We start from the raw sequence: 215,711 nt of genomic DNA, 5'->3' as shown, positions 1-215,711 counted from the left end.
GCTCAGCATTACTGACTAAATCTTTATAACTTGGTCACTCATACTGATTTTTGTTTCGTTTTCACGAACATCATTATAAGTGCCCACACAGATAATTGATTGCTAATTGTTAAAGAGCGTGCTTCAAACTCGTTTGAAGCGGGAGGCGTATGTTACACTTCCCAGATTTTAAGTCAAGCGTGATAAGTTGTCTTTTTTACTAAACAGCTTGTCACATTTGACCCTTTGTTACTAATCCCGCTTTTCAGGGCTTTCGTTGCCACCTTGAAGCGAGGGCGCCATTTTAGTGATTTAAACCTGACTGTCAAGCGTCTTTTTGAAAGATTTTTGCAATCCGGTTTATCTCAGCTGAAGCCTGCTTAGCGCAGCACCCCTTGGCATGGCGCGCATTATAGGGCGTTTTAGCAGAGCTGCAAGCGGAAATATGACATAATTTTGTTTTTTATGATCGTTCGGATAAAGTTTCAACGAAACGCGTTTTTTTACAGCATTTACTGCATAATAACTCAGCGTTACAACTGATTTGGAGATAATAATGACAATTAGAGCTTATAAAGGAGTGTTGCCGAAACTGGCAGCTGGCGTTTATGTGGATCAATCCAGTGTGCTGGTCGGTGATATCGAACTGGCAGAGGATGTCAGTATCTGGCCTTTAGTCGCTGCCCGTGGTGATGTTAACTATATCCGCATCGGTGCCCGCACCAATATTCAGGATGGAACGATACTGCACCTGTCGCGGCCGAGTCCCGGTAAACCCAATGGCTGTGCCCTGATCATTGGCGAAGATGTCACCGTTGGCCATAAGGTGATGCTGCATGGCTGTACTTTAGGTAATCGCATTTTAGTGGGCATGAGTGCCATTGTTATGGACGATGTAGTAGTAGAAGATGATGTCATTATTGGGGCTGGCAGTCTGGTACCACCGGGCAAGCGGCTGCAAAGCGGTTATTTATATGTCGGTAGTCCGGCTAAACAGGCCCGGCCGTTAACCGCAGCGGAAAAAGCCTTTTTGCCGGAATCTGCCGCAAATTATGTTGTTCTGAAAAATGAATATCTGACTGACGCTTAGAGCCAGATCTCGCCAGCCGGGTTAAAAGCGTCATCTGCAATGGCCCGTTCGGCGCTATCTTCCCAGTTAAAGGCGTCTGCTTTTATTGCGGCTAAAAACCGGGCTGGCTCTTCTCTGGCTGGCAGAGCAATAAAGCAGTTCACTTTTAAGCCGATAACCAGGCAGCTAAAGCGGACGGCGTGACGCTTCGCATCAAACTCAAAGTCATTATTGAAAATCAGTTGCTGGTTCATGTTGCCCACTGCTGCTTAAGTAAAGCCATTACCGGATTAATATCGGGCGTTATGCCGCGCCAGAGCCTGAACGCTGCAGCTGCCTGCGCTAATAACATACCCAGACCGTCTGCCTGTTGCACCACACCATACTGTTCAGCCCACTGCATAAAAGCCGTCGGCCTGGATCCATAAACCATATCATAAGCCAGCTGACAGTCTTTAAGATAGTTGGGATCAATAACAGGCCGGCCACCCGCCAGCCCGGCTGAAGTTGCGTTAATAATCAGCGGATAAGCTTGTACTGGTATATCGGTATAACCGCAGGCAAGCACCCGGCTGTCAAAAGTGGCCGCTATGGTCTGTGCTTTGCTAAGTGTCCGGTTTGCTAACACCAGTTGGGTTACACCCGCGTCCAGCAGGGGGCCGATAGCGCCACGACTGGCACCGCCCGCCCCCAGCAGTAATACCGTGCAGCCCGCCAGATTAACCCCTAGTCTTGTTAAATCAGCTACCAGCCCAATACCATCGGTGTTATCGCCACAAAGCTGGCCATCGTTGTTAATATAAAGCGTGTTTACCGCACCCGCCTGCTGAGCCCGCGCTGACAATATTTCAGCCAGCTGAAAAGCCTGCTCTTTAAATGGCACAGTAACATTGCCCCCTTTGCCGCCGCTGGCAACAAAGTCAGCCCAGCTGTCGGCAAAGCCTTCTACCGGTGCTAGAATAGCGTCGTATTGCATTGGCTGGTTGCATTGCAACGCAAACTGGCTATGAATAAAAGGCGACTTTGACTGGCCTATCGGATTTCCAAATACAGCATAACGGTCCACAACTGATGTCCATCAAGAAGTTAGTACAGATGATTGTTAATAAAACCACAGTAAATAGCAAGCCACACCCTACGCCGACTCAGACACCTTATCAGTTAATCGGCGGTGAGCCACAGGTACGGCAACTGGCTAATCGATTTTATGACATTATGGCAAGCGACCCATACGCCGCCGACTTATATGCGATTCATCCCTTACCGCTGGATAATATCCGGCAAAAGTTTTTTGAATTTTTATCAGGCTGGTTAGGCGGCCCGGCGCTGTTTGAGCAAAAATATGGCCATCCGCGGTTACGGGCGCGCCATCTGCCGTTTCAGGTAGATGAAAAGCTTAAAAACCAGTGGATGTATTGTATGGACAAGGCACTGGATGAGGTGGTTGATAATAAAGTGCTGCGCGATGGCATTCGCCAGTCGATTGGCCAACTGGCGAGCCATATGATCAACTGCTAATTATCGCGGGCTAACCAATCCTGCGGTTTAAGATAACGGCTATATAACAAGGCCTCGGCACTGCCCGGCTCGGGCTGATAACCGTACTGCCAGCGCACCAGCGGCGGCATAGACATTAAAATGGACTCGGTACGGCCACCGCTCTGCAGGCCAAATAAGGTACCCCGGTCATATACCAGATTAAATTCCACATAACGGCCACGCCGGTATAATTGAAACTGACGCTCGTGCTCGTTATAAGGTGTGTCTTTGCGCCGCTCAACCAATGGCAGATAGGCCGGTAAAAAGGCTTCGCCCACCGCACGCATCAGACCAAAGCTTTGCGCAAAACCAGGAGCATTTAAATCATCAAAGAATAAACCACCGACGCCGCGGGTTTCACCACGATGCTTTAAGTAAAAATAATCATCACACCACTTTTTGTAGCGAGGATAGTAATCTGAGCCAAAAGGTTGCACAGCGGCTTTAGCTGTCTGGTGCCAGTGCACGACATCTTCTTCATAAGGATAATACGGCGTTAAGTCAAAACCGCCACCAAACCACCAGACCGGCGACTCACCCTCTTTTTCGGCAATAAAAAACCGCACGTTGGCATGAGTGGTGGGTAAATGCGGATTATGCGGATGTAATACCAGCGACACGCCGCAGGCATGAAAGCTGCGGCCAGCTAATTCCGGGCGGTGGGCAGTGGCAGAGGCCGGCATTTGGGCGCCAAATACATGTGAGTAATTCACTCCGGCTTGCTCAAACACATTGCCATTACTCATCACCCTGCTCCGCCCGCCGCCCCCCTCTGGCCGTTGCCAGGCGTCTTCGACAAAGGTGCCTTTACCATCTGCGTTTTCCAGTTCGTTGCAAATCGTATCTTGCAGCGCCATCAGAAACTGCTGTACCTGCCGCAGTTGTTCGCTGTTACCGGTTGCCATTTTAATTCCTTACTATCTGACCGCTGATAGCGTCACGGATTTGACTGGGCTGCGCAGCGCCGCCCAATGCTCCATCGACGATAGCAGCTACCTTTAAGCCTAACGTTGCCAGTAACTGCTGATAATCCGTAATAGCAGGCTCTCCTGCCAGGTTCGCGCTGGTTGAAACCAATGGCTTACCATATTGCTGACACAGTTGCTGCACCACCGGATGTGCACTAACCCGCACCGCTATTGTACTAAAGTTGCCGGTAATCCATTTCGGCGCTGTTTTACTGGCAGGCAATACCCAGCTGATATGGCCCGGCCAGCTGGATAAGATCTGGTAGCGCTTTTCCAGTGGTATCGCTTTGTCATCAACATAGGGTAACAACTGAGAATAGGTGGCAGCCACCAGAATCAGGCCTTTTTCAACCGGCCGTTGCTTTATTGCCAGCAAGTTCAGCACGGCGGCTTCATTATCCGGATCACAACCCAGGCCATAAACAGCCTCTGTCGGATAGCTGATCACTTCGCCTTGCTGCAACAATTCTACCGCTGTGGTTACAGTGCACCCGCTCATCAATCTACCTCTGGTATCAGTAAAAATTCTAATCAGTCTCAGTTGCCGCTATAATAGCGCCTTAGTCATTTCAGTTCATTAAGTTCAGAAGGAAACCGGCATGCAAGTGGGTATTATAATGGGTTCAACCTCAGACTGGCCAACCATGAAGCTGGCAGCTGATATGCTTGATTCGTTTGGCATCAGCTATGAAACCCGGGTGGTATCCGCGCATCGCACCCCGCAGTTACTGGCCGATTATGCCAGCAATGCTGCCAGTCGCGGCTTGAAAGTGATCATTGCCGGCGCTGGCGGAGCCGCCCATTTACCCGGCATGGCAGCCGCTTTTACCAGCCTGCCGGTGCTAGGGGTACCCGTGCAATCCAAAGCGTTAAAAGGTATCGATTCGTTATTGTCTATAGTGCAAATGCCAAAAGGCGTTGCCGTAGGCACGCTGGCAATTGGCGAGGCGGGTGCGGCCAACGCCGGGCTGCTTGCAGCCCAGATTCTGGCAACAAGCAACCCCGCCCTGCTGAGCAAAATTGATGCCTTTCGCCAGGCCCAGACCGATACGGTATTGAGCCAGCCAGACCCATCTCAGGTGAAAGCATGAAAGTACTAGTACTGGGTGCCGGCCAACTGGCCCGGATGATGGCGCTGGCCGGTGCGCCCCTTAATATTGTGATCAGCGCCTACGACGTAAACACCGACACTATTGTCCACCCGCTAACCCTGCAAAAGCTGGGTACTGGCCTTTCGAATGCGATAGCAGATGCTGAAGTCATCACGGCCGAATTTGAGCATATCCCGTTACCGATACTTGAGCAGTGTCAGCAAAGCGGTAAGTTTCTGCCCGGCAGCGAAGCCATTCAGGCCGGTGGCGACCGTCGCCTGGAAAAAGCCTTGCTGGCCCGCTGTGGCGTCGCCAGCGCCAGTTACCTGGTTATAAACAATGAAGCTGATTTTAAGCAAGCTGTCAGTGAACTTGGCTCACCACTGATCTTTAAAAGTGCGCTGGCCGGTTATGATGGCAAGGGGCAATGGCGTTTAAAAGCCCCCGGCCAAGCTGATGCTGTATGGCAACAAATGGCGGATTTTCTGGCTGCCGATGCTAAACAGGCTATTGTTGCAGAGCAGTTTATTGGTTTTAATCGTGAATTGTCGTTGGTTGGTGTCAGAGCAGGCAGCGGTGAGGTGAATGTTTATCCGTTAACAGAAAATCATCATGTTAACGGTGTGCTCAGTGTTTCGCTGGCAAGGCCGGTTAATATCATGCTGCAACAGCAGGCTGAGCAAATGTTTGCCGCTATAGCTGATAACCTCAACTATGTTGGCGTGCTGGCGATTGAGTTTTTTGAAGTAGACGGCAAGCTGCTGGTAAACGAAATTGCGCCCAGAGTACACAACTCCGGCCACTGGACCCAGCAAGGTGCTGATGTCTGTCAGTTTGCCAACCATTTGCGTGCCGTAACCGGCATGCCACTGGGTAATACCGAGCTGCTACGACCAACCCTGATGATTAACATTCTGGGTGAAGACCACGTACCAGCCGCTATCCTCAGCATTGCCGGTTTACACCTGCACTGGTACGGTAAACAAAAACGACCAGGCAGAAAGATGGGCCATATTAACTTATCAGCTGATTCACTGGCCGAACTTAAAGCCCGTTTTGCCAGGCTAATCGACTTGTTGCCGGAGGCTGCATTTCCGGAACTGGAGCAAATGCTTGGCCGGGTCAGTGATTAATCTGTTGCGCCGGCTGCTGCGGCCGGCTGCTTTTTCTCACAGCCTTTTTTAGCACAGTACAGCACCTCTTTTTTAAGCACCAGTAGCGGGTAGTTGCAGGAATAACATGGCCCCTGCTGCGGCTGGTCATTTAATAAAAAGCGGCAGTCAGGATAGCGGTCACAGCCATAGAAATGCTTTCCAAATTTATTAATCCGCTCCGTCAACTGGCCTTTCTTACATTTTGGACAGCTTAGCTGCGGCTGATTTTTATTTTCTTCATATTGATCAACGACAAAATCACAAGCCGGATAAGCCGTGCAACCAATAAACATGCCGTAGCGGCCGTTTTTTACTGCCAGCGCGGCACCACACTGCGGACATAACTCACTGGGTAGTTCTTTAACTATGGTGTGGTCGTGTTGCTGCAGCGGTTTAATATAATTACAGGCCGGGTAAGCACTACAGCCCAGAAAAGGGCCGTTTTTAGACGACTTTATCTGTAATGTGTTCTGGCATAGCGGGCAAAGCTGCTGCTGTTGCGGCAGCTTAAACAGCGGCGTATCTTCAGTCATATCTGTGATGGCCGCTTAATGCAGCGGCCCGTCGGGTTCTTCAAAAATTAAGTCTTCCATTTGGGCATAGGCGGTTTCACGCCCGGGTACATTAAACAGCACCATCAGCACCACCCATTTTAAATCTTCCAGGCTAAGCGCTACGCTATCGAGATCCATCGCCCGGTCGATGACCATTTCACGGGTGTTGGCATCAAGCACATTGATTTGCTCTAAAAACAACAAAAAGCCCTGATTGGCAACGTCCAGTTTGCGCTGCTCTTCCAGCGTATAAATTCGCAGCGCTGTCGAGTTAACTTTAGTTAAATACGGCTTAATATGGCTTTCCTGCAAGGCAGACAAGCTATCCAGCCATTTAAGCGCTTTAAAAATATCGTCATCATGAAAGCCGGCGCGGCTGAGCTCTTTGGTCAGATCCGCATGGTTAACATAAATATCAGATTCGTTATGAATATAGTTTTCAAACAGATAAACGAGGATATCAAACATTATCAGGCACTCCTCACTCTAATGTAACCACCGGGTACTGCTGCCACCTCACCCGCTATTTCCAGCTGCAGTAAGGTTATGGATACGTCTGTCACTGACATGTTAGACCGCTCGGCAATAAGATCTATTGCAGTAGCGTCATCTCCTACGTTAGCCAACAACTGCTGCGCAGACAAGTCCGGCGCAGACTTTTTTTCATCCGAAGCTAAAGTACTTAAACCGTTCTGGGCAAAAAACTGCCACTCTTCCAGAATATCGGCCACACAGGTCACAAGTTTAGCACCTTGTTGAATTAACCAGTGACAACCAGCAGATTGCCGGCTGTAAACCGGGCCGGGCACCACAAACAGGTCGCGATTATACTCTGCGGCTAAATTGGCGCTGATCAGCGAGCCACTTTTCAGTGCCGCTTCAACTACTATGGTAGCGGAGCTTAGACCAACAACAATCCGGTTACGTTGTGGGAAAAACTCTGCCCGGGCCTGCACATCCGGGAAGAACTCACTAACCAGGGCACCACTGGCGCTAATCTGCTCTGCCAGGGTCCTGTTACTGGCCGGGTATATTTGCTGCAGGCCATGGCCCAGCACTGCAATCGTAAAGCCGCCACCCTGCAACGCGCCTTTGTGGCTTTCACTATCAATGCCACGTGCCATACCGCTGGTTACCATATAGCCTTGCTGCACCAGTTCTGCGGCAAAGTTCTGAGCCACTTTACGACCAGTTGGTGTTGGCTGACGGGTACCAACCATTGCCAGTTGCTGGCGTGGCAACAGTTCAGCCTGCCCTTTGACAAATAGCAGTAACGGCGGTTGTTTGGTTTGCTTTAACAGCGGCGGATAACGTGGGTCATGATAGGTGACAATATGATGGTCGGCCGACTGCTCCAGCCAATGTAATGCTAAATCGGCACGGCGGTGACCATGCAACGCCAGTAATTCTGCCTGGCGCGGGGTAAAACCAATATTGCGTAACGTACTGACAGGTAAGCTGACCAATTCGGCCAGAGAAATATGCTCGCTTAGGCGTTGGAACTTCAGGCCATCCAGGCCATGCACAGAGGCTAAAGCGAGCCAGTTGCGGAGATCATCCATGGCAAACTGGCTCCATCAGATTAATTACAGGTTGGCGATAGAGTCTCCAACCCGGATTGGCCGGCGGGTACTGGTAACAATACCAAAGCTGACCCGCTCAGCTACTTTAAATATCATCAGCTCACCAACTTTTTCCCGCGGCATGCTAATACTGTTTTCACCAAAGTTGCGGAACATTTTCTGAAGTTTATTCGCATCTTCAACATAAACCGGGCCATCTGCACCATCGATAACCGCCGGCGACTGGCGATAAATACCTAACATCTGGCCGGCTTGCATATCGTTAATCAGCCCCTGGTTCAGTACCACGATATCCATTTTTGAGAACTCTCTTAACTGAGAAGTTGTATCAATAATGGTGCCGTTCACTTCAAAATCTGGTTTGCTAATCAGGAAAAAAGCCGGTAGTGATTGGCCTTCCAGCGCAGGCATTACCCGGTCGCCTTGTTTGATTTCGCGTTTAACACTTAATACCTGCATAGAGGCGGCCTCCAAAGGACTGTCCTCTGTCGCTTCCCGGCCCGGCCTGAAAGCTCGGGCGGTGGCAATCAGGCTGGTTTCATAGCCCAGCACAGAGCCCGACTCAGGGTCGACATAAGGCTTTCCTTTGCGGTAGATGCCATATGACGTGCCAGGCTGCAGCACGCCCTTGACGTAAACGGTATGCGTTTCCGCTGCCATTTTGGTTGCGGTATTGGTACCCAGAATATAGGGCATTGCAGCAATTTGCTCTTCACTCAGCGCTTGCTCGTACGTCAGAAACGGTCGGATCATGCTTAGCGGCAGGGTGGTAATAGCGCCATCGCCTTTCATGGTTTTACGTACTTCCGGCGTCAGGCGTTTCACGTTTTCGTTTACCGATAGACGAGGCCGCCCCATACTGTCATAGGTCAGGGTCAGCACGTCGCCCGGATAAATTAGATGCGGGTTGTCGACTTGCGGATTCATTTGCCACAATTGTGGCCACAACCAGGGTTCATTCAGGTAGAGTGCCGAAATATCCCATAGCGTGTCACCTTTTTTTACGACATAGGAAGCAGGAGCATCCTCTCTGATTTGCAGCACATCTGCTTGCAGGCTGAAAGACAACCAACAAAACAGCGCGATGACAGATATTGCAATTTTTTTCAGCATGCCTGCTTCCTTGAACTTATTCTTGTTGTAATTATTGCACACTATGCTGTTAATACAGCGGATTAATGGCTAAAATTAAAACATATCACAACCTTTGAAATAAAGCATATTTTTGTAGGTATTATGGCAGTTTTAAAAGTATTACATTTTCCAGACGATCGGTTACGCACTATAGCGAAGCCGGTTACCGAAGTTACGCCGCAAATCAAGCAGTTAGTTATTGATATGCTGGATACCATGTATGATGAAGAGGGCATTGGCCTGGCAGCTACCCAGGTAGATGTGCACTTGCGGGTCGTAGTAATTGACTTGTCTGAACAGCGCAATGAACCTTTGGTGCTGATTAACCCGGAAATTGTTGAGCGCGACGGCGTTACCAGCTATGAAGAGGGTTGTTTGTCGGTACCACAAAATTATGCCTCGGTTGAGCGGGCCGCCAGCGTGAAAGTAAAAGCCCTGGATCGGGATGGCAAGCCGTTTGAGCTGAATGCCGAGGGTTTACTGGCTATTTGTCTGCAACATGAACTGGATCATCTGGTTGGCAAGCTGTTTATTGATTACTTATCACCGTTAAAGCGCGATCGCATCCGCAAAAAACTGGAAAAAGAAGCCAAAATGGCCCAGCGCCACGCGCTGTAATACAGGACTCAACGTGACTCAGCCTTTACGAATTATCTTTGCCGGCACCCCCGATTTCGCCGCCCGTCATTTGCAGGCCCTGATTAACAGTCCTCACCAGGTTATTGCGGTATACAGCCAGCCGGATCGTCCTGCCGGTCGTGGCCAGAAGTTGCAAGCCAGTGCCGTTAAACAACTGGCTGAGCAGCATAACCTGCCGGTTTACCAGCCCAAATCTTTAAAAAAGTCAGCTGCGCAGGCTGAACTTGCCGCGTTGGACGCCGATGTGATGGTGGTGGTGGCGTATGGTCTGATCCTGCCATTGACCGTCCTGCAAAGCCCGCGCTTGGGTTGTATTAATGTCCACGGCTCGTTACTGCCCCGCTGGCGTGGCGCCGCGCCTATTCAGCGCGCAATCTGGGCCGGAGATCAGCAAACCGGTGTTACCATTATGCAAATGGACGAAGGACTGGACACCGGCGCCATGCTCAGCAAAGTAAGCTGTGACATCAGTGCTGTTGATACCAGCGCCAGTCTTTATAACAAACTGGCTGAATTGGGTCCGCAGGCCCTGTTAACGGCATTGGCTCAGTTGCCGGCACTACAAGCTAGCGCTGAGTCTCAGGATGATAACCAGGCCTGTTATGCTGAAAAGCTGCAAAAAGAGGAAGGTCTGCTCGACTTTACTAAAACAGCAGCAGCGCTTGACCGCGAGATCCGCGCCTTTAATCCCTGGCCGGTCAGCTACCTGCAACTGGCGCAGGGTACGGTAAAAGTCTGGCAGGCCCATAGCCAGAACACATCGCACCACGCAACACCGGGCCAGGCAACACCTGGCCAGATCCTGGCTGCCGGTAAAAAAGGTATTGAGATTGCCTGTGGCAGTGGTGTGTTAGTACTTACTATGCTGCAACCGCCCGGTAAAAAGCCGATGGCGGCAGCCGACTTTTTAAATGGCCGGGCCGACTGGTTAGCAGTGGGTGCTCAGCTGCAGCCGCCTGCATTGTTGTCGGAAGCATGAGCCGGGATTGCCGGGCGCTGGCTGCCCAATGCTGTTATCAGGTAATTGACCAGGGCCGGTCGTTATCAGATGTGCTGCCCAAAGCTCAGCTTCAGCTAACTAACCCGCTCGATAAAGCTTTGCTGCAGGAAATCTGCTTTGGGGTGATGCGCACCCTGCCGCAACTCGAGCATGTTTGTGCCCGATTGATGCAAAAACCGCTGGTTAAGAACTTCCGGGTGTTACAGTTTCTGATTTATGTCGGTATCTACCAGCTGCACTTTATGCGGGTGCCTGATCATGCGGCCATTAATGCTACTGTTGACGCCGCGCGCGAATTAAAGGGCCAGTCACTAACTAAGCTTATTAATGGCGTATTACGAAATGTCCAGCGCCAGCCAGAGTTATTCGATTTTAGCCAGGCAGGCCAGGCAGTGCAGTTTAACCATCCAGGCTGGTTAATCAGCGGCCTGCAAAGCGCTTATCCGGATGACTGGCAACAAATACTCGATGCCAATCAACAGAAAGCGCCGTTATGGCTGCGGGTCAATAACCGGCAAATCAGTACTGAACAGTTTTGCGCTGCTTTAGCTGACGAGCAAATTGCTTACAGCCAGCCAATTGCCGAGCTGCCCAGCGCAGTATTACTTGATAATCCAACCGACGTGATAACCCTGCCCGGCTATCAGCAGGGCTGGTTTTCCGTGCAGGATGCGGCTGCGCAATATGCCGGCTGGCTTCTGGCTGCGGAAAATGACCACAGGGTGCTTGATGCCTGCTGCGCACCCGGCGGGAAAACCAGCCACCTGCTGGAGCTGGCTGACGGTGCTAAACTAACCGCGCTGGATAAAGACCCGGCCCGGTTAGTGCGGGTAACGGAAAACCTGCAACGACTGCAACTTAGTGCGACAGTACTGGCGGCTGATGCGGCTAATCCCGACAGCTGGTGGGATGGCCAGCTGTTTGACCGGATCCTGCTGGATGTTCCCTGCTCTGCCACCGGGGTTATCCGACGCCACCCGGATATTCGCTGGCTGCGCAAGAAAAGTGATATTGGGCCGCTGGTGCAGCTGCAACAGCAAATTTTGCAACAATGCTGGGCGCTACTGGCGCCGGGTGGCAAGTTGCTCTACGCTACCTGCAGTGTGCTACCGGCAGAAAATCAGCAGCAAATGACCCGGTTCCTTACTGAGAATACTGATGCCGTGTTGCTGCCAACCGTATTGCAGAATAACCAAACAATGGATAGCACCGGTCAGCCGGGCTGGCAATTATTGCCGGGCCAGCAGAACCGTGATGGCTTTTATTATGCGCTGCTGCAAAAAGCGCCACAGGATAACGACGCCGGATGAAGATTATTATTTTAGGCTCAGGCCAGGTAGGTGCCACCTTAGCTGAAAACCTGGTGGGCGAGCAGAACGACATTACCCTGGTTGACACCAACCTGGATAAATTGCGAAACCTGCAGGACAGGTTCGACTTGCAGGTGGTGCATGGTCACGGCTCTCATCCTGATATCCTGAAAAAAGCCGGTGCTGAAGATGCCGATATGATTGTCGCTGTGACCAACAGCGATGAAGTCAATATCGTCGCTTGCCAGGTGGCCTACAGTATTTTTAATACGCCGTTAAAAATAGCCCGTATTCGAACCAATCAGTATCTGAAGTACCGCGATGAGCTGTTTCATAAAGATGATATGCCAGTTGATCATTTTATCGCCCCGGAAGCACTGGTCACTAACTATATCCGCCGGCTGATTGATTACCCCGGCGCCTTACAGGTAGTAGAGTTTGCCGAAGGCAAAGTCAGCCTGGTGGCAGTTAAAGCTTATTACGGTGGTCTGCTGGTAGGCCATGCGTTGTCAGCGCTTAAAGAACATATGCCGAATATTGAAACCCGGGTAGCCGCCATTTACCGGCGCGGTAATGCGATTAAGCCGCTGGGCACCACGATTATTGAAGCCGATGATGAAGTGTTTTTTGTCGCGGCCACTAAGCATATCCGGGCGGTAATGAGCGAGCTGCAAAAGCTGGAGCGCAGCTACCGGCGGATTATGATAGCCGGCGGCGGTAACGTTGGCTTTGGTCTGGCGCGCGCTCTGGAAAAAACCCACAGTGTTAAACTTATCGAGCGCAGTAAAGAGCGGGCGGAATTTCTGGCGTCCAGCCTCGACAGCACCCTGGTTTATGTCGGTGATATTTCTGATCCTGAACTGCTGGAAGAAGAAAGTGTTGAGCAAATTGATGTCTTTATCGCCGTAACCAATGACGATGAAGCTAATATTATGTCGGCGATGCTGGCCAAGCGGATGGGCGCTCAGAAAACCATGGTGCTGATTAAACGCGGCGCCTATGTTGACTTGCTGCAGGGCGGTGAAATCGATATTGCGATATCGCCGCAACAGGCCACCATATCTGCACTGCTGACCCATATTCGCCGCGGTGACATTGTTAACGTTTATTCGTTACGTCGTGGTGCCGCTGAAGCTATTGAAGCCGTAGTCCGGGGTGACAGCAGCACCAGTAAAGTAGCCGGCAAAGCTATTGGCAACCTGAAACTGCCACCCGGCACCACCATTGGTGCCATCGTCCGCGGTGATGAAGTGGTAATTGCCCACGATACAACGGTTATCGAAACCGATGACCATGTTATTCTGTTTATGGTAAACAAAAAACATATAGTTGAAGTGGAAAAACTGTTTCAGGTCAGCGCTATATTTATTTAGTCACGCCAGAATGCCGGGGTAAACAACACCAGCAGCGTGAATATTTCCAACCGGCCAAATACCATGGCCACAATCAGCAACCATTTGGCGGCATCCGGTATGTCGCCAAAATGTGCAGCCACTTCACCCAGCCCCGGGCCGAGGTTATTTAAGCAGGCAGCAGTGGCAGTAAAAGCACTGATATTGTCCATGCCGGTTAAAATAAGTGACAACATAATCACTACAAATACCACGGCATAAGCGGCAAAAAAGCCCCATACCGCTTCCACAATCCGGTCTTCCACCGGCCGGCGACCCAGTTTAATGGCATAAACCGCCCGCGGATGAACCAGCCGGTTTAACTCACGACGGCCCTGTAAAAACAGCAGCAATACCCGCACCACTTTCATGCCACCGCCGGTAGAGCCGGCACAGCCGCCAATAAAGCTGGAGAAAATAAGTAAAATAGGTAAAAACAACGGCCAGGTGGAAAAGCCATCAGTGGTAAAGCCGGCTGTGGTAGAAATAGAGACTGCCTGAAATGCAGCATGATTAAGCGCTTCACCACTGCTCTGATAGACATTGGTGTTTAACAGCACCAGAAAACAGATAAGCACCAGGCTGGCCTGAATACCCAGAAAGACTTTAAATTCCGGGTCGCGAAAGTAAGTACTGACGCTTTTGCCGCGAATAGCGGCAAAGTGCAGCGGAAAATTCACCGCACTGATCAGCAAAAACAGGACGCAAATCATATTGATGGTAGCACTGTTAAAGTAGCCCATGCTGGCGTCATAAGTAGAAAAACCACCAATGGCAACGGTCGAAAAAGCATGACAAATGGCATCAAATACCGACATGCCAGCCAGATGAAACGCCAGTGCGCAGGCTATGGTAATGGCCAGGTAGATATACCATAAATGCTTGGCGGTATCGGCAATGCGCGGCGTCATTTTGTTGTCTTTAACCGGCCCCGGGGTTTCTGCCCGGTACAGCTGCATACCACCCACACCCAACAGTGGCAGAATAGCAACCGCCAGCACAATGATCCCCATCCCGCCCAGCCATTGCAGTTGCTGGCGATAATACAAAATAGCTTTGGGCAGGGTTTCAATACCGGTAAGCACAGTCGCGCCGGTGGTTGTCAGGCCGGAAAACGCTTCAAAAAACGCATCTGCCGGGCCCATATCAGGGTTGCTGGTTAACAGCAGCGGAATAGCCCCCACTGCCCCCAGCACTGTCCAGAACAGCACGACAATTAAAAAGCCATCGCGGACTTTTAATTCAGAACGGTTAGCCCGGTTGGGATACCAGATGGCAAAGCCCATTGCCAGACATAACAGAAAAGACAGAATAAAAGGGACGCCTGCACCGTCTTTGTAACCAAAAGCCACCAGGGCCGGCGGGATCATGGTAATACTGAAAATGGCGATCAGCAGCCCCAGGATCCGGATAATAGAGCGATATTGCATAGCGTCCCTTTACGCCTGATCAGGCGAGCTGCAAATCCCGGGTCATATTCTCGTTCCGGTCCCGATGAACAATAATATCGTCCTCGATCCGGATACCGCCGAACTGACGGAAAGCGGCAATTTTATCCCAGTTCAGGCTGGCTGCGGCATCAGTTTGTTTTAAATCGGCCAGCAGGCTGTCAATAAAGTACAGACCAGGCTCAATAGTAAATACCATATCCGGCTCAATCAGCCGGGTGCAGCGTAAAAACGGATGGTTGTCCGGCGGCGCAATATGAGTGCCGCGCTCATCCTGCATAAAGCCGCCGACATCATGTACCTGTAAGCCAAGGTGATGTCCCAGGCCATGCGGGAAGAAAGTGCGGCTGATTTCACGCTCTACTATGCTTGTCGGGTCGAGCCGGACAAAATCAAAATCATGCAGGATCTGGGCGATACCCTGATGGCATTGCAAGTGTAAATCTGTGTAATTAATGCCGGGTTTTAAGCCATCAACCAGGGTTAACTCCAGCTGGTTAACGGCCGCGATCAGATCGCCGAACTCGTCATTTTTATTAAAACTGTAGGTGCGGGTAATATCAGCAGCATAACCGTTAAACTCAGCACCGGCATCAATTAAAAATGAGTGATGCTGCGCCGGCTTTTTCCGCTCCAACGCAGTGTAATGCAAAATGGCCGCATTCTGGTTCAAACCAACGATATTGCCGTACGGTACTTCATTCTCGGTCTGGCCAACCGCCGCCAGATAGGCCAGCTGAATATCGAACTCGCTGCCACCGGCATAAAACGCTGCTTTAGCCGCCCGATGGCCAGCCACTGCCAGTTTATTAGCCTGGCGTAAGCAGGCCAGCTCATAGCCGGTTTTATAGGCACGGTAATAATGCAGATAGCTTAACACCGGCTCCGGGTTAATTTCGGTAAAGCCCAGCGCCTGAGCCACTTCCAGATACTCACCAATATAAGCCAGTCGCGCCTTATCGTAAGGTAACAGGGTTTCTACCTTATTGGCTTTCTCTAACAGCTGAATATCAAAATACTCTGCCCAGAAATCAGCTGGCTCGTCAGGGACCTTATGCCAGAAGTCTTTCGGCCGGTAAAAAATCAGTTTCGGTTTATTCACGCCATCCAGCAATAACCAGCAATGCGGATTATCAACCACCGGCAGCCAGGCTTTAAAATGCGGATTCGCTTTAAACGGATAATCCATATCATCCAGAAATTTGCGCTTGGCCTGGCCAGAATGAATAACTAAACCATCCAGATTCTCGCGGGCCAGCACTTGCCGGGTACGCTGCTGCAACTGTTCGATATGCGTCTGATATAACGCCTGATAACCTGAGTTCATAGCTACCTTTTTGAGTTGGGTGGGCTTAATGGCGCAATAATAGCACTATTCCACAATCACCCCAATCTTCATAGCCACCAGCGGTTTAAAAACATCCTGCGCCACATTCATCCGGATATTGTAAATCTGATAATACGCCATTACGGCCTTTACATATTCGCGGGTTTCCCGGTACGGAATAGTTTCAACCCAGACATCGGCCGGCAGCGCATAATCCTGCGGTATCCACTGCCTGACCCGGCTATAGCCGGCGTTATATGCCGCCGTTGCTTTAAGCAGATTGCCATCGTTGCGTTTTTTTAAATAATTCAGATAGTCAGTACCATAATCAATATTGATGACCGGGTTATAAAGTTGCCGGATTTGCACCTTTTTCTTCGCAATTTCATTGGCGGTGCCTGGCATAATCTGCATTAAGCCGCGGGCACCGGCCGGTGAATACGCATCGGCCATAAAAGAGCTCTCACGGCGTGCGATTGCCATACTCCAGCCGGAATCAATATTAAATTTGTCGGCTGACAGCTGCATTTCCTGCTGGTAGGCCAGCGGGAAGCGCAACTCGACATCATCCCAGTACCCGACGTCGGCCAGCGAAAATATCGCCCGTTCATACCACTGCAGCTGACCGGCCAGCTTGGCTGAAGTCAGTTTCTGCTGCTCGTCAGAGGTATCCTGCAAGTGATTCCATTCGCGCCGGGCTTCTGTCAGCCGGCCCAGCGCCAGGAATTGCTGAGCACGCTGCACTGCAGGATGCTGCTGTAACTGGGCTATTTGTTCGTCACTGACCTTGACCGGGTTATGCGCCAGGCTGGGCGGCAGGCCAATTCTGGCGGCGGCCATAAAGCCGTAATAATGACGCTCGCCGGCAATATCAGTAAATTCGGTGTTAGCCAGTTCAGCTTCACCCTGCTCTTCCAGTGCTCTGGCCCGCCAGTAACGCCAGTTAATGTCGCCCTGCAGTTCCGAAGGCAACTGCTCTATTACCTTTTGCACTTTTGGCCAGTCCAGCTCGCGCAGGGCATGCGCTACCTGCCACTGTGCCAGGTTAGCGTCAAATAATTCCGCCGGTAACGTCGTCAGCCAGTTATCAGCGCGGCTATCGCCCTTGCTGGCCAGAGCAATGGCAAACTGGCGCTGCACATCTAACCGCTGTGCCCTGGTAAAGTAAGGGTCGTTAATATGACGTTGCCAGGTCGCCAGCGCCTGATCAGGCGAACGCCAGATTAAGCGTTTTAAACCATAGGCCAGGATGTCCCGCTCGATAATATGCTTACCAGGCAAAAATTTAGCCCGGGCAATAACAGCCGGGTTACGCCGGGTTTGCAGCCATAAATCGGCCAGATACTGCTCGCTGGCAGGCAGCAGGGTTTTTAAATAGGGAATAAGCTGGGTCTGACCGCCTTCTGCCGCCAACTGCAAGCGCCTGTGCACCGTTTCTTTTTGGAGTGGTTTGCTGTTGCGCCAGGCTGTAAATAGCGGATCACAGGCACGTGGCTGTGATTTACCCTCTGTCCAGATTTGTTCTGTTTGTTGCCAGATTTCTGCGTCAGGCAACGCTTTGGTTTGTAACTGAAAGCGCAGGGCCAGGCACTGCAGCTCGGTATCAGATGAACCCGGGTAGTTTGCCAGAAACCGTTCCGCCAGCCCCTGCTCAGCCAGTCGCTTTAACCAGGGTTGCCGCAACGGCCAGTCCATTGGTGTGCCCTGATACTGCGCCAGAAACTGTTCAATCGCGTCATGGGCATTTAAAAAATTTTGCAGCCGCTTTAAGCGTAAATACGGCTGCAACGGATAATCAGCAAGTTCTGCATACCAGGCTTCTGCCTGCTTGCGACTGACCTTGTCAATATTGTGCTCCAACCTGACAAAGCGCTCACGTTGTTGTTGAAATTTATCCTGTTCAGCTGCCTGGGCTGTTAAGGCGCAAGATACCACTGCTGACGCGAATACCGTGGCGATGAATAATGAACGAAAAGTTATCACGACTGACCTCTGACTCCAGCGGAAAATGGAAAAGCAACTATAGTTAGTGACATCCAATAGCAACGTTTAGCTGGGTTTAGCTACCTTTTTCAAACACCTGTTTAAATAACGGTTGAAATTTTTAGTAAAGCACGACACACTGAACCTGTTAACCTCATCGTACCAGTTGCGACAATCACCCTACAACGCGACCAAGGAGCATTTTTATGATCTACCAGAGTGACACTATCAGTGTTGAATATATTAAACCTGGTATCGCCCGGTTTACCTTTGCTGCCGCAGGCTCAGTTAATAAGTTTGACCAACAGACGCTGACTGATTGTAAGACAGCTTTAGATAAGCTGCACGCTGACAGTAACCTGAAAGGTGTGATCTTTACCAGTAGCAAAGACACCTTTATTGTTGGTGCGGACATCACCGAATTCTTAAGTACTTTCCAGCGGCCGGAAACAGAATTGGTACCGTGGATTAAACAAGCTTCTGATATTTTCGATTTATGTGAAGACCTGCCGGTTCCGACCGTCGTGGCGATAAAAGGTTTCGCATTGGGTGGCGGTTGTGAATGGACCCTGGCGTGTGATTACCGGGTAGCCGATACCAGCACCCGGATTGGCCTGCCTGAAGTAAAGCTGGGATTAATGCCTGGTTTTGGCGGCACTGTGCGCCTGCCGCGGATTATTGGCGCCGACAATGCCATGGAGTGGATCACCACCGGTAAAGACCACAGCGCCGAGCAGGCGCAGAAAGCGGGCGTACTTGATGCAGTAGTCGCACCGGAAAAACTGGAAGCTGCCGCGTTAAGCGTATTAGAAGATGCCATTGCCGGCAGTCTGAACTGGCAGAAAAAACGTGCCGTTAAACTGCAGCCATTAAAACTGAATAAAACTGAAGCCACCATGAGCTTCAGCACTGCCAAAGGTATGGTATTTGCCACCGCCGGTAAACATTACCCGGCACCAATGGCCGCAGTACAAACCATTGAAGCCGCGGCAATGCTTGATCGCGCCGGCGCGATGGCGCTGGAAAACGCCGGCTTTGCCAAACTGGCGAAAACCGATGCTGCTACTGCTCAGGTTGGCCTGTTTTTAAATGACCAGTTAATTAAGAGCAAAGCAAAAAAAGCCGGCAAAGTGGCCACCAAAGCCATTAAAAAAGCCGCTGTACTGGGTGCCGGTATTATGGGCGGCGGCATTGCCTACCAGTCAGCGTTAAAAGGCGTGCCGGTAGTGATGAAAGACATCGCCGATAAAGCGCTGGCGCTCGGTATGGGCGAAGCTACTAAACTACTGAGCAAGCAGGTTGAGCGCAAAAAGCTGGATGTTGCCGGTATGGCTAAAGTGATCGCCAGCATTACCCCTACCCTTAGCAACGACATGGTAAAAGATGTTGATATCGTGGTTGAAGCAGTGGTTGAAAACCCGAAAATTAAAGGCGCCGTGCTAAAAGAAGTGGAAGGTTTAATCAGCGATGACGCCATTTTAACCTCGAACACCTCAACCATTTCAATTAATGCCCTGGCGAAAAACTTAAGCCGGCCACAAAACTTCTGTGGTATGCACTTCTTTAACCCGGTACACCGGATGCCGCTGGTCGAGGTTATTCGTGGTGAGCATACCAGCGACGAAACCGTGGCCGCTGTAGTGGCTTATGCCGCTAAGATGGGCAAGTCGCCGATAGTGGTCAACGACTGCCCGGGCTTCTTTGTTAACCGGGTACTGTTCCCCTACTTTGCCGGCTTCAGCAAACTGGTGCTGGACGGCGCCGATTTTGCTCAGATTGATAAGGTAATGGAAAAGCAATTCGGCTGGCCGATGGGCCCGGCGTACCTGCTGGATGTGGTTGGTTTAGATACTGCCTTCCATTGCACTGATGTGATGGCTGACGGCTTCCCGAGCCGGATGGCCAAGCTGGATAATGACCCGGTTGCTGCCATGTATAAAGCGGACCGATATGGCCAGAAGAATGGCGTTGGTTTTTACGCCTACAGTAAAGATGCCAAAGGTAAGCCGAAAAAAGATATCGACCCGAAAAGTTTGGAAATACTGGCCGGTATTGCCAGCGATAAGCAGGAATTCAGCCCGGACGAAATTATTGCCCGGGTAATGGTGCCAATGATTAACGAAACCATTCGTTGTCTGGAAGAAGGCATAGTGCAAACGGCCGCCGAAGCTGATATGGGCCTGATATTTGGCCTGGGCTTCCCGCCGTTCCGTGGCGGCCCACTGCGTTATGTCGACACTATAGGTTTAGCCAACTTTGTTGCCCTGGCCGATAAATACGCCCATTTAGGCGAAATTTATCAGGTTACAGATAAAACCCGCGCCATGGCCGATAACGGCCAGCGTTTCTTCCCGGTTTAAGCGCAGGAGCAGAATAATGAAAAACGCTGTAATAGTAGATTGTATCCGCACCCCAATGGGGCGCTCAAAAAATGGTATGTACCGTAATGTCCGCGCTGAGCAGCTATCTGCCCATGTAATGGCCTCCCTGCTGGAACGTAACCCGGCATTAAACCCCAGTGATATTGACGATATTATCTGGGGCTGCGTGCAGCAAACCCTGGAGCAGGGCTTTAACGTGGCGCGCAACGCCTCGCTGTTAGCCGGTATTCCGCATTCGGTGCCTGCCGTTACCGTTAACCGCTTATGCGGCTCATCAATGCAGGCGCTGCATGATGCAGTACGCGCCATTCAGACCGGTATGGGCGAGGTGTATTTAATTGGTGGCGTCGAGCATATGGGCCATGTGCCAATGAATCACGGCGTCGATTTTCACCCGGGCTTATCTACGTCAATCGCCAAAGCCGCTGGCATGATGGGCTTAACGGCTGAACTGCTGGGTAAAATGCACGGCATCAGCCGCGAGCAGCAGGACGAATTCGGTGCCCGCTCGCACCGTCTGGCGCAGGAAGCCAGTGAACAGGGTCGCTTTAAAAATGAAATTATCCCAACCGAAGGCCACGACGCCGACGGCGTATTAAAACTGATGGATTACGACGAAGTTATTCGTCCGGAAACCACAGTAGAAGCCCTGGGCCAACTGCGGCCGGTATTTGACCCGGCTAATGGTACGGTAACCGCTGGTACCTCGTCGGCGTTATCCGACGGGGCCTCTGGCATGCTGGTAATGAGTGAAGAAAAAGCCAAAGCGCTGGGCTTACCTATCCGAGCTTACGTGCGCGGTATGGGTGTAGCGGGTTGCGACCCGTCGATTATGGGTTACGGCCCGGTGCCGGCGTCGAAAAAAGCACTGAAAATGGCTGGTTTGTCTATTGACGACATCGACTACGCCGAGCTGAACGAAGCATTCGCAGCTCAGGCGCTGCCGGTAATGAAAGACTTAGGTCTGCTGGAAGTAAAAGAGCAGAAAGTAAACCTGAACGGCGGCGCCATCGCCCTTGGCCACCCGCTTGGCTGCTCAGGTTCACGGATCAGCACCACCTTAATCAATGTAATGGAAGATAAAGGCGGCAAGTTTGGCCTGGCGACCATGTGTATTGGTTTAGGTCAGGGCATCGCTACTGTTTTTGAGCGGCCATAAGCTGGCAGCAACAGACTGGTAGCGACCAGCACAATCGCATAGAATAAGGGCCGTTTTTACGGCCCTTTTGTTTTGTGTAATTAAGATAACGGCTGTAGGTTGCAACACCCACTGTGCTCGCCACAGCAACTCGGTTTTGCTGGCGAAAAACCTCAGACACTCTGTGTCTGCGCAAGTGGGTGTTCCAACCATCGCCTTAGCTTAGCGTCAACAGCCGTACCCTGAACAAGGTAACTTACACTTAATAGTGCGCCATGTGTTTGCTGAATAAGTTAGGTTTTGAATTAAGATTATCGGAGTAGTAATGAACCCGCATTTTAACAGCGCCACTCAAACCCTGGACGCCTTAGGCCTGCGCTGCCCCGAGCCGGTAATGATGGTGCGGCTGCAAATGCGTAAAATGCAGATCGGTGAAACCTTACTGATTATTGCCGACGACCCGGCCACCACCCGCGATATCCCGGCCTTCTGCCGTTTTATGGATCATGAGTTACTGGCGAGTGATACCACAGCACTGCCGTATCGGTATGTAGTGAAAAAAGTTAGTATTTGAAATTAACAATCCGACTCTTGTTTCTCTTTACCATCTCGAATCGTTCTCACAGGGTATCCCATCCCTGTCACCATCCATTTTAGTATCCGGGCAATTTCGTAAGAAGTACTCCGCTTCGGCGCGGGAGTTCATCTGGCTACAGTGCTGACGACCGTCACAGCGAAAACTCATTTTAGTAGCAACGTCACGGGCTTTTTGGATGGGCATTGTGTAGTCAGGTAGCACCCGTGTTGCAGGCTCAGCAATTGGCTTAGGCGTGCTTTGTTTTTGATAGTAATTCCAGGCACCGAAGGCAATCAGCGCTATTAATAGCAGTTTTTTCAATGATGGGCCTCCCTGTGATTCAATCCTTTATCGCTCTCAGGCGATTTTCAGGTTCTAACTTAGTTTATAAAACAGGGAACGGCAATCGTTAAATAACAGAAAGCTTTCTCTGGCCAACATTTGCTTTTTTTATTCGCTGCAAAATCATTTGCCAATAACGAAAATAATGACCAGTTTTAAAAGCTAAGTAATTTGTAGCAAATTGCTAAATACAGTGGCGGCGCTGATTCCTTTTGCTATGGTTGTGATTACCCTATTTCTGTTTTGGACAACGCATTATTATGACGTCGCAGTATTCCGCCCAACTTGATGAACTTCATAGCGCTATCTACAACCCCGAGACAAGTGAAGACGAAGCCCGGCAGCATTTGCTGCGCTGTTGTCTTGATGGCCTGAACATCCAGCAGGTGGGTTTGTGGCAGTTTGTTGATCATGACTTACTGCGCTGTCAGTTGTTACTGGACAAAGATAACGGCTTCTCGCAGGAAGCCTTGCTGGTCGACCGCTGGAGCTTCCCGGGCTACTTTGCCGCGCTGGATCAGAAAAAAGTTATCCGGGCAGTCGATGCCCTGAAAGACCCCGCCACCAAAGATTTAGCTGAGCTTTTTTTAAAGCCTTTTAATATTAAATCCTTACTTGATGTGCCTATTTACCATGGTGAGAAAGCGACCGGCATTATCTGCTGTGAACAGACGGCAGAAATTAAACGCTGGAGCGAACAGGAAGTCGCTTTTGTCGTGGCGCTGGCTGATATTTACCGTTCACGCTTTAGTTAAGGCATTTTGCCGCGTTGCACTGGCGCAGCGGCTAAAGCCTTGGCACACTGAGTCTTGTCAGTTATCCCTTATAATCTGAAAGGACTTGCCATGCGTCTGTTTGTTAGCACCCTACTGCTGGTTATCAGCACCATTTGTTTGCCCTTATCTGCCAATGCCACCGAACGTACGCCCTCTGCCCCTGAGCGCAAGCAAGCTGAAGGTGACGGCCCTTATAAGCGGCTGATTTTGCGTGGCGGCACCCTGATTAGTGGTGAAGGCGCACCGGCTATTGGCCCGGTGGATATTGTAATTGAAAACGACCGGATAACTCAGGTAAGCGTTGTCGGTTATCCTGATGTACCGGTGCTGGACGGTGGCAGGCCTAAAGCCGGCCCGGCTGATACTGAAATGGATGTCAGCGGTATGTATATTCTGCCTGGCTTTGTTGATATGCATGGCCATATTGGTGGCTCGGCCAACGGTGTTCCGGCTGAATATGTATTTAAACTCTGGCTGGCGCATGGCATTACCACCGTGCGTGAACCCGGCAGTTTTAATGGCCTGGCCTGGACCTTAAAGCACGTGAAGGCATCGGCTGAAAACCGGATAGTAGCACCGCGAATAGTCCCGTACGTTGGTTTTGGCCAGGGCTTAGCCCAGGCGGTATTTAACCCTGAGCAGGCCCGCAAATGGGTGCGCGATATTAAAAAGGCTGGTGCAGCCGGTATTAAGTTTTTTGGTGCCACCCCCGGCATTATTGCCGCTGCGCTGGATGAAGCAAACAAACAGCAGCTGGGCACGATGATGCACCATGCCCAGCTGAATGTGGCCCGTACCAATGTGCTGGACAGCGCCCGGATGGGCTTAGGCTCAATGGAGCACTGGTATGGCTTACCCGAAGCGCTGTTTAGCGGCCAGACTATTCAGAATTATCCGGCGGATTATAATTACCAGAACGAGCAGGACCGCTTTGGCGCAGCTGGCGAGCTGTGGCGACAGGCAGCAAAACCTGGCTCTGATAAGTGGAATGCCGTTCGTGATGAATTGATAGCGCTCGATTTTACTATTAACCCTACCCTGACCATTTACGAGGCCAGCCGGGATGCCGCAGCCCAGCGCAACGCTGAGTGGCACCAGGATTATACCCTGCCGACCCTGACTAAATTTTTCACCCCCAGCCGCTATGCCCATGGTTCTTACTGGTTTGACTGGACCACTGACCATGAAATTGCCTGGCGCGAAAACTACCGGATCTGGATGCAGTTTTTAAATGACTATAAAAACCATGGCGGCCGGATCACCGTGGGCTCTGATGCCGGTTATATTTATAAAATTTATGGCTTTGCCTTTATTCAGGAGCTGGAGCTGCTGCGCGAAGCTGGCTTTAATGCGCTGGAAGTTATTCAGGCGGCAACGCTTAATGGTGCCATTGCCCTGGGGCTGGAGCAGGATATTGGTAGCGTGGTACCGGGTAAAAAGGCTGATCTGGTTATCGTCGCTGAAAACCCCCTGGCTAATTTTAAGGTACTATATGGCACTGGCCACTACCGGCTGAATGCAGACAATCAGGCCATCCGCACCCAGGGCGTGCGCTACACCATTAAAGACGGCATAGTATACGATGCCCAGCAGCTGCTGGCTGATGTCAGAGCCTTAGTTGAGCAGGCAAAACAACAGTAGCGCACCCTGTAACATACTATTGCTCCTGTATGGCGTTTATATGCTAGGATAAATAGAAAACAGGAGTGATGCTGTTGCAAGTAGCTCTTAACAAGGACAGTGCTCAGCAGGCTGAAAAAATTGACGCCAGGCGCCGGCGTTATATTTTATCTTTTGTCAGTTATATTACTTCGTTGGTGATGTTTATTTATGGGTTTAAAAACCTGGGTAATGAACAATTGCTGCTACCCGTTATTCTGTTTGGCACTGGCGCAACCTTTCTTATTAATATCAGTTATTTCCGCTGGTCAGGCAATTTAAACCTGGCCTGTAACATTGAAGCCGTTCTGGTTGGCTTTTTTGTATTAAGCCTGGTGTACCAGGGTGGCTTTAATAATACGGCCCTGTACTGGGTGTTCCCTTTTCCGGCTATTTTATTTGGTTTACTCGGGGTTCGAAAAGCCCTGTTCAGTAACGCCTTACTGCTTATTATACTGGGGGTTATGCTGTTCGTTCCGCAGTTGATTATTGCCGATTATAAAGAGGCTGAAGCAAGCCGCTTTATCGCGTCGTTGCTGATCGTGATTATTGTCTGCTGGATTAACGACCACTACCGGGAGCGCAGCCATGAAGCCATGGATTTACTGCAGCAAAGTAAAGAAATACAGGCCAATACCGACCCACTGACCTTATTGCTAAACCGCCGCTTTATTGATTCGTCGCTGAACATTAATTTGCAGCAACAAGCCGATGCTTTTCTGCCGATGGCGGTAATTATCTGTGATATCGACCATTTTAAACAACTAAATGATCAGCATGGTCATGCCGCCGGTGATGCAGTACTGCGCCATCTGGCTAATTTATTCCGGCGTAATTTACGCCAGCAGGATATTGCCTGTCGGATAGGTGGCGAGGAATTTTTATTTTTCCTGCCGAAAACCAATACTGATGACGCCATGCGGGTTGCCGAAAAAATTCGCCAGGCATTACTGGATAATCCGTTGCAGCTTGGCGAGCTGGCACTACCGGTCAGCGCCAGCTTCGGGGTCGCTGGTTGTACCGACAGCACCAGTCTGGCCGCTGCCATCGAGCACGCCGATAAGCAGCTATATCTGGCCAAACACAGTGGCCGCAACCTGGTTTGCTAGCCTGCCGTGATTTTTGCGACAGCCAGCTCCAGCCTTTTCAGCTCTCGCAACGTCGAGCTGCGGTTAGTTTCCATCCAGATCCACAGTTTAGTCGCAACCTGGGCCTGAAATACTAACAATAATGATATGCCCCAGAACAGTTGTTGCTCCGGCGCCACAGTAAAGAAATGATAGCCACAATAAAAAATCGCCACAGCCAGCACCGTTGCCAGTATGTAGGCGATTATCATAATGCCCCCCAACCCGCCTTTAAAGCCAGAGGCTAGTACCTTCTCCAGCCCCTGCTCTTCGCGCATTAATTTATCCAGCTCTGCGGCCTGTCTGGCCAGTTGTTGTTTGATATCGTGATCGGTTGTCATTGCCTGTTCCTTATTGGTTTTTAAAACGCTAATTCAAAGTGCTATTGCAGCTGCTGATACAACTGTTGCCGTGCCCGATGTAACCGCGACTTAACGGTACCTAGCGGTATGTCGACGATTAACGCTATCTGGTTTAGCTCTAACTCATGCAGATAATGTAGCTGCAATACCAACCGTTCCTCGGCTGCCAGTAATGCCAGCGCTTTGCTTAAATCACCGCTGTCGTCAGCACGCTGCTGGCTGTTAGCTGGGCTTACCTGGGCTGGCAAAGCATCAACATCGACCGCCTGCTGCTTACAATTTGCAGCTTGCTTCTGATAATCCAGCACTTCCCAGCGTACCGCCCGGTATAGCCAGCTGGTAAATACTGCCGGGTCATTTAAGCGGGTTATCCGCCGGCTGACTTTTAACCAGACGTTCTGCACCAGATCTTCAGCTGCAGCCGGATTTGCCAGTAAATAGGCGGCGAAGCGGCGCAAGTCACGATGATAATGCTGATATAGCAAAGTAAAGGCGCGTTTATCGCCGTCTTGCATGGCCAGTACCAGTAAATCGAGTTGTGCCTGCTGCATTATTGCCCTTAGTGTTGTTATTACGCTAAAAAGACGATGCGAAACGTTGTCAGGTTCGCGCCAAGCCAAATTTATTTTCCGGCCAGCTAGCTATTTATCCTATCCGACAAACAAAAAAGCCAGCGATTAAGCTGGCTTAGTTTATTTTGGAAGCACTGCTTTGTTATTGTAAAACCGAAATATCAGCGACTTGCAGGAATAATTCCCTCAGCTGTTTTAACAATGCCAGGCGGTTAAAGCGCACCGCGTTATCATCAGCATTAACCATTACCTGGTCAAAAAAGCTGTCGATCACACTACGCATACCGGCTAAATGCGCCAGGCTGTCGCGGTAGCTATGCCCCTCTGCCTGATACGCTTGTTCGGCTATTATCGCCTGATAAAGCGCCTTTTCATCAGCCTCCTGCAGTAAGTTAGTACTTACTTGCTGAGGTATAGTTTCTGTCACTTTTGCCAGAATATTCGCTACCCGCTTATTGGCTGCTGCCAGCGCTGCTGCGGCGTCCAGTTTACTGAATTCAGCCACCGCACTTACCCGATTGTTAAAGTCACTTGGGCTGGTTGGCCGGCGCGCCAGAACCGCCTGAATAACATCGACTGCATAGCCTTCGTCCTGATACCAGGCGCGGAAGCGTCCCAGCATAAAGTCCAGTACTTCTTCAGCCACCTTAGCATTAGTTAACTTACTGCCAAAGGTTTGCTGGCTAAAGGCAATGATATCTATCAGATCTAAAGGCAGCTGCTTTTCCACCATAATCCGCAGTGCGCCAATCGCTGCCCGGCGCAGGGCGAACGGATCTTTATCACCTTTCGGTGTCTGACCAATGCCAAAAATACCGACTAAAGTATCCAGCTTATCGGCAATCGCTACCGCAGCGCCTTCCAGCCTGCTTGGTAGCTGATCGCCGGCAAAGCGCGGCATATACTGCTCGTTCAGCGCCAGGGCAACGGCTTCATCTTCACCATCCAGCCGGACATAGTGCATACCCATAATGCCCTGCACTTCCGGAAATTCGCCGACCATATTGGTCATTAAATCCGTTTTTGACAGTAAACCCGCCCGCTCGGCAGCAGCCTGGTCGGCGCCGATTTTGGCGGCGATAAAACCGGCTACTTTGCTAATGCGCTCTGATTTTTCTGCCAGCGTGCCCAGTTGCTGCTGGAACAATACGGTTTTCAGACTGTCCAGCCGCTCAATAAGCTTAGTTTTACGATCGGTTTTAAAGAAAAACTCAGCATCGGCCAGCCGCGGCCGTACTACTTTTTCATTGCCGCTGATAATTTGTTGTGGATCTTTGCTTTCGATATTCGTAACGAAGATAAACTTATTGATTAACTTGCCTTGCTTATCCAGCAATGGGAAGTATTTCTGGTTATCTTTCATTGTTGAAATCAGCGGCTCAGCCGGCACCTGCAAAAAGCTTTGCTCGAAGCTGCCGACTAATATCACCGGCCATTCCACCAACGAGGCCACTTCTTCCAGCAAAGCATCATCCATTTGGGCCGTGGCATTTAAGCTATCTGCTGTCGCTTTGACCTGTTGGGCGATAGTGGCTTTGCGCTGATGATAATCGGCCACCACATAAGCCTGCTGTAAAGTTGGCAAATAGGCATCGGCATTGGCAATTTCAACCAGTGCCGGCGCATGGAAGCGATGACCATAGCTTTTATTACTGCTGCTGCGGCCTAAAATAGTAGCAGGCACTACCTCGTTGCCATATAGCATCACAATAGTATGCACCGGCCGGATAAACTCTGCATCTGAGTTGCCCCAACGCATTGGCCGGGCAATCGGTAACTTGGCCAGGGCAGTTTTAATCACGTCTGCCAGCAAATCAGTCGTATTCTGGCCCTTTTGCAATTGTTTGTGCAGTAACCAGGCGCCTTTATCGGTTTCCAGCCGCTCTGCTTGCTCAACACTAATGCCACAGCCTGCAGCCCAACCCTGGGCAGCTTTGGTAGGTTTACCGTCTGCGTCAAAAGCGGCAGCAATAGCCGGGCCGCGTTTCTCGACAACTTTATCGCTCTGACTGGCAGCCAGGCCATTAACCCGCACTGCTAAGCGCCGCGGTGCGGCGTACCAGATGATGTCGCCATGGTTTAACTCTTGTTTGGCCAGCTCTGCGCCAATATTATCTGCAAAGGCGGTAGCGAGCGTTTTCAGTGCCTTCGGTGGCAGCTCTTCGGTGCCAATTTCTACCAGAAAATCCTGAGCGCTCATTTGGCCTCCTGCTGTGATGGCTGGTCTTTTTTACATAGCGGAAAACCAAGTTTCTCGCGGCTGGCGAAATAGGCTTCCGCACAGGCCTTGGCTAACGTACGCACCCGCAGGATATAGCGCTGGCGCTCAGTTACTGAGATGGCATGGCGGGCATCCAGCATATTAAAAGCATGGGAGGCTTTCATGACTTTTTCATAAGCTGGCAACGCCAGACCCTGCTCTATCAGGTAATGGCTTTCTTTCTCACACTGGTCAAACTGGGCAAATAGTGCCGGCACATCAGCGTGTTCAAAGTTATAGGTAGATTGCTCGACTTCGTTCTGATGGAACACATCGCCATAGGTTACCCGGCCTAAGAGCCCATCGGTCCATACCAGGTCGTAAATAGAATCAACGCCCTGAATATACATCGCCAGCCGTTCTAAGCCGTAAGTAATTTCGCCGGTTACCGGCCGGCATTCTAAGCCGCCTACCTGCTGAAAATAGGTAAACTGAGTCACTTCCATGCCATTTAACCAGACTTCCCAACCCAGGCCCCAGGCGCCCAGCGTTGGCGATTCCCAGTTATCTTCAACAAAACGGATATCGTGCACCAGGGTATCAATCCCCAACTCACGCAGTGAGCCCAGGTACAGCTCCTGAATATTGTCTGGCGAAGGCTTTAAGATCACCTGAAACTGATAATAATGCTGCAAGCGGTTCGGGTTTTCACCATAACGACCATCGGTAGGCCGGCGACACGGCTGCACATAGGCCACATTGGTGGGCTCCGGGCCCAGTGATCGCAAAAAGGTCATCGGGTGAAAAGTACCGGCGCCCACTTCTAAATCCAGCGGCTGAACAAGAACACAGCCCTGACGCGCCCAGTAATCCTGCAGGGCTAAGATCAGGCCCTGAAAGGTTTTAATATCGTATTTATGCATGCGCTGCTAACTCGCTAAAATGACTGAGGGGCCGCAGCCCCTGTCTTGTTATCTGGTAAAAAAACTATACGTCTAAGTTGGCAACGTACAGCGCGTTCTCTTCAATAAAGGCCCGCCGTGGTTCAACATGGTCGCCCATTAAGGTGGCAAACAGCTGATCGGCACCTACCGCATCTTCGATAGTAACCTGTAGCATCCGGCGGTTTTGCGGGTCCATGGTGGTTTCCCACAGTTGATCCGGGTTCATTTCACCCAGCCCTTTATAGCGCTGAATGTACAGGCCGCGCTTTGACTCCGCCATTAACCAGTCTAACGCTTCAACAAAAGTTTCTACCGGTTTGACTTTCTCGCCACGACGAATAAAGCCGCCTTCTTCTATCAGGTCACGAATTTCATCACCCAGGGCGACAATATTCTGGTAATCGCGCGAGGTAATAAAGTCGTAATGCAGCGCATATTCATTGTCGATGCCGTGCTGACGAATGATAATTTTAGGCTGGAATAAATGACGTTCGCGGTCTTCAATCACGTCATACTTATAACTGGAGCCGTCACCTTCTTTTTCGTCCAGCCGTTTAGCCAGGGTTTTAACCCAGGCTTCTACCACGGTTTTATCTTTAACATTCTCCGGGCTCAGGCCTGTTACATAAATAAGCTCATTTAACAGGTTGTAAGGTATTTTCCGGCTTAAGCGGTTAATAATAGCGGTAACTTTGTGAAACAAGCGAACCAGTTTTTCCAGATGCTCGCCACCAATGCCCGGGGCGTCAGCGTTTACATGCAAGGTTGCTTCATCCAGCGCCAGAGTAGTTAAGTGCTCAACCAGCGATGGTTCATCTTTAATATACTGTTCCTGCTTACCTTTTTTTACTTTAAATAATGGCGGCTGAGCAATATAAATATAACCACGCTCGATCAGTTCCGGCATTTGGCGGTAGAAAAAGGTCAGCAACAGGGTGCGGATGTGCGAACCATCGACGTCAGCATCGGTCATCAGCACGATACTGTGATAACGGGTTTTATCCGGATTATATTCTTCGCGACCAATACCACAACCAAGTGCAGTGATCAGCGTGCCGACTTCCTGTGATGACAGCATTTTGTCAAAACGGGCTTTTTCGACGTTCAGAATTTTACCTTTAAGTGGCAGAATCGCCTGATTTTTACGGTTACGGCCCTGCTTGGCAGACCCACCCGCAGAGTCACCCTCTACAATGTACAGTTCAGAGAAAGCCGGGTCTTTTTCCTGACAGTCAGCCAGTTTACCGGGTAAGCCTGCGATATCTAATGCACCTTTGCGGCGGGTCATTTCCCGCGCTTTACGCGCTGCATCACGCGCCCGGGCTGCATCGACAATTTTGCCGACAATAATTTTGGCATCGCCCGGATTTTCCAACAGGTATTCATTCAGCTTCTCGCCCATTACACCTTCAACGGCAGAGCGTACTTCGCTGGACACCAGCTTATCTTTGGTTTGCGAGCTGAATTTTGGATCCGGTACTTTTACACTGACAACTGCAGTTAAGCCTTCGCGGGCGTCATCACCAGAGGCTTGTACCTTCATTTTCTTGGCATAACCTTCATGCTCAATATAGTTGTTCAGTACCCGGGTTAAAGCTCCGCGGAAACCGGCTAAGTGTGCCCCGCCATCACGCTGCGGAATATTGTTGGTAAAACAAAATACGTTTTCCTGATAACTGTCATTCCACTGCATCGCCACTTCTACGGAAATGCCATCTTCACGCTGATCAGAAAAATAAAACGCTTTAGGGTGGACGCTGGTTTTACTGCGATTCAAATATTGGACAAAGGCTTCAATACCACCTTCATACTTAAAGTGATCTTTTTTATCATTGCGCTCGTCTGTCAGAATAATGCTGACGCCCGAGTTCAGGAACGACAGTTCACGCAAGCGCTTCGCCAGAATATCATAGTGGTAATCGATGTCGCTGAACACAGTCGGGCTTGGCCAGAACCGGATAGCGGTACCGGTATCCTCTGTTTCGCCGATCACGGCCAGTGGTGCCTGCGGTACACCCAGATGATAAATCTGGTTATGTACCTGGCCTTTACGGCGAATGGTCAGTTCCAGTTTGTCAGATAAGGCGTTAACCACAGAGACGCCAACGCCATGCAGACCGCCGGATACTTTATAAGAGTTTTCGTCGAACTTACCACCAGCGTGCAGTACCGTCATAATAACTTCTGCTGCCGAGACGCCCTCTTCATGCATTTCAGTGGGGACACCACGGCCATTATCACGAACTGATACTGAGCCATCACTGTGAATGGTTACCCAGATATCGGTGCAATAGCCGGCCAGCGTTTCGTCGATAGAGTTATCAACCACCTCGAACACCATATGGTGTAAACCAGTGCCGTCATCGGTGTCACCAATATACATGCCTGGTCTTTTACGAACGGCATCCAGCCCTTTTAATACTTTAATACTTGAGGAATCGTAATTATGTTGTTCGGCCATCGTCGTCTGTCCGTGCTGTTATCTGACCGTGTTCCACGTGAAACATTTTGCTGCGTTCGGCAGCAATATAAGGTGAAACCTGATCAGCATTAATTGCAGTAATAAATACCTGTGAATTAATCTGGGTTAAATACTCAAAAACGATCTGGGTGGAACTGGCATCCAGTTCCGACGCCAAATCGTCAATCAGTAGCAATGGCTGTTTGTTACCATTATTACTAATTACATTGTTCTGGGCGATTTTAAGTGCAAATAATAACACTTTTAGCTGGCCGCGGGATAATACTTCTTCCACAGTCAGCTGGGCTTTTTTTAACTTCAGGTCAGCTTTTTGTGGACCATACTGGCTAAAGCCCTGCCGGCTGTCCTGCTCGAAATTCTGTTGTAGTAACTCAAGCAGCGCCTGTTCACTGTTAACGCGCTCGGGCCAGCCGTTTTGTAATTGCATGCTGATATCACAGAGCAGTGCATTGTCTGTTACCAGCAACTTGAAAGCAGCGCTTAGCTGGTCTATATAGTGCTGGCGCTGGCTGTAAAGCTGCCAGGCCAGGCTGGCAAATTGCTGATCCCAGTAGGCGAACTCGTCATCATAGCGCCTACGCTGTTTTAGTAGCGCATTGCGCTGCTTTAACACACGGCTGAATTGCAACCACACCGGAAAAAAACCTGGTTCCACGTGGAACACACCCATATCAAAAAACTGGCGGCGTTCTTTTGGACCACCAAAGAACAACCGGAAACTATCGGGCGTTAACAACTGCACAGGCAGCAGGCTGGCAAACTCAGCCAAACGCTGCACGTTAGCACCATTTAACCGCAGCAGCAATTCAGCGGTACGGCTGCGCTGCAAACCAAGGCTGTAGCTCTGCTGGTTATCACTGACTTTGGCGTGCAGGGTAAAATGCTCTGCATCGTCTTTTATCAGACGTTGATGTAACCTGCTGCGGAAAGACCGGCCATGCGCCAGATAATAGATGGCTTCCAGCAAACTGGTTTTGCCACTGCCGTTTTCGCCATAAATAAGATTAAATTCAGGATGAGCAGTTAAAGCCAGCGCCGGCATATTGCGGAACTGGCTAAGTTGCAGAGACAACAAGGCCATATATTACAAGCGCATCGGCATAACAACATAAGAGGCGCCTTCATTGCCAACACCTTCGATTAAGGTACTGGAGTTAGCATCGTTTAAATGCAGAATTACCAGATCGGTATTCAGGGTGTTCAGTACATCCAGCATATAACCAACGTTAAAACCAATTTCCAGCGGCTCACCCTGATATTCAACCTCAATAATCTCTTCTGCCTGTTCGTGCTCAGGATTATTGGCCATGATTTGCAGTTCATCATTACTTAGTGTAAACCGCACGCCACGATACTTCTCATTGGATAAAATTGAAGCCCGGGTACAGGCGTCTTTTAATACCGGACGATGTGCTGTCACCAGCTTAGTGCTGTTGCGAGGCAATACCCGCCGGTAATCGGGGAAGCGGCCATCAATCAGCTTACTGCTGAAAGTAAAACCCTGATCAGATAACCGGATATGATTCTGACCAAGACTAAGCTCTATCAGCTGCTCGTCATTTGCCAGCAGACGCATAATTTCCAGTACGCCCTTGCGAGGGATAATAATTTGCTTTTGCTGCAAATTAACTCCCGGCAACGCCAGCTTGCTCAGTGCCAGGCGGTGACCATCGGTACCCACAGCGGTCAGGCTGCCATTATCAACTTCAAACAATAAACCGTTCAGATAGTAACGAACATCCTGATTGGCCATCGAAAACGCGGTGTCATCTAATAACTTGCGCAGTTGCTGCCGGCTGATACTGATATCAACTTCGCCCTGCCAGCTTTCCAGATTGGGGTATTCTGACGCGCTTAAGGTAGACAAGGTAAATTTAGTTTTACCACAAGTTAAAATACAACTTTCTGCTTGTAGTACTACTTTAATATCGCTGTTTTCCGGTAAGCTACGGCAAATATCCAGCAACTTTTTCGCCGGTACGGTTACCCGGCCAACCTGCTGCACCTGCACGGCATCAGTGGTAGCGACCAGTTCAACTTCCAAATCAGTACCCGTTAGTGCCAGCTGCTGTTCTGTTACTTCCAGCAATACATTGGATAAAATGGGTAAGGTGTGGCGACGTTCAATGGCGCCAGATACCATTTGTAATGGCTTGAGTAAGGCGTCTCTGTTAATAACAAATTGCATAGCTAAACCCTGTTAGGATGACCCTGTTAAAACCTGCTATGAAGACAACGTGCGAATGAGGTTCTGAAAATCCTCTTTAATTTCGTGGGTTTCTTCTTTTAATGATTCAATTTTGCGACAGGCGTGCAATACCGTCGTATGATCGCGGCCACCAAAAGCATCACCAATTTCCGGCAAGCTGTGGTTTGTTAATTCTTTCGATAACGCCATCGCCATTTGCCGCGGCCGGGCGACGGAGCGCGAGCGACGCTTGGACAATAAATCGGCAACCCGGATTTTGTAATACTCTGCTACCGTTTTCTGAATATTTTCAATAGTCACCAGCTTATCCTGCAACGCCAGCAAATCACGTAAGGCTTCGCGGACAAAATCGATGGTTATCGGCCGACCGGTAAAATTGGCATTGGCTATAACCCGATTCAATGCACCTTCCAGTTCCCGCACATTGGAGCGCAGCCGTTTCGCCACGAAAAACGCCACCTCTTCCGGCAGGCGGATTTGGTTCTCCTGAGCCTTACGCATCAGAATGGCCACCCGCGTCTCCAGCTCCGGCGGTTCGATGGCAATAGTTAAGCCCCAACCAAAGCGGGATTTTAAGCGGTCTTCCACGCCATCAATTTCTTTTGGATAGCGGTCACTGGTTAAAATGATTTGCTGGTTACCTTCCAGCAGGGCATTAAAGGTATGAAAAAACTCTTCCTGCGACCGCTCTTTATTGGCAAAAAACTGAATATCATCGATAAGCAGTGCATCCACCGAGCGGTAATAGCGCTTAAACTCTTCTATCGCGTTGTTTTGTAATGCTTTTACCATATCCTGCACAAAGCGTTCAGAGTGCATGTAGATTACTTTAGCATCAGGCTTTTTCGCCAGTATGCCGTTACCAACCGCATGCAGTAAGTGGGTTTTACCCAGACCAGTGCCGCCATAAATAAACAATGGGTTGTAGGCAGTACCCGGATTATCGGCCACCTGACTGGCAGCAGCCCGCGCCAACTGATTCGACTTACCCTCAACGAAGTTGGTAAAGGTGTAATTGGCCCGGACATTACTGCGGACGATGGTTTTCGGGGCAGGCTCTGCAGTTTCACGTGGGGCCGGGCTGGCATGGTTAGTATGTTGCTCAGGTTGGGGCAGATGAGCATTACCCGCTGGCCGTTTTGTTTGTTGCTGGCTATTACCTACATCAAACTTAAGCCGCGGCGCATCATCACCACAATAATCCTGGATCAGCTCAAGGATCCGATTCAGATACTTTTCCCGCACCCAATCCAGAACAAAGCGGTTTGGCGCATACAGGATCAGCGAATCAGAGGAGCTATCTGCCTGTAATGGCCGGATCCACATACTGAAATGCTGAGCAGGAAGTTCCGCCTGCAGTGCCTGTAAACAATTTTGCCAAACAGATTGATACACCGTTTCTCCTGAAGCCCTGATTAAAATTATAAAATAAGGCTGGTGTCATAACGCAAGTTGGCCATTATCGTATGATCTTATCCACAAGTTCAATATTGACTTTTCAAAAAAAAACTTTATGCCGGCAATTTATAATTATATTGATGTTTTATATAGCTATTTTAGCCTTATTCGATTTAATAATACCGATTAATTCAAGCCACACTTTCTGACCTAAAAAACAAGTAACTCACATTTTATTCAATAAGATCAGCCAACCTGTGGAAAACTTTTCAAAGCCCCGGGCAAAGGGCCTGCTAATGCGGAGGGTAAAGCAATGATCAGATCAGAAAAAAAGTGAGGATCGCATTGACTTTAAGGCCCGAACTAACTAAAATTCGCGCTCATTTTTGTCAGCTGCGTTTTGGTTTATTTGCTAAAACACAGGTAATCTTAGTAAATATTTCGACCGGACGGATGAAATTATGAGTAAAAGAACGTTTCAACCAAGCGTATTAAAACGCAAGCGTAACCACGGTTTCCGTGCACGTATGGCCACTAAAAATGGTCGTCAGGTTTTAGCGCGTCGTCGTGCTAAGGGCCGTCAGCGTTTATCAGCGTAATCGGCTGTTAAGCGCTGCGTGGTCAGCCTGAACTTCGGCCGGGAGTTACGCCTGTTAACTCCCAGTCAATTCGACAATGTATTCCAACACCCATTTCGGGTTGCGTCTCCCCTGTTTACCATTCTTGCAAAACCAAATCAGCTTATTCACCCGAGATTAGGCCTTACTATCGCTAAAAAACGTGTTAAATTGGCCGTGCAACGCAATCGTATTAAACGTTGTGTGCGTGACAGCTTTCGTTTGCATCAACACCAGTTGCCCGGCGTCGATCTGGTATTAATGGTAAAGGGTGATATCAGTAACACCCCGAATAGTGAACTGTTGAAACAACTGGAACGGCTATGGAGCAAAATCGCTCGCCAGTACATCGCTTTACAATCAAGCTGATGTTAATACTGGTTCGGGGCTATCAGCTGGTGTTAAGCCCGCTGCTGGGGCCACACTGCCGCTTCAATCCAACCTGTTCACACTATGCCATTACTGCTATTGAACGCTTTGGTGCGGTAAAAGGTGCTTGGTTAGCAGGCAAACGCATATTAAAATGTCACCCCTTACATAAGGGCGGTGATGATCCCGTTCCTGATAAGCATAATGAGAAAAGCTAACCCATGGATTCACAACGCAGTTTTTTAGTAATTGCCCTGGCAATCGTCAGTTTTTTCCTCTGGCAGGAATGGCAAAAAGATTACGGCCCAAAACCGATAGCCGCCCCCACTTCCGTTGAACAGACGCAGAATATTACGCCTGGCAGTAGCACTACCGGCAGTAATGGTGATATCCGGTTGACCGGTGATGATGCGCCTAGTCAGGTAGCAGCCACCGCCACTCCTTCAGCACAACGGGTAACCGTAGCGACTGACGTATTAAATGTTGAAATCGATACCAGCCGTGGTGATATTGTCGGCCTGACTTTACCGCAATTTCCGCTAACCAAAGGCAGCGAACAGCCCTATGTGCTGATGCGCAAACTGCCTGGCTTTGAGTATACCGCCCAGTCTGGCCTGATTGGCGCAGATGGCCCGGATGATCAAACTAACAGCCGTCAGCCTTATCAGTTTGCCCAGCAACAGTATCAATTGCCGGCCGGTAGTGATGAGCTGGTGGTGCCACTGGTTACCAACTTTAATGGCCTGCAAATTGAAAAGCGATTTATTTTCAGCCGCGGCAAATATGATGTCCGGGTAGAGTATTCTATTGAAAACCAAAGCGATGTCAGCAAACGGATTCAGCCTTACCGGCACCTGGTGCAAAATATTGATAGCGGCGAAAGCAGCAGCATGATGATGCCAATTTACCGTGGCGCAGCATACGGCACCAGTGAAGAACGTTACGAGAAATACGACTTTGATGATATGGCCAAGAAAAATCTGGCTCTAAACAGCACTGGTGGCTGGGTTGCAATGCTGGAGCACTACTTCGTTGCAGCCTGGGTACCTGATCAAACCACATCCCAGCGTCTGTACAGTATGGTCTCCGGTAATAAAGGGGTTATTGGTACCCGCAGTGACGTGATTGAACTGCAGCCTGGCGCAAGTACGGTTGTTGGCAGCACTTTTTATGCCGGCCCGAAACAACAGGACAAATTAGCCGAACTGGCCAATGGTCTGGATTTAACCGTAGATTACGGCTTCCTGTGGTTTATCTCACAACCCCTGTTCTGGTTACTGACCACGATTCAAAGCTTCGTTATCAACTGGGGCCTGGCAATCATCCTGATCACGATCATTGTCAAAGGTGTGATGTACCCATTGACCAAGATCCAGTATGAATCTATGGCCAAGATGCGTAATTTAAAGCCAAAAATTGAAGAGCTGCAGGCCCGCTACAAAGACGATCGCCAGAAAATGGGCCCGGCAATGATGGAGCTGTACCGCAAAGAAAAAGTTAACCCTATGGGTGGCTGTTTACCGATGCTGGTACAAATGCCGATTTTCTTAGCCTTGTACTGGGTATTCGTTGAGAGTGTTGAACTGCGCCACGCACCCTTTATGCTGTGGATAACGGATCTATCGACTAAAGACCCTTATTACATCCTGCCGGTATTGTTTGGTTTAAGTATGTTTGCTATGCAAAGACTGACGCCAATGCAGGTCACCGACCCGCTGCAACAGAAAATTATGATGTGGATGCCGGTCGCATTCTCAGTGTTCTTTATCTGGTTCCCAAGCGGTCTGGTGCTGTACTGGCTGGTCAGTAACCTGATTTCACTGGCGCAGATGCTATATATATACAAAGGTATGGAAAAGAAAGGCTTACATACTAAGAAGGCGTAACCTGACTTTAAAGCAGGGTAAGGTGTCATCATGCAGCAACGACAGGGATGTCGTGGAACTTGAGAGAGCACAGGGAGGTGCTGTCGAAAGTGGCGAAATGATGATTTCCTTACCCGGCCAGCAGCACTAACTAATCAGCCTGTCAGCATAATGCGACAGGCTTTTTCCATTAAGAGAGCAACTATGTTTACTACTGACACTATCGCCGCTTTAGCCACTGCCCCCGGCCGGGCCGGTGTTGGTATTATTCGTATTTCCGGCCCTGATAGTAAAGCGGTAGCGCAGGCCATCCTGCATAAGCTGCCTAAGCCACGCCATGCCGACTATCTGCCCTTTTTTGATAGCGAAGCCAAGGTACTGGATCAGGGCATCGCCCTGTACTTCCCCGGCCCTAATTCCTTTACCGGCGAAGATATCCTGGAGCTGCAGGGGCATGGCGGCCCGGTGTTGCTTGATATGCTGCTGCAACAGGTACTGGCACTGCCAAATGTGCGGATTGCCCGCCCCGGCGAATTCTCTGAACGGGCTTTTCTAAACGACAAGCTCGACTTAGCCCAGGCTGAAGCCATAGCCGATTTAATTGACGCCAGTAGCGTGCAGGCAGCACGCTGTGCCATCCAATCGCTGCAGGGTGAGTTTTCACGCCGGATCCATGAACTGGTGGAAAAAGTGATTTACCTGCGGATGTATGTCGAAGCCGCCATTGATTTCCCCGACGAGGAAATCGACTTTTTATCTGATGGCAAAGTGGCAACCGATTTGGCAGAGATTATTGATTATCTGGCCACCGTAAAAAAACAGGCAGCGCAAGGCAGTATTCTGCGTGAAGGCATGAAAGTGGTGATAGCCGGCCGGCCCAATGCGGGTAAATCCAGCCTGCTAAACGCCCTGGCCGGTCGCGAAGCGGCCATTGTTACCGAGATCGCCGGCACCACCCGCGACGTACTGCGCGAGCATATTCATATTGACGGGATGCCGCTGCATATTATCGACACCGCCGGACTGCGCGAAGCAACCGATCAGGTAGAACAAATCGGCATCGAACGCGCCTGGCAGGAAATCGAACAGGCCGATAGAGTACTGTTTATGGTCGATGGCACCACCACCGACGCCACTGATCCGCGCGCTATCTGGCCCGACTTTATTGACCGCCTGCCCGCGAGCCTAGGCGTTACCGTTATTCGCAATAAAGCCGATTTAACCGGCGAGATGCTCAGTGCAGAGTCGACACCGGATACCAGCAGCACCACCCCGGTATACCGGCTATCAGCCAAAACCGGCGCCGGTATCGATGCGCTGCGCGAGCATTTAAAGCAGTGCATTGGCTTTGACGCCAGTACCGAAGGCAGCTTTCTGGCCCGCCGCCGCCATTTAGATGCGCTGGACCGCGCCGCCGGGCACCTGGCTATTGGCCAGGAGCAACTGCACAGCTATATCGCCGGCGAAATTCTGGCTGAAGAACTAAGGCTGACCCAGCAGCACTTAAATGAAATTACCGGCGAATTTAGTAGTGATGATTTATTAGGCCGAATTTTCAGCTCGTTCTGTATCGGTAAGTAAACTTGTTGCAGCTAACCAGCTGTTTTTACTGCATCCAGCTGCTGCGCGGTTTGATCAGTGATGATTAACACCGCAATCAGCAATGCCCCCAGGCCAACAAACCCGGCGGCCAGGTAAAGGCCTACCGTATAGTAACCACTTACTTCTGCCAGGTAACCTGTTAAAGCTGGCGCGAAAACCTGGGCACTGCAGTAAGCTAACGTCATTTTACCCATCAGTTTGGCTGGTTTACTGGGATATAAGCGCCCTACCATCGTTAGCACTAAACTGACCACCCCGATAAAGGTCGCGCCAAATATGGCGGCGCTTAGCAGCACCACTGTTAATGAGCTGAACCATAGCGGCAGTAAAATCGCCAGCATCTGAGCCAGTAGCGCCAGCGCAATGGCTTTCAGGTAGCCGGTTTTACGGGCGATAAAATCCCATAGCAGTACCGCCGGCGCAGCTGCCAGCCCCAATACCACAAAACTCAGATTGCCGCTGCCACTTAATCCCGGCGTTCGCTCAACTATCGTAACGATAAAAGTGGCGCTGATCACATAGCCGTAACCAGCACAGAAGTAACTGGCCAGTAGCAGATAATAAAAACGTTTAGTTGACGGCGTATCAACAGCGCGATGTTGCATGGCGATGCTAACGTTAACCGGGCGGGGCAACCAGTGCCAGGCGGGAATGGCCAGTAACACACCGAACAGGGCCAACGCTTGCCACTGTGCCCGCCAGTCCAGCTGCAGCTGCAGCATCAGCTCGACCAGCAGCGCAGACAGGGCAATACCCAATCCCAGCCCGGCAAAATGAATACCTAATTCTGGCCGCTGCCCATGGCTTAATAGCCAATGCATAATCAGACCGGAGGCAATTAACATAGAGCCGGCACTGCTTAAGCCCGCCACAAAGCGCCAGAGTGCCCACAGCCAGATGTTATCAGTTAACGCCATGCCCAGGGTGCTGATAACCGCCAGCAGCAAACCAAGCCGGTACAGCGTGTCTTTCCGCCGCAGATTGCTAAGGTTGGCCGCCAGTAAGGCGCCGGCCATATAGCCCAGATAGTTAACCGCGGCCAGATAACCGCCTGTCGCATCGTCCAATCCGCTTTGCTGCTGCATCAGCGGCAATAGTGGCGTGTAGGCAAAGCGGGCCACGCCAAGACAAAGTAACTGACTGAAAAAACCGGCCAGCAGCACATAGTAGCGCTGCGATTGCTCATATCCCGGCATTAAGCTGCTCAGAGGCTGATCCTTATTAGCAAAGCTTCAGCTTAGTCCGAAAAAAAAGGCCGCGATATGCGGCCTTAGTCTTAACATGTTAAACAACCCTAGCGGGCATAGGTTGCTGTTAATGTTGCCTTACCCAGAGCATTGGCATTTAGCATAAAACTGACCACAGCGGCACTGGCATCGTCCGGTACGGCCAGGGTTTCTTCCGGTAAGGCCCAAACAGTAAACTGATAACGATGCATGCCATGACCCTCTGGCGGGCAGGCGCCGCCAAATTCTTTGCTGCCATAATCATTTTTAAACGTACGGCAGCCGGGCGGCAAACGGCCATTGCCAACGCCCTGGGCAAAACCAGTGGCATCGGCCGGAATATCAGTTACCAGCCAGTGCCAGAAACCCGAACTGGTCGGTGCATCCGGGTCAAACACGGTAACGGCATAACTTTTGGTGTTGTCAGGTGGGTTTTGCCATTCAAGCGCTGGTGAAACGTTATTACCATTGCAGCCAAAGCCATCAAATTCATGATCTTTTGCCATAAAATGACCTTCCTGCAGATCAGGGCTGCTGAGGGTGAAGCGTGCTTCCGTCATATTGCCTCCATTAAGATAAATTTAGTTGGTGAACACTCACTTATACTGAGATAACCACTGGCTAAAGGCCTGACCGGGCATAGCGCCCGCTTGTTGGGCCAGCACTTTGCCTTGCTTAAATAACATTATTGTAGGAATAGAGCGAATATTAAACTGCGCAGCCAATTGTTGCTGCTGCTCGGTGTTAATCTTACCGAAACGAAATTGCGGCTCCAGCTGCTGAGCGGCCTGGCTGAATACCGGCGCAAAACTTTTGCACGGGCCACACCAGCTGGCCCAGAAATCGACCACTAACGGCAACTCAGCCTTATTGGCATGTGCCGCAAAATTAATACTGGTCAGCTCCAGCGGCAGGCCATTAAACAATGCCTGCTTACACTTGCCACAGTTGGCATTAAGGGCCGGTTTGTTGGCCGGTAAACGGTTAAGGCCATTACAATTCGGACAGGCAACGATCATTACAGGCTCCGGTTTTCAGCTATAAACTGTTATATAGCGGCAAACCCGCAGTTTTTAAAGCTAAGGCTGAAAACTTAACTGCAAGCTGGTGGTTTTATTGTCGAAACTTAGCGTTCTGATCTCGCCCCTGCCCTCAATATTGACGGTATTCACCTGCGCTGGCCACAGCTGCTGCAGCGAGCTGTGTTGGATTGTCAGCCCCCGCAAGTCCGGCACTATCGCCGCTTCCTGATAGACCCAGTAAAAGCGACCATCCAGCTGACCGCCAACCAGGCTTAATGCGATAGGCTCGCCTGCCAGCGAGCTGAGGCTGAAGTGTTCAGCCACATACTGGTTAAATAATTGCTGAGTCTGCTTGTTGTTCAGCAAATCGGCGTTTTTGTCGAACAACTGCTTTACGCCATGCTCGGCATCATGCACATAAAAACGATGCATCACTTCAATATTGCCAGTGCGTGAATTAAACAGCACTTTACTCAGCGCTGTTTTCATCTCATGGGCTGCCAGCTGGCCACAGCAGCAGACCAGTAACAGCAGACTCAGCACGCCGCGCATTAGTTGCCGCCCTGCTCTGCTGACTTGTCAGTTTCTGATTTTTTGGCCGGATCTTTCACTTCGGTTTTAATGTCCTGCATAATATCGCGGCTGACTTTCGCTTTGCTTTTCTCCGACTTATAAGCCTCAATCCGGGATGGCACGATCCGTCGTGGGTAAAAGTTGTTTTCAATATCAACGTCCGCAGTTTCCCATTTAGGGTCAATAATCACGTCCTGCAGCACTTTATCTTTAGCAGTAACAATAAGTTTATTGACGGCTTTCGGGCTACGGCGCCAGATCTCTGCCGGGATATACTGCTGTTCAGTGGTACCATCGGCATAGCTTAGCTGTAATAATATTGGCATAACTAAGCCGCCTTTATTACTGAATTGCAGTACATAGTAGTTTTTATCTTCGGCTACCGCCCGCTCAAAAGCAGTACGCTCCCAGGGCTCAAGCTCATGCAGAAATTTCTGATAAGCGTTGCGCTCTTTATTGGTGACGGTAAAGCGATCGTTTTCATCATAAAAATCACGGACGTCCGGGTTCTGATCTATCCACAGTACCTTGCCTTCGGCTTTGTTCCGTTCAACAAACAACGATACCGGTTTATCCAGCTCCTGCTGGCGCTGACGCTGAAAATCAATGTCCGGGTTTTTGGTGTCTAAACGCAGCTGAAACACCTTATCCAGCGAAATATCGACATGATCGGTGCTGTAAAACCAGCCGCGCCAGAACCAATCCAGATCAACGCCACTGGCCTCTTCCATAGTCCGGAAAAAATCAGCCGGGGTCGGCCGTTTAAACTTCCAGCGGGTAGCATACTCTTTAAAGGCAAAATCAAACAGTTCCCGGCCCAGGATCACTTCTCGCAGAATATTCAGTGCTGCTGCTGGCTTGGTATAGGCATTAGGGCCTAATCGTAATACGCTGTCTGACTGGGTCATAATAGGCACCTGGATATCAGATTTCATATAATCAACGATATCGCGCGGTTCAACGCCCCACGGAATAGTCGGATCCCATTCCCGGCCAGCTACCCCATCCAGAAAACTGTTCAGACCTTCGTCCATCCAGGTCCATTGCCGCTCGTCAGAATTTACAACCATCGGAAAGTAAATATGGCCAACTTCATGGATAACGACACCAATCAGAAAGCGTTTTTCTGCTTGCGAGTAAGTGCGGCTGCCATCGTCCTGTAACTTAGTGCGCGGGCCGTTAAAGGTAATCATCGGGTATTCCATCCCACCGACCGGGCCATTAACCGATTGCGCCACCGGATAGGGATAATCAAACGAAAAGCGGGAATACACTTCCATGGTATGAACCACAGCTTCAGTGGAATATTTCTGCCATAGCTCGCCACCTTCCTTCGGATAAAATGACATTGCCATCACAAATGGCTGCTCACTGCCCCCTTGCTGATAGCCTTTGGCGTCCCAGATAAACTTACGGGAGGAAGCCCAGGCAAAATCGCGCACCTTATTCGCTTTAAAGTGCCAGGTTTTCGTCTGATCTGTGCCGGCTTTTTCGTTTTCCAGCGCTTCCTGCTCGGTAACGATAAATACCGGCCGTTTGGCAGTTTTGGCCTTTTCTAAGCGGTTTATTTGTTCCGAGGTCAGCACTTTACTACTATTTTGCAGCTCACCGGTCGATGACACGATATGATCAGCCGGTACCGTCAGCTTAACGTCGTAATTACCAAACTCCAGGGTAAACTCACCACGACCTAAAAATTCTTTATTGGTCCAGGCTTCGTAATCGGTATAGGCTACTAAGCGTGGAAACCATTGCGCCAGCAGGAAAATATCATTACCACCCTCGCGGTCATCTTTAGGAAAATGCTCATAACCAGCACGGGCCGATACCGCATCTTCTTCGACAATGTTAAAGGCGAAATCCAGACTGAAATCGAGTTGCTGACCCGGTTTTAACGGTTTATCCAGATCAATCCGCATTAAGGTGCCGACCAGGGTTACCGGCAGCGCTTTGCCATTACTGCTTTTTACATTGGCAATCTGAAAGCCTAACTCGTTATCCGCCATAAATTGCTGGCGGCGTAATTCTTCCAGACTCAGGCGGGCAGTGATCTCACCATCACCGACTGATGTTGCCGGACCACGGCGGCCAATCCCGCCAAAATCGGTACTCAACTCGGCCATAGAATCATTTTTGAAAATATTCTGATCAAGATGCAGCCACAGATACTTCAGGGTATATGGCGAGTTATTCTGATAACTTATTTGCTGTTTGGTGCTAAGCCGGCGTTTTGCTTCATCCAGCACCACGTCCATTTTATAGTCTACCTGCTGCTGCCAGTATTGCTGGCCTGGCTCACCTGCCGCATTGCGATAGATATTCGGTGTTGGCAGCACTTCGTCTAACTGACGGAATTTGTCCTCAAAATCACCTTTGGTCTGACGGATAGCACCATCGGCAGCAACAGTGTTGCAAAACAATGTTGCCAACAGACTGCAGACTACAAATAAAGGGGGGGAACGGCGGGAAATACGGGACAACACAGCAGACATAATCAGCAAACTCTCTTCTAAAAATTAGGCGCTTACAACAAGCCGATTACAATAAGAAAGTTCGGAAAGGTAAACAAGCAGCTTCAGCACGTAAATTGGTTAATCTGTCGCCAAAAAAAACCCCGCAATATGCGGGGCCTGATTTTTTGGCTGACTAACAATGTTTAGTCACGTGGTTTACGAGGTGCCCGGGGTGCAGCACCCGGCCTTGGGCCAGGCCCACTGCGCCGCTCACCACCACTGTTTGAGCCAGTGTTAGCTGCAGCACTACCGGTATCAATACTGATATTCAGTTTTTGCTTACGCACGTAAACTTTTTTCAGGTGCTGGAAAATTTCAGCCGGAATATTGGCTGGCAATTCAACCGTGCTGAAGTGATCAAACAGTTTTATATTCCCGATAAACTGGCTGTCGATATTGGCTTCATTGGCAATAGCGCCAACGATGTCGCCGGCACGAACGCCATGCTCTTTGCCGACTTCAATCCGGTAATTGTTGTAATCACCTTTCATTTCCCGGCGTACCCGCGGGCCACGATCTGGTCGCTCGCCACCACGCTCAGCTGAGCGCTCAGGACGGTCGCTGCGTTCACGCCGTGGCCGCTCTTCCCGTTCACCACGGGCATGCGGCTGACGTAATTCCGGAAACTGCTTGGCGACATTTAACGGCTGATCTTTCTGTGCCAGATACAATAATGCCGCAGCAAGATCAACATCGGTGGTTTCCAGCTTTTCGCGCCAGTCGGTTACCAGCTCCTGAAAGAAACTCAGATTCTGGGTTTCGATGGTCTGGGCCAGTTGCTCCCGGAACGACTCAATACGACGTTGCTCAATCACCTGGCCGGTAGGCAGTGACATTTGCTCAATCGGTTGCTTGGTCGCGTGCTCAATGGTCCGTAGTAAACGCCGCTCACGTGGCGATACAAACAAAATGGCTTTACCTTCACGCCCGGCACGACCGGTACGGCCAATGCGGTGGACATAAGCTTCACTGTCATACGGAATATCGTAGTTAACCACCAAACTAATCCGCTCCACGTCCAGGCCACGGGCGGCAACGTCAGTAGCAACAATAATATCAAGCTGGCTGGCTTTCATCCGGCGGATAGTTTGCTCACGATGCGCCTGGTTCATGTCACCATTTAAACAGGCCACGGCATAACCGCGGGCACCCAGTTTTTCAGCAATTTCTTCAGTGGCACTTTTGGTGCGGACAAACACGATGCTGGCATCGTACTCTTCACCTTCCAGCAACCGGGTTAACGCATCCAGCTTCTGATTGGCGTCGAGCATAACGTAACGCTGAGTTATCCGCTCAACGGTACTGGTTTTTGAGGCAATTTTAATTTCTTCAGCATTTTTTAAATGTTTCTGGGCAATAGCACGGATTTGTGCCGGCATGGTAGCCGAAAACATTGCTACCTGACGGCCCGGCGGGGTGGCATCCATAATGGTTTGCACATCATCGATAAAGCCCATCCGCAACATTTCATCGGCTTCATCCAGCACAATGGCCCGTAGTTTATCCAGCTTCAGGGTGCCGCGATCTAAATGGTCCAGAATACGTCCAGGGGTACCGACAATAACCTGCGAACCCCGTTTCAGTGATTTCAACTGATTGGTATAGCTCTGACCACCATATAAAGGCAGTACATGAAATGCCGGCATGTAGCGTGCATAAGCCTGGAAAGCTTCGGCTACCTGAATTGCCAGTTCACGGGTTGGCGCCAGCACCAGAATTTGCGGATCGTTTTGCGCAGGGTCAAGCCGCGCAAGTAAAGGCAGAGCAAAAGCGCCGGTTTTACCGGTGCCTGTTTGCGCCTGGCCCAATACGTCTTCACCAGCTAATAGTTTTGGAATAGCCGCGGCCTGGATAGGCGAGGGTGTTTCATAACCAAGTTCAGTGACCGCGCGTACCAGCGGTTCCGGCAGCATTAGCTGGGAAAAAGACAAAGTTTCAGACATACGTTGTTATAACCTCAATCACACGCAGGCTTGTTGGTAAGTGCTATTGTTGTTTTTACCTGGCCTGCAATGCAGTAAAAACACGAAAACGGGCAAAAGACATAGCTTTTCCCGATTTTATTCCAGTAGTATAGCCAAACATTTACCACCTGGAGGATCACCATGATAGAAATCCTCGTTGGCAGCCAAATGGGCGCAGCGGAATATGTGGCAGAACAAGTTGCTGAAACACTGGTACAAGCGGGATATGAAGCTTCACTTCATCTTCAACCCGATTTGGATCAGCTAAACCCGACTCACATCTGGTTAGTGATCACATCCACCTATGGCGCAGGAGATCTGCCTGATAATATTCAACCCTTTGCGGATCAATTAGCACAAGATCGGCGTGATCTTACCACACTTTCCTTCGCCGTGATCACTTTAGGTGACTCCAGTTACGATACTTTTTGTCAGGCAGGCAGAACCTTGCGCGATCTAATGCAACAACATGGCGCAAAACCACTGTTGGAAAATCTGGAAATAGATGTGCTGACCGCTGATTTACCTGAAGATCAAGCTCTGGTGTGGCTACCGCAGTTTATCGCCAGCATAAAAAAAGGCGAGTGATTACCACTCGCCAAAACACAAGTATCTCAGGAAGAACAGATATACAAGTCTCTGCTCCCGGTTGACCTCAGCAATAAAACCAACCAGGCGCCAATGTACTCTTAACAACACAAATCTGCTTAACAATACTCTGATAAAGCGTTGATAAATCCTGCTTTTAGCGATTATATTGCTAAATAACTGCGTTCGGTTACTCCCAACTTATCAACAATGTTCTATTTAAACTAATCTATATGTGTATAAAACTACGTTTATACGGTTAATAACCTGTACTTATGCACTTTATAAAAAAAATATCAGCAAGCCCTGTGCATAACCAAGCTAGTTGTCCACTTGTTTAACCCGACTTGATCCAACCTTGATCACAGGATCAGATCCTATTTAAGCTATTGATCCCATATCGTAATAATCGCTTATCCACTGAAAACAGTCTGCTTAGTAGTAATAGTAGTAAAAAGATCTTTAAATAGATCTTATATATATTAATGCGATCCGCAGCGACTTTAGACGTTTCACAAGTGCCAGGATCGCGCTACAATATGCGCCCTATTTTAAAGTGGCCATCGTGCCCTAGTTGAGGCAGTTATGTTGTATCAAGAAACTTTTGATGTGATCGTTGTCGGTGGCGGCCATGCTGGTACCGAAGCTGCCTTAGCTGCTGCCCGTATGGGTTTGCAAACGTTATTACTCACTCATAACGTTGAAACCCTGGGCCAGATGTCATGCAACCCGGCAATAGGTGGAATTGGCAAAGGCCATCTGGTAAAAGAAATTGATGCGCTCGGCGGTGCTATGGCCATTGCCGCAGACAAAGGCGGTATTCAGTTCCGGACCCTGAACAGCTCAAAAGGCCCTGCTGTCCGTGCCACCCGGGCTCAGGCTGACCGCCAGTTATACCGTGCTGCCATTCGCCAGATCCTGGAAAATCAGCCTAACCTGCGGATATTTCAGCAAGCCTGTGATGATCTGATCGTCGAAAACGATCAGGTTGTTGGTGTAGTTACCCAGATGGGCTTAAAATTCCGCGCCAAATCAGTTGTATTAACGGTAGGTACTTTCTTAGGTGGTCAAATCCACATTGGCCTGGAACAATTTTCAGGTGGCAGAGCTGGTGATCCGCCATCCATTGCTTTAGCAAAACGACTACGTGAACTGCCATTTAGGGTTGACCGCTTAAAAACCGGCACGCCACCAAGAATTGATGCCAGAACGGTCGATTTTTCAGTGATGCAGGCCCAGCCTGGTGATAATCCAACGCCGGTGTTTTCCTTTTTAGGCAAGCATGCAGATCACCCGGCTCAGATCCCGTGTTATATCACCTATACCAATGATCATACTCATCAGGTTATCCGTGACAACCTGGATCGCTCGCCAATGTATACCGGGGTGATTGAAGGTATTGGCCCGCGCTATTGCCCGTCTATTGAAGACAAAGTGATGCGCTTTGCTGATAAAGACAAGCATCAGATCTTTATTGAACCTGAAGGTTTAACCACCCACGAGCTGTATCCCAATGGTATTTCCACCAGTTTGCCTTTTGATGTACAGTTATCGATAGTGCGCTCGATTAAAGGTATGGAAAATGCCCATATCACCCGCCCTGGTTATGCAATTGAGTATGATTTTTTCGATCCGCGTGATCTCACCAGCTCATTGCAAACCAAATTCATTAAAGGCCTGTTTTTCGCCGGGCAGATAAATGGCACTACTGGTTACGAAGAAGCGGGCGCTCAGGGGTTGCTGGCCGGACTCAACGCTGCACTGTTTGCCACTGAGCGCGAAGCCTGGGCACCAAGTCGTGATCAGGCCTATTTAGGTGTGTTAGTTGACGATCTGACTACCCAGGGCACCAAAGAACCGTACCGGATGTTTACCAGCAGGGCGGAGTACCGCTTGTTGTTGCGTGAAGATAACGCAGACGCGCGATTGACAGCTAAGGGCCGCGAATTAGGGCTGGTAGATGATATCCGCTGGCAGGCATTCAATGAAAAAATGGAACAAATTGAGCTGGAACGCCAGCGGTTACGGCAAAGCTGGGTTCACCCGCAACATGCGGCGTTAACCGCCGTTAACCAGTTGCTGAAAACCCCACTTAGCCGCGAAGCTAACTTAGAAGAACTGGTGCGCCGACCTGAAATGACCTATCAGCAGTTAATGCAAATTACTGATTTAGGCCCGGCGCTGGCAGACCCAATAGCGGCAGAGCAAGTAGAGATCCAGATAAAATACGAAGGTTATATTAACCGTCAGCAGGAAGAGATTGCCAAGCAACAACGCAATGAAGCGACCAAATTACCCGGCTCGTTTGATTACAGTTCGGTTAAAGGCTTATCAAATGAAGTTATTATGAAATTAAACCAAAGCCAGCCAGCCACGGTAGGCCAGGCTTCCCGGATTTCCGGTATTACCCCGGCGGCCATTTCGCTACTGTTGGTTTACCTGAAAAAACAGGGTTTACTTCGTAAATCAGCCTAAACTGGCGCTGTGGTATCTGAAAGGATCGGTATGCTCGAAAAACTGCAAAAACTGGTTGCACAAACCAGCCTGCAACTGACAGCTGTTCAGTTGCAACAGTGTCTGGACTATGTACAGCTGCTGCATAAATGGAACAGTGCCTATAACTTAACCTCCGTACGGGATCCGGCTGAAATGCTGATTAAGCATGTAATGGACAGTCTGGTGATTGCTCCTTATTTGCAGGGCGAACATTTTATCGATGTTGGTACCGGCCCGGGTTTACCGGGCGTATTGCTGGCAATATATTACCCGGATAAACACTTTACTTTGCTCGATAGCCTGGGCAAACGGATCCGCTTTTTAAATCAGGTTAAATTACAACTCGGCCTGAGTAATATTCAGCCGGTGCAAAGCCGGGTTGAACAACATCAACCAGCTCGCTTGTATGACGGCGTTATTAGCCGGGCTTTTGCCTCTACCCATGATATGCTGCAGTGGTGCCGCCATCTGCCAGCCGCAAACGGCCATTTTTACGCGATGAAAGGCGCTGCGGTGCAAGAAGAAATTGCAGCTTTGCCGGATTTTGTTAAAGTAAGCGCAGTTATACCATTGCAGGTACCAGAACTTGATGCCAGCCGGCATCTGGTTGTTATGACCAGCGCTTAACCATAATGAGGGAGCCTTGTGGGTAAAATCATCGCCATTGCCAATCAGAAAGGTGGAGTAGGTAAAACCACCACTGCTGTTAATTTAGCAGCATCAATGGCAGCTACCAAACGCAAGGTTTTGCTTATCGATCTCGACCCGCAGGGTAACGCCACCATGGGCAGTGGTGTCGATAAATATGAAGTGCCTGCCACGGCTTACGAATTACTGATTGATCAGAAACCGCTGCCTGAAGTGATCGTCAAGGAAACCAGCGGTGGTTACCATTTGATTGCTGCCAATTCCGACGTGACCGCAGCCGAAGTCAGACTGATGGACGTGTTTGCCCGCGAGCTGCGCCTGCGCACGGCGTTAAAAGATTATCGCAGCAGTTATGACTTTATCTTTATTGACTGCCCGCCTTCATTAAATATGTTAACCGTAAACGCTATGGCGGCTGCCGATACCGTGCTGGTACCGATGCAATGCGAGTATTTTGCGCTGGAAGGTCTGACTGCGCTGGTTGATACCATTAATAAACTGGCGGCAGTAGTGAATGCAGATCTGAAAATAGAAGGTATTCTGCGTACCATGTACGACCCCCGTAACCGGCTGGCGAATGACGTGTCGGAGCAGTTGAAACAACATTTTGGTGATAAGGTTTACCGGGCTGTTATTCCCCGTAATGTACGACTGGCTGAAGCGCCCAGTTTTGGCACGCCGGTGATGTATTACGATAAAAATTCAACCGGCGCCAAAGCTTATCTGGCACTGGCTGGCGAAATTCTGCGCCGTTCTGAAAAAAAAACCAGTGGCAAAGCCACCTCAGCATAACCACGATAAGTTAAAGGATATTTTTGCGCATGGCGGTTAAAAAACGCGGTTTAGGCCGGGGCTTAGATGCTTTACTTACGTCAAATAAAACGACGGAGCAAAATCACGCTAACCAGCAATCTGCAGAGCTGCAGAAACTGCCGGTCGAGTTTTTAAGGCCAGGTAAATATCAGCCACGCAAAGACATGTCGCAGGATGCTCTGGAAGATCTGGCCAGCTCGATCCGGGCTCAGGGCGTTATTCAGCCAATAGTGGTGCGGGCAGTTAGCGACAACAGTTATGAAATTATTGCCGGCGAACGGCGCTGGCGTGCTGCCCAGCTGGCAAGGCTTGCCGAAGTACCCTGTCTGATTAAAAATGTGCCCGACGAAGCAGCGGTGGCTATAGCGTTAATTGAAAACATTCAGCGCGAAGATCTGAATGCAATGGAAGAGGCGGTAGCACTGGACCGTTTACTGACTGAATTTGACCTGACCCATCAGCAAGTGGCTGATGCGGTGGGTAAGTCCCGCGCTACTGTCACTAACTTGCTGCGCTTAAATGCCCTTAACGATGATGTTAAAGTATTGCTGGAGCATGGCGATATTGAAATGGGTCATGCCCGGGCGCTGCTGGCATTAACCGATGACAGTCAGTCAGAAACTGCCCGGCTGGTGGCGCATAAGCAATTGACGGTGCGTGAGACTGAAAGCCTGGTGCGGCGGATTCTGGAACCGAAAGCACCCGCTGCAGCAAAAGCTAAAGATCCGGATGTCGATGCCCTGGAACAACGGCTGAGTGAGCGTTTTGCGGCACCGGTGCAAATTATGTACAACAAAAAAGGCAAAGGTAATCTGGTGATTAATTACAGTAGCCTGGCTGAGCTCGACGGTATTTTAGCCAAAATGCAATTAGCAGAGCCCGATTAAGCATTTTATTTCTCAATGTTATGGACAAGCCGCCGTCAAAACCGCTTTTTGTTGCAAATCGGGGGCAAATAAGTATACTTTCGCAAGTTTTTTCTACCCCTGCACGGGCTATTACAACGAGGGGTACAGTGGCAGAAAATATTGCAAGCCAGGCCAGAAAGTCAGCGTATCTCGCAGTACTGGCCCAGGTTATCGTCGCCGGTTGTATAGCACTGGCGTTTTTTTTGCTGACAGATAGCGCCGGGGCTAAATCGGCATTTAAAGGTGGTTTAGCCGCGGCGGTTCCGAATTTTGTATTCGCTTTTTTTGCGTTTCGCTACAGTGGCGCAGAACAGGCACAACGAGTAGCGGCGGCGCTGATGCGCGGTCACAGCTTAAAAGTATTGTTAACTGTTATATTGTGCGCAGTAGTGTTACAACAGGAGCATTTAGTACCAGAGGCGTTTATTACTGGTTTCCTGATCACCTTACTGACACAGTGGACAGCACCGTTTTTCTTTAAACATTAAACTATTGGGATGAAACATGGCTGCAGGTGAAGAGTTAACACTGTCTAGCCATATTCAGCACCACCTTACTAACGCGAAAATGTGTACTGTCGATGGCAGTGTCGCATTTAACAAAGCGTGTAGCGAGGCCGGGTTCTGGACATGGCATGTCGATACCTTGGCGTGGTCTATTGGCCTGGGGATATTATTCTTGTGGATATTCCGCAGCGTGGCGAATAAAGCTACCGTCGGAGTGCCGGGCAAGCTTCAGTGCTTTGTTGAAATGGTGGTCGAGTTTGTGGCGGCTAACGTTAAAGACACTTACCACGGCAGAAGTAAATTAATCGCACCACTGGCATTAACTATTTTTGTCTGGGTGTTTTTAATGAACCTGATGGACTTAGTGCCGGTCGATTTCCTGCCAGCCTTAGCCGGTTTTATTGGTGAAACGGCATTTGGTATGGACTCGCACGATGTCTATATGAAAATTGTACCGACCACAGATATCAATATGACAGCCGCGCTGGCGATTGGCGTATTTTTGCTGATGATTGGTTACTCTATCCGGATTAAAGGTGTACTGGGCTTTATTAAAGAGCTGACGTTACATCCGTTCAGCACTAAAAACGTACCATTACAGATTGTCCTGATCCCGTTCAACTTATTGCTGGAACTGATTGCGCTGGTGGCAAAACCGTTTTCACTGGCATTGCGGTTATTCGGTAACCTGTATGCCGGCGAAATGATCTTTATTCTGATTGGTGCTATTGGTCTGGCGCAGTTGCCATTGCACTTTGTCTGGGCCGTGTTCCATATTCTGGTCATTGTGTTGCAGGCGTTCGTGTTTATGATGCTGACCATTGTTTACTTAAGTATGGCCAGTTCAGACAATCATTAATTTTTTACTTTAACTTTAACTTTAACTTTAACTATAGAAATATCGGAGATAAAAATGGAAATTGCAGTAGCTATTAAATTAATCGCTGTAGCGTTGTTAATCGGTTTCGGTGCAATCGGTACTGCACTGGGTTTCGGTAACATGGGTGGTAAGTTCCTGGAAGCTTGTGCCCGTCAGCCTGAACTGGCCCCTTCACTGCAAGTTAAAATGTTCATCCTTGCTGGTCTTATCGATGCCGTTGCTATGATCGGTGTTGGTATCGCCATGTACATGTTGTTCGCAATGTAATTGAAGGTTTTTATTCGTCGAACAACTAAATAAGGAGGAGCGGACGTGAACTTAAACGCCACTCTGTTAGGTGAATTAATCGCTTTTGCCGTCTTCGTACTTTTTTGTATGAAGTTTGTATGGCCGCCACTGATGAATGCCATCGAAGCGCGCCAACAAAAAATTGCTGACGGTTTAGCAGCATCTGATCGGGCAGAAAAAGACCTGGCGATGGCCCAGGATAAAGCCAAAGATCAGTTAAAAGATGCTAAAGCGCAGGCGGCTGAAATTATTGAGCAAGCGAGAAAACGCGAAGCGAAGATGATCGAAGAAGCGGCCCAGAAAGCGAATGCTGAGCGGGATACTATCCTGGCCCAGACTAAAGCCGAAATTGAAGCGGAACGCAATCGTTTACGCGAAGATTTACGCAAGCAGGTAGCTGCCTTAGCGGTAGCCGGTGCAGAACGCATTCTGCAACGTTCTATCGACGAAGCTGCTCACAGCGACATTCTGGAAAAACTGGTACAAGAACTGTAATGGGGATGAGCTATGTCTGATTTGACGAATATTGCTCGTCCGTACGCTAAGGCCGCTTTCGATTTTGCAGTTGAGCAAAATGCGTTAGATGCCTGGCTGCAAATGCTGGCTTTTGCTGCGCAGGTAGCAGAAAACGACCAGGTTGCAGCCTTGTTGCGTACTTCTGGTGTTGCTGAAAAGCAAGCCGACCTGTTTCTTCAGGTTTGCGGTGAGCAACTCAACGAGCAGGGTCAGAACTTTATTAAAGTAATGGCTGAAAATCATCGCTTGTTGGCGTTGCCTGAAGTATTGGATGCTTTTATTGAGCATAAAGCAGCGTATGAGAAAGAAATTACCGTAGACGTAGTTTCTGCCACTGCGCTGGATAAAGCTCAACAAAACAAGCTGATAGCTGCATTAACGCAACGTTTGGCACGCAAAGTTAAATTGAACTGTAGCGTCAATCCTGACATGGTCGGCGGCATGCTGATCAAAGCAGGTGACATGGTAATTGATGGCTCGGTCCGCGGTAAGCTGGATCGTTTAGCAACTGCGCTGCAGTCGTAATTGGGGAATAGAGTATGCAACTGAATTCCACTGAAATTTCAGAACTGATCAAGAGTCGTATTGCTCAGTTTGAAGTGGTCAGTGAAGCTCGTAACGAAGGTACTATCGTCCAGGTAACTGACGGTATTATCCGGATTAATGGCCTTGCTGATTGTATGCAAGGTGAGATGATCGAGCTTCCTGGCAATCGTTATGCTATCGCGCTTAACTTAGAGCGCAATTCTGTTGGTGCCGTGGTAATGGGTCCGTACGCGGACTTAACCGAAGGTACCAAAGTAAAAAGCACCGGCCGTATTTTAGAAGTACCGGTAGGCCCGCAGCTGTTAGGCCGTGTGGTAAATACCTTAGGTGCACCTATTGATGGTAAAGGCCCGATTGATGCTGCAGGTTATGCGCCGGTAGAAAAGATCGCCCCGGGCGTAATCGACCGTCAGTCAGTCGACCAGCCAATGCAAACCGGTTATAAATCTGTTGATGCGATGATTCCTATCGGTCGTGGTCAGCGTGAATTGTTAATCGGTGACCGTCAGACCGGTAAAACTGCCTTAGCAATCGATGCCATTATCAACCAGAAAAACACCGGTATTAAATGTGTTTACGTGGCCATTGGTCAGAAAGCCTCTACCATCGCTAACGTGGTGCGCAAGCTGGAAGAGCACGGCGCGCTGGCTAACACCATCGTGGTGGTTGCATCAGCTTCTGAAGCGGCTGCACTGCAGTTCCTGGCGCCATATTCTGGCTGTACCATGGGCGAATACTTCCGTGACCGCGGTGAAGATGCGCTGATTGTATATGATGATTTGTCTAAGCAAGCTGTAGCTTACCGTCAAATCTCGTTACTGCTACGCCGTCCGCCAGGCCGTGAAGCTTACCCGGGTGACGTATTTTATCTTCACTCACGTCTGCTGGAGCGGGCATCACGGGTTAATGCCGACTATGTTGAGCGTTTAACCAATGGTGAAGTAAAAGGTAAGACCGGTTCATTAACCGCGCTGCCAATTATTGAAACCCAGGCTGGTGACGTATCTGCTTTCGTACCGACTAACGTAATCTCGATTACTGATGGTCAGATTTTCTTAGAATCTGATTTATTTAATGCTGGTATCCGCCCTGCGGTTAACGCTGGTATTTCAGTATCGCGGGTAGGTGGTGCAGCACAAACCAAGATCATCAAGAAATTAGGTGGTGGTATTCGTCTGGCATTAGCCCAGTACTCAGAGCTGGCAGCGTTCGCGCAGTTTGCATCTGACCTGGATGAAGCAACCCGTGCCCAGTTAGAACATGGTCAGAAGGTTACTGAGCTGATGAAACAGCTGCAGTACAGCCCAATGAGCGTTGGTGAAATGGGTGTGTCAATTTTCGCTATCGAAAAAGGTTTCCTGAAAGATGTTGAAGTAGCCAAAATCCAGGATTTTGAATCTGCTTTGATCAGCTTTATGAAAGCCGAATACGCCGAGCTAATGGCTGATATCGCGAAAACCGGTAACTACAACGATCAAATCGAGTCGTCGCTGAAAGCGGCCATTGAGAAGTTTAAAGCAACTCAGACTTGGTAAATTACGCGGGTGGCGACAGCCACCCCGTTCGTTGAATGAAACGGAGATACAGTCATGGCCGGTGGTAAAGAGATAAAAAGTAAGATCGGGAGTATTAACAATACTCGCAAGATCACCAGTGCTATGGAAAAAGTTGCGGTCAGCAAAATGCGCAAAGCGCAGGAGCGCGTAGCTGCAACCCGCCCATACGCTGAAGGTATGCGCAAAGTTATCGGTAATATTGCTCAGGGCAACATCGAATATCGTCATCCGTATTTATCGGAGCGCGACGTAAAACGGGTTGGCTACATTATTATTTCAACCGATCGCGGTCTTTGCGGTGGCCTGAATACCAACGAGTTTAAGAAAGTTGTGCTGGAAATGAAAAGCTGGAAAAACCAGAACGTGGAAGCTGAGTTTGCCGTTATCGGTAACAAAGCCACCGCGTTCTTTAAGCGTTTCGGCGGCAAAGTTGTAGCACAACAAACGGGTTCAGGTGACGTACCACGTTTGGCTGATGTGATTGGTACGGTTAAGGTAATGCTGCAAGCTTACCTGGATGGCCGCATCGACCGCTTATTCCTGGTATACAACACGTTTGTCAATACCATGAAGCAAGAGCCAGTGATCGATCAACTCTTACCTTTGCCGCAAACAGAAGTTTCGCCAAAAGAGCACAACTGGGATTACCTGTACGAGCCGGATCCGCAACCTATCCTGGATATGTTGCTGGACCGCTACATCGAGTCACAGGTTTACCAGGGTGTTGTTGAAAACGCAGCCAGCGAACATGCTGCGCGGATGGTGGCAATGAAAGCCGCTACCGACAATGCCGGTAATTTAATGGACGACCTGAAATTGGTGTACAACAAAGCACGTCAGGCCGCTATTACCCAGGAGCTCAGCGAAATTGTCGCAGGTGCGGCAGCTGTAGGCTAAGGTGAACAGTTTTGAGAAATTTGAGGAAACATCATGAGTCAAGGTAAGGTCGTCCAAATCATTGGCGCCGTTGTGGATATCGATTTTCCACAAGAAGCGGTACCTAGCATCTATGACGCGTTAAACGTGACTGACGGTGATCTGGCTGGGTTAGTGCTGGAAGTACAGCAACAGCTGGGTGGCGGTACAGTTCGTACTATCGCAATGGGCACCACCGACGGTTTACGTCGTGGTACCAAAGTTGGAAATTCAGGCAAAGCCATTCAGGTTCCTGTCGGTAAAGCGACCTTAGGTCGTATTATGGACGTATTAGGTAACCCGATTGACGAAGCTGGCCCTATTGGTGAAGAAGAGCGCTGGTCAATTCACCGCGCTGCGCCTTCATACGAAGAGCAAGCGGCATCAAACGCGCTGCTGGAAACCGGTATCAAAGTTATTGACTTAGTATGCCCGTTCGCCAAAGGCGGTAAAGTAGGTTTGTTCGGTGGTGCCGGTGTAGGTAAAACCGTAAACATGATGGAATTGATCCGGAACATCGCGATCGAGCACAGCGGTTACTCTGTATTCGCCGGTGTCGGTGAGCGGACCCGGGAAGGTAACGACTTCTATCATGAAATGAAAGACTCAAACGTACTGGATAAAGTATCGTTAGTATATGGTCAGATGAACGAGCCACCAGGTAACCGTTTACGCGTAGCGTTAACCGGCTTAACCATGGCGGAGAAGTTCCGGGAAGAAGGCCGTGACGTACTGTTCTTCGTGGATAACATCTACCGTTATACCCTGGCCGGTACTGAAGTATCAGCCTTGTTAGGCCGGATGCCATCAGCAGTAGGTTATCAGCCAACGCTGGCAGAAGAGATGGGTGCGTTACAAGAGCGTATCACTTCTACTAAAACCGGTTCTATCACGTCAATCCAGGCCGTATATGTCCCTGCGGATGACTTAACCGATCCGTCGCCAGCAACCACGTTCTCGCACTTAGATGCAACGGTAGTACTGAGCCGGAACATTGCTTCACTGGGTATTTACCCGGCAATCGACCCACTGGATTCTACCTCTCGGCAGTTAGATCCGCTGGTTATCGGTAAAGAGCACTACGATGTGGCGCGTGGCGTACAAACGGTACTGCAGCGTTACAAAGAGCTGAAAGACATCATTGCCATCTTAGGTATGGACGAGCTGTCTGATGAAGACCGGACCTTAGTTTACCGTGCGCGGAAAATTCAGCGGTTCCTGTCTCAGCCGTTCTTCGTTGCTGAAGTATTCACTGGCTCGCCAGGTAAATACGTACCGCTGAAAGAAACTATCCGTGGCTTTAAAGGCATTCTGGACGGTGAATATGATCACTTGCCAGAGCAGGCTTTCTACATGGTAGGCTCTATCGACGAAGCGATCGAAAAAGCGAAAAAGCTTTAAGCAACCAGGCTTTAGGAGAGCGAAATGGCGATGACAGTGCAACTGGATGTAGTAAGTGCTGAAGAGAAAATTTTCTCTGGCCTTGTCGAGTCCGTGCAGGTCACAGGCAGTGAGGGCGAGTTAGGTATTTTACCTTTTCACGCCCCGTTACTGACTCCTCTGAAACCTGGCATGGTCCGTATCGTGAAGCAGTTCGGTGAAGAGCACGTAATTTATGTGGCCGGTGGCGTACTTGAAGTACAACCCGACAGCATTACCGTGCTGGCCGATGTCGCGGTACGCGGCGAAGACTTAGACGAGCAGGCGGCATTAGATGCCCAGAAACGGGCAACTGAAGCAATGCAACACGCCGGTGCAGATTTCAATTACGCTGAAGCAGCAGCGCAACTGGCAGAAGCCATTGCCCAGCTGCGGGTAATTCAGAAACTGCGCAAAAAGTAAGTTTACGTTTGTCAGAAAAGCCACCTTAGGGTGGCTTTTTTATTGGCTACAGAATGTATATCGTCGATATGCAATATGATGTTACTGGCTCTGAACAGTTGTTAATCAGTGAGGAAAACGGTAATGTTAATGCTGTAACAGAACATTGATAATAATAATAAACAGGTCGCTGGTCGCAAGTTGTCGTAACTAGCGTAAGAGGTAGTAACATATGAGAGCAATATTGTTAAGTTGGTTGTTTCTGGCTTTCGCCAGCGTGCAGGCCGCCGAGCTGACTCTGGAAGACTATGCCAGACCATCTCAGTTTCTGGAAATTGAAATTTCCCCTTCAGGTAAATACCTGGCGGCGACCAGTCGTAGTGATGAAGGTAATATTTACCTGAACGTTATTGATATCAAAACAAATAAAATTATCAGTGTTCGCCATTTCACCGGTCGTGATTCTATAGGGTCGATTGATTGGGCTAATAATGAACGCTTGTTGATTACCCTGGTGCGGGATATAGGTGCGCTGGAGCAACCCGTTGGCACCGGTGAGATATTTGCAGTGGATGCCGATGGTTCTAATGCCAGAATGTTGACTGGTTACCGGGCAGAAAATGAAAAAACCCCAGCGCAGGTTATTAACTACCTACCTGATGAAGATAAATTCGTGTTAATTGCTACCAGCACACCAAATCGTCGGGGCTCTTTTAGTTTGGTAAAGCGACTGAATATTGAAACCGGCCGGACTAGACAAATAGCCAGGGCGCCGATGCGTTCATCCGGGATGATTACTGATAATGACGGGATTGCCAGGATGGCTATTGGTATTGATCAGGAAAATGATAATGAGATGATCATGATGTACCGCAAGGATGAAAAGTCTGACTGGCAAACTCTGCGCCGTTATGGTCAGCGTGATGGCAGCTTTACACCAATAGCGTTTTTGCCCGACAACAAACGGATAGTTGGCCTAAGCGATACTCAGACCGATACCAAAGCCATCAGTATACTGGACCCGGAAACCGGTAAAGAGCAGGTATTGGCACATCATCCGAAAGTGGATGTTACACCGCGGTTTAGTTTTGAGAATGGTCATTTGAAGGAAGTTATTGGAGCTTCATATGAGTATGAAGCTCATGAAGATGTGTTTTTTGCTGATATTAAGGACGTTACTTTCAGTGGCTACATTCAGAGTTTGAAAGCCGCCTTTCCTGATAAAAAGATTGGTATTAGTTCTACAACCCGCGACAATAGTATATTAGTACTGACAGCTCGTTCGGCTAATCATCCACCGGAATTCTATCTGTTTGACACTAAAAATAATCAGCTAAGCTTCCTGCTGAATGGCCGGCCCTGGATGAAGCCAGAATTGCTGGCTAAAACTAAAGCGATTATTTATAAAAGCCGCGATGGTTTGGATATTCAGGCCATTTTAACCTTACCTCGAGATAAGGAAGCCAAAGATCTGCCGTTAATCCTGCTGCCACATGGCGGGCCACACGGCATCCGGGATACGCTGGAAATTGACCCTGACGCTAAGGTTCTGGCGCAGCATGGTTATGCCGTGTTACAACCAAACTTTCGCGGTTCAGGTGGTTTTGGCCGCGAATTTCTACAAATGGGTTACCTGAATTGGGGTACTACCATGATAGACGACATGACAGACGGTGTTATGCATCTGGTTAAAGAAGGCATCGCCGACAAAAACCGGGTTTGTATTTATGGTGCTTCGTATGGTGGCTACGCCTCTCTCACCAGCGTGGTACGCGAGCCTGATTTGTACAAATGTGCAGTAAGTTTTGTTGGCATGTCTGATCTGAATTTAATGTACGAACACGGTGATACGACCGAATCACAGGGTGGCTTAAATACCCTGGAAATGTACATTGGCCGAGATAAAGAGCGTTTAGATGCGCAGTCAGCGATTAAAAATCTGGACAAATTAAAGGCACCAATCTTTATCATTCATGGTACCGAAGACCAGCGAGTTCCTTTGATCCAGGCGGAAGTGCTTAGAGATGAGCTGGAAAAACGCAACCACCCTTATGAGTGGCTGGTAAAAGAGAAAGAAGGTCATGGTTTTTATAAGCCGGAAAACAACGTTGAACGTTGGCAGAAAATGCTCGCCTTCTTTGACAAATATATCGGTGAAACTGAAAAAAACTAGCATTAGTTAAACGCTGAAATAAAAGCGCCACCTGCGGGTGGCGTTTTTCATTCAGCAAAACTTCACGCCACGCCTGTAATCTGCGCCCATATCTATTAGAATAAGTACCTATTAGAATATGCGCACTATCGAACAGACAGACGATAACAGGGATTTATTTTATGGCTTTAAATGTAGTAATTCTGGCGGCCGGTAAAGGCACACGGATGAAATCAGACTTACCCAAGGTGTTGCACAAAGTAGCCGAACGGCCAATGGTGCAGCATGTTATTGATACCGCCCGGGCATTGGGTGCAGAAAAGCCGCAACTGGTGTACGGCTATGGTGCTGAGGCTTTACAGGCAGCAATGGGTGAACAACCGTTACACTGGGTATTACAAGCCGAGCAGTTAGGCACCGGCCATGCGGTGGCTCAGGCTGTTCCGAATATTGCCGATGACGATACGGTATTAGTGCTGTATGGCGATGTGCCGCTAACCCGTTTAGAAACCCTGCAGCAATTACTGGCGGCAAAACCGGCTGAAGGACTGGCGATTTTAACGGTCAATTTAGCCAACCCGACCGGCTATGGCCGGATAATGCGTGCTGGTGAAAATAATAGCGGTAAGGTGGTTGGTATTGTCGAGCAAAAAGATGCCAATCAGCAGCAACTGCTGATTAATGAAGTGAACAGCGGCATTATGGCGTTGCCGGGTAAGCAGCTGAAAAACTGGCTGAGTAAACTGTCGAACAGTAATGCCCAGGGCGAATATTACTTAACCGATGTGATTGCTATGGCCCATGGCGAAGGTGTTGAAATTGCCACGGCCCAGCCGCAAGATCCGATGGAAGTAGAAGGTGCCAACAACCGGTTGCAACTTGCTGCACTGGAGCGGGCTTATCAGCAGCGAAAGGCCGCTGAGCTAATGCTCTCTGGCGCTAACTTGCATGATCCGGCCCGCCTGGATATTCGTGGTACGGTTGAGGTCGGTAACGATGTCATGATCGACATTAACGTTATCTTTGAAGGCAAAGTGGTGCTGGGCAAAGGCGTGACTATTGGCGCTAACTGTATTTTAAAAGACTGCACCATTGGTGATAACACCGAAATAAAGCCGAACTCAATGATTGAAAAAGCCACGGTGGGCAGCGACTGCTCAGTCGGGCCTTATGCCCGTTTGCGGCCAGACAGCGTAATGCTGGACGACAGCCATGTCGGCAACTTTGTCGAAATGAAAAAAACCACTTTGGGTAAAGGCTCCAAAGCTAACCATTTAACGTATCTGGGTGATGCAGTTATTGGCAGCAAAGTGAACGTCGGTGCCGGTACCATTACCTGTAACTACGACGGTGCCAATAAGTTTGTTACGACCATAAAAGATGGTGCCTTTATCGGCTCGAACAGTTCGCTGGTGGCGCCGGTAACGGTAGGTGTTAATGCTACGGTTGGAGCGGGTAGTGTGCTAACCCGGGATGCTGCCGATGGCGAGTTAGTGGTAGCCCGTGCTAAACAGCGGCATATCGAAGGCTGGCAGCGGCCGGTTAAGATTAAAAAGTAACGCCTGAAGTGAGTAATAAAACAGCCCGCAAATGCGGGCTGTTTTATTTGCATCGCTGCATGGATGATTAGGCTATCATGCTGCGGGTTGGAATCCCGGATCGGGCGCCACAGAGTGTCTGAGCCCTGCCGCAGGCAAAGGGCGACAAATTCGTCTGGAGCGAATTTGAACAGCTTTGCTGGCCTGCAAGGGCGTGGGCAGGATGCTCACGCTACTTGCTGTGGCGAGCCGGAACGGGAGTTGCAACCTGTCAGCCTTTCTCAAAACTATTCAGCCTTATCAACCAGCACCGCAATAGCGCCATCACCGGTAACATTACAGGCGGTACCAAAGCTGTCCTGTGCCATATACAGCGCTATCATCATCGCTACCGCAGCTTCACCAAAGCCAAGCATTGAGCCTAACAGACCAACGGCCGACATTACTGCACCACCCGGCACGCCGGGTGCGGCCAGCATTACTACGCCTAAGGTTAAAATAAACGGTAGCATGGTAAGCAGTGACGGAATCTCCAGGCCATTTTGCATCACCATTACCGCTACGGCGCAGCTGACAATAGTAATAGTTGAGCCGGCTAAGTGAGTAGTAGCACATAGCGGCACGGTAAAATCGGCAATATTAGGTTTTACACCATTAGCTTTGGTAGCCTGCAGTGATACCGGAATGGTGGCCGCGCTCGACATGGTGCCTAAGGCGGTGAAATAGGCTGGCAGCATGTTTTTAATCAGCAGCAGTGGCGATTTACCGGCTTTAACACCGGCAATGCTGTACAGCACAATAATCCACAGCCAGTGCAGCAGAATCGCCAGAATAAGCACAACGCCAAAGGTTTGCAGTGTTTGAAACACGGTACCGGCTGCGGCTAACTGGGCAAATACCCCGGCAATATAGAATGGCAACAATGGAATGATTACTTTCAACAGCAGCAACTGGATAATATCACGACCCTGATCGGACAGCTGTTTCAGCTGCTGCGCCTGAGTCGCCGCAATTCCTAAACCAAAAATAAAGGCCAGTGCCAGGGCGGTCATAATGCCGAATACCGGCGGAATATTCATTTCAATATAGGGTGTTAAATTGGCGACCACGCCGGTGCCGGTAGTTTCTCCGGCAGGAGCCAGCATCGGCACCACCACTGCAGCCACCAGAAACGCCAGGGTACCGGCCAAAATGGTCGACAAATATGCAATACCCAAGGTACGGCTTAGCAGTCTGCCGGAACGTTGTGGCAGGGCGGCAATACCGCTGGTGATAAAAAATAAAATCAGCAGTGGAATGGTAAAAAATAATAGCTGACCAAACAGGGCTTTAAAGGTGATCAGAATTTGGGTAAGCCAATGCGGCGCATATAAGCCTAGCAGCATGCCCAGGACAATACCGGCAATCAGTTTCAGGATCAGTTGCATAGTGGGTTCTCGTTTTTTATTAGCTGTTATACAGATCTTGATTTAGCGGGCTGAGCATACCATAACTTTTGCTGATTGGGCTGTGCCTGCTGGTATAGCCAGTGTGAATTGGCGCGCCTGGCTATTTGATAACTTGGGCCAATGGCAGATGCTGATTCAGCCATTGTTGCAAAGCAGGCAATTGGCTGGCCGGAAAGCGCATGGCCAGCTTCTGATAAACATTAAAGGGAAAGTCGATAATAGCCTGCTGTTCATCTAATTGATCCAGTACCACTTTCTTTATATCGGCTATTTGCAGTTGCCGATGTTTCACGTGAAGCATTTGCTGTTCCAGTTTTAACTGGGTAAAAACATCAGTCACGAATTCAGCATGTTGCCATTGCTGCTGGCTTTTGTCATATGTAAGGCAGTGAATCATTACACCGAGCATGACCAATGCCGGCATGTAATTCTGCTGCCAGACATACAAGGCGCTGACGGCTAAAGCTATCAATGCGCCGTAGCAGCGACCAGGATTCTGAAAATAAAACGATTTAAGTTTTAGCCAGTGGTCAGGGTTTAATAGATACATCAGACATCCTGTCAAATACGTCGGAAAGCGCTAATAATACCGATTGTTTCGGCAGCTGCAACTGTCCGGTTATGAATGCTAGCCATTAGATAGCTACCTATTCAGGTTATACTAAGCTTCAACCGGTACTGTGTTAGCCGGATATTTGTTTAACAGGGATAACTTATGCATCGTTTAATTGGTTTAATATTGATTCTGCTGCTGGCAGGTTGTGCCCAGCTGGGCTCGCTATCAACTTATAACGTCAGCGAGGCAGACTTAGAGCAGATGCTGACATCGCAGCTACCGAAACTGACCCGCCAGGCGAATGTGGCAGGTATTCCGCTGAAAATGGCGGTAGAAAAAATGCAGGTTGATATTGGCCCAGATAACAGTGATCTGGTGCGGATTAATACCGATGCGTCAGCGGTGCTGTCATTGTTTGGCTTAAGTTACCCTGCGAGTTTGCAGTTACAGATAGAAGGGGCGCCTTATTATGACGCCACTGAAAAAGCCATTTTTATCCGCTCGGTAAAGCTGCTTGACTCCAGTATTGAAGCGGCGGGTTATCGCGGTAACTTAGCACCGGTAAGCAATGAGTTGCTGCAACTGGTTAATGGCTATCTGGCGTCTAATCCGGTGTACCGGCTGGACCAAACCAACCCTACCGTTAAATTGCTCACCGCAGTACCGGTAAATATGGCAGTGCAGGACGGCAGGTTGGCGTTTAGTCCTGGCCGTTAACAAGCGAAGACAAAAAAGTCTGTACTGAATGCATAAAAAAAGGGGCAGCGTCAGCTACCCCAAAGTGCAAGACAAGTAAAACAACGACCAGAGACGGCCCATCCGGGGGCCAGTCTGTGTCAGTCCGTGACGCAACAGACTATAAACCAGGCTTGGTGCAAATGCAAATAGTTATCATTAAGAATATTGCGTTATTACCGCATTTTTTTGCTGTTAATTACAACAGCGACTTGCAATCTGGCCGCAGATCTCTAAAATATCTTTCGATTTGAAACTTAACCGAAAGAATCGATACTCTAACAAGTCAATAAGCGAAGCCAATGAATAAACGCAATACTCAACAACGGCGTCATCTTATTGTCAGTCAGTTGCAGCAGCAGGGTGAACTGTCGGTTGAGCAGCTGGCCGAGCGATTTCAGACATCAGAAGTAACAATTCGTAAAGACTTAACGGTACTGGAGCAGGCAGGCTTGCTGTTGCGCCGTTACGGTGGCGCGGTGCCGGTACCGCAGGATTTTATTGCCGACTCCAGTTTCGAGAAAGTTTCAAAGCGAAAGCTGGCAATTGCCAAAGCCGCTGCCGGTCTGATTAAAGATCATTACCGGATTATTATTGATAGCGGCCGCACCACCGCCGCCCTGTTGCCAGAGCTGGCCGGCAAACAGGGCCTGGTGGTCATGACTAACTCACTGGGTATTGCCAATGCCTTGCGCGAGCTGGAAAACGAACCCACTCTGCTGATGACCGGTGGCACCTGGGATCCGCAATCAGAGGCCTTTCAGGGCCAGCTGGCTGAGCAGGTATTACGCGCCTATGATTTTGACCAGCTGTTTATTGGCGCTGATGGTATCGATCTGGCCCGCGGTACCACCACTTACAACGAACTGTACAGTTTAAGCCGGGTTATGGCCGAATGCGCCCGCGAAGTCATTGTGATGCTGGAATCAGATAAGCTGGGGCGGAAAATTCATAATCTGGAACTGCCCTGGGACATGGTAAAAGTGCTGGTAAGCGACGACGGCCTAAGCGATGCCGCCGCTGCCACCATAACCGAACAAGGTGTGAAGGTGATCAGGGTTCAGGCCTGACTCACCCGCTCAAATTAAGCTAATTTTAACGGATTGACGGAGAGAAAGTATGTGTGGAATAGTCGGCGCTGTAGCGCAACGTGATGTAGTGGATATTCTGGTTGAAGGCCTGCGCCGCCTGGAGTACCGCGGTTATGACTCGGCAGGTGTTGCTGTGGTAAGTGCCAGTGGTGAGCTGACCCGCTTACGCCGCTTAGGCAAAGTGAAAGAGTTAGCAGATGCCGTTGCCCTGACACCAGCCACCGGCGGTACCGGCATTGCCCATACCCGCTGGGCCACCCATGGCGAGCCGAGTGAACGCAACGCGCACCCGCATGTCTCCAGCAACATTACCGTGGTGCATAACGGTATTATTGAAAACCATAGCCCGTTACGTGATGCCCTGAAAGCCAAAGGCTATGTATTTACTTCAGACACCGACACCGAAGTTATCGCCCACTTAGTGGAAGAAGAGCTGAAAAGCGCTGGTTCACTGCTGGCGGCGGTACAAAAATCGGTAAAACAACTACATGGTGCTTACGGCACTGTGCTGTTGGATAAAACCGATGCCAGCCGGGTAGTGGTAGCGCGTTCTGGCAGCCCACTGGTGATTGGCCTGGGCATTGGCGAGAACTTTATCGCCTCTGATCAGCTGGCGTTATTGCCGGTTACCCGCCGTTTTATTTTTCTGGAAGAAGGCGATGTGGCAGAAATCACCCGCCATAGCGTCAGCATTTTTGATAAAGATGGCCAGGCCGTTGAGCGTGAAGTGCATGAGTCTAACGTTAGTTACGATGCCGGCGACAAAGGCCAGTACCGTCACTTTATGCTGAAAGAAATTTATGAGCAGCCCACTGCCATTAACAACACGCTGGAAGGCCGCTTAAGCAGCGACTCGGTGCTGGATGAAACCTTTGGTAATGGCGCAGCTGAGCTGTTTAAACAGGTGAAGCACGTACAAATTGTTGCCTGTGGCACCAGTTATCACTCCGGTATGGTGGCGCGCTACTGGTTAGAATCATTAGGCGGTATTTCCTGCAACGTCGAAATTGCCTCTGAATTCCGTTACCGCAAATCATTCGTCCAGCCAAACAGTTTACTGGTCAGCATTTCGCAGTCGGGCGAAACGGCCGATACCCTGGCGGCACTGCGTCTGGCCAAAGAAGCCGGCTATGTTGGCAGCTTAACTATCTGTAACGTGGCGGGCTCATCGCTGGTACGTGAATCCGACTTAGCCTTTATGACCCGCGCCGGCGCTGAAATTGGCGTAGCGTCTACCAAAGCCTTTACCACCCAGCTGGTGGGTTTAGCCATGCTGACCCTGGCCATTGGTAAATATAATGGTTTAACTGCGGCGCAGCAGCAGGAGCTGACCGAAGCTTTGAAAAGCTTACCGGGCAAACTGGAGCAAACTCTGGCGCTGGCACCGCAAATTGAAGCGCTGGCCGAAGAGTTCGCTGATAAGCATCATGCGCTGTTTTTAGGCCGTGGCGATCAGTACCCTATCGCGATGGAAGGGGCGTTGAAGTTAAAAGAAATTTCCTACATTCACGCGGAAGCTTATGCCGCCGGTGAGTTAAAGCACGGCCCGCTGGCACTGATTGACGCCCAGATGCCGATTATTGTAGTGGCACCGAATAACGATTTGCTGGAAAAGTTAAAATCGAACGTTGAAGAAGTGCGGGCCCGCGGCGGTATTCTTTACGTATTCGCCGATACTGACGCCAAATTCCAGTCAGACGCCACCATGCGGGTGATTAACGTACCGCACGTTGCTGATATCCTGGCGCCGATTGTTTACACCCTGCCATTGCAGTTACTGAGCTATTACGTTGCCATTATCAAAGGCACCGACGTAGACCAGCCACGTAATTTGGCAAAATCAGTTACGGTTGAATAACAATCGCTAAAAACATTAAGGCCATCAACAGTATACTGTGATGGCCTTTTTTATTCTTATGCGGTAGCAGAGATCTGTCTCTATCAATTTTTATATCTAAAGTGTTACTCAGAACTGAGCATCTGTTTTAACGAGCTGCTGGCTTGTCACGTTTATATTTTACTGGATTCGATATGAAAGAGCTCAGTAGCAAACCAAAGGGGGTACTCCAGAGAATAACGTGTTTGTGGTTATACATATCAGCAAGCAGGTAACTCGCCAGGCCAATAAAAATCATAAAAAACGCAGTTCGATATAAGAATCCCAATTTGGAAAGTACATAGTGTTGCTCGCAATTGGGGCACTCGGATGAAAGTGTTGGGTGAAGAAAAATATTTCTCCAGACAGATAGCCTGTGTTTATTACAATGAGGACAAAATTTATACAAGTTTACAGCCTCCCGTGCTGATAATTCAGGTCTTGAATAATTGGGTTCAGGTCAAAATTAAAATTGATACCCCAGTCTCACCAAATCACTTGTTTCGACACCGCCAACCACATAATTACCAGTACCGTGACCGGTAGCGTGATGAGTGCCAGATTGGTAAAGCCTTTATGGTAAAAGCTGATCATCGCCTGGTCACGATGCGACAGTGTTGCCCCTTTGCTGCGCTTTTCGGTGAGCTTTTTTACCTTCCAGTTACCCAGCCAGATATCGACAATTTCCAGCGGTACAATAATAAGCAGCACCAGCCATAGCTTTTGCTGCAACCACGGCATAGCAATAAAGCCAAACTTAAATGCCATCGCCGCACCGCTCAATAGTAATGTGCAAAGTGCAATATGCTCCAGTGTAATGGTCCAGAAAAACACCCGGTACACCTTAGCGGTAGCTGGCGCAAGCTCGCCCTCATGCTGCTGCATATAACGTAATACCAGCCAAGAGCCGATGGCCGGGCCTAACCACATAATTAGCGAGCCTAAATGGATAACCTTAAGCGCGGCGTACATGCGTGCCTCCCCACAGTTTCCAGGCAATCAGCACAAACCACAGGGTGCTTAGCACCATGCTGGCGGCGGTAAAATACTCGGCTAATACCAGCTGTTGCAGCGCGATGCTAACCGACAAGCCCAGGCCCAGTAGCCAGGCAACGATGCCCGGATACAGCCAGACTTTTAATACCGGCTGCTGTTTGAGCAATGCCAACGTTAGCAGCATGCCGCCGATATTATACAAACCATTGCCCAAAAAGCCGGTCAGGTGCATGGCCAGAGCGTCAATAAATTGCAGCAGCGCGATATTGCTAACCGATACCTGCGGCATTACAAAGGCATACAAAGTTTCGGCCATCAGATCCGGCGCCATACCCAGTGCCACCAATAACACGCCATACTGGCGGGCTGCGCCACGCTGCAGAGCGGTAGATAGCATTACCGCAAATGCCAGCAAGCTCAGGGCGGCTAACATCCAACTGAGCCAACCCAGTTGCCATAGCATCAGGTTGCTATTGATATATGCCAGCCGTGTTGCCAGGTCATCACCCACTGGCAAGCCTGGCCGCATTGGGCCGTTCATCATTAAACAGGCGATAAAAATCAGCAACGCTATCAGTAACGTAGCGTAAAAGTAATGCGGTTTAGTCATAACAGGCTATCCGTAGCAACAAGAGCGCTATCTTAACTTTTAGTGCAACTAAGGAAAACGTTTTATGCAGATTAATATCTTGTTCACCAGCGACTACTGTTCATCAATGATGAGCAAGCCACAATAACGAACATATGGATTGTCTGCCTAGTCGCGTCAACAACCCACCGATGTCGACCAGCCACGTAACCTGGCGAAATCGGTAACTGTCGAATAAGCTGCACCAAAATTTAGCAAAGGGCCTTAGGGCCCTTTTTTATTGGTGCATGCTTAATCTTTGAAATTTAATGAAAAAGTCATGTTGCTGCAATAAATTGCACCGCTTTGGTCCGGCTTTTTATCGCAGCGCTATTGACGGCTGAAATTTAATCATCTACCTTTTGTAAGCGCTTACATTTTTATGTTGCAGATACCTTTATTGGTGTTGGCGTTTCAGTCAGCAGGTAGCAAAGACCCAGGGGATGATTACTAAAATGAAACAGATTTCAACGTTAACCGCCTTACTAATGGCGGCAGGCCTGGCCGGATGTGGTGGCGATACCGCTACTTCAACCGATTTAACGGCGGTTAACCCAACCGAGCCGGTAAGTGACTGGCAACTGGTATGGAGTGACGAATTTGACGGTACCAGCATTGATGACGATAAATGGACGCATGAAATAAATTGCGCCGGTGGCGGTAATAACGAAAAGCAATGCTATACCGACAGCCCGGACAATTCGTTTGTGTCAGACGGCACCCTGAAAATTGTCGCCCTGCCGGCAGAAGAAGGGGCACCGTTGCCTTATACGTCGGCCCGGTTAAATACCAAGTACCAGGGAGACTGGAAATACGGCCGCTTTGAAATGCGTGCCAAGTTGCCGTCAGGCCAGGGCAGCTGGCCGGCGTTCTGGATGTTGCCTACTGATAACGTTTACGGCGAATGGCCGAAATCTGGCGAAATCGACATTGTTGAAGCGGTTAACCTGAAAGTGGCCGGTGAAGATGGCGTGGCGGAAGCCAACGTCCATGGCACGCTGCATTATGGTCGTGCCTGGCCGAATAATGCCAGTTCGGGCAAAGCCTATCAGCTGCCAGAGGGAATGAACCCGGCAGATGATTTTCATACCTATGCCATTGAATGGAACGAAGGTGAAATTCGCTGGTATGTTGACGGTTATCTGTATCAAACGCAGATGGCGTCAAAAGTACGCTTTAACAGCCGTGGTGAGGCCGTTGGCCTGAGCCATCGTGGCTGGTTTTCAGAGAATTTTGACATTGTTACCGGCGAGCTGGAAACGAAATGGAATAGTGCGCCATTTGATCAGCGTTTTCACTTATTGCTGAACTTAGCAGTGGGTGGCAACTGGCCGGAAAACGTAAACAATCTGGGTATTGATGCCGAAGCCTTTGCAGATGGCCAGACCTATGAAATAGATTACGTGCGGGTATACCAGTGCGGCCAGGACTTAGACAGTGGTAAAGGCTGTGAAACGGTACGGGCCGGCTATAAAGATGAAGAAACTCTGGTAATTGGCGAAGCGCCAATTCCTTCACCGCCTTCAACCGGTGTCGCGCAAAACCTGATTATTTTTGCTGATACACCGAACCCGAACTGGCCTGCCTGGGATTGCTGTGGGGGTTCTACCCCGGCGCTGGTTGAAGTGGCCGACCGTGGCAATGTGTATGAGTTTGTGGTCAACGCCCAGCCTACCGTAAATGGCTTTATTACCCGCTCGGCTTTTATTACTGATGAGGAAGGGGTGCCCAGCCCATTTGATGCCTCGCCGTTAATTGAGCAGGGCAGCATCAGTTTTGATATGCAGGTGGTATCAGCGCCGTCAAACCCAGCCTCAACCTGGATATTTAAAGTTGAGAGTAATAATAACTCCAGCTTTGCTGAACTGCCAATTACCACCAGCAGTGAAGGTATTTCTCCGGTAACCGGCGAATGGCAAACCTATACCTTCCCGCTGCAAATGCTGGCTGATGCCGGTCTGGATCTGTCTGCCATTGACGCAATTATGATCTTCCCAGCCTGGGATACCGGTAACGGTGCTGTCTACCGGGTCGATAATGTCAAAATCGCCCAGCCTGATGCCGCCTCACCAGAGTTAACTATCTTTACAGACGAGCAAAACCCGGCCTGGCCAATGTGGGATTGTTGTGGCGGTACTACCCCGGTTGAAGTAATGGATGACGCAGAACATGGTCTTACTGCCGAGTTTGCTATTGGCGCCACACCAACAGTAATGGGCTTTAATACGCGTTTGCTTGAAGCCGCTGCTGAACCGTTTGATGCTTCAGCGTTATTAAGCGAAGGCGTCGTGCAATTTGAAGTAAAAGTGGTTAATGCACCTACAAATCCTGATTCAAGCTGGCTGTTTAAAATAGAAGCAGACGGTGGTGAATCATTCGTTGAATTGCCATTAAGTGCTGGCAATGGCGGCGTTGAGCCGGTTACTGGTGAGTGGGCCACTTATACCTTTAGCATTCAAAGCTTGTCTGACGCCGGATTGGATATCAGTGCTATTGACGTACTGCTGGTATTCCCAGCCTGGGATACCGGCAATGGTGCAGTGTACCGCGTGGACAATGTCCGGATCTTTAATCCTAACGCCAGCGCAAATGGTCCGATAACTCTGTTCCGCGATGCAGTTCATCCAGACTGGAGCCTGTGGGATTGCTGCGCAGGTTCAACCCCGCAGGTAGTGGATGCCGGTGCACCTTATGGCAATGTAGCGCAATTTTCAGTGCTGGGTTCGCCAGAAACGGTGCAGGGTATCTTAGCCGACGAAACTGTGTCGTATGACGCCACGCCATTACTGGCCAGCGGCAGCGTCAGTTTTGATATGCGGGTGGTGGATGCGCCGGCTAATCCGGATTCAAGCTGGATATTTAAAATTGAATCGACTGGTGCTGCCAGTGCGGTTGAGCTGCCATTAGCCGCTGGCAACAATGACCAGGCCCCGGTTACCGGTGAGTGGCAGCGCTATAGCTTTTCACTGCAGAGCCTGTTTGACGCTGGCTTAGATATCAGCGACATCAACGTGATTATGGTGTTCCCGGCCTGGGGTACTGGCTCGGGTGCAGTATATCAGATTGATAACGTTGAAATTTCTAATAACTAATCAGTGCGACGAGAGTAAAACCATTATGAAACCAATATTATTTAATAAAAGCCAGGTTGCCATTGCGGTATCAGTCGTACTGACAGCCGGCCTGCTAATGCCGGTGCAGGCGCAGGAAGCAGAACAAGAGCAGGCACAGGACGTCAATGTCGAAATTATTCAGGTAAAGGGTATTCGCGGCAGTTTAGCGCGTTCGATGGACATAAAACGCGATGCCTCGGGCGTGGTGGATGCCATTTCTGCCGAGGAAATGGGTAAGTTCCCGGACACTAACCTGGCCGAATCGTTGCAGCGTATTACCGGGGTGTCGGTGAGTCGGGCAAACGGTGAAGGCAGTCAGATTACCGTAAGGGGCTTTGGTCCTGAATTCAACCTGGTTACACTTAATGGCCGTCAGATGGCGGGAACAGGTTTTACCCGGTCATTTAACTTCGAAAACTTATCTTCCGAAGGCGTCAGTGCGTTAGAAGTATATAAAACCGCCCGGGCAGATATACCAACAGGTGGCCTGGGTGCAACGGTCAATATTGTTACCGCTAAACCCTTCCAGAACCCGGGAGAGCGCTACTCTATTATGGCGAAGGGGTTGCATGACTCCTCGAATAAAGCCGGTGACGACGTGACTCCTGAAGTAGCGGGTATTTACAGCAATACCTTTATGGATGACCGTTTCGGTGTCACCGCTAACTTCTCTTTCCACCGCAGAGATTTCCAGCGGCAGTCGGCCAATGTCCGCTCCTGGCAGTTAAACCCTTCCTTGTCGGTGGATGAGTCGGATATTATGGATGGCCGGCCGATGGATGCCAACGGCGAGGTTATTCCCCGTTTCTGGGCACCCGATGATGATGGTGTTTTACAACCTATCGCGGCAGCATTCTTTCCGCAGGAGATCAGTTTCGCCCGCGACGATATTCAGCGCGAGCGTACCAATGGTCAGGTAACCTTTCAGTTTGCGGCAACGGATGATGTGATCCTGACCCTGGATCACACCATTTCTAATGCGGTGACTGGCAATAACTCGCTGTCCTGGGGGGTATGGAACGGTTCCTTCGGCGGCAACGCCAATGCCTATGAGTTAGATGAAAATGGCACGGCCATTTATTACAACTCATCAGGTGATGACGGCTCTTTTACCGGCTTCAGGGAAACCGGCGAAGTTGACTCAAAGGCCACTGGTTTTAATATTGATTGGGCGTTTTCTGACGCATTAAACTTCAGCTTTGATGCACATACCTCTAAAACCACCACAGACAATGGTAAGGATAAGGGATTGGGGGCACAGGCTCGGGTTATTCTGGGATCGGCCGCGCTGTCATCAAAAGAATATTTTTTCCGCGAAGGTGATATTCCTGGCTACAACATCAGGTGGCAAAATGGCTCCAATGAACTCAGTCCCAATGAAATAGGATCAAACTTCAGCATCTTCACCCGTACCCCGGGTGAATCAGAAGTCACCCAGTATCAGTTTGACGGCAATTGGCTGCCCGAATTAGGTTATGGCCTGAGGGGTGTTTCATTCGGTGCGGCTTACACCGAACAATCTCTGAGTGGCTCTGGCGGCTCCAACAACGCCAACGCACCGGGATTCAACAATGGCACCTTTGCCGAAATCTTCCCGGACAGCATGTTTACCCGTGTTGATCTGAGTAACTTCCTGGATGAATTTTCCTTCGGACCAGCGGGGGTATCGCCCGGGTATGCTTATACCTATGATATCGATGAAGCCATCACCCGCCAAATGGCCTTCCTGACAGAGGATGTGCTGGGTGCTGATGCGTACGTGATTGGCTCATTCGGGCCGGACATGTTCCCGGTGAATAGCATCGAAGAAGAAACAGTCAGCCTGTATGTTTCAACCGAGTGGGAATTTGACGTTAAAGGTTACTATGTTGATGTGAACCTTGGTTTACGCTACGAAGAAACCGACATTGTCAGCCCGGCCAAGAGCCGCGTGCCTGAATATGTCTATTGGGCCGGCGGGTCGGAGTGGCTGACTCAGTTCGCCGGTGGCGGCGACCTGGTGGAGGTTGAGTTCACCGGTAACTATGACTTACTGCTGCCGATGTTTGACGTGAAAGTGGATATTGCTGAAGATTGGGTTGGGCGCTTCTCGGCAGGCAAGACCATTACCCGGCCCACCCTTGGGCAGATGCTGGGCAACCTTAGTCTGACGCCTTCACCCAAGATAGGCGCCAGAAGTGGTAGCCGTGGCAACCCTAATCTGAAGCCATTTGAGTCAACTAACCTGGATCTGTCGCTGGAATATTACTATGGCGAGGCGAGCTATGCGGCCATAGGCCTGTTCTGGAAAGACGTTGACGATTGGATCGATAACTCACAAGTCACCACAACCTTCGAAGGCTTACATGACGTTTATCAGGGCCAGCGTTGGAATAATGCGGTTGCGGCCATCGAGGCGCGTGGCGAGCAGGCCACTGATGCAGCCATTTACAATGAGATTGTTGCCAATGGTGTGGGTATCGGTGAAAACAACCGGGTGTTACCTGATCCTGCTACCGATCCGCTGATTGAGTGGACAATCAACTCCCCTGAAAACGTCGGTGCCAGGAAGGTAAACGGCCTGGAGTTTGCAGTGCAGCACGTGTTTGGGGACAGTGGCTTCGGTACAGGAATAAACGGCACACTGGTGGACGGTGACGTAGAGTACGATAATTTCGTGTTGGCGGCACAGGCGATTCTGCCCGGTCTGAGTAACTCGGCCAACTGGCAGGTCTTCTACGAGAAACAAGGCTTGTCGGTCCGGTTAACGGCCGCATGGCGAGACGAATATCTGGCGGGACAGGGCCAGCCGGATACCACCGATGCGCCGCCTAATTATGTTGAAGAATACTTACAGTGGGATTTAAGCGTTAACTACGACATTAATGAAAACCTGACTGTATTCTTTGAAGGCATTAACCTGACCAATGAAACCGAGCGTAGCTATGGCCGGTTCGAAAGACAGTTCTTAAGTGCTGCGCAATATGGTCCACGGTATGCCATTGGTGTCAGATACACCATGGGCAATTGATCATACTGTAATACCCTCCCTGTTGTAACTCCGGTTTAGTGCCCGCTTGCGGGCACTTTTTTTTGCGCTGAATTTCTTAATTGACCTGACATTTACATCGATCTAGCACGGCTGGGGGTTGGTGTGCTTACGTAACAGCGGCATGGATGCCGCGGAGCCTGAAAGGGCACAGGGATGTGATCCTTGAAGGCGGTGAAGTAAGTATCTCCAGCCCCCTAGCCTCTGCACCGATCTTAGCGGCTACACCAGTCACTGTGCGTCTCGGAGTTAGTATTAGTCTTAGCAACTCAGTACAGAGGGAATGATAGTTGAGAGGATTTAAAAAAGGGCGCCCGCGGGCGCCCTTAAGCTTTGCTTTAACACCAGGTCGTTACTGGCAAGACACCACAGTATGCTGCTTATCAGCTAGCGGGCTGATTCTGGCATCAGCCAGGCTAAGGGTTAACTTACCGCTGGTTTGTACTGACAATACCTGAAACACCTGGCCCAGATTCAGTCCCTGCTGCTGCAGGCAGCTTAAATTAACTGCCAATGGTTGCCATTGGTCGTCCGGCATGGCAGCCAGTGCTTCGCTGATATTGACGTTGCCGCCGCAGTCATCGCCACAGGCCATGCCCAGCATAACCGTTGCAGGTACGTCACCCTGGCGCTTTACCAGCACCGTTAACTGGCTGTCAGCTTCGGCATAGGCTCTTAAGTCGCGTGGAAACGGACTAATAAAGCTGAATGCTGCGCTGGCACTGCCATCAAACTCAAAACGGCGGGCATCTTCCTGCACCTCTTTATCAAAGGTGCGGCTGTTGATCGCCCCTAACTGCTGAATACTGCTACTGACCATCGCGCTGTCAATGGCATTGCCGTTACCACTTTGCAGTTGCAACTGCCATGGCGAGCGGGGAGACCGTTCAAAAATAGCCAGTTCAGTTAACTGGGTGCTCTGCTCTATCTGCTCTGACAGCTCGGCGGTCAATACGTCTTTATCGCCATAACGCAGGCCAAAGCCATAAGGCAGTAATGGCTTATAATCGGTATCGCCATAGTTAACAGCAGTTTGCTGCGGGCTGGCTGGCCAGGAAAAAGATAACTTACCGTGAAAATCATACTGCACAGAGCCGTCGGCATTGGCCAGAATTACGTCTGCCACCCCTTCGCCTTCACTGCCCGGCAGCCAGACGGCGACAAAGGCATCAGAGGCATTCAGCTCAGGGTTTACCCACAGCGGCCGGCCACTGATAAACAGCGACACCACCGGGATACCCTCTGCTTTTAACTTGTTAAGCAGCGCTAAATCCGTTTTATTACCGCGCTGATATTCCAGGTTATCCAGATCGCCATTGCCCTCAGCGTAAGGCTCTTCACCAAACACCACAATCGCCACATCAGGTTTCTGCTGATAGCTGCCATCGACTGAAAGCTCAACGCTACCGCCTGCTGCGTTAACCTGGCGCGCTATACCGTCATAAATGGAACTGCCACCCGGGAAATCTGCGTTGGTGTTACCGGTACCCTGCCAGCTGATGGTCCAGCCACCGGCTTGCTGGCCAATATTGTCTGCACCCCCCCCGGTCACCAGCAGCCGCTGTGTTGGATTTAACGGTAATAACTGGTTGTGGTTTTTCAGCAATACCAACGATTGACGCACTGCGTCGCGCGCTACTGCACGGTGAGCTTCGGCGCCAATCAATTCGGTTTTACCAGCCAGCGGCCGCTTAGCCGGGCTGGCTTTATCGAATAAGCCGGCGCGCATTTTAACCCGCAAAATACGCCGTACTGCGTCATCTACCCGTTGCATGCTGATGTCACCGGCTTCAACCTGGTCAATCAGGTTATGGTACAACGGCTTCCAGGCAGCAGTGGGCACCATATAAATATCCAGGCCGGCATTGGCTGCCTGCGGGCAGTTTTCATTTGTGCAGCCCGGGATCTGGCCATGGCCATTCCAGTCGCCGACAATAAAGCCATCAAAGCCCATCTGCTTTTTCAGCACATCAGTCAGTAAATACTTATCGCCATGAATTTTGCTGCCATTCCAGCTGTTAAATGACGCCATTACCGACTGGGCACCGGCCTGCAGGCCGCCGACATAGCCCTGGGCATGAATATCAAACAAGTGTTGTTCAGTGACTTCAGTATTGCCCTGGTCAATGCCGCCGGTAGTGCCGCCATCGCCAACAAAATGCTTAACGGTACTGATAACCTTGTCATCACCTAGAAAGTCGCCATCGGCAGCACCCTGTAACCCGGTAACAATGGCCGCGGCATAATCGTGGACAATTTGCGGATGCTCTGAATAGCCCTCATAAGTGCGGCCCCAGCGATCGTCCCGCACTACCGCGACAGTTGGCGCAAATACCCAGTCAATACCGGTTACCATCACTTCGCGGGCGGTGACTTTGGCAATCTGTTCTATTAATGCCGGGTTATTGGCTGCGCCCAGGCCAATATTGTGTGGAAAAATAGTCGCGCCAATCACATTGTTATGGCCATGCACCGCATCGGTGCCCCACATGGTGGGAATACTGCTGCCATCCAGGCTGGCATCAACCGAGGCCTGATACATCGCTTCAGCCAGGGCTATCCAGTCGGCCGGGGTGGCATACTTGTCGTCATTCGGAAAAGCGCCGCCACCATTTAAATAGGAGCCAAAACCATACTGGCGCATATCGTCGACGGTAATGTCGCGAATTTCCGGCTGGATCATCTGAGCGATTTTTTGCGGCAGGCTCATATCGGCCATTAAATCAGTGATGGCTTGTTCAATGGCCGGATCCTTTGCTACCGGTAACTGCAATTGTGGCCAGATATCAATATTGGTGGCCGTTTTACTGGCAGGTTCTGTCGCTGCTGAATCTGGCGCCGGTTTACTACAGCCAGCCAGCGCCAGCGCGATGCCGCCTGCCAGCAGCACAGGCTTTAAATAAAAAGGGTGTTTTTGGAAAATCATAACGGCTCCTTCGGCACTACGGTGGCTTTAACGTCGCGCTTACAGCCGTTTAAGCCGTAAAAGGCAATATAGATATAACACAGCAACGGCAGAATAAAGGCCAGCTGGACACCAACGCTGTCGGCTAATGCTCCTTGCAGCAGCGGTAAAATGGCACCGCCGACAATGGCCAGGCATAAAATGCCGGAACCCTGACTGGTGTACTGTTTTAAGCCGGCAATGGCTAAACTGAAAATGGTCGGGAACATAATAGAGTTACACAGTCCGACCAGCAGCAGTGACCACATCGCCAGTTTGCCGGACGATAAAATAGTTAATGCCAGCAACAACACCGCACAAATGGCGTTAAAGGCCAGTACTTTGCCGGCATTCACTTTTTGCATTACCACAGCGCCGATAAAACGGCCTACCATAGCACCGCCAAAGTACCAGGCAATATAGTGCGACGCCGCGCCTTTTGACATTCCGCCAATTTCCGGCATCGACAAGTAGCTGACCAGAAAACTGCCAATACCGACTTCGGCACCAACGTAGACAAAAATACCCAGCGCGCCCAGCATTAAATGCCGTTGCTTCCAGGCTTCACCGCCCAGCGGTAAGGCTTCGGTTGGGTCTTTTTTACCCATTGCCGGCAGTTTTAACCAGGCAAAAATCAGCGCCAGCACAATCAGGCTGGCGGCCAGAATTAAATAAGGTAACTGGACGGTTGATTCTGTCACTGCGCCGGGTACCGGCTCAGGCGCGTCCAAACCACCAAAAATTAACCAGGCACCGAAAAAAGGCGCTACCGTAGTGCCCAGCGAGTTAAAGGCCTGGGTCATGGTTAACCGGCTGGAAGCCGTTTCCGGTTGGCCCAGCACGCTGACATAGGGGTTAGCCGCCACCTGCAAAATAGTGATGCCTGAGGCCAGCACAAACAGCGCCAGCAGAAACATCGCATAGACATGCATTGCAGCAGCCGGCACAAATAACAGACAGCCGGCGCCGGCGATCAGTAACCCGGTAACAATACCGGCTTTATAACCAATTTTACTGACCAGCATACCGGCCGGTACAGAGACAATAAAGTAAGCACCAAAAAAGCAGAACTGGATCAGCATGGCCTGGGTGTAATTTAAATCGAACAGCATTTTTAAGTAGGGGATCAAAATGTCATTCAGACAGGTGATAAAGCCCCACATAAAAAACAGTGAGGTCAGGGCGGTCAGTGCGAAGCGGTAATTTTCATTGCCGCCGCTGGCACTGAGGCCTGCCGTGGTTGGTAATGGTGTAGTTGCCATCTTGTCCCCCTCGGGTGAATAGTGTTTTTTATTGACGTGCTGGTGAGAGCCGTCTAGTATGATGTAAGCGCTTTCATTTATAGCATATATCACGCTGTTGGCAAATTTTTTGTCGTCCAGCTGCCAGTAACTTTACGTTCGGAAGATAGCCAAATTGATGAAAATCTCCTTAGCTGCCAATTCAGCCTTACTTAAGCCCGATTTTACCTTTGGTGTGGCAACGGCCTCGTTTCAGATTGAGGGCGCTGCCGATAGCAGGCTGCCCTGTATCTGGGATACCTTTTGTGCTGAACCTGGCCGGATTAAAGACGGCTCTGACGGTCTGACAGCCTGTGATCATGTTAACCGCTGGCGTGAAGATATTGAACTTATTGCCTCACTTGGCGTTGACGCCTACCGCTTTTCAATTGCCTGGGGCCGGGTAATCAACACCGATGGTAGTATTAATAAGGCAGGGCTGGCGTTTTATCAGCAATTACTGGACGCTCTGCAGCAGCGCAATATCAAAGCCTTTGTCACGCTGTACCACTGGGATTTACCGCAGTACCTGCAAGACGAAGGCGGGTGGTTAAACCGCACTACCGCCTACAAATTTGCAGACTATGCTGACCTCGTCAGTCAGGCGTTCGGCGATAAAGTTTATTCTTATGCCACCCTGAACGAGCCTTTTTGCAGTGCCTATTTAAGCTACGAAGCGGGGATTCATGCACCAGGTGTGCAAAACCGGAAGCAGGGCCGCCAGGTCGCTCATCATTTATTACTGGCGCATGGACTGGCAATGCAGGTATTACAACGCAATGCCCCCCGGGCGCTGAACGGCATCGTCCTGAATTTCAGCCCCTGCCATCCGGCCAGCAGCAGTGAAGCCGATATCCGGGCGGCGCGGATGGCCGATCAGTATCATAATCAGTGGTATATTCAGCCGTTAATCGAAGGGCGCTACCCTGAACTAATTAGTCAGTTATCGGTGGCTGAGCAGCCGGAAATTGCCGCCGGCGATATGGCCATTATTGCCCAGCCGCTGGATTTTCTTGGCGTAAACTACTATACCCGCACGGTATACCGCGACAATGGCAAAGGCTGGTTCAGTGATGTGCCGCCAACCAGCCCGCCATTAACCGATATGGGCTGGGAAATTTATCCGGCGGGGCTGACCGAAATCTTGCTGGATATAAATAAACGCTACACCCTGCCGCCGGTGTATATCACCGAAAATGGTGCGGCGATGCCCGACAAGCTGCAACATGGTCAGGTACAGGACACTGAGCGGGTAGCCTATTTTCAGCAACATCTGCAGGCGGTAGATAATGCAATAACCGCCGGCATGCGCATCGACGGCTACTTTGCCTGGAGCCTGATGGATAATTTTGAATGGGCTGAGGGCTATGCCAAACGCTTTGGTATAGTCTATGTTGATTATGCGACCCAACAGCGCACGTTAAAAGCCAGTGCTATCGCCTTGCGCGACTTCTTTGCCAACCGCAAGGCTACCGATAATAAGATTGCTAACAAATAACAATAAGTAGAATTAACGCGCCATCATGGGGTTAGCATGCTGACAAAAAAAGAAAAAGTGGCCTACGGCCTGGGCGATACGGCCAGCAATATTGTGTTTCAGACGGTCATGCTGTTTTTAACCTTTTTTTATACTGATATTTTTGGTATTTCGCCGGCAGTGGTTGGCAGTATGTTTCTGTTGGTGCGGATTATTGACGCGGTAACCGACCCGCTAATGGGCGCGCTGGCCGATAAAACCCAAAGCCGGCATGGCAAATACCGGCCATATCTGCTGTGGCTGGCATTGCCGTTTGCGCTTTGCAGTGTACTGGCTTTTACCACGCCCGACTTATCCGCCAATGGTAAAGTGATTTATGCCTTTGCCACTTATACCTTGCTGATGCTGGCCTATACCGCCATTAATATTCCTTACTCGGCACTGGGAGGTGTATTAACCGCTGATCCGACTGAGCGGGTGTCAGTGCAATCATACCGTTTTGTGTTCGGCATGCTTGGCGGCCTGCTGGTAACGGCTTGCACTCTGCCATTGGTGAATTACTTTGGCAATGGCGATAATGCCAGGGGCTATCAGCTGACCATCGCCGCCATGAGTGTACTGGGTTTCATTCTGTTCCTGTTGTGTTTTTACGGTACCCGCGAGCGGGTGCATGCCCCGGCTAATCAGCAACTGACGTTACGCAACAGTTTCAGTTCATTGTGGCAGAATGATCAGTGGCGCATTTTATCTGTGGCAGCGTTTTTCCTGTTAACCGGTATGGTGCTGCGTACCACGCTGGCCATTTACTATGTGAAATATTTTCTCGGTCGGGAAGATTTAATTACCGCTTTTATTACTCTGGGCATGCTAGGCAATATTGCCGGCTGCGCGGTGGCGCAGTGGCTAAGCCGTTATATTGATAAAGTAAAAGCCTATATTGGCTTACAGCTTATTTCGGCTGCTATCTGTGTTGTCAGCTTTTTTGTTGGCCCGCAGCAATTAGTGCTGGCCTTTGCTTTGTATTTTTTATGGGGCTTCTTTTTACAGATGGCCACGCCGCTGCTATGGGCCAAAATGGCCGATACCGTTGATTATGGCCATTATAAAACCGGGGTGCGGATCACCGGCCTGGTGTATTCGTCTATCGTCTTTTTTATCAAACTGGGGCTGGCATTAGGTGGCGCCTTAGCAGGCTGGCTGCTGGCCGGTTTTGGTTATCAGGCCGATACGGTACAAAGCATTGAGGCACAGCAGGGTATTTTGCTTAGTTTTACCCTGTTACCTGCTATTGGCTCGATCATTGTGGCGCTGGTTATGAGCCGGTACCGGCTTAACAGCGAGCGGGTGCTGGATATTCACCGGCAACTGGCACAGCAATCTGGTGACAGCGCGCCAGAGCATGCTAGAGTAAACGCCTAACCTAAAGAGCACAGGCAAACCATGGCGACCATTTACCAAGTCTCTGAATTAGCTGGCGTATCGCTGGCTACTGTTTCCCGGGTAATGAACAACAATGTCCGGGTAAGTGAAGCTACCCGCAATAAAGTATTGCAGGCCATGGAACAATTGGGCTACCGGCCTAATTCTATTGCCCAGTCGCTGGCGTCCAGCCGCTCTAACAGCATTGGTATTCTGGTGTCTGAGTTACACGGCCCGTTTTATGGCGAAATGCTGACGGGTATTGAAGCGGAGTTCCGGGCAGCCGGCAAACACGTAATTATTGCTGCCGGTCACAGTGAACGGGCGACAGAAGAAGATGGTATCGATTTTTTGCGCAGCCGCAATTGTGATGCGCTTATTTTGCATGTAGAGGCGGTCAGCGACCAGTTTTTAGTCGATTTAAGTAAAAAAGAAACGCCTTTTGTGCTGCTGAACCGTCAGGTGCCGGCGCTGGCCGACCGTTGTATCAGTCTGGACAATGAGCTTGGTGGCTATCTGGCTGCCCGTCATTTGCTGCAGCAGGGCCACCGTCATATTGGTTATATTGCCGGGCCAATGTGGAAAGCCGATGCCCGCGATCGCTTTCATGGCCACCAACGGGCGCTGGCTGAATATCAGTTAACCGCTGATGAAGCGTTGTTTTTTGAGGGTGATTTCCGGGAAACCGGCGGTAGTAAAGGACTACAGGCGCTGCTGGCCAGCAACCGGCCATTCAGTGCAATAGTCTGCGCCAATGATGAAATGGCATCAGGCGCGCTGACCGCCGCCCGCGAGCTGGGTTATGAAGTGCCGGCAGACTTTTCGGTAATGGGCTTTGATAATGTTAATTTTGCCTATTATACCTATCCGAAACTATCAACTATCGACTATCCGGTCAGCGCCATGGGCCAGATGGCTGCCCGTTGGGTACTGAAACAGGTGTACCAGCAAAACAGTATTGATGTGCAACAGGTATTCAATCCTCACCTTATTCCGCGGGACTCAGTTGCAGAAGCGGCTGTTACCTGAATCGCTATTAACCTTAACACTACGACGAGCGGTAAAAGATAGATCAATATAATTTTTCGCTTAATCGTTAAAGTTAAATTCATTAGTTTTAGTTAAGGCAACAACGTATAGTGCGCGGTTTAACGTGCATGTTGCCCGTTTGTAGTAAAGGAACAGTTATGCAGAATACGCAGTCAATGACCGTCGCAATGCGGCTGACTCTGGGGTTTGGAGTGGTTCTGTTGTTAATGGTGGCACTGACCTTATTCGGCGTGCAACGGGTAAGTCAGATAAATAAGACGCTGACTGAAATAACTGAAGTCAATTCAGTCAAGCAGCGCTATGCCATTAACTTTCGCGGCAGCGTGCACGACAGAGCCATTGCGCTGCGCGATGTTACCCTGGTGCCAAACCTGACGGATCTGCCGGCCATTCTTAACGACATTGAGCGGTTACAAGCCTTTTACCAGCAATCACGCCAGCCAATGGATCAGTTGTTTCAGGCCAGTGCGGACATCAGTGCGGCCGAGCGTCGCTTACTGGATACCATTCATCAGGTAGAGCAACGGGCACAACCATTAGCGGCAGAGGTGATCCGGTTACGCCAGCAAGGCCAGCCGGCTGCGGCACAGCAACTGTTATTACAGCAGATGAGCCCGGCTTTTGTGGACTGGCTGGCCAGTATCAATGCTTTTATTGATTTTCAGGAGCAGAAAAACCAGCAGGCTACTGCCTATGCCCGCGATGTGGCAGAAACCTTTGCGCTGTCGATGGTGTTGCTGACATTATTTGCTATTGTCATTGGTGGAGTAACTGCCTGGTATATCAGTCGCTATTTGCGCAACTCACTGGGTGGTGAGCCTGCACTAACCGCAGAAATAGTCAGTCAGATTGCCGGTGGTGATCTGACAACCCCGATAAAAGACAGTCAGCCAGATAGTATGCTGGCGGCGGTCGCCAGTATGCAGCAGCAGCTGCGGCACACCTTAAAAGAAGTGATTAACGCCGCTAATACTGTGTCAACGCAGGCGACTGAGCTTGATCTTGCATCCCGGGAGGCATTGCAGGCGTCAGAGCTGCAGGCTTCGTCGTCAACCGCCTCTGCGGCCAGTATTGAAGAAATGACAGTCAGCCTGAATGAGGTTGCCAATACGGTGCAACTGACAGAGCAAAACTCCGAGAAAACTGCAGAACTGTCAGCGCAGGGCGCTAAACTGGTAAAAGAGGCCGCAACCGAAATTGGCGTTGTCGCCGAAACTGTACAGCAATCTGCCAGCCAGATTGGCAGTTTACAACAACGCTCGAAAGATATTGCCGGCATCGCTGGCGTGATCCGCAGCATTGCCGAGCAAACAAATCTGCTGGCATTAAATGCGGCCATAGAAGCAGCCCGGGCTGGAGAGTCAGGCCGCGGGTTTGCCGTGGTGGCAGATGAAGTGCGGCAGTTAGCAGAGCGAACCAGCAAAGCGACAACGGAAATTGCCGGGATGATTCAGTTAGTGCAGGATGAAACACAGCAGGCGGTGCTGGCGATGGAAACCTCAGCGCCAAGGGTGGCTCAGGGCCTGGCGCTGGCAAATCAGGCAGCAACGATGCTGGAGCAAATTCGCGTGCAGGCAGAAGACTCGCTGCATAATGTCCGGGATGTATCCCGCTCAACCAATGAACAATCTGCAGCGGTATCTGAGCTGGCCCGGCATATTGAGCAAATTGCAACAATGTCGCGTGAAACCACACTGACGCTGAAGCAAAACCGCGGCGCGGTGGCTGCACTGCAGCAGGTAGCAACCGGGCTAAGTGGCCAGGTAAGCCGGTTTAAAACCGACTAATTCACGGCAGGGCACTGCCGCGGGCACTAAGGTATAACGCATACCAATGTTCGCGGCTTAACTGCACGACCGGCGCCTCTGCACAGGCTTTAATCCGCTCAATGCTGGTGGTGCCGATTACCGGTTGAATATTTGCCGGGTGGCGCATCAGCCAGCCCAGAACTATTGCTTCTTTCGTTACCTGATATTCGGCCGCTAACTGCTGCACCAGCTTTGCCGTTGCCTGCACCTGTGCGGGTTGTTGGCTGACATCTTTACCACTGAACAAGCCCTGGCTTAAACTGCCCCAGGCTTGCAGCTGAATGTTATTGCGGCGACAGTACTCAATAGTGCCGCAACTGAAGTTAACCGGCCCCTGACCGCTGCAGCCGGCTGTCGTGCCCTCATCCAGCCAGGCCAGATGGCTGAGGCTTAATTCCAATTGATTAACAACGAATGGCTCAAGTATCGTATCCTGCAATAGCGCCATCTGATGTTGCTGCATGTTCGAGACGCCAAAATGTTTTACTTTGCCGCTGGCCGTTAGCTTCGCAAATGCTGCTGCAACTTCTGCTGGCTCCATCAGCGGATCGGGTCGGTGTAACAGTAAGATATCCAGCTGTTCGGTTTGCAGCCGGCGTAAAATATTATTAACCGACTCCGTTATCCACTGCTCAGAAAAATCATACCGCTGCGGGTTCGTGTCATCGGCAAAACGGATGCCGCACTTTGATTGCAGCGCCATTTGCTGGCGCAATTCCGGCCGCTCTGCCAACACCTTACCAAAAGCCTGCTCTGCCTTGCCAAAGGTATAAATATCAGCATGATCAAAAATCCGGATACCCGCATCCAGTGCAGCGTCTATTATTTTATGGGTTTGTGCAATATCGGCGGCTGACAGCGGGTTGCTGTTCCAGCCACCGCCTAAATTCATGCAACCAAATACTAACGGGCTGTGCTGGCGCAGCTGGTTTGCCAGCGGATAACTTTTCTGGGTCGTGACAGTTTCGGGCATAGCGGGTCCTAAAATATTAAAAAAATCAGCCGCAATCGGCTTTTAGCCACTTACCGCTTTGCTGCATGGTCATTTTCTCGGCTTTGCCATTTACTTCAGTGGTAAAACTGGCACTGCCACTATAGGCTTTGCGGCTGCTGAAGGTCATTTCACCTTCACCACTGGTTGGTGGCTTGGTATCGCAGCTGAAAGAAAACTGATAGCTGTTATCGCCAGTCTGATTGATTTGCTGCTGACAGCCATCCTGTTGCGGCAACTGACCACGATCAATTTGCTGCTGGGTCAGACAAACCTGGACCGAGCTGCCTTTTAAGTCGAACGACATACCCTGACTGGCCATCATTTTTTCCATCATCTGCCGCTGAGCCGCCGGCATGCTGGCCAGTTGCTGCTCCAGTTGCTGCATAGCGCGTTCCAGCTCACCGCTAGCCGTTTTAATACTGAAGCTATGTTGCCATAAACCGGGTTCGACATCGAGCTGCAGGGTTTCGGCATTGCCGGACAAGCTGGATCCCGCAACAGCAGCACAGAAAATGGTTGCCAGAAAGTGTTGTGGTCTTTTTTTACAATCTTGCATGATAATCCTCCATGACAGTTAAACAAGACTACTTAAACAAACAGCAAGCATAGAAGCTAACCGCTAAAACCGCAAAGTCACCGGCTTATGGCAGCGGTAACTGATAAATGTCGCCCTGCGGCGGCTGGCGTTTAACAAAGTAAATAGCCCGGCTGCTGACACTGTAGTGATGCACCAGATCAGGGCTGTGTGCCAGCAGTAACTCCGGTTCGGCTGCTGCAGTCAGCGATTTACGAAAAATGCCGGCGCCTGGCTGATAATAGACAATGCTCTCGTCCTGCAACTGCCAGTTAAGCCAGTTAACTTTGTCAAAATCGGCCAGTAGCAGTTGCTCTTCACCGCTGATGAGATCAAGTTGCCACAAGCCATCCTGATGGAATTTGCTGTAATAAAGGGTATTTCCGGCCTGATAACCGCTATAACCGCCCTGTGTAGTCAGTTGCTGATGCTCTGAGCCCTGCAGCTGGTAACGCCAGAGTTGCCAGTCACCACTTTTATTGCTGCTGTATATCAGGCTGTTAGCATCCGTGCCGGGATTAACAACATAGGCCTGATGTTCGGCTGGAAACAACTGACTTAACTGGCCATTCGCCAGTTCCAGCTGATATACCGCCCCCTGCTGACTGAAATAAATGCTGCGTTGATCAAACGACCAGCTGAACCGGATAAAAGCAGCCGGTGTCGGTATCGCGGCCAGCATATGTTCAGGGCCGTTGTAGGGTTTGCGCCAGATCTGATGGATACCCTGACGGGTGGTTAAAAACAGCAGCTCGGTGTCCTGTTGATTAACCCGGGGTAAAATGTCCAGCCGGGAGCTGTGGATCAGTGGTGTGGCAGCGGCCTCTTCTCCGGCGTTAACCAGTGGCTGTCGCCAGATATCGGCCTGTTGTTGCACGCTGGCAAAATACAGACGCTGTGTCGTGCTGGTTATCGAATTAACCGGCTGCTGCGAATAAAAATAATGGTTAAGGCTGAAATCAGCCGCCAGGGTAAATAGCTGGTTGCTGGCGGCCAGAATCAGTGGCTGGCCCGCTGGCCAGCTTAAATCCACTACATCAATATCCAGGTCTGTGGTGTGCTGCGGTGTTGGCAACTGGCCATCGGCTAACTGATATAAACTAAGCCGGCTGCGCTGTGCTGTCAGATAACTGGCAATAGCCAGTTGCTGGCCATCTGCGGCAACAGCCAGCGCAATAGCGCCGTTAAAACTGGCTGGGTCTGCCAGGGTAAGTTGCTGCTGATTGCCGGTGGCAAGCTGATAACGATATACCAGATAAGGCTGGGTTTTATTCTGGCGCAGCCGGTAAAAAAAGTACTGATTGTCCGGGCTCCAGCTGGCTTCAAAAGCACTGTCTGGCGGGCAGTCAAATAACGTGCGTTCAGTTCCGGCCGGGCGCAATGGCAGCAACACTATCTGACACTCGTTATCAGCCAGCCTGCGATAGACCAGTTTATCGCCATCCGGGCTGATACTGCCATTTAACGCCTGCACCGGCGCAGCAGTAACAGGTTTATCCTGCTGCGCAGTGCGCAGCCACAGCTGAGTTTTACCGGTCGCATCACGCCGGTGATACAGCAGTTGGCCATCGTTGCTGCTGCTGATATCAAATTCAGCACCATCAAAGCTGGTTACCGGTGCCGGGATCAGCAGTTTATGTTCGGTGCCGGGTACAGCCGGTATTGTTCGCAGCCAGGCCCAGCCAGCAGCGGCAATGGCAAACACAATAACTGCTATCAGCCAGTTTGCTGTGCGGTTACTAACAGCCGTTGGCTTGGCCATAGCGATGTCTGCTGATAAATGTCGCGGCTTATCCATTTCAACAGACTGCTTTAGCGGTGCTGCTATTTCTTCGGTTGTGTAAGCTGTTGCCGGTTGAAGCAAACTGGCTTCAGGTAACAGGCAGTAGCCCAGTTTTGGAATAGTGGCAATGTACTCGGTTGCCGGGTCGAGGCTGGCACAGGCTTTTCGTAATAAACTGACAGCGCGGTTAATGGCACTTTCACTGACCACCCGGCCTTGCCATACTTCAGTGATCAGCTGTTCGCGACTAACCGGCTCTGCAGCGTGGCGGGCCAGTAACAGCAGCAGCTGAGCCTGTTTTGGTTCCAGCGTGCAATGTTGCCCGGCGAATTGCAAAGTGCGGCGCTGCGGATCAAAGATCAGCTGGCCCAGCTGCCATTGCTGTTTGTTCATTCTTTGCTATTACCCCTTGTTTAGCCGTCGAAAACGCATCGTAAGCTTTTCATCATAAATCCATCATCAGACCCTTATCGCCAATGTTAGCTGCGACGTTTAGCTTAGCTGGCGACTTTATGTTAACAGGAAAGTTATATGAAACTACAAGCAATAACAAAATTTGTTCTGTTACTGGCCGCAGGAATTGTACTTAGTGGCTGTTTGTCTTCCGGCCGTTCTCCCGCCAATAATGAAGTACCTGACACAACGGGGTTGGTTGAGCTCGGGGAGCGAAGCTATTTGCTTACATTGCCTGCTGGATTTCAGCCTGATAAAAGTTACAAGTTATTATTGGTATTTCACGGCTCGGGTGGCAACGCCAGCGATATGCGACAAACAGCGCAGTTTGAACAGTATAGTGATGAATACATCATTGCTTATCCGAAGTCGCAAGTGGTTGAGTGGAATGAAGGTTGTGGTTGTAATATTGCTGATCGCCTGAACGTAGATGACCTGGGATTCGTCGACCAGGTTATTGCAGATATTCAACAGAAATATAGGTTATATGATGGCGAAATTTATGCCGCCGGTTTTTCACAAGGTGGGTTATTTACGCAAAATTTAGCCTGCAACCGCAGCAGCGTGTTTAAAGCAGTAGCCGTAGTGGCCGGTTCGATGTCACAGCAACTGGCGGCAAGCTGTTTCCCTGAACAACCACTGTCGGTAATGATGGTGCATGGTTCGCACGATACCGTATTACCCTACAGCGGCTTAAACGATGGCAACTTTGGATTACTCAGCTCACCTAAGGCGATTCAGCTGCATGCCAACAAGCATGGCAGTCTTCCTTACAAAATGATAAAACCCTTAAAGGAACCGGGCGCTGGAGTAATAAGCTACACCAATGGTCAGCAAAAATTCCAGCTGTATAGTGTAGCCTACGGCACGCATCGCTGGCGCTTTGCCAATTTTGATACCTCAGCCCAGATTATACGTTTCTTTACAGAGCTTGAGTCTCCGGAGTTACCAGAGCATTCTAAACTGGTAACCACTGAACAGGGGCAGTTTCATGTCAGAGCAATGGGATTAGAAAACTCTGGCCCTGCCGTAATATTGTTATCTGGTCCGAATCAAAATTATCATAGTGATAGCGCCTGGTTTGCTGCGCTACAGCCTTTATTGGCAGAGAAATACCGGGTATACAGCGTAGATAGATTGGGCAATGCCTACAGTAGTAGCGCAAACGAGTTATCTTATCGTCGTTTTGCAGATGATCTGGCTGGAGTGTTGCACCAATTGCAGGAAACAGAGATAACTCTGGTGTCGTTTGCCAGTGCCAGCATTAGTGCCCGATGGTTTTACGAGTTGTATCAGCAACCTTTTAAGATCAACGCAATGCTGTATGTCGACCCTGACGTTCCACTGCCACATTCACTCGCTATTTATCAAGGTTACCCTGCGGACTGGTATCAGACAAATCTAGCCGAATTATTACCGCACCTGGCCGCTGGAAACTGGACTGCCAGAACCCGCGAAAAGCTGGATGCTGAGTATCAGCATATTAAACAGCTGGTTACGGCACGCAATGTTCAGTTTGACTGGACCTACTTTGAGCAGATTATGCAACAACGTTTGTTGATTTCTCACCAACAGGCCCGGGCCACTGAAATCGCCAGCTATATTGCCGATCTGAATGGCTATGCCCAGCTGCCGATGGTCACGGCAATTCCGGTTAGTGTAATCGACAGCGATTTTGAGCAACAACAGATTGCTGATGCAGAGCCAGCGCAGGTTGCTGCGTTGCAACTTTGGCAGCAGGAAGGCAGCGAATGGAGCGCAGAACAGGCATCGTTATCAAATGGCCAGTACATTGCACTTCCGGACAGCGATCATCTGGTGCCTGTACAGCAACCTGAGCAGATAAAACAAGCGCTCGATTGGTTATACAGTCAGCTGCAGCAGCCATAAAGCTCAGCGGCTATGGCAAAGCACCAGGGTTTGATATTCGTCAAAAGCGAAGTGATCGGTCATGCCGCTGATAAAATCCTGCAATAACCGGCAGCGGTAATACAGCTCGACTGCCGGAGCGTTGTTATTGTTGGCGGCAATGGCCAGCTGATAAGCGGCAACATGTTTATTTGGTAAGCGGTGCGCCAGCCGCTGCTCACGGCCAAAGGCATAGCCCTTATTCTGCAACACGGTGCTGAAGTCGGCAGCAGACAGCTGCAGTAACGGTTGGTAACAGCTAAGCAGGCCGGCAATAATCCGCTGGCCTTGCAGCTCGAGGGTTTCTACTTCGGGTTGATTAAACACAAACTGGCGGGCTACCTGCTTAAAGGTGCTGGTTATCGCATGATACTGGCTGCCATCTTCCAGCAGGGCCCGGTTTAAACTGCCATGATACACCGGCTCTATATTGGTGATAAATTGCTCTGCAGCGTGTCGCACCAGCGGATGGATCATGCCAACTCTTAACTTGATAAAGAACTCGGAGTTTTTATTAATGGGCTCGGCCCCGGCTTTATCCAGCGCCGCTTTAACCAGGGCAGAGAAACTTTCGCTGCCGCCGCTATGAGTGGCAATAAGCCGGTTGGCGGGTTCCAGCTCAGTAAACGCCAGATTGAGTTGTGCTGCCAGCTCAGGCAGGCTGAACAGGCCTTTTTCAACGGCATCTTCCAGATCAGCCAGGCAATATGAAATGTCATCGGCCGCTTCCATAATATAGGTCAGGGGCTGACGACAGCCTGGTTCAGTTGCCAACTGTTGCCATAGCTGCTGTACAAATTGTTGCTCAGCAAAATAGTAACCGGGTTTTTTCTGTAAGTAGCTTTGCTGATGGTGCTGATCCGGTTTGTGCTCAGCACCCAGCCGGGTATATTTTAAAATACAGCCGACCTGAGTGTAAGTCAGATTCATCCGCTGCAGACTATGCACCAAGCGAATAGCCTGAGCATTACCTTCAAACTGAGCCAGCTCGGTGCATAGTGTTTGCCATAAAGTATTATCTGTCAGCTGATGGCAGCGGGTTAGCTCCGGTAAGACCTGGCTGAACCAGCTGTTTATTGCGCTTTCGCCGCTGTGGCCAAAAGGTGGGTTGCCGACATCGTGCAGCAGGCAGGCCATTTCAACCAGTGATTCTATTGGCCGCTCCAGTGCGGTCAGGCCATATTCAGCCTGCTGCTGCTCAGATAACAGGCGAAATACCGTTTGCACAATAAAACGACCGGTTTGCTGTACTTCCAGCGAATGGGTTAAGCGGCTGCGCACCGCGGCATTGCGCTCCAGTGGAAATACCTGGGTTTTTTGCTGCAGCCGGCGCACGGCGGCTGAATTAATAATCCGGCCACGGTCACTTTCCAGTGCGCTTTGCAAGTCACCCACCCTGCTTTGTAGCAGCCGATCAGCTTTGATTTTATTGCGAAAATCCATATCAATGTCCGCTATTGCAGCAAATGATCTCAGTGTGGCGTAAAAAGCGCTTGGCTGTAAAGCTTTTAGGATAACAGGCAGTTTGGTCGCAACCGGTTGACCCACGCCAACACGCCGTGAACCCATCCATGGGGGCTCGTTTCCGCCCGTCCAGGGCTTCAACGGTTGGCTTAGGGTTAATCGGTTACTTCGAATCGAAACTGTTGTCGATCAAAGCCAACCCTTATGCAAAGTAGTATCACAGCCAGCCCTTTTGCCGGGCAATCCGCGCGGCGTCAATCCGGTTAGCGGCATGCAGTTTGCTGATGGCTTCTGATAAGTAATTACGGGCGGTACCCTCGGCAATATACAGCGCCGCTGCAATTTCACTGGTGGTTTTGCCATCGGCAGCAAGCCGCAGCGCCTGGCGCTCTTTGTCACTGAGCGGGTCCTGCTCGCCGAGCGAGTTTAACAGCAGCTCACTGTCGACCACTTTCTTGCCCGTCATCACCTGCTGGATGGCCTGCACCAGTTGTTCTACCGGTGCGTCTTTTAATAAAAAACCACCCACCCCGGCGTCCATCGCCCGTTTAACATAACCGGCGCGGCCAAAGGTGGTAATAATTACCACTTTTGTAGCCAATTGATGTTGCTGCACATATTGCGCCAGTTCAATGCCTGTACAGCCGGGCATTTCTATATCGCTTAGCAATAAATCGAACGGCTGTTGCTTCAGTAGTTTAAGTGCGGCATTGCCGTCAGCGGCCTCTGTTACCTGAAAATCAGCTTCCAGTCGCAGCAGGCTGGCCAGAGCAGTGCGAACCATGGCCTGGTCTTCAGCCAGTAAAATATTCATCAGGTTGCTTCCTGTAACAATGTGGATTGCTGAGGCAGCTCAATAGTGGCTGTCAGCCCCTGGTTGTGCTGCAGCTTCAGCGTAGCATTAATTGCCGTTAAGCGTTCACGCAGGCCGGTAATGCCATTGCCTTCTTTAACGTCGGCTTGGCGGCCATTGTCGCTTAAACAAATTTTTAAGATGCCGGCTTGCTCGGTAAAGCGAAGCTGGCAGCTATCGCCTTTGCTATGGCGCATTATATTAGTAACCAGTTCTGTCAGCGCCAGCACCACCGCCGTTTCCCGGCGGCTATCCAAATGTGGTATCTCACCGGTTAGTTCTGCCACAAAACCGGCATCGCGCAGCCGGCTAAGTAATCTGGCCACTTCAGCCGTCAGCCCCTGGTGTTTGTAGCCGGAAACGCTTTGCCGGACCTGGCTTAAGGCCTCGCGGGCGATCTGGCTTAATTCGGTTAATTGTTGCTGCGCGGCGTCAGCTTGCTGTCGTGCCAGCAGTTTTTCTGCCAAATCTGCCTTTAAAATAATGCTGGATAAGGTGTGGCCAAGAATATCATGCAAATCGCGGCCAATTCTTTCCCGTTCAACCATGGTTGCCAGTTGTTTAATTTCGTCACCACTTTGCTGCTCTGCCAGGCGATGGCGTAGTTTGGCCTGCTCTGCCCGGCCCAGAAAACTGACCGCCAGCACAATCGGAATGCCCATAATTAAAAACAGGTTCCAGTGAATAGTCAGGGTTAAGTCCAGCAACACCAGTAACGCCAGCAGCAGGGCTGTCAGCAGCAGATAGCGCTTTAGCGAATAAGCGAAGCCGATAAAAAAGCCGGCGTAAGCAAACATAGAAACAGAGCCCGGGTTTACCGGGGTTATCAGAGCCGCTACCAGCACAATGCCGGCTATTGGCCAGTGCATGTTGTGGCGGTTACAACGATAAGCCCAGAAGTAACAGCCCAGAAACAGCAGCAGCGCCGATAGCATACTCAGGTATTGCCACGGTGAAAAACGCACGGTAAATAGCGGAATAATATAGAAAATGAGGTTTATCAGATAAACCCAGCTCATTTTCCGTTCCAGCTGTGTATTCATGGTGCCACTACCTGTGCTGTTAAAGTGTTTAGTGGTTGCAGCTTACGCCAGCGCCGCTCCAGCGTGATGATGCTGATGGCATAAATTGCGACAATAATTAATGGCATAGTAACAAAACTATGTTCTGGTGCCACTATCCACGCTAGGGTGCAGCATGCGGTGCGGGCCAGGGTGTGAAACAAACCAATCCAATGTTGAATAATCCAGCCCAGCGGTAACCACATCAGTCCGGTAAGAATGCCAATACTAAATGGCAAAGAACGATAATCTGCCAGAAAATAAGGTATTGCAATGGCATAAACCAATGCCGCCATTACCACCCCGTAAAGAAACAAACCATCAAACGGATTTTTCTGTGACTTTTTAAAACTCATTTTTTCACCGGTTAACCGGGCTATTGCCATTGCCAGATACACAATACTACCGGTACCAATAAACAACGCCATTATTGCTTGCTGTGGCGGTAGTAAGGCGCCGGTAACTGCCAAAGCGGACCATACCAGCATGCCGGTTAACGGCATGGCCAGAAAACGCCGCTGGCTAAACTGAGTTCTGTATTGTTCTAAAGTAAGGGCTGTCATTTGTCTGTCCTTTCGCTGTGTTGTTGCCGGTAAGTATCGGTTAGTGGCGAAAAATCCGGCAGTGTGCTTTGTCAGCGATTCCAATGACAAATGTCACCGCTAATTGATGACTTCTGTGAGCATGCCTGCAACCTGGTTCAGGTTAGGCTGGTGGCAGCTGAATCACAGCCACTGACTAACAGGACTACTCTGATGAAAAGCATACTTAACGTTAAAATTAAAACCCTTTGTACTGTTGCCCTATTTTCGGCCGCGGTAATGGCGCCCGCCGGTGCGCTGCTGGCTCAGCCAGAGACTACTACTGCTGCCAGCCAGCAGCAAGCTTGTGCCTGCTTCGAGGTAAAAGTGGTGGGTCAGGGCCCCGCTGTTATTCTAATCCCGGGGGTCGCCTCCTCGGGTGAGGTTTGGCAAAGCACCGTTGACGCCCTTAAGGCAGATTATCAGCTGCATGTGCTGACACTGGCCGGTTTTGCCGGGGTAAAACCGATTCCGATGCAAAGCTGGGGTGACGGTTATCTGGCAATCCAGCAACAAGCGATTTTGCGCTATATCAGCGAGCAACAGCTGGAAAAGCCGGTGATTGTCGGCCATTCCCTGGGCGGGTATCTGGCATTGGCGCTGGCGGCTAATGCGCCAGAGCAGATTGGCGGTGCGGTTAATGTTGATGGCTTACCGGCATTAGGTGCCATGTTCAGCCAGGCTGCCGCCAGCAATAACACCGGACAGCAACAGCCACAACGTTTTGACCCGATGGCGATGGCCAAAAGTATGGCAACGGCTGAAGACTGGCAGCAGCGGATTGTCAGCAATATGATGAGCTCGGACGGCCAAACCTCCGGCAGGGTAATGGGCGAGCTGATGCGCGCTGACCTGCGGGGGCAGCTGGCCAATATCCGGGTACCGGTGCTAACCCTTGGCGCCTTGCAAAATGGTGCGCCTTACAGCACACCGGAACAGGTACAGCAAAACTATGAAAATCAGTTGGCCGATGCGCCAGCACAATACCACAGCTTTGCCTTCGCCCGTGACTCTAAGCATTTTATTATGGCCGATGCGCCAGAGTGGCTGAATCAGCAAATTGGCCGGTTTTTATCACAACGTGGTAAGGAGTAACCGATGAGCAAGCTGCAACCACAGTTAACCGTTACCGCGCTGAGTAAACGTTATGCTGGCGTTACTGTGCTGGCCGGCGTAGACCTGACACTGGCCGCCGGTGAGGTGTTATGTATTCTCGGCCCCAACGGGGCGGGCAAAACCACCCTAATTTCGGCCATTCTGGGGCTGGTAGCGGCCGATAGCGGCGAAATACAGTTGCTGGGCCAGACGCAGCAGGGAACAACCCGCAGTACCGCATTGCGCCAGCAATGCGGGGTGATGATGCAAATTGGCAGCCTGAGCGCCAATTTAACCGTCGCCGAGCAGTGTGATTTGTTCAGCAGCTATTACCAGAATGGCTACCGTGCCAGTGAACTGGTAGCGCTGGCCGGCTTGCAGGCTCATGCCAAAGTGCGTTTTGGCCGGTTATCCGGCGGCCAGAAGCAACGCTTATTGTTTGCGCTGGCGCTGGCCGGCAAACCGAAGCTGGTATTTCTGGATGAACCTACCCTGGGTATGGACGTGGAGGCCAGACGAAATTTATGGCAGCAGATCCGTCAGCTTAAACAGCAAGGGGTTGCTGTGGTGCTGACCACCCATTATCTGGAAGAGGCCGAGCAGTTGGCTGATCGGATCATGGTACTGCATCAGGGCCAGTTTATTGCCAATGGCAGCCCGGAGCAGCTGAAAGCCTTAACCCAATATAAAGTGGTGCAGTGTTGCTGCAGTTTAACTGATGCCGAGTTACAGGCATTGCCAGGCGTACTGCAACTTAGCCGGCAGCAGGAGCTGATAACACTGCATAGCAGCCATGCCGAACAAACTGTTAAAGCTTTATTTAATCAGGATCCTGCTGTCAGCCAGCTGGAAGTAAGGCCGGTGCCACTAGAGCAGGCTTTTTTACAACTTACCGCACCGACCGCTGAACACAGCAGCACAAATAAGGAGCAGGCCGCATGAGTAGCTTAACGATATATCAGAAAGAAGCCTGGTATGACTTAATCAGCGTCTGGCGTACGCCGGGTTTTGTGTTGCCGGCATTGGCATTTCCTGTGGTGTTTTATCTGTTTTTCGGGGTGCTGTTCAGCCCGGCGGGCAGTACCAACCATGCCGCTTATATGCTGGTAACCTACAGTTGTTTTGGCATTATGGGGCCGGCCATGTTTAATTTTGCCATGAATATCGCCAGCGATCGGGCGCAGGGCTGGTTAACCTTAAAGCGACTGTCACCGATGCCGGTCAGTGCTTATTTACTGGCAAAAATGGTTACCAGCCTGGCGTTTGCTGTGCTGATCATTGTGATGCTATTCAGCGTGGCTGCGATATTTGGCAACGTGCGGCTGGAGCAGGGCCAGTGGCTTGGTTTAGCGCTGCTGTTGCTGGCGGGTACTGTACCTTTTGCCCTTATCGGCTTGCTGTTAGGCTTAACCCTCAGTGACAAAGCGGCGCCCGGCGTGGTTAACCTGTTGTACCTGCCAATGGCCTTTTTATCCGGCTTGTGGCTGCCTATTCACCTGCTACCACAGTTTTTGCAGCAGCTTGCCTGGATGTGGCCAAGTTATCATTTGTCGCAGCTGGGATTAAAATTGCTGGCTATGGATCAGGGCCAGCCGGTGCTGCTGCATCTGACTATACTGCTACTGACCACAGCGGTGCTCACCGGCTTATGTTTGCTGATCTTTCGCCGCTATACCGGAGCTAAATAATGAAAAGTCTGGCGTTCACTATCCTGGCGGCGTTGCTGGTGATGTTTTTTCTGCTGCTACCGCAGCCAGAAGTATCTCCGGCAAACACCCGGACTGCAGCCACAGCTGCGGAACTAACAGAAAATAGTTTTATTCTCGGACCGGTACGGCTGTTTGATGGCGAGCGCTGGCGCGATGAGCGTTTTGTTGAGATCAGAGACGGCCGGGTACAGCAACTTTACCTGGATAAACCTGACAGCGCGCTGCCACTGATAGCGGGCAATAACCAATGGCTGCTACCAGGATTGATTGACAGCCACGTCCACGTCTGGGGCGATGCGCTTGAGCAGGCGCTGAATTTTGGTGTCACCACGGTGCTGGATATGTTTGGCGATCAGCAGTTTCTGGCGGCGCACAAAGCCAGCAGATCCAGCACGGCCCAGACCAATCAGGCTGATATCTATGGCGCTGGAACGCTGGTGACCGCGCCAAAAGGCCATGGCACTCAATATGGCAGAGCAATACCGGTAATTGAGCGCCCGGAACAGGCCACTGAATTTGTCGCAGCCAGGCTGGCCGAAGGTTCTGACTTTATTAAAATTGTTTATACCTCTGCTAAAGCGTTGCGCCGTTTCAGGCCATCAATTGATCTGGCAACCTTGCAGGCGGTGATCGAAGCCGCTAAAGAACAAGGCGTGCTGGCAGTAGTGCATATTGCTGATTTACCGTCGGCTGAAGAGGCACTGGCAGCCGGTGCAGATGGCCTGGTGCATAGCTTTTTCAGTGAACCGGTAAGCGACCAGTTGCTAAAGCTGATGGCCAACGAGCAGCGCTTTATTATTCCGACCATGATTGTAATGGAAGGCATGCTTACCGGCAGCATAAATGAAGAATTGCTGCTGAATGCCCCACCAGCTGCACTTACGTCTGCGGCAATCAGCAGTTTAAACGAGCGTTTTAACCATTCGCCAATTCCATCAGACCGATACCAGTTATTGGCAAACAACACCCGCCAAATGGCCGATGCTGGCATACTGCTATTAGCCGGCTCTGATGCGCCAAACCCTAATACCGCTCATGGCGTCAGTTTAATCGTGGAAATGGTGTTGCTGCAACGGGCCGGCGTGCCGGTATTGCAGGTGCTGCAAAGTGCTACCTCTGCGCCGGCGCAAGCCTTTGGTCTTAAAGAGGCAGGCTATCTGCGGCCGGGCTACAAGGCTGATATGGTATTACTGGGTAATGACCCGATGGCCGACTTAACCACGTTACTGGCACCTGCGGCCATCTGGAAAAATGGCTGGCACCATCGGCCGTCATTGCCGGCAAAAAGTACTGGATTAAGCCGCGGTCTGATTGCCGATTTCAGCGCTGACCTGGTAGCGCGCAGCGGTGGTTTCGCTGCCAGCAGCGATAGCATGATGCAGGGGGAATCTTCAGCAGCAATCAGGGTGCAGCAAGGCGTGTTGCTGGTAGAGGGTGTTACCCGGCCTGGCTTTGCCTACCCCTGGGCCGGAGTCGCCTGGCAAACGGGCAGCAGTATCGAAAGCGGCAGTGATTTCAGCGATATTGCCAGTATTCAGTTTAAGATCCGCGGTACCGCAGGAGAGTACCGGCTGGATGCGTTCTCAGCCGGCAGCTTTATGCCCGTCAGTCACCGCTTTACGGTCAGTGCTGACTGGCAAACTATCGAGGTGCCATTGTCGGCATTTAATGGCCTTAATACCGAAGCTGTCAGTATGTTGTTATGGAACGGCCCGCAGGGCGAATTCAGCTTTGAGTTGGATGATATTACCCTGGAGTAAGCGGCCCTGTTAATTCAGCTGGTATTTATCCAGCCGGTATAACAGGGTTTTATAGGGCAATTGCAACAGTTTGGCGGCCTGGGCTTTATTGCCGTCTGCCCGTTGCAAAGCCTGTAACAGGCAATCGCGTTCATGTTGCTGCCAGTTCAGCCCTTCCGCCGGCAATACAAACTGGCCGGGACTGGCTGCGCTGGTGGTTAACCCTGCCAGCAGCTCCTGCTCATCGCCCAGTAATACAAAGCGTTCAATCCGGTTGGCCAGCTCGCGCACATTGCCCGGCCAGGGGTAATCCATTAGTTGTTTCAGCGTCGCTTTGGTTAAGGCGGGTGCATCAAGCTGATAACGCTGCTGGCTGATTTGCAGAAAATGCTGAATTAACTGCGGAATATCCTCGCTGCGCTGACGCAGTGCCGGCATATGCATGGGGACCACATTTAACCGGTAATATAAGTCTTCCCGAAAGCGACCCTCCTGTACAGCCTGGGCTAAGTCCTGATGGCTGGCGGCGATTAACCGCAGATCGAGCGTGATCTCCTGATGGCTGCCCAGCCGGGTGACTTTACCTTCCTGCAGCAGGCGCAGTAATTTTGCCTGCAGGCTTAACGGCAGTTCGGCCACTTCATCCAGAAATAAGGTGCCGCCGGCTGCCGCTTCAAACTTACCGGCTTTCGCCTGATGCGCGCCGGTGTAGGCGCCTTTTTCCGCGCCAAACAGCTCTGCTTCAGCCAGTTGCTCAGGGATGGCGCCACAGTTAATGGCAATAAAAGGCCCTTTGCAGCGGGACGACAGCTGATGCAGCGCCCGGGCTGCCAGCTCTTTGCCGGTACCGCTTTCGCCACTGATCAGCACAGTAGCATCGCTGTTCGATACCCGGTTAATCCGCTGAAACAACTGCTGCATGCAGGGCGCTTTACCAACTAAATCGACCAGCTGGCGTTGCTCGCTAAGCTGCTGGCTTAACTGGCGATTCTGGCTGCGCAACCACTTGGCGGTTAACCCCTTGCTAACGGCCAGCAGCAGTTCCTGGCGTTTAAAAGGCTTGGTTAAGTAGTCATCGGCCCCGGCCTGGATAGCCTCGACCGCATGGCTGACTGAGCCATAGGCCGTTGCGACGACAAAACCCAGTTCCGGCAGGTTGGTGCGCACATAATTTAAAATGGTTAAGCCGGTGTAATTGCCCAGCTTCCAGTCACTGAATACCAGCTCAATTTGTGGCTGCTGTTTTAGCAGCACCAGCGCATCTTCCACGGTCGCGGCGCTGAATACCTGATACTGCTCACCCTGCAACAGCTTGCCAAGTAGCTGGCGCTGTTCGTTATCATCTTCTACCAGCAGGATAGTTGCCGTCATTGCGCTGCTCCGCCAGATACGCCGGTAAATGCTTCGCTAAGAGTGACAATAGCGCAGCAACCGCCCTGCGGCCGGTTTTTCAGTTCAATCGACCCCTGATAATACAGCTTCAGCAGCCGGCTGCTGATATACAGCCCCATGCCGGCACCATCTGCCTTGCTGGAGCAATGCGGGCTGAATAGTCGCGGCACAATATCGGCACTAAGCCCTGGGCCGTCGTCGCAAATTGTTACCTGTAACTGCTGCGCTGTGGTTTGCACATCGATACTAATCTGGCCTTTGCCACCACAGGCTTCAACGGCGTTGGCCAGTAAAGTATGAAAAATACTGCGTAATTCGGCTTCGGCGCCGGCCACACTGGCCTGGCTATCGCCGCTAACGACAAAGCGCAGCTGGTCACTGCTGAATTCCAGTAGCAAATCATCCAGTACATTCTGCAGCAATACTTGCTGGCTGCGATCAATGTCGGCACAGCTCAGGGTTAACATCGCCGTCAGGTTGCGGTTGATATGCTGCATTTTCTGCTCGGCCTGCTCGCTTAACCGCTGGCGTAACTCAGGGTCGTCACTGCTGGCCACCTGCTCCAGCAGTAAACTTAAGGTGTGAATAGGGTTACGCAATGCATGCACCATACCGCGGCTTATTTCACCCAGCTCCGCCAGGTGCTGCTGTTGCTGATGTTGCTCTGCCTGGGCGGCCAGTGCGGCTAACTGACTACTCATCTGATTAAACTGCTCGCTGACATAGCGGTATTCTGTCAAACCCGCCACGGCTACCTGCTGGCCAAGCCGGCCATGTTGCAACTGCTTAAAGCCGGCAACTAACCGCTGCAAAGGCTGAATAAGCCGATGGCCCAGCCACAGCGCAATCAGCATGGCCAGTGCGGTGCTGGCAGCAATTAGCAACATGGTGTATTGGGTAAATCTGGCGATCAGCGGGTTGGCGTCATAGTAACGGCTGCTGTGGCGCAACTGGGCAGCCCGGGCGTGCAGTTTTTCCGCATCTATCTGGGCCAGAATACGCTCTACCGCCAGTTGCTCGTGTCTGCTGGCTTCGGCAAGCTCTTCAATATTCAACCGTTTACCGTCCCGTTCTATTTCAATGATTTGCACCTGACGCTGCCTGGGCGCTGTTCCGGGCGCCGGCGGTGGCGGTGGTGGTGGCGGATGTCTGACTATCTCTTCCAGCTGGCTTGCCGTTTGCGCCAGCACCACCCGGGTCATTTCACTGCTACTGCTGCTGATTTGCTGTTCTATCTGGCCCTGAAACAGCCGTACCAGCCATATCTGGCTTAGTGCCATTAGCAATAATAAACAGATGATACCTAAACTTAATGCCAGCCGGATTGACATAAAACCACACAAAAAAGTATTCAGATACCGGCTAGCTTACAACCACTGTGCCAGTTTGCCAAAGTCGCTGTTGCTGGCCGCCGCCGGCAGGGGCAGGCCTGACCAGGGCTATTTGTCAGCAAAAATATCCCGATATCGGGAGTTGGCAATGCAGATAACGGGATGTCCTGCTAATTGGCCATTTTAAGTTATTGATATTTAAAGTTAAAAATAGTGGCATTAAACTTTCATTATCCTGCTGACAGCAACGCAGAACAACCGATAAACGGAAGGAGCAATAACATGAAAATTAGCCTACTTAGTGCCGCACTGATTACTTTATTAACCGGCTGTGCCTTACCTCAGGCAATAGCAGAGCAGCCTGCGCCGGAGACCGAGCACGAAACCCGGATTGTGGTGATGCAGGACGGCGAGAAAAAAGAGTGGCGCTTCAGCGGTGAAAACTGGCGCGATAGTGAAGAGTGGCAGCAATTCAGTGCTGAATTAGCGCCGGAGCAGCGGCATAAACTGGAAAAATTGTTAACAGAGGCACCACCGGTACCGCCAATGCCGCCACATCCGCCAAAAGTCAGCTGGCAGGACCATGATGGGATCCAGCATATTGTTATCCGCAAGCAGGGTGAGGACGCCGAGGAGCAGCAACTGATTGAAATTCACCGCCGCGCCGGCGAGCATGCAAAGTTAAGACACATTGAAATTCAGCGTGAAGTGGGTGAACACAGCTTCAGCGCTATTAAGCATTTGCTGGAAAACGCCGAGCTTACTAAAGATCAGCTGCAACAATTGCAGGCGCTGTTGGACAGTAAGCATTAAATTTTACCAGCAAACCAGCGTTAACGGCTTTGATCTGTGACCTTTTCTCAGAGCCAATGCCGCTTTGCCGGCCCGCTAACCCGGGCCGGCTTTTTAATGCTTACCAGGGTAACTCGCTGCCATTGCTGTGGTAAAACTTGCCGCTGTTAGCCGGGCTCAGCTCGCTTATCAGGCCACGTAAACGGCGGGCGGCTTCATCAGGGCTGATATCACCGCCATAGCTGACCATCTCGGTCTGGACATAGCCCGGGTGATAAATACCGACACTGATTTTGCGTGGCGTCAGATCTTTCGCCAGCGACATACTGCCGGCATTTAACGCCGCTTTGGCCATCCGGTAGCCATAGTAACTGCCGGAGCTGTTATCGCTGATAGAGCCCATCCGGCTGGTGATCATCGCTATTTTGCCGCCGTCTTTAAGTGCGCCCAGCAGCTGCTGGCTGAGCAGCAAAGGGGCAATACTGTTTACCTGAAACTGCTTTAAAATGGTTTCGTCGTTAAAGTTATCCAGGGTTTCGTTGCAGAAAATGCCGGCGTTGTTAATCAGCACATCTATGCTGTTTTCGGCGAATTTAGCCGCAATTTCTTTAATTTTCTCCGGCTCACTCAGTTCAACGCCGCTGTACAGGGTCACGTCCAAATCGGCCAGCTCGGCTGAAGGCTGGCGGCAAAGCACCGATACCTTGTCGCCATTTGCCAGATACTGCTTCACCAGCGCCAGACCAATTCCTTTATTACCGCCGGTAATCACGACATGTTGCATAGTGCTGCTCCTGTTATTTTACTCAAACGATAAACAGGATATCCGGTCACTGCCACGACAATTCAAGGTTGCGGTTAATGGCTGTAGCTTATTCTGCTGCCAGTAATTGCGCAGGCAACGGCCAGCTCGTCGTTAGCACCTCGCCCTGCCAGGTTTGCAGGGTAAGCCAGACTTTATCGGTGGCTGTGAGCTGCGACGGCGCGATAGCATGCACATGCTGGCCATGGCGGCTGCCATGTAAAATGCCCTCTTCGTCCTGCTGCAGCTCTGGCAGTGGTAGTGGTACCGGGCCGATATTCAGATACCCCTGGCGGATACTGGCAATGTCGCCCTGACTAAAGCTTAAGTAAAAATCTTTCACATACTGATCGTGGTGAGCATAGGGCGGTTTTAAATCCAGCGGCATCGGCGCAATTTCAAATTGCCCCAGTTGCTGTGCCGGCCAGGCCGGTGGGAATTCCGGTGTCAGTGAGTCGTACAAAAACCAGATTGGCAGCAGTAGCACCAGGCCATTTAATTTAAACTTATGCCGTTGCCAGAAACGGTTACTGTGCGCCATCCGGCACCTCCTGCAGATAAGTTGCGTTGCGGCTCTCCCGCACGGCTTTAACGGTGCGGCTGCCCCAGATCATAAAGCCGGTCATCGACATGCCCGATAATAACAAACCAAATAGAAACCAGATGGCCTTAGTCCAGATCCCGCCAAGGGTGCCGTAATGCAACGGGTCGGCAATATGCATTACTGTTTGCAGCGCGGTCATCGATTCCGGCGATTTCTGCTGGGCAATCTCACCGGTCCAGGGGTTAATGCTCAGGTTGTAGGAATACTGGTCATAAAAAATATGGTCGCCGCCGCCCATCAGCGTATACATGCCGCGATTATGCTCCGGCAACATTAAAAAGCTTGGCTGAAACTCCGGGAAACGTTGCTGGGCAATCTGCATCGCATCAGCAAAGCTGACCACAGGTGCTTGTGCGGTTGCCGGCAATTGCTCAGCGGCCACCAGCGGCGCGTGCGGCTCAATATCAATATCGGCATGCCACATTACGGCCTGGATTAGATACCACAAGCCGGTAGCGCTCATCACCATTAAAAACCAGATTGACCAGACGCCTGCTAAACGGTGCAGATCGGTCAGCACGGTTTTTTTGCCCTGATGCAAGCGCACCTTTGGCCGGGTAAAACTGCGCCAGAAGTTTTTGTAGATCACCAGGCCAGTAACTAAGGCGCCCAGCATGACAATAGCCATTGCCGACACCAGGTAATAGCCGACGCTGTAGCCACTTTGCCATGGAAACAACAACCAGCCATGCAGACTGCGCATAAAGTTAATAAAGGTCATGCCTTCATTAATCTGCTGAATCTCGCCGCTGTACTGATTAACGTAGGCAATGGCAAACGGCTTGTCGTGGTCGGTAAAAATAACGGCATTGACCAGATAAGGTTCAAACAGCATCACACTGCCAACATCGGCCGTCGGATAAGCCTGTTGCACGCTAGCAACCAGCTCTGCTACCGGTTTGGCCGGCAGGTTATCCGGGTTGCTGGCGCGGGCAGCCGGGTTAGTCAGCCAGGTAAGTTCATGGCTGAACACCGCCACTGTGCCACTCAGGCAGACAAAGCAGAAAATCAGCCAGATTGGCAATGAAAACCAGCCATGTAATTGAAACCAGAAACGATTGCTGAGTTTTGCCATGTGAGCCTTGCCCGTGAAGTTGTCGCTGAAGTTAATACAAGGGCGTCATAATAATCTTAATAGGAATTATTATCAACATTGTTGTAATTGAGAGTTATTTGCATTTAGAATGCCGGCAGTTTTTAACACAAGGAAATGTCAGCATGAAGTATTCAGTATTAGCCGGTAGCATTGCCATGGCACTCGCTCTGCCCTCTATTGCCGCCGATAAAAGCCAGCAAAGCAGCAGTGCCGGTGAGGCTGGGATAGAGGTGATCACGGTAAAAAGTCAGCGTGGCCTGATTTCTTATGTCAGCGCCTCTGGCACCAAATCAGATACGCCGATTATTGAAACGCCGCTGTCAGTGACGGTGCTGACCGAAGAGCGGATTGCTGACCTTGGCGCGCTGACAGTGCAGGACGCCCTGGGCTATGTGTCAGGTTTATACAACGGTCCTTATGGCCTGGATACCCGCGGCGACTGGGCGCAAATTCGCGGTGTGTCGCCGGTGCAATATCTGGATGGCTTAAAATCGTTGTTTGGCTATTACAATAATGTGCGGGTAGCGCCTTATACGCTGCAGCAAATTGAAATTTTAAAAGGCCCCAGCTCCGTATTGTATGGTCAGGGCTCAATTGGCGGTATTGTTAATCTGGTCAGCAAAAAACCAGAGCCGGTTACCAGTGGTCAGCTGTGGGCGCAACTGGGCAATTATTCACGTAAGCAACTGGCCGGCGATATTACTGGTGCTCTTAATGCTGATGCTTCTTTGCAGGGCCGTCTGGTGGCGTTGTGGCGCGAGAGTAACACCCAGACCGACTTTGTGCCGGATAACAGTGTTGTAATAGCACCGTCGTTAAGCTGGCAGGCTACCGACGCGACCAAACTTACTCTGCTGGCAAATTATCAGCAGAACGAATCTGGCTCCAGCACCCAGTTCTTCCCGCATCAGGGCACTATTTTACCCAACGAATTTGGTCAGATCCCAAGTAACCGCTTTGTCTCAGAGCCGGGTTTTGATAAGTACGATACTGAACAAACTGCAGTAACGGCAATTGTTGAGCATGATTTTTCTAACGACTGGCAACTACGACTGGCCAGCCGTTACAGTGACAGCCATGCCGATTACCATACGATGTATGGCTGGCCGCCGGTGCTACAGGACGATAACCGCAGTGTTAACCGGGTGGTGTACCTGAGTGATGCCGATGCGCGGGCCCTGACCAGTGATTTGCAGCTGCATGGTAAATTTGATACCGGTACTGTTCAGCACAGCCTGGTAGCCGGTTTTGATTATCAGCATGCCTATACCGATAACGACAGTTTTTATGCGGCAACAGGCGGTTTACTGGATTTATACAACCCGGTGTATGGTCAGGTTGCTAATCTGCCGACAGCAGCTGATATCGCTGACAGCCCGGCCAGTACTACCTATCAGGCCGGGGTTTATTTACAGGATAATATGAAAATCGCTGATAAGTGGCTGTTATCGGCAGCACTGCGTCGGGACCGCGCCACCACCAATCCGCAAATTAGCCGCAGTACTACCCAACATGCCACCACTGGCCGGCTGGGGGTAATGTACTTATTTGATGGTGGTATTTCACCCTATCTGAGTTTCAGCGAATCGTTTGAGCCCTTGCTGGGCACAGATGCGTTTGGCAAGGCTTTTGTGCCGAAAACAGGCCAGCAATGGGAAGCGGGTTTAAAATATCAACCCAAGGGTACTGAGCACCTGTTAACCGCCGCAGTGTTTGATATTACCGAGCAAAACCGTACCACGACGCTATCTGCGGCCCAGGCTACAGATCCGGCGGTTATTAACCCTAATGGCCAGGTGCAGGAGGGTGAAGTAACGTCAAAAGGACTTGAGCTGGAGGCCCAGCTGGCATGGGATGAGCTGGATATCTATACCAGCTATGCTTACATAGATGCTTATGTCAGTCAGAGCAATACGGTAGGTGAGTTGGGTGCGGCGTTATCGGCGCAGCCGGATCATTTAGCATCAATCTGGGCTACCTGGCGCCCGGCCGCACTGGCTAACTGGCAGTTTGGCGCCGGCGTGCGTTATGTCGGTGAAACGTCAGACGGTACTGCTTATGTTGAGCAAAACGGTGAGGTATTAAACCAGCCGCTGACCACTGCCAGCTATACGCTGTTCGATGCGATGGTCGGTTATAACTTTGGCGCATACAGCCTTAGCCTGCAGGCGCAGAATATTACTGACAAAACGGTGATTACTTCCTGCCTGGCTCGTGGCGATTGTTTCTACGGTCAGCGCCGGGCGATTAGTGCTAATCTGCGGTATAACTTCTAGCCGGCTGCAAAGTTTATCAGATTACACAGACAAAAATGGCCGCAATCGCGGCCATTTTTCTTGGTCTCTTGCAGTTTAAAACGACCAGGTAGCGCCGAGGCTGAAGTTACGTGGTGCACCATAGTTATACTGTTGAGTTAGACCGTTGTAATAGGTTTCATCAAACAGGTTATGCACATTCAGCTGCAGCGAAAATTGTTTGTTAATCTCATAGCGTGCCATCAGACTGGCCAGCATAAAGCTGTCCTGTTTTATCTGATAGGTTTGATCGCTCAGCAATAGTGGTAGCACATCACTGTACGATTCACTCTCCCAACTGACACCCGCTCCGACGGTTAAGCCGGCCAGCATATCGAAAAACTCATAAGTGGAAAACAGGTTCAGTTTCTTGCGGGGGTGATTAACATTAATATCTGCACCGTTGCGATCTTCAGCTGTAAACTGTGAATAGCCGGCGCTGATATTCCAACTGTCATTTACCCGGCCAATCACTTCCAGCTCAAAGCCTTTACTGGTGGCACCTTTGGCGGCAAAAGACGGGAAAAAATTATTCTCCGGGTCATTGTAGGCCGCATCGGCCTGGGCCAAATTGTCCTGCTCAATGCTGAATACCGCAACCGCGGTTTGTAAGGCGCCGTCCAGATAACTGCTTTTCAAGCCAACTTCCTGGTTGCTGCCGGTTACGGCATCCAGGAAATCACCGTTGCGGTCATAGGCATTTTGCGGCATAAAAATTTCGGTGTGACTGGCGTACAACATATGGTTGTCTGTTAACTGGTACGTCAGGCCAACATAGGGCACAAACTGGTTGTCGCCAAAATTCTGGACCGCACCATAGTTAGTGCCGGAACGATCCCATTTAGTGTAACGGCCACCGGCAATCAGCTTTAATTGTTCCGTCAAGGCAAAGCGGGTTGCCGCATACAGCCCTTGCTGCTCAGTATCCAGGTCGACATCTTTAGTCGGGGTGGCGGCCCAGCCAGGCTCGGCCACACTTCCGTCCCAGTTATAGAAGTTACCGGTACCCGGCCATTCCAGCGCAGCATACACCAGTACTTCAGACTGCTGTTTACTGTGCAACGCACCGAATACTACTTCGTGCTCACGGCCCAGCAAGCTATAGCTGCCCTGTAACTGAATGTCCAGACTGTCCTGCTTGCTGAAGCCTTCACTGTTATATGGCCAGGCAATCAGGCCTTCACCCGTATCGATATCAGCGGCGCCGTAGATGTACAGCAGGCGGGTGTCTGCGGTGTTTTTGTTATGGTTGTAGTTGGCCTTGAGTTGCCAGCCGTTATTAAACTGTTTCAGCAGGCTGACGAAATGGTTTTTACTGGTGGAATCCCAGCGGGTCCAGTCGGCCGCTGTAGTGGTGCTTCTGTCCCAGTCAGTTGGCGTGTCGTTAGAAAACAACGGCGGTAAGGCGCCCCAGGTAGAGGCGGTAGGGTTGTTATCCTGATAGCTGCTACCCAGGCTTAGCGATAAGCCGTGGTCAAAGTCAGCATCCACTACGCCGTACAGCACAGTTTTATCCTCTTTTGCCAAATCGCGGAAGCTGTCGCTGTTTTCCTTCTTCGCAACCAGCCGGGCCCGGATATTGCCGTCGCTAATCAGTGGTGTGCTGATATCAGCAGTGATATGGCGCTGATTCCAACTGCCAATATCGCCTTCGATGCTGCCACTTAATTCGCGGGCATTGGCATGCTTGCGTACCAGGTTAATAGAGGCTGAGGGTTCACCAACGCCGGTCAGCAGACCGGTGGCACCGCGCACCACTTCTATCCGTTCATAAATGGCGACATCGGTTATGGTTTCACCAGAGTCACCGGCCAGGCTCCAGGCCATAGGTACGCCGTCCAGCTGAAATTTATCGATATCAAAACCACGGGCACTGAAAGTGTTACGGGTGCTGTCAAAGGATTTTGATGTCAGCCCCGGCGTTTGCGTTACCGCATCGGCAATTGAACTGATATCTAAATCTTTAATCCGCTGCGCTGTCATTACGCTGACTGATTGCGGGGTTTCCAGCAGGGTTAACCCCAGGCCGGTGGCGGTATCAATGGTTTCATTTACCGTGTACTGACCACGCACGGTAAGGGTTTCAATGGTTTTCTCATTGTCATTTTCTGCTACTGCAGCAAAAGTCGCTGCTGGCAGACAAGCCAGCTGGACCGCGATGGCCAGTTTTAATTTATTCATGGTTAACTGCATACTCACCTCCGAATTTGGCGATGATCATACAGTAATGATAACGATTATCAATACCATTGCTATCTGGCAGGGTAAATATTATTTCAGGAACAATGCAGCAGCTGCGCTTTCAGCAGGCCTATTAATTGGATTAGCCGGGTTTCATCCGCATCGGCGATCCCAATCACCAGACCCCGCTGCGGCTCGTTTAAAAAACAGTAACGGCTGAATGGCTGTACTTTAAAGCCATGCTGGTTCAGGTGCTGACACAATCTGACATCATCAGTCAGGCCCGGCAGCAGCAGGGTCAGATGCAGCCCGGCATCCTGCGCCAGTAAGGTAGCTGCCGGAAAATGCTGCTGCAGTAATTGCACAGCCAGTTGTTTTTGTTGCTGATAGACGCGGCGCATTTTGCGCAGATGACGGTTAAAGTGCCCCTCACTGATAAAATCGGCCAGTACAGCCTGCGGCAGCAACGGCACATCTCCCTGCAGTGCCTGCAAAATAGCACTGGCCCGGCCGGCAAGTTCAGCGGGCACGACCAGATATCCGAGCCGTAGTGCCGGGAACAGGGTTTTACTAAATGAGCCGGCAAACAGTACACCCTGGCCGTTGGCCAGGCCCTGCAAACTGGCGATGGGCCGGTGCCGGTACTGAAACTCGCTGTCATAGTCATCCTCAACCAGCCAGCAGTGTTCAGTGCGGGCCCAGCTCAGCAACGCCATGCGCTGGCTTAGCGGCATAATGCCACCACAAGGGTATTGATGAGATGGGGTAAGAAACAATGCTTTGGCGTTACTGGCGAGCGGTAAACTGGCCGGGTTTAGGCCGCTGCTGCTGGCCGCCGGTACAAAGCCAATATCCAGCTCTGCCAGTTGCAATGCCTGTTTAAGTCTGGGGTAGCCCGGCGATTCCATCAATACCGCTTGCTGACTGGCGGCAACCAGTTTGGCGGCGATAAACAACGCCTGCTGGGCGCCGGCCGTAATCAACACCGTATTGTCGTCGCAAACCAGTTGCCGCGACTGACGCAGATACTGTACCAGCGCCTGTCGCAGCGGCGGGTAACCTGATGGATCAGCCATACCACATAACACCGTGCGGTTAGCATGACGCTGCAACAGTTGCTGCCACTGCCTGAACGGGAAGTGCTGCACATTGGCCACCCCAGGCTGCAATTGGCCGCTGTAGCCTGGGGCTTTGGCGGTTAAGCCATAATCCTGCGTGGCTAAGCCAGTGCTGGCGGCCACAGCAGTAGCGCTGGCGGTAAAGAAACCATCCGGCAACGCCTCAACAATCTGATAGCCCCGACCCTGTTGTGCCTCAAGATAGCCCTCTGCGACCAGTTGCTGCAGTGCCTGTTGCACCGTGCTGCGGCTAAGCGCCAAATCGGCAGCCAGTTGCCGTTCTGATGGCAGCAAAGCACCGGCGGGCCAGCGACCGCTTAACAACAATTGGCGCATATTCAGATACAGCTGCTGATAAAGCCCGCCGCCACCAGTTAACTGTAATGCATCGGTATTTAACCGTGACATAAACATCCTTCTCTGCGCAACTGGACTGCTCCATTTATCAAAACTGGTTATTTATAGCAAGCCAGTTTAGCGGTGCAATAGCGCCAGACACAATAGGAATTAGCACAACAGGAGAAATACAATGTCAGTATCTTTATCGGTGGTCACTGAAGTTCAGCTGGACGAGGCTATTGCCTTATATGTTGCGTCAGGCATTAATCGGCCGACGCATCAGCCTGAGCGGATGCAGGGTATGTTAAAACACGCCAATTTAATTGTTACGGCGCGCCAGGATAACCAGCTGGTAGGGCTGGCCCGCTGCCTAACCGATTATAACTTTGTGGTGTATATCGCCGATTTGCTGGTGGATAAAGCCTGGCAGCAACAGGGCATCGGTGCCAGGCTGCTGGCAGAAGTGCAGCGGGTTACCGGGCCACAGGTGCAACAACTGCTGCTAAGTGCGCCAGCGGCGATGGAATATTATCCCAAAGTCGGTTTCAGCCCGCTAGGCAATGCATTTGCGATAGCACGCAAGGAGTAAGCGATGCTGTATTGCCCGCCGCAAATGGCCTTTTCGGATAAAAATGCGCTGCATGATTTTATTGAACAACACAGTTTTGGCACTCTTATCAGTACGCCATTTTTCTGCAGCCATTTGCCCTGGCTACTTCAGCGCGATGAAGGTGAGCATGGCGTGCTTTATGGCCATATTGCCCGGCAAAACCCCCATTGGCGCCAATTGGCGCAGCAACAGGTGCTGATTACCTTCAGCGGCCCGCATGGCTATATTTCGCCGCGCTGGTATCAAAGCGACCAGGCGGTACCCACCTGGAACTACGCCGTTGCCCAGGTGCAGGGCCAGACCGAATTGCTGGCTGAAGCGGCAACCCTGGCGCATTTGGCACAGCAGATAGCCAAGTATGAACCCGATGTGGCCGCTGCGATAGCCAAAATGCCAGAGCCGTATCAGCAAAAACTGGCTGCGGGCATCGTTGGCGTAAAAGTGACTGTTACCGAACTTACCGGCAAGCTTAAACTGGGCCAGCACAGAAGCGCTGCCGATCAGCATGGGGTATTTTCTGCCTTAAGCGCCAACCCGGAGCCCGGCGCACAGGCACTGGCGGCACTGATGCAGCAATGGCAGTTGGGGCTGGGCACCGGTTAAGTTTTAATCAGGCAAAGCTCAGCACCAAGCTGATAATAATGCCGGTTATCAGCAGCTGCAGCAGGCAAAAGCCCATAATATCTTTGGCTTTTAAGCCGGCAATCGCCAGTACCGGTAAAGCCCAGAATGGCTGAATTAAATTGGTCCAGGCATCGCCCCAGGCGACAGCCATGGCAATCCGGTTCACATCGGCGCCCAGTTCCAGTGCTGCAGGCAGCATTATCGGCGCCTGCACCGCCCATTGGCCACCACCGGAGGGCACGAAAATATTGACAATACCGGCACTGATAAAGCTCCAGAACGCCAGCGTTTCGGCGGTGGCAAAGCTGACAAACCACTGTGACATACTTTGTGCCAGCCCCGACTGCACCATAATCGCCATAATGCCGGCATAAAACGGAAACTGAATAACAATACCGGCACCGCCCTGTATCGCCTGTTGCAGGCTGTGCAATAAGCGCCTGGGCGTGCCGTGCAATACGATAGCCAGAAATAAAAACAGGAAATTAACGATATTCAGATTTAAGCCGCCGCCACTGCTAAAATACTGCAGCAGATAGGCAAGGCCGGCAAAGCCCACCAGCCAGGCAAGCAGCAGGCTGTTTTCCAGTTTATCGGCCGGGCGGTCATTGCTGCTTTGTGGCAATACCTCGTCCTGTATTTTTGCCGGGTCAACATACACACTATCGCCCGCTTTGGGTTGCATCAGGTAATTGACCAGCGGTATTACCAGAAACAGCAGGGCGACTAATAATAGGTTAAAGCCGGCAAAAATAGTGGCGCTGGTGGGAATAATGCCAATTTGAGCTTCAGTAAAGTGACCGGGGGTGGCAATAGTCAGCGGAATAGAGCCGGCCAGGCCGCCATGCCAGACAATAAAGCCGGAATAGGCGCTGGCGACCAGTAAGCGGTAATCTACTTGCAGCTGGCGGGCCAGTGCTTTGGCAAATAAGGCGCCGACCACTAAGCCAAAACCCCAGTTCAGCCAGCTGGCCATCAGCGAGACCACGGTTACCAAAATAATGGCCTGGCCGGCTGTTTTAGCCAGCGTTGCCAGGCGACTTAGCAGGCCGGTTACCAGTGGCGTACTGGCCAGCATAAAGCCGGTAACGAGCACCAACAGCATCTGCATCGAGAATGTCAGCAGGCCCCAGAAGCCATCTCCCCAGAATTGCAGTACCTGCAACGGGCTTTGCTGTTCCAATACTACCGCAGCGACAAACACCACTATGCTAAGCAGTAACACAAAAATATAAGGGTCGGGCAGGTAACGGTCGACCAGTTTAACTAAGGGTTTGGCAGCGGCATTTAGCATAGTAGACTCATTGTTATTATCGTTATCCGGAGGTTACAGATGGCTGACTTTCGCGCCAGCACAGATTATCAGACAACCTTAGCCCAGTTAGTGCAGAAACTGCAATCTTACCGCTGCTCAGCAGGCGGCAGACCGGCAGTTATCGGTATCAGTGGCGCTCAGGGCAGCGGTAAAAGCACCCTGGCGGCAGTGCTAGTGCAACAATTATCAGAGTTGGGTATTAACGCTGCGGCGGTGTCGCTGGACGATTACTATCTGAATAAAGCAAAGCGCCAGCAACTGGCAAACCAGGTTCATCCGCTGCTTCGTCAGCGCGGCGTGCCCGGTACCCATAATATTACTCAGGCAATGGCCGACGTACAGGCTGTATTGGCCGGACAGCCGGTAGCCTTGCCGCAGTTTGATAAAGCGCTGGACCAACCTGGCGCAATCTTGCCGGCGCAGCAGCTGGATTTGCTGATTGTCGAGGGATGGTGCTTAGGCGTACGGCCACAAACAGAGGCTGAGCTGAAGCAGCCGCTAAATCAGCTGGAAGCCACAGCAGATGCTGATGGCCGCTGGCGCCGTTATGTTAATGCCCGGCTGGCGGCGGATTACGCCGATTACTGGCGTTTACTGAAACCCCTGATCTGGCTTTACGCACCTGACTGGGATTGCATCTGCCGCTGGCGGGCAAAACAGGAACAACAATTATGGCAACAGCGTGGCAGCGGCATGACTGACCCTGAGCTGGCCCGCTTTATGTTGCCGTTTCAACGCTTAACTCAGGCCAGCTGGCAGCAGCTGCCGGCAGTAGCCGATATTATCGTGCGACTGGATCCGGATCAGACCCCAACCCTACTGGCTGCTGATAAGCTGCAGCACCGGTTGTAAGGTGCGGCCAAAGTGAATTTGTAAGGTGGTTTGCTGGCGGGGTGCCAGGCGTATTTCAAATTGCTGTGGAAATATCCGGGCGCAATCTGCCATAACGGCGACGATATGATCCTGATTAAAAATGCGCTGGCCGCCGGCAGCATTAGTCAGGGTAATAATGGCCACCCGCTCGCCATTGTCGGCCGCCAGCAAGGCGTAGTTATCCAGTTGCAGCTCACTGCGTTTGGGCACAACATCCTTGTCGCGCTCACAGTTCAACTGAACATTTTTAAAAGGTGAATGCTCAAAACGCAGTACCTGTTCAGGATCCGGTTCATAACTAAAAGCAGGCATACTCAGTGCAAAAAATAGTGCAGCAAAGAATACAGCAAACAGCGGCCAGAATTTCATCCATCTTCCTTGTAATTTACAAAGACGTTACATTAACGGCTTTGGCCGCCGCTGCCTAGTCGCCGTCGTTAATAAAATTAAAATCTTCTGTCAAGTTATCTAAGTGCGCCAGTTCAGCGGCTTTTTGCTGCGCTTTTTGCTGCAACCGGTATAGGGCAAATAAACACAACGGCGAGACAATCAGGCTGTAAAACAGCAACAGCTCTGTTGAGACATCAGCAAGCTGCCACCACTGTAACAGCCACAACACCACAGCAAACAGGATCAAGGCAACGCAGGACAGCTGGGTATAGCGATAATACTGCAATGTTAACCGGCAAGCACGACAGCGAAATTGCAACAACCCGCTACTGCTCCAGTTGTCATACGCCAGAATTGGCCGATGCACCTGCCAGCTGATATACAGGGTGCTGACCGCTCCCATCGCCAGAAATGCAGCCGCCAGATAACCCAGGGCATCCGGCATGGTTAATATCAACCAGCAGGCGGCGGCAGCCATCACCAACGCGCCGAGCCATTCACCCAACATCAGCAGTTTCTGCTGGCGCTGGCGCTGGCGGGCGCTGGCTAAATCTGCCTCACCGGGCATATTTTCAGCAGGCGTTGTCTGTTGTTGCCAGCTTTTTGCCAGGGCGGCAAAGTCAAAATTATCTGCCATTTTGCATTAACTCCATTAGTTCTGTTTTGGCGCGGTTAAGCCGTACCCTTACTGCACCGTGGCTGATCTGCAGGATCTCTGCGATTTCCGGTGCATCTAAATCTTCCATTGCCAGCAACATCACCTGACGGTTGGCAGGCGATAAGCGCCGAACAGCCTGCATAAGTTGCTGGCTCTGTTGTTGCTCAGCGACTTCTGTTGACGGACAGTCCTGCTGCAGCTGCTGTGCTGTGTCCTCATCCAGTGCCTGCCACTGCTGACGTTTCGCCCGGGCAATATGATCGACCGTCACGTTATGCACAATGCGCAACAGATAGGCTCGTGGCATTTCTGCCGCCTGCAGCCTGGCAGCCGACTGGTGCAGTGCCAGAAAAATATCCTGCTTTAAATCCTGCCGTGCCGCCGGATCTGCTTCAGATGCCATCAGGGTTCGGCTGATTGCCTGCTGATTTTGCTGCCATAGCTGCAGTAAAAACTGCTCCGGCGTTGCTGTGCCTGAATTAGATAGAGTCAAAAAAGCCCCGCTGTTCAATATCTTATTTTTGGTAAACGTTATCACTATGTCACTGGTAAGTCTGCCGGAGTTGGCAAAGTGTTACATAAAAAAATAAAAAAATTTTGTAACAGCTGACAAAAAGACCACGACTTAATCCACAAACAAAACACATTTTCACCAGCTGAAATTGGAGAGTCCTACTATGAGAACAATGAAAAAATCACTACTTGTTTGCCTGATGGCCGGCTTAGCGCTGCCGCACGCTTTCGCAGACAGCCTTTTAAACCCGGAGCAAGACGCGGTGCTGTATTACAATGCCACCCTGATCAATCCGGCTACGGAGCAGCAACTGCCAGAGGGTTGGCTGCTGGTTAAAGACGGCCGCATTGTGCAAACGGGCCAGCTGCAGGCATCGGGCAGTTTACCTGCAGCGGCGACGCAAATTGATTTACAGGATCAGTATGTATTGCCGGGGCTTATTGATGTGCACCTGCACCTTACTGCCGGCCCTCACCGGGTTGAGATGCAGGATGGCAAGCCGGTACTGACGATGAAAGGCGACAGCGAAATAACCCGTTATCATGCTATCAGTACGCTTGCCAGCGGGGTGACTACAGCGTTCAGCCCGGCAGGCGAAGCTGCGGCTAATGCTGAGTATGTGCGTCAGCAGCAGGCGGGAAGCTGGCCAGGGCCAAAGCTCAGCTATGCAGGCTATATCTTTGAACCGACACCGATTATAGGCGGTTCTGTCCATCCGAAAGATGAAGCTGGCTGGCAGGCGGAAATTGCCAGCCAACAAGCGCAGGGTGTCGATTACATCAAACTTTACGCGGGTCTTAGCAAAGAAGAAGTAGCAATGGGGGTGCGGCTGGCTAATCAGGCAGGTCTGCAAACAGTAGCGCATCTGGATAGTGTCAGCTGGCAGTTCGGGGCAGAATCGGGGATTGATATTTTAACTCACGCCCTGCCAACCAGTGCTGAACTGTTAACCGGTGCCGCTAAAACTGCTTATCTTGCTGAAAGGAAAAACCCAGCTAATCAGAGATTTATCTACAGCTGGTTCCAGTACGTTGACTATGACAGTGAGCCAATGCAGCGCTTGATCCGCACCCTTAAAAAACAGCAAACCCGGATAGACCTCACGCTGGTCGTCAACGAACTGTTTTACTTTTCCCGGGAGCTGGGTGCACTTTATCCGGAAACCGATATGTGGGTGTTTCATCCGCAAATGCGCAAAGGATGGCGTGCGGTAATGGCAGCGCCAAGCTATGACTGGACAGCAGAGGACTTTGCAGCTGCGCAGCAGCAACTACCCAAAGTACAACAGTTTTTTAAGCGGCTTTACGATGCTGGTGTGCCACTGGCTATCGGTACCGACAGCGTGACCAGTGGCCCCTTTTATCTGCGTGAACTGCAGCTTAGTCAGGCGGCGGGCCTGACAAACTGGCAGGTATTGCAGCTGGCTACGACAGGCGGTGCCCGTCACCTTCAGCTAACCGATACCGGGCAACTGGCAGAGGGTTTTGTTGCCGACTTTATTGTGCTGCCGGTCAACCCGGTAACTGATCTCGCTGCCCTGTCAACCGTGCAAACCGTGGTGCAGCAAGGCAAAGCCTGGCAGGTAGATGACCTGAAAGCGCAACTTGCTTCGCTAACCAAAGTTGAACTGTAACCCCACGCTGTATCAAAACTAACGAACTGATTACCAACAAAGAGGATTCAAAAATGGAAACTATACAAAGCTATTTCGCGATATTTAACAACGCCTGGCAACAAGCTGATTGGGTATTTCTGCTGCTGTTTGGCCTGTTTTTTCTGGCCGTGTGGTTTTTACCCAGCCTGCTGGCGCTGCTCCTGAACCGCCGGCATGCCGGTAAAATTGCGCTGCTAAATGTACCGGCGGGATTTTCTGTCATCGCCTGGGTCGCGTTGTGTGTGTGGGCGGTTACCGGCAAACTGGGCGATAAACTGGCTGCCAGGGCAAAGTTAGCGCCAGTGGCGGAATAAGCGCTGGCTTATAATGCCACTTTATCTCCTTCATTTAATATCAGCAGCGGCACCTGACTATTCAGTTGCCGCTGCATATTCAGCAAACGCAGTACCGGAGAATGAGAGCTGTGATCGCCCATCTGCCAGCTGGCATTACCATACCCCCAGGGGATCATCACTTTACAGCCCAACTCGTTGCCGACCATCAGCGCATCTTCCGGTGTCATATGCACAGCGCGATAATTAGGGCCATGGTAAGAGGCGATAGGCAGCAGGCAGATATCTATTTCGCCAAATCTTTGCTTAATATCGCTGAAATGCTGTGAATAGCCGGTATCACCGGCAAAAAATAACTTTCTGTTACCGTGTTCTATCAGCCAGCCTGCCCAGAGTGCGCGGTTTTCGTCATTCAGGGTACGGCTGTTGAAATGCCGGGCGGGCAGAGCATGTATTGTCAGTTCGCCTTGTTCTGCACTGCTGTACCAGGCCATTTCTGTGGCGTTGTAGCCGCCTGCCGGCAGATACGATGCCATACCATACGGCAGGTAGTAATGGGCGTCAGTGCCAATTAGCTTAATGTCGCGAAGGCTGAAATGATCATAATGCAGGTGTGAATACAAAACCGCATCAGCACGACGTAATTGTTCAGCGCTGAATTGCGGCGTGCTGCGCCGTTGTTTAATACCTGTTAAATGCGCTGCCCAGCTTACCGGCCAGTCAAACTGACCGGTAACCGGGTCAAGCAGCACATACTGGCCGTCCGGGGTTTGAATACTAAAACTGGCATGACCGAGCCAATGCACGGTAAAACCACTTTTCAGTTCAGGGATGTGTTGAGGACCAGTGTAACGACATTGTTCAGCCGGTGCCTCACAGGCCAATAGCGGATGAGGCTGGTAACAATCCTGCTCGCAATTCGCCGGGTAAGGAATATTACCGTAATACATATTACGAAAAGGTTGGTTGGTTTTCAGCAGCTCTGCTGCATTATCAGGGTGGCCGGCAAGCTGCGCAACGGTATTGCGGCTACTGCAACCATGCAGCACCGTTGATATGCCCAATAATAGTATGATTGTCAGTAGCCGGTATAACATAACTTCGCAGGCCCAGTTACCTTTGTTTATTGCGGTAAGCTCATATGCACATGGCCACCCTTATAGTCGATGGTGATCAGAAAGTGCTGCAATACATCATAGCCAATCAGACCTTGTACTTTGCGCCCGCGGATCCGGGAACCCAACGCAGAATGCTGGCTTTGCAGGTTGGCGGTTTCGCCTTCAGCAGGTATCGACACTAACACGTCTTCCAGCACGTAGGGACCTATTTTAAATTCAGGGATCCGGAAACTTTCAGTTACTGCCGTTTTATTAACGCCAGAACTCAGCTGCGTTTCCACTTCCAGTTCATCTAACCAGCCCAGACTCTCTGCCACTAACCGGTCAATCAACATACCACCACTATTGCCGGTATCCAGCAGCAGCCAGACTTTTTTGCCCTCGGCTATTTCCACTTCTACAATCGGCATGCCACTACCTTTGTCCTGCTCTGCCCGGACATTTCTCAGCTTACGCATATTAACTGCATCATGGCTGACGAAGCGCAGTTTCTGGTTGGGATAATCCAGCTGCAAAATAAACATATTAAAAAAGCCCGCTCCCAGTAACAGCGCGTTTTCATGAAAACCGAGGTTTACTTCAACCAGCGAATTCAGTTTGGTATCAATACCCAGTAAAGAGATTGGCACGCCGTTATAGGTAGTGCGTTGCTCAGTGCCATACACTCCCTGTATTTTCATGTTACCAACAGCATTGAGCTTTAACTCATTTTTGCCGATAAAACTGCTGTTTATCGCATTTACCTGAGCGCCGGTATCTAAGATGGCATAGCCGGGAATCTGTGCCACGGTAACCGGCACTTTAACATGGCCGTTTTGCTGGCTGAATTCCATCCAGGGGGTGGCGCTGGCATAACTATCTGCTGATCCAAACAGTAAGGCCACGCAGATAAAACAGCGAACAGATTTAATTAGCATAAGGTTGGACTTTTTAATTATTTGTAGCTGAAGTTAGCAGTGTACCTGAAATGAGTCAATGAGATTTTTTACAGGCGATGCCGGCTTAGCGTGCTTAAGCCGGCAAAACCATAGAAAGGCGGGCGGTTACTTAGGGTTTAATGCGCCTTTGCGGTGTCTTTTTGCTGTTCGCGCAATTTCTGCTCCAGCTTTTCGATTTTTTCCTGAGCCTGCTCCCGATACCGGGTCAACCGTTCAATAGTGGCTGTGGCATTGCTCTTTACAAAGCTGACTTGCTCTTCCAGTTGCTGCTTTTGTTTATTCCAGCCATTCTTATCGACCAGCATCTCCTGCATCTGATCACGCTGTTGCTGCAATTCATCGCGCAGTTGCTTGATGGTTTCCCGCTGTTCAGCCTGATGGTTGGCAGTGATAGCACTTTGCTCTTTCATCATATTGTTGCTGGCTCGCAGCTGATCGACCAGTTGCTGTAAATCGGGCTGGTCGCTGCCTTGTTCACTTTGTACCTGTTGCAGATGGTCTATTTGCTGTTGTAGTTCACTAACCAGATTGCGTTGTGAATCTGCTTCCTGCTGGGCCGCTTCCCGTTCTGCTTTCAGACTTTCCATGGCGGCTTTATGATCAGCAACCAATTGTTGCTGCGCGGCCAGAGCTGCTTCAAGTTCAGCATTATTATCGGGTTGCTGTTTCGACTGCAATTTAGCCAGTTGCTTCTGTTCAATGGCTACCTGATCCAAAGCGGCATCACGTTCTTCTGTCAGACTGGCCTGCAACGCCTGCATTTCAGCGACCTGCTGTAATGCTTCGTCGCGCTCGGCAATAATTGCTGCCTGCTGGTCATTATCTGCAGCTGAAATCGCATTGTCACCGTCTTGTTGCGCTTGTTGTAACTGATCCAGCTGCAGTTGCAGTCTGCGGCTTTGGGCGACCGCCTGCATTTCAGTTTTGGTGGCCTGTTGCAGCTTGTTTTCAAACTCGCTGAGCATGGTCTGTAGTTCAACAATTTCATTGCTGTTTTGTTGCTTCTCAGCAGCGTATTTTTTGGCATTAGCCTGCAACTTTTCTAATTCCTGCAGCTGCTGCTGGTTCAGTTGCTGCTGATCCTGCAGTTCCTGCTCCAGCGCCAGGGCGCTGGTCAGCTTGTCCTGCAAAGCCTGTTGCTCTGTGCTTGCTTCGGCCAGCTGGTTTTGCAGCCCGGCTAACTGCTGACTATGCTGCTCGCTTTGCTGTTGCAACTCTTGCTGCAATTGCTCATTAGTTTGTTGCAGGGCTTTTAGCTCATCGGCAGCTTTAGCAGCAGCCTGTTCACTGGCGGCCAGTTTATCGTTAATGTCAGTTAATTGTTGTTGTAACTGCTGCAGCTGCTGCTGGCCTTTTTGCAGCTCGGCAGCGGCATTTTCAAGTTCTTTCTGTAACTGCTGTTCACGCTGTTGTCGTTCAGTAGCGGCAATTTCCAGCTCTTTTTGCAGCTGATCAAGCTGCATCTGATGTTGTTCCTGAATTTGCTTGGATTCGGCCAGTTCCTGCTGCTGACTTTTCGCGTGCTGTAAAGCCTGGTCCCGCTCATCTTTTACGGCGCTGTATTTTTCTGCCTGTACCGCCAGCTGCTGCTGCTGATGGGCCAGGCTCACTTCCAGCTCTGACCGTTTTTGCTGTAACTGTTCTAGATCTTTCTGAATTTGCTGATTGTGTTCGGCAGCTTGCACTTCAGCCTGAATAGCCTGGGCTAACTGTTCGTTTAATTGTTCAAGTTGTTTACTGGCATGTTGCTGAGCTTCGCGCTGAAAAGCCGTGACAAAGTCTTCACTGAAAGAGGTTTCGGCGACGGTCGGTGTGCGGGTAGCCTGCTCATTCCGCCACTTCTGATAATGCACAACCAGACTGGCCTGAGCGCCAGATACTTTCGCCAACAGATAATCAAGCGACACCGGTTTGCCGGCTTGCTGCAATTCGTCACAGATCTTTTTGACTTCACTATATTGGGTCATAGTTATACATCCGATTCACTACTTTGATTTTGCAGAACAACTTTAAACAGCACAAGAAGCATACTGTAGTCTTTTTTGGCGAAAAACTAAATTTTTATCACATTATTTTTGCATTTATCTGTCATACCAACTAAATTAACTGTTAATTTATACAGTACGAGTGGTCGATATGATTCTATATATTGCTGAAAAACCCAGTATGGCGCGGGCAATTGCTGCCGCCCTGCCAAAACCTCAGCAAAAGGATAACGGTTGTATCCGCCTGGCCAATGGAGACGTTATCAGTTGGTGTGTCGGCCACTTACTGGAGCAGGCAGAACCGCAAGACTACAACCCTGATTATAAACGCTGGCAGGCAGAGCATCTACCTATTATTCCGCAGCAATGGCAGTTAAAAGCACGACAGTCGGCACAACAACAGCTTACCGTGTTGCAGAAGTTGATCAGCCAGGCTGATCAACTGATCCATGCCGGTGATCCTGACCGCGAAGGCCAGTTGCTGGTAGATGAAGTTATTGCCTGGTGCAAGGTGTCAGCCGCCAAGCGTGAAAATGTTAAACGTTTATTAATCAATGATCTTAATGCAGCGGCTATTCGCCAGGCGTTAAAACAGCTGCAGCCCAATAAGCATTTTGTGCCACTTTCCACCTCTGCGCTGGCCCGCAGCCGGGCCGACTGGCTGTATGGGTTAAATATGACTCGCGCCTATACTCTGCGTGGTAAACTGGCCGGGTATCAGGGCGTACTATCGGTGGGCCGGGTGCAAACGCCGTTATTGGGTCTGGTCGTTCGCCGCGATGCAGAAATTGCCAATTTTAACAGCGTAACCCACTATCAGGTGCAGGCAGAGCTGACGAGTGCAGACGGCGCAACCCTTGTTGCATTATGGCAACCCAGCGCGGCCTGTGAGCCCTATCAGGATAGCGAAGGCAGGGTGTTACTGCGGGCACTGGCAGTTAAAGTCCAACAGGCAGTTAAAGGCCAACCTGCCGAAGTTACAGCGCTGCAGCAGCAGGATAAAAAACACTATGCCCCCTTGCCTTACAGTTTGTCTGCACTGCAGATTGATGCGGCCAGAGCTTATGGGTTAACGGCTCAGCAGGTACTCGACAGCTGTCAGCAGCTGTATGAACGGCACAAGCTGATAACCTATCCGCGGTCAGATTGTCGTTATCTGCCGTCAGCCCATTTTACCGAAGCTGACAAAGTGGGCCAGGCAGTGGCAGCGAATATGCCCGGGTTGAAGGGTGCATTAGATGGCGCAAACCTGCGGCTGAAAAGCAAGGCCTGGGATGACAGCAAGGTAGAGGCACATCATGCCATTATTCCCACCGCTAAAACCTTGTCAGCTGACAGACTGACCGCGACAGAGCAGAAGCTCTACGGTTTAATTGCCCGTCAGTATCTTATGCAGTTCTACCCTGCCTGTCGTTTTACTGATACGAAAGCAGAGTTCCGGATTGCCGGTGGTTGTTTTGTAGCGAAGGCCCGACAGCAGCTGGAGCCTGGCTGGAAGGCATTGTTGCCAGTCAGTGCTGGTAGCGGACGCAACGGCCCGGACGGGACTGGCGGCGATGAACCGCCGCTGCAACACGGTTTACCTGAGCTTACTGTAGGGCAGCAGCTGCACTGCACGGACAGCCAGCTGCTGGAAAAACAAACTCAGCCGCCGGCGCCCTTTACCGATGCGACGTTATTATGTGCGATGACCGGTATTGCCCGTTATGTAAAAGATCCACAGATAAAGCGGGTACTGAAAGACACCGATGGCCTGGGAACCGAAGCCACCCGCTCAGGCATTATAGAGTTGCTGTTTAAACGAAATTTCTTACAACGGGATGGCAAACACATTCGGGCAACAATTGCCGGTAAAGCCCTGATCACGGCGTTACCGCTTGAGGCCTCTTTACCGGATATGACGGCGCGCTGGGAAGCTGCATTAAACGATATTTGTCAGCGTCAGCTTAGTTATCAGGCATTTATGCAACCGTTAACTGAGCATCTGCAGCGGTTAATTGTTGAGGCAGGCGCAGTTACCCCTGAGGGGTTGGGGGCCGGCAAAGCGGTAAATTGGTCAGCTAAATCTGCAAAAAAACGGCAGTCAGCAAAAGGTGGGTATAACAGGACGGCAACGAAGAAAAAAGCGTATCGCCGCAGTCCGGCAGCACAAAAGAAAATTACTGCAACGTCAAATACCCAGACAACTGTATGAATTAGTTAATAAGTGTAATAGCGCTGGTAAGCCGGGTTGTAGCTGATTATCCTCACAGCACTTATTTTATCAGTCTGTGCAGGAGAAAGCCTTGAGTAAGCCAACATTTGTGTCATCTGTGGTTGCAGCCAGTATGCTGCTGGTCAGCCAGCAGGCACTCGCTACTATCGTTCAGGTGAAAACCAGTCTGGGTGATTTTGAAGTTAACTTGTTTGATGAAACCACACCGGTAACGGTGCAGAACTTTTTAAGTTACGTTAACAGCGGTCGTTATAATGAAACCGTTATTCACCGCTCTGTCCCGGGTTTTATTATTCAGGGCGGTGGCTTTCGCTTTATAGAGCAACTGCCGCTTACCCCTATTCAGACTAATGCCGCTATTGTTAATGAGCCAAAGCTATCCAATGTTCGCGCTACCATAGCGATGGCAAAGTTACCGGGTAACCCTAACAGTGCGACCAGCCAGTGGTTTATCAATCTGGCTGATAACAGTGCAGGCAGCCCGAAACTGGATATTGTGGAAGGCGCCTACGCGGTATTTGGTCAAATCAGTGCTGCTGATATGGAAGTGGTGATGGCAATTGCCAACTTGCCTACTTACAACTTTAACGGTATTCAGGGGCTACCCCTGATAAATTATACTGCAAATGACCGGGCCAATAATGTGCCGCTTAACGATACCAATATGGTTACCGTGGAAAGTATTACTGTAGTGGATGCCAGACCAAACACCGCCGCGGGTCTGAATCCTGTTCCTAATACCTTGTTGCCAGAGCCTGAGAGCAGCGGCGGCAGCAGCGGTCTGGCGTTATTATTGCTTGGCCCGTTACTGTGGTGGCGCCGCCGTCAGCAATAACCGGTGATTGTTCTACTTCTAACCGGAAACGCAGCAATAACACTGCGTTTCCGCAGTTTTTTTAGTAACTATTTTTAATTAAAAACCCGTTTTTATATTAAATAGTTCTGCTTAATACCCCTGAATCAGCTTTTCCTCGCCTACACTTAATTATCTGTGCTTACTGCAGTGCAACCGTATGTTGTTGCTTTATAAGAAGGTGACGTGAATGATAGTGTTAGTAGGTGGTGAAAAAGGCGGTAGTGGTAAAAGCTGTCTGGCTCAGAATATTGCAGTATATTTTTCCCGTGATAAACAAGCTAACGTGATGCTGGTGGACTGCGATCCGCAGCGTACCACGTCTGACTGGGTACAGGAAAGGCATACTGACGCCAGTCTGCCCTGGATTAACTGTGTGCAGATGTATGGCAAAATAAGGTTTGAATTAAAAAGTCTGGAAATGCATTACGACGTTGTTGTGGTTGACTGCGGCGGCCAGGACAGTGTGGCACTGCGATCTGCGATGGTTGTGGCCAGCCATGTGTTGTTTCCGCTGCGGCCGAAGCGACGCGATTTAAAAACACTGGAGCATCTGGAAGATCTGGTCAGCGCCTGCAATATTGTTAATCCCGAGATGATAGTCGGGTGCGTTATGACGCAATGCCCGTCATTACCAAATCAGGCGCCGCGGATCATCGAGGCTAAAGAAGTATGCAAGTCTTTTAATATCCGGGTACTGGACAATATTACCTATAGCCGGAATATTTACGATGACAGTGAAGAAAAAGGATTGTCGGTGATGGATGTTGATGGTGACGGCAAAGCCGCCAGCGAAATCCGGGCAATTATTGAAGAACTGCTGGCAATGAAGGCGATACAAGAAGATGGCGCTGAGCGACCTGAAGAAAAAGTGTTTGCAGTCAAATAAACCGGCGTTTACCGCCGATGAGTTTATTGAAGACGCTAATAACTATGCGCTGGGATTACCGCGTATTGTCAGTTTGCGTAAACAAATGCCTGATGAAGATGACACTACCCGGCTGCCAATGCGCCACGCCACGTTTACGCTTAGCGAGGAGGCGATAGCAGCGCTGAATGATCTTAGTGAATTAACCGGTGAAGCGAAGTCAAAGTTGATTCGACGGTTAATTCTGCGGGCCACTCAGGCGGTACAACTGGAACTGACCCGGCTACCCGCTGCCAAAAATAAAACCGGCGCTGATTAGGCCGGTTTTATCTTTAACACAACAGTTTAAAACACAACCGTTTAACTCACTTAGCTAAAAACGCGTATGCGACGATAAAAGCAGTTTCCTGAAACCCTTTTAAACCGGTCTCCTTAAAATCTACCGGCAGCGGATGCTGTTTCAGTTTTTCTTTGATAGTGGTCGCCGATAAAATCTGACTGGGGCAATTGGTAATTAGCTGGATGGCCGCTTCTATTTTAAAGCCAACCGCACCGCCAGCAAATTTACCCTTTTGTGGCCGTTCTTTAATAACCACCTGTTCAACTTTATAGTCTTCAATCAGCTTTGCCAGATTAAATTGAAATTTCCGGATGCTTTCTGCATCTTTGTCATTGCTTAACGCCAGCCGGGTTTGCCGGCACTCCGGTAAGTCGAATAAACCGTCCTTGAACGCCATCAGACATAAAATGGCTTCACTGCCTTTAATTTCAATCCCACATACACGCATAATTACTCTCAATAAAGTTGTGCCGGCTTAAGGGCTGGTTAGTGCTTCCATCCGGCTTTCAATAATGCTGCAGCTTTGCCGTAACGGTTCACCAAATAAAATAGGGTTAAAGTCACGGTTTACACAATAGCGCTGGTGAAACATTAACAGGCTGTCTTTCGACGCGGCCGCTTTACTTAGCTGCTGTTGCTGGCCTTCACCCCAGCTTGCACTAAGTTCGTTAAATTGCTTTTGAATTTGCCGCATCGCTTGCTCGTCGGACATTTTTCCCGAGCTCGGAGCATTATCCAGGATCAAACCATAAAGCTGATCGCGGTAGGGCCTGAGTAACTCATGATCAGAGAAAGTCAGGAGCAACAAAATAATGATAGCCAGCCAAAAAAACTTTTTCATCTGATAGCGCACCTCAAAAATCGCAGCCGCTATTGTAAAGTATTTTTGGCAGCGGTGCATCTGCTGCTCTGTGGCTTATTTTATATCAAATATTCTGCTGCCAAGGCTGTTATACTAGCGCCAGCACAGCAGCTGGGCAGAGGTAGCAGTGGATAAAAACCGTATTGACATAAAAAACATCCCGGTAACGGTGGAAACCTATAAACCGGAGCAGCCGGGCCAGAGCAAATATGCTTCACGTGACCGGATATATGTTCGTTCTGTTAAGGGGCTACACCAAAGTTTGCGCCGCAATATGGGCTTTGTATTTATGGCGCTGTTTATGCTGCTGCCATGGATCCAGTACAACGGTAATCAGGCTATTCTGCTGAATATTGGCGAACAAAAATTTAATATCTTCGCCCTGACACTATGGCCCCAGGACTTTACCATTCTGGCCTGGATTTTTGTCATCGCCGCGTATGCATTATTCTTTATTACCGCATTTTATGGTCGGGTATGGTGTGGCTATCTGTGTCCACAATCAGTCTGGACTTTTATCTTTATGTGGTTTGAAGAAAAAATTCAGGGTAGCCGTAATCAACGGATGACGCTGGATCAGGCGCCATGGTCTGCATCTAAATTTGCCAAAAAGGCCTTAACTCATTTTTGCTGGCTGGCCTTTGCATTGTTAACGTCACTGATCTTTGTCGGCTATTTTACACCGGTGGGTCCGCTTTTTATTGATTTCTTCACTTTTCAGGCCGGCTTCTGGGCGGTGATTTCGGTATTGTTTTTTGCCGCCTGTACCTATGGTAACGCTGGTTGGATGCGGGAAATAATGTGTACCCATATCTGTCCTTATGCCCGTTTTCAGTCCGCGATGTTTGATAAAGACACCTTTACCGTTACTTATGATGAGCAGCGCGGTGAAGCGCGTGGTCCGCGCAGCCGCAAAGACAAAGATTATAAGGAAAAAGGCCTGGGTGACTGTATTGATTGCAACCTGTGTGTGCATGTTTGCCCCACCGGCATTGATATCCGCAATGGCTTGCAGTATGAATGCATAAACTGTGGTGCCTGTATTGATGCCTGTGATGATACGATGGCAAAAATGGGCTATCCACCGGGCCTGATCAGTTATACCACTGAACACAGTCTGAAAGGCAAGCCGACTAAAATACTACGGCCAAAACTGGTGGGATATTTTATTATTCTGCTGGTGGTATGCGCTGCCTTTGCTACCAACCTGTATCTGCGTAAACCGCTCGAGCTGGATATTATCCGCGATCGCGGTGCCCTGTATCGGGAAACGCCGGAAGGTTTAATTGAAAACACCTACACCCTGAGTATTATCAATAAGTCGCAGCAGGCTAAAACATATCAGTTAGCGGTTTCCGGGGTAAACGACTTCAGCTGGATCGGGCCAACCGAAGTGACTATTGCCGGTGGCGACAGCCTGAATGTGCCGGTAAGTCTGGCGCTGGACCCTTACAGTGCGGCCAGACCGGTACTGGACATCGAGTTCAGTGTTACCGAGCAGTCTGAAGATGGCTATAAAGTCAGCCAGGGGAATAAATTCTTTGCCGGCCGCTAAGCAGGACATCATCAGCCGTTTTGACTTTGCCACATTGGGGCCAGAGCTGATCTTAGACGCATTACTGCAGCTGGGGCTGGATGTCAGCAGTGGCTTACTGGCACTAAACAGCTATGAGAACAGGGTATATCAGTTCACTGCTTATCCTGATCATAGTTTGCAGGCGCAGAAGTATGTGGTGAAATTTTACCGGCCTGAGCGCTGGAGTCCGCAGCAAATTCAGGAAGAACATGATTTTGCGTTTGAGCTGGCTGACGCTGATATCCCAATGGTGGCGCCGCTGCGGTTTAATGGCAACAGCCTGTTGCAGTATCAGGGCTATTATTTTGCCGTGTTCCCAAGCCGCGGTGGGCGTACGCTGGAAGTGGATAACGACGAGCAACTGGCGATGTTAGGCCGCTTTTTGGGACGGATGCATCAGGTCGGGGCTAAAAAAACATTCAGTTACCGGCCTACCTTCAGTGTCGACAGTCATTTGCTGCAAAGCCAGCAGGTATTAGCGAAGCTGGAGCTTATTCCCGATTATATGCGCCCCGCTTTTGATACCGTGCTGCAACAGGTAATCGCAGAAGCCAGCCGTCAGTATCAGCCAACAAAACAAATCCGGTTACACGGAGACTGTCACGCCGGTAACTTATTTTATGTCGACAAGGGGCCCTTTTTTGTTGACCTGGATGATTGTCGCACTGGCCCGGCAATTCAGGATATCTGGATGATGCTGTCAGGTGATCAGCGCGAGCAGCGGCTGACCCTGGAACTGATGCTGGACGAGTATGAACAATATTGTGAGTTTGATCCGGCGGAACTAAAACTGATCGAGCCACTCAGAGCAATGCGTATAGTGCACTATATGGCCTGGCTGGCGCGACGCTGGCAGGACCAGGCTTTTGTACAAAGCTTTCCGTGGTTTGCCACCGATAAATACTGGGAGCAACAATGTCTGGTGTTAAAAGAGCAGCTGGCATTACTGCAACAACCGCCGTTATCACTGGTGCCAGGTTACTGACAATTTGCTAAGCTAAAGGCCGTACCGGTCTGATTGAGGATGTAAGATAAAATGAAAAAGCTGTTATCACTGTGTTTTGTCGCGTTACTACTGCCACTGGCGGTAAGTGCTAATGCTAAGTTTGTCGAAGGCAAGCATTATCAGGTCATTGCCGAGCAAGCTTCAGCTAAGCCTGAAGTTAAAGAGTATTTTTCTTTCTATTGCGGCGGTTGCTATGGTTTCGAACCAGTGGCGCAGAGCCTGGCTAAAAAACTGCCTGAAGGCACTGAGTTTAAAAAAGTGCATGTCGATTTTATCCGCGCCGCTTCGCCGGAAATTCAGAATATGCTGGCCCGCGCTTACCTGGTAGGTAAAAACATGGGCAAGGGTGACCAGATTGCTTCTGCCATCTTCAACCAGATCCATCGCAACCGGGTGCCTTTCACCAGCGAAGATGATATCCGCAGCCTGATGCTGATAAACGACATTGAAGCGGAAGAATATGAAAAGGCCATGCGTAGCTTCTCGGTGCGCGGCGCAGCCAGCCAGATGAAAAAAGAACAGACTGAACTGTCAGAAAGCCGGGTATTAAGCTCAGTACCAATGCTGGTGGTCAACGACAAATATAAAATTCTGAATGAATCACTAAACCAGCGTAATCTGGAAAATGAATTACAGGAATTAATCAGTTACTTGCTGCAAAAAGACGCATAATTTAGCGATATACGTTACCCGGGGTGGCATTTGCCACCCTTTTTATTGTGCCTTTTTATTATGATAAAAGAGTCAAAACGTGAGCAGCAGTGCAGAAGTAGGTTTTGGACAGAGTGGCGCGGTAGTCCGGGTATATATTGCCAACATGCCACCAATGGCAGAGTACGCCGGATTGCGCCAGGTAAAGCCGCTGCAAAAAGGTGAGATTGACCTGATAAACAGTGCCTGCGGCAATGGCTGGCGCAAGGTGTTTAACGTGTATAGCAAGCTATTATTTGCCCTGGACGCGAAACAGTTTGGCTTTACCAGGTACGCGGGCAGTTGGCAGCAGTATCGGGATCAATATTTACTGCAGGCCGGCAGTAATACCGCGCTGCTGTTTAGCATGCCGGAGTTAAAAGCCGGGACTAAAGACATTCATATTATTGCCGGGCGCACCCATGCCAGGGCGCTGCTGGACAATGGTTTGACAGCGCAACTTAACTGGCTGAATCAGGAATTTGCGCTAGATAAATACCAGCGCGTACTGGTTTGCCCGTATTTTGACTACCGCCAGCTCAATAATGAAAAGCTGACTTTTCTGGCGCAGCTGATAAAGACATTAGATGAGTAATGATATGAACTGACACAACTGCAGCAGCTTCGATTAGTCCGCTATTGCTACTGCAGTGGGTACTAACTGATAACCCGCCGCCTCACCTTCGCCTTGCTCCCATACTTTTAACAGGCCGGTAGCATAAGCAGTTTTACCTTTAGCACTTAGCGGAAACACCATATCACCGTCACGAACTTTTATCCGGAACGGACCCTTTTCGCTGGTTGCGGCAAATTTCATCCAGCAACCCTGCTTGCTGCAAACTGCGTCCACCGTGCCTGAAACAGTCACTACCTGCTGCAAGTGCTTTTGCGGTGCAGCTAATAACTGCTCCACTGGCATTGCCGCTGCTTTATCAACAACCTCACCAAAAACGGTAGCGGCCTGAGCGCTGAACAATGTGGCAGAAAATGCCAATGCTAAAAGTGTTTTAAACATAGTGATGCTCCTGTAGCCAATAGCCTATTCTGGCGCAACAACCAGAAAAGGCAAGTGCCCGTCTGCCTTACAATGCAGGATTGATACGTGTCTACCTATTGATGTAACGGGATTACCTTATTTCGCTCAAAAAGTAATCATACAGTGTTAAATGTAAAGTAAATATTAAATATTGTTTTACTTTGGCATTTGCCGGCTGTAGTATGCGCGCCGCAATCACCAACTTAGGGAAATTAAAACAATGACGTTGAAGTACATACTGCCTGTAATCGCAATAACCACTACTGCTGTTTCTGCCGAAGAATACCAATTATTCACTGAACTGCGTGCTGATCACTTGCGGGTTAGCGGTGAATCTGAAACCGTGTGGTCGCTGAATGGCACTTACTTTTTTGATAAAAAACAAACACTGGGCCCGCTGGATCAATTTGAATATATTAATAAAGTTACTAACGTAGGTGCGGCATTCAGCCGGTTTGATGGCGAGAACTTCTGGAGCATTGGTGGTGAATACTTTGCTGAAAACAATCTGGTGATATCTGCTCGTTATACCGACAACGCCGGCTCTGATGCAACCTCTGTTGGTATTGGCTATCTGATCTCAAAAGACTTTATTATCCGGGCACAAGCCGCTAAGCCAGAAGAAGGTGATACCAGTTACCGTTTCTCTGCCAGCTACAACCATCAGCTGCAGGGTAATGATTATGTGGGCTTTACGGCGTACACTGATGATGAGTTTGATCAATACGGTATCAGCAGCAAATACTTCGCCAGTCTGGGCTCTGACAAATTTATCGCTGTAGGCGTATCATTGGCAGAACAGTTTGACCGCTCAACATGGGCAGCAAATGCAGATTACTATTTCAGTAAAATGACCTCTGTGGGTATGTCTTACAGTAAAGAAGACAGTTACAGCCTCAATGCCAAACATTTCTTCAACCAGAACTGGGCATTAGAAGCCGGCTTTGCCAGCAATACTGATAACTCAGACTTTAAGACCTACAGCCTGAGCGTAATCGGCCAGTTCTAATTTTCTCTGGAAGTTCCACTGGTGTTTTGGGCAACTTAGGTTGCCCTTTTTTATGCCCGGGCCCATTTCGCTTTTATTTTGTATAGCTGGTAAATAAACAGTGGAAAAAGCAGTAGACCCAGGTCAATCTTACCTTGATATACCAGGCTAAAGCAGGCGTCGGCAAGGCCCAGATACGCCAGAATAAGACAGGCTATCAACCCCCGGTAACGACCGGTAATCAACCCATAAAAGCTGGCGGCAGCCACAATAAAAAACAGCCACATCATCCCGAATGCCAGGGTAACGTTTTCAGTAGTAATAGTGATAAAAGCCGGTAACTGCTGCTGATAAAGAAAGCCGGTGATATACACCAGAAAAAGAAAATAAACACCCAGCAGGCAAACCCCGGAAAATTTTAACCAGACAGGCACGCTAAGACTGCGCTGATTCAGCAGGTTATAGCCAGGGGTAAAAACTGTTTGCATAGCTTATCCTTATTTAGCAAACCAGGTAATCAGCCAAGTGTTGCATGATTGTAAACTTGAGGCAATTGATTAATAAGCAGTCAGGTTCAGCTGGTGTCAGCGTGGTGTATCAATTTAGCGCCGGGCTATTTAAAGCAGATGACGAGCTGCCACGACCGGTATGAATAATTAACAAAGCTGGGTTAATAATGCTGTCAACGTCATCGATTCCGTATGGAATATCTCATAGTAGGATATTAATCTTATTAATAGCGCATAGGTGGGAACATAGTCCTCTTAATTTTGCTTGGCAGTTGCTAACTTATTAAAGTAGGACTATATTCCCATTAATGATTAAATAGTAGGAATATAATCCCATTAGGTGAGGTATGGCTAAGCGTGATTTGCACAATGTTCTGTTTCCTAAGCAGCGAAAAATCCTTACGCATTTTGGTGAGGACTTGTTGTTAGCCATGAAACGCCGTGGTTTTACTAAAAAATTATTGTGTGAGCGAACTGGTTTTGATCATAAAACCGTGAACAAGGCCTTCGCGGGTGACCCTGGTGTCGCTATCGGCACTTACCTGAAGATCATGGCCGTGTTGGGAATGGAAAGTAACTTTGCAGAAATGGCTGCTCATGATGAAGTGGGCATCAAGCTGCAAAATATAAAATTGCTGGAAGGTTCAAAATGAGCCGTGAAATCGTCGAGGTGTATGCCGACTGGCATCCAATTGAACAGCCATTATTGGTTGGGCACCTTGCTTACAGTGAATCAAGTCGGGGCGGTGTGTTTAGCTTTGCGTACGACAAAGCATTTCTTACCTCACCTTATCGCTTACAAATAGACCCTATGTTGACACTGTACCCTGGTGAACTGTACAACGACGAAGCCGATAAAAACTTCCGGGCTTTTCTGGACTCATCCCCCGACCGTTGGGGCCGTATTTTGATGCAACGCCGTGCTGCCATTGAAGCGCGTAAGGGCATTCGGGCAACGAGTCGATTAAACGAATTGGATTACTTGCTGGGCGTACATGATTCATATCGAATGGGAGGGATCCGATTTAAGCGGGCTGACAATGCTGATTATTCAGATGCCTCTTTTTCAGACAACCCTTTTCTAGACAATCATGTCGAGTTTGTTGCACCGCCAATGGCATCATTACGTGAGTTAGAACACGCCGCCATGCAAATTGAAAAAGACGATAACATTGACAGTGACGAGTATTATCGTTGGCTACAAATGCTGATTGCACCTGGTTCATCTTTAGGCGGTGCCAGACCAAAAGCCTGTGTAACCGATGAACAAAATCAATTATGGATAGCTAAATTTCCTAATGTAAATGATACCCATGATGTTGGTGCGTGGGAGATGGTCTGTTATGAGTTGGCGTTAGCCGCTGGCGTTGAGATGTTTCCAAGTGAGATCAGGCAGTTTTCATCGCAACACCATACCTTTTTAACAAAGCGCTTTGACCGGCAGGGACAGCAGCGGCTGCATTTTTCATCGGCTATGACTCAGCTGCAATACTACGATGGCGAACGATCGCAAGGTGCCAGCTATTTGGAAATTGCTGAGTTTCTCTCCAAACAGGGAGCACAAACAGAAGCTGATTTAGCACAATTGTGGCGCCGTATCGTCTTTAATATTGCCGTGTCTAATACGGATGATCATCTGCGTAACCATGGTTTTTTACTGACTAAGAATGGCTGGAAGTTATCACCTGCGTATGACTTAAACCCCATCGTTGGCAAACACGGCCTACACCTGAACATTACTGATACAGACAACGCCTTAGACTACCAGTTAGCCTTTGATGTAAAAGGCTTCTTTCGGCTTTCTCAAATCCAGGCAACTCAAATTCACGACGAAGTGCTAAGTGCAGTTAAACACTGGCAAGCCGTTGCGAAGCGGCTGGGAATTAGCCGGGCAGAGCAAATAATGCAGGAATCTGCGTTCAATGTTTAATTTAAAAGAAATCGCCGGGCAGATAGCGTTTAAATAAAACGGCGACACACAAGTTTATTAATTCAAGGCTACTCAATTTATGGTGGATGGCAAACTGCCCATGCCGGCGTAAGAAAAAAATCCCATTATGTGACTTATCGTCCGTGGTGATTACCCTGCGCCCGGTAAATACTTTGTCAGTAGCACCTGCTGGAGTATGTACCATGGAAAATCAGCACATAACAGACGATATAACAGTGCCCTACGAAGAAGAAGTAAACGGCTTCACCATTTATATAGAAGATAACCCTGACCGCTGGTGCGGTGGGTATATCTGGTCGGTGTGCCAAAACGAAATTGCTTTGGATGAAGGGCTTTCTTTTAATGCGTCTGATGCGATTAACAGCGCAATGGTGTTTATCAACGGAGTCAACTAAATTCTGTATATACTAGCGCTTAACGGTATTTTCAGGCTTTTACACTTACACATTACTTGCAAAAAATGTATGCTAACAATATTAGAATTTTAAAGCAGAGCTGCATGAATATCATTTCATTAAAAGGCACTAAATTAAAAAAATAAAATTATATCAAGTTATTAGAGAAGAAAATGAAGGTAATTGATTTTTTCTGCGGTTGTGGGGGGGCAAGCAAGGGTTTTGAGCTTGCTGGATTTGAAGTTACCTTGGGTATTGATTTTGACAAAAATGCCGCCGAAAGCTATCAGACAAACTTCCCCAATGCACAGTTCATCCAAGCTGATATTCGAAATGTTAAAGTGAAACATGTAGCCGAAAAAGTATCAGATTGGAAGAATTCTGATCTTGTATTCTGTGCTTGTGCTCCGTGTCAACCTTTCTCATCACAAAATAAACAACGAGTTAGTAGTGACGATAGAAGGTCGCTGCTGAGTGAAACCAAACGTTTTATCAGGGCGTTGCGACCGAAATTCATTTTTATTGAGAATGTCCCTGGTATTCAAAGTATTAAGTTGGCTGATAATGGCCCATTTGCTGACTTCCTGCATTTTCTGAATAGATTTGAATATCAGTATGAGTATCGTGTTATATCAAGCGAGTTTTACGGTGTCCCTCAGCAACGCAAAAGATTAGTAGTGTTGGCTAGGTTAAATGGGCAGCCTACTTTTCCTCTGTTAACGCACGGTATGGATAATACTCGATTCGCAACTGTTCAGGATTACATTGGAGAGTTACCTCCACTGCAGGCTGGTGAAGTTGATCCTAATGATTCATTGCATGAGGCCGCAGTGGTGGAACCTCATAATATTGAGAGATTGATGCACACGCCAGAAGGTGGCGATCGAAGAAACTGGCCTGCCGAACTTTGGCTCCAATGTCATAAAAATTACAGTGGACATACAGATGTTTACGGCCGTATGCGATGGGATGCTCCATGTAAAACCCTTACAACTAAATGTACGAGTATTTCTAATGGGCGTTTTGGCCATCCTGATACGGCACAAAATAGAGCCATTACGTTTCGAGAAGCAGCCTTGCTGCAAACTTTTCCAAAGGACTTTCAATTTAAAGGTAATCGGGCTGCCAAGTCTAAGCAAATCGGTAACGCAGTTCCTGTATTATTAGCACAACGTTTTGCTGAGGTCATGTGGAATCAACTACACGAACAAGAGGACAGGGATGGTTAAGCTAGACCTGCGTGAGAAATGGCACAGATAAAAACAAAAGCTCGAGCACTCGATATGCTCGGCCGACAACAAATTGCGGGTATTCCCACTGCGTTAAGTGAGCTGTTTAAAAATGCACATGATGCTTATGCCGACAATGTAGAAGTTGATTATATAAGAAAAAAGAGTCTGCTTATTCTACGTGACGATGGCATCGGTATGACCAAAAATGAGTTTGAAGATCGTTGGCTTACCATAGGCACAGATAGCAAGCTAATTGATGAAGATAGCATTGGTATGCCTGCGGTAGACGATTCTAAAGCAGCTCGTCCGATAATGGGAGAAAAAGGAATCGGTCGATTAGCAATCGCGTCTATCGGCCCCCAAGTGCTGGTTGTCACTCGTTCACGGCGAGATGGGATATTAGGAAATGTTGTAGCGGCCTTTGTAAACTGGACATTGTTTTCCCTTCCGAAACTTAACTTGGAAGACATAGATATTCCAATGATTGAGCTCGCACCGCAAGAAACCCTGCGCAAGAAAGATATAGACACGCTAATTAGTGAGGCGTTAGCCAACATTCATAGTCTAGAAGGAAAACTTTCATATAAAAAAATAGATTTTCTTATTGACCAAGTTAAGCAGTTTGACTACGACCCCGAGTTTTGGGTTGGCACCCTGAACGACTTGGATAAAAATCTGGATTTGAAGAGGGAGCATCTATCATTAAACAGTAGCCGCGGCGGTACTCATTTTATAATTACCCCAGTCGATGAGATTCTGAACGATGACATTGAGAGTTTTGCTACTGCAAGACGCACTGATCAAGCTTCTCGTTTAGAAAAAGCGCTACTGGGTTTTACCAACACCATGTACGAAAATGCCTGTCCACCTGTCATTGCTCGCTTTCGGGATCATACGGTGCACGGTGAATGTATAGATAGAATCAGTGAATCTGTTTTTTTTACTCCAGATGAATTTGATATTGCCGACCACCACTTTCAAGGTACATTTAATGAATTTGGTCAGTTTTCTGGAAAAATAAAAGTTTATGGAGAAGAAAAAGATATCGTTGTTTCCTGGCCTGAAGGTGGAAACAAAGAAGTTTTATGTGGACCATTTAAACTAAATCTTGCTTACGTACATGGCACACAACGAGACTCAAAAGTGCATCCAGATGATTGGAAAGCACTTCGTGATAAAACGGATAAGATGGGCGGATTGTACATTTATCGTGATGGAATTCGTATTTTACCTTACGGAGATTCAGACGTGGATTTTCTTCGTATTGAGCAGCGACGTTCAAAAAGTGCCAGTGAATACTTTTTTTCATATCGTCGTATGTTTGGCGCAATCGAACTCACAAAAGCTAATAACATTGAATTAAAAGAAAAAGCCGGCCGTGAAGGATTCATAGAAAATAAAGCTTATAAGCAATTGAAAGCTATCTTAGAAAACTTTTTCATACAAATTGCAGCTGATTTTTTTAATGACAGAGGAGATCAGTCTGCAACCTTCATTGAAACTCGTGCTCGACAGCAGCGTGAAAACGAATTGCTAAAGAAACGCGATAGTTATAAAAATACTAAGCGTAAAAGGTTTACTAAAGAACTCGAGCTATTTTTCAAAAAATTTGATAGCGAACAATGGGAAAATACTATTCAGTATCTATCTGAAAAAGCCCAAACAGTTTTTAATAATTTCGAACCCGAGACGCATGCAATTGATGATTTGGTCTTCAATGTCGAACAGATCCGCGTCAACGAATTCGGGAAATTGATCAACAGTATAGATATTACAAAACCTTCTGGTTTAGGGCTTAACAAGGAGTTAGCCGGGCTATGGGATATTTATCAAGTTAAGAAATCCGAGCTTTTGGTTCAAATTGAAGAGCGAAAATCAGAGATCGGTCGAAAACTTGTTGGGTATGAAGACCAATATGGCGATAGAACCGGACTACGCCGCCGCTTCAGCGATTCACTGACCCTACTCGAAGAAGCTCAACGTAAAAAACTAAATGAGGCGTACAACAAAGCCAACAGAATAATGGAAGAACTCCAAAAACAGGCGCGTCAATTACTTAACCGAAATAGGGAACTAGCTAAACAACAGGCTGCGGAGGTTTTCAAAGATTTCAATTCTACCAGTTTTCAGGGTGTAACTTCTAACCAACTATTTCAGCTTAAAACTGATCTAGAAACACGAATAGATAATTCATCTAAAGTCATTTTGGAGAGTGTTAATCTTATTACAGAACGTTTGCTGGCTGCTAAAGAAGGCACTGAGCAAAACACGACATCTTCCACTGAATTGGTATCGATTTTAGAAACGGAATATGAGCTTTTAAAAGAGCAACATGAAAAAAATTTACAGTTGGCCCAAATGGGTATGGCTTTGGGTGTCATAGGGCACGAATTTAATAGCAATATCCTTTCAATACGTCGTGGTTTGAACGAGATGCAACAATTTGCAACTCGAAGTGAGCGTTTCAAAAACATTTATGAACGGGTCCGCACAGGTTTCGATCATTTAGATGCTTATCTTAAAACTCTCATGCCATTAACTAGGCGTATGGGGCGGCGGCGCACTCAAATTACAGGTAAGGCTATAAGCGAGTTTATCTTTTCTATCTTTGAAGAAAGACTAGTGAAAGAAAATATAAAACTAAGTTGTACTTCTGGTTTTTATAACCAAAGTGTAATTACCTATACTTCTACGCTATATCCGGTATTTATCAATATTGTTGACAACGCTATCCATTGGTTGGCTAGAAGCTCAGGTGAGAAAAGCATTACTCTTGATGCCACTGAAAATGGTTTTTCTATTAAAGATAGTGGACCTGGTATTCCAACTATCGACCAGCAAAATGTTTTCGAGTTCGGCTTCACTCGCCGTATAGGGGGACAAGGGATGGGGCTCTATATTGCGCGCCAGACACTGGTAAGAGACGGTTTTGAACTGCTTCTAGAGCCATACCAACCGGAAAGTGGGGCAGTATTCAAAATAGAACCCAAAGAAAATCAAGACTTAGAAGTGGAGTGATAGCGTGCGAGAAGGAACATTTTTCGAATCATCAAAGGCGATAGTTTGCGATTTTCTAAACAACGTCATTGCAGTAGATGACAATCTGATTTTTGAAGTTAAGCCTGAGAACGTAGCAGAAGAAGATTTTGATATCCCTGAGGATTCAGATAGTGGATTGGGGTATCGTGATACTAAAAAAAATGATAAACAAGCTGCTCCAGTTGCTCATCCTCTTAACTACCAAGATCTATCTTTAGCATTTACTGATTATGGAATTAATTGCTGTGCATTCAAACCTGACATTAACAAGTTTGGCACAATAGAAGTAGCTGCGGAACGTATTCAAAAGAGTACCAAGCGCGCAGACATTACCATTTTAGATTGGAGTATGGATGACCAATTTGGTAAAAAGTCAGGGTCATTGGCCAAACTCAGTATTGAAAAAATACTACAAGCTGATATCGCAATGCATGGACGCTTGCGTCTAATCGTCGTATACACGGGTGAAACAGATCCTGAAGAAATCACTAGAAATATATTTAAAGAAGTAGAGACGTTAGATAATAGTTCAATATTAAGTGGTCAACAGATTAACTTTAGTGGCAGAAATCTACAGTTATGTCAAATCAATGTTATTGGAAAAAATTATGAAGCAATAGCACTTAGAGATGAAGTTGTTGCGCTGTTCACTGAGCTTACTATCGGCTTACTTTCTAATGCGACACTGTCTGCTATTGGGGAACTTAGAGATAAAACCCATCATATATTGCATGCATTTAATAAACATCTCGACCCTGCTTATGTTTCACATGTTTTAGGTTTGCTGTCCTCTCCTAAAGTAAGAGAGTATGCAGATGAGGTCGCATTTGATTATGCTGCTGAATTGATATCCGAAGAGTTCAAATCTATCATACAAATAGCGCCAAAAATAAAATCAAACCTAAGGAAAGAGAGAATAAAAGAGTGGTTGGATCACATTAATACAGCTAAAGAACCAGATTTCTTTGAAATTATAGTAGGTCATAAGTCGGGTAAAGTTGATTCTGGAAAAGTTAAATCTTTTCTAGATGCAACAACATCCAAGCAAATAAAAAAGCTACTCCAAGATGAGCCTGTGATAATTCTAGATGAAGAATATCCAAATAACTTTTTTGAAGATAATAGAATTCAAGTTAATTTAAAGAATGGACGTGAAGATAGTCATGACAATCTTAGTATTATAGAGTGTAAAAGAAGGGATAGTTTCTCTATATCTATTCATCCATATGAGCCTAATATAAAACTTGGCTCTATAATAAAAGGTTTCGATGATAGTTATTATATTTGTTTGCAGCCCCTCTGTGACAGTGTTCGCCTTAGCGGTGACAGTAGTTTTTTGTTTTTGAAAGTAGATAAATCAAAAAATGGCGGAAAGTTTAGCCATGTTATCCAAGATAGCGAAGGTTCTGCAGTTAGATTGTTGACGCGTTACTCATCTATAAATATTCAAAAATTTACTCTGAAGTATAACGCACAGTCTCGAACTATTAGAGCGGTAAAAAATGGCAATAACAAACACATAATTGAGTATAAAAAGGAGGATGGTACTTACGGGGATTTAATTTGGGTAGGTGAATTAAAGAGTAATATTGCGCAGTCGATATCAAATAATGTGGCAGCTAGTATATCGAGAATAGGCTTAGATACTAACGAGTGGTTGCGATTAAGTGCTGTTGCTAAAATAGAAAGATAATATAAGCCTATAGTAGCTTCTGCTATCAGCACTGACTGGTGGAAGCAAAAAATAAGCTCAAACAGGGCACATGACGACGCGGTGCAGGACAAACTGCGCGAGCTGGGCTGGCGGGTGTTGCTGGTTTGGGAGTGTGCACTAAAAGGTAAGAACAAAGTGCCGTTGCCACAACTTACCAATGACATCACAAATTGGCTGCGCCACGGCAGTAGCTTTGCTGAGCTGCCTGAAGTTGTAGAATAAAGAGTTCAGGCGCTGGTTGTCGTTCAGTTTATGGTTCTAAGTCAATGGTGTTGGCTTCACTGGCTGTAATAACGGTAATCTGATTATTATGATTGAGTATTCCGGGAACGTTTAAGCTGCTCTTCCTGTAACAAAAACTGCCTGCGTGCTTCTTGCTGTCGTGCCCGCTGCTGAAGCATTTGTTCTACCTGTACAGATTCATTCCATGAGCCCCGGGTTACAATGCGCTTCACGTCGATGTCAAAACATAAAGCAGGGTTCTGCGTCCAGGCGCTGTAAGTTACCCGGGTAAATAGCAGAGTGGTGGCCGGGCAGGATTCATAGCCCTTTGCAGCCATTTGGTTTTGCCAGTAGTGGCTAACTCCGTAATAACCAACGAGCATTAGCCCAAAACTACCTAATAACAACCCGCTGAATATCCTGTTAAATTTTTTCTCTAAGGGCTGAGTATGCAAGCTAAACTTGTGGGTAATTAATCTTGTTGCAATCCACATGATAAGTACCAGGCAAAAAAAGCCGCCGCCAAAAGCTAAACCATGCATGTCGCTGTGAATAATAAGCTGGTGGCCACTAGCAACTTGTTGCTGTTGATTCGATAGATCGTATAGCAAACCCCAGATGACCAGAGGTAGCAGAAGCAGGCAAAACAACAACAAACCCAGACCTGCAGCATTCTGCTTACTGGTTAAAGCCATAATTGAGGCCTTCTTCGCAATAACTGGTTGATTTTGTCTGTCGCAGTTTTATATAGACTTCGTTTAACATATCGGACTGTTGAGGATGTGACATAGACAATGCCAGCATTAACTTTATCCAATAGTGATTTTTCCTGATATTCAAACCATTGAATCAAAGATTTAGTAATCTCAAATTTTTTATCTATTACATTAAGTGTGTAACCAACCAGCAAGGATACAGCAACCCCGACAATAATTGGTACTACAGCAACAACGGCAGCACCCATAAACAGAGCGGCACCTGCAGCGGCTAAGTATCCGGCAGTACTGGCGATAGCAATCTTAACAAGATCTGTAGAAATACCTGCCAGCCAGTGTGTCCAGCGATACTCATCTTCAAACAGCCATTGAATACTATGTAAAGAAACGGAGAAGATCACCGATACAAGAAAACCACTTTTGGCGGAGTTTTTCAGGCCTTCTGTCCCTACTGCCATCTTTATCATCAGGGTATTGGTTGCCAGATAGCGAGTGCCTTTAATGATAAGACGAGCCCGGTGATTGCCCTTAAAAATAATGTAATTCCGACCATTCTGAGTAACCATGCTGTAAGTTTCGAAGAAGCGGCTTCCACGCTTCAAGTCAGTTCCCAGTACCAACATGGTGGCCAAATCATTGCCAGCCGCGCCATAATCACGACCCAAGGTTAATATTTGGGTCGTTGGATCTAAACCAGTCAACTGTTTGAATGAACTATCAATTTGAGATTGTGATTTGCCCTCCTGACGTTGTACTGTCAGCCAGAACTCTGCAAGTTCTCGTGCGTTAAGTACATAAATATCCGCTTTGCTTTCAGCTAAATCCTCAGCCAACTTTTGTTCTGATTGAAAGCGCTGTGCGTGTTGAAGTCCTTTGCGAGCCGTCATTACCAATCCCTTATTCCTTCCTGCCGTTTAAGATCACTATCTTAATAAGAAATCATTTAATTGCAATTTAATTGTTTATATTTTGTATGCAACTTCCTCCGTGTGGTGAGTATTGCAGCATGAATAATTTCACTGATGGTGATATAAAACAGCAGCTGCCAACATGTTTTAGTAAGTAGTATGATACCGCTAGATAAGACCCTTGGATGACTGTTATGCAAACATTAGAACTTAGAATACCCCCGGTTGTGTTGGTAGCGCTTTTTGCCGCTGCGATGTGGTTATTGGCGCAGTGGCTGCCACCTTTGGCGCTACCTGCGTTGTGGGGGCAGGTTGTAGCTATTGTGCTGGCTGGTGCCGGTATCGCGGTGGCGTTCGCGGGGGTGCTGGCATTTCGCCGCGCTGATACCACGGTAGACCCGCGCGTGCCGCAGCAAACCTCCAGTCTGGTTATTAAAGGGATTTACCGTTATAGCCGTAACCCTATGTATCTGGGTTTTTTATTGCTGTTAACTGCACTGGCTTTTTATTTAACGAATGTGGCAGCCCTGGCAATGCTGCCGCTGTTTGTACTGTATATGAACCGGTTGCAGATAGTACCGGAAGAGCGCTATTTGCAGGAAAAGTTTGGTGCGGAGTATCAGGTTTATAGCAAACAGGTAAGGCGTTGGTTTTAATTTGACAGGTTTACCGGTGGTTTAATCAGCGATTCTGCCGGGATGCCCAACCCCTCGTGCAGCCGCCAGATCATTTTTAAAGTAAGTGAGCGTTTGTGATTTAAAATTTCATAAACTCGGTTACTTTTGCCAATCATTGGCTCCAAGTCTTTAACTGTAAGGCCTTTTCGTTCCATTTCAAACTTTATAGCCGCAACAGGATCCGGCAAATCCATGGGGAAATGTTTAGCCTCATAAGCTTCAATTAACGTAACCATTACATCTAACTTCTCGCCGTCCGGCGTATCTGGCTGGGCCAGCATCAGTTGCTCGACTTCATGCAACGCCGCTTTGTAGTCGGCATCATTTCTGATAGGTCTGATATCCATCATTGCTTCTCCGGCGATTATATCGTTTGTACATCAATCTGATCATATTGGCTGTGAGTGCCGACAAACCGCACATAAATGACTTTGTAGGCATAATTAATCCAAACTACCAGCCGATATTTATTACCAGCTATATTGAATACCACTCTGCCATCTTTGAGAATACTGGCATGCCTGAAATCTTGTTTTACATCTGCAGGCGAATGCCAGTCTGCACTTAATACGTGGCGATGCCAGGCGAGAATAGGCTCTTTGGCATCACTATATTCTGGTTTGTCCTGCCAGAATGCTTTTAACGTAGAGAGTGCAATAATTCTCATAGCGCAATTATAGTCCCATTATGGGACTTTGCAACGGTGCATTTTGTTTCTTTCACTCTGTTAGCACCTTACCCCAGTAACGGCTTTAAATACTGGCCGGTGTAGGATTTTTTGCAGTCTGCTACCTGCTCCGGGGTGCCGGCTACCAGGATCTCGCCACCGCCGTTACCGCCTTCAGGGCCTAAGTCGACAATCCAGTCGGCGGTTTTTATTACATCCAGGTTATGCTCTATCACCACTATGGTGTTGCCATGGTCACGCAACCGGTGCAATACGTTCAGCAGTTGCTGAATATCGTAAAAATGCAGGCCGGTGGTCGGTTCGTCCAGAATGTACAGCGTTTTGCCGGTGTCGCGTTTACTGAGTTCGCGCGCCAGTTTTACCCGCTGCGCTTCGCCGCCCGACAACGTGGTAGCCGACTGACCGAGCTTAATATACGTCAGGCCGACATCCTGCAGCGTTTGCAGTTTGCGTTTTACTGCCGGGATCGCTTCAAAAAAGGCCAGCGCGTCTTCGACTGTCATATCCAGCACTTCGTGGATATTTTTGCCTTTGTATTTAATTTCCAGGGTTTCCCGGTTGTAACGCTTGCCTTTGCAGACATCACACGGCACGTAGACATCGGGTAAAAAGTGCATTTCTACTTTAATGACGCCATCGCCCTGACAAGCTTCACAGCGCCCGCCCTTAACATTAAAACTGAAACGGCCGACCTGATAGCCGCGGGAGCGGGCTTCCTGGGTGCCGGCAAACAGCTCGCGTACTGCGGTAAAAATACCGGTATAGGTGGCGGCATTGGAGCGTGGGGTGCGGCCAATCGGGCTCTGGTCGATATCGATAACTTTGTCGAAATGTTCCAGGCCCTTAATTTCATGATGTGGCGCCGGATCTGCACCTTCGCCTTTATTTAAAACCCGGTGTGCTACCCGGTAAAGGGTGTCATTGATTAAGGTGGATTTGCCGGAGCCGGATACCCCGGTAATACAGGTCATCAGGCCAAACGGCAGGGCTAAATCGACATTTTTCAGGTTATTGCCGGTAGCACCGGTGACTTCCAGCCATTTATCAGTCAGTGGCGTGCGCTTTTCCGGTACCGCGATTTTGCGGGTACCGGCCATATACTGGCCGGTTAATGATTCAGGCTCAGCCATAATCTGTTCAATGGTGCCCTGGGCCACAATATGACCGCCATGCACCCCGGCGCCCGGGCCGATATCAATTATATGATCTGCCAGCCGCACGGCGTCTTCATCATGTTCGACCACGATCACAGTGTTACCCAAATCGCGCAGATGCGTCAGGGTGCCGAGTAAACGCTCATTGTCGCGCTGATGTAAGCCAATTGACGGCTCATCCAGTACATACATCACGCCGACCAGGCCGGCACCAATCTGACTGGCTAAACGAATGCGCTGGGCTTCACCGCCCGATAGGGTTTCGGCGCTGCGCGATAAATTAAGATAGTTCAGGCCGACATTAACCAGAAAGCTCAGCCGGTCCTGAATTTCTTTTAATACTTTTTCGGCAATTTTTGCCTTCTGGCCCTGCAGCGTCAGCAGCTTGAAAAAGGTTAAGCAGTCGCCAATCGATAACTCTACAATTTCCGGTAAATTGGTTTTGCCGATAAACACATGGCGCGCCTCAGTGCGCAGCCGGGTGCCATGACAGCTGGGGCAGGACTGGCTTGCCAGGTATTTACTGAGCTCTTCCCGCACCGAATTTGATTCAGTTTCGCGGTAGCGTCGCTCCATATTCGGTACAATACCTTCAAACGGATGGCTGCGCAGCACCACATCGCCGCGATCATTCAGGTATTTAAAATCGACAACAGTATTGCCACTGCCATACAAAATGGCGTCCTGCTGCTTTTTGCTCAGGCTGCTGAACGGCACATCCAGCTTAAAGCCATAGTGTTCCGCCAGCGCTTTTAACATCTGAAAATAATAAAAGTTACGTTTATCCCAACCGCGGATAGCACCACCGGCCAGGCTCAGCTGGTTGCTGACAATGACTTTATTCGGGTCGAAAAACTGTTTAACGCCCAGGCCATCACAGCTGGGGCAGGCACCGGCCGGGTTATTGAACGAAAACAGCCGGGGTTCCAGCTCGGTCATCGAGTAACCACAGGTAGGACAGGCGAAATTGGCTGAAAATACCAGCTCGGGGGCATCGGGCTCGTCCATAAAGGCCACTTTGGCCACGCCACCTGATAATGCCAGCGCGGTTTCAAACGATTCGGCTAAGCGCAGCTTAATGTCGTCGCGCACCTTTATCCGGTCGATGACCACCTCAATGGTGTGCTTTTTATGTAAGTCCAGGGTTGGCGGGTCAGATAAGTCACACACTTCGCCATCTATCCGTGCCCGGATATAGCCCTGGGCAGCCAGGTTTTCCAGGGTTTTAACATGTTCGCCTTTCCGCTCCTGCACTACCGGCGCCAGCACCATTAATTTGGTGTCCTCAGGAAATTCAGTCACTTTATCGACCATCTCACTGATAGTCTGCGCGGCTAAGGGCTGGTCGTGCACCGGACAGCGCGGCTCGCCGACCCGGGCAAATAACAGCCGCAGGTAGTCGTAAATTTCAGTAATGGTGCCGACGGTAGAGCGTGGGTTATGTGAGGTGGATTTTTGCTCAATCGAAATGGCCGGCGACAGCCCTTCGATGTGGTCGACATCGGGCTTTTCCATCATGCTTAAAAACTGCCGGGCATAAGCCGATAACGACTCAACATAGCGGCGCTGCCCTTCAGCATACAGGGTGTCAAAGGCCAGAGACGACTTGCCAGAGCCAGATAAGCCGGTGATCACAATTAACTTGTCGCGTGGAATTTGCAGGGAAATGTTTTTCAGATTGTGGGTGCGGGCACCCCGAATATCAATTTTATCCATAGCGGTTTCCGGTTATCAGCAGTGAGGGCACGAAGGCTGTACAAATATACACTACATGGCATTAATAAAAAACCAGCTAACTTATTTTAGCTGGGTTTCGCTGGTTATTGGAATCATTAAGCACAGGGTTAGTTGTATGGGTGGGGGCTGCGGATTACAACACCCGCCCCGGCTCGCCACAACAACTCACCCTGTTGGGGCTCAGACACTCTGTGGCGACCGAAACGGGGTTCTAATCCTCGCTATCGTGATCACCATGTAACCTGAAGCTTAAAGGTGATCAATACGCGCATAATGCGAAATTGGCTTTAATTGCCTGTAAAAAAGCCCCCGCACGGGACGGGGGCAATACGTGGTGAAACACGGGGGAGAGAAAATCAGAAGGTATAGGTAATACTAAACTCGACACTGCGCGGCATAATATAGCGGCCATTCGGGCTGCCGGCACTACGCGGGTCGCCTTCAGTTATGCCATCTTTATCGGTCAGGTTGCTTACCGACAATTGCGCTTTCAGTTGCTGGGTCAGCTCCAGTTGCAAGCCAAGATCAATTTTTGTGTAACCTTCCAGCTTGACGGTGTTGCCGTTATCGCCAAAGCGGTCGCCGACGCTGGCCAGGGTACCATAGACAGTGGCATACATATCCTGCAGCTCAAAGCCGTAGCTCGGCGTCATGCGTAGCATCCACTCTGGTTGGCGAATTGCCTGATTGCCTACCACTAATGGCTCAGGGTGGTTGGTAATTTCGGTATCCTGCAACGTCGCATTAAGGTTAATAGCAAAGCCATTGGCAGCCCGGTAATTAGCATCAATTTCTACACCCAGCGCCTCGGTGGTCAGTACTTCAGCCGGCGCGCCAGGGCGGGAAACAAACAGCTCGCCGTCTACTTCATTGGCAAAACCAGTGATATATAAGCTGTAGTTTTGTTCGGCCCACTTATAGCCCAGCTCATACTGGGTCACTTCTTTAATTAACTTATCACCGCCTTCAAAGGCGCCGAAGTTATCGCGAAAGTCATCAAAAAACGGCATTTTATTGCCTTTATTGATCCGGGCAAATATGCCCATATTGGGTTGCCACATCCAGTTAACGCCGGTGGTCCAGGCAATTTCTGATTCGTCGTAATCAACAGCTTTGCTGATAGCCCCGGTTAAGCCTTCGTCTACCACGTAGGTAATTTTGTGATTTTCCCTACGCAGTCCTGCATCCACCCGCCACTGGTCATTAAACTGATACTCTACTGCGCCGTAAAAGGCGCTGGTATTGCCGTCACCGGTGGCGTCGATATCGTAATTCCAGCTACAACTTTCGACGCTGTCGTTACATTCAATGCCCGTTAATGCTTCGCCGCCTTTCTCTACTACATGCCATTGCTGGTTACCGATAGACCACCAATCCTGTACCGAGAAATTCGTGGCGTAATAGCCCAGGGTGAATACCGCCTTGTCGGTGGTTTTACTAAAGGCAATATCGTTGGTAAAGGCTTCAATATCTTTTAACACCACCCAGCGACCAATTTGCTGCACCACGGTATCGTTATCGTAGCTGACGCCACTTACCGCACCGGTGACCGGGCCTGTTACGCCGGCAACATTACCAAGAGTGGTAGCGCCGCCTTCCGGCACCAGGCCAAAGGTATTGGCTTCGCCGGCAATATGGCTGAAGCGATACATTAAGCGCCAGCTGTCGGTTAAGTCTAAGTCGATAGTGCCGCCGGTTATACCGCCTTTCCAGCCACGGCCATCGCCAAAGTCATAACTTTGTTGCTGGTTATCCGGGCCATAGCTAATGAGGCCTAAGCGGTTATTCGGGCCAATCTGACTGTAGCTGTTGTCTACCCCGGCCACATTGATCGGCACCGGCAAATGCCATACCCCGCTGTCGTCGGTCTGGCGGGTGTAAACATTAATTTTGCCGTTGTCTAAATCTTTGGTCAGATTAACGGTGAACTGGTGACCTTCTTCGGCATTAAAGCCGACTTCGCGCGGTCCTTCCGAACTGCTGATATAACCCCCGGCCATAATATATAAGTCGTCAGCAATTTCGCCGCTGATCACCCCATCAACCCGGCGCAGGCCATAGCTGGAGGTGGAAAACTTCACCAGGCCCTCAGTAACATCACTGCCTTCTTTTAATAAAAAGTTAGTGGTTAAGCCGGGCTGGCCGTTTGATAGCACCGGGGTAGAGCCGCCGCGCAGCGCTTCCATAAAATGAATGGTTTCATCGAGCCGGAAAATAGAGGAGTTTTCTAAAAACGACAAGGTTGGCGGCGGAAATATTGGCGCACCGTTTAACTGAATAGTAAGAAAAGGTGCATCACCGGTGCTGGGGAAGCCGCGGACAAACACATTGGCACCAGCCACCCCGCCTGAGCTTTCAGCCCAGACCCCAGGTACCACAGTAAACAGTTCCGCCGTACTTTTGGGGGAGAGCCGGGTAATGGTCTCGGCCGACACATTGGTTACCGCATAGCTAGTATCTACTTTTAAGCCCGTCATACCACTGGCTTTACCGGTAACAACAATTTGTTCAATCTGGTTGTTTTCAGTACGGCTGGCTGCGGTTTCGCTGTCGCTGCTTTGCTGGGCCGCCACCGGTAAGCTAAACAGTAACACCATGGCAGTGCTAATTTTATTAAGCTGTAACGCCATTATTATTCTCCTGTCCTGTTGATAGAAACGCTGGCTGGTATTTGTAATGTTGTGCCGGCTGAAACTAACCATATGCCACTTTTGGATATATTGCAATCGATTGCAAAAGGTCTTTTAGCGTTTTGCATACGATTGCATAGAAATAATTGGCATTAAAATTTGCTTTGTTATATTCAACATTAAGCTGACGTTGCTCCACTGCGGCGCTTAAGGCATTATGGGCGTTAAAACGGTGCAGTTTACTGGCCATTCTGAACTACAGAATTCTGATCTTTAACGGAAGTATGCGATGAAACAAGCGGCAAAAGTCATGACCCTGGCCGATATTGCCAGAATGGCTGGGGTGTCAGAGTCTACCGCGTCACGCGCTTTGCGCGACAACCCGGTGATTAACGCCCAAACCCGGCAAAAAGTGCAGCAAATTGCCGCCGACCATCAGTTTAAAGTAAACGCAACGGCCCGGAGCTTGCGCACTCAGAAAAGCCATACCATTGCCGTAATAATTTTATTCGATGCCAAAACTCAGCAGGCGATCAGTGACCCTTTTTTACTGGATATTCTGGGGGTGATTGCCGATGAGTTAACCGCTAAAGGCTACGATATGCTGCTTAGTACCAGCAAAACCACCGACAAAGACTGGCGTAGTTACTATTTTGACTCAAAACGCGCCGATGGCCTGATCGTGATCGGCCAAGGCGAGCATGATGCCCGGGTTGATCAGCTTGCTGCAGCCGGGGTGCCATTTGTGGTGTGGGGCGCAGCCACCGGTACCGAGCAGTTTCCGGTTATTGGTAGTGACAACCGGCAGGGCGCGCAGCTGGCGGTGACGCACTTAATTAAACAGGGCTGCAAGCGGGTGGCTTTTTTAGGCGATATTCGCCATACCGAAATTGAAATGCGCTACCTGGGTTATCAGGATGCTTTGCAAGCCGCCGGCTTACAGCCAGAGCCCGCCCTACAGCTGAATACCGATTTTACCGCTCAGGCCGGCTATTTGCAGACGCAGCAAGCGTTATTTAGTCAGTTGTCGAGTTTGGATGGCATTTTTGCAGCCAGTGATGCCATCGCCATGGGCGCGATGAAGGCGTTATTGGAGCAAGGTATCAAAGTGCCACAGCAGGTGGCGATAGTAGGGTTTGATGATATTGCTATGTCGGCTTACTGCACACCGTCGCTGACTACGGTAAAGCAGGATACCCACGCCGGCGGCCAGTTGCTGGTGGCACAATTATTAAACCGGATTAACGGCGGTAAAGCGGCATCACAGTTGTTGCCAGTGAAGCTGGTCGACAGACAATCCAGTTTGCGAATTAACAACTAACGAGCTATCCCGTAACCAACGGAAGACTGGAATACCTGTTGGGGCGGGTGCAACGTAGTCGTGGCTTGCGGTACCATTGCCGCCGGGCTCACCACAGCAACTACTTCGGGCGTCCTGCCCTACGCAAGCCAGCTAAAGCTGTTCAAATTCGTTCCGGACGAATTTGTCGCCCTTGCAGGGCTCAGACACTCTGTGGCGCCCCGTCAGCAAAGCTAACCGCCACTTGCTTTAGAGTTTCATAAGGTCAGTCAGCTTTAATGCCTGTATTGTTGGGTAAACCTTAAGCGCATTGTTAAGCACCTTTGGCTCGCCTATGCCTATGGCTCTCATGCCAGCGCGATTAATTGCTTCTATGCCAGCCACCGCATCTTCTACCCCCACGCAGTATTCCGCTGCCACGCCCAGCCCTCTGGCGGCCAGTAAAAACACTTCCGGGTCGGGCTTGCTGTTAACCACATCATTGGCATCGGCAATATAATCAAACTGGCTGGCAATGCCTAAACGTTCTACCACCATGGCGGCATTTTTGCTGGCCGAAGCCAGGCCAATTTTAATACCATTCTGGCGCAGCTCTGCAAATAGTGGCTGCACCCCGGCGAATAAATCAGCCGGGCTCATATCGGCAATCAGCTCCAGATAGTGCTGGTTTTTCTGCTGCATTAGCCGGCTTTCTTCCTCTGTACTCACTTGCCGGTTGGCTTTTTGTAAAATCCAGCGTAGCGACCCTAAGCGATCGACCCCTTTTAACTGTTCATTGTCCTGTTCGGTAAAGCCAATGCCTAGCTCGTGCGCCAATGCCTGCCAGGCCTGAAAATGATAGTGGGCGGTATCGGTCAGAACGCCATCCAGATCGAAGATCACAGCTGCTGTTGTCATCTTAATCCCCCGTTTTACACTGTAAAGGAGTATCAACACTAAGTTGCAACGGCTTACCGGCATGATGCAGGGAAAGCGGCTGGCCACTGATTAACTGATAATATGCCTGCTGTTTGCTTAACCTGACTTTTAACACCCGGCCCTGATAACAGAGCCGGAATTCCAGTTCAGGCAAGCCTTGCGGTAAGTTTGGCTGGAAATACAAACCGTCGCTGCGTACCCGCAAACCGGCAAAGCCCATTACCAGCGACAACCAACTGCCTGCCATACAGGCTATATGCACCCCAACTTCGGTGTTGTGGTGGTGGTTATCCAGGTCCATCCGGGCAGAGTCACCAAAAAAGCGCTGCGCCTGCTCTGGGTTGCCGGTTTCGGCAAAGGCAATACTGTGAATACAGCCCGATAAGCTGGAATCGTGAGTAGTAAGCGGCTCGTAGTAGGCTAAATCGCGTGCTTTTTGTTCAGGGCTTACCCGGTTATCCAGCAGTACATTGGCCAGTACGGTATCAGCCTGCTTCAGCACCTGATGGCGGTAAATCACCAGCGGGTGAAAGTGCAACAACAGCGGATACTTGTCGCTTGGGGTGTTGGCAAAATCCCAGGGTTGTTTGTTCAGGAAACTGTCATCCTGCGCCTGCACCGCCAGCTCATCATCAAAAGGCAGATACATGTTGCTGGCAGCGCGCTGCCAGCTGGCGAGCTCGGTGTTGGTTACTCCAAGCTTTATGGCTAACTCCGGAAATTCCACGAAAATCTGCAAGCTGAATTCCAGCTGCAATTGCACCATGGCATTAGTATAAAAGTTGTTGTTCACCAGGGCAGTGTATTCATCCGGGCCGGTTACCTGATGAATTTCAAAGCGGTCGCCATGACGCTTATTAAAAAAGCCCAGCTGCAGCCAAAGCCGGCTGGTTTCAGCCAGCATCTCGGCGCCCATCTGGCGGATAAAGTCGCTGTCAGCCGTAGCCAGATAGTAGCAGCGAATGGCGTAGGCAATGGCCGCGTTAATATGGTACTGCGCGGTGCCGGCCGGAAAATACGCCGAACATTCTTCACCGCCTATGGTGCGCCACGGATACAAGGCGCCGCGCTGATGCGACATTTGCCGGGCACGCTGACGTGCTGCATCAAGCTGGCTATAGCGGTGGCTCAGCAACTGACGGGCCGTATCCGGCTGGGTCAGGCTCAATACCGGTACAACATAAATTTCGGTATCCCAGAAATAGTGGCCATCATAGCCCGGGCCCGTTAAACCTTTTGCCCCGATATTGCTCTGGCCATTGCGACCTGCAGCCTGCGCCAGGCTGAATAAGTTAAAGCGAACCCCCTGTTGCAACGCACTGTCGCCGGCAATCCTGACATCGGCCTGTTGCCAGAACTCTGCCCAGTATTGCTGATGCCCGGCCAAATGGCTGGCAAAACTCTGGCTGGTGACCTGTTGCAACAAACTGGCTGCCTGCTGGTGCAGCGCGTCGGTAGCCGTGTCGGCATCAGCATGACAATAGACAACCAGTTTATGCAGGGTCAGCGGCTCTGCTGCCGTCAGGTTTAGCTGAAATTGCTGGCCAATATACTGCTCAGTAACCGTGTTGCCCAGCCAGTTCGCGTTGGCCGGCAATTGATGGCTGATAGCGGCGGCAACTTTACTGTTGCTGCCATGGGCCTGATGTAACATTATCGCCCGGCTATCATCACTATGCTGCTGCAACAGGCTCAGACTATCGGCAATCGACATTGCGCCGACCCGCGGATCATCTTTTTTCTGAAAGCCGGGATAACCCGCATCCAGTAAGCTGTCTAGCTGCACAATGCCGCTGAAATTAATGGCGGTGATACAAAGCTCAATAGCCAGTAAATGCGGGTTGGCCTGAGAAACAAAGCGCCGGCTTTGTAATTGCAGCTGTTTACCACTCTGGCCCTGCCACTGCCATTGCCGTTGCAACACACCGGTTTTCAAATCCAGCTGGCGGCTGTGTTCGGTCGCTCCACTGATGGTAACCGCTTCACCGTCAACGATCAGTTGCATTACCTTACCATTGGCCACCTGCAGCATTTTGTGGTTGTTGCGGGCAAAACCATAAGCGCTTTCGCCATAGGTAATGGGCTCGCTGCTATAAACACCGTTTAAGTAGGTGCCTTCGCAGTGGTTGATGCCTGCCGGCAGGGCTTCATCGAAACTGCCGCGGCTACCAATATAACCATTGCCCAAACTGAGCAATGTTTCTTTTAGCATATGCAACTCTGGCGCAAAGCCATCATCAGGCAACTGCCATTCGGCCACCCCCAGTGCCCGGGTTAAATCAGCATGCAATGTCATCAGGTTTCCTTGTAGCTATGCGCGATATACGCACTATACACGGATTTAAATTATGATTGCAATCGATTGCAATAAGCAAATAAACCGTTGTATAGTCGCTGACAACAGGGTGAAAAACCAGCAACTGCCTGCAGGCAGTGCCTGATAATGAGAATAAAACCATGGCAACACTGAGAATAAAACTGGCGTTACTGCTTACCTATTTTGTCTTTGCAATCCTGCTAAACAGTGTAGGCACTGTGATCCTGCAGGTGATCCACACTTATCAAATCAGCAAAGAGGCCGCAAGTGTGCTGGAGGGCTTTAAAGATATTCCTATTGCCATAGTGTCGTTTTTAATTGCCGCATGGCTGCCGCGGCTGGGCTATAAAAATGCCATGCTGATTGGGGTGAGTCTGGTAACGCTGGCCTGTCTGGCGATGCCATTGGTCCCGGCTTTTCTTACCACCAAATTACTGTTTTTAACCGTGGGGGCCAGTTTTGCGCTGGTAAAGGTCTCGGTGTATGCCAGCATTGGCGTGGTTACCCGCACCAACGCCGAACATGCCTCGTTGCTGAATTTTATCGAAGGTTTTTTTATGTTGGGGGTACTTAGCGGGTACTGGGTATTTGCCGCTTTTATGGATCCGGCGGCACCACAGTCTGCCGGCTGGCTGCAGGTTTACTGGTGGCTGGCCGGACTGTCGGCGCTTAATTTACTGCTCTTGCTCAGTACCCGCTTTCCCACTCTGGCGTTACCCAAAGCCGGCCACGCCATGAACGATTTTCTGGCGATGCTGAAGCTGGTATACCGGCCACTGGTGTTTGTGTTTGTGGTATCCGCTTTTTTATATGTGTTAATTGAGCAGGGTATTGGCAGCTGGTTGCCGACATTTAATAACGAAGTACTTAATCTGCCAAATCAGTTGAGTGTGCAGTTAACCAGTATTTTCGCCGCCAGCCTGGCACTGGGCCGGCTGGCGGCCGGAGTTGTACTGCGGCATTTAAGTTGGTACTGGCTATTAAATATTTGTCTGGCTTGTATGGCGGCACTGATTCTGCTGACGTTGCCACTGACTCGTGAGGTGCAGGTATCTGCTGATGTCAGTTTATTCAGTGCGCCACTGGCTGCTTATTTATTTCCATTGATTGGCCTATTTATGGCGCCGATTTACCCGGTGATAAACTCTGTGATTTTAAGTGCCCTGCCAAAGATACAGCATGCTGCAATGACCGGCTTAATTGTGGTGTTTTCTGCCCTGGGCGGTACCACCGGCTCTATCGTCACCGGTTATACTTTCGCCAATTTTAATGGCCAGACAGCGTTTTATTTATCCTTGTTACCACTGAGTCTGTTGCTACTGTCGGTCGGCCTGCTGCGCCAGCAAAGTAAATTAACTGCCAGCTAAATGGTGCTATCGCCCTCGCTTTGCTACAGTAAATTATCATGTTTTGCAGCAGAGCGTCGGATGAATAGCCAACCCCTGGTAAAAGTAACTCTGATTTCGCTTGCCGCCGCCCTTGGCGGTTTTTTATTTGGCTTTGATAGCGGTGTGATTAACGGCACTGTTGGCGCGTTGCAGCTGGCGTTCAGCTCTACTGCGGTTGGCACGGGTTTTAACGTCGCGTCAATGTTGCTTGGTTGTGCGATTGGGGCTTTTTTCGCCGGCACGCTCGCCGACAAAGCTGGCCGCCGGCCGGTGCTGCTGATAACAGCGTTGTTGTTTATAATAAGTGCCTGGGGCTCTGGCATTGCTGACAGCTCAGCCGGGTTTGTGCTGTTCCGGGTGCTGGGCGGGCTGGCTGTGGGGGCTGCCAGTATCCTGGTGCCGGCTTATATTGGTGAAATTGCGCCGGCTTCGCTGCGCGGCCGCTTAATTTCCCTGCAGCAACTGATGATAGTTCTGGGTTTGTTTTTTGCGTTTTTAAGTAACTACATCATTGCTGGTGCCGCGGGCAGTGCTATTGCCCCGCTCTGGGCAGGTTTTAACGCCTGGCAATGGATGTTCTGGGTCGAAATTATTCCGGCCAGTTTGTTTTTCCTGTGCTTATTGCTGGTGCCGGAGTCGCCACGTTATCTGGTGGCGGCAGCTAAACCACAGCAGGCTGCAGCTGTGTTACTGACCCTGGCGCCAGCAGAAAACGCTGAGGCCAAAGTCGCCGATATTCAGTCAACCCTGGTAGCCGAGCGCAAGCCCGCTTTGCGGGACTTGTTAACCCGTAACGGTAAATTGCAGCCGATAGTCTGGGTCGGAATAATGCTGGCGGTACTACAACAATTTACCGGCATTAATGTGGTGTTTTATTATGGCGCTACGTTGTGGCAGGCCGCAGGCTTTAATGAAGCAGATGCGCTGGCTGTCAATGTGATAGGTGGCGCAGTTAATATCAGCTTTACACTGCTGGCTATTGCTCTGGTTGATAAAGTCGGTCGCAAACAGTTATTGATGATCGGCGCACTGGGTCAAGCTGTGATGCTGGCGATATTGGCGGCTATTTTCGCCATGGCTGAATTATCTGCGGCTGGCAATTTACGGCTCGATGGCAATATGGGGGTATATGCGCTGCTGGCAGCCAATGGCTATATTGCTTTTTTTGCTACCACCTGGGGGCCAATCGTATGGGTGATGTTGGGCGAAATGTTTCCCAATCAGTTGCGCGGCGCTGCCCTGGCGGTATGTGGCATTTTGCACTGGTTATCTAACTTTACTATTACCATGAGTTTTCCGGTGTTGTTGGCATCCCTCGGCCTGGGCTGGGCTTATGGTATCTATGCTGCTTTTGGCTTGCTGGCCTTTTTTCTGGTTAAAAAACTGCTACAGGAGACCCGCGGCCGCTCTCTTGAGCAAATATCGCGTGATGCTATGCAATAGCGGCTAAATCCGCTTAAAGCATGCCGGTTCTGTGCTACACTTGCGCGCTTATTTCTGCTGTTAATCAAAAAATTAATGGATCAACTGAACGCTATTGAAAAACGGGCGGCGCTGGCGCTGGCGCTGGTGTTCTCTACCCGGATGCTGGGCCTGTTTATGTTGCTGCCGGTGTTTGCGCTGTATGGCACTGACCTGACTGGCTACTCGCCGCTATGGATAGGCCTGGCCATTGGTGCCTATGGCCTGACCCAGGCTATTTTGCAAATACCTTTTGGCTGGCTGTCTGACCGGATTGGCCGGCATAAAGTGATGCTGCTGGGTCTGGCGTTATTTGTGCTGGGCTCGGTAGTGGCGGCGCTGGCCGATTCCGTTTATCTGGTTACGTTAGGTCGTATTTTACAGGGCGCGGGTGCTATTGCCGGTGCAGTACTGGCGCTGGCGGCAGATTTAACCCGGGATGAGCAGCGGCCAAAAGTAATGGCGATTATCGGCGCCAGTATCGGCTTGTCGTTTGCGTTGGCAATGATTTTAGGGCCGCTACTGGCCAAGTGGGCCGGTTTAAGCGGCGTATTCTGGTTTACGGCAGTGCTGGCCTGTTGTGCCATGCTAATAGTGGCCTTACTGGTACCGAAAAGTGTCAGTAAAGCACCGGCGGCCGAAACGCTGGCCGTGCCGGCTACCTTGCTGAATATGTTAAAACACCGCCAGCTGCTGCAGCTTGATATCGGCGTGTTACTGCTACATTTAATGCTGACCGCCATGTTTGTAGCCTTGCCGGTATTGCTAAGCCAGTATCAGCTGAGCGCCGATCAGCACTGGCAGGTATATTTACCGGTACTGCTGCTGTCCTTTGTGCTGATGGTGCCGATGATGATCATCGCCATGCGCCGTGAGCAGGAAAAGGGCTACTTTTTAGTGGCAATATGCCTGTTGACCATCGCAATGCTGCTGGCATTTATTGCAACGGGTTTTTGGTGGTTAGTTGTTGCCTTATTATTATTTTTTACCGGTTTTAATTTTTTAGAAGCCAGCTTGCCGGCGATGGTGTCACGGGTAGCACCGGCCGGACAGCGCGGCAGCGCCATGGGAATTTACTCCAGCAGCCAGTTTTTCGGGGCCTTCGCCGGTGGGCTGATTGGCGGCCTGGTCGCACAGCATTTTAGTTATACAATGGTGTTTGCTGTGATGGCCGCTATTGGTTTAATATGGCTGCTTATTGCCCGGACGATGCGGGTGCCTGCCCGGGCTCAACGCTTGTCGCTGGCGGTACAGGTTAAATCAGAGCAAGAGGCCAGCTTAATGGCTGGCCGCTTAGCTGAGCTGAGTGGCGTGCAGGAAGTTACTATTTTACTGGCCGAACAACGCTGTTATTTAAAAGTCAGTTCGCAGCAATTTGACCTGGCACAGGCCCGGTCATTGGTTGGTTCAGGCCAACCCTAATTTTTTCAGGAGAAATCGCATGGCGCGTGGAATTAATAAAGTTATTTTAATCGGCAATCTGGGCGCCGACCCGGAAGTGCGTTACATGCCACAGGGTGGTGCCGTCGCCAATATGACCCTGGCAACCTCAGAAAGCTGGACCGACAAAAACACCAACGAGAAAAAAGAGCAGACCGAATGGCACCGGGTGGTGATTTATCAGCGTCTGGCTGAAATTGCCGGTGAATACCTGCGCAAAGGCAGCAAGGTGTATATTGAAGGTAAACTGAAAACCCGTAAGTGGACCGACAAAGACGGCGTTGAGCGTTACACCACAGAAATTGTCGCCAATGAACTGCAAATGCTCGATGGCCGCGGCGATGGCCAGCAACAGGGTAGCGGCATGGGTGGCGGCCAGCAGGGGGGTTATCAGCAACGCGCGCCACAGCAACAGCCTGCCCAGCAGGGTGGTTATCAGCAGCCGCAACAGGGCGGTGGCTACCAGCAGGCGCCGGCTCAGTCTGCCCCGCAACAAGGTGGTTATCAGAAGCCAGCGCAGCAGGGTGGCCAGCAGCCGCAACAACGGCCGCCTATGGAGCCGCCAATTGACTTTGATGACGATATCCCGTTCTGACCTAACACTTTCTATTTTGTAAAGACAAAGTGTAAAGTAGTCGAAAAAAGCCTCTTTAATTAGAGGCTTACTTCTAAAAAGGGGGTTGTTTACCTTTTGGGGAATTTGAATGCTTTTACAATAAATTCGAACACTTTAAAATGTAAAGACAAAGGTAAAGTTGTCGAATAGTGTCTACATACGCCTACCCTTTAAATAAAAACACTCGTTTTTAATCACAATAAAACCAATCGATTAGCAAAAAATGACGTCATAAATATTGGTGCTATACTTCGGTCAAGTCGTTAGGCTTTCGAGGAGTTTTGCTGTGGCCTATTCAGTTCGTCTTATCCAGGTTGAGTCGCATGGTGATCGTGAAGTTATCGTTTGTGACAGAGAAGGGTTGCCCCCTATTGACATCAATATGTACATCATTCGATTTCGTGGCCGCTCACACTTATATCGATTGAAGTTAGCTAGCACCATTACGAAGATCCATCTGTGGGCATATGAGAGAAACATCGACATTACTGAGCGAATGAAAAGTGGTGAGTTCCTCGATTTCTTTGAGATGGAATCATTCAGAGAGTACCTGCGCCTTCGTGCCGATGCACCAACCGCCTCTCCTCAGACTATTGAACTTGCGCATAACACTTTCGTGGGTGCGGACACTTATCGCCAGCGAGCAAATCAGATCATCAGTTACCTCCAGTTTCTAGGTCATGTGTTCACCGGCACCCGAAAGCGAAGCGATCCTTATTCCAAGAATTTGAATACATTCCTTACACATTTTGGTCAACTCTTGAAAGAGCATCAAGGCCTCAAGTATGCGAACCAGCGTTACGGACTCACAGAAGAGGCAGTTAATAAACTACTGTGGTGGGTCGATCCAGGTAACCCGGAGAATCCATTTCAAGACAGAGTAAAACTACGTAACCAGCTTATCGTTCACATACTGTTGCTAACTGGTGTCAGGGAAGGTGAGTTACTTTCGCTAAGGCCCGATGCGTTGATTCGAAAATCGTATGGTCATGCATTGAGGGTGACACAAAATACGACCCTAAATCTCGATCCGCGAGCTAACCCGCCAAATGTCAAAACATACGAGAGGGATATCCCTGTCAGTGAAAGGATTGCTCAGATGACGGACATCTACATCATGACTGAGCGTAAACAGCGAGGAAGGGAATCAGCAAAGGCGCCGCCTTACCTTTTCCTAAACTCTAACGTGTCGCCAAAGCCGATGACGAACAGGGGGATTACTCACCTTTGTGATCGGATCCGAGCGCTAGATCCAACAATGTTTAAATCACTTTTTCCTTACTTGTTGCGGCATACCTTTAATGATCTCCTGGTGCTAACCTCTGGCCTGGACGTAGACACTGAGGAGTTTAAAAATCTGCATCGGGAACTATGTGGATGGGCAATTGATAGCCGGCAGGGGATAAACTACACCAAACGATCAAGAGAATTTTTAGCTGCGCAGTACTTGCAAAAAATTGAAATGCAGTTTATGTTCTAATTGTTATTTCTGACAGGAGCAGGAAATATCGTAAAAACCAACGCAATTCAGTGTAGGTTAGTTTAATACTTTTTTGTAAGTAAAGCCCATTCAAGAAATGGTCACTTTTACCTTACTTAGCCATTAAAACGAAGTACACCCGCAAGCCTTATGCAATAGGGAGGGGTATTTCATGGCCAAAGAGGTAAGAGCCCATGACACAACCACGCCGCTCGCGTTTAAAATTCAACGCCGTTATCCCACCTTTAGAAAGACCTTTGTTCAACAAAACGTCAATCAAAAGTCGTTCACGTCAGATTGATACATTAGGTGACGTTTGGCAGATAGGGGAAAGCGACGCTGTAACTCTCAATTGGTCGTTTCTCTCAAGATTACCAGAAGAGCTTACCAGCCAAGTTAAATATACATTCGAGTATTTCCTCTCTGGCCTCGCGCCAGATACGGTGAGCGGTTATTTTGACGTGCTCAAAAAATTCTTTAACTCAGTAGATGAGTGGGAATCAGACGAGAGCGTAGGTGATCAACTGAGTGAATACCTCTTTGATTACATCGCAACTCAGCGGACTCAAAACGACGAGACAAGTCTGAGCTCCTTGCGCCACTGGTATACGCAATCACACCAATTAGCGTTATCGCTCTTTCAGCGTAAGACGTGCCAGGTTCTGTCAAAGTTGAAATTCAAAGGCAACATGAAAGGACAGGATGTACTCGCCTACATTGAAGGTCGCTCCCCTTTTCGGTCTGATGAACTCAGTAAGCTTAGAAAAGCGCTGACAGAGTGCTGTAGTCACATTACACCTTACGATCCGCTTTTTCCTAAACTGGTGGCAACCTGGATTTTTGTTGTCCTTGGTGTCAGGCCAAGGCAATTGATGTTGCTCATGACCTGTGATTTCGCTGTTAACATCGACAAATCCAATGGGCACAAAACTTATATGCTCAATGTTCCCTCGGTGAAAAAACGCTATACCTTACCCAGGCAGCGTTTTAAGCAAAGAGTGCTTCCGGCATTTCTCGGAGAGCTGATTGAGAAACAGATCTCCGCTCAGTACAGAGATCTGTTTTCTGATCGCAGCATCCTGACCCAGGATGATCAGCCTATTTTTCGCGGTACAAACGCCTCTGAACGAAAGGCCAAAAAGGTAACGTTTGAGCGTTTTGCTGCCTCACCGGGGAAGGACTATTTCGCCAAATTGCCCTCTGAGGTTATGGCGTTTATTGATGAAAAACGTGTTAAAGACGGGTTACCTGCGTTAGGTCTTAAGTTGACGCCGAGGCGACTTCGTAAAACCTTTGCCACTCACGCCGCGGCAATGGGAACGCCTTCCTATGCGCTGATGGAATTGCTGGACCACGATGATTTGCAGCATGTGATGGTTTACTACCAGTTGGGTGTGAGCTTTGCATTAAAGATCGATGCGGTTTACCAAAAACACTTCACGGATCACCTGGCTTACTTTGATGGGAAAATCACTCTGAAAGAGCTGGTTGAACGCAATAACGTGCGTACCGTGTTTGGCCCAGATTCACTGCGAAAGTTGGTTGGGATCGGCTTGTGTGCAAAGGGGGCTCCCTGCCGACTTCAGCCACCCTATTCTTGTTACGGTTGCAATAAGTTCGAAGCATCGAACGATGTCTCGGTCCACCAGGAGGTGCTTGTTGCGATGCAAAACGAGATCAGGGAGAAGTTTGGTGACGATGCCCCACCCGGGTTCTACACCGTCACACACGTTAAAGCTTGTAGTGAATTAGTCGAGCGTCTGGAGGTGGGTCATGAGTAAGTCGAACGCATTGCAGTTACAGGTGCTATTACCAAATCAAGACGCACAGGAACACGACAATCCGCTTGGCAAGATTGTCCAACTGTGGACGCCGACGACCAATTGCGAGCAGAACTTTGCCCTCCTGGTCAAGGTGAGCCAGAAGTTGTGCAAATTGATTTTCCGGGACAAGGTTGACTGGCAAAGTCATATTTGGGATCTCAGGGGGTTTGAGTCAACCGTCAGCCTAAGAAGCACAACGCAGAAAAGTAATGTGTTGTTTACGCAACGCTCTGGGCTTAAGAAACGTCATAAACAAAAAAAAGGAGATGAAACGCCTTTTACTGAGCCGTTTTCGTCATTTGCAAAGGCTCTAATCGTAACGGCGCACGCGAACAAGCCAATCAGCCACAACGCGCATATGGTCGCAATGCGTGCCTTGCGCTACTTGTACGAAGTGGCAGAGTTGAATGGATGTCGACACGTCATTGATTTAACGCCAGGACTATTCGACGAAGCGTTGAAACTTGCCATGGCCCAAGGCGAAGAAGCGACCACGCTCTATACCACGGGAGAGAAGTTAAGTTACATTTCCGACAGAATGCAGCAGCTTGGTTTGTCGGTGATGCCAATCAACTGGGAAAACCCGATCCCCAGGGATTTTAAGCACGGCGGGCGACTTCAATCCGGCAATGCCCCAGAGCATGTTAAACATCGTGCCGAGAAATTACCAAAGTCGGCTGTGTTGGTTTTTATTTCTGCGCTTTGGTTTCACTACGATGAGCTTGAAGAGCGTGATAAAGCGCTTACTTGTATGGCTGTTATTTTGATGGCTTGTGGTTTTCGGATGGACGAATTTGTCAGTTTAGACTTGAACTGCGTTCCGTCACGTGAGGAGTTTATGGCGTACGAGCCGGAACTTGATCCTCAATCTGGTCGTTTCTGCCGGATATTGAAAATCAGAGTGCTGGCCAGAAAACGCTATGTATGGGATAGCAAAATCGTTCCCCCAAGCATGACTGATCTTATCTTCACCGCGATCGATCGCCTTAAGATGTTATCTGAAGAGCATCGAACCGTGTGCCGCACTTTATTGGAACAAGGCAAATGGACAAAGTTCATGCAGTTTGATGATGAACAGCTGCTTACCTCACGTCAAATCATGGACGTTTTTGGAGCCTCGTCGATCAGCAACACCATCACGACATTAAAGCGCTATGGTGTTATGCCTGCCCCCGGCTCAAAACGCAAGAGCACGTTCTTCAGGGTCGCAGATATCCACAAAGGATTTAGTGATGCCTACAAAGAACGCATTCACGCCATTCTTGACGGGGTCGGCATGGGCAGAATTAAAGTGCCGGTGTGGGATCTCATCACTTTGCGTTTTAAGGATCAGTATACCCCCAAAGAAATGCTCAATGTTTTTGCTGAGCCTTTAACCGGCACGCAAATCCAGGACTTCTTTAAGGGGCGGGATTACGTGTCCAGGGTGTCAAAAGACGAAGCACGCATGAAGAACGTATTCGAACGCTATTCGTTTCCTGAGCTTGAGGGGTTTGAAGACGCGCCAGAGGTGCGAACACATCAATTCAGACATCTGCTAAATACCATTATGCAGGAGTCGGACATGTTCTCTCAGGAGGATATTGCCAAAAACTTCCTGCGTGCGGGGACGCGTGACAACAAGGCTTACAATCATCGGCTTCAGCCTGAAGCCGCCAGAAATGTGATGCACAATGTGCAAAAAGCCATATTCCAACCCAGGGCAGATGTGTCAGTTGAACAAGCGGCTACCCTAGCAAGGCAATTCCCGTTGCTTACACCAGATGAGCTAACACAAGATCTGGAAAGCTTAGGAAGCTCGCATCTGATGGATATTGGCCGCTGCCGGCATGACTATGTACAGGGGCCCTGCGGACTGCATTATGCTTGCTTACACAACTGCAAGCATTACCGCAGAACGAAAGGTGATCCCAGCGAAATTGCCCGGCTTACTGAGCGCAAAAAAATTGCGCAGGTGCAAATGGAAAGAGCACTTGAAGATGCTGAGGATGGTTTTACCGGCGCCAACGAGTGGTATCGCCATCATAAAGAGCTAGTGGATGGTTGCAACACAGCATTGGCCATCGAGAAAGACTCCAGCTATGCCCCGGGGGATATTGTTCAAATTTTCCCCAACGGCCGTGACTCATGTGAGGTGTAGTGATGCTCAACAGGTATATCACTAAATCACACGAGCAGCAGATCATCGCCTTACTGGACGAGTGGGCGACAGGACTACTTGGACCAGGATTAACCTGGGATTATCTCGTAAAGGCATTTGGGTTTTCCCGTCAGGCGCTCAGTGCAAATTCGGCAATTAAGGATAAGTTTGATGAGGCTAAGAAAGCGCTTAGGGAACGTAAACGCACGTTGTCGAAAAAAATATCCGACAAGGAAGAGGTTGAGGTACTCCGAGAGGAAAATGCTGCGTTGAAAAAACGTGTTGAGGAATACGAAAAGCGGTTTACACGCTGGATGCATAACTGCCACTTAAAAGGTATCAACCCGTTAGAGTTGGATAATCCAATGGGAATTAGCTTTAAAACAGCGATGCGAGGTAGGGACAGAAACCCCCAGTAATGGAAGATACCATAAAATATTTGTATATTTAACTTGACTTATGTCGATTATAATCTACATTTAGGGTGAGCAACTGAAAATGGCTAAGTAAGTGCTGAAGTAGGGATATCCATATTCGCCAGGGATGGTCAGGGTTTCATACAGGAGAATTCTATGATAACCATCTCGGCGAATACGTTTTTGCAGTCAATGCACGAGCATAAATCACAACAGAGGCGTTTACGCAGCTTGCGAGACTACTTGCTTACCTCACTTCAGATCAATCCTCGCAGCCAGAACCTTGTTGTTGCCATGGGAAATGGCAATGAGAGGAGTAATGCGGATGCACTTCTGAGCTGGCTTTCGGGGACGTCACATCAGGATTCATTTCTGGCAGATTTGCCAGCGGGAGAAGTTAAGAGTCTATTGCTACGCCATTTGCAGCGGACATTGGATTGTTGGCCGGACTAAATCTGTCTTGATTAACTACTTATCAGGAATGTGTTCGATGATCTGTTCAACGGGAACCTGGAAAAATTTGCAGAGGCGATCAATGGTATCAAGTGTGACATTGCAGCCCGGGGCGTTAATCATTTTAGATAGGGTCGCACGATGTATCCCAGTTGCATCGGAAATATCATTAATCGTAACGCGTCTCCCATCATCAAAAGATTTCTTCTCGATTAGTGTCATCAAATGGTACCTAAACATTTTCCCTCCCCGGTTGCCTAGTTTTAATCATAACTGGTTTTTTCATAAAAAGAGCACATGTTGTACTGAACAGAGCTATAAAATGAGGACAATAATCAGTGATAGTGCAGGTAATTTAGTTCTGCGTTTAAAGGTTCTAGGCCAGCGTTTCAGTGAACAAACCCAGTTTAACGACTCGCCACAGAACAGAGCTTACCTGCGTAATACCTTAAAAAAAATAGACGAAGAGATAAAGTGCCGCTGTGCGCGAGCAAAACGTGCAGGTGGCGGCCGGCTCCGTTGATCAAGCTCCCAATTCCAGTGCGGCGTTCCAAGTGACGGTGAACACGCTCGGGCGGTTGACCGACGAGGAGCAGTTCGGCAACATCATCATTCGTACGGACAGCGACGGCTAGGTGACGAGCTTGCGCGATGTCGCCCGCATTGAGATGGGTACCGATACTTACGTATTGCGCAGGCGGTGCGGACAACTACTCTGACATGGCGGGACAATAAAGCGCAAAAACCAATCGAGTTAATTGTAAAGCTTACTGAGTGCTATCGATTGAACGATCAGCTAAGAAGCGAACATATTGATTTGAAAAATCAATTGGCACATAAGTTAGGTGTGACAGAAAAAGTATTTAGTGTTAACTCTGACACTGGTGAAATCATTGGAATTTTTGATAGCTAGTCTCAACTTCTCGGTTGCACGCGTCCCCCACATAGACTGCCAGGTAAGTTGGGTTGATAAAGGTCAAGATCGCCGCTTATATACTTGCATATACATTGCAACCAGAACTGAACAGAACCGTTAACAGATCATTGAATAAACTCCTGAATCGCTGTTAGGGATCACTGAAATACGCAGTTGTGCAGAAGAAGCAACGTGTGCACTCTCCGCGCCACCTCCGTATTTATGCACTATTGGCACAAATATTGAATTAATTCAAAAGATTGTCGAAAACTTCAAGTCATTCAAGAATGTTTTTCACACCTGAGAGCTTTCTTAAGTAAGGATTACACATGAAATACATAAAATTTGCAGCAATGATATTTACCTCAACTATTGCGATGCTTGTAATGATGTATTTAAACACGTACGCGGTATCACATATTTGGTTCAGCGAAACCAGGATGTATATGGCTCTCTACATGGGAGCTGGTATGGCCATTATCATGCTGGTGTTTATGCTTGGCATGTATACGAATAAAAAACTTAATGCTGTTATTCTACTGGGTGCCATGGTGCTATTTGCTGGTAATTTATACCTAGTTCGCTCGCAAACCTTAATATCTGATACCGCCTACATGAAAGCGATGATTCCTCATCATTCCATTGCAATTCTTACCAGTGAACGCTCCAACATTAACGATATCAGAGTTCGTAAGCTGGCTGAGGGTATAATTAAGGCTCAGAGGAAGGAAATTGAGGAAATGGAGTGGCTAATACAAGATATAAAAGATAATGGTAAAGCAACTACCGTTGATGAAGCTGGCAAACGACCCATACCTAATTTTGAAGGTAGCTGAACAAAGGAGACAATGATGAGTAAGACCGCAATAATTTACAGAATGGTTACTGACGAGCATATATGTCCTTATGGGTTGCGTTCAAAAGATTTATTGGAAAGGGAAGGCTATAAGGTCGAAGACAACCATTTAACTTCGCGTGAAGAGACCGATCAGTTCAAAGAAAAGCACGGTGTTAAAACAACACCACAGACTTTTATTGATAACGAGCGAATTGGCGGATATGACGATTTGCGTGAATATTTCAATAAGGGACAAGCGGGGCAAACGGGAACGACTTACACCCCCGTAATTACTATCTTTTCCGTTGCTGCGTTGTTGGCTTGGGCTTTTCAGTATTCTGTTTCAGGTGAATATTTATCAATACGAACGCTAATGCTCTTTATTGCTTTTTCAATGACACTGCTCGCGGTACAAAAACTCAAAGATTTATATAGCTTCACAAATTCCTTTATCACATATGATTTACTGGCAATGAAATGGATTAGGTATGGGTATATTTATCCATTTGTTGAGGCTTTTGCCGGTATCGGAATGGTTGCACAACTCCCAGCGATGGCAATAGCTCCTTTCTCTATTTTTATAGGAACGGTGGGCGCTATTTCCGTTTTTAAAGCTGTTTATATTGATAAACGTGACCTTAAATGCGCGTGTGTCGGTGGTGACAGCAATGTTCCACTTGGATTTGTTTCCCTGTCCGAAAACTTGTTCATGATAGTTGGTGGATTAATCATGCTTTTTACATAAATTATGATTGGTTTAAAGTTAAAAAAGTATCCACTACGCATTTGTTAGTTTGTTGAGTAATTAAGATGTAATAAAATTGAAGTATCATGATAGAGATTTATTTCTTACACGATACTTCAACACACTGCTACGCTACCCTCTGTTGTCGCCCACAGCTTAACATAGTAGCGAAGCAGGTTAATGATTATTCCGTTTGCTGTTTACGGTTATCGTTTTTGTGCACCCAATGATATAGCACCGGCAATACTAGCAACGTCAGCAAGGTTGACGAAATAATGCCGCCAATAACCACTGTCGCCAGCGGTCGCTGCACTTCAGCACCGGTGCCAATATTAATCGCCATCGGCACAAAACCAAGGCTCGCGACCAAAGCGGTCATTAGCACAGGACGCAGCCGGGTCAGCGCGCCTTCCGTTATCGCTAACAGCAAGTCACCTTTCTCACGCCAGAGATCGCGAATAAAGCTCAGCATCACCAGGCCGTTCAACACCGCTACGCCTGATAAGGCGATAAAGCCAATGCCAGCAGAGATTGATAAAGGCATACCCCTCAAATACAAGGCCAACACACCACCGGTGAGCGCCAACGGCACACCGCTGAAGATAATCAACGCATCTTTAAATGACGCAAAAGCCATCACCAGAATACCTAAGATCAGCAGTAACGTAACAGGCACAACGATGCTAAGGCGCTGACTGGCGGACTCCAGCTGCTCAAAAGTACCACCATAATCCAGCCAGTAACCGGCTGGTAATGTAACGTCACGGTTGATTTGGGCCTTTACCTCTTCTACAAAACTACCAAGGTCTCGCCCGCGCACATTCGCAGTTACGACTACCCGGCGTTTGCCATTTTCACGACTAATTTGCGCCGGTGCAGGCGATAAATCTAAGGTAGCTACTTCCTGTAACGGTACAAAGTCCCCATTTGGCAATGGCACCGGCAACACCGCCAGTTTGTCCAGATCGCGACGCAGGGTTTCCGGCAAGCGCACAATCAGCTCAAAGCGTCTGTCGCCTTCATACAGAATACCGGCCGACCTACCACCAATTGCCGCTGATATCCAGTCCTGTAGTTCAACCACATTTAAGCCGTAACGTGCAAGCGCGGTTCGGTTGGGGATCACCGACAAGGTTGGCAAACCAGTGACTTGCTCTACTTTAGTATCCGCAGCACCTTGCACCTTGTTGACCGCTTGCAGAATTTGATTAGCGCTTGTAACCAGCTGATCTAAATCATCACCAAATACCTTAATACCCAGATCTGCTCGTACACCAGAAATCAGTTCATTAAAACGCATCTGAATAGGTTGGGTAAATTCATAGTTATTGCCCGGCAATGTCGCCAAAGCAGCTTCCATTTCAGTGACCAATTGGGCTTTGGTTTTATCCGGATTGGGCCATTCACTGCGCGGTTTTAATATCACAAAGTTGTCAGCCACATTGGGTGGCATCGGATCGGTCGCCACTTCTGCCGTACCAATTCTGGCAAACACTTTATCAACCTCAGCAAAGGTTTTGATCTTTTCCTCCAGAATTTCCTGCATTGCAACGGCTTGTTCTAACCCGGTGCCCGGAATACGCATGGCATGTAAAGCGATATCGCCCTCATCAAGCTGAGGCACAAACTCCGCCCCCAACGTGGTCGCCAACCACAGACACACACCAACCAGAGCACTGGCCAAGCCAATCACCAGCCAGCGAAATTTCAGTGCCAGCGCTAATAGAGGTGCGTACAGGGTTTTAGCGCCTCTTATAACCGCACTTTCTTTTTCACTGATTTTACCATTTAAGAACACCGCCACAGCGGCAGGCACAATGGTCAGCGACAACACCATAGCTGATAACAGGGCCATCACCACAGTCGCTGCCATTGGATGAAACATTTTACCTTCGACACCGGTCAGCGAAAAAATAGGGATATACACTATGGTAATGATAGCCACACCGAACAAACTGGGCCGGATAACCTCTGCTGTTGCCAGATACACTGTATTTAAGCGCTCTCTCAGCGGTTGGATACTGCCGTTGTGTTGTGCCTGTGCCAGGCGGCGAACCGCATTTTCGACAATAATCACCGTACCATCAACAATTAAGCCAAAATCCAGCGCACCCAGGCTCATCAGGTTGGCAGAAACGCCGGCTTGTACCATGCCGGTAATGGTCATCAGCATTGATAGCGGGATCACCGCCGCAGTGATTAACGCCGCCCGCAGGTTGCCCAGTAGGATAAACAACACTACGATCACCAGTAATGCGCCTTCCAGCAGGTTTTTACTGACGGTTGCAATGGCTTTATCCACTAAGGTGGTGCGGTCATATACTGCTTCAGCAATTACACCCTCTGGCAGAGAGCTTTTGATCTGCTCCAGCTTTTGCGCCACATCCCGTGCCACTGTGCGTGAGTTTTCACCAATTAACATCATGGCTGTACCCAGCACCGCTTCTTTGCCATCCTGAGTTGCTGCACCAGTTCGCAGCTCTTTGCCAATGGCAACATCGGCAACGTCACTCAGCTTTACCGGTATTGTGTCGTATTGCGTAATAATGACATTAGCAATGTCATCCAGTGAGGTTAACTGACCGGGCGAGCGTACCAACAGTTGCATGCCCTCACGTTCAATATAACCGGCCCCCCGGTTGTCATTGTTGGCTTGCAGGGCCAGTTCAACATCCTTAATACTCAGGCCATAATTAAGCAGTTTCAGTGGGTCGGGTAACACATGGTATTGCTTGTTGTAGCCACCAATACTGTTTACTTCCACCACACCTTTAACCTGTGCTAATTGTGGTTTTATGATCCAGTCCTGGATTTCCCGCAGTGCCATGGCATCGTAAGGTGAACCATTTTGTTGCAGCGCGCCCGGCTTGGCCTGCACCGTATACATAAAGATTTCACCAAGCCCGGTTGAAATAGGGCCCATTTCAGGCTCTATGCCCTCAGGCAACATATCCTTGATAGCGCCCAATCGGGTGTTGATTAAATTGCGGGCAAAGTAGATGTCCGTACCTTCTTCAAACACCACCGTTACCTGAGACAAGCCATAGCGTGACAATGAGCGGGTATAACTTAAATTGGGTAAGCCATACAGGGCAGTTTCTACCGGATAGGTAATACGCTGCTCTGCTTCAAGTGGCGAATAACCCGGTGCCGCCGTGTTTATTTGCACCTGAACGTTAGTAATATCCGGCACTGCATCAATCGGTAACTGTTGGTAGCTCCAACTACCAATGGCAATAATCAACAGTGTCAGCGTTAAAAATAGATACCGCCTCGCAATAGCCAGGCGCAACATGGATTCAATCATAGTGCCCCCTTAATGATCATGCTCGGCTTCAGATTTTTCAATATCCGCTTTTAACAGATAGCTGTTTGTAGTGACATACAACTGGCCGGGCTTTAAACCGGCAATCACTTCGACATAATCCATGTCGCTACGGCCAAGCTGCAATGGGGAAAAGACATATTCGCTATTGTTTTTCACGAAGACACCGCTTTTATTGTCCAGTATTTGAATGGCAGATTTTTTAACGGCAAGCTCAACGTTGAATTCACCGCTTATCACAGCTCCTTCGATCATTTGCCCGGACGACAGTTTACCGTCACGGTTATCCAGCTTAACTCTGGCCAGTTGATACGGCTGGGTTAATGACGGGATGATATGCGCAATTACGCCTTTAATCTCAGTGTCAGCGGCCATAATGACCACGTTTTGCCCTGTCGCGACAGCAACTTGTTGTGACGGATACAGGCGAAAATCTACCCACAGGCTGCCAAAATCAGCAATGCTGAACAGCGTCTGCTGCTGTGCGACTTCACCAACATTGGCGCTGCGCTGAATAATAACGCCGTCAATTGGTGCTTTAATGGCATAGGTATTTAAGCTCTCATTTGACTCGACAACGGCCAGTACATCGCCTGCCTTTACGCTGTCACCCAGCGAGAACTTCACCGAGGTAAGAATACCGGGAAAACGGGCATTAACATGGCTGATGCGGTTTGGATCAGCGCTAAGCTTGCCATAAACTACCTGATGTTGGCGTAATAACTGGCTGTCAGCACGATCAGTGACAATATTTACCGCTGTAGCAATATCATCACTAATGCTGCTGCTTAGGGTTTCATTGTGTTCATGCTCGTCGTTTTCGTCGTGCCCTTCATGCTCATTGTGTTCTTCATGTTCTTCGTTCTCGCCATGTTCTTCGTGCTCTTCATTTTTCTTAGCGTCAGATTGCGGTTTTACCGCTTGCTCTTTGGCATGGACATGCGCATGTTCTTGCTCATTGGCGGCCATTACATGCATCGGCATAAGCCAGACTGCTATAAACATTGCCAGTGTTACATGTGGTTTCATAATGCTATCTTCCTGTATGTTTTGTTTGCCACGTCGCACAGTTAATGAAGTGCGGCAGCGGGGCAATAATCTTGTCGGTTACTGGGTTACCGGCTCGGCGGTAAGCTGTTCAATCGTCGCCTGGCTCAATAGCACCGCAGTGGCGGTTTCCAGTATTTGTCTTTTTGCCTGCAACAATTCTTGCTGGGCATTAAGCCAATCCTGATAATTTGAGCGCCCGCGCTGGAAAGCATCACGAGTAAGATCCAGCGCTTGTTCCAGGTTGGGGATCACGTACTGCGCCAACTGTTGGTGACTGGTAATAAATTGCTGCCGTTGCGAGTACGCATCAAACAAGCGCTCATGCAGGATCAGTAAGCTATCCTGCTGCCGATACTCAACATTGTTTCGCTCTGCCAGCGCAGCTTCGATGGCTGCACTATTGCGACGTTCAGCAAATAACGGCACTGAGATACCAAAGGTAAGGCCTGTATCATCACTGGCCTGATAGCGTCTTACCCCTACTTGCCAACTCAGATCGGCGCGATTTTGGCTTTGCGCCAATCGCACTTCGGCGTCTTTTAACCGACGTTCAGAGGCAAAAATGGTTAGCGCCGGCGATTGTTGCAGCCGCTGATACAGCTCGGCAAAAGGGCGGCTTTGACCAAAAGCAAACAAATTACCTGCCACAACGTTAAAGTTGGCGCTGGTATCACCCCAAAAACGTGCTATGGCTATTTTTTGCCGCTCAATGCGCTGCAACAGGGCGTCCCGCCCGATCTGAACCTGAGCCAGTTGCGCCTTTGCGCGCATGATTTCAGCATCTGACAAAGCACCGCTGGCGGCACGTTTTTCTGCGCTTTGCAGCAGGGCTTCTGAGAGCTCTACGGCCTCTTCTGTCAGTGTCAATTCCTGCTGGCTGGCCAATAGATTAATATAATTGCGGGTAAGCTCTGCCAGCACATCGAGGGTTTGCGCTTGTTGCTGCCAATCAAGAGTATTGAGCCTGGCGTCTACTACCGCAGCGCGCCACTGAGCTTTATTATCCAGCTCTATCACGGAAGACAAGGCGACTGTCAGCTCAGCACCGGCCAGCCCTCTGGCCTCTCCGGTGCCCGCAACGTTCTCAAGATCTACACCGAGTTGATAACCGGGTTTAAGGCTTTGCACCTCACGCTCTGCCAGCAGTCGCTGTTGGGTAAATTTAAACTGATGCAGCTGCGGGTTGTGTTGCAGTGTTTTATCTATTGCCTGTTGTAATGTCAGTGCTTGCGGCTCGGCACGTAGCGGAAGCGCGCAAAATACCGCCGCCAGTATTGCTGGCAGCATTAGTGTCATACGCATGGGTATGCTCCTGAAAGTTAATCGTTAATAAAAAAAGATAAACAAGCAGGATCAGATATTTGGTGGAGGAACCGGTGGGCGATAGCTAATGAGGTTTAACCCTGGTTGGGTAGCGGCTATAACGCTGTCACGGAAGTTAAGTAGTTCCATGCCCTGAAAAAAAGCGATATAGCAGGAGACATGAGCATGATTACTGTGTTCGTCGGCTTCATGCTCAGAGTTATGTTCAACGTTATGTGCAGTGATTTGCTCACTGCTTACGTCGAAAAGGGTATCTGAGTGGCAGTGTTCATGTTGCAGGTCGGTGTAGGCATGGGCATGATCAGGCAAATGCATAACTAATGCATCACAGGCCATCACGGCATGATTCAGCATAATCAGCAATAGTAATAATAAGCCTGATGTACGACCTGACATAAATCCCTCAGTAAGTTAGCGCCATGGTAGCGCTATTGCAATACAACAACAAGTAACTCTTTTACGCTTTAATTTGCAAGATCCTACGCGCACCATTGAGTACAACTAATCCGATGATGAAACCCACTACCAAGTCTGGGTAAGGTGATCCTGTCCAAATAACCAGTATGCCAGCCAAAATAACGCCAACATTGGCGATAACATCGTTGGCAGAAAAAATCCAACTGGCTTTCATGTGCGCACCGCTTTCTTTTTGTTTATGAATTAGTAGCAGGCATGTCACATTAGCAATCAAAGCAATCGCTCCCATAGTGATCATCAAAGTTGATGCTGGCTCGCTGCCAAAAAGATACCGCCGTATGACCTCGCTAATCGCTCCCAACGCTAAAGCCAATTGAAGCCAGCCAGCAAGTTTTGCGGCATTTAATTTAGTTTTGCTACTTCGCCCGACAGCGTATAGCGCAACTCCGTATACGGCTGCGTCGGCAAACATATCCAGAGAGTCGGCTATTAAACCGGTCGATTGCGCCAACCAGCCAGTCACAAACTCTACCGCAAACATCACAGCATTAATGGCCAGCAACCACTTCAGAATAAAACCCTCCCGTTGCGAACCTGACGCCGTCGATTGGCTGACCTGGATTACTTCCTCTTTTTGTACCGCCCCGGTTTTTGTAAGGGACGCACCCAGCCCTAAGCTATTCATTTTTGCTTCAATTTCATTCGCATTATCAGCGTGAAAAACGCGAACCTGCCTTTGCGGGATATCAAACTGTAACAGAACATCAGACGAAACTGTTTCCAGCGCCATACGTACTAAGCGTTCCTCAGACATGCAATCCATTTTAGGCACCCGGAACTCACTGACGTTGCTATATTTCTCATGAAAACCCGGTGCGTCGGCGCTGTTAGTTACAATGTTGCTCGTGACACTACCCTTAGTATTGTTGCTGTCTTCTGAATTCATTACCGATAAACCTTGGGTTGTTATGGAACCTAGTTTAAAGTCTATAGTAACTATAGAGTCAATAGGCCGCAGCATGATAATAAAAATTGGTGAGCTGGCAAAAATCTCCGACTGTTCTGTGCAAAGTATCCGTCACTATGAAAAGGAGCAGCTTCTTTCGGCGAAAATACGTAGTGATGGCAATTTTCGTCTCTATGATCAGGCCGACATCGAGCGACTGCTATTTATTAAACACTGCCGGAGTTTAGATCTAAGTTTGGGAGAAATTCGTCAGTTACTGAGTTTGAATGACTCGCCAATGTCGCAGTGTGATGATGTCAATCAGATGATTGAGCAGCATATCGAGCAGGTAGAACGCCGGATAGCGGAATTAACACTGCTTAATAAACAATTAAAAGCTCTGCGTCGTAGCTGTACCTCAAAGCGCACGGTTGAGCACTGTGGTATTTTAAAACAATTGAACAAAGCCGTTAGTCAAAACAACTGAGCTATTTTTGGACTAAATGTAGAGGATACTCATGCATCAGCACAATCACTCCCAGCAAAAAGATGAAAGTGACAGTCGCATCGCTATGGCGTTTTTTCTTAATCTGGTATTTACCGTAATTGAGTTTGTCGGAGGTTGGTTAACCAACAGCACGGCAATTATGGCAGATGCGGTACATGATTTAGGTGACTGCTTATCAATTGGTAGTTCTTGGTTATTGAACCGACTTGGCCGTAAGTCTGCAAATCATAAATTTACTTATGGTTATCGCCGGCTCTCATTGTTGGGTGCGTTAGTTAACAGCCTGGTTCTTATTGGCGGATCGGTATGGATATTAACGGAAGCCATTCCACGTCTGTCCGATCCGGTTATGCCAATGACCGAAGGCATGATTGCACTGGCACTTCTTGGTGTAACTGTTAATGGGTATGCCGCTTATCGGCTAAGCAAAGGAAATACACTGAATGAGAAAGTACTGAACTGGCATCTATTGGAAGATGTGCTGGGTTGGGTGGCGGTACTCATTGTGGCCATAGTTCTGCAATTTGTGGACTGGCCTATTTTAGACCCTTTGCTTTCTATTGGTTTCACCTTATTTATTTTGGTTAATGTTTTACGCAACCTCAGCACAACTGCGCGCTTATTTCTGCAAGCAGCGCCAGATAGCAAATTGCAAAATGAAATCCAAGATACTTTGCTGAAAATTGATGAGTTAGACAGCATTCATCACCTGCATCTCTGGTCGCTTGATGGTGAACATCATGTACTCACCGCACATGTGGTAACCGATGCAAGTATAGAATTTACTGCAACTAGTTATGCTGATATCAAACAGCGCATTGCCAACGCATTGGATCAGTTTGATCTAGCACATACCACGATAGAGCTGGAGCTAACACAAGAAAATTGTCGGGATGATGATCCGCATAAGGTGCAGTGAAGTGACCGTCATTACAACGTTAGGTTTATTTATCATTACTGCAATAGCAGAAATTGTCGGCTGCTATTTGCCTTACCTGTGGCTGAAAAAAGGAGCTTCAGCCTGGGTGCTGTTACCTGCTGCAATCAGTCTGGCATTATTTGCCTGGTTGTTAACGCTTCATCCAACGGCTGCTGGGCGTGTTTATGCAGCTTACGGCGGAGTATATGTGACAGTAGCATTAGTGTGGTTATGGGGAGTAGATGGCATTCAACCACACCGCTGGGATCTGGCTGGCGTGGGGCTAATGCTTGCAGGCATGGCAGTGATAATGTTTGCCCCGAGGTGAAGCAAGTTTTATACCGAGTATCCGTTTGAAAGTTAGACAACCGTCTCGACTATCGCTGGACTATTGCCAATTATGATCAGTGACGGCACTGATGCGGAAGTTGTAAGTAGAATTGCAGCACCCATGGTGGGTGGCATCATAAGCGCAGTGGTGCTAACTTTATTGGTGTTGCCTGTAGTGTATTATTTATGGTGCCGACATTCGTTGCTAGGTTAATGTCCCGTTGATATTCATTTGGGGCGCTAAAATGGCGCCCCAAATTTTTTAGCGATCTGATTTGAATAGATTTTAGGATGTACCACTACACCTTATGTCTGTATTAGACAAGAGATTATGGACAAATAACAGATGTCATACTGAAAAATAGACAATACACGAGGTGGAGAAGATATTTTTTAACAAGTTAAATCATGGTATCAGCGGGGCTACTCACGTTCGTGTTCTGGTCTGGGGAAATTTCTTCGACGATCTGGAATAGCTGGTAGGCATCTAAAACTTAGTTTTTCATATGTTCAGTCAATTGGAGGATATTTAATGTCTACAAACCAGTCCATTGATGAGATCGTCATTGTAACTGGAAGTAGTGGCTATATAGGTTCTTCCGTCGTTAAGCGTCTTGCCTTGCATTTCCGTGTTATTGGTTTCGACAGAGAGACCTCGCCTCACCCGCCCAAAGAGGCAGAATGCATCTGTATCGACCTGACTGATAAAATGAGTCTGAATGCTGCGTTTGACCGCATAAGGTCAGCTCATGGGGCTAGAATTGCTTCTATAATCCATCTGGCTTCATACTTTGATCTTACTGGTGAACCCAATCCCGCCTATGATGCAGTGACGCTTGATGGCACACGCAACCTTTTGGAATGTCTGAAGGCATTTAAAGTTGATCAGTTTGTCTTTGTAAGCACAATGCTTGTGCATGCGCCCACTAAACATGGGTACCCTATCAATGAAAGCAGTCCAGTGGATCCGAAGCTTCCATATCGGGAATCGAAGTTGCTCACTGAGAAAATTCTTGAAGAGGAGTCAGGAGACATACCGCTGGTGATATTACGTCCGGCGGGTGTGTATGACGAGGGATGCCATTCAGCATTCCTCAGTCAACAGATTGCCAGGATCTACGAACATCAACTGATCGCGCACCTATATCCCGGATCTTTGTCAACGGGTCAACCCTATTTGCATTTGCAGGATCTGGTACATGCAATAGATAAAGCGGTTTGCAAGCGAAATGACCTGCCCAATACCACAACGATCTTGATTGGCGAGCAGGATGTAATTGGCTATGGAGAGCTGCAGCGGAAGCTGGGACTACTGCTTCATGATGAGGAGTGGACAACGGTGTCGATTACACCGCAGATAGCGCATGCTGGATTGTGGGTTCAGGAAACGATGCTTGATGAGAACGTATTTCAGAAGTCATGGATGATCGACATTGCAAATGATCACTACGAACTGGATATAGGCCGAGCGCAAGAACTACTCGAGTGGACGCCATCGCACAGGCTAGAAGACTCACTACCAGCGATGATCAACCAATTGAAGCAGGACCCCTATGCTTGGTATCAGCAGAATGGGTTGAACGCTGCCCGCGTGACTCATGACAAAATCGAACATGCAGATGAACGGATCGTCGAGCCAGACCCCATCAAAGAGCGACAATCGATGCGGAAGCATGAAAATGCTATGGAGAATATGCACTTCAACATGCTCTGGGTGCATTTTGCCACTATGATGATGGGCATTTGGCTGGCAACCAGCCCATTTGTCTTCGGGACATTCACCGATACCCAGTTTTCAGATATTTTGTTAGGTGTTACCCGGGAGCGCAATCTGTGGGATCTGGATGTCCGAAACCTCCTAACGGCCTGGAACGATTTGATCGTGGGCTTGCTTATTGTACTTTTCGCGGTTCTCTCTCTTTCCAGGCGGGGTGGTCTCGCACAATGGATGAACGCGCTGTTGGGGGTGTGGCTGTTGTTCGCCCCGATTCTTTTCTGGACACCGAATGCCGCCGTTTATGCGAACGACACTTTAGTTGGCTGTTTTGTTATCGCTTTTACGATCTTGATACCAATGATGCCGGGGATGAGTGCACAAAGCATGATGGATGACTCGGAAGTCCCACCCGGATGGAGCTATTCGCCGTCGACCTATCTGCAGAGAATTCCGATGATTGCGTTAGGCCTTTTTGGATTCGTCGTGGCACGAGTACTGGCGGCTTACCAGTTGGGTCATGTTGATTGGGTCTGGGAGCCATTCTTCACGGGTAACAGCGAGCGCAACGGCAGTGAACTCATTATTACGTCAGAGGTATCTAAGGCTTGGCCCATCGCAGATGGCGCGCTTGGAGCGATGGTGTATCTTTTCGAGGTGCTCATGGGCATCATGGGAGGAAGAAGCCGGTGGCGGACCATGCCCTGGATGGTAGTATTATTCGGAATTGCAGTCGTCCCACTTGGTGTTATCAGCATTTATTTCATCATCATCCAACCGATAGTGATCGGCACCTATTGTACGCCCTGTTTGATTACCGCGCTTGCAATGTTGATCATGATCCCCTTTTCCTTGGACGAGCTCGTGGCCATGGGGCAGTTTTTAATTACGAATACGCGTCGCGGGCGACCTTTCTGGCGCGCTTTTTTCAAGGGAGATGCTCTGCCTGGTGGAACTGTCGACACCCGCCCTGATTTCCGGGATTCGCCTAAGGAGGCCTGGTATTCGGCAGTTCGTGGGGTCAACATGCCCTGGACACTTTCAGCTAGCGCGGGATTGGGACTTTGGCTAATGTTCAGTCGTCTGGTATTCGGTACAGACGGGGCTCTTGCGGATAGTGACCATCTCGTCGGTGCGCTGATCATAACCATCGCTATTATCTCGATGGCAGAAGTAGCTCGTCCTGCAAGATTTATTAACTTATTGTTCGGTGTGTGGTTAGTTATCGCGCCATGGATACTAGGTGGAGGACAAATTGATGGCCAAGTATCTACAACACTTGTTGGGATTCTGATATTTGCACTAAGTTTCTCACGTGGTCGTCGTAGCCGTGAACATTACGGTGAATGGGATCGTTACATAGTTTGAAAAACATCTTGTCAATTCGATGCCACTATATCTTAAACGGTATCCAAAATTGTTAGAGCTAACAACCTTGAGTTTTTAACGTGCATTTGGATCAGACGTCACCGCAGCAACGGAATCGAGCAGTGTTATTCTGTTAGCAGGGAGGATACAAGCCTACCAGCAATGAGAGTTGTTTGACGTACAGATCAATGTTCGGCCCGTCGACTTTTATCAGGTTGGTGTCGATCCGTACTTTCGATATCGGCCGGCAGTATTCTCGGATCTATACATATTTAATTGGAGACAACCCATGAAGAATTTAATGCGTTCATTTTTACTTTTAGCATTCACTCTGCTTGCAAACACCTCCCTAGGTGCAGAACAAGTGTCAGGTGGGATGATGCAAAGCTCCGGCATGATGGGCGCTGGATTCATGCTGGCATGCTCTGTGTTGCTGATTTTGCTGTTCGCTACGTTGGTTCTGGCGATACTAAGTATGATTAAATACCTATTCTACAGTAAATCAAAAAAAGAAGTAGATTGATGCTGATCCTTTACTTGGTCAGCTTGACAACTGTGCAGGCCGCCGAAACCGTTGATGCAACACTGTTTAATATACCGGTTGGTGTGTCACTTCAGCGGCCCACATAACTTTCCTGCAGTAGAAGCTTGATAACTTTAGGAAAATATAAAATATGATAAATTGCATGGGAGGCACGATGGGCACTGGAATGATGATAGGCATGGGGTTGATTTGGCTACTGATAGTGGTCATCCTAATCGCGGCAGTGGCCGCCCTTTGGAAGTACTTGCGTTCAGACAAAACGCGGGATAAGTAGGATAAAGCGCTTATATTAAAGCCCGGCTAACGTCGAATGCGTTTGTATTGCTCTGGCGGAAATGAGTGTTGTTAGACGCACAGATCAGCCAACTTATCCCGCCAGCATGTCACAACAAGTGCGCCGTCAATTCAGAATTGGTTGGGCAGGTCGTTATTCGTTCTTGATGCAGGACGGCTCTGCGAGGTCCCTTTAGTTGATTACCCGGCACAGCAGGAGAGTTTTTTAACATCCCTGTTAAAAGTCTGGGCGCAAAGTTTCAATCCTTCCACCATTGTCAGGTAGGGAAATAGTTGATCGGCCAGCTCGGTGACAGTCATACGATTGCGAATGGCCAGGGCTGCACTTTGAATAAGTTCACCGCCTTCGTGGGCAAGAATTTGTGCACCAATCAGTCGTCCGCTAGTCTTTTCAATCACCAGCTTGATAAATCCGTCGGTTTCGAAATTGGCCAAGGCGCGCGGAACGTGCACCATGTCCAGCACACGACTGTCGGTTGTAATACCTTGGGTTTTGGCTTGTTCTTCTGTGAGTCCAACGGTCGCCACTTGTGGATCGGTAAAGATGACAGCAGGCATGGTCGACAGGTCCAGCATGGCGTCGCCACCCGTCATATTGATCCCAGCACGGCTACCAGCGGCTGCGGCGACATAGACGAATTGCGGCATGTTGCAGCAATCTCCGGCGGCGTAAATACCGGGAACATTCGTTTCCATGCGCTTGTTTACAACAATTTCGCCTTTTTTATTGGTCCTGATACCCACTGCGTCCAATTTAAGTTGGCCGGTATTGGCGTGTCGGCCGGTGCTTACCAGTAATCGATCGCAGCGCAGAGCTCCGGCGTTAGTCTCTAATGTAAATTGACTGCCATCGTGGTTAACTTTAGTAGCTTGCATATTGGTTAAAACACGAATGCCTTCTTTTTCAAAACAGGCAGTGAGCTTTTCACCCAGTAACGGATCGCTTCGATACAGCAGAGTATGCCTAGCCAATACAGTGACTTCACTGCCTAAGCGGCGATAAGCCTGGGCAATTTCTAATGCGACGACCGATGAACCAATCACTATCAGGTGCTGCGGCAATTCCTTGGCAAAAAGTGCTTCAGTAGAGGTCCAGTAAGGCGTTTCAGCCAATCCATCAATGTGAGGGATAGTCGGCGTAGAGCCTGTGGCAATCAGGATTTTATCGGCGTGAATCTCCTGCGCGGTTCCATCGTTTTCTCTGACTAACAGAGTGTTTGCATTTTTAAAATGCGCCCAGCCTTTAAGTAAATTAAGCGCCGGGTTTGTCTCCAGAATATCCTGGTACTTTGTCACGCGCAGCTCTTCGACCCGAGCGGTTTGTTGCTGGGCTAACAAAGCGCGGCTCAATTGAGGCGCATGATTTTCCAATCCGGCAAAGGGATTAATGCGTTGCTGCTGAGCCAATTGAGCGGCGCGGATCAGAATTTTTGAGGGTACGCAGCCGACGTTGACACAACAGCCACCAATGACGTCAGCACCTTCAATTAGGGTGACCTTGGCACCACCTTCAGCGGCTTTGATAGCACAGGCAAAAGCGCCGGAGCCACTGCCGATAATAACGACGTCTAGAGGTCTGTTACTTGAATCTTCGCCCTCACAACAGGAATCTGGTACTTTGTTTTCTGGTAAAGGGTTTTCTTTTGTTTTGTAACCCCGTGTTTTAGTCGTCTGTGAACAGGTCATTCTTTATTCCTTGATGGTTGACGGATAACCCGCGTTAGTAGTGGCTTCGATCAGTACTTTTACTGTGGTTTTTTCGTCGTCAAAGGTGACTACTGCTAACTTAGTTTCAAAGGTGACTTCAGCTTTACTGACGCCCTCAACATTTCTCAACGCCTTCTTGACCGTATACGGACAGGTCAAACAGTTCATGGTGGGCACTTCCAGAGTCACGGTTGTCGGCGCAGCAAAAGCGTTCAAGCTAGACAAGGCCATCAAAGACAACAAGGCAGTTTTCTTCATCATTTTTCTCCAATAACGTATAAGTAAACAAATAAAAATGAGCGGTGACAAAGTAGTCAGGCCAACCAGATAATCCAATAATTACTGGTAACTAACACCAACGCGGTAAGGGTCGTTAACCAGAAAATCACCCGCCGGCGTTTTCGAGCTTGAGGAACTGCACAAGCGGTGCCTGGCTCGCACGCCTCAACGGGGCGATAGACCTTCCAGCCTGCGAAGCCAAATAGGGTTAGAACCAGCAAGACAAAAACAGGACGATAAGGCTCTAACAAGGTTAAATTACCAATCCAGGAGCCACTTACGCCTAGCAGCAACAAAACGAGAGGACCTGCACAGCATAAACTTGCACCTATGGCAGCTGTAATTCCGCCGATTATTGGAAAATCAGAATCGTTTTTTAACATGACTCACTTCACGAGATGTGTTTCAGTACGGTGAGTTTAAATACCGTACTATGGTACGGAGTCAAGAAAAAACAAGCTAAAAGCGTCTTCCATCCTCAGGGAGTAAGGAATCGATTATGGGACAATGTGCTTGATTTGGATTAGTGGTGCATTGGTTTATTAAATTATTTAGAACCAACTCCAAGCGACGCAAATCGGCCATCTTGGCACGAACACCTGTAAGCTTTTGGGAAGCCAAATCTTGTACTTCTCGACAAGGAGCATCATTTAAGGTCCGCAGATTGGATATTTCTTCCAGAGTAAACCCCAGCTCCTGTGCACGCTTGATAAATATAATTCTATTTAGGGTTGTCACAGGATAGCGACGATAACCCCCGGTTGGTTTATCAGGTTGTTCGATAAGACCACGCCGCTCGTAATAGCGGACTGTCTCGACATTGACACTTGCTGAATTGGCCAATTGACTGATCGTGTACATAGGTAGCTTCACTCTTCGTACTTAAGTACGGAGCATTCTAATCTGAAAAGCAGTTGAATCCAAAAATTCACTGCTTATTTAAAAGTTTAGCTAAACTTGTCCGTTCAATCAGCGGTATGATTTCCAGTTCAATTGACTCCTTTTCGCTTATTCAAGGTTTTTGGTCTGCTAACCGATATATGCTTGCTGTCAATACAAGTAGGACGACGGCACAACACCTTTGCCAACACACGCTTGGTTTGAGTATCAGTACAAGGTCCGTTTTAATTGTTGCCCTTTTTGCAAAAGGGTCTCAGCTTGCTCTGATATGTGGCTGCTGTGGTCGCAGAGTCGTCAGCTGTTGCTCCATTAGCTCAATGCATTGGTGTTCAACTGTATAAATGCGCGGCCTTGGCTACTGTCGTCGCAGCTAAAACCACAGTCTATTAGCGGTATGTTACTGCCCATTAATGATCGCAGTGTCCGTGCTAAATCGATCTGACTGGCTACCGGCTTCATGCGCTTGGGTGAAATTGTAAAAGAGGCAAATCACATTGAAACTTGCCATGACGCGATTTATGCTTGTGTACGATGACTTAGTGTAGTCATGATAAACAGTTATTTAAACGAAATATTTTATCGCCTTTTTCTCTTAAACACGCTGAATTTATCCGCCTTCAGCAGCTTACAGGTAAAAATCAACAAACACCGAAAACAGTTCGTTCCGGTGTTTGTGAAGTAATTTAATAGTGTCAAGCATCCCTTAATTTCTTTCGACCATAATACTAGCTGATGGGTAGTCAAATGAAATATTCCTACATCTCCAACGAACGGGTCCGCCAAAGATAGTACACGACGGGTAGTACCAATAATGTTAAAACCACAGCACTCACCATTCCGCCAATCATAGGCGCCGCAATCCGGCTAACAACTTCCGCACCTGTTCCGGAACTGAGCATAATGGGCAGCAATCCAGCGATAGTGGAGACAGTGGTCATCATTACGGGTCTTACACGAAGTCCTGCGCCCTGTGTCACGGCTTCGAGCAAATCTTGTTTTAATGGTGTCACTCCACGCTCACGGCATTTATCTATCAATTGGTGATACGCTTGGTTGAGATAAGTCAACATGATGATACCTATTTCTACCGTAACCCCCGCCAGTGCAATAAAACCAACCGCAACTGCGACAGAAAAATTATAGCCAAGCAGGTACATGAACCAGATAGATCCAATGACAGCCAGTGGTAACGTTCCCAATATAATGGCTATTTCAGTAAAGTTACGAAAATTCATGTATAACAGAATGATTATGATGGCAAGCGTCAAAGGAACCACATAGGTCAGTTTCTCTTTGGCACGCTGCATGTATTCGTACTGACCAGACCAGCTCACCGAGTAGCCTGCCGGTAAATCTAGCTGCTGCTCAACCGTTGCCATGGCACTTTGTACATAGCTACCTACATCCACCCCTTCAATATCTACAAAGGTCCAGCCATTCAGCCTGGCGTTCTCGCTCTTGATCGCTGGCGGACCATCCTCCACATAGACATTGGCCACATCTGCGAGCGCAATCCGTTGGCCGCTGGGCGTGACGATGGGCAGCAGCGCAAGCTGTTCTGGCGAGTCTCGATAGTCCTGTGGGTAGCGTAGATTGATTGGATAACGCTCCAGCCCCTCAATGGTCTGCGCCACATTCATTCCCCCAATGGCCGTGGCTATTACCTGCTGAACATCAGCAATATTGAGGCCATAACGCGCCGCTTGTGCACGCTGAATATCTACCTTGATATAACGCCCACCGGCCACCCTTTCGGAATACACCGAGGCTGTGCCGGGTACATCCTTGAGGATCTGTTCAAGTCGCTGACCAATCTTCTGAATTTGTCGCAAGTCTTTACCCGCCACCTTGATGCCTACCGGCGTCTTGATACCGGTGGCTAACATGTCAATGCGGGTCTTAATCGGCATCACCCAGGCGTTGGTCAGGCCCGGAAACTTCACCAGCGCGTCCAGTTCCTTTTTAAGCTTTTCCGTGGTCATGCCTTCGCGCCATTCTTCTTTTGGTTTGAGCTGAATGAACGTCTCAATCATGGTCAGCGGAGCTGGATCTGTGGCTGTCTCCGCTCGGCCAATTTTGCCAAACACGGTTTTTACCTCAGGCACTGTCGCGATCAACTTGTCCGACTGCTGTAGCAATTCTCTGGCTTTGCCGATAGAGATCCCCGGATAAGTGGTCGGCATATACATTAAATCACCTTCATCCAGATCGGGGATAAATTCACTACCAATTTTGTTAACGGGCCAGATCCCAACGAGGAAAATCACAACCGCCATGGAAAGTGTGATTTTCGGAAATCGTAATACGGTTTTAAGCAGGGGCATGTACCCAGCAATCAGTACTCTATTAATGGGATTTTTATTTTCAGCTACCACCTTGCCTCTGATGAAATAGCCCATCAAAACAGGTACTACGGTAATAGCAAGCGCGGCGCTGGCTGCCATTGCATAGGTTTTGGTAAAAGCCAACGGGCTGAACATCCGACCTTCCTGAGCCTCCAAGGTGAACACTGGCACAAAGCTTACAGTGATAATTAGCAGACTAAAAAATAGTGCAGGACCGACTTCACTAGCTGACTCGGCCACGATTCTCCAACGGTTCTCTGGCGTCAAAGGCGTACGTTCCATATGCTTATGCATGTTTTCGATCATGACAATCGCGCCATCTATCATGGCACCTATCGCAATTGCAATACCGCCTAAAGACATTATATTGGCATTAAGGCCTTGCCAATACATCACGATAAAAGCCGTAAGAATACCTAGTGGCAGACTAATGACCGCCACCAGTGATGACCTGACATGAAACAGAAAGATGACACAGATCAGCGCCACAATAGCGAGTTCTTCCGCCAGACTTCTCCACAAACTGCCAATGGCGCGAGATATCAATCCGGAACGATCATAAACGGTAACAACCTCCACGCCTTCGGGCAATCCCGCCGTGAGTTTTTCCAGTTTGGTCTTGACCCCATCAATGGTTTTCTGGGCGTTCTCACCGAAACGCATCACTACAATACCACCCACCACTTCACCTTCGCCGTTCAACTCGGCGATACCACGGCGCATTTGCGGCCCCAACTCAATATCCGCCACGTCCTTGAGCAACAGCGGCGTACCGTTAACATCCAACCCTAATGGAATGTTGGCCAGATCATCGATCCCCCTGATGTAACCGTTTGCCCGCACCATGTATTCGGCTTCAGCCATTTCCACCACTGAGGCGCCCACTTCCTGATTGCCGCGCTGGATCGCCATCTGAATATGGGACAGGGGGATACTGAAAGCACGCAGTTTTTCAGGGTTCACTTTCACTTGGTATTGTTTGACCATGCCGCCAAGCGTCGAGACTTCGGAAACACCTGGTACGGTTTGCAGCTCGAATTTCAGGAACCAGTCCTGCAGGCTGCGCAACTGACTGAGGTCATGCTTGCCGGTACGATCCACCAGCGCGTAGAGATAAACCCAGCCAACTCCGGTAGCGTCCGGCCCCAGTTGCGGCCGGGCGCTTGGCGGCAATGTCGGCGCAACTTGAGACAGATACTCCAGCACCCTGGAACGTGCCCAGTAGGCATCGGTATCCTCGTCAAAAATGACATACACGTAGGAATCGCCAAAAAAGGAATAACCGCGCACGGTAACCGCACCAGGTACCGACAACATGGCTGTAGTCAGTGGGTACGTGACCTGATCCTCCACCACCTGCGGCGCCTGCCCAGGAAAACTGGTCTTAATAATGACCTGTACATCGGACAGATCGGGGATGGCGTCCACCGGGGTGTTTTTAAGCGAATAGAGACCTATCCCCACCAACATCAAAGTAGCCAGCAACACGAAGAAACGGTTACCGATGGACCAACGGATTATCGACTCAATCATGATTGTGCTCCTTCTGATCATGTTCACCGTGGTTCATGCCTCGCTGTTCTCTGTGCTCCGGCATCGACATATCTCCGTGATCCATTTCTGTAGGCATGTTTTCATTGCCTTGGTCATCGGGAATATGTACTAGACTAATTTGGTATTCCCCATTGTTGTTATTGATGATCTGCACATGCAGGTGCATTCCCTGTTTGAGCTCATCCATATCTACAGCGTCTGCGACGAAGAAATCCATGGTCATAGCAGGCCACTGCCACTCAGGAATGGCCTCATGTTCAAGCGATAACATTCTATGCTCTGCCATCACACCGACAATGCGAGCCGCTACCCAAACCGGCTGTTTTAGATTTGCAGGCTCAGCATTATAATTATGTTCATCACTCTCTTGCTCATACTGAGTCATACGCAGGAAATCGGACGTTTTACTGGACTCAGAATCAATCAGAAACTGAGCAGAAGTTACAATATGCTCTCCCTCGTTTAGACCGGTTAATATCTCCACTTGCTGCTCAGCTATTCGTCCAACAGTAACTGCTATAGATTTAAATTTTCCTTCACCTAGTGCCAACACCACTCGGGACTGACTGCCGGTGCGAATCAGTGCCTCTCGGGGTATTAGCAATGCTTCAGCTTCTGATTGAGTCTCAATAAAAAGCTGGGCGAACATGCCCGGTTTTAAAACAACATCAGGATTAGGGAGACCAACACGAATCTGAGCAGTACGCGTTTGAGTATCCAAAGAGGGATAAACGTAATCTATCTTTCCCTGCCATTCACGGCCTGGCACGTAGTCCAGACGCACAGTTACAGGATCACCCTCGCCAATGAGGCTTGCCTGGCGTTCAAATACCTCACCAATGATCCAGATATGTTCCAGCTTACCAATACTCATCAAGCTCATACCGGGTTTGACATACATTCCCTCACGGACTGCCAGATTATCTACTACACCGGATTGTGGAGAGTTGATAGTGATAGTTCGGCTAACCTTCAGCGTCTTTTTTAACTTTTCAATGTCCTCTTTTGCCAACTGAAGAGCTAGTAATCGTTCTGTTGCGGCGTCGATCAATACTCTATTGTTGCGCTTCAATGCCAGCAATAATTCTTCCTGGGCATTAACCAACGTAGGCGAATACAGTGCAAACAAAGGCTCATCTTGTACAACTGGATCGCCTGCTGCTTTGGTATATAAGCGTTCAATCCATCCCTCGACACGGGGGCTTACATGCACCAATTGGTTTTCATCATATTGCACATAACCAACAGTGTTTACTTGTAAATCCAGCTGTCCTCTTTGAACTTCAGCGGTACGAACTCCAAGATTATTAATTACCTCTGGTGAAATTTTAATGGTGCCAGCTTCGTCTTCGCCTGCGCCGTCTTCAAACACCGGAATAAGATCCATACCCATAGGCGACTTGCCGGGTTTGTCACGCTTATAGTTTGGATCCATCGGTGCCACCCAGTAAAGCGGCTTACGGTCACCACCGGCTGCTGTCGTCTCACTATCATTTGGGCTATTTAACAACCAGACAACAGAGGCGCCTATCAGTGCTCCGACAGTTGCACTCAGCAATATTTTGGTTAATGTATTCATTTTTAGAAATCCTTTAAAACGGTTTCGCTGGCTGTGCATCGTCGAATGACGCCTCGGCGAGTAGATAATTAATTTGAGCGATTATTTTTTGACGTTCCACAGCGATGGCAAGGGCGTCAATCCTCGCGTTAAGTTCGGCAATCCGAGCTCGGACTGCTTCTGCAAAGTCTCCATCATCGTTGTTGTAGGCTGTCAGCGAAACCGCTGCTTGATCAGCCATTTGTGGTAGCAGCTTATCAATATATAGCGCCTGGCGTTCATCGAGACGAGTCAGTTGTACCCTCGCATTTTCCAGTTCTGCCATCAGCCGACGACCAAGCAATTGCTTTTCGGTTTTGATTGCCTCGGTTCGATTCATGGCGGCGCTGACTTCCTTGTCCTGTCGGTTACCAGTGAAAATTGGCAAATCGAAGGTTACGCCGACGGAGAACAGATCGGCTCGGTCGCGCCCCACGGGATCGTTGTCGCGATAACCGTATTGGACGGACAGGCCCCATTCGGGCTTGTATTTCTGCTTGGCCAAATCGACACCGGTTTGCGTCGCGTTGATACGCTGTTCCAGCGCCCGCAACGCCGGATGATGACGGATCCATTGATAGTGCGTATCTTCGTTGGTTCTTTTAATAGTGGTTGCAGACAGTTGCCTGGAAAGAGACTGCGTCGGCAGTACCTGAGCCAAAGGGAACATAGCAGGCGCGCCAATCCATTCAGACAGGCGTTTCTGTGCGGATTGCTGTTGCTGCCTGAGCATCGTCAGTCTGTCTTCGAGACGAGTCAGCTCCAACTGCGCACGGATCACGTCCTGCTGACGTGCCCGCCCCAGCGCCGAAGAATAACCAGCTTCAGCGGCATCCACCAGTTGCTCGAAGAGTGCGCGATCATGTTCGATCAGCCGGATACTCTCCTGAGCTTTGAAGGCCTCCAGCCACAACTGGCTGACCATAGCGCTTACCTTGGCCTTGCGATCCAACCTTAGCAGTGGATGTTGCTCGGCTAGTTGCTGCTTTTGGTGCTGGGCGAGCGCAAGGCTATCGCCCCGTGGAAACATCTGGCTGACCCCTACCGACAACTGGGTCATGGCTTCCTGGTTCAAATCGAAAGTGTCCACGGGGAAATTGCCCGCCATCAAGCTCACTCGTGGGTCCGGTAAAGTCGCCGCGGCTATCGCTTCATCATTGAGAGCCTCCTGAGTGAACTGGCTTCCCGTAAGCCAGGGATCAGCATCTACGGCAAGTGCAACCGCCTGCTCCAACTTCAGTGGCTCAGGAAACGTCTGAGCATACCCAATAACATTGCTGACGCTTAGCGACAAAACGACAAAGAAAGTAACATTTGACAGGTTCATTAGTGCCTCCAAAACAATTTAACAAAAAGCAAACTAACCACTAACGAAGCGACATGCTCTCATTATTAGTGTTAGCAAAATACTTTGCAGTATGCCTTTCTCAAACGTATTAAAATCAAGTGATTTAGGTTATTGGCGGTCTTAATAGCGGAAAATAAGGTGAAGGAGGAACTGCTTGATTATCAGCAAAATAAGTTGTGACCGACGTAAATTGCTGGGTGAACATGCTTACTGGCGGCGGGGAAATTAGCGGAATACCACTAATCATGCAATTTGCATCAAGTTGGCAATCTGTACAACAACCTCGCTCAGACTGGTTGATTAAAAGATTGTGAAGGATAGCCGAATGCTCTGATTCTGCTTGGTGTTGAGAGGTTGCAATGGTAAGCCCTATCTGCTCAGGAAACATAGTACACGAATCAAAGCCATTGGCTAACGCTTCCCTGGTAAGGAAAGTGATTAATATTAGCCAAAAAAACCATGAAGCTTTACGCAAAACGTTTCTCACTTATAATATGTTTGTATTAATATCAGAATACCCAATTTCACAAAAGAATTGATATGCAAGCCTGTCCATTATGTGTTGACGGCTTTATGTGGCGACTCAGGGCCCATCAATTATAACTTATCAATTTTAGATGGCGTATCACCAAATTGATTTTGCCTACGCGGCGTGATGTTTAAGATCACGCATCTTTAAATTTTAACGTTCAAGACACTATTTTTCGTTTAAATTGCTGTTTTAGCAGTAATGAATTACCAATTACTGATAATGAACTGGCGGTCATTGCCACGACCCCAATCATCGGGTGTAATAAACCAATCGCAGCAATCGGGATAGCTGCAATGTTATAGGCACTGGCCCAAATCAGGTTTTGCACAATCTTATTAAAGGTCGCCTTTGATAGATGCATCGCATCAACCACGCCAGTTAGCTCGCCCCGTACCAGGGTTACATCGGCCGCTTCGATGGCGACATCAGCTCCTGCGCCAATAGCAATTCCGACATTTGCTTGTTTTAGCGCGGGGGCATCATTAATGCCATCACCCACCATCGCCACGTAGTTGCCATATTTTTTTTGTAGTTCACGCACCGCATCGACTTTGCCGGCGGGTAGCACACCCGCCTGCACTTCATCGATGCCAACCTCATTAGCCACAGCGCGTGCCGCACGTTCATTATCGCCAGTGATCATCACCACATGCAGGCCCAGCTCATGCATGCCACGAATGGCAGCAACTGACTCCCTCTTAATGGTATCGGCCACGGCGACAACACCACAGGCTTTACCGTCAACCGCAACCAGCACAGCGGTGCGGCCACGCCCTTCCAGCTCATCTAACTCTTGATCCAGCGCTTGGAGGCCTATGACGCCCTCTTCATCGAGCAATTTGCGGTTTCCGATCAGTACAAAAGCACCCGCAACCATACCAGACACTCCTCGGGCGCCGGTAGAGCGAAATTCAGTAACCTCGCCAGGTTTTACATTGCGTTCGCGTGCACCCTCAACAATCGCCCGGGCAATTGGGTGTTCCGACGCATTTTCAACCGTAGCGGCCCATTGCAACAATTGTTGCTCGGTCACACCATCAGCGGTTGTCAATTCGGTCAGTTTGGGTTCACCACGGGTAATAGTGCCGGTTTTATCCAGTACTATCACTCTAATGTCTTTAAAGGTCTGAATCGCTTCACCGGATCGAATCAAAATGCCTCGTTCTGCGCCAATCCCTGAGCCAACCATTAACGCTGTCGGGGTAGCCAGGCCTAACGCACAAGGGCAAGCAATAACCAATACGGCAATGGCCGATAGTATCGCCAACACTGTCGTGCTTGCACTTGGGTCGACCCAGGGTAGAAAACCGGCCCCCCACTCCAGCATAGGCCGCAAGCTATCAGCAGCCAATAACCAAACAATCAGGCTGCCAAGCGAAATAAATAACACGATAGGAACAAAGCGGCCCGTCATGCGGTCTGCAAATTCCTGAATAGGCACCCTCGAGCCCTGAGCCTGCTCCACTAATTTAATAACCTGAGATAAGAACGTATCGCCGCCCACTTTGGTGACTTTTACCCGCAACCGACCTTCTTTATTAATAGTAGCACCGATGACATTATCGCCTGCTGCCTTATACACCGGCACTGATTCACCAGTGGCTATAGATTCGTCCAGATGGCTCTCTCCATCCAGTACTTCGCCGTCTGTTGGTACCTTATCACCAGGACGGATGAGCATCACATCGCCAGGTTTTAACTCCTTGACCGGTATCTCCAGCTCTGCGCCGTCGCGTTCTATGCGGGCGATTTTGGCGCCCATAGTCAATAACTTACGGATAGCCTGAGAGGCTCGGCCTTTCGCCTTGGCTTCCAGAAAACGTCCAAGCAAGTGAAAGGTCATGATGGTGGCAGCCATTTCGATAAAAGAAGTCATACTATAAAAAAAGCCGACCAGGCCAATCAGATAAGGTGGAATTGAGCCAAGTGAAATCAGCACGTCCATATTAAACGTGCGGTTGGTCAGTGAGCGCCAGGTAGAATTATGAGTTGCCGCACCGCCAAACAAAAATACCACAGGAAAAGCCAGCAACGCGACAATAGCTAGGTAGCCGGGAATGGGTTGCCAGAACATATGTGGCACCATCAGCAGCATAATCAATGAAGTGGGAATGCCCGCTATCCAAAGTCGTTTACGGGCTTGGGTTAAATACGCTGCGTCAATTTCAGCGTCGTGACCGGTGTCAGCATCATCGTCAGCGGACACTTGTGCCACATCGTAGCCTGCTTTTTCGACGGCAGCGCGGATATCATTCAGAGTTAATACCTTTGCGTTATAGCTGAGGTGCACGCGATGCGCTGCAATATTAGTGCTAATCTCACCAATACCTTTTAGCCGCTTCAAAGATGTTTTCACAATCCCGGCGCAGTGATCCGATCCCATGCCCGGCACCGTTAGCCGTGCCTGACTTCTTTTTTCCAGTGCTGCACTGCTCATGACGTTTCCTTCAGAGGTGACTAAAAATTAACCTAGCTAAAACTTCAAGATTAGCATTCCAAACCTAAACGAAAAGGTGGTTAGTTACAGATCGCTCATTCGGCCAGTCTGCCTGGACAGCCGCATGGCTTCATGCTCTTCCATTGCCAGTAACGAACCCAGCAATGCTTTCGCTTCAGGAATATCAGCCCTCGCTTCAATATCCCGGTAAAGCTCTATAACCTGTTGATGATAATCAAATACCTCGTTACAGATTTCATCAAAACCAAGGCTTGCATAGTGGCTATCACAAGTTCGGTGTGACTGTATGGGCTGATGGCAAAGATAGTCATAAATGTAAGTTTTCAGAACTTTAGGTGCAGCCTGCTGTTCGAATAATTTCAGCATATGCTCAATTTTTGCTTCATGCTCAGCCAGGTAGTCAAGCAATATTCTGGCCTGCTGTTGTTCATTCTTAGTAGCACAGTGAGCAAGACACAATGCCAAGTGTTGATGCAGCTGACGGGTCCATTCTATCAGGTCTGAAAAGGTTTTAATTTCCATGTCGTGCGCCTCACAATTACTGCTCAAGCTTAAAGTTAATAAATCATTGCTGCGGTTTAGAATGTTGAGAACACTGTTTTTTTCCTTCTTCAAGCCCCCGATGATAAGCCTCGTTTGAATCCGGGGAAGTATTGTTTTGATTAGATCCACTATGGCTCTTGTGCATAAAAACGTGCATCAGCGGGCATAGCAATAAAATAAGATAGGGTAAATAAGGCAAAAAGTGACTACCATGCTCGACAAATAGGAAATACAGTGCTGATGCAACTAAAAACAGTACAATGAGACCATGAAGACTGAGCCAATTTGTTGATCTTGCTGACATGAAATAACTCCTCATAAGTTTTAGAGAGACAAGTACGTAAAAAATTTTGAATTTTTCACATCCATCCTACAGATCAAACATTCAATATTTGTCAGACTAACAAACAGGAGTATAAACCTGAATGTGGCTAAAAAATTGATCTAAAACAAAGGGACGCTCCTTGGCAAAACTATTTTTTACAAAGACATCAACCCGAGCAAACAGCGCGTAGATATAGAAAGCCATTCTGGTAGCACTGGATGAAACAGATTACCCCGCTACACCTGTTGCATCTGGCCAATGTGCATACTACTGCTGGCTGGCTGCACTGACATGAACATACACGCTACTGCTGCCATCCTTCATCAACATGATGATGTCATACGGCATAAAGCTATCACCTACTTCCATTCCCGGAGAACCCATTGGCATAGCGGGTACGGTGAGGCCAAGCGCGTCGGGATGTGACTCAGCTAAAAATTGCCTGATATACCTGGCAGGAATATGGCCCTCAAACACAAAGCCCTGTTCTGAAACGGCCGTATGGCAGGAATAATGTTCAGGCTTAATGCCATAGCGTTTTTTTATGCCTGTTAAATCATCATAATTCTCTGCAGCAGACACGATATTGTTCTGTTCCAGATGCGATATCCATTTTTTACAGCAACCGCAACTGGGTGTTTTGTATATCGTTAATGTGATTGCTGGCAAAACACTGTCGGTAACCGGCGCTGAAACCTGCACTACTTTATCTACTGCTGGATCTACTGCAGGTTCGGTGCAAGCCACCAATAACAGCGGCACCAACAGCATTAGCGAAGTAATTTTGATTGTCATCCGTAGTCTCCTTTGCTGGTCGCTGTTATCGCGACCAATGTATATGCACAATGCGCCAGCCTTTTTCATTCTTCACCAGTACCAATGTTTCTTTACCAGTGTAATCAATCACTTTTCCTTTATATTCGCCGGACATTTTTGTTCTGCTTACCGAATACGCGACATCACCTTGCACGACGGTATGATGTTCAATTACCTCTCCTTTGACCGCGGCCAGAAATTTCATATCCGACAACATATGATGACTGGCATATTCATCGGCAGAGCGCTCTACACCGCCACCTTCAATAATCAGGACATTGTCTGCCAAGCTTGAACGGGCAACGGCAGCATTGCCTTGCTGCAAGGCTTTGTGGAAAGTTTTTACGACCTGCGCAGCGGCGGACGTTTCGCCTGTAAACATCTCAGTAGCGTTCGGTTTTTCAGTGCCATGTGCGACAACGATAACCGGCAGCATAAGTAGAGAAAACAGGGATGCCACAGTTAACGCATTTAAGTTTTTGAATAACATGCCATATATCCTTTTATTCTATAAATTTCAGTTGGATGGTTAGCCCGTCGGCCCTACCACAGTGGTAAAAACTGTGGTTGTTGTTAGCACCAACACGGCCAGTAGCGTCTCGACCATTATAGATCTTCGCAGCGTGTCGCTGTTGTGATGCCGTGCCAGGTCTTTTACCAGTTTAAATTTATGCCAAGCTGCCAGTAACAACATGCAACTGACTAACATCAGTTTAAACAACATGAACCGACCATAGTCGGTGGTAAATAATGCGTTAAGGGAACCAATTAACTGCAGCAGCAATAGCAGACCACAGCTCAGCAGCACTATTACGATTACAACTGCAACGCGACCAAATCTCTCCATCAGCGTCAACAGAGACGATATAGCCATCAAATCGCAACTTTTCTTAAGCGGCCACAATGCACCAACCCAGGCTGCAATCGCCAGCACGTGCAAAAGCAATATTGCTTGTACCCAACCGGCAAGCGGCGCTGTGTGACCGGTAAGGATAAAACTACCTGCCAGAGATACAATGCCGCTGACAGCGAGAATCCAGGCAACAATCCAGGCGACAATGGTATCCTTTCCCCAACCCGACCACAGCAGTGCTGCGAACAGCAGTGCTGCAAAGCCACTAAACCGTATTACAGTTTGACTCCCTATGGCAGACTGCCAGACAATGTTTAGCATTATCGTGTCCATCATCGCCGCAGGTCCGCTTTCTGCCATAGCACCTGCCTGCAACGGCAATTGTAGTAGTGCTAAAATCATCCCTGCAGCAGACCAGTTGATCAACCAGCGGTTAAGCCAAAACTGAAAACGGTTAGAGCCATATTGGTCGAAGGTGCTCCGAAGCGGCAAGAGGGTAAAAAGCAGCACCGCGCCGATCCCACTAACCACTGCACTATAGCTAAGCAGTTTTAACAACATTAGAAATAGCGCCCAAACATCAACCATCTTCGTTACCTTATTTTAATGCTGATGTGAATGTGGCGAAGCTTCTGCGGTCGCAGATGCACTCGGGCCATGCAGCATAAAAGTGAAGTCGCCACTCATTTTGTGGCCATCGGCACCCAGTGCTATCCAGCTTACCTGGTAGTTACCGCTTTGTAGCACAGGTAACGCCCAGCTAAATTGCTCAGATGCCGACGCTGATGGCGTAAATCCAAATTCAACACTGGTGTTATCCGCGTCGGTCAAACTTATTTTTGTAAGGCGAACCGGGCCGCTAAAGTTCAGGATCAATGTATCTGGTGTCTGCGTCAGCATGGCCTTATCAGCTGGCACCGTTTGTGTAAGATGGACATGTGCCAGCACCTGGCCGGCGAAAAAAAGTGCCACCAGCGGCAGCAGTAATTTAACTATTTTCATCTTCGTTTCCTTATTAATTAAAACCAAAACCGTAAACCGGCAACTAGCGCCGTTTCTTCAGTTGCTTCACTATACAAACGGGCGAGATCGGCTGTATTACCATACTTATTACTCCATTCTATACCGGCGTAGGGTGCCAATTGGCGGGAAAATTCATAGCGCATACGCAAACCGACGTTTGAAGACGTCAATCCTTTACCGATAGCGTTTACCGCGTCACCTTTACCGTAAGCAGCTACTTCTGCCCGCGCTTGCAATACCAGGCGTTGGGTCAACAACACTTCATATTCTGCTTCAGCGGCCAGTGCAGTACGCCCATTACTACCAACGTAAGCGGTGATATCCAGCTCAAACCAGTATGGTGCCAGCCCTTGAATGCCAAATGCCAGCCATTGCCGACTTTCACCCTCAGCATTGTGATCGAACCGTACACCAAGCTGGCGATCCCAGTATGCTGCAACTGCATGTCCCCACAACAAATCGGTCTGACTTTCTTCCAGTATACCCTCGCTAACATGCCCTTCAGATTTCACTACCAGTTTATCGTAGGTGGTGCCGTACCAGGCTTGCATATCGAACACCACTGCATCGGTGTCAATATCGTACTCCAGCCGGTCCCCCACAATTGACCACATTGGATGCTCAACAGCATGTTTTAAATGCAGGGAGTCTGCCATGCCGTAGGGGCCGTCTGTCAGGGTGTAACCACTGGAATAAGCATGTGGATCGCGCGCATCCGCCGGCGCCTTACCGCCCTGCATCTGCATATCGCCGTGATCCATGCTGCTATGATCCATCTTGCTGTGATCTACACCACTGTTATCCTGCGTTTCATGCTGATGTGGTTGCGCTTCAGTCGCTGTTTGTGCGGCCAGGCCGCCACTTAACAGCAATAATGTGCTGGTGAACAATAAAGCCGGCAGCTTGGTTGTCGCAATTGGTTTCTTCATGCCACCACCACTTCTCTGAACATGCCTGCATCCATATGGAACAGTAAATGACAATGCCAGGCCCAGCGGCCTACATCATGGGGCGTGGTTAAAAAACTAATACGCTGTGCCGGCTGAACCGGTATGGTATGACGCCTAACCAGCACTTCACCGCTGTCATTTTCCAGGTCGCTCCACATACCGTGCAGATGCATCGGGTGGGTCATCATCGTGTCGTTCTGCAAAATAACCCGGATGCGCTGGTTAAGCTTCATATGCACCGGGGTACTTTTACTGAACTCTAAACCGTCAATTGACCAGCTATAACGCTCCATATTGCCGGTAAGGTGTAACTCTATTTCTGCTTCCGGGCCACCCTTTTCGATAATGCCGTCCAATGAATGTAAATCGGCCAGCGTTAATGCCTGCCGTCCGGTATTTCGCAAACCAATACCTGGATCGTCCAGATTGGTTCTGGGCATGTCCACCCGCATATCGACCGACGGGCCGTATTCGGTGCTGGCGTGGCGCACTGTTTTGCTGGGCACAGCAAATGGTGTTGGCCTGGCATGCTGACTGTGATCCATTGCCATGTCACCGTGCATACTATGATCCACCGCGGCACTGCCAGTCGCCATAGCGCCTGCCTGCATCGCGTTGTGGTCCATCGCGTTGCTGCCTGCCATATCACCCATCATGTCGGCCATGGTTAGCCACTCCACCGGATCTAACGCCGGCACAGGCGCATTTAGGCCAGCCGCTACTGCCAGCGTTCCTCGGGCGTAACCGCTTCGGTCCATACTTTGAGCGAAAATGGTATAGGCATCGGTTTGCGGCGTGACGATAACATCGTAGGTTTCACCTGGACCAAAGCGGAATTCGTCTACCGTTACCGGATGCACATTTTGTCCATCGGCCTGCACCACGGTCATTTTCAGTTCGGGAATACGCACGTCAAAAAAGGTATTGCTAGAGCCATTAATAAAACGTAAGCGCACTTTTTCGCCTCGCTGAAACAAGCCGCGCCAGTTGGCCAGTGGTGTGCTGCCATTCATTAAATAAGTTAAGGTTGCCGCAGACAAATCGGCCAGGTCAGTGGGGTTCATCCGCATCTGTTGCCACATTTTGCGTTTCGCTAAGGCCGCTTCTAAACCTTTAGCCGACATATCGCGAAAAAAGTCCCGTACTGTTGGCTGATTAAAATTATACACATCACTTTGCACTTTTAGTTTGCCAAACACCTGCCTCGGATCATCGTCGGTCCAATCTGACAGCTGCACCACATATTCGCGATCGGCAGTAATAATATCTTGCGCTCTGGGCTCAATGATCAGCGCACCATACATGCCTGTCATTTCCTGAAAACCACTGTGAGAGTGATACCAGTAGGTGCCGCTCTGCTGCAACCTAAAGCGATAAACAAAGGTTTCACCGGGCATAATGCCCCTGAAACTCATGCCGGGCACACCGTCCATCTGGTAAGGTAAAATAATGCCGTGCCAGTGAATAGAACTGGGTACTGACAAGGTGTTGGTCACTTTTATCGTGACCTCATCCCCCTCACGCAGGCGTAACGTTGGGGCGGGAATGGAACCATTAATCGTCGTTGCTGTTCGCACTACCCCCGTAAAGTTAACCAGGGCTTCGCCAATGGTCAGCTCAATAACCTTGCCGCTTAACTCTGACGCATAGCCGGTGAAAGCATTATCTCTGAAGCGGCTACCCGCATGCACAATATGCGGAAAGGTAGCCAATACACCGCCCGCAGCCAGCCCCTGGACGAAACGGCGACGCGACACTGACCGCGGCATCGATAACTTGTTGCTGCCCATTGCTATCCCTCAATACGTTGTAATTTATTGCAGTCTAGTGATTAAAGCTGTCAGCAGCATGACTCAAACATGACAAAGTTGTAATCTTGTCGTCATCTTGCTGTATGCCTACCAGCGCCATACTTCTGGCAGAGCCAACGCCAAAGGAAAAAAGATGCGTTTACTGATTGTTGAAGATGAACTGAAAACCGGTGACTATCTCAAGCAAGGTCTGACTGAAGCCGGCTTTCAGGTATCGCTGGTCAGAAATGGCCTGGATGGTCATCATCTGGCGATGACAGAAGCCTTCGATCTGATCATTCTCGATGTGATGCTACCCGACGTCAGCGGCCTGCGCATCGTGCAGGCACTGCGTGAGCGCGATAACCGCACGCCGGTGCTGTTTTTATCGGCCCGCGACAGCGTAGATGACCGGGTGAAGGGGCTTGAGCTGGGTGCCGATGATTACCTAATCAAGCCATTTGCCTTTTCTGAAGTACTGGCCTGGGTGCGTACCCTGCTGCGACGCGGACAAAACATCAGCGCTGCTGAACTGTTGCAGGTCGCCGATTTGCAGTTAGATATCGCCAAACGCAAAGTGGTGCGCAGCGGCACAAAAATAACGCTCAGTCATAAAGAGTTTTGTTTACTGGAGCTACTGATGCGCCGCCGGGGTGAAGTTTTGCCGCGATCGCTTATCGCATCGCAGGTATGGGATATGAATTTTGACAGCGATACCAATGTTATCGATGTGGCTATCCGGCGCCTAAGGGCAAAAGTAGATGACAGCTTTACGCCTAAACTGATCCATACTGTGCGCGGGATGGGTTATAAACTGGATGAAGAGCAAGATAATGAATAACAGCCGTCAACGCCCGCTGTCTCTTACGCTACGCGTGGTGCTTTTTGTCACTTTGACCATTTCAATTTGCCTGTTTTTTGTCAGACAGATGCTGATAAGCTCGGTTGAGCATCATTTTATTCAACAGGATGCGGATGAGCTGGCAGTTATCGTGCGTTCTGTCGAAGAAATACTGCACCGTGCCGCAACTCAGCAACAACTGAGCGCAACGTCACTGTCGTTGGCGGTTGCCGGGCATCATGGCGTGTTTTATCAAATTATGGATGAACACAACGCGCTGATTTATCGCAATGCCGATTTTGATTTAACTCAGCTGTCAAGCCTCTCAGTCGCAGCCGACCATTTTGATGATGCGCAGATTTTCAACTGGAGGCTGGCAGAAAAAACATATCGCGGTGTAGTAGTGAAACTTACTTCCGCAGCCGCAAACTACCAGGTTATTGCCGCCATTGATACCAGCTTTCACTTGCAGTTTTTGCAGCAATTGCAAAGAAGCCTTGGTTTTATTTTATTTGGCTCATGCATACTCACTCTGCTGGCCGCCTGGCTGGCGGTGCATCAGGGCCTGGGACCTCTCAGAGGCTTGACTGAGCAGATGCGCGATATTCAAACCAATAAACTCGACATCCGGCTCAACCCTAATACAGTACCTGCGGAATTAGAGCATATGGTGCAGTCATTCAACCATATGCTGCACCGGCTGGAAGAAGGCTTTACCAAGCTGTCGCATTTTAGTGCCGACATTGCGCATGAGCTGCGCACTCCACTAACCAATATCATTACCCAAACCCAGGTTAGTTTATCCAAGCCACGTACGCTGCAGGAATACCAGAATGTGTTGTTTTCAAATCTGGAAGAACAAGAACGATTAAACAAAATGATTAGCGACATGTTGTGGTTGGCGAAAAGTCAGAATGGGCTGATCACACTGCAAAAGCAGCCGCTAAATCTTGCGGACGAAATTAACGCGATTTTTGACTTTTTCGAAGCATTAGCTGAAGAGTCCGGCGTTAAGTTACAATTTTCCGGCGCGGCAATTATGGTACAGGCTGACCGCACGTTACTGCGCCATGCGTTAACCAATCTGCTGTCGAATGCATTAAGGTATACCGCAAAGGGCCAAAGCATTACCGTAACAACGGCGTTGGCTGCACCTGACTCGGTTACTATCTGTGTCGAAAATCCTGGACTACCCATTCCACCAAAACATTTACCCTTTTTATTTGAACGTTTTTATCGAGCTGACCAATCAAGACAACGCCATAGTGAAGGTGCGGGTTTAGGTTTGGCTATTACTAAAGCCATTGTTGAGGCGCATGAAGGTCATATCGCTGTCGAATCAGATCAGCAGAGCACCCGCTTTATGGTCAGGCTGAAAACAGCGTGACCACTGCCTAAACAATCGTCTGAGATAGACATCCCAGCACATTTTATGTTTTACCTAACCGGACTTATCACAGGCGCTGTTGCGTTAGTAAACCCACTGTTAAGCAGTAACTGAATTGAATCACCTATAGTCTCTAGGCTACAGGGCGCGATGCGTATATTTTAACACCACAAGATCAGATGAGGTAAGAGCAACAACGACTCAATTTAATGAGACGTCAGACTCATGGTGGCAATAATTAATTCATCATCCCATATCGGCATATCAACGTAAGAAAACAGGGCTTCTATCAGTTCGTTAAAGCCTGTATCCGGATTGTAATGCTGGACTGTATATATACACGTCAAGGTGAACAGCTTGTTCTTTTTGTGGTTGATTCTGGTCACCGGTGTCGTTCGTATATAATGAACTCCATATTGCTCAGAATATCGGATACCATAGGCGTATTGGAAAGGTAGCTCCGGATCTTTAACCAGAAAATACTCTAGTAAAATACCAGCATACCGTCTATTTATTATTCGTTTTGTCATAGCTAATCGAGCACATATTGCGATAAAACTTGATGGATAACAGGCCGAAACAAGATCTGTGTTTGTTGGCAAATTTGGTCGACACTTAGTCCGGCTTCATAGAGGTAAAAGACTGAAGCACGCTTCAGCACATGAATATGTAGCGCATCTCTTCCGACCTCCTGACAAGCCTTTGGCCAACATTCTTTGCTGAGCCAGCAATGGTTTATTTTCAACTTTTTGCCAAAAGGTGCGCCAAAAACATAGCGGCTACTACCCGATTTTTTTCGCAGTTGAAAGAGAAGACGTCTAGCATAAGGGTCGATATATACCTCCCGCCCAGACAAAAAAAACGTTGTATCCTTTATGCTATAGTGTTTCCATTCAAGCTCTAACAGCTCTTTTGAAGATAGCCCCGTATAATATTGCAATAAAAAAACCTCGCGATATTTTGATGGCACGTTATCGACTATTTGCAATATGTCTCTGTGACATAATGGCCTGGCATATTGTCCACCGTCGTCTGTTAGCACTAGTTTGAATGGCCTGGGAAATACATAGACTAGCGAAGCTTGATCTAAGACCGTGAAAACAAACTCCATCGCTGCAATGTAATTTGGTTTTGTAATTCCCTTTATAGTCTTGAGCATTTCTTTCAGTTTGAGGATGTTGTAACCCAGAATTTCATCAACCCGTTGCTCCCCCAAACATCCCATAATGCAAATCATTAAAATCTGCCCTAATTCATCTGAACTACCTTGAAACTCATTCATTAGGAAATGCCTGAAAGTAGGTAGTCCTCGCCAACCTGGCGACAGAAATTTTGATTTTAATGCATTGATATAAAATACATTTTTACTGTAAGGAAAGTATTTTGCATAGTCAAAAACACCCGATTTCACTTCTTGATGTATTTTTTTTAAGGTAGTCTGCAAATACGTCCTGTGTTTCGGTGTATCTAAAAATTTTGTTTGCTCAGATAAGTGGCACCCCATGATTTTTAGACGTAATACCAAATTACCTTCTGTATCACGGACAATAGGCTTCATTTAATACCTCCATTAAGAACGATGCGCTTTTGGTGAAAAACCGGTTATGATTAAAAACAGGCAACCCCCGGAGGACAGATGTTCAGGTACCATTTAATGGCGTTAGTCGAAAAAAAATCATTTGATGATGGGCAACGCGTTACGATTAACGAGATTTCCGAGGCAACGGGGATACACCGAGCGACCCTATCAAAAATGATTAATACCCCTGGCTGTAATGTGACGCTAGATACCATTGATCGCCTCTGTAAATTTTTCGAGGTTCCGGTCGAACACCTTATCGAGCACGTTCCCGACAAGTAAAGCCCACAGACAGCCTCAGTCAGGCCAACAATCCAAAGTCCGCTGCAGATGGTGTAGCAACAGACTTTTCACTTCTTTCGCTGGCAAATCCGCCAGAAAAGAATTGTGATGTGACGTCCCCGAAAGCCAGTTCAGAAGGGCGTCAGCATTACTCTTCTCATTGCCATTTCCGATGGCAACTATAAGGTTATGGCTGTGAGGATTGATCTGAAGTGACGCTAGCAAATAATCTCGCACGTTATGTAAACGCCTCTGTTGTGATTTATGCTCGTACATTGATTGTAAAAACGTATTCGCCGAGATGCTCATCATAGAATTCTCCTGTATGAAACTCTGACCATCCCTGGCGGACATAGAAATCCCTTCTTCAGCGCTTACTTAACCATTTTTAGTTAGCCCACTTAAATGTAGACTTAAATATACCAATGTCAAATATAGTCGACATTTTATTTTATGTGTACCTTTACTAGGCGTTAGAATGCGTGAGTAACACTGGGCAGTTTTCCTCACTTTCCAGAACATTGACTGATTAAAGAATGGAGCTGAACGACGGTTTTGTAGAGTACTTCGATTAATGCTAGGGGTTGCGAATTACCCATAAAATCACTGTAATACATGCAACATCGGCTAAAGCTGGCCAGAAGCTTAGTCAATGAAGTCGCCAAGGAAACAATAAAAACATCGGTAAGGTTGGCGCCATATACCAGAAAATATACCAGGCGTGGTTGGCAATTTTTTTCCAGCGGTTACTTTTCGGTATACTGCCAGATCATCGCAATAACCGTGACCAGCGGTAGCGCGACAATAAATGCTCCGAGAATATCACTGCGTTTTGCTAACTCTAAGGCCGCAACCTCTGTAGCCGCCGTTACCAGATACTTAATAATTAACCAGCTCATATTTACCCAACATTATATAAAAACCGATTGCCTGTCGGTTTTTAGTGTGCCATGATTACGCTCAATGTGGTAAGAGAAATGTATTATGCAGTTAGGTGAATTAGAAAAACAGGTTTTGCACTATTTGTGGAATGCTGCTGAATCTGATGCCAAGCAAGTACATGCCGTGCTTGGGCAGTCGCGCGGAAACTCACTCAATACCATTCAAAGCACACTCGATCGGTTGTTTAAAAAAGGATTGCTCGGTCGCACCAAACAAGGTCATGCTTATTGTTATAGCGCCAAAGTAGACCGTGAGGCCTTGATAGCTAAACTTATCACCAACGTAACCAGCGACTTTGTTACCGAGGGCGAACATAGCCTGATTGCGGCTTTTAATTCAGCCTCTGCCAACCTGAATGATGCTCAGCTGGATCAGTTACAGACATTGATAGAAGCCCAGCGTAAGCTGCGCAGAGGGGGCTAAGCATTATGCTGGTTGGGGATTTGGCGATAGTACTGAATTTGCTCAGTATTGCCGTGTTGGCTTTTGCTATCAGCGTTGTCCTGCTCTGTATCAGTTTCCGTGCGATATTAAACCGCTTAGCGCATTTTACTTTCGGCCTGCGTAAAGCCATCTTATGGGCATTGGTAAGTGCTCCCTGGTGGATTGCCGCCGGTTGTGTCGCTGTGCTGTGGCCAGGTCAGCCAGACATATTTGCCGCAACCTGGCTAAGTGGATTGGCGCACTGGCATCATGTCGATCTGTTTAGTTTTACCAGTTGGCACGCTATTACCTTGTTTTCAGCGGTGGCCTATGCAACGTGGTCGATAGCGCGTAACGTGTTTTATCGTCGCAAACAAGCCAGCGCGATGGCAGCGTTGCTCAGCTTGTCTGACATCAAGCCAGCAACAACTACAGCGCAGTGTCGGTACTATTCGTTAGCGTTGTCTGTTCCTACTGCCTTTACCGCTGGTCTTATCCGCCCCAGAATTTTTGTAACCACAGCACTGCAGCAGCAGGTTAATCCGCAACAACTTGATATTATCGTCAGGCATGAAATGGCGCATGTAACTGCCAGAGATCCATTGTTTAAGACCGTCTTCGCCGCTGTTGCCTGTTTTTACCCTGCGGGAACAGCACGTAGTCTGATCACGCAATTTACTTTGCTGACTGAGCAGATAGCCGACCGCGCGGCCACAGATGCTTATGATAATCTTGATGTTGCCCAAACGCTTATTGATGTCGCCCGTTTGCAACGCAATCTGAATTTTGGCAATAAAAGTGCGCATTGCGATGGCGTAGCCAGTTATTTTGGTAATGACCAAACCAGTGTGCGGGTACAGTATCTGATTAACCCTGCATTATCGACATCGCGGTCGGCAATCGTTTTGGCTTTGCTGCTGTTTAGCTGTTCGCCCCTGCTGGTGGCGTCAACGGTGGATAGCCTGCATCACTTTATTGAAACCTTTATTACCCATTAAATAAGGACCGGGAATGACAGTTATGCTGTTTAAACGCAAAATCAAAAAACCGATTGGCTATCGGTTTTGTGCGGTGCTAATAGGGATAAGTTTATCTCTGTCAGCCGTTGCGCAAGAGCCCGCAGCACGCCCCCAGGTTATCAGCCTGGCAGATGCAATAACCCTGACCCTGGAAAATCACCCTGATTTAAAGACGCTGGTATCACAACAGCGTGTTTTGCAGGGTCGAATTGAGCAAGCGGGGGTTGGCGAGCAGCCACAGATCGACTTTATGGTTGAAGATGCGCTGGGGACAGGTGAGCACAGTGGGATTAACAGAATGCAGTCCACACTGACATTCTCCTGGCTACTACAGCAAGCGCAAATAGACAGCCGGGTTAGCGCGGTAAAAAGTGAGGCCGATACGCTGGCGTTGCAAAAGCACATTACCGCGCTTGATTTATCTGCGGAAGTAGCAAAACGCTTTATCGATATTCTGGTGAAACAACAGCGACTTAAGCTAAACCAGTTAGCATTGCAGCAAGCAAAAGATGTGGTGGCAGCCATTTCAAAACGGGCGCAAGCCGGGAAAAGCTCCGCTGTTGAAATACAGCTGGCAAAAGCAGAGCTGATCCGCCGTGAACTGGCGGTAGAGGATGTTGAGCATGAACTTAATGCCAGCCAATACCAGTTCGCTTCGCTTTGGGGCGCGCCGGGCACTCACTATCAGCTCACCGGCAATTTACTGAACATACCAGCAGTACCCCCGGTTGAAGAGCAATTGGCACGGTTGAAACAAAACCCACGTCTGCAACAATTCGGCAGTGCTCAGCGCATTGCGCAGTCGCAGATGGAGCTGGCAAGAATAGACGCTAAACCGCAATGGCAGTTTACCGCCGGGGTGCGTCGCTATGAAGCCAGTGATGACTTTGGTGTAGTTGCCGGTGTGTCCATTCCGTGGGGGGGCAGCAACCGTAATGCCGGCACGCTGGCAGCGTTGCAAGCCCGGCAGGATGTGTTGGCAAGCGAACAAACTGCCCTGATGCAAACCCTGGATGCTCAGCTGTATGTTTTGCTGCAGGAAATGGCGCATTCACAGCATGTTATTAATGCCATACAAACGGCGATTTTGCCCACCTTAGAACAGGCGCTGACAGAGGCAAGTAATGCCTTTGAGCGAGGGCAACTCAGTTACAACCAATACAGCGGGGTGCGCCGGGAATTGCTCAGTGCCCAGTCCCAACTGCTTGAGGCGTTTGAGAGTCTGCATTTGCAGCACATCGAAATTCAGCGCCTGACCGGTACTTCTATTTCTCAGTGAGACAAACTATGAACAATAACAGCACGTTTTCGTCAATCAGTCTGGCGCTATTACTGAATATCGGTATGGCCACCAGTGCTTTATTACCTGCAACAATAATGGCGGCATCGGCACCTGCTGCAGAGCAAGCCGAACCAGAAAAGGGCCCGCACGGGGGGCGGATGCTACGCGACGGTGAATTTGCGTTGGAGCTGGCAATTTTTGAAACCGGAGTACCGCCTGAATTTCGGGTGTGGGTTACTGATGACGGTAAAGCGGTCGACCCGGCAACAGTAGATTTGAATATCAAGTTAACCCGATTAGGCGATGGGGTGGACGATATCAACTTTGTGGCACAGGGGGAGTTACTGCGCGGCGATATGCAAATCTTCGAGCCGCATTCTTTTGTGGTGACGATCACAGCTCAACATCAGGGCAAATCATACCGTTGGCAATATGACAATTTTGAAGGCCGAACCACTATCGAACAAGCCGTGGCTGAGGCGATGGATATTCAAACCGACATAGCAGGCCCGGCTACCTTGCACCAGACGATCCCTGCCTATGGCACGCTGGCACTGCCAGCCGGTGCAGAGCGCACTATTGCGGCCCGGTTTGATGGTGAAATTACTAAGTTGCATGTGGCGCTTGGTGACACAGTGAAAACAGGCCAAACCTTATTAACAATCGAGAGCAATGAGAGTTTGCAGCCCTATCAGGTGAAAGCGCCGCTAGCAGGTGTTGTCACTCAACAGTTTGCCGGTAACGGAGAGCAAACCGCTGGTCGTGCTTTGCTGACGATTTCCGACCTCAGCCACTATGTGGCAAAACTGGCGGTATACCCTAAAGATTACCAAAAAGTCCGGCCCGGCTCCCCGGTTAGCTTAAAGGTAGAAGGCTCAGACAATACATACAGTGGCAGTATTGCCTTTGTAGAGCCACAGGTACGCGATGACCAGGCCCGTATTGTCTGGGTAATGCTACCCAATAGTCAGAATGAATTTACTGCCGGCAGTTTTGTCACTGCCCAGATTGAAGTGGCCACAATAGATGTGTCACTGGCGGTTAAACGCACCGGCTTGCAAGCGTTTCGGGATTTTACCGTGGTGTATGCCAAAGTCGGCGAGCAATACGAAGTTCGGATGCTGGAGCTGGGACGCAATGACGGCGAATGGATTGAAGTGCTCGGTGGCCTGAAACCGGGCACGGAGTACGTCAGCCAGAACAGTTTTATCTTAAAAGCCGACATTGAAAAGTCTGGCGCCTCTCACGACCACTAGGAGCGTAAATAATGTTGGAATCAATTTTACGCTTTTCAATCAAGCGAAAATTTCTGGTAATGGTGATGGTGTTGGCCGTAGCCGGATTAGGACTGTGGAACTTCACGAAGTTACCCATCGATGCGGTGCCCGATATTACCAACGTACAGGTAATGATTAACACTGAAGCGCCCGGTTATACCCCACTTGAAGTGGAGCAGCGGGTTACCTTCCCATTGGAAACCGCGTTGGCGGGTTTACCGGGCTTAACTTATACCCGCTCAGTATCACGCTATGGCTTGTCTCAGGTGGTTGCTATTTTTAGCGATGAAACTGATGTGTATTTTGCCCGGCAACTGGTGAATGAACGCTTATCGGCGGCCCGTGCGGAGCTGCCGACCGGCCTTGAACCGCAACTTGGGCCTATAGCGACGGGTTTAGGCGAAATTTTTATGTTTACTGTCGATGCTGCGCCTGGCGCAACGCATGCAGATGGCTCGCCCATTACGCCGATGGACTTGCGCACCGTACATGACTGGACCATCAGACCACAGCTGATGCGGGTGCCGGGCGTTGTTGAAGTGAACCCAATTGGCGGCTTTGAGCGCGAAATCCTGGTAGCCTTTAAACCTGAAAAACTGCTGGCGTTTGGTTTAACTCAGGCTGATGTCGTCGATGCCATTACTAATAACAATCAAAACCGTGGTGCCGGTTTTATCGAGCAAAATGGTGCACAGTGGCTGCTCAGAATGCCCGGCCAGGCCGAAGATATTGCGGTTATCGCTGATATTCCGCTGCGCTCTGACAACGGCGCGGCACTGACCATCAAAGATGTGGCAGATATCGAAAATGGTCAGGGGCTTAGAACCGGCGCAGCGACCCAAAATGGTCGTGAAGTGGTGATGAGCACTGTGTTTATGTTAATTGGCGAGAACAGCCGGACCGTGGCGTATGCGGTGGGCGAAAAACTAAAAGAAATCAACACGACTTTACCTGAAGGCGTGGTGGCTACTGCGGTATATGATCGCACTACGCTGGTGGATAAAACGTTAGTAACAGTACGAACCAATCTGTTGGAAGGTGCTATTTTGGTTATCGTGGTGTTATTTGTGCTGCTGGGTAACTTCCGCGCAGCATTTTTAACCGCCCTGGTTATCCCTTTTGCCATGCTAATGACTGTTACCGGTATGGTACAAACCGGTGTCAGTGCCAATTTGATGAGTTTGGGCGCACTGGACTTTGGTTTATTAGTCGATGGGGCAATTATTATCGTTGAAAACTGTTTACGCAGGCTAAGCCAGGCGGGAAGTAATCCTCTGCCTTTGAAAGCGCGCATGCAGCTGGTGTTTGACGCCACACGGGAAGTGATAAGACCGGCATTATTTGGCGTATTTATTATCACCGTGGTGTACTTGCCCATTTTTGCGCTGGAAGGGGTGGAAGGCAAGATGTTCCATCCGATGGCCATTACCGTGGTGATTGCGCTGCTAAGCGCCATGTTGCTGTCTGTCACCTTTGTGCCGGCAATGGTTGCTTTGTTATTTAAAAAGCCGGTAAAAGAAAAACACAGCCCACTTATCCGGGGCGCGGCGGCTTTGTATCGTCCCGCGTTAACCTGGGTGCTGAAAGGGCGCTGGCTGGTCGTTATTGCCTCCACAGCGTTGGTGGTGGTGTTTGGTTACCAGGCCAGCAACTTAGGCAGTGAGTTTGCCCCTAATCTGGATGAAGGCGATATTGCTATGCACGCGCTGCGGATCCCCGGCACTTCGCTAAGCCAGGCCATTGCACTACAGGAAACACTGGAAGATAAAATAAAACAGATGCCTGAGGTTGAGCGGGTGTTTGCCAAAATAGGCACCGCAAATGTGGCAACTGATGCCGTACCTCCCAGTGTGGCTGATAACTTTATTATCTTAAAACCCCGTGAGCAGTGGCCAAACCCTGATAAGCCCAAAGCACAGCTCGTTGAAGAACTTGCTGCTTTGGTGGAGCCCATTCCCGGTAACCGTTACGAGTTTTTACAGCCTATTCAGATGCGGTTTAATGAGCTTCTGGCCGGGGTGCGCTCTGAATTAGCCATTAAAGTGTTTGGCGATGATTTTGACAGTCTGGCCGCACTGGGAGAAGAGATAGGTTCTGCTATCGCACAGGTTGAGGGCATTGCCGATATTCAGGTTGAACAGCTTACCGGCTTACCGATGCTGAACCTGGTGCCGGATCGGCAAAAGTTAATGCAACATGGTATCAGTATGGCTGAGTTACAGTCTCAGGTTGCCACTGCAATGGGCGGCACTGTGGCCGGCAAGTTTTATCAGGGCGATGTTCGTTCAGACATCGTAGTGCGCCTGGGTGAGTCGCGACGACAGGATGTTGATGCGCTAAGTTATCTGCCCATTCATTTGCCGGATGGCCATTCGGTTCCGCTACAGGAGTTGGTTTCACTGGAGCTTGTCTCGGGGGCGAATCAGATTAACCGTGAAAATGGAAAACGTCGGGTGGTGGTTACCGCCAACGTACGCGGGCGTGACCTTGGCAGCTTCGTAGCTGATATTCAGCAAGCCGTAGCAGACAAAGTGGATATCCCGGCCGGTTATTGGCTGGAATACGGCGGGACTTATCAAAAACTGCAATCGGCTTCACAGCGTCTGAGTATCGTGGTGCCGGTTACTTTGCTGATGATAATCGGCTTGTTAATTCTGGCGCTGAGTTCGTTCAAAGACGCCATGATCATTTTTACCGGTGTGCCACTGGCCCTGACCGGGGGTATTGCTGCCTTATTGCTGCGTGATATTCCGTTTTCTATCTCGGCTGCGGTTGGCTTTATTGCCCTATCCGGTATAGCGATTTTAAATGGTCTGGTCATGGTGTCGTTTATCCGGGAACTGCGCAAAGAGGGCATGGGGCTTGAGCAAGCTATTTTTGATGGGGCTTTAACGCGGTTACGTCCGGTTTTAACCACGGCATTAGTGGCTTCGCTGGGCTTTGTTCCAATGGCGCTTAACACCGGTATCGGCTCTGAAGTGCAACGGCCACTTGCAACCGTGGTGATAGGAGGGATTATCTCGTCCACCTTACTCACATTGTTCGTTATTCCGGCGCTGTATCGCATTTTACATAAAGATAAGGAGTCACTGTTGACTGACGTTGACGTATTGGAGTCTGTAGATGCCAAATAAATTAATGCAAACGGGGTTATGGCTGTTAATCGGCGTGTTATCACTGCTTAGCATCGGCGCTTTTGCCCATGGTGTGGATGACAGCACCAGGGCATTTTTAGAGCAAAATCAGGGTGTACAATTCATCCCGTTTTTATATATCGGTGCCAAGCATATGATCACCGGCTATGACCATTTGTTGTTCTTAGTCGGGGTGATCTTCTTTTTGTACCGCAGTAAGGACGTTTTACTCTATGTAACCATGTTTACGCTGGGCCACAGTATCACGTTGTTGTTCGGTGTCCTTAACGATATTCAGGTCAATGCGTATTTGATTGACGCCATTATCGGCCTATCCGTTATCTATAAAGGTTTCGACAATCTGGGCGGTTTTAAGCGCTGTTTTAATTGGCAACCGGACACGCGCGCAGCGGTACTGATCTTTGGTTTGTTTCATGGTTTTGGTCTGGCCACCAAGTTGCAGGAGTTTCAACTGCCACAGGAAGGACTGTTAACTAATTTAATTGCCTTTAACATCGGGGTGGAACTGGGCCAATTTGCGGCGTTAGCGTTAATTCTGCTCGTCATTAATGCCTGGCGAAAAGTGCCGTCATTTCGGCGCTTTTCTACCCTTACTAACACCGCCTTAATGAGTGCCGGCGTCATGCTGATGGGCTATCAGTTGACGGGTTACTTCATCAATTAATTT

The 215,711-nt window shown here is 49.3% G+C and carries 190 protein-coding genes and 2 pseudogenes; 102 read left to right on the top strand and 90 right to left on the bottom strand.

From position 1 onward, the window contains the following. The first annotated feature begins 535 nt into the window (after positions 1-535). Positions 536-1,069 carry a gamma carbonic anhydrase family protein gene (locus R3187_RS06860; protein ID WP_318965947.1) on the top strand — a complete coding sequence of 178 codons (534 nt, stop codon included), beginning with the start codon at positions 536-538 and terminating at the stop codon, positions 1,067-1,069. Here the strand turns inward: R3187_RS06860 and R3187_RS06855 are convergent. Together R3187_RS06855 and aroE are read right to left on the bottom strand one after the other, a co-directional pair. Beyond that, positions 1,066-1,302 (bottom strand): DUF1488 family protein, encoded by a 237-nt coding sequence (locus R3187_RS06855; RefSeq protein WP_318965946.1) that lies wholly within the window; start codon positions 1,300-1,302, stop codon positions 1,066-1,068. The two genes, R3187_RS06860 and R3187_RS06855, sit on opposite strands and share 4 nt — an antisense overlap. After that, entirely contained in the window at positions 1,299-2,114 is an 816-nt protein-coding gene (gene aroE, locus R3187_RS06850; RefSeq protein WP_318965945.1) for a shikimate dehydrogenase, read from the bottom strand. Before aroE ends, R3187_RS06855 begins: the two co-directional genes overlap by 4 nt. Before the next feature lie 29 nt (positions 2,115-2,143). On the opposite strand from aroE, the gene R3187_RS06845 reads away from it, so the two are divergent. Continuing rightward, positions 2,144-2,566, top strand: coding sequence for a group II truncated hemoglobin (locus R3187_RS06845; protein ID WP_318965944.1), 423 nt, complete (start codon positions 2,144-2,146; stop codon positions 2,564-2,566). On the opposite strand, the gene hemF is transcribed toward R3187_RS06845, so the two are convergent. Both hemF and R3187_RS06835 read right to left on the bottom strand, forming a co-directional pair. Next, complete coding sequence (hemF, locus tag R3187_RS06840) at positions 2,563-3,492, bottom strand: oxygen-dependent coproporphyrinogen oxidase (protein WP_318965943.1); 930 nt, start codon at positions 3,490-3,492, stop codon at positions 2,563-2,565. The two genes, R3187_RS06845 and hemF, sit on opposite strands and share 4 nt — an antisense overlap. A 1-nt stretch (position 3,493) precedes the next feature. Then, positions 3,494-4,054 carry an L-threonylcarbamoyladenylate synthase gene (locus tag R3187_RS06835; protein ID WP_318965942.1) on the bottom strand — a complete coding sequence of 187 codons (561 nt, stop codon included), beginning with the start codon at positions 4,052-4,054 and terminating at the stop codon, positions 3,494-3,496. Between the two features lie 100 nt (positions 4,055-4,154). Between R3187_RS06835 and purE the strand changes: the two genes are divergently transcribed. Together purE and R3187_RS06825 are read left to right on the top strand one after the other, a co-directional pair. Next, complete coding sequence (gene purE, locus R3187_RS06830; RefSeq protein ID WP_254795737.1) at positions 4,155-4,646, top strand: 5-(carboxyamino)imidazole ribonucleotide mutase; 492 nt, start codon at positions 4,155-4,157, stop codon at positions 4,644-4,646. Continuing rightward, entirely contained in the window at positions 4,643-5,779 is a 1,137-nt protein-coding gene (locus R3187_RS06825) for a 5-(carboxyamino)imidazole ribonucleotide synthase (RefSeq protein WP_318965941.1), read from the top strand. The genes purE and R3187_RS06825 overlap by 4 nt, the downstream gene beginning before the upstream one ends. Here R3187_RS06825 and R3187_RS06820 read toward each other — a convergent pair. Genes R3187_RS06820 through R3187_RS06805 form a run of 4 tightly spaced genes read right to left on the bottom strand, consistent with a single transcriptional unit; the run spans position 5,776 to position 9,050 of the window. Next, positions 5,776-6,333 carry a type I DNA topoisomerase gene (locus R3187_RS06820; RefSeq protein ID WP_318965940.1) on the bottom strand — a complete coding sequence of 186 codons (558 nt, stop codon included), beginning with the start codon at positions 6,331-6,333 and terminating at the stop codon, positions 5,776-5,778. The two genes, R3187_RS06825 and R3187_RS06820, sit on opposite strands and share 4 nt — an antisense overlap. Positions 6,334-6,348: 15 nt before the next feature. Next, positions 6,349-6,822 (bottom strand): DUF494 family protein, encoded by a 474-nt coding sequence (locus R3187_RS06815; RefSeq protein WP_318965939.1) that lies wholly within the window; start codon positions 6,820-6,822, stop codon positions 6,349-6,351. Positions 6,823-6,824: 2 nt separating this feature from the next. Then, positions 6,825-7,916 carry a DNA-processing protein DprA gene (gene dprA / locus R3187_RS06810; RefSeq protein ID WP_318965938.1) on the bottom strand — a complete coding sequence of 364 codons (1,092 nt, stop codon included), beginning with the start codon at positions 7,914-7,916 and terminating at the stop codon, positions 6,825-6,827. Between the two features lie 24 nt (positions 7,917-7,940). Next, positions 7,941-9,050, bottom strand: a complete 1,110-nt coding sequence (locus tag R3187_RS06805; protein WP_318965937.1) for a LysM domain-containing protein — start codon at positions 9,048-9,050, stop codon at positions 7,941-7,943. A 123-nt stretch (positions 9,051-9,173) separates the two neighbouring features. On the opposite strand from R3187_RS06805, the gene def reads away from it, so the two are divergent. The 4 genes from def to trkA are packed head-to-tail and all read left to right on the top strand — an operon-like array spanning position 9,174 to position 13,393. Continuing rightward, complete coding sequence (def, locus tag R3187_RS06800; protein WP_318965936.1) at positions 9,174-9,689, top strand: peptide deformylase; 516 nt, start codon at positions 9,174-9,176, stop codon at positions 9,687-9,689. A 13-nt stretch (positions 9,690-9,702) separates the two neighbouring features. Continuing rightward, the gene (gene fmt / locus R3187_RS06795; RefSeq protein ID WP_318965935.1) at positions 9,703-10,689 is read left to right on the top strand and encodes a methionyl-tRNA formyltransferase; all 987 of its coding nucleotides are present in this window, start codon (positions 9,703-9,705) and stop codon (positions 10,687-10,689) included. After that, on the top strand, positions 10,686-12,020 hold the full coding sequence (gene rsmB / locus R3187_RS06790; protein WP_318965934.1) for a 16S rRNA (cytosine(967)-C(5))-methyltransferase RsmB: 1,335 nt from the start codon (positions 10,686-10,688) through the stop codon (positions 12,018-12,020). The genes fmt and rsmB overlap by 4 nt, the downstream gene beginning before the upstream one ends. Beyond that, positions 12,017-13,393, top strand: coding sequence for a Trk system potassium transporter TrkA (gene trkA, locus R3187_RS06785; protein ID WP_318965933.1), 1,377 nt, complete (start codon positions 12,017-12,019; stop codon positions 13,391-13,393). Before rsmB ends, trkA begins: the two co-directional genes overlap by 4 nt. Here the strand turns inward: trkA and R3187_RS06780 are convergent. Genes R3187_RS06780 through R3187_RS06770 form a run of 3 tightly spaced genes read right to left on the bottom strand, consistent with a single transcriptional unit; the run spans position 13,390 to position 18,169 of the window. Further along, positions 13,390-14,841, bottom strand: a complete 1,452-nt coding sequence (locus tag R3187_RS06780; protein ID WP_318965932.1) for a TrkH family potassium uptake protein — start codon at positions 14,839-14,841, stop codon at positions 13,390-13,392. The two genes, trkA and R3187_RS06780, sit on opposite strands and share 4 nt — an antisense overlap. A 19-nt stretch (positions 14,842-14,860) precedes the next feature. Continuing rightward, a complete protein-coding gene (pepQ, locus tag R3187_RS06775) occupies positions 14,861-16,186 on the bottom strand; it encodes a Xaa-Pro dipeptidase (RefSeq protein ID WP_318965931.1) in 1,326 nt (441 codons plus the stop codon). A gap of 45 nt (positions 16,187-16,231) precedes the next feature. After that, the gene (locus R3187_RS06770; protein ID WP_318965930.1) at positions 16,232-18,169 is read right to left on the bottom strand and encodes a transglycosylase SLT domain-containing protein; all 1,938 of its coding nucleotides are present in this window, start codon (positions 18,167-18,169) and stop codon (positions 16,232-16,234) included. 206 nt (positions 18,170-18,375) lie between these two features. Between R3187_RS06770 and fadB the strand changes: the two genes are divergently transcribed. The 3 genes from fadB (at position 18,376) to tusA (ending at position 22,262) form a co-directional block, all read left to right on the top strand. Further along, complete coding sequence (gene fadB, locus R3187_RS06765) at positions 18,376-20,529, top strand: fatty acid oxidation complex subunit alpha FadB (protein WP_318965929.1); 2,154 nt, start codon at positions 18,376-18,378, stop codon at positions 20,527-20,529. A gap of 16 nt (positions 20,530-20,545) precedes the next feature. Then, on the top strand, positions 20,546-21,709 hold the full coding sequence (gene fadA / locus R3187_RS06760; RefSeq protein WP_318965928.1) for an acetyl-CoA C-acyltransferase FadA: 1,164 nt from the start codon (positions 20,546-20,548) through the stop codon (positions 21,707-21,709). Positions 21,710-22,013: 304 nt separating this feature from the next. Next, positions 22,014-22,262: a sulfurtransferase TusA gene (tusA, locus tag R3187_RS06755; protein ID WP_318965927.1), complete on the top strand. Its 249-nt coding sequence runs from the start codon at positions 22,014-22,016 to the stop codon at positions 22,260-22,262. 27 nt (positions 22,263-22,289) lie between these two features. Here tusA and R3187_RS06750 read toward each other — a convergent pair whose 3' ends face one another. Next, a complete protein-coding gene (locus R3187_RS06750) occupies positions 22,290-22,586 on the bottom strand; it encodes an excalibur calcium-binding domain-containing protein (protein WP_318965926.1) in 297 nt (98 codons plus the stop codon). A gap of 281 nt (positions 22,587-22,867) precedes the next feature. Between R3187_RS06750 and R3187_RS06745 the strand changes: the two genes are divergently transcribed. The 3 genes from R3187_RS06745 (at position 22,868) to R3187_RS06735 (ending at position 26,151) form a co-directional block, all read left to right on the top strand. Beyond that, positions 22,868-23,362, top strand: coding sequence for a GAF domain-containing protein (locus tag R3187_RS06745; protein WP_318965925.1), 495 nt, complete (start codon positions 22,868-22,870; stop codon positions 23,360-23,362). Between the two features lie 90 nt (positions 23,363-23,452). Further along, positions 23,453-25,024 carry an amidohydrolase family protein gene (locus R3187_RS06740; protein ID WP_318965924.1) on the top strand — a complete coding sequence of 524 codons (1,572 nt, stop codon included), beginning with the start codon at positions 23,453-23,455 and terminating at the stop codon, positions 25,022-25,024. Positions 25,025-25,098: 74 nt separating this feature from the next. Beyond that, entirely contained in the window at positions 25,099-26,151 is a 1,053-nt protein-coding gene (locus R3187_RS06735; protein WP_318965923.1) for a GGDEF domain-containing protein, read from the top strand. Here R3187_RS06735 and R3187_RS06730 read toward each other — a convergent pair. The 8 genes from R3187_RS06730 to dnaA all read right to left on the bottom strand — a co-directional run bounded on the left by R3187_RS06730 (position 26,148) and on the right by dnaA (position 36,333). Continuing rightward, on the bottom strand, positions 26,148-26,510 hold the full coding sequence (locus R3187_RS06730; RefSeq protein ID WP_318965922.1) for a DUF6768 family protein: 363 nt from the start codon (positions 26,508-26,510) through the stop codon (positions 26,148-26,150). The two genes, R3187_RS06735 and R3187_RS06730, sit on opposite strands and share 4 nt — an antisense overlap. A gap of 41 nt (positions 26,511-26,551) precedes the next feature. Then, the gene (locus R3187_RS06725; protein WP_318965921.1) at positions 26,552-27,082 is read right to left on the bottom strand and encodes an RNA polymerase sigma factor; all 531 of its coding nucleotides are present in this window, start codon (positions 27,080-27,082) and stop codon (positions 26,552-26,554) included. Positions 27,083-27,245: 163 nt separating this feature from the next. Next, the gene (glyS, locus tag R3187_RS06720) at positions 27,246-29,303 is read right to left on the bottom strand and encodes a glycine--tRNA ligase subunit beta (RefSeq protein WP_318965920.1); all 2,058 of its coding nucleotides are present in this window, start codon (positions 29,301-29,303) and stop codon (positions 27,246-27,248) included. Further along, entirely contained in the window at positions 29,300-30,226 is a 927-nt protein-coding gene (gene glyQ / locus R3187_RS06715) for a glycine--tRNA ligase subunit alpha (protein ID WP_318965919.1), read from the bottom strand. Before glyQ ends, glyS begins: the two co-directional genes overlap by 4 nt. A 64-nt stretch (positions 30,227-30,290) precedes the next feature. Continuing rightward, positions 30,291-32,708 (bottom strand): DNA topoisomerase (ATP-hydrolyzing) subunit B, encoded by a 2,418-nt coding sequence (gene gyrB / locus R3187_RS06710; RefSeq protein ID WP_318965918.1) that lies wholly within the window; start codon positions 32,706-32,708, stop codon positions 30,291-30,293. Continuing rightward, positions 32,692-33,810, bottom strand: coding sequence for a DNA replication/repair protein RecF (gene recF, locus R3187_RS06705; RefSeq protein WP_318965917.1), 1,119 nt, complete (start codon positions 33,808-33,810; stop codon positions 32,692-32,694). Before recF ends, gyrB begins: the two co-directional genes overlap by 17 nt. A gap of 3 nt (positions 33,811-33,813) precedes the next feature. After that, positions 33,814-34,917: a DNA polymerase III subunit beta gene (gene dnaN / locus R3187_RS06700; protein WP_318965916.1), complete on the bottom strand. Its 1,104-nt coding sequence runs from the start codon at positions 34,915-34,917 to the stop codon at positions 33,814-33,816. Positions 34,918-34,953: 36 nt separating this feature from the next. Continuing rightward, on the bottom strand, positions 34,954-36,333 hold the full coding sequence (gene dnaA / locus R3187_RS06695; protein WP_318965915.1) for a chromosomal replication initiator protein DnaA: 1,380 nt from the start codon (positions 36,331-36,333) through the stop codon (positions 34,954-34,956). 464 nt (positions 36,334-36,797) lie between these two features. Here dnaA and rpmH point away from each other — a divergent pair, with 464 nt between their 5' ends. From rpmH to mnmE, 5 genes are all read left to right on the top strand, one after another. Next, a complete protein-coding gene (rpmH, locus tag R3187_RS06690) occupies positions 36,798-36,935 on the top strand; it encodes a 50S ribosomal protein L34 (RefSeq protein WP_083923053.1) in 138 nt (45 codons plus the stop codon). A gap of 18 nt (positions 36,936-36,953) precedes the next feature. Continuing rightward, positions 36,954-37,322, top strand: coding sequence for a ribonuclease P protein component (gene rnpA, locus R3187_RS06685; RefSeq protein WP_318965914.1), 369 nt, complete (start codon positions 36,954-36,956; stop codon positions 37,320-37,322). Beyond that, positions 37,277-37,540 carry a membrane protein insertion efficiency factor YidD gene (yidD, locus tag R3187_RS06680; RefSeq protein WP_318965913.1) on the top strand — a complete coding sequence of 88 codons (264 nt, stop codon included), beginning with the start codon at positions 37,277-37,279 and terminating at the stop codon, positions 37,538-37,540. Before rnpA ends, yidD begins: the two co-directional genes overlap by 46 nt. A 3-nt stretch (positions 37,541-37,543) precedes the next feature. Continuing rightward, positions 37,544-39,208: a membrane protein insertase YidC gene (yidC, locus tag R3187_RS06675; RefSeq protein WP_318965912.1), complete on the top strand. Its 1,665-nt coding sequence runs from the start codon at positions 37,544-37,546 to the stop codon at positions 39,206-39,208. 183 nt (positions 39,209-39,391) lie between these two features. Then, positions 39,392-40,768 (top strand): tRNA uridine-5-carboxymethylaminomethyl(34) synthesis GTPase MnmE, encoded by a 1,377-nt coding sequence (mnmE, locus tag R3187_RS06670; RefSeq protein WP_318965911.1) that lies wholly within the window; start codon positions 39,392-39,394, stop codon positions 40,766-40,768. A gap of 11 nt (positions 40,769-40,779) precedes the next feature. On the opposite strand, the gene R3187_RS06665 is transcribed toward mnmE, so the two are convergent. From R3187_RS06665 to R3187_RS06640, 6 genes are all read right to left on the bottom strand, one after another. Further along, entirely contained in the window at positions 40,780-41,985 is a 1,206-nt protein-coding gene (locus R3187_RS06665) for a YbfB/YjiJ family MFS transporter (RefSeq protein ID WP_318965910.1), read from the bottom strand. A gap of 98 nt (positions 41,986-42,083) precedes the next feature. Beyond that, positions 42,084-42,575: a YbhB/YbcL family Raf kinase inhibitor-like protein gene (locus R3187_RS06660; protein ID WP_318965909.1), complete on the bottom strand. Its 492-nt coding sequence runs from the start codon at positions 42,573-42,575 to the stop codon at positions 42,084-42,086. A 36-nt stretch (positions 42,576-42,611) separates the two neighbouring features. Beyond that, the gene (trxC, locus tag R3187_RS06655; protein ID WP_318965908.1) at positions 42,612-43,034 is read right to left on the bottom strand and encodes a thioredoxin TrxC; all 423 of its coding nucleotides are present in this window, start codon (positions 43,032-43,034) and stop codon (positions 42,612-42,614) included. Between the two features lie 60 nt (positions 43,035-43,094). Beyond that, a complete protein-coding gene (locus R3187_RS06650; protein WP_318965907.1) occupies positions 43,095-43,589 on the bottom strand; it encodes a DUF6702 family protein in 495 nt (164 codons plus the stop codon). Then, positions 43,589-46,039, bottom strand: a complete 2,451-nt coding sequence (locus R3187_RS06645) for a M1 family metallopeptidase (protein ID WP_318965906.1) — start codon at positions 46,037-46,039, stop codon at positions 43,589-43,591. Before R3187_RS06645 ends, R3187_RS06650 begins: the two co-directional genes overlap by 1 nt. A gap of 227 nt (positions 46,040-46,266) precedes the next feature. Further along, positions 46,267-48,066 carry a DEAD/DEAH box helicase gene (locus tag R3187_RS06640; RefSeq protein WP_318965905.1) on the bottom strand — a complete coding sequence of 600 codons (1,800 nt, stop codon included), beginning with the start codon at positions 48,064-48,066 and terminating at the stop codon, positions 46,267-46,269. A gap of 162 nt (positions 48,067-48,228) precedes the next feature. Here R3187_RS06640 and mioC point away from each other — a divergent pair, with 162 nt between their 5' ends. From mioC to glmU, 16 genes are all read left to right on the top strand, one after another. Next, on the top strand, positions 48,229-48,675 hold the full coding sequence (gene mioC, locus R3187_RS06635) for an FMN-binding protein MioC (protein WP_318965904.1): 447 nt from the start codon (positions 48,229-48,231) through the stop codon (positions 48,673-48,675). Between the two features lie 585 nt (positions 48,676-49,260). After that, entirely contained in the window at positions 49,261-51,150 is a 1,890-nt protein-coding gene (gene mnmG / locus R3187_RS06630) for a tRNA uridine-5-carboxymethylaminomethyl(34) synthesis enzyme MnmG (RefSeq protein ID WP_318965903.1), read from the top strand. A 30-nt stretch (positions 51,151-51,180) separates the two neighbouring features. After that, positions 51,181-51,798, top strand: a complete 618-nt coding sequence (gene rsmG, locus R3187_RS06625; protein WP_318965902.1) for a 16S rRNA (guanine(527)-N(7))-methyltransferase RsmG — start codon at positions 51,181-51,183, stop codon at positions 51,796-51,798. Between the two features lie 18 nt (positions 51,799-51,816). Then, positions 51,817-52,611, top strand: coding sequence for a ParA family protein (locus R3187_RS06620; protein ID WP_318965901.1), 795 nt, complete (start codon positions 51,817-51,819; stop codon positions 52,609-52,611). Positions 52,612-52,640: 29 nt separating this feature from the next. After that, entirely contained in the window at positions 52,641-53,519 is an 879-nt protein-coding gene (locus tag R3187_RS06615; RefSeq protein WP_318965900.1) for a ParB/RepB/Spo0J family partition protein, read from the top strand. A 128-nt stretch (positions 53,520-53,647) separates the two neighbouring features. Further along, the gene (locus R3187_RS06610) at positions 53,648-54,028 is read left to right on the top strand and encodes an ATP synthase subunit I (RefSeq protein ID WP_318965899.1); all 381 of its coding nucleotides are present in this window, start codon (positions 53,648-53,650) and stop codon (positions 54,026-54,028) included. Positions 54,029-54,044: 16 nt separating this feature from the next. Next, complete coding sequence (atpB, locus tag R3187_RS06605; RefSeq protein ID WP_318965898.1) at positions 54,045-54,905, top strand: F0F1 ATP synthase subunit A; 861 nt, start codon at positions 54,045-54,047, stop codon at positions 54,903-54,905. A 54-nt stretch (positions 54,906-54,959) separates the two neighbouring features. Continuing rightward, entirely contained in the window at positions 54,960-55,193 is a 234-nt protein-coding gene (gene atpE, locus R3187_RS06600) for a F0F1 ATP synthase subunit C (protein WP_062483651.1), read from the top strand. Between the two features lie 45 nt (positions 55,194-55,238). Continuing rightward, positions 55,239-55,709 carry a F0F1 ATP synthase subunit B gene (atpF, locus tag R3187_RS06595; protein WP_318965897.1) on the top strand — a complete coding sequence of 157 codons (471 nt, stop codon included), beginning with the start codon at positions 55,239-55,241 and terminating at the stop codon, positions 55,707-55,709. A gap of 12 nt (positions 55,710-55,721) precedes the next feature. After that, complete coding sequence (atpH, locus tag R3187_RS06590; protein ID WP_318965896.1) at positions 55,722-56,255, top strand: F0F1 ATP synthase subunit delta; 534 nt, start codon at positions 55,722-55,724, stop codon at positions 56,253-56,255. Positions 56,256-56,269: 14 nt separating this feature from the next. Further along, the gene (gene atpA / locus R3187_RS06585) at positions 56,270-57,811 is read left to right on the top strand and encodes a F0F1 ATP synthase subunit alpha (RefSeq protein ID WP_318965895.1); all 1,542 of its coding nucleotides are present in this window, start codon (positions 56,270-56,272) and stop codon (positions 57,809-57,811) included. A gap of 54 nt (positions 57,812-57,865) precedes the next feature. After that, complete coding sequence (atpG, locus tag R3187_RS06580; protein WP_318965894.1) at positions 57,866-58,729, top strand: F0F1 ATP synthase subunit gamma; 864 nt, start codon at positions 57,866-57,868, stop codon at positions 58,727-58,729. 33 nt (positions 58,730-58,762) lie between these two features. Continuing rightward, positions 58,763-60,148 (top strand): F0F1 ATP synthase subunit beta, encoded by a 1,386-nt coding sequence (gene atpD, locus R3187_RS06575; RefSeq protein WP_318965893.1) that lies wholly within the window; start codon positions 58,763-58,765, stop codon positions 60,146-60,148. Positions 60,149-60,172: 24 nt separating this feature from the next. Further along, complete coding sequence (locus tag R3187_RS06570) at positions 60,173-60,589, top strand: F0F1 ATP synthase subunit epsilon (RefSeq protein WP_019676211.1); 417 nt, start codon at positions 60,173-60,175, stop codon at positions 60,587-60,589. A gap of 211 nt (positions 60,590-60,800) precedes the next feature. Further along, positions 60,801-62,741, top strand: coding sequence for a S9 family peptidase (locus R3187_RS06565; protein ID WP_318965892.1), 1,941 nt, complete (start codon positions 60,801-60,803; stop codon positions 62,739-62,741). A gap of 161 nt (positions 62,742-62,902) precedes the next feature. Then, positions 62,903-64,279, top strand: a complete 1,377-nt coding sequence (glmU, locus tag R3187_RS06560; RefSeq protein ID WP_318965891.1) for a bifunctional UDP-N-acetylglucosamine diphosphorylase/glucosamine-1-phosphate N-acetyltransferase GlmU — start codon at positions 62,903-62,905, stop codon at positions 64,277-64,279. A 266-nt stretch (positions 64,280-64,545) separates the two neighbouring features. Here glmU and R3187_RS06555 read toward each other — a convergent pair whose 3' ends face one another. Both R3187_RS06555 and R3187_RS06550 read right to left on the bottom strand, forming a co-directional pair. Continuing rightward, on the bottom strand, positions 64,546-65,685 hold the full coding sequence (locus R3187_RS06555) for a dicarboxylate/amino acid:cation symporter (protein ID WP_318965890.1): 1,140 nt from the start codon (positions 65,683-65,685) through the stop codon (positions 64,546-64,548). Between the two features lie 121 nt (positions 65,686-65,806). Beyond that, complete coding sequence (locus tag R3187_RS06550; protein WP_318965889.1) at positions 65,807-66,256, bottom strand: hypothetical protein; 450 nt, start codon at positions 66,254-66,256, stop codon at positions 65,807-65,809. 165 nt (positions 66,257-66,421) lie between these two features. Between R3187_RS06550 and R3187_RS06545 the strand changes: the two genes are divergently transcribed. From R3187_RS06545 to glmS, 3 genes are all read left to right on the top strand, one after another. Continuing rightward, entirely contained in the window at positions 66,422-66,979 is a 558-nt protein-coding gene (locus R3187_RS06545; protein ID WP_318965888.1) for a DUF1439 domain-containing protein, read from the top strand. A 320-nt stretch (positions 66,980-67,299) separates the two neighbouring features. After that, complete coding sequence (locus R3187_RS06540; RefSeq protein ID WP_318965887.1) at positions 67,300-68,067, top strand: DeoR/GlpR family DNA-binding transcription regulator; 768 nt, start codon at positions 67,300-67,302, stop codon at positions 68,065-68,067. 49 nt (positions 68,068-68,116) lie between these two features. Next, positions 68,117-69,946 carry a glutamine--fructose-6-phosphate transaminase (isomerizing) gene (glmS, locus tag R3187_RS06535; protein WP_318965886.1) on the top strand — a complete coding sequence of 610 codons (1,830 nt, stop codon included), beginning with the start codon at positions 68,117-68,119 and terminating at the stop codon, positions 69,944-69,946. 504 nt (positions 69,947-70,450) lie between these two features. Here glmS and R3187_RS06530 read toward each other — a convergent pair. Both R3187_RS06530 and R3187_RS06525 read right to left on the bottom strand, forming a co-directional pair. Next, complete coding sequence (locus R3187_RS06530; protein ID WP_318965885.1) at positions 70,451-70,936, bottom strand: DUF2269 domain-containing protein; 486 nt, start codon at positions 70,934-70,936, stop codon at positions 70,451-70,453. Further along, positions 70,920-71,570 (bottom strand): hypothetical protein, encoded by a 651-nt coding sequence (locus tag R3187_RS06525; RefSeq protein ID WP_318965884.1) that lies wholly within the window; start codon positions 71,568-71,570, stop codon positions 70,920-70,922. Before R3187_RS06525 ends, R3187_RS06530 begins: the two co-directional genes overlap by 17 nt. A 473-nt stretch (positions 71,571-72,043) precedes the next feature. Here R3187_RS06525 and R3187_RS06520 point away from each other — a divergent pair, with 473 nt between their 5' ends. Both R3187_RS06520 and R3187_RS06515 read left to right on the top strand, forming a co-directional pair. After that, positions 72,044-74,680, top strand: a complete 2,637-nt coding sequence (locus R3187_RS06520) for a family 16 glycosylhydrolase (protein ID WP_318965883.1) — start codon at positions 72,044-72,046, stop codon at positions 74,678-74,680. A gap of 25 nt (positions 74,681-74,705) precedes the next feature. Next, positions 74,706-77,711, top strand: a complete 3,006-nt coding sequence (locus R3187_RS06515) for a TonB-dependent receptor (RefSeq protein WP_318965882.1) — start codon at positions 74,706-74,708, stop codon at positions 77,709-77,711. Between the two features lie 370 nt (positions 77,712-78,081). On the opposite strand, the gene R3187_RS06510 is transcribed toward R3187_RS06515, so the two are convergent. Together R3187_RS06510 and R3187_RS06505 are read right to left on the bottom strand one after the other, a co-directional pair. Then, on the bottom strand, positions 78,082-80,655 hold the full coding sequence (locus tag R3187_RS06510) for a glycoside hydrolase family 3 N-terminal domain-containing protein (RefSeq protein ID WP_318965881.1): 2,574 nt from the start codon (positions 80,653-80,655) through the stop codon (positions 78,082-78,084). Continuing rightward, on the bottom strand, positions 80,652-81,935 hold the full coding sequence (locus R3187_RS06505) for a sugar MFS transporter (RefSeq protein ID WP_318965880.1): 1,284 nt from the start codon (positions 81,933-81,935) through the stop codon (positions 80,652-80,654). Before R3187_RS06505 ends, R3187_RS06510 begins: the two co-directional genes overlap by 4 nt. 157 nt (positions 81,936-82,092) lie before the next feature. Between R3187_RS06505 and R3187_RS06500 the strand changes: the two genes are divergently transcribed. From R3187_RS06500 to R3187_RS06485, 4 genes are all read left to right on the top strand, one after another. Beyond that, the gene (locus R3187_RS06500; protein WP_318965879.1) at positions 82,093-83,451 is read left to right on the top strand and encodes a GH1 family beta-glucosidase; all 1,359 of its coding nucleotides are present in this window, start codon (positions 82,093-82,095) and stop codon (positions 83,449-83,451) included. A 36-nt stretch (positions 83,452-83,487) separates the two neighbouring features. After that, positions 83,488-84,849 (top strand): MFS transporter, encoded by a 1,362-nt coding sequence (locus tag R3187_RS06495; RefSeq protein ID WP_318965878.1) that lies wholly within the window; start codon positions 83,488-83,490, stop codon positions 84,847-84,849. 21 nt (positions 84,850-84,870) lie between these two features. Next, positions 84,871-85,878, top strand: a complete 1,008-nt coding sequence (locus R3187_RS06490) for a LacI family DNA-binding transcriptional regulator (RefSeq protein WP_318965877.1) — start codon at positions 84,871-84,873, stop codon at positions 85,876-85,878. Positions 85,879-86,036: 158 nt separating this feature from the next. Continuing rightward, entirely contained in the window at positions 86,037-87,686 is a 1,650-nt protein-coding gene (locus tag R3187_RS06485) for a methyl-accepting chemotaxis protein (RefSeq protein ID WP_318965876.1), read from the top strand. Between the two features lies 1 nt (position 87,687). Here R3187_RS06485 and R3187_RS06480 read toward each other — a convergent pair whose 3' ends face one another. From R3187_RS06480 to R3187_RS06470, 3 genes are all read right to left on the bottom strand, one after another. Next, positions 87,688-88,680: an aldo/keto reductase gene (locus R3187_RS06480; protein ID WP_318965875.1), complete on the bottom strand. Its 993-nt coding sequence runs from the start codon at positions 88,678-88,680 to the stop codon at positions 87,688-87,690. Positions 88,681-88,705: 25 nt separating this feature from the next. Further along, positions 88,706-89,257: a DUF3617 domain-containing protein gene (locus R3187_RS06475; protein ID WP_318965874.1), complete on the bottom strand. Its 552-nt coding sequence runs from the start codon at positions 89,255-89,257 to the stop codon at positions 88,706-88,708. A gap of 85 nt (positions 89,258-89,342) precedes the next feature. Continuing rightward, positions 89,343-91,451: a winged helix-turn-helix domain-containing protein gene (locus tag R3187_RS06470; protein ID WP_318965873.1), complete on the bottom strand. Its 2,109-nt coding sequence runs from the start codon at positions 91,449-91,451 to the stop codon at positions 89,343-89,345. Between the two features lie 138 nt (positions 91,452-91,589). On the opposite strand from R3187_RS06470, the gene R3187_RS06465 reads away from it, so the two are divergent. Continuing rightward, positions 91,590-93,401, top strand: a complete 1,812-nt coding sequence (locus R3187_RS06465; protein WP_318965872.1) for an alpha/beta fold hydrolase — start codon at positions 91,590-91,592, stop codon at positions 93,399-93,401. 3 nt (positions 93,402-93,404) lie between these two features. Here R3187_RS06465 and dgt read toward each other — a convergent pair whose 3' ends face one another. The 4 genes from dgt to R3187_RS06445 all read right to left on the bottom strand — a co-directional run bounded on the left by dgt (position 93,405) and on the right by R3187_RS06445 (position 97,360). After that, entirely contained in the window at positions 93,405-94,862 is a 1,458-nt protein-coding gene (gene dgt, locus R3187_RS06460; protein ID WP_318965871.1) for a dGTPase, read from the bottom strand. Between the two features lie 238 nt (positions 94,863-95,100). Beyond that, positions 95,101-95,697: a response regulator transcription factor gene (locus R3187_RS06455; RefSeq protein ID WP_318965870.1), complete on the bottom strand. Its 597-nt coding sequence runs from the start codon at positions 95,695-95,697 to the stop codon at positions 95,101-95,103. Next, positions 95,697-96,779 carry a sensor histidine kinase gene (locus R3187_RS06450; RefSeq protein WP_318965869.1) on the bottom strand — a complete coding sequence of 361 codons (1,083 nt, stop codon included), beginning with the start codon at positions 96,777-96,779 and terminating at the stop codon, positions 95,697-95,699. The genes R3187_RS06455 and R3187_RS06450 overlap by 1 nt, the downstream gene beginning before the upstream one ends. Further along, on the bottom strand, positions 96,776-97,360 hold the full coding sequence (locus tag R3187_RS06445; RefSeq protein ID WP_318965868.1) for a DUF7010 family protein: 585 nt from the start codon (positions 97,358-97,360) through the stop codon (positions 96,776-96,778). The genes R3187_RS06450 and R3187_RS06445 overlap by 4 nt, the downstream gene beginning before the upstream one ends. Positions 97,361-97,552: 192 nt before the next feature. Between R3187_RS06445 and R3187_RS06440 the strand changes: the two genes are divergently transcribed. From R3187_RS06440 to R3187_RS06425, 4 genes are read left to right on the top strand one after another with little or no spacing between them, the layout of a single operon-like run. Further along, positions 97,553-98,473, top strand: coding sequence for an alpha/beta hydrolase (locus tag R3187_RS06440; protein WP_318965867.1), 921 nt, complete (start codon positions 97,553-97,555; stop codon positions 98,471-98,473). Positions 98,474-98,476: 3 nt separating this feature from the next. Beyond that, positions 98,477-99,415 (top strand): ABC transporter ATP-binding protein, encoded by a 939-nt coding sequence (locus R3187_RS06435; RefSeq protein ID WP_318965866.1) that lies wholly within the window; start codon positions 98,477-98,479, stop codon positions 99,413-99,415. Further along, a complete protein-coding gene (locus tag R3187_RS06430) occupies positions 99,412-100,161 on the top strand; it encodes an ABC transporter permease (RefSeq protein ID WP_318965865.1) in 750 nt (249 codons plus the stop codon). The genes R3187_RS06435 and R3187_RS06430 overlap by 4 nt, the downstream gene beginning before the upstream one ends. Beyond that, positions 100,161-101,942: an amidohydrolase family protein gene (locus R3187_RS06425; protein ID WP_318965864.1), complete on the top strand. Its 1,782-nt coding sequence runs from the start codon at positions 100,161-100,163 to the stop codon at positions 101,940-101,942. Before R3187_RS06430 ends, R3187_RS06425 begins: the two co-directional genes overlap by 1 nt. Positions 101,943-101,951: 9 nt before the next feature. Here the strand turns inward: R3187_RS06425 and R3187_RS06420 are convergent, their stop codons facing one another. Together R3187_RS06420 and R3187_RS06415 are read right to left on the bottom strand one after the other, a co-directional pair. Then, positions 101,952-103,292, bottom strand: a complete 1,341-nt coding sequence (locus R3187_RS06420; RefSeq protein ID WP_318965863.1) for a sigma-54 dependent transcriptional regulator — start codon at positions 103,290-103,292, stop codon at positions 101,952-101,954. Continuing rightward, positions 103,289-104,644: a HAMP domain-containing sensor histidine kinase gene (locus R3187_RS06415; RefSeq protein ID WP_318965862.1), complete on the bottom strand. Its 1,356-nt coding sequence runs from the start codon at positions 104,642-104,644 to the stop codon at positions 103,289-103,291. Before R3187_RS06415 ends, R3187_RS06420 begins: the two co-directional genes overlap by 4 nt. Before the next feature lie 282 nt (positions 104,645-104,926). Between R3187_RS06415 and R3187_RS06410 the strand changes: the two genes are divergently transcribed. Beyond that, complete coding sequence (locus tag R3187_RS06410) at positions 104,927-105,457, top strand: hypothetical protein (protein ID WP_318965861.1); 531 nt, start codon at positions 104,927-104,929, stop codon at positions 105,455-105,457. A 100-nt stretch (positions 105,458-105,557) separates the two neighbouring features. On the opposite strand, the gene R3187_RS06405 is transcribed toward R3187_RS06410, so the two are convergent. The 3 genes from R3187_RS06405 to R3187_RS06395 all read right to left on the bottom strand — a co-directional run bounded on the left by R3187_RS06405 (position 105,558) and on the right by R3187_RS06395 (position 107,917). Beyond that, entirely contained in the window at positions 105,558-106,220 is a 663-nt protein-coding gene (locus R3187_RS06405; protein ID WP_318965860.1) for an SDR family oxidoreductase, read from the bottom strand. An 88-nt stretch (positions 106,221-106,308) separates the two neighbouring features. Continuing rightward, a complete protein-coding gene (locus R3187_RS06400) occupies positions 106,309-106,779 on the bottom strand; it encodes a hypothetical protein (protein ID WP_318965859.1) in 471 nt (156 codons plus the stop codon). Continuing rightward, entirely contained in the window at positions 106,766-107,917 is a 1,152-nt protein-coding gene (locus tag R3187_RS06395; protein ID WP_318965858.1) for a PepSY-associated TM helix domain-containing protein, read from the bottom strand. The genes R3187_RS06400 and R3187_RS06395 overlap by 14 nt, the downstream gene beginning before the upstream one ends. 143 nt (positions 107,918-108,060) lie before the next feature. Between R3187_RS06395 and R3187_RS06390 the strand changes: the two genes are divergently transcribed. Beyond that, entirely contained in the window at positions 108,061-110,214 is a 2,154-nt protein-coding gene (locus tag R3187_RS06390; RefSeq protein ID WP_318965857.1) for a TonB-dependent siderophore receptor, read from the top strand. Positions 110,215-110,289: 75 nt separating this feature from the next. Here R3187_RS06390 and R3187_RS06385 read toward each other — a convergent pair whose 3' ends face one another. Together R3187_RS06385 and R3187_RS06380 are read right to left on the bottom strand one after the other, a co-directional pair. Beyond that, complete coding sequence (locus R3187_RS06385; protein WP_318965856.1) at positions 110,290-112,413, bottom strand: TonB-dependent siderophore receptor; 2,124 nt, start codon at positions 112,411-112,413, stop codon at positions 110,290-110,292. A gap of 95 nt (positions 112,414-112,508) precedes the next feature. Next, positions 112,509-113,939 carry a PLP-dependent aminotransferase family protein gene (locus R3187_RS06380; protein ID WP_318965855.1) on the bottom strand — a complete coding sequence of 477 codons (1,431 nt, stop codon included), beginning with the start codon at positions 113,937-113,939 and terminating at the stop codon, positions 112,509-112,511. Between the two features lie 121 nt (positions 113,940-114,060). On the opposite strand from R3187_RS06380, the gene R3187_RS06375 reads away from it, so the two are divergent. Further along, complete coding sequence (locus R3187_RS06375; RefSeq protein ID WP_318965854.1) at positions 114,061-114,459, top strand: GNAT family N-acetyltransferase; 399 nt, start codon at positions 114,061-114,063, stop codon at positions 114,457-114,459. A gap of 3 nt (positions 114,460-114,462) precedes the next feature. Continuing rightward, entirely contained in the window at positions 114,463-115,083 is a 621-nt protein-coding gene (locus R3187_RS06370) for an FMN-binding negative transcriptional regulator (RefSeq protein ID WP_318965853.1), read from the top strand. A gap of 7 nt (positions 115,084-115,090) precedes the next feature. Here R3187_RS06370 and R3187_RS06365 read toward each other — a convergent pair whose 3' ends face one another. Then, entirely contained in the window at positions 115,091-116,398 is a 1,308-nt protein-coding gene (locus tag R3187_RS06365; RefSeq protein ID WP_318965852.1) for a short-chain fatty acid transporter, read from the bottom strand. Positions 116,399-116,437: 39 nt separating this feature from the next. On the opposite strand from R3187_RS06365, the gene R3187_RS06360 reads away from it, so the two are divergent. Then, a complete protein-coding gene (locus tag R3187_RS06360) occupies positions 116,438-117,271 on the top strand; it encodes a kinase (RefSeq protein WP_318965851.1) in 834 nt (277 codons plus the stop codon). Here R3187_RS06360 and R3187_RS06355 read toward each other — a convergent pair. Genes R3187_RS06355 through R3187_RS06345 form a run of 3 tightly spaced genes read right to left on the bottom strand, consistent with a single transcriptional unit; the run spans position 117,236 to position 118,833 of the window. Beyond that, positions 117,236-117,661, bottom strand: a complete 426-nt coding sequence (locus R3187_RS06355; protein ID WP_318965850.1) for a hypothetical protein — start codon at positions 117,659-117,661, stop codon at positions 117,236-117,238. The genes R3187_RS06360 and R3187_RS06355 overlap by 36 nt on opposite strands. A 55-nt stretch (positions 117,662-117,716) precedes the next feature. Continuing rightward, entirely contained in the window at positions 117,717-118,319 is a 603-nt protein-coding gene (locus R3187_RS06350) for a hypothetical protein (RefSeq protein ID WP_318965849.1), read from the bottom strand. Next, positions 118,309-118,833, bottom strand: a complete 525-nt coding sequence (locus tag R3187_RS06345; protein WP_318965848.1) for an RNA polymerase sigma factor — start codon at positions 118,831-118,833, stop codon at positions 118,309-118,311. The genes R3187_RS06350 and R3187_RS06345 overlap by 11 nt, the downstream gene beginning before the upstream one ends. A gap of 193 nt (positions 118,834-119,026) precedes the next feature. Between R3187_RS06345 and R3187_RS06340 the strand changes: the two genes are divergently transcribed. Together R3187_RS06340 and R3187_RS06335 are read left to right on the top strand one after the other, a co-directional pair. Continuing rightward, on the top strand, positions 119,027-120,487 hold the full coding sequence (locus R3187_RS06340; RefSeq protein ID WP_318965847.1) for an amidohydrolase family protein: 1,461 nt from the start codon (positions 119,027-119,029) through the stop codon (positions 120,485-120,487). Between the two features lie 53 nt (positions 120,488-120,540). Then, on the top strand, positions 120,541-120,822 hold the full coding sequence (locus R3187_RS06335) for a superinfection immunity protein (protein WP_318965846.1): 282 nt from the start codon (positions 120,541-120,543) through the stop codon (positions 120,820-120,822). An 8-nt stretch (positions 120,823-120,830) separates the two neighbouring features. Here the strand turns inward: R3187_RS06335 and R3187_RS06330 are convergent, their stop codons facing one another. The 3 genes from R3187_RS06330 to R3187_RS06320 all read right to left on the bottom strand — a co-directional run bounded on the left by R3187_RS06330 (position 120,831) and on the right by R3187_RS06320 (position 124,824). Beyond that, positions 120,831-121,898: an MBL fold metallo-hydrolase gene (locus tag R3187_RS06330; RefSeq protein WP_318965845.1), complete on the bottom strand. Its 1,068-nt coding sequence runs from the start codon at positions 121,896-121,898 to the stop codon at positions 120,831-120,833. A 26-nt stretch (positions 121,899-121,924) separates the two neighbouring features. Next, positions 121,925-122,836 carry a pepsin/retropepsin-like aspartic protease family protein gene (locus R3187_RS06325; protein ID WP_318965844.1) on the bottom strand — a complete coding sequence of 304 codons (912 nt, stop codon included), beginning with the start codon at positions 122,834-122,836 and terminating at the stop codon, positions 121,925-121,927. 137 nt (positions 122,837-122,973) lie between these two features. Further along, complete coding sequence (locus R3187_RS06320) at positions 122,974-124,824, bottom strand: DNA-binding protein (protein WP_318965843.1); 1,851 nt, start codon at positions 124,822-124,824, stop codon at positions 122,974-122,976. Between the two features lie 169 nt (positions 124,825-124,993). Here R3187_RS06320 and R3187_RS06315 point away from each other — a divergent pair, with 169 nt between their 5' ends. The 4 genes from R3187_RS06315 (at position 124,994) to R3187_RS06300 (ending at position 129,097) form a co-directional block, all read left to right on the top strand. Next, positions 124,994-127,036: a DNA topoisomerase III gene (locus R3187_RS06315; protein WP_318965842.1), complete on the top strand. Its 2,043-nt coding sequence runs from the start codon at positions 124,994-124,996 to the stop codon at positions 127,034-127,036. Between the two features lie 91 nt (positions 127,037-127,127). After that, positions 127,128-127,892 carry a peptidylprolyl isomerase gene (locus R3187_RS06310; RefSeq protein WP_318965841.1) on the top strand — a complete coding sequence of 255 codons (765 nt, stop codon included), beginning with the start codon at positions 127,128-127,130 and terminating at the stop codon, positions 127,890-127,892. 208 nt (positions 127,893-128,100) lie between these two features. Next, the gene (locus R3187_RS06305; protein WP_318965840.1) at positions 128,101-128,799 is read left to right on the top strand and encodes a division plane positioning ATPase MipZ; all 699 of its coding nucleotides are present in this window, start codon (positions 128,101-128,103) and stop codon (positions 128,797-128,799) included. Continuing rightward, positions 128,786-129,097 (top strand): replication protein RepA, encoded by a 312-nt coding sequence (locus tag R3187_RS06300; RefSeq protein WP_318965839.1) that lies wholly within the window; start codon positions 128,786-128,788, stop codon positions 129,095-129,097. Before R3187_RS06305 ends, R3187_RS06300 begins: the two co-directional genes overlap by 14 nt. A gap of 46 nt (positions 129,098-129,143) precedes the next feature. On the opposite strand, the gene R3187_RS06295 is transcribed toward R3187_RS06300, so the two are convergent. Beyond that, the gene (locus tag R3187_RS06295; RefSeq protein WP_318965838.1) at positions 129,144-129,566 is read right to left on the bottom strand and encodes a DUF3010 family protein; all 423 of its coding nucleotides are present in this window, start codon (positions 129,564-129,566) and stop codon (positions 129,144-129,146) included. 27 nt (positions 129,567-129,593) lie between these two features. After that, positions 129,594-129,959, bottom strand: coding sequence for a hypothetical protein (locus tag R3187_RS06290; protein ID WP_318965837.1), 366 nt, complete (start codon positions 129,957-129,959; stop codon positions 129,594-129,596). 148 nt (positions 129,960-130,107) lie between these two features. On the opposite strand from R3187_RS06290, the gene ccoG reads away from it, so the two are divergent. The 4 genes from ccoG (at position 130,108) to R3187_RS06270 (ending at position 133,847) form a co-directional block, all read left to right on the top strand. Next, entirely contained in the window at positions 130,108-131,535 is a 1,428-nt protein-coding gene (gene ccoG, locus R3187_RS06285; protein WP_318965836.1) for a cytochrome c oxidase accessory protein CcoG, read from the top strand. Next, positions 131,489-132,541 (top strand): serine/threonine protein kinase, encoded by a 1,053-nt coding sequence (locus R3187_RS06280; RefSeq protein WP_318965835.1) that lies wholly within the window; start codon positions 131,489-131,491, stop codon positions 132,539-132,541. Before ccoG ends, R3187_RS06280 begins: the two co-directional genes overlap by 47 nt. A 51-nt stretch (positions 132,542-132,592) precedes the next feature. Further along, the gene (locus tag R3187_RS06275; protein ID WP_318965834.1) at positions 132,593-133,234 is read left to right on the top strand and encodes a thiol:disulfide interchange protein DsbA/DsbL; all 642 of its coding nucleotides are present in this window, start codon (positions 132,593-132,595) and stop codon (positions 133,232-133,234) included. A 79-nt stretch (positions 133,235-133,313) separates the two neighbouring features. Beyond that, positions 133,314-133,847 (top strand): DUF6942 family protein, encoded by a 534-nt coding sequence (locus R3187_RS06270; RefSeq protein WP_318965833.1) that lies wholly within the window; start codon positions 133,314-133,316, stop codon positions 133,845-133,847. Between the two features lie 33 nt (positions 133,848-133,880). On the opposite strand, the gene R3187_RS06265 is transcribed toward R3187_RS06270, so the two are convergent. Further along, positions 133,881-134,267, bottom strand: a complete 387-nt coding sequence (locus R3187_RS06265) for a DUF4920 domain-containing protein (protein WP_318965832.1) — start codon at positions 134,265-134,267, stop codon at positions 133,881-133,883. Positions 134,268-134,508: 241 nt separating this feature from the next. Between R3187_RS06265 and R3187_RS06260 the strand changes: the two genes are divergently transcribed. Beyond that, a complete protein-coding gene (locus R3187_RS06260; RefSeq protein ID WP_318965831.1) occupies positions 134,509-135,297 on the top strand; it encodes a putative porin in 789 nt (262 codons plus the stop codon). A 50-nt stretch (positions 135,298-135,347) separates the two neighbouring features. Here the strand turns inward: R3187_RS06260 and R3187_RS06255 are convergent, their stop codons facing one another. After that, positions 135,348-135,764: a hypothetical protein gene (locus tag R3187_RS06255; protein ID WP_318965830.1), complete on the bottom strand. Its 417-nt coding sequence runs from the start codon at positions 135,762-135,764 to the stop codon at positions 135,348-135,350. A 368-nt stretch (positions 135,765-136,132) separates the two neighbouring features. Between R3187_RS06255 and R3187_RS06250 the strand changes: the two genes are divergently transcribed. The 7 genes from R3187_RS06250 to R3187_RS06220 all read left to right on the top strand — a co-directional run bounded on the left by R3187_RS06250 (position 136,133) and on the right by R3187_RS06220 (position 144,338). After that, positions 136,133-136,438, top strand: a complete 306-nt coding sequence (locus R3187_RS06250; RefSeq protein WP_318965829.1) for a transcriptional regulator — start codon at positions 136,133-136,135, stop codon at positions 136,436-136,438. After that, entirely contained in the window at positions 136,435-137,715 is a 1,281-nt protein-coding gene (locus tag R3187_RS06245; protein ID WP_318965828.1) for a type II toxin-antitoxin system HipA family toxin, read from the top strand. Before R3187_RS06250 ends, R3187_RS06245 begins: the two co-directional genes overlap by 4 nt. Before the next feature lie 203 nt (positions 137,716-137,918). Beyond that, complete coding sequence (locus R3187_RS06240) at positions 137,919-138,131, top strand: hypothetical protein (RefSeq protein ID WP_318965827.1); 213 nt, start codon at positions 137,919-137,921, stop codon at positions 138,129-138,131. A gap of 173 nt (positions 138,132-138,304) precedes the next feature. Beyond that, entirely contained in the window at positions 138,305-139,360 is a 1,056-nt protein-coding gene (locus R3187_RS06235) for a DNA cytosine methyltransferase (RefSeq protein WP_318965826.1), read from the top strand. Positions 139,361-139,378: 18 nt separating this feature from the next. Beyond that, positions 139,379-142,381: an ATP-binding protein gene (locus tag R3187_RS06230; RefSeq protein WP_318965825.1), complete on the top strand. Its 3,003-nt coding sequence runs from the start codon at positions 139,379-139,381 to the stop codon at positions 142,379-142,381. Positions 142,382-142,385: 4 nt separating this feature from the next. Then, positions 142,386-144,095, top strand: coding sequence for a response regulator receiver domain (locus tag R3187_RS06225; protein ID WP_318965824.1), 1,710 nt, complete (start codon positions 142,386-142,388; stop codon positions 144,093-144,095). Between the two features lie 81 nt (positions 144,096-144,176). Next, entirely contained in the window at positions 144,177-144,338 is a 162-nt protein-coding gene (locus R3187_RS06220) for a hypothetical protein (RefSeq protein WP_318965823.1), read from the top strand. 86 nt (positions 144,339-144,424) lie between these two features. On the opposite strand, the gene R3187_RS06215 is transcribed toward R3187_RS06220, so the two are convergent. Beyond that, positions 144,425-145,033 (bottom strand): hypothetical protein, encoded by a 609-nt coding sequence (locus R3187_RS06215; protein ID WP_318965822.1) that lies wholly within the window; start codon positions 145,031-145,033, stop codon positions 144,425-144,427. Beyond that, positions 145,024-145,941, bottom strand: a complete 918-nt coding sequence (locus tag R3187_RS06210) for a hypothetical protein (RefSeq protein ID WP_318965821.1) — start codon at positions 145,939-145,941, stop codon at positions 145,024-145,026. The genes R3187_RS06215 and R3187_RS06210 overlap by 10 nt, the downstream gene beginning before the upstream one ends. A 215-nt stretch (positions 145,942-146,156) precedes the next feature. On the opposite strand from R3187_RS06210, the gene R3187_RS06205 reads away from it, so the two are divergent. After that, a complete protein-coding gene (locus R3187_RS06205; RefSeq protein ID WP_318965820.1) occupies positions 146,157-146,618 on the top strand; it encodes an isoprenylcysteine carboxylmethyltransferase family protein in 462 nt (153 codons plus the stop codon). Here R3187_RS06205 and R3187_RS06200 read toward each other — a convergent pair. From R3187_RS06200 to R3187_RS06180, 5 genes are all read right to left on the bottom strand, one after another. Continuing rightward, complete coding sequence (locus R3187_RS06200; RefSeq protein WP_318965948.1) at positions 146,615-146,986, bottom strand: transcriptional regulator; 372 nt, start codon at positions 146,984-146,986, stop codon at positions 146,615-146,617. The two genes, R3187_RS06205 and R3187_RS06200, sit on opposite strands and share 4 nt — an antisense overlap. A 17-nt stretch (positions 146,987-147,003) precedes the next feature. Next, complete coding sequence (locus R3187_RS06195) at positions 147,004-147,306, bottom strand: type II toxin-antitoxin system HigB family toxin (protein ID WP_318965819.1); 303 nt, start codon at positions 147,304-147,306, stop codon at positions 147,004-147,006. A gap of 68 nt (positions 147,307-147,374) precedes the next feature. Beyond that, complete coding sequence (gene uvrA / locus R3187_RS06190) at positions 147,375-150,197, bottom strand: excinuclease ABC subunit UvrA (RefSeq protein ID WP_318965818.1); 2,823 nt, start codon at positions 150,195-150,197, stop codon at positions 147,375-147,377. Positions 150,198-150,574: 377 nt separating this feature from the next. Continuing rightward, positions 150,575-152,848 carry a TonB-dependent receptor gene (locus R3187_RS06185; RefSeq protein WP_318965817.1) on the bottom strand — a complete coding sequence of 758 codons (2,274 nt, stop codon included), beginning with the start codon at positions 152,846-152,848 and terminating at the stop codon, positions 150,575-150,577. 64 nt (positions 152,849-152,912) lie between these two features. Beyond that, a complete protein-coding gene (locus tag R3187_RS06180) occupies positions 152,913-153,098 on the bottom strand; it encodes a hypothetical protein (protein ID WP_318965816.1) in 186 nt (61 codons plus the stop codon). Between the two features lie 39 nt (positions 153,099-153,137). Between R3187_RS06180 and R3187_RS06175 the strand changes: the two genes are divergently transcribed. Further along, positions 153,138-154,169, top strand: a complete 1,032-nt coding sequence (locus R3187_RS06175) for a LacI family DNA-binding transcriptional regulator (RefSeq protein ID WP_318965815.1) — start codon at positions 153,138-153,140, stop codon at positions 154,167-154,169. Between the two features lie 228 nt (positions 154,170-154,397). Here the strand turns inward: R3187_RS06175 and pgmB are convergent, their stop codons facing one another. Both pgmB and R3187_RS06165 read right to left on the bottom strand, forming a co-directional pair. Beyond that, positions 154,398-155,045: a beta-phosphoglucomutase gene (gene pgmB, locus R3187_RS06170; RefSeq protein WP_318965814.1), complete on the bottom strand. Its 648-nt coding sequence runs from the start codon at positions 155,043-155,045 to the stop codon at positions 154,398-154,400. A gap of 1 nt (position 155,046) precedes the next feature. Next, positions 155,047-157,362 (bottom strand): glycoside hydrolase family 65 protein, encoded by a 2,316-nt coding sequence (locus tag R3187_RS06165; protein ID WP_318965813.1) that lies wholly within the window; start codon positions 157,360-157,362, stop codon positions 155,047-155,049. 161 nt (positions 157,363-157,523) lie between these two features. Here R3187_RS06165 and R3187_RS06160 point away from each other — a divergent pair, with 161 nt between their 5' ends. The 9 genes from R3187_RS06160 to R3187_RS06120 all read left to right on the top strand — a co-directional run bounded on the left by R3187_RS06160 (position 157,524) and on the right by R3187_RS06120 (position 168,600). Then, the gene (locus tag R3187_RS06160) at positions 157,524-158,750 is read left to right on the top strand and encodes an MFS transporter (RefSeq protein WP_318965812.1); all 1,227 of its coding nucleotides are present in this window, start codon (positions 157,524-157,526) and stop codon (positions 158,748-158,750) included. Positions 158,751-158,810: 60 nt separating this feature from the next. Further along, entirely contained in the window at positions 158,811-160,214 is a 1,404-nt protein-coding gene (locus R3187_RS06155; protein WP_318965811.1) for a sugar porter family MFS transporter, read from the top strand. 75 nt (positions 160,215-160,289) lie between these two features. Then, positions 160,290-161,654, top strand: coding sequence for an MFS transporter (locus R3187_RS06150; RefSeq protein WP_318965810.1), 1,365 nt, complete (start codon positions 160,290-160,292; stop codon positions 161,652-161,654). A 19-nt stretch (positions 161,655-161,673) separates the two neighbouring features. Continuing rightward, positions 161,674-162,267, top strand: coding sequence for a single-stranded DNA-binding protein (gene ssb / locus R3187_RS06145; protein ID WP_318965809.1), 594 nt, complete (start codon positions 161,674-161,676; stop codon positions 162,265-162,267). A gap of 307 nt (positions 162,268-162,574) precedes the next feature. Further along, a complete protein-coding gene (locus R3187_RS06140; RefSeq protein ID WP_213995609.1) occupies positions 162,575-163,768 on the top strand; it encodes a hypothetical protein in 1,194 nt (397 codons plus the stop codon). Between the two features lie 194 nt (positions 163,769-163,962). After that, complete coding sequence (locus R3187_RS06135; RefSeq protein WP_213995610.1) at positions 163,963-165,549, top strand: tyrosine-type recombinase/integrase; 1,587 nt, start codon at positions 163,963-163,965, stop codon at positions 165,547-165,549. Continuing rightward, a complete protein-coding gene (locus R3187_RS06130; protein WP_213995611.1) occupies positions 165,542-167,731 on the top strand; it encodes a hypothetical protein in 2,190 nt (729 codons plus the stop codon). The genes R3187_RS06135 and R3187_RS06130 overlap by 8 nt, the downstream gene beginning before the upstream one ends. 2 nt (positions 167,732-167,733) lie before the next feature. Continuing rightward, positions 167,734-168,150, top strand: a complete 417-nt coding sequence (locus R3187_RS06125; protein WP_213995612.1) for a hypothetical protein — start codon at positions 167,734-167,736, stop codon at positions 168,148-168,150. A 153-nt stretch (positions 168,151-168,303) separates the two neighbouring features. Next, positions 168,304-168,600: a hypothetical protein gene (locus tag R3187_RS06120; protein WP_318965808.1), complete on the top strand. Its 297-nt coding sequence runs from the start codon at positions 168,304-168,306 to the stop codon at positions 168,598-168,600. A 15-nt stretch (positions 168,601-168,615) separates the two neighbouring features. Here the strand turns inward: R3187_RS06120 and R3187_RS06115 are convergent, their stop codons facing one another. Beyond that, on the bottom strand, positions 168,616-168,822 hold the full coding sequence (locus R3187_RS06115) for a helix-turn-helix domain-containing protein (RefSeq protein WP_301003581.1): 207 nt from the start codon (positions 168,820-168,822) through the stop codon (positions 168,616-168,618). Between the two features lie 100 nt (positions 168,823-168,922). Here R3187_RS06115 and R3187_RS18795 point away from each other — a divergent pair, with 100 nt between their 5' ends. The 4 genes from R3187_RS18795 to R3187_RS06100 all read left to right on the top strand — a co-directional run bounded on the left by R3187_RS18795 (position 168,923) and on the right by R3187_RS06100 (position 171,099). Next, positions 168,923-169,123 (top strand): Arm DNA-binding domain-containing protein, encoded by a 201-nt coding sequence (locus tag R3187_RS18795; protein WP_413229015.1) that lies wholly within the window; start codon positions 168,923-168,925, stop codon positions 169,121-169,123. Continuing rightward, positions 169,083-169,235, top strand: a complete 153-nt coding sequence (locus R3187_RS06110; protein WP_318965807.1) for a hypothetical protein — start codon at positions 169,083-169,085, stop codon at positions 169,233-169,235. Before R3187_RS18795 ends, R3187_RS06110 begins: the two co-directional genes overlap by 41 nt. Before the next feature lie 610 nt (positions 169,236-169,845). After that, the gene (locus tag R3187_RS06105) at positions 169,846-170,352 is read left to right on the top strand and encodes a DUF305 domain-containing protein (RefSeq protein ID WP_290619611.1); all 507 of its coding nucleotides are present in this window, start codon (positions 169,846-169,848) and stop codon (positions 170,350-170,352) included. Between the two features lie 15 nt (positions 170,353-170,367). Then, complete coding sequence (locus tag R3187_RS06100; protein ID WP_318965806.1) at positions 170,368-171,099, top strand: glutaredoxin; 732 nt, start codon at positions 170,368-170,370, stop codon at positions 171,097-171,099. A gap of 184 nt (positions 171,100-171,283) precedes the next feature. Here R3187_RS06100 and R3187_RS06095 read toward each other — a convergent pair whose 3' ends face one another. From R3187_RS06095 to R3187_RS06075, 5 genes are all read right to left on the bottom strand, one after another. After that, positions 171,284-174,406, bottom strand: a complete 3,123-nt coding sequence (locus R3187_RS06095) for a CusA/CzcA family heavy metal efflux RND transporter (RefSeq protein ID WP_318965805.1) — start codon at positions 174,404-174,406, stop codon at positions 171,284-171,286. Between the two features lie 9 nt (positions 174,407-174,415). Then, positions 174,416-175,453 carry an efflux RND transporter periplasmic adaptor subunit gene (locus tag R3187_RS06090; protein ID WP_318965804.1) on the bottom strand — a complete coding sequence of 346 codons (1,038 nt, stop codon included), beginning with the start codon at positions 175,451-175,453 and terminating at the stop codon, positions 174,416-174,418. Positions 175,454-175,531: 78 nt separating this feature from the next. Continuing rightward, complete coding sequence (locus R3187_RS06085) at positions 175,532-176,776, bottom strand: TolC family protein (protein WP_019677885.1); 1,245 nt, start codon at positions 176,774-176,776, stop codon at positions 175,532-175,534. A 51-nt stretch (positions 176,777-176,827) separates the two neighbouring features. After that, positions 176,828-177,193, bottom strand: a complete 366-nt coding sequence (locus tag R3187_RS06080; protein WP_213995630.1) for a cobalt transporter — start codon at positions 177,191-177,193, stop codon at positions 176,828-176,830. A gap of 61 nt (positions 177,194-177,254) precedes the next feature. Beyond that, a complete protein-coding gene (locus R3187_RS06075; RefSeq protein WP_318965803.1) occupies positions 177,255-178,160 on the bottom strand; it encodes a cation diffusion facilitator family transporter in 906 nt (301 codons plus the stop codon). Between the two features lie 73 nt (positions 178,161-178,233). On the opposite strand from R3187_RS06075, the gene cadR reads away from it, so the two are divergent. The 6 genes and pseudogenes from cadR (at position 178,234) to R3187_RS06045 (ending at position 183,522) form a co-directional block, all read left to right on the top strand. After that, positions 178,234-178,647, top strand: a complete 414-nt coding sequence (gene cadR, locus R3187_RS06070; RefSeq protein WP_213995628.1) for a Cd(II)/Pb(II)-responsive transcriptional regulator — start codon at positions 178,234-178,236, stop codon at positions 178,645-178,647. A gap of 31 nt (positions 178,648-178,678) precedes the next feature. Then, a complete protein-coding gene (locus R3187_RS06065; RefSeq protein ID WP_213995627.1) occupies positions 178,679-179,587 on the top strand; it encodes a cation diffusion facilitator family transporter in 909 nt (302 codons plus the stop codon). A 1-nt stretch (position 179,588) separates the two neighbouring features. After that, positions 179,589-179,915: a YnfA family protein gene (locus tag R3187_RS06060; protein WP_213995626.1), complete on the top strand. Its 327-nt coding sequence runs from the start codon at positions 179,589-179,591 to the stop codon at positions 179,913-179,915. Between the two features lie 48 nt (positions 179,916-179,963). Further along, positions 179,964-180,131 (top strand): annotated as a pseudogene (locus R3187_RS06055) (efflux RND transporter permease subunit); the annotation flags it as partial. Between the two features lie 318 nt (positions 180,132-180,449). Further along, positions 180,450-182,999: an NAD-dependent epimerase/dehydratase family protein gene (locus tag R3187_RS06050; protein ID WP_318965802.1), complete on the top strand. Its 2,550-nt coding sequence runs from the start codon at positions 180,450-180,452 to the stop codon at positions 182,997-182,999. Between the two features lie 289 nt (positions 183,000-183,288). Continuing rightward, a complete protein-coding gene (locus tag R3187_RS06045) occupies positions 183,289-183,522 on the top strand; it encodes a hypothetical protein (RefSeq protein WP_290622046.1) in 234 nt (77 codons plus the stop codon). Positions 183,523-184,017: 495 nt separating this feature from the next. On the opposite strand, the pseudogene merA reads toward R3187_RS06045, so the two are convergent. The 15 genes and pseudogenes from merA to R3187_RS05965 form a co-directional block, all read right to left on the bottom strand. Then, positions 184,018-185,802 (bottom strand): annotated as a pseudogene (gene merA / locus R3187_RS06040) (mercury(II) reductase). Positions 185,803-185,858: 56 nt separating this feature from the next. Then, the gene (locus R3187_RS06030) at positions 185,859-186,206 is read right to left on the bottom strand and encodes a mercuric transporter MerT family protein (protein WP_290622050.1); all 348 of its coding nucleotides are present in this window, start codon (positions 186,204-186,206) and stop codon (positions 185,859-185,861) included. A 76-nt stretch (positions 186,207-186,282) separates the two neighbouring features. Next, on the bottom strand, positions 186,283-186,684 hold the full coding sequence (merR, locus tag R3187_RS06025; protein ID WP_318965800.1) for an Hg(II)-responsive transcriptional regulator: 402 nt from the start codon (positions 186,682-186,684) through the stop codon (positions 186,283-186,285). A 794-nt stretch (positions 186,685-187,478) separates the two neighbouring features. Continuing rightward, positions 187,479-190,601, bottom strand: coding sequence for an efflux RND transporter permease subunit (locus tag R3187_RS06020; protein WP_290622054.1), 3,123 nt, complete (start codon positions 190,599-190,601; stop codon positions 187,479-187,481). Next, positions 190,594-192,201 carry an efflux RND transporter periplasmic adaptor subunit gene (locus R3187_RS06015; RefSeq protein ID WP_318965799.1) on the bottom strand — a complete coding sequence of 536 codons (1,608 nt, stop codon included), beginning with the start codon at positions 192,199-192,201 and terminating at the stop codon, positions 190,594-190,596. Before R3187_RS06015 ends, R3187_RS06020 begins: the two co-directional genes overlap by 8 nt. A 13-nt stretch (positions 192,202-192,214) precedes the next feature. Further along, positions 192,215-193,546: a TolC family protein gene (locus R3187_RS06010; protein WP_318965798.1), complete on the bottom strand. Its 1,332-nt coding sequence runs from the start codon at positions 193,544-193,546 to the stop codon at positions 192,215-192,217. 710 nt (positions 193,547-194,256) lie between these two features. Beyond that, positions 194,257-196,536, bottom strand: a complete 2,280-nt coding sequence (locus tag R3187_RS06005; protein WP_318965797.1) for a heavy metal translocating P-type ATPase — start codon at positions 196,534-196,536, stop codon at positions 194,257-194,259. 84 nt (positions 196,537-196,620) lie between these two features. After that, positions 196,621-197,079: an ATPase gene (locus R3187_RS06000; RefSeq protein WP_290610267.1), complete on the bottom strand. Its 459-nt coding sequence runs from the start codon at positions 197,077-197,079 to the stop codon at positions 196,621-196,623. A 43-nt stretch (positions 197,080-197,122) separates the two neighbouring features. Beyond that, positions 197,123-197,404 (bottom strand): DUF2933 domain-containing protein, encoded by a 282-nt coding sequence (locus R3187_RS05995; RefSeq protein WP_290610269.1) that lies wholly within the window; start codon positions 197,402-197,404, stop codon positions 197,123-197,125. A gap of 288 nt (positions 197,405-197,692) precedes the next feature. Then, entirely contained in the window at positions 197,693-198,220 is a 528-nt protein-coding gene (locus R3187_RS05990) for a DUF411 domain-containing protein (RefSeq protein WP_318965796.1), read from the bottom strand. 25 nt (positions 198,221-198,245) lie between these two features. After that, a complete protein-coding gene (locus R3187_RS05985) occupies positions 198,246-198,731 on the bottom strand; it encodes a nuclear transport factor 2 family protein (protein WP_318965795.1) in 486 nt (161 codons plus the stop codon). Positions 198,732-198,770: 39 nt separating this feature from the next. Continuing rightward, positions 198,771-199,682 (bottom strand): CopD family protein, encoded by a 912-nt coding sequence (locus R3187_RS05980; protein ID WP_318965794.1) that lies wholly within the window; start codon positions 199,680-199,682, stop codon positions 198,771-198,773. Positions 199,683-199,697: 15 nt separating this feature from the next. Beyond that, the gene (locus tag R3187_RS05975) at positions 199,698-200,096 is read right to left on the bottom strand and encodes a copper resistance protein CopC (protein WP_318965793.1); all 399 of its coding nucleotides are present in this window, start codon (positions 200,094-200,096) and stop codon (positions 199,698-199,700) included. A gap of 17 nt (positions 200,097-200,113) precedes the next feature. Continuing rightward, entirely contained in the window at positions 200,114-201,046 is a 933-nt protein-coding gene (locus tag R3187_RS05970) for a copper resistance protein B (RefSeq protein WP_318965792.1), read from the bottom strand. After that, positions 201,043-202,857, bottom strand: coding sequence for a copper resistance system multicopper oxidase (locus R3187_RS05965; protein ID WP_318965791.1), 1,815 nt, complete (start codon positions 202,855-202,857; stop codon positions 201,043-201,045). The genes R3187_RS05970 and R3187_RS05965 overlap by 4 nt, the downstream gene beginning before the upstream one ends. A 154-nt stretch (positions 202,858-203,011) precedes the next feature. Between R3187_RS05965 and R3187_RS05960 the strand changes: the two genes are divergently transcribed. Together R3187_RS05960 and R3187_RS05955 are read left to right on the top strand one after the other, a co-directional pair. Continuing rightward, the gene (locus R3187_RS05960; protein WP_318965790.1) at positions 203,012-203,698 is read left to right on the top strand and encodes a heavy metal response regulator transcription factor; all 687 of its coding nucleotides are present in this window, start codon (positions 203,012-203,014) and stop codon (positions 203,696-203,698) included. Next, complete coding sequence (locus R3187_RS05955) at positions 203,691-205,085, top strand: heavy metal sensor histidine kinase (protein WP_318965789.1); 1,395 nt, start codon at positions 203,691-203,693, stop codon at positions 205,083-205,085. Before R3187_RS05960 ends, R3187_RS05955 begins: the two co-directional genes overlap by 8 nt. 206 nt (positions 205,086-205,291) lie before the next feature. Here the strand turns inward: R3187_RS05955 and R3187_RS05950 are convergent, their stop codons facing one another. Beyond that, complete coding sequence (locus R3187_RS05950; protein WP_318965788.1) at positions 205,292-205,432, bottom strand: hypothetical protein; 141 nt, start codon at positions 205,430-205,432, stop codon at positions 205,292-205,294. Between the two features lie 185 nt (positions 205,433-205,617). Next, positions 205,618-206,643 (bottom strand): Arm DNA-binding domain-containing protein, encoded by a 1,026-nt coding sequence (locus R3187_RS05945; protein WP_318965787.1) that lies wholly within the window; start codon positions 206,641-206,643, stop codon positions 205,618-205,620. A gap of 96 nt (positions 206,644-206,739) precedes the next feature. Between R3187_RS05945 and R3187_RS05940 the strand changes: the two genes are divergently transcribed. Then, the gene (locus R3187_RS05940) at positions 206,740-206,946 is read left to right on the top strand and encodes a helix-turn-helix domain-containing protein (protein WP_290620355.1); all 207 of its coding nucleotides are present in this window, start codon (positions 206,740-206,742) and stop codon (positions 206,944-206,946) included. A gap of 746 nt (positions 206,947-207,692) precedes the next feature. On the opposite strand, the gene R3187_RS05935 is transcribed toward R3187_RS05940, so the two are convergent. Then, positions 207,693-207,845 carry a hypothetical protein gene (locus R3187_RS05935; protein ID WP_318965786.1) on the bottom strand — a complete coding sequence of 51 codons (153 nt, stop codon included), beginning with the start codon at positions 207,843-207,845 and terminating at the stop codon, positions 207,693-207,695. Positions 207,846-207,930: 85 nt separating this feature from the next. On the opposite strand from R3187_RS05935, the gene R3187_RS05930 reads away from it, so the two are divergent. From R3187_RS05930 to R3187_RS05905, 6 genes are read left to right on the top strand one after another with little or no spacing between them, the layout of a single operon-like run. Further along, positions 207,931-208,311 carry a BlaI/MecI/CopY family transcriptional regulator gene (locus tag R3187_RS05930; RefSeq protein WP_318965785.1) on the top strand — a complete coding sequence of 127 codons (381 nt, stop codon included), beginning with the start codon at positions 207,931-207,933 and terminating at the stop codon, positions 208,309-208,311. 5 nt (positions 208,312-208,316) lie between these two features. Then, the gene (locus R3187_RS05925) at positions 208,317-209,309 is read left to right on the top strand and encodes a M56 family metallopeptidase (protein WP_318965784.1); all 993 of its coding nucleotides are present in this window, start codon (positions 208,317-208,319) and stop codon (positions 209,307-209,309) included. 13 nt (positions 209,310-209,322) lie between these two features. Continuing rightward, the gene (locus tag R3187_RS05920) at positions 209,323-210,609 is read left to right on the top strand and encodes a TolC family protein (protein ID WP_318965783.1); all 1,287 of its coding nucleotides are present in this window, start codon (positions 209,323-209,325) and stop codon (positions 210,607-210,609) included. Positions 210,610-210,617: 8 nt separating this feature from the next. Next, complete coding sequence (locus tag R3187_RS05915; protein ID WP_318965782.1) at positions 210,618-211,868, top strand: efflux RND transporter periplasmic adaptor subunit; 1,251 nt, start codon at positions 210,618-210,620, stop codon at positions 211,866-211,868. Positions 211,869-211,879: 11 nt separating this feature from the next. After that, positions 211,880-215,023, top strand: a complete 3,144-nt coding sequence (locus R3187_RS05910) for a CusA/CzcA family heavy metal efflux RND transporter (protein ID WP_318965781.1) — start codon at positions 211,880-211,882, stop codon at positions 215,021-215,023. Continuing rightward, the gene (locus R3187_RS05905) at positions 215,013-215,708 is read left to right on the top strand and encodes a HupE/UreJ family protein (protein WP_318965780.1); all 696 of its coding nucleotides are present in this window, start codon (positions 215,013-215,015) and stop codon (positions 215,706-215,708) included. The genes R3187_RS05910 and R3187_RS05905 overlap by 11 nt, the downstream gene beginning before the upstream one ends. The last annotated feature ends 3 nt before the right edge of the window (positions 215,709-215,711 follow it).

It is taken from the genome of Arsukibacterium sp., assembly GCF_033721375.1.
Lineage (GTDB): Bacteria > Pseudomonadota > Gammaproteobacteria > Enterobacterales > Alteromonadaceae > Alishewanella.
This window is presented reverse-complemented; position numbering and strand designations above follow the sequence as displayed.

Bases quoted from the DNA above. Each gene is read 5' to 3' on its own strand.
- R3187_RS06860 (WP_318965947.1), top strand. From the start codon at position 536: ATGACAATTAGAGCTTATAAAGGAGTGTTGCCGAAACTGGCAGCTGGC.
- R3187_RS06855 (WP_318965946.1), bottom strand. From the start codon at position 1,302: ATGAACCAGCAACTGATTTTCAATAATGACTTTGAGTTTGATGCGAAG.
- R3187_RS06845 (WP_318965944.1), top strand. From the start codon at position 2,144: ATGATTGTTAATAAAACCACAGTAAATAGCAAGCCACACCCTACGCCG.
- hemF (WP_318965943.1), bottom strand. From the start codon at position 3,492: ATGGCAACCGGTAACAGCGAACAACTGCGGCAGGTACAGCAGTTTCTG.
- R3187_RS06835 (WP_318965942.1), bottom strand. From the start codon at position 4,054: ATGAGCGGGTGCACTGTAACCACAGCGGTAGAATTGTTGCAGCAAGGC.
- purE (WP_254795737.1), top strand. From the start codon at position 4,155: ATGCAAGTGGGTATTATAATGGGTTCAACCTCAGACTGGCCAACCATG.
- R3187_RS06825 (WP_318965941.1), top strand. From the start codon at position 4,643: ATGAAAGTACTAGTACTGGGTGCCGGCCAACTGGCCCGGATGATGGCG.
- R3187_RS06820 (WP_318965940.1), bottom strand. From the start codon at position 6,333: ATGACTGAAGATACGCCGCTGTTTAAGCTGCCGCAACAGCAGCAGCTT.
- R3187_RS06815 (WP_318965939.1), bottom strand. From the start codon at position 6,822: ATGTTTGATATCCTCGTTTATCTGTTTGAAAACTATATTCATAACGAA.
- dprA (WP_318965938.1), bottom strand. From the start codon at position 7,916: ATGGATGATCTCCGCAACTGGCTCGCTTTAGCCTCTGTGCATGGCCTG.
- R3187_RS06805 (WP_318965937.1), bottom strand. From the start codon at position 9,050: ATGCTGAAAAAAATTGCAATATCTGTCATCGCGCTGTTTTGTTGGTTG.
- def (WP_318965936.1), top strand. From the start codon at position 9,174: ATGGCAGTTTTAAAAGTATTACATTTTCCAGACGATCGGTTACGCACT.
- rsmB (WP_318965934.1), top strand. From the start codon at position 10,686: ATGAGCCGGGATTGCCGGGCGCTGGCTGCCCAATGCTGTTATCAGGTA.
- trkA (WP_318965933.1), top strand. From the start codon at position 12,017: ATGAAGATTATTATTTTAGGCTCAGGCCAGGTAGGTGCCACCTTAGCT.
- R3187_RS06780 (WP_318965932.1), bottom strand. From the start codon at position 14,841: ATGCAATATCGCTCTATTATCCGGATCCTGGGGCTGCTGATCGCCATT.
- pepQ (WP_318965931.1), bottom strand. From the start codon at position 16,186: ATGAACTCAGGTTATCAGGCGTTATATCAGACGCATATCGAACAGTTG.
- fadB (WP_318965929.1), top strand. From the start codon at position 18,376: ATGATCTACCAGAGTGACACTATCAGTGTTGAATATATTAAACCTGGT.
- fadA (WP_318965928.1), top strand. From the start codon at position 20,546: ATGAAAAACGCTGTAATAGTAGATTGTATCCGCACCCCAATGGGGCGC.
- tusA (WP_318965927.1), top strand. From the start codon at position 22,014: ATGAACCCGCATTTTAACAGCGCCACTCAAACCCTGGACGCCTTAGGC.
- R3187_RS06745 (WP_318965925.1), top strand. From the start codon at position 22,868: ATGACGTCGCAGTATTCCGCCCAACTTGATGAACTTCATAGCGCTATC.
- R3187_RS06740 (WP_318965924.1), top strand. From the start codon at position 23,453: ATGCGTCTGTTTGTTAGCACCCTACTGCTGGTTATCAGCACCATTTGT.
- R3187_RS06730 (WP_318965922.1), bottom strand. From the start codon at position 26,510: ATGACAACCGATCACGATATCAAACAACAACTGGCCAGACAGGCCGCA.
- R3187_RS06725 (WP_318965921.1), bottom strand. From the start codon at position 27,082: ATGCAGCAGGCACAACTCGATTTACTGGTACTGGCCATGCAAGACGGC.
- glyS (WP_318965920.1), bottom strand. From the start codon at position 29,303: ATGAGCGCTCAGGATTTTCTGGTAGAAATTGGCACCGAAGAGCTGCCA.
- glyQ (WP_318965919.1), bottom strand. From the start codon at position 30,226: ATGCATAAATACGATATTAAAACCTTTCAGGGCCTGATCTTAGCCCTG.
- gyrB (WP_318965918.1), bottom strand. From the start codon at position 32,708: ATGGCCGAACAACATAATTACGATTCCTCAAGTATTAAAGTATTAAAA.
- recF (WP_318965917.1), bottom strand. From the start codon at position 33,810: ATGGCCTTGTTGTCTCTGCAACTTAGCCAGTTCCGCAATATGCCGGCG.
- dnaN (WP_318965916.1), bottom strand. From the start codon at position 34,917: ATGCAATTTGTTATTAACAGAGACGCCTTACTCAAGCCATTACAAATG.
- rpmH (WP_083923053.1), top strand. From the start codon at position 36,798: ATGAGTAAAAGAACGTTTCAACCAAGCGTATTAAAACGCAAGCGTAAC.
- yidD (WP_318965913.1), top strand. From the start codon at position 37,277: ATGGAGCAAAATCGCTCGCCAGTACATCGCTTTACAATCAAGCTGATG.
- yidC (WP_318965912.1), top strand. From the start codon at position 37,544: ATGGATTCACAACGCAGTTTTTTAGTAATTGCCCTGGCAATCGTCAGT.
- mnmE (WP_318965911.1), top strand. From the start codon at position 39,392: ATGTTTACTACTGACACTATCGCCGCTTTAGCCACTGCCCCCGGCCGG.
- R3187_RS06665 (WP_318965910.1), bottom strand. From the start codon at position 41,985: ATGCCGGGATATGAGCAATCGCAGCGCTACTATGTGCTGCTGGCCGGT.
- R3187_RS06660 (WP_318965909.1), bottom strand. From the start codon at position 42,575: ATGACGGAAGCACGCTTCACCCTCAGCAGCCCTGATCTGCAGGAAGGT.
- trxC (WP_318965908.1), bottom strand. From the start codon at position 43,034: ATGATCGTTGCCTGTCCGAATTGTAATGGCCTTAACCGTTTACCGGCC.
- R3187_RS06650 (WP_318965907.1), bottom strand. From the start codon at position 43,589: ATGCGCGGCGTGCTGAGTCTGCTGTTACTGGTCTGCTGCTGTGGCCAG.
- R3187_RS06640 (WP_318965905.1), bottom strand. From the start codon at position 48,066: ATGTCTGAAACTTTGTCTTTTTCCCAGCTAATGCTGCCGGAACCGCTG.
- mioC (WP_318965904.1), top strand. From the start codon at position 48,229: ATGATAGAAATCCTCGTTGGCAGCCAAATGGGCGCAGCGGAATATGTG.
- mnmG (WP_318965903.1), top strand. From the start codon at position 49,261: ATGTTGTATCAAGAAACTTTTGATGTGATCGTTGTCGGTGGCGGCCAT.
- rsmG (WP_318965902.1), top strand. From the start codon at position 51,181: ATGCTCGAAAAACTGCAAAAACTGGTTGCACAAACCAGCCTGCAACTG.
- R3187_RS06615 (WP_318965900.1), top strand. From the start codon at position 52,641: ATGGCGGTTAAAAAACGCGGTTTAGGCCGGGGCTTAGATGCTTTACTT.
- atpB (WP_318965898.1), top strand. From the start codon at position 54,045: ATGGCTGCAGGTGAAGAGTTAACACTGTCTAGCCATATTCAGCACCAC.
- atpE (WP_062483651.1), top strand. From the start codon at position 54,960: ATGGAAATTGCAGTAGCTATTAAATTAATCGCTGTAGCGTTGTTAATC.
- atpH (WP_318965896.1), top strand. From the start codon at position 55,722: ATGTCTGATTTGACGAATATTGCTCGTCCGTACGCTAAGGCCGCTTTC.
- atpA (WP_318965895.1), top strand. From the start codon at position 56,270: ATGCAACTGAATTCCACTGAAATTTCAGAACTGATCAAGAGTCGTATT.
- atpG (WP_318965894.1), top strand. From the start codon at position 57,866: ATGGCCGGTGGTAAAGAGATAAAAAGTAAGATCGGGAGTATTAACAAT.
- atpD (WP_318965893.1), top strand. From the start codon at position 58,763: ATGAGTCAAGGTAAGGTCGTCCAAATCATTGGCGCCGTTGTGGATATC.
- R3187_RS06570 (WP_019676211.1), top strand. From the start codon at position 60,173: ATGGCGATGACAGTGCAACTGGATGTAGTAAGTGCTGAAGAGAAAATT.
- R3187_RS06565 (WP_318965892.1), top strand. From the start codon at position 60,801: ATGAGAGCAATATTGTTAAGTTGGTTGTTTCTGGCTTTCGCCAGCGTG.
- glmU (WP_318965891.1), top strand. From the start codon at position 62,903: ATGGCTTTAAATGTAGTAATTCTGGCGGCCGGTAAAGGCACACGGATG.
- R3187_RS06555 (WP_318965890.1), bottom strand. From the start codon at position 65,685: ATGCAACTGATCCTGAAACTGATTGCCGGTATTGTCCTGGGCATGCTG.
- R3187_RS06550 (WP_318965889.1), bottom strand. From the start codon at position 66,256: ATGTATCTATTAAACCCTGACCACTGGCTAAAACTTAAATCGTTTTAT.
- R3187_RS06545 (WP_318965888.1), top strand. From the start codon at position 66,422: ATGCATCGTTTAATTGGTTTAATATTGATTCTGCTGCTGGCAGGTTGT.
- R3187_RS06540 (WP_318965887.1), top strand. From the start codon at position 67,300: ATGAATAAACGCAATACTCAACAACGGCGTCATCTTATTGTCAGTCAG.
- glmS (WP_318965886.1), top strand. From the start codon at position 68,117: ATGTGTGGAATAGTCGGCGCTGTAGCGCAACGTGATGTAGTGGATATT.
- R3187_RS06530 (WP_318965885.1), bottom strand. From the start codon at position 70,936: ATGTACGCCGCGCTTAAGGTTATCCATTTAGGCTCGCTAATTATGTGG.
- R3187_RS06525 (WP_318965884.1), bottom strand. From the start codon at position 71,570: ATGACTAAACCGCATTACTTTTACGCTACGTTACTGATAGCGTTGCTG.
- R3187_RS06520 (WP_318965883.1), top strand. From the start codon at position 72,044: ATGAAACAGATTTCAACGTTAACCGCCTTACTAATGGCGGCAGGCCTG.
- R3187_RS06515 (WP_318965882.1), top strand. From the start codon at position 74,706: ATGAAACCAATATTATTTAATAAAAGCCAGGTTGCCATTGCGGTATCA.
- R3187_RS06510 (WP_318965881.1), bottom strand. From the start codon at position 80,655: ATGATTTTCCAAAAACACCCTTTTTATTTAAAGCCTGTGCTGCTGGCA.
- R3187_RS06505 (WP_318965880.1), bottom strand. From the start codon at position 81,935: ATGGCAACTACACCATTACCAACCACGGCAGGCCTCAGTGCCAGCGGC.
- R3187_RS06500 (WP_318965879.1), top strand. From the start codon at position 82,093: ATGAAAATCTCCTTAGCTGCCAATTCAGCCTTACTTAAGCCCGATTTT.
- R3187_RS06495 (WP_318965878.1), top strand. From the start codon at position 83,488: ATGCTGACAAAAAAAGAAAAAGTGGCCTACGGCCTGGGCGATACGGCC.
- R3187_RS06490 (WP_318965877.1), top strand. From the start codon at position 84,871: ATGGCGACCATTTACCAAGTCTCTGAATTAGCTGGCGTATCGCTGGCT.
- R3187_RS06485 (WP_318965876.1), top strand. From the start codon at position 86,037: ATGCAGAATACGCAGTCAATGACCGTCGCAATGCGGCTGACTCTGGGG.
- R3187_RS06480 (WP_318965875.1), bottom strand. From the start codon at position 88,680: ATGCCCGAAACTGTCACGACCCAGAAAAGTTATCCGCTGGCAAACCAG.
- R3187_RS06475 (WP_318965874.1), bottom strand. From the start codon at position 89,257: ATGCAAGATTGTAAAAAAAGACCACAACACTTTCTGGCAACCATTTTC.
- R3187_RS06470 (WP_318965873.1), bottom strand. From the start codon at position 91,451: ATGAACAAACAGCAATGGCAGCTGGGCCAGCTGATCTTTGATCCGCAG.
- R3187_RS06465 (WP_318965872.1), top strand. From the start codon at position 91,590: ATGAAACTACAAGCAATAACAAAATTTGTTCTGTTACTGGCCGCAGGA.
- dgt (WP_318965871.1), bottom strand. From the start codon at position 94,862: ATGGATTTTCGCAATAAAATCAAAGCTGATCGGCTGCTACAAAGCAGG.
- R3187_RS06455 (WP_318965870.1), bottom strand. From the start codon at position 95,697: ATGAATATTTTACTGGCTGAAGACCAGGCCATGGTTCGCACTGCTCTG.
- R3187_RS06450 (WP_318965869.1), bottom strand. From the start codon at position 96,779: ATGAATACACAGCTGGAACGGAAAATGAGCTGGGTTTATCTGATAAAC.
- R3187_RS06445 (WP_318965868.1), bottom strand. From the start codon at position 97,360: ATGACAGCCCTTACTTTAGAACAATACAGAACTCAGTTTAGCCAGCGG.
- R3187_RS06440 (WP_318965867.1), top strand. From the start codon at position 97,553: ATGAAAAGCATACTTAACGTTAAAATTAAAACCCTTTGTACTGTTGCC.
- R3187_RS06435 (WP_318965866.1), top strand. From the start codon at position 98,477: ATGAGCAAGCTGCAACCACAGTTAACCGTTACCGCGCTGAGTAAACGT.
- R3187_RS06430 (WP_318965865.1), top strand. From the start codon at position 99,412: ATGAGTAGCTTAACGATATATCAGAAAGAAGCCTGGTATGACTTAATC.
- R3187_RS06425 (WP_318965864.1), top strand. From the start codon at position 100,161: ATGAAAAGTCTGGCGTTCACTATCCTGGCGGCGTTGCTGGTGATGTTT.
- R3187_RS06420 (WP_318965863.1), bottom strand. From the start codon at position 103,292: ATGACGGCAACTATCCTGCTGGTAGAAGATGATAACGAACAGCGCCAG.
- R3187_RS06415 (WP_318965862.1), bottom strand. From the start codon at position 104,644: ATGTCAATCCGGCTGGCATTAAGTTTAGGTATCATCTGTTTATTATTG.
- R3187_RS06410 (WP_318965861.1), top strand. From the start codon at position 104,927: ATGAAAATTAGCCTACTTAGTGCCGCACTGATTACTTTATTAACCGGC.
- R3187_RS06405 (WP_318965860.1), bottom strand. From the start codon at position 106,220: ATGCAACATGTCGTGATTACCGGCGGTAATAAAGGAATTGGTCTGGCG.
- R3187_RS06400 (WP_318965859.1), bottom strand. From the start codon at position 106,779: ATGGCGCACAGTAACCGTTTCTGGCAACGGCATAAGTTTAAATTAAAT.
- R3187_RS06395 (WP_318965858.1), bottom strand. From the start codon at position 107,917: ATGGCAAAACTCAGCAATCGTTTCTGGTTTCAATTACATGGCTGGTTT.
- R3187_RS06390 (WP_318965857.1), top strand. From the start codon at position 108,061: ATGAAGTATTCAGTATTAGCCGGTAGCATTGCCATGGCACTCGCTCTG.
- R3187_RS06385 (WP_318965856.1), bottom strand. From the start codon at position 112,413: ATGAATAAATTAAAACTGGCCATCGCGGTCCAGCTGGCTTGTCTGCCA.
- R3187_RS06380 (WP_318965855.1), bottom strand. From the start codon at position 113,939: ATGTCACGGTTAAATACCGATGCATTACAGTTAACTGGTGGCGGCGGG.
- R3187_RS06375 (WP_318965854.1), top strand. From the start codon at position 114,061: ATGTCAGTATCTTTATCGGTGGTCACTGAAGTTCAGCTGGACGAGGCT.
- R3187_RS06370 (WP_318965853.1), top strand. From the start codon at position 114,463: ATGCTGTATTGCCCGCCGCAAATGGCCTTTTCGGATAAAAATGCGCTG.
- R3187_RS06365 (WP_318965852.1), bottom strand. From the start codon at position 116,398: ATGCTAAATGCCGCTGCCAAACCCTTAGTTAAACTGGTCGACCGTTAC.
- R3187_RS06360 (WP_318965851.1), top strand. From the start codon at position 116,438: ATGGCTGACTTTCGCGCCAGCACAGATTATCAGACAACCTTAGCCCAG.
- R3187_RS06355 (WP_318965850.1), bottom strand. From the start codon at position 117,661: ATGAAATTCTGGCCGCTGTTTGCTGTATTCTTTGCTGCACTATTTTTT.
- R3187_RS06350 (WP_318965849.1), bottom strand. From the start codon at position 118,319: ATGGCAGATAATTTTGACTTTGCCGCCCTGGCAAAAAGCTGGCAACAA.
- R3187_RS06340 (WP_318965847.1), top strand. From the start codon at position 119,027: ATGAAAAAATCACTACTTGTTTGCCTGATGGCCGGCTTAGCGCTGCCG.
- R3187_RS06335 (WP_318965846.1), top strand. From the start codon at position 120,541: ATGGAAACTATACAAAGCTATTTCGCGATATTTAACAACGCCTGGCAA.
- R3187_RS06330 (WP_318965845.1), bottom strand. From the start codon at position 121,898: ATGTTATACCGGCTACTGACAATCATACTATTATTGGGCATATCAACG.
- R3187_RS06325 (WP_318965844.1), bottom strand. From the start codon at position 122,836: ATGCTAATTAAATCTGTTCGCTGTTTTATCTGCGTGGCCTTACTGTTT.
- R3187_RS06320 (WP_318965843.1), bottom strand. From the start codon at position 124,824: ATGACCCAATATAGTGAAGTCAAAAAGATCTGTGACGAATTGCAGCAA.
- R3187_RS06315 (WP_318965842.1), top strand. From the start codon at position 124,994: ATGATTCTATATATTGCTGAAAAACCCAGTATGGCGCGGGCAATTGCT.
- R3187_RS06305 (WP_318965840.1), top strand. From the start codon at position 128,101: ATGATAGTGTTAGTAGGTGGTGAAAAAGGCGGTAGTGGTAAAAGCTGT.
- R3187_RS06295 (WP_318965838.1), bottom strand. From the start codon at position 129,566: ATGCGTGTATGTGGGATTGAAATTAAAGGCAGTGAAGCCATTTTATGT.
- R3187_RS06290 (WP_318965837.1), bottom strand. From the start codon at position 129,959: ATGAAAAAGTTTTTTTGGCTGGCTATCATTATTTTGTTGCTCCTGACT.
- R3187_RS06280 (WP_318965835.1), top strand. From the start codon at position 131,489: ATGGCTATAAAGTCAGCCAGGGGAATAAATTCTTTGCCGGCCGCTAAG.
- R3187_RS06275 (WP_318965834.1), top strand. From the start codon at position 132,593: ATGAAAAAGCTGTTATCACTGTGTTTTGTCGCGTTACTACTGCCACTG.
- R3187_RS06265 (WP_318965832.1), bottom strand. From the start codon at position 134,267: ATGTTTAAAACACTTTTAGCATTGGCATTTTCTGCCACATTGTTCAGC.
- R3187_RS06260 (WP_318965831.1), top strand. From the start codon at position 134,509: ATGACGTTGAAGTACATACTGCCTGTAATCGCAATAACCACTACTGCT.
- R3187_RS06255 (WP_318965830.1), bottom strand. From the start codon at position 135,764: ATGCAAACAGTTTTTACCCCTGGCTATAACCTGCTGAATCAGCGCAGT.
- R3187_RS06250 (WP_318965829.1), top strand. From the start codon at position 136,133: ATGGCTAAGCGTGATTTGCACAATGTTCTGTTTCCTAAGCAGCGAAAA.
- R3187_RS06245 (WP_318965828.1), top strand. From the start codon at position 136,435: ATGAGCCGTGAAATCGTCGAGGTGTATGCCGACTGGCATCCAATTGAA.
- R3187_RS06240 (WP_318965827.1), top strand. From the start codon at position 137,919: ATGGAAAATCAGCACATAACAGACGATATAACAGTGCCCTACGAAGAA.
- R3187_RS06235 (WP_318965826.1), top strand. From the start codon at position 138,305: ATGAAGGTAATTGATTTTTTCTGCGGTTGTGGGGGGGCAAGCAAGGGT.
- R3187_RS06230 (WP_318965825.1), top strand. From the start codon at position 139,379: ATGGCACAGATAAAAACAAAAGCTCGAGCACTCGATATGCTCGGCCGA.
- R3187_RS06215 (WP_318965822.1), bottom strand. From the start codon at position 145,033: ATGGCTTTAACCAGTAAGCAGAATGCTGCAGGTCTGGGTTTGTTGTTG.
- R3187_RS06210 (WP_318965821.1), bottom strand. From the start codon at position 145,941: ATGACGGCTCGCAAAGGACTTCAACACGCACAGCGCTTTCAATCAGAA.
- R3187_RS06205 (WP_318965820.1), top strand. From the start codon at position 146,157: ATGCAAACATTAGAACTTAGAATACCCCCGGTTGTGTTGGTAGCGCTT.
- R3187_RS06200 (WP_318965948.1), bottom strand. From the start codon at position 146,986: ATGGATATCAGACCTATCAGAAATGATGCCGACTACAAAGCGGCGTTG.
- R3187_RS06195 (WP_318965819.1), bottom strand. From the start codon at position 147,306: ATGAGAATTATTGCACTCTCTACGTTAAAAGCATTCTGGCAGGACAAA.
- uvrA (WP_318965818.1), bottom strand. From the start codon at position 150,197: ATGGATAAAATTGATATTCGGGGTGCCCGCACCCACAATCTGAAAAAC.
- R3187_RS06185 (WP_318965817.1), bottom strand. From the start codon at position 152,848: ATGGCGTTACAGCTTAATAAAATTAGCACTGCCATGGTGTTACTGTTT.
- R3187_RS06180 (WP_318965816.1), bottom strand. From the start codon at position 153,098: ATGGCCAGTAAACTGCACCGTTTTAACGCCCATAATGCCTTAAGCGCC.
- R3187_RS06175 (WP_318965815.1), top strand. From the start codon at position 153,138: ATGAAACAAGCGGCAAAAGTCATGACCCTGGCCGATATTGCCAGAATG.
- pgmB (WP_318965814.1), bottom strand. From the start codon at position 155,045: ATGACAACAGCAGCTGTGATCTTCGATCTGGATGGCGTTCTGACCGAT.
- R3187_RS06165 (WP_318965813.1), bottom strand. From the start codon at position 157,362: ATGACATTGCATGCTGATTTAACCCGGGCACTGGGGGTGGCCGAATGG.
- R3187_RS06160 (WP_318965812.1), top strand. From the start codon at position 157,524: ATGGCAACACTGAGAATAAAACTGGCGTTACTGCTTACCTATTTTGTC.
- R3187_RS06155 (WP_318965811.1), top strand. From the start codon at position 158,811: ATGAATAGCCAACCCCTGGTAAAAGTAACTCTGATTTCGCTTGCCGCC.
- R3187_RS06150 (WP_318965810.1), top strand. From the start codon at position 160,290: ATGGATCAACTGAACGCTATTGAAAAACGGGCGGCGCTGGCGCTGGCG.
- ssb (WP_318965809.1), top strand. From the start codon at position 161,674: ATGGCGCGTGGAATTAATAAAGTTATTTTAATCGGCAATCTGGGCGCC.
- R3187_RS06135 (WP_213995610.1), top strand. From the start codon at position 163,963: ATGACACAACCACGCCGCTCGCGTTTAAAATTCAACGCCGTTATCCCA.
- R3187_RS06130 (WP_213995611.1), top strand. From the start codon at position 165,542: ATGAGTAAGTCGAACGCATTGCAGTTACAGGTGCTATTACCAAATCAA.
- R3187_RS06125 (WP_213995612.1), top strand. From the start codon at position 167,734: ATGCTCAACAGGTATATCACTAAATCACACGAGCAGCAGATCATCGCC.
- R3187_RS06120 (WP_318965808.1), top strand. From the start codon at position 168,304: ATGATAACCATCTCGGCGAATACGTTTTTGCAGTCAATGCACGAGCAT.
- R3187_RS06115 (WP_301003581.1), bottom strand. From the start codon at position 168,822: ATGACACTAATCGAGAAGAAATCTTTTGATGATGGGAGACGCGTTACG.
- R3187_RS18795 (WP_413229015.1), top strand. From the start codon at position 168,923: ATGAGGACAATAATCAGTGATAGTGCAGGTAATTTAGTTCTGCGTTTA.
- R3187_RS06105 (WP_290619611.1), top strand. From the start codon at position 169,846: ATGAAATACATAAAATTTGCAGCAATGATATTTACCTCAACTATTGCG.
- R3187_RS06100 (WP_318965806.1), top strand. From the start codon at position 170,368: ATGAGTAAGACCGCAATAATTTACAGAATGGTTACTGACGAGCATATA.
- R3187_RS06095 (WP_318965805.1), bottom strand. From the start codon at position 174,406: ATGATTGAATCCATGTTGCGCCTGGCTATTGCGAGGCGGTATCTATTT.
- R3187_RS06090 (WP_318965804.1), bottom strand. From the start codon at position 175,453: ATGAAACCACATGTAACACTGGCAATGTTTATAGCAGTCTGGCTTATG.
- R3187_RS06085 (WP_019677885.1), bottom strand. From the start codon at position 176,776: ATGCGTATGACACTAATGCTGCCAGCAATACTGGCGGCGGTATTTTGC.
- R3187_RS06080 (WP_213995630.1), bottom strand. From the start codon at position 177,193: ATGTCAGGTCGTACATCAGGCTTATTATTACTATTGCTGATTATGCTG.
- R3187_RS06075 (WP_318965803.1), bottom strand. From the start codon at position 178,160: ATGAATTCAGAAGACAGCAACAATACTAAGGGTAGTGTCACGAGCAAC.
- cadR (WP_213995628.1), top strand. From the start codon at position 178,234: ATGATAATAAAAATTGGTGAGCTGGCAAAAATCTCCGACTGTTCTGTG.
- R3187_RS06065 (WP_213995627.1), top strand. From the start codon at position 178,679: ATGCATCAGCACAATCACTCCCAGCAAAAAGATGAAAGTGACAGTCGC.
- R3187_RS06050 (WP_318965802.1), top strand. From the start codon at position 180,450: ATGTCTACAAACCAGTCCATTGATGAGATCGTCATTGTAACTGGAAGT.
- R3187_RS06045 (WP_290622046.1), top strand. From the start codon at position 183,289: ATGAAGAATTTAATGCGTTCATTTTTACTTTTAGCATTCACTCTGCTT.
- R3187_RS06030 (WP_290622050.1), bottom strand. From the start codon at position 186,206: ATGTTAAAAAACGATTCTGATTTTCCAATAATCGGCGGAATTACAGCT.
- merR (WP_318965800.1), bottom strand. From the start codon at position 186,684: ATGTACACGATCAGTCAATTGGCCAATTCAGCAAGTGTCAATGTCGAG.
- R3187_RS06020 (WP_290622054.1), bottom strand. From the start codon at position 190,601: ATGATTGAGTCGATAATCCGTTGGTCCATCGGTAACCGTTTCTTCGTG.
- R3187_RS06015 (WP_318965799.1), bottom strand. From the start codon at position 192,201: ATGAATACATTAACCAAAATATTGCTGAGTGCAACTGTCGGAGCACTG.
- R3187_RS06010 (WP_318965798.1), bottom strand. From the start codon at position 193,546: ATGAACCTGTCAAATGTTACTTTCTTTGTCGTTTTGTCGCTAAGCGTC.
- R3187_RS06005 (WP_318965797.1), bottom strand. From the start codon at position 196,536: ATGAGCAGTGCAGCACTGGAAAAAAGAAGTCAGGCACGGCTAACGGTG.
- R3187_RS06000 (WP_290610267.1), bottom strand. From the start codon at position 197,079: ATGGAAATTAAAACCTTTTCAGACCTGATAGAATGGACCCGTCAGCTG.
- R3187_RS05995 (WP_290610269.1), bottom strand. From the start codon at position 197,404: ATGTCAGCAAGATCAACAAATTGGCTCAGTCTTCATGGTCTCATTGTA.
- R3187_RS05990 (WP_318965796.1), bottom strand. From the start codon at position 198,220: ATGACAATCAAAATTACTTCGCTAATGCTGTTGGTGCCGCTGTTATTG.
- R3187_RS05985 (WP_318965795.1), bottom strand. From the start codon at position 198,731: ATGTTATTCAAAAACTTAAATGCGTTAACTGTGGCATCCCTGTTTTCT.
- R3187_RS05980 (WP_318965794.1), bottom strand. From the start codon at position 199,682: ATGGTTGATGTTTGGGCGCTATTTCTAATGTTGTTAAAACTGCTTAGC.
- R3187_RS05975 (WP_318965793.1), bottom strand. From the start codon at position 200,096: ATGAAAATAGTTAAATTACTGCTGCCGCTGGTGGCACTTTTTTTCGCC.
- R3187_RS05970 (WP_318965792.1), bottom strand. From the start codon at position 201,046: ATGAAGAAACCAATTGCGACAACCAAGCTGCCGGCTTTATTGTTCACC.
- R3187_RS05965 (WP_318965791.1), bottom strand. From the start codon at position 202,857: ATGGGCAGCAACAAGTTATCGATGCCGCGGTCAGTGTCGCGTCGCCGT.
- R3187_RS05960 (WP_318965790.1), top strand. From the start codon at position 203,012: ATGCGTTTACTGATTGTTGAAGATGAACTGAAAACCGGTGACTATCTC.
- R3187_RS05955 (WP_318965789.1), top strand. From the start codon at position 203,691: ATGAATAACAGCCGTCAACGCCCGCTGTCTCTTACGCTACGCGTGGTG.
- R3187_RS05945 (WP_318965787.1), bottom strand. From the start codon at position 206,643: ATGAAGCCTATTGTCCGTGATACAGAAGGTAATTTGGTATTACGTCTA.
- R3187_RS05940 (WP_290620355.1), top strand. From the start codon at position 206,740: ATGGCGTTAGTCGAAAAAAAATCATTTGATGATGGGCAACGCGTTACG.
- R3187_RS05935 (WP_318965786.1), bottom strand. From the start codon at position 207,845: ATGAGCTGGTTAATTATTAAGTATCTGGTAACGGCGGCTACAGAGGTT.
- R3187_RS05930 (WP_318965785.1), top strand. From the start codon at position 207,931: ATGCAGTTAGGTGAATTAGAAAAACAGGTTTTGCACTATTTGTGGAAT.
- R3187_RS05925 (WP_318965784.1), top strand. From the start codon at position 208,317: ATGCTGGTTGGGGATTTGGCGATAGTACTGAATTTGCTCAGTATTGCC.
- R3187_RS05920 (WP_318965783.1), top strand. From the start codon at position 209,323: ATGACAGTTATGCTGTTTAAACGCAAAATCAAAAAACCGATTGGCTAT.
- R3187_RS05915 (WP_318965782.1), top strand. From the start codon at position 210,618: ATGAACAATAACAGCACGTTTTCGTCAATCAGTCTGGCGCTATTACTG.
- R3187_RS05910 (WP_318965781.1), top strand. From the start codon at position 211,880: ATGTTGGAATCAATTTTACGCTTTTCAATCAAGCGAAAATTTCTGGTA.
- R3187_RS05905 (WP_318965780.1), top strand. From the start codon at position 215,013: ATGCCAAATAAATTAATGCAAACGGGGTTATGGCTGTTAATCGGCGTG.